Raw genomic sequence first — 230686 nt, forward strand, 5'->3', positions numbered from 1 at the left:
GACTTTCTATAGCTTCATCACGGAGAACGTGGAGAAGTTCGGTGCGCTCAAGGCCATCGGCGCCAAGGGGTCGGATTTGATCGTGATGATCCTGGGCATGGCCTTATTGACCTCGATGACAGGATTCGGACTGGGGATCGGGCTGGTCACCATCACGGTGACCCTGGTGCGCACGGTCCTGCCCAATTACGCCGCCATGATTACCTTCCTGAACCTGGCGCTGGCCCTGTGCATGGTGATCATTATTGCCGCAGTGTCGAGCTGGTTTGCTATCCGTCGTGTACTGAAGATCGAACCCTTCGACATCTTCCGTAGCTGACTCGGGAAGATGTCTGATGGGCCGGCGCTCAACTGGACTCGAGCGCATTGTTCTGAAGACGTTCAAGCTTGCCCCGATAGCTGCCGCGCCGGATCTCCGCGTCGGTGATGGCCACGCGCGCCATTGGGGTCTTGCCACACAGGTCGGCCATCTCGGCGAGGGTATGCTCCCCACCTCTGCCGCCCATCGTGCAGAACAGTGCCACTCGATGAAACCGCAGGCGGTGGCGCGCCAGATAGCTGCGCATCGGCGCGGCCATGTTGCCCGCCCAGACCGGTGTTCCCAGCACCACCAGCGCATACTCGCCCGGATCCTTGCCCGAGGTGCTGATTCTGGGCTCCTTGTGAAACAGGCTCTCGTAGAGGGAGCGCAGGTAGCCCAGCGGGCCGGAGCGGCTGTCGAGATCGTCGATGGCTTCGAAATCGGCGCCGCACAGGTCGGCGAATTCCCGGCCGACCTTGGCCGTGTGACCAGAGCGCGAGTAACAGACGACAAGGCAATTGTGCATCATGCACCTCCTCCAGGATTCATCACGAACCGCGATTGACGACGAAGGAAATCTTGGCGTTGATCCGGTACTTCACGATCTTGTCGCCATCCACACAGGCTGACATCTCGTTGACGTAGATCGACTTGATATGCGTGACCGATTTGGCCACCTTCCTGACTGCATTCTGTGCGGCATCCTCCCAGCTGCTGTCCGATTCCGCCAGCACTTCAATGACCTTCAAGATATCCATGGCTACACTCCCTTGCACTGATGATGTTGAGACCTGCTTGGCGATACGGCTGCCCCGTTCTGGACAGGGCGCCGTCCCTGGCGACAATGCGCCCTATTTCCGTGTAGACGCGCCCGGATCATCCGGCGATGCTGGCTCACGCGAACCTTGCGCAGCCGCCTGATCTCCTGTTTTCGGCACCATAGAGTCAATACGATCGCATCCAGAAAACAGAAAGAAACCGGTTATCACGACCACCCATTTGACGAACTGCATGTCATGCTCCTGACGAGGTTCTGATTCATCGCACCGCAGACGGCAGGCGATGCGGCTTGCTACTGGACGTTGATCTGACGGGATTGCTTGCCGTTCTTCTTGGGCAAGACCAGGGTCAGCACACCATCCTCGTACCTGGCGACCGATTTTTCGCCATCGACTTCGTGGGCCAGGGAAAATACCCGGTGCAGCCGTTCCGACGAGCGCTCGCAACGGATCCAGGTGTCGCCGTTCTTTTCCTCCTGGTTCTCGCTGGCTTCGGCAGCGATGGACACCTTGTTGCCATCGACGTCGACCTTGATGTTCTCCTTCTTCATCCCTGGCAATTCAGCCTTGACGGTATAGCTGGATTCGTTTTCCGAGACGTCCATCTTCATCGTCTGCCGTGCTTCCATCCATCTGCCCAGGGGCGCCTGGCGGATTTCTCTCAACAAGTCCTCGAAGCTGCCGATGGGGTCGAAGCGGGCCACGTCGCTCAGCGGGGCGAGGCTGGGAAGATCGCGATTCATGATTACTCCTTCTGGATTTCGATAGTTCAACAAGATTCGTGGAAGAGGATGCTGATCAGCAGTGCGATCAGCATCCGCTTTCTCTGCGCCGGACATGCGCCGGATATGCGCTAGATGTTGGCCAGATGTCAGCTAGACCGAAATGTTGTTCTTCACGACAGTCACGCCAGGGTCGGACCATGCGGCAAAACCGGCCGGCTCCTTTTCCGCCCAGGATTTCACCTTTCCGCTGAGCGTCGCCACGCCATGATCGATGGCCACATCGATCTTGCTGGCGTCAATCTGCGCATTGCGCACCAGGGCGTCGTGGATCTTGGACTTCACGTCGGTCACGCGCACATTCGATTTGACCTGGATCTTGTTGAGCACACCCTTGACGCCCAGCAGATGCCGCACCGAGTTCTCGGCCGAGTCATGCTGGTAGTGCCATTCCACTTCGCCATCGAGGGTGACCCATCCATCTGCCACGGTGACGGTGACCTTGTCACGCGGCAGATTGGCGTTGGCCCGCAAGGCGGTGAGGGCGACCTCGGCGATCTCGAGATCGCTTCGCTTGCTGGCGCCGTCCAGGTTGACCAGCAGTTCATCGACCACGGCCTTGACATTGGCCACCCGCTTGGCGGCCTGCTCGGCGTTCTTCTTGTCTGCGAAGCGAGGCACATAGCCCGAGAGGGTCACGATGCCATCCTTGACGGCCACGTTGATGTGGCGCGCGTCCACCGAGGGCTCCCATTCCAGTTCATCAATAATCTTCTGCTGCAGTTCACTAGCGATGGACATTTCTTTCTCCATGAATGAAAGACGAAAATGGTTACGACATCTTCAGGCGGCTCAGTTACTCAGTTATCTACCAGGAAGCTGATCTTGGCGTTGATGCGATAGCGCGTTATCTTGTTGTCCGCCACCACGGCCTCCATGTCGCTGACGTACAGCGACCGGAGATTGTGGATCTTCACCGCAGCGCCGTGCACGGCATTCTGTGCCGCCTGGCGCCAGCTGCTGTCCGATTCGGCCAATACTTCGATCACCTCGATTGTGTTCATAGGGCTCTCCTGAAAACGTCATGGAGACCTTACGCCGGGGCGCTCTTCTCTCGCTGATGTAAGTCAAGAATTTGGTCCCGTCTGCGGATCGCATTCGGCCGAGCCAGGCAACACATCCGTGCCGCATCGTTGCCGACGGACGCAGAACATGCCGGCTTTTTTTGATCTGGAGCAGGATCGCCGCGTCGTCACCGGGCACAGTGAGCGCTGAGAGATCGGCAACTCCGCTAGCGCTCGAGACAGCTTCAGTCAAGCGGCCAATAGACCTGACAGCCAAGGATGGGAGATGAAGGCTCCACGACAGTTATTACCCCGTAGCGCGACGCCCGCGCCTGCCATCATTGTTCATGAAGCCAGAGCGGTTCCTTTACTGTGTCAGGGCGCAGTGATGGATGGTTGGCGCGATCAACATACCGTCTGCCCGACATGCGGCGCGTTCTTTGACGGGCTTGCATGGACATGGTCCCTGCCCACTTCTTATGCGCTTCAGCGCACTTGCCCGGCGTGCCGCCGCTTGAGCGAAAAGCGGCCTGCCGGTCGTCTGATCCTGGAAGGACCGATGACATCCGAGCAGCAGCACACCATCGATGCACTGTTGCAGCGCCGGGCCGACCGCGAACTACAGATTCACCCCATGGAACGGATCATGGAAGTCCGGGATCAACCGGGCAGGATCATCGTCACGACCACCAGCGCCATGCTGGCGCGGGGGCTCTACGTGGCCGTAGCGACCACCTATAAGGGGACCCTGCAGATCTACTACGATGCACAGGCGGACTGCCTGAACATGCATTGGACGAAATGGCGTGACTGCTGCGGACTGTTGCGGCGGCGTGCAAGCCTAAGCAATAGCCATATCGGTTGAACGATTGACCGATTGACCGACGCCTACCCGCAAATCGATTCATCCCCCTCCGAGACATTCCCATGCAATTGATCGAACAGAAGTTCGTGGTGCGCCGTCTGGAAGACCTCCTGGCCAGCTCCGACGCCGCTTTCCAATCGGCTTTCCATCATTTCCAGGACGCACTCATCCTGGTTTTTCGCCAAGAGGAAGAGGACATGGTCCAGCTTCGCTATGATCAGCGCGATATCCATATGGCGGAACACCAGAAGCTGCTGCAACTGCTATGGCGCATCTCCGCCCGCCTCCACTATCACGAAATGGAAGCCGCCCGCGAGATGGCGGCCCTGCTGCCTCAATGCCTGCTGGAACATATGGTGAAAATAGATCTTCCCTTGCAGCAGACGATGGCTTACGCCAGTTCGCTTTGATGTCTGGAAGGGCTTTCTGCACAGCGCCAGACTGACGAAGATGACGGCCGTGATTTTCTTGACATGCATCAGGAGAACGGTTCCTTAGCAACTGATACTGACAACTCCCCTTCCCTTTCAAGGAGTTGAAAATGACTGTATTGCTACCGCAAGCCGAAAAATCGCCGCATTGGCAGGATTGGATCACCCTGCTGGCAGGCGTCATCCTGGTGGCCGCCACCTTCGTCCTGGAGATGGAGAGCGCTGCCGTTTCCCTGAACTGCTACCTGGTAGGCGGTGGGCTGGTGGCCGCAGCGCTGGCGGCCCTGTTCATGCCGGCGATCTGGGAAGAAGTCATCGTTCTGTTGCTGGGCCTGTGGTTGCTGGCTTCGCCTTGGGTGCTGGATTTCTCGATGATGCACAACATCACCAGCCTGACCATCGGCGTTGCGGTCATCACCCTGATCTGCGCTTCCTGGGTCATTCAGGAAGAAAACCGCTTTGCATCCTGACGGGAGAATCACGATGAATGTTGCAGATAGCCAGCTAGCGGTGGCCACCTACAGTACGCATGTCCAGGCTGAATCGGCCATCAAGGAGTTGCAAAGGCTGGGCTTCGATATGAAGAAGATCTCCATTGTCGGTCGCGACTACCGTCTGGAGGAACACGTGGTGGGCTTCCTCAACGCCGGCACCCGCGCCAAGATCTACGGCAAGCTCGGTGCATTCTGGGGTGGGCTGCTGGGCGTCCTGTTCGGTTCGGCGCTGTTCTCCTTTCCGGCGCTGGGGCCGGTGGTGGCGCTCGGGCCCATTGCTGCGCTGATCTTCAGCGGCCTGGAAGGCGCTGTGGTGGTGGGCGGCGTGAGCGCCTTGGCGGGCGCGCTGACCGCTATCGGGATTCCCAAGGACTCGGTGTTGCGTTATCAGAACTGCCTTCAGGCGGGAGAGTTCCTGCTGGTGGTCCACGGTGACGAGAAGGAGGTGGTGCGCGCCAAGACGCTGCTTGCGGCATCCGGCCATCTCTCGTTCGAACACCATATCGTGCCTGGGGCCAGCAAGATCGCAGTGACGACACAGTACAGCTAGGCAGTTGGTGTTGAGCTTGCAAAGAAAGAGCCGCGGAGTCCATGCCGCGGCTCTTCTTTTTTCTTGCTTGCTTCTACTCTCACTGTCTCCTTCCGTCATGACTCCTCAGTGTCCTCACTTACCTCACTGTCCTCACTGTCCTCACTGTCCTCACTGTCCTCACTGTCCCTGGCGCCTACCCGACGATGATTTCATCGATGACCTGCTCCACTCCCGGCGTGTGCAGCGCTGCCTTGCAGGCCTCGTGACGCTCGGCGAGCGAACCGACCTTTCCGCTCAGGGTCACGGTCTTGTTATCCACTTGCACGCGCAGTGACTTGGTCTGGAGATGTGCGCGCCGCTGCAACGCCGCCTCGATGCCTGTCTTGATATCCTTCGGCGCCGCCTTGGCCTCCACCTTCAGCTGATTGCTGATGCCGATCAGGCCGAAGAGATTTCTCAGGGATTGTTCGGCCGCCAGGCGCTGGTAAGCGAATTCGACTTCACCGGACAAGGTGATCCAGCCATCCTCCACCTTGATCTGGATGCCCTCCTTGGGCAGGACCGTATTCCATTCCAGCGCATTCCTGGCCGAGGCTGCGATCTCGCTGTCCAGCCTTTCGCTGGAACCAGGCAGGCGCACGTCGAGTTCGACTGCGATGCCGCGCACGCCGCCTATCCGTTCCACCGCCCGCTGGGCGGCATACTTCTCGGCATAGCTGGACAGGTGCCCGGCCAAGGTCACGATGCCCTCCGACACTTCCACGCCGATGCGCTTGTCGTCCACGGCGGGATCCCAGGCCAGCTCGTCCATCACTTCCTGCCGCAGTTGGTGGTCGCTCTTCATGTTGATGCTCCTCAGGGTAAGCCCGAAAAAATACCTGCGCCGAAGCTGCGCGCAGATCGTTAGCGAAATACCAGGACCGGTATCGTGGCGTTGGCCAGCACCTTTTGCGTCTGGCTGCCGAGAATGAATCGCTCAAGGCCCTTCCTTCCGTGCGAGGCCATGAAGATGGCGTCGCAGTGCTGGTGCGAGGCATGGGCCAGGATCTCTTCGTAGGGGTGGACCGCCTTCACGGTGAAGGTCTCGCAGGGCACATCGGCGGACTTGGCCAGCGCCGCCAATCGCGCCACGTTGGACTTGGCGTTTTCCAGGATCTCGTTTTCCACCTGCAGATAGTTGATGGCGGTTCCGTCGATGACGGCCCACTGGACGATATCTTCGGCCACTGACAAGCCGACAAGACTGCTCCCGCTCTCTTTCGCAAACTGGACTGCCGCCTGGACCGCCCGCTCCGATGCATCCGACCCATCCGTCGGGACAAGGATTTTCTTGAAAATGCTCATGGCCTGATCTCCTAAGGGAAACAATGTCTTCATCCTATGCTTCGGTTACCTGGGAGAACTGATGTGGATCAAAACAGGATCGGGGCCCAGCGCCAACACTAGAAAAAAACATCCGGCAAAGGCAATGGCAGATCACCAGTGCAGGGAGTCCCGGACTGCCGCCATCCGGCCATGGATCAACTGACGCAGACCGGGCGCTAACCGGCCAGAAGGACAAGCATGTCGTTTCACCTTGATGTCATCCTCACCATGGCGGCTTCGGTAGTAGCCGCCATGGTGACAGCACCAGCGCGCGCAGAGGTGAGCGAGCTCGAGCTGGCCACCCTCTATGCGGCCGCAGTCCAGCCACGCTGGCAGCCGCCGGCGGACGCGCAGCAGCGCTACATCGACCTGACCCGGCAAATGCTGCAGCAGGCGCAGGTTACGCTGGCCGAGGCCCAATACGTGCTGGTCGTGGATCGTGCGCCTGCGGTCCAGGTATCGCTGCTGTATTGGACCGACGGTGGCGCCGACTTTCGCCTCATTGGTGCGGCGCCCGTCTCGACGGGGCGTATTGGGCAATTCGATCACTTCCTCACCCCCACCGGCGTATTCCGGCATGCCGTGGACAACCCGGACTATCGGGCGCTGGGGACGCGGAACTCCAAAGGCGTCAGGGGCTATGGGGTGCGTGGCATGCGGGTCTTCGATCTTGGCTGGCAGACCGCCCAGCGTGGATGGGGAAAAGGCGGATCGGGTACGATGCGCCTGCAGATGCATGCCACCGATCCAGACCTGCTGGAGCCGCTGCTGGGATCGGCCCAATCCAAGGGCTGTATCCGCATTCCGGCGTCGCTGAACCGGCTCCTGGATATCCATGGCGTGCTGGACGCCGATTACCTGGCGGCCCGGGCCGCTGGGGAGCGGATCATGGGGAGCATTCCAATCGGCGATGTCGACACGCCCGGGCGTTACATCGTCGTGGTGGACTCGGAGGCGACTGATCGTCCCGACTGGGCAGTCCCTATCCGTTGAACCCGCTCGGAGACAAGGGAAGGGACCGGTTCATTCACGACTCAGCCTTTGTTCCTTTAGCCGCCGGTTTGCGACTCGTGCTTTCGCTGGGCAGCGTAGTGGCGGCGAGAATCTGCGGCACGACCTGCTGGATGCCATTGCTCCAGGCGTCGCTGATCTGCTTTCCACTTTCGAACATCTTCCCGAGCATGCCCGGCAGCTCGTGCATGCTTTTGTCTAACAGATGCGTGAGATCGCCGTTGCTGGCGGCGCGGTGCGAGGCTACGCCCTGCAGACAGCTGGTACATTGCTTGTTGACCTCGATGGCGTGCCGTTGCACGGAATGGTTCAGCTTGATCGTGGCATTGCCCAGCAGCTCTCCAAGCTGTTGGGTAAATTTCGCGCCTTCCTGCATGTCTGCCCGCCACCGTTCGGCGACCAGCGAAGCGGCCTCGACGGGTGTCCTTGCATCCACGCATTGCTTGACCAGCAGAATCGCATTCCCCATTTCGCGCCGCACGAAGTTGCTGTCCAGGTCGTAGACCTTGCTCATGCATTCCATTGCCGCCGCGCCAAATTCGACGCCCAGTTCGATTTGCTGACTGGCGCAGAGCACCCAGAGATCGGCGTATTTATCCATGGTAGGTTGAGACATGACTGCTCCTTTCAAAAATGCATCATCAATTGACCAGGTCGAACCGGCTGTTGCCGGGGCCCAGTCATGGTTTTCATTGCCCGTGCTCGCTGTCCTTGGTGATGAAGCGCGCGATCGCATCGGCCAGGAGCATGTCCATGCTGTTCATGTGATGCACCAGCATCATGGGCATGCTCGCACGGATCATCTCTGCAAAGGACATGTCGCCTTCGTCGATGTAGGGTCTGGCCTTGTGGAGGATGCCCAGCAGGCCGGCATGGTCCCGCAGGTGATTCTGCAGGTCCGGATAATCGATCTGCTCCATGATGCTCTCCTCGGCGCGGAAATCGGCTTCGATCCGGCCCAGCAGGCCTGCATAGACCGGCGCAAATTCGGCTGGCGGGACCACGGCCAGGCGAGCGAATTCTTCCAGGATGAGCTGATGCTCTCGCACCATCTCTTCAATCTCGGCAAAGATCCGTTCCTGGGTCGACGTACTCATGGAAGCCCTCCTGGCTACTCAGGTGCTGACCACTTCTGCACCGTATATAAAGGATTCTACGAAGGGCCCCGCTGGCAAAACTGATGCAGGTCAAATTCAGGGCCGTCGATCCAGAGGGTGAGCACTGCGCACTTTGACCTAAATCAGTGGCGCGATACCGTGCATGGCGCAAAGTGTCCATGCCATGACGCGACTCCCCGGCGCGCATGGCCAGACAAGGAGCTTTCATGCGACACCTTTCGACACAACAGCTGGTACGGCTGCGCTCTCTGCTGGATACGGCAGAGTCCGCGCTACGCCAGCGCATCCAGGCCCAGGACCTCGCCGGCGACGATGGCGAGGATACGGTTGGCGTGCGGCACTTCATGTCCGATCAGGATCTGCACGAATTGCTGGATATCACCAATGCCCGTGCGCGCATGCAGGACAACAGCTATGGCGTCTGCGTGGACTGCGGCATCGACATCGATGTCGAGCGCCTGCTGGCCTATCCGACCGCCAAACGTTGCCTGGACTGCCAGCGGCTGCGCGAGCAGCGGCGGGCGCACCTGCTCTCATGAACGGGCCGGAAAACCGGGAACCCCTGGCGGTGGCCGGATTGCAGGAGGCGGCCATCCCGGTCGCGCCGACCGTCCGGCTGGACAGGCAGATCCACGCCGCACTGGCGCGCGCCAGCGGCTCGCTCTCGCTGGTCTCGGGCTTGCTCGCCGTCACTGACTGGGCCGCGCACCTGGCGGTCTCTCCGGGCAAACGTCTGGAATTGCTCTGCCTGGCGCTGCAGCAGGCCAACCACCTGCTGCATTACATCAGCCGGTCGAGCTCGTCTGATCCGGACAGCCCTTCGATGCTGCCGGTCGCCGATCGCCGCTTCAGCAACCCGGACTGGCAGCGATGGCCTTTCAACCTGTGGCACCAGAGCTTCCTGCTGGCCGAGCAATGGTGGGCGGCGGCGACCCGCGATGTATGGGGCGTGGAAAAGCACCATGCCGATCTGGTCGCGTTCGCTGCGCGCCAGTGCCTGGATGTCTTTTCGCCCAGCAACCAGCTGTTGACCAATCCAGAGGTGCTGCGGATCACGATGGAACAACGCGGCGCCAACCTGCTGATGGGCATGCAGAATTGCATGAACGACATGATCGGCCTCTTGCTGGAGAAGCCCGCCAGCACGGCCCGCACCTTCATGCCTGGCAGGGACGTGGCGGTCTCGCCCGGCAAGGTGGTGTTGAGAAACCGCATCATGGAACTGATCCGCTATGCGCCCGCTACCGAGACGGTCTGTCCGGAACCCCTGCTGCTCATCCCCGCCTGGATCATGAAGTACTACATCCTGGACCTCTCCCCCGCCAACTCGCTGATCCGCTATCTGGTCGAGAAAGGCCATACGGTATTCTGCGTGTCGTGGAAAAATCCCGCCCCTGCTGACCGCGACCTCAGCATGGACGACTATCTCGACAGCGGCTTTCATGCCGCGCTGGATGCGGTGAACAGCGCCTGTCCCGACCGCAAGGTGCATGGGGTGGGCTATTGCCTGGGCGGCACCCTGCTCTCCATTGCCGCAGCCGCCATGGCGCGCGATGGGGACCAGCGGCTGGCGTCGTTGACCTTGCTGGCCGCCCAGACCGACTTCACTGAACCGGGAGAGCTGGGTCTGTTCATCGATGAAAGCCAGATCAGCCTGCTGGAAGCCCAGATGCAACAGGCCGGCACCCTGAGCCAGAGCCAGATGGCGGCCGCCTTCCAGATGTTGCGCTCGTACGACCTGCTGTGGTCGCGTGTGATACGGCAGTACCTGATGGGCGTTCCGGCGCACAACAGCGACCTCATGGAGTGGAACGCAGACGCCACGCGCATGCCAGCCCTCATGCATTCGCAATACCTGCGCCGCCTGTTTCTGGACGACGATCTCAGCGAAGGCCGCTATGAGGTCGATGGCAAGCCGGTGCTGCTTGCCGATGTCAACCTGCCGGTCTTCCTCGTCGGCACCGTCCGGGACCATGTTGCGCCCTGGCGTTCGGTCTACAAGCTGCACTCCCTGTGCCCGGCGGAAATCACCTTCGTGCTGGCCAGCGGTGGCCACAATGCGGGCATCGTCAGTCCTCCCGGTCATCCGCGCAGTCAATTCCAGATCAGTACGCGCGCCGCGGGCGCATCGTACAGGTCCGCCGATGAGTGGATGGCGGGCACCTCCGTGACCACGGGATCGTGGTGGCCGGCCTGGGCCGACTGGCTGGCGCAACGTTCGGGAACGCCCGTGCCTGCGGCAGGCATGGGCTATGACAAGGCGCACTCCCTGGCCGATGCGCCCGGCAATTACATCATGGAGCAATGAGATGAGCTGTTCGCTGGAGGGAAAACGTGGCTTGATCGTGGGCATTGCGGACAAGCACAGCATTGCATGGGGCTGTGCGCGCGCTTTGCGGGCGGCCGGCGCCGATCTGGCCGTGACCTGGCTCAACGAGTCGGCGCGGCGGTATGTCGAACCGCTGGCCGATCAGGTGCAGGCCAGCATCATGTGCGGATTGGATGTCACGCATCCGGGCGAGATGGAACAGGTCTTCGATCTCATCCGGACGCACTGGGGCAGCCTCGACTTCGTACTCCATTCGATTGCCTTTGCACCGGCGCCTGACCTGCATGGCCGCGTCACGAACTGCTCCTCGCAAGGTTTTTCCCTTGCCATGGACGTCTCATGCCATTCCTTCATCAGGATGGCCCGCCTCGCCGAGCCCCTGATGAAGAATGGCGGCAGCCTGCTCACCATGAGTTATATCGGCGCCGAAGAAGTCGTCGTCAACTACGGCGTGATGGGACCCGTCAAGGCCGCGCTCGAATCCGCCGTACGCTACCTGGCCATGGAGCTGGGACCGGCGGGCATCCGGGTCAATGCCGTTTCGCCCGGCCCACTGGCGACCCGCGCCGCCTCCGGCCTGAATTGCTTCGAGCAGTTCCTCACCGATGCCGCCAGACGCTCTCCCTTACGTCGCCTGGCCAACATCGACGATGTCGGCGACATGTGCAGCTTTCTGGTCAGCGATGCGGCCAGCGTCATCACCGGCAATACCCTCTACGTGGACGCTGGCTACCATATCGTTGCTTAGGCGGGCGCCGCGCTGGCGACCTTTTTTTGCTGAGACCCACGCAAGGAGCTCAAGATGGCCGATTCTCTTCCCGCCCCTGTTGTCGCTGACAAGGATGCCCACGCTTCCGACGACGTGCTCGGCCTGATCCGCAACCGCATCTTCTCCGAGATTGCCGTGGGTGATTCGGCCACGATCACCCGCACCCTGACCCTGGCTGATATCCAGCTCTTCGCCGTCATCTCGGGCGACGCCAACCCGCAGCACCTCGACCTGGCCTTTGCCAAGGAAACGCGCTTCCATGGCCTGATTGCCCACGGCATGTTCGGTGGCGCGCTGATCTCGGCGGTGCTGGGCACCCGCCTGCCAGGGCCCGGGACGATCTATCTTGGGCAGACCTTGCGCTTTGTCGCACCCGTTCGTATCGGCGACACCTTACGCACCACGGTCACCGTGAAGGAACGCGACGAAGCCAGGAAATTGCTGACGCTGGCATGCGCCTGCATCAACCAGGACGGGGTGACGGTGATCGAGGGAGAAGCCAAGGTCCTTGCGCCCACCGAACCTATCCTCCGCAGGCGCACCAGCCTGCCGGAGGTGAGCATGAAGATGGGCGATGCGGACCTCCAGCTCTTGCTGGAGCACGCCAGGAAGCCGGGGCCGGCCCCGGTGGCGGTCGTGCATCCCTGCGATGAGCTCAGTCTGGCTGCGGTGCTCGACGCCCATGCCGCCGGGCTCATCTCGCCCATCCTGGTAGCGCCGCGAAGCCGGCTGCTGGCGCTGGCCGAGTCTCACAAGCTCGACATTTCCGCTTTTCCTCTGGAAGACGTGCCGCATAGTCACGCTGCGGCAGCGCGGGCCATCGAACTGGTGATGCATGGCAAGGTCGAGATGCTGATGAAGGGAAGCCTGCACACGGAGGAATTCATGGGCGCCGTGGTCGCCTGTCCGGGGCTGCATACCAAGCGGCGGATGAGCCATTGCTATCTGATGCAGACGCCCTCCTATCCCCGCCCCTTCATCATCACTGATGCAGCGGTCAACATCGAGCCGGGCTTGGCGGAGAAGGCGGACATCATCCGCAATGCCATTGAGCTGGCGCATGTCATCGGTGTGAAGACACCGAAAGTCGCCATCCTGGCCGCCGTCGAAACCGTCAATCCACGCATGCCGGCCACGCTGGACGCGGCGGCATTGTGCAAGATGGCCGATCGCGGTCAGATCACCGGCGCGATACTGGACGGCCCGCTGGCCTTCGACAACGCGGTCTCGCCCGTTTCCGCAAGGGTCAAGGGCATCCGCTCGGAAGTGGCCGGCCAGGCAGACATCCTGGTCGTGCCAGACCTGGAAAGCGGCAATCTGCTGGCCAAGCAGCTTGAGTACATGGGAGGCGCCATCAGCGCCGGGCTGGTGCTCGGCGCAAGGATTCCGCTGATCCTGACCAGCCGCGCCGATTCGCGCGAGACCCGGCTGGCCTCCTGCGCCGTGGCGCGCATGCTTGCGCAACATTATCGTAGTGCGCCGCCTTGATCGACTGGTCAGTCGACTGGAAAGCTGCTACGACGATTGCTCCAGTTGCCAGTTGCTGCAGTTGATCCTGAACGGCAATCGTCAGTCCTGGACGACATACTGAACAACGAAGTAGAAGACGACATAGACGATCAGTAGCGCCATGGCAGTCAAGCCCGCAATGAGAGGAATGCGCATTTCCCTGTCCTGAGATAGAGAGATGGAGAACGCAAGGCCGGTGGCGTTTGACGCCAGGTCGGCCTGCGGATGTCTGCTCATCCTGCGCCTGCCCGGAAATGGATTGCTGACCAAGATCAATAAAAATGGCGGGACTATCTGCGCTTGCCTTTTTTCTTCGGACTGAACGCGGGTGCCCATCAACATGACCACGCGAAGAAGAAAAGATACCCAGCCTCATGCGTCAGTCGTCGCCTTCATGCTCCCGGATCATGTCGTAGAGCGCCTGTGCCGCCGGTGACAGATGCGCGGCCTTGCGCGTGATGAGGACAAGACTGCGAGAAACCACCGGGTCCACCAGTTCTATCACCCGCACCGTGGGATAAGCGCCTTCCTGTATGGCCAGCTTGGGCACGACAGCCACGCCCACACCTTGGGCCACCAGTCCCACCGCCGTCGAACTGCGCTGTACTTCGTAGAAGGAGCGCAATGCAAAGCCATTGGCTTTGAGCGTCGGATCAAGCAAGGCCCGATTGCTGCTCACCTCGCCGGCAAAGATCAGTGGGTAGGACTGCAATTGACGCCAGGCGATGCGGCGCCGTCTGGCCAGGGGATGGTCTTTGGGGCAAATGAGCACATACCTGTCTTCGGTGAGCGCAACGCTGATGAGCTCGGGATGATGCTCTCCCGCAATATGGATGCCGAATTCCACCTCTCGGCGCAGCACCGCCTCCGCCACGGCCGATGAGGCGTGATCGAGGATCTTGATGCGGTTGTGCGGATAGCGCGCAGAGTAAGCCTGCAGGATGCGCGGCAGGTATTGCACGCCTACGGTGGGTACGCAGGCAATCGAGACATCACCGCGTCGGGCAATACCCGTCTCCCGGATCTCGACGAGCGCCCCGGCCAGTTCGGCCAGGAGCCGTCGCGCCTGGGGGAGGAAGTCCCGCCCGATCTCCGTGAGCGCGATGGAACGTGTGGTGCGCTCTATCAGCGTTACACCCAGAAAATCCTCGAGCTTGCGCAAACGCAGCGTCACTGCCGTCTGTGTCACATGCAATGCGCCTGCGGCCCCCTGGAAGCTGCCGTGATCGGCAATCGCGACAAATGCCTGCACACCGAGGATGTCGATTTTCATAAGGAAAACTTATTAATCTTCGAAATAATTTCATTTTACCGTTTCTTCTGAAGCGCTCAAGATACCAGGCAGCCAAGAGAAAACGACCCGGCGCATGCAGACGTCGGCCCGAATCAGACAATGACCCAGGAGCAGCCATGCAAGACTCTCAAGACATCATGCAACCCCAGGTCCAGTGGGACGTCAGCCAGTATCTGCGTTTCGGCGGCGAGCGCCTGCGCCCGGCCCTGGACCTGATGTTGCATCTGCCCACGCAGACTCCCGCGCGCATCCTCGACCTGGGATGCGGCGCCGGCAACCTCAGCGCCATCCTGCAGCAGCGCTGGCCAACGGCCGAGGTGCTCGGTGTCGATGGCTCCGAAGACATGCTGGCCAAGGCGCGCATGAACGTGCCGCAGGGCCGCTTCATCGCCGCCGACCTGAATCATTGGACGCCCGCGCACAAGCTGGATCTGATCTATACCAATGCCACCTTGCAGTGGCTGCCCGATCACGCGCAACTGTTCCCACGGCTGCTGTCCTTTTTGAATCCTGGCGGTTGCCTGGCGGTGCAGATGCCGGTCATGCATGACGCGCCCTTGCGACGGGCGCAGGTGGAGCTGGCGCGATCGCCCGCCTATGCCGACGTGCTGGGCGAGGTGTCGGAACGGCGCAATGTCCTGGAGATGGGCGGCTATTACGACCTGCTGCGACCGCGGGTGGCTAGCCTGGACATCTGGCAGACCACCTACCTGCACATCCTCACGGGTGCCGACCCGGTACTGGAATGGGCCAGCGGCAGCAGCCTGCGCCCCTATCTTGAGAAACTGGCGGGAGAGCAGCTGCAGGCCTTCCGCGCCGATTATGCGCGCCGGATGCAATTGGCTTACCCGCCCAGCGCCGATGGCAGCACGCTGCTGCCGTTTCAGCGCATGTTCATCGTGGCGAGCTTGCCGGGGTGATGGGATGTCCTTGGAGATTGAACGAATGCGCCGTCCTATCAATGCCTTCGCCGTCAGGCGCGCTTACGCTCTGCACTTGCGTAAAGTGCGTAGAGACCGGGGGGCTGTCCGACCTGCCTTGTGAAGGCGACGCTGAAGGCGCTGGTCGATCCATAGCCGGTGCGTTCGGCAATCTCTGACACCGACAATTCGCCACGGCGCAGGAGTTCCCTGGCGATTTCCATCCGCCACGCAAGGAGGTACGCCATCGGAGCGACCCCCAGCGTTCGCGTGAATCGCTCAAAGAAACTTGAACGCGATAGTGCAGCGATCCTGGCGAGCTGGGCAACCGACCAACGCTGCTCAATGCGCGCGTGCATGTGCTTCAACGCGACTGCCAAACGCTCATCACCCAGTCCACGGAGCAAGCCTGGCGGGGCGCTTGTCGATGTGCTTGAACGCATGGCCTCTACAAGCAGCATTTCGGCCAGCCGGGAGAGCATGAACTCGCTGCCGGGTTTCCCGCCCGAGGCTTCTTCGCCCACCATCTGCACCAGCTGCGACAGCCGCGTCGAACCCTGGACATGCACGACTTTCGGCAGCAACGACACCAACAAGCTCGGATCGGCGCAGCCGAATTCGAACGACCCACCCAATGAACGCATGTCGGGCTGTCCAGTCTGCTCGCCATAGCGTAATTCCAGGCCCTCCGGCACCTTGTTGGGATCCAGGTGGACTGGGGGCGCGGGAACGAAGCTGGATATCGTGAAGCCGGGTGTCGTGGGCAGCAATACGAAATCGCCAGCGCTGAGCGTTGTCGGCTCCTGTTCATCGACGGCCAGCCGACAACTGCCTTCCAGCATGATGCAGAAGCTAGGCTTGCCGAACTCAGAGTAACGCACCGCCCAATTGCCTTTGCCGCTGATCAGATTGGCGAACACTGCCTGCGGGCGGAGCAAGCGGACAACTTCTGAGAGAGGATCACTCATATCGGACGATCTCTAAAATGATACGGACTATTTTATATCGATAGTCCAGGAAGAATTCCCTATCATCCTTTCCGAATCAACCTATCTCGGAGCAAAACATGAATACTGTATTGATCACTGGCTGTTCATCCGGCTATGGTCTGGAAACTGCACGTCACTTCCTGGCAAACGGCTGGAAGGTCATCGCTACCATGCGGTCGCCTCGCTTTGACCTCCTTTCACCCTCCGACAACCTGTGCATCCTGCCGCTGGACGTGAGCCAGCCCGACAGCATCAAGCAAGCCTTGGAGGCCGCTGGCCCCATCGACGTGCTGGTCAACAATGCCGGCATCGGCCTGTTCGGTGCATTCGAAGCCACTCCCATGTCCACGGTGCGGGAGATCTTCGAGACCAATACGTTCGGGGTCATGGCGATGTGCCAGGCAGTGATTCCACAGTTTCGCGAGCGAGGCGACGGCGTAATCATCAACGTCACATCTAGCGCGACGCTGGCCGCTTTTCCGCTGGTAGCTGCCTACACAGCCAGCAAGACCGCTATTGAAGGCTTCACGGCGTCGCTGGCGCATGAACTGAAGGCTGTGGGGGTGCGGGTGAAGCTGGTCGAGCCCGGCTATGGGCCTTCCACGAGTTTTGCCACCAACGGGCAGCAGCGCATGCAGGGCCTCATCACGGAACCCTACGAGTCCTTTGCCCATGAAGTGTTCGCAGGTTTCGGGCAGCTCACCGTCGTGACCGCCGCGACGGATGTCGCCCAATGCATCTGGGACGCCGCCAAGGACACCTCCGACCGGCTGCATTTCCCGGCGGGCCCCGACGCCGTTGCACTGGCGCAGCTTGCCTGAGGGCGACCGCCTCCGTGACGCGCCTACCGCCCTATCGCGGCGGGCGCGGTGGACGTGGCCCACGGCCCAGCACGGTCTCCAGACTGGCCGCCACCTGCAGCAGGCGGCGGTCGCTACCCTCCGGACCATCCAGCTCCAGCCCGACCGGCAAGCCATATTCCGACAAGCCCACCGGAATGCTGATGCTGGGCAGCCCGGCAATGCTGGCGCCATCGGCATTGCGGGCGAAGGCCGGGAAAGTCGGCACGCGTTCGCCACGCAGCGCCACGGTGTCGTCCTCCCCGAGCGGGCGCGCAGTCAGGGCGGTGGTCGGAAAGATCAGTGCATCTACACCCTGGCTGCGGAAGCAGTCGCGATACAGGGCCTGCATCGTCCGGCGCTGTTCCAGCGCCAGGCGATAAGCGTGCTCCGGTACCGGTTGATCCAGCGTGGCCTGGATGATCCGCGCCACATCGGGGCTGCCGACCTCGGCCAGCACGCGCTTGATGACGTCCCGTGCGTCGCTGGCCTGCAGGTAGGCCGGCAGATCGATCAGGAATTCATGCAGCACGATGGCAAATCCGGCCGCATGGCTCAGCGGCGCCAAGGTCGGCAAGTCCACGTCGACCAGCTCGACACCGGCCTCGCGCAGCTGCATCAGCGCTGCATTGGCATTGGCCTCGACCTCTTCTTCCAGCCCTTGCCAGGACGGATTGCGCAATACGCCCAGCCGCAACTGGCTGGGCGGTAGCGCCAGCAAGGGCGCGCTGTCGCGACTGCCGGCCATGATCTGGTCCAGCAGGGCCACATCAGCCACGCTGCGCGCCATCGGTCCTGGCGTGTCGCGGGTATGGGAAATCGGCACGACACCGTGCTGGGAATAGCGCCGGCTGGTCGGGCGCAATCCCACCACGCCGCACAGCGCCGCCGGAATGCGCACCGAACCGCCCGTATCGGTGCCGACCGCCGCCGGGGCCAGCCGGGCCGCCAGCAGCGCGCCGCAGCCGCCGCTGCTGCCGCCGGCAATGAGTTCGGCATCGTAGGGATTGCGACAGGGACCGAACACGCCATTGTTGTTGGTGATGCCAAAGGCCAGTTCATGCATGTTGGCCTTGCCGGCATGCAGGGCGCCAGCGCCGAAGAGATATTCGACTACGGTGGCGTGGCGTTGCGGCACATTGTTGCGCAGCGCCGCCGTGCCCGCAGTGGAGGCAATGCCGGCGACATCGATGTTGTCCTTGATGGCAATGGGAATACCGCTCAAGGGGCCATGGCCGCCCTGTTCGTCCAGCATCCGGGCCTGGCTGCGCAGTTGCTCGGGATCGCGCTGAAGATAGCAATTCAGGTCCCACTGGGCCTCGGTCTCGGCGATCAGTGCATCGACATACTCAAGACAGGAGAAGCGCCGGTCCGACAGGCCTTGCCGGACCTCGATCAGGGTCATGTCTACCAGATCCATATTCATCCATTGAAAGTTGACGCAGCTGCGCCGCGAGCCTGCGTTTGCGATGGAGAATAAGTCAGTCCGGAAGATGCGAGTATCCACAAGAATGAGGATGGTGCGCGAGCCAGCCCCGTGGCTATCCCGGATTGCGGACAAGACCTGCCCCAACCCACGCATCTGTCGCAAATAAGGCTGACAAAATGCTGACAACAGCGCAGCCATCTGCGCCAGCATTGCGTAGCAGAAACAAAGTGAGTAGCATGCAAAACAAAGGGGGCGTCGCTGTCAGCAGTGTTGGCTAAGGCTGACCGGTCGATGCAGAAGAACCATTAAAACGATATAAATAATTTGCAGGTCGAATAGGCCCGCATTGCAGGAAGCCCTGCACAGCTCCGCGATGACATCGACAGAAAGTTGCACGCGGCACATCCCTCCTCGATGACGCGTAGCTCAAATACGTGGAGTGCATCTTGCTTTTGTGATAACGAACCATTCGCCAGACATCGTTTTGTCTCGGTCAGCATGCCTATACGTCATCTATTGCCGAAGGGCAAGCTGCTGGCGTTGCGTCACAGCGTGTGCGCGGATGTTTCTGGTACGCCCCTGAGCAGTCAAGGCAGGACCTGCGAGTTTTGAGGAGGATGCGACGCGTGTACATTTCAGACGAGAAGTTGAAGCTGCTGGAGCAGATCATGTGGGGGCTCAATACCTGCAACTCCAGCGTCGAGGTGCGGGATTTCGTTTCCACGCGGCTGCTGAAATTGCTGGATGCCGATTATTTCGCCTCCTATACCTGGGATGACGACAACCATCGTTTCGGCAACACCGTCTCGGTCAACATGGACCCGGCCAACCTGGCCAATTACGAACGTTACTATCAGTATTGCGATCCCATCACCTTCGAGCTGCAACGCCTGAGCGTGCCCACGCTGGTCACCCAGGTGATGCCCATGGAGCAACTGCGGCGCACCGAGTTCTTCAATGATTTCCTGGCGCGCGATGGCTTGTGCTTTGGCGTGAACATGTTCGCCTACGATGGCGACCGCAACATCGGTGACATCCGCATCTGGCGCAGCGCCCGCCGGGAAAACTTCGACCGCGACGCGCTAAAGCTGCTGGCCCTGATCCGGCCCGCCTTCACGCTGGCGCTGCAGCGTGCGCGTGCTCATTGCTCGGCTGCGGCGGCAAGCCCGGATGCGGGCGCGTTGCTGACGCCCACGCCCTTGTCCGAACGTGAAAGCCATCTGGCGCAATGCATCTGCCGTGGCTTGTCCGACAAGGAGATCGCGCGCGAGCTGCATATCGAATTCTCTACCGTGCGTACCCACATCACCAGGATCTTCAAGAAGCTCAATGTCGGCAATCGCACCCAGCTGGTGAAGCGGCTGATCGATGGTGGCCACTCCAGCTTCTTTTGAGAGGCGAAGGAAGAGCTCGGCCTGCCCAACTCTTTCAAAACGAATAGCTGACATTGAGCACCCAGCGATTGGCCGCATCCACCGTCAAGGGCTCCGAGGACCGGACCTTGTTGAAGGACAACTGGTAATTCCAGAACCCGACATAGGCGCCCATCCCTAGGCGGGCGTCATAGCGGTTGGAAAAGTGTGTACGCTCCACCGACATGGCTTCCAGCCAGCCAAGGTGCAGCATCAGGTACCACGACGAAGAGAGGGAATACGCGGTATTGAAATCGATATAGGTGGTCTGTTTCTTTTCGCCCAGATAGCGCGGGGAGTAATACAGACGCAAGGAATAGCTTTGCCTGATGACGCCCGCATAGATTTCGGTGAACGCCAGCGAAGGAGCATCGACCAGGCTCGTGACGTGCGCGCCCAGATCAAGGCTGGTGGCCGCATCCAGGCGCTTGCTCACGCCGCCGAAGAGCACCGCCTGGGCGACGCCCGCGCCCTTGGCATTGCGGGCGCTGGAGCCCGATGCGCCGGCATACCAGCCATCGCGAAAATCGTAGTTGAGCGTGCCCTGAAAGACGGGCTGCCCGGCGGAGAGCGAAATCCCGCGATACCAATAGTCCGATGACCAGCCCACGCTCTTGCTCATTTGCGCAGAGGCGTCCAGGCTGCCCATTATCAGGACAAGGGCGAGGCCACCGAGCCTAGGCAACGACATAGGCCCCCGACCGCTGACCGCCGACCGCCCCTATTGGCATTCGCAGATACATTTCTCCACCAGCTTCCGGAATGTGACACAGACGTCGATATTACCGCTTCCCGCTCCCGAGATATAAGCGCTTCTGGTCACCACCGATTTCCTGATCTGTTCCGCATTGTTCCCGGGCCGCAGTTGCACCAGCAAGGCGGCCAGGCCCGACACATGGGCTGCCGAGAAGGAGCTGCCGGAGACCAGGCTCCAGGCGTGATGCGGCGTGGTCGTGGGGATGCCCTGGCCAGGCGCATAGAGGATGGAAGCGGGTCGCGCGGACTGGATCTTGTCGGCCACCGCCAGCACGCCCGGCATGGACGCCGGAAAACCGCCATCGGCATCATCCGCGGTGGTGGCCGCCACGATCAGCATGCCGCGCTGCTGGGCCGCTTCGATGAGGCGCTTGATCAACTGGTCGCGGGGACCGGCAAAGCTCATGTTGACGATCTTGGCGCCATTGAGGATGGCGAAGTTGAGCGCCTGTCCGATGGTAAAGCTGTTGCACAGGCTCTTGCCGCCCTCTTGCCAGCAGGCCCGCAGCGCCATGATCTTGGCGTCTGGCGCAATGCCTGTGATGCCGAGCTTGTTGTCGCGCAGGGCGACGATGATGCCCGCCACCGCAGTGCCGTGCGACTCGGCCGCGTAAGCCTGTTGGGTCACGAAGTTTTCCCGCGCCGTGACCTGGCCCAGCAGATCGGGATGATCCTCCTCGACACCGCTATCGATGACGGCAATGCGTACGCCCTTGCCGGTAGCGACCGTATGGAGACGGTCCAGATGCCAGAACGTGGCGCTTGGCTGTATCGGATAGAGCGGGTCCGCCTCACCCAGCGTGACAAAGGACTGGATTTCCTGCGCCCATTCGACGCGGCTGTCGGCCGACACGAGCTTGACCGTGTCTTCCAGGTCCCGGTCGGGCGGGACGGTCATCACAAAGCAATCCACCCCCAGCGTGGGCATGGGCCATCGCGATACCAGCGTCAGCCGGTACTGGTCGGCGACCTCCTGCGCAATCGTGAGCCGGGAGTGGCCGGCGTTATCGTTGCGGTAGCCGCCGCCATAGCTGGCGTCCGGCCGGAAATGCGCAGCCGGCAGATGCAGCATCACCAGGATCTGCCGGGCCTCGGCGCTGCTGTCTGGCCTGCCTTGCCCTTGCGCCTGGACGGCGACCGTGCAGAGCATGCCGATCCACAGCGCCAGCATCCATCGCCATCGCGGTTGCCCTCCCCATGTCAATTGCAGCGTCAATCTCACTTCTCCTGCCCCAGGCTCTGCACCAGCGACACCTCCGGCGCCAGCCTGAAATGCCGCAGCGCGCCGGCCTCCTCGCTGGCCGGCACTTCGACCACGTAGGCGAAGGTCACCGTTGGTCCGGCCACGATGTTGGCGTTGGTGGCGCGCAGGATCTCTTGCATCCTCTGCACCGTCGTGTCGGGCTTGAACACCAGGGCGATCTTCAGCTTGCCGATGTCGGCATTGCCCAGCGCCACGTATTGCTTGACCTCCGATTGCATGAACACACCCATGCCCAGCGCCACGATCAGCGCCGCCTGGATGGCGAAGGCCACCGGCACCCAGGGCTTGCCGCCATACAAGGCGAGGATTCTGCTGAAGACCGAAGCGCCCTTCTTGGGCCCGTGCTGATTGCCAACCGGGCTGGCCTGGGTGGCCTTGCTGGGGGCGATGCGCTCGCGCATCCTGGCCAGGCTGGCCTCGACGTCGGGCACGGGAAGCTGCTCCAGGTAGATCGCGGCGCGCTCCCGGCTGGCCCACTCGTAGGCTGCGTGGCATGAGGGGCAGGACTGCAGGTGCGCGCGCACGGCCTGCTGCATCGCTTCGTCCAGGGTGCCATTGACGAACCACGGCAACAGCCGCTGGATCTCGTCGTGGGAATGGATTTCAATCTCTGTCATGACATCTCCCTATGCGTACGCCGACAGGAAGACCTTGAGCTTCTGCCGCGCATAGAACATTCTGGTTTTTACGGTATTGATCGAACAGCCCATGGTGTCGGCGATCTCCTCGTAGCTCATGCCGTGAAAATAGGTCAAGGTCATCACGGTCCTGTGTTCAAACGACAAGCGCTCCAGCGCGCCGCCGATATGACGGCGCAGCTGCGTTTCGCTCAACTGGTGCTCCGGCTCCACCAGTTCGTCGGACACCATGGTCTCCATATCCATCTCCACTGGCGTGTCCACCCTGGACAAGGCCTTCAGCCCCTGCTTGTAGGCGATGGCAAAGATCCAGGTCGAGACCTTGGATTGCCCGTTATAGGTCTGGGCCTTGGTCCAGACGACGAACATGGTGTCATTGATGATTTCCTCGCTGAGGGGACCATCCCAGACCAGCCGCCTGAGGAACTGCGCCAACCGCGGAAAATAGCTCCGGTAGAGACGCTCGAACGCCCCCCGGTCCCCTTGGGCGATGCGTTCGATCAGGTCGATGTCTTCTTGCTCGATGGAATTTGCTGAAGGGCCGTGCATTTCAGTATTTCTTATGGATATGCCGTTGATGCCGACTTCGCGGCAAAAGGTTCATCTTATTTTTTTCGGGCGCTTCGAACCATTCCAGCCCCGCCCGGTATTTACGCGCCAAGAACCTTTCTTTTGAGCCCAACATGAAACTCTTCCTGGACGTCACCCGCATCACCATGATCTATCTGCACATCATTGCCATGATCGCAGCCGCAGTCTCCATTGTCATGGTGGATTTCCTGGCCTTCAACCGGCAAGGCAGCCCTGCCCTGGCGAGAATGATTGACAGGCTGGCAACGGTTGTCCTGCTGTCCCTGCTGGCATTATGGGCCACCGGCCTGACGGTCATTGGCATCGATACCGGATTCGATCCTCATCTCATCGCCCAGAACGGCAAGTTGCTGGCCAAGCTGCTGGTGGTGACGATCCTCAGCATCAATGGCGTGGGCGTGCATCTCTATGTATTGCCAAGGCTGGCCGATGGCGGCCAGCGGACTGCGCTGCTGGGCTCCCTGACCTTGTCGATCGGCGTGGTCAGTGCGGTCAGCTGGGGCTATGCGGCGTTTCTGGGCATTGCCAAGGCGCTTTCTCCCCACCTCGGCTTCGGCGGATTCATTGCGCTGTATGCGCTGGCCATCGCCTTGGCCTGGATGGTCGCGGTGCTGATCGTGCGCCCTCGCCTGCTCAGGCCGCGCGGGCTGCAGAAGGCGCAGGCGGCGATATTGTGATGATATGGTGGTGCTGATGCCGATCAATTCGAAATAAATATTCCATTTAAAAACGAAAAGGAATATAGTTTCCAAAAAAACGACCGCCCCCCTCGGCGCTATTTCCCTTGGAGACATCAATGATCGACGTGGCAATTTTCGGCGCCGGACGCATCGGCAAGATTCATGCAGCCAATATCGCGGCGCAAGCCGGTGTGAGGCTCAAGTATGTCTGTGACGTGCATGCCGAGAGCGCCGCCGAGCTGGCGCAGCGCCATGGCGCCCAGGTCGGGCGGGTCGAACAGGTGCTCGATGACAGCAGCGTGGCGGCGGTGGTCATCGCCTCCAGCACCGACACCCATGCCGACCTGATCCTGCGGGCGGCGGCCGCTGGCAAGGCCATCTTCTGCGAAAAACCGGTCGATCTCGACCTGCAGCGTGCACAAGCCTGCGCCGAGGCGGTGCGCGCCGCAGGCGTGACCTGCATGATCGGCTTCCAGCGCCGCTTCGATCCCACCTTCGAATCCCTGAGCCGCCGCCTGGAAGCGGGCGAGATCGGCGATCCCGAGATGCTGCTGGTCACCAGCCGCGATCCCGGCGCGCCGCCCCTGTCCTATATCGCCAGCTCGGGCGGCATCTTCAAGGACATGCTGATCCACGACTTCGACATCTTCCGCTGGATCCTCGCCGATGAAGCCGTGAGCGTCTTCGCCACCGGTAGCTGCCTGACCGATCCGGCCATCGCCACCGCCGGCGATGTCGATTCCACCGCCGTCACGCTGACCACCCGCAGTGGCCGCCTGTGCCAGATCAATACCAGCCGCCGCGCCGCCTATGGCTATGACCAGCGCTTCGAAGTGCTGGGCAGCAAGGGCATGCTGCAGGCCGGCAACCACCGGCCCACCGAAGTGGTGGCGGCCACGGCCAGCCAGGTCGGCAGCGACCTGCCGGAACACTTCTTCCTGGAGCGCTATCGCGCCGCCTATGCGCGCGAGATGGCCCATTTCTTCCAGGCCATGCAGAGCGGCGCACCGGTGCGCACCAGCATCGAGGACGGCGTCAAGGCGCTGCAGCTGGCCGAGGCGGCCGCCACGTCCTGGCGCGAACGACGCATCGTCAGCCTGTCGGCATGAGCGCGCCCGCCTCGCTACAGGTCGGCTTGGTCGGCCTGGGCCGCATGGGCCGGCGCCATGCCGAGAACATCGCCTTCAATACGCCGGGCGCAACGCTATGCGCCGTCTGCAGTCCACTGGCCCAGGAACGCGACTGGGCGCAGCAGCATCTGCCCAGCGCCGAGCGCTACGAGGATTACCAGGCCTTGCTGCGTCACCCTGGCCTGGACGCGGTGTTCCTGGTCACGCCGACGGCCTTGCATGGCGAACAGATCATCGCGGCGCTGCGCGCCGGCAAGCATGTCTTCTGCGAAAAGCCGCTGTCACTGGACCTGGAAGAATGCCAGCGCGTGGCTGCCGAGGCGGCGCGCCATCCGCAGCTGAAAGTGATGATAGGTTTCGTGCGCCGCTTTGACGCCAGCTATCAGGACGCCCATCGCAAGATCAGCGAGGGCTTGATCGGCGCGCCCTTCATGGTCTATTCGCAGACCGCTGATGCACTGGACCCGGACGGTTTCTTTGTCCGCTTTGCGGCCAGCAGCGGCGGGCTGTTCCTGGATTGCTCGGTGCATGACATCGACCTGGCGCGCTGGCTGCTCGGTGCGGACCAGCCGGTGCGGGTGATGGCCAGCGGCGTGCGCGCCGTCCATCATGAGCTGGAAGCCTTCCAGGATATCGACAATGGCGTGGCCATCTGCGAATTCGCACAAGGCCGCCTGGCGACCTTCTATGCCTCGCGCACCATGGCCCATGGGCATGAAACCATGACCGAGATCGTCGGCACGCGCGGCCGGCTCAGCGTGGGCGCCAATCCCTCCCTGAATCGCCTCACCATCGCCGACGCCCATGGGCTGCGCAATGAATGCACGCCCAGTTTCATCGAGCGCTTTGCCGAGGCCTTCGTGGCCGAGGTGCGGCATTTTGTCGATGCCGTGCGCTACGACACCCCGCTGGCGCTGACGCTACAGGACGCCATCGAAGCGACCCGCATTGCGGCAGCCATGCGCCAATCGCTGCTGGAACAGCAACCGGTGCAATTGTAGGCAGGCAGACACGGGGCAGACCGGCCAGCCCAGCGCTGGCCAGGTCCGCTGCGCTCAATCGCTGGCGTCGTCGTAGCCGTCGATGGGGTCGGCCTCTTCCACATCCAGTTCCATCCGATAGGCCAGCGCAATGAACAGCGCCTGCGACAGGCACATGGCATTGGTCAGCGAGCGGAATGAAAAGGCGCTGCTCTCCTTGACCTTCAGCAATACCGAGGCATGCCGCGCCAGCGGACTCAACTGGCTGTCGGTGATGACCAGGGTGCGCGCCTGGCGATGATGGGCCAGGCGCACGCAGGCCTGGGTCTCTTGCCCATAGGGTGTGAAGCTGATGGCGATGAGCACGTCGTGCTTGTCGATGCTGCGTACCTCTTCGCGGAACATGCCGCCGGCGCCCGAGATCAGGTGTACGCGCTTGTTGGTGTGCTGCAAGGCATAGGCCAGGTGGTTGGCGATGGGGAAGGAACGGCGCACCCCGATCACGTAGATGTTCTCGGCCTTGAGCAAGAGCTTGACTGCGGCCTCGAACTGCTCTTCGTCGAAACCGGCCAGCAATTCATCCAGCCCGGCCCGGCTGGACTGGATGAATTCGTGCGCCAGCGCCCCGCTGGTGACGCGCGTGGGCTTGCTCTGGATCAGGTTGCGGATGCGGCGCTGATAGTTGCGCGAGGGAATGGCCTGCGCCGTGTAGGCCTCGCGGAACACCGCCTGCATCTCGCTGAAGCCCGAGAAACCGAAATGCTTGGCAAAGCGCACGATGGCCGAAGGCTGCACCTGGCATTGCTCGGCGATGTCGCTGATGCGTTCCAGCATCAGGCTGGTCTTGTGCTGCTCCACGTAGGTGGCAATCACCTTGAGCTGGCGCGACAGGGAGTGATATTGCGCCGCCACCTGCAGCATCAGTTCATCGACAGTTGGAGTCGTTGGGGTATCCACTGCGCCTCTTTCTTATGGGAATTGATCGTCAGGGTCCAGTCAGGGACTGGACGATGGCCCGATTATAAGAGCATTGGGCGTCACCCGCGCCGTCCATTTGAAATAAAAATTCTATTTGAAAAATAAATCGAAAAAATTATTGCGCATTGATCCGTGCTGTTCTATCGTTAGTTACCGCTTCCCGTGTCGTACTTTCCGGCACCGATAAAAAAGAGAAGACGACGCTCACCAGAAAGCGGCCCACGGCAAGAACAATAACGGAGACAAACATGATGCAAAGACTTGGACGCAAGGGACTGCTGGCGGCTTTCTCGGCCATGGCCCTCCTGGCGGCTGCCACCCCCTCCCCCAGCGTGGCTGCCAACGAACGTTTCGTACTGATCAGCCACGCCCCCGATTCCGATTCCTGGTGGAACACCATCAAGAACGCCATCAAGCAGGCCGGCGAGGATTTCGATGTCAGCGTGGATTACCGCAATCCGTCCAACGGCGACCTGGCCGACATGGCGCGGCTGGTGGAACAGGCGGCGGCGCGCAACTATAACGGCGTGGTGGTCAGCATTGCCGACTTCAGCGTGCTCAAGAAACCCATCGAGATGGTGGTGGCCAAGAACATTCCCGTCATCACCATCAATTCCGGCACCCAGCAGCAGAGCGAACAGCTGGGCGCGCTGATGCACGTGGGCCAGCCCGAGTACGACGCCGGCTATGGCGCAGGCCAGAAGGCCAAGGCCGCTGGCATCAAGTCCTTCCTGTGCGTGAACCACTACGCCACCAATCCCTCTTCCTTCGAACGCTGCCGCGGCTTTGCCGAAGCCATCGGGGCAGACTACAAGAAGTCCACCCTCGATACCGGCATCGATCCCAATGCCGTGGAAAGCAAGGTCAGCGCCTACCTGCGCAACAACCCCGGCACCCAGGCCGTGCTGGCGCTGGGACCGGACTCGGCCGTGCCCAGCCTGCGCGCCCTGCAGAAGATGGGACTGAAGTCCAAGATCTGGTTTGCCACCTTCGATCTCTCCGAAGAAATCGCCAATGGCATCAAGGATGGTTCGGTGCAATTCGCCATCGACCAGCAACCCTATCTGCAAGGCTATATCCCGGTGGCCATCCTGGCCCTGTCGCGCCAGCTCAAGACCAATGACGTGGCCGTGCTGCAGGACAAGCTCAAGGGCAACGCCAAGTTCCAGGCCCGCCTGGCCGAGTATGGCCTGGCGCCGATCTATGGGCCGCGTCACATCAGTTCCGGTCCGGGCTACATCACCCGCGACAACCTGGACAAGGTCCTGAAATACGCCGGCCAGTACCGCTGATCGCCCAGGCGGCCGGCGCTGCCGGCCCCTGGCAAGCCCGCCCTGCCGCTGGGTCCTGCTGCCTGATCCTGTGACCGGCGCGCGCGGGCCGCTTCCACCCTCGAACGGAAACTGCAATGAATACAAGTGACATGGTTGCCCAGAGCAGCCTGCCCGGCCCGCACGCCGACAGCGACGAGCGCATGCGCCGGGAAAACCTCGTCTCGCGCCTGCTGGGGCGCCCCGAGTTCGCCTCCCTGGCCGGGGTCATCCTGGTGTTCCTGGTGTTTGGCCTCACCGCCGGCGACTCCGGCATGTTCAACCTGGATGGCGTGGTCAACTGGATGCAGGTGGCGGCCTACCTCGGCATCATCGCCGTGGCGGCCTGCCTGCTGATGATAGGCGGCGAATTCGACCTTTCCATCGGCTCGATGATCGGCCTGGCCGGCATGATGGTGGCCATCCCCACGGTCTATTTCGGCTGGCCCTTCTGGCTGGCGGTGCTGTTCGCCTTCGCTGCCTCCATGGGGCTGGGCTGGCTCAATGGCTACCTGGTGATGAAGACCCGCCTGCCCTCCTTCATCGTCACGCTGGCCTTCCTGTTCATCCTGCGCGGGCTCACGCTGGCGCTGTCCATCCTCTTTGCCAACCGCACCATCGTCAGCGGCGTGGGCGAGCGCGCCGCCCACGACTGGCTGGGCCAACTGCTCTTCAGCGGCAACGTCGGCGCGGGCCTGTTCAGCTGGCTGGCCCGGCATGGCTGGATCGCCACCGTGGCAGATGGCACGCCACTGGTGACCGGCATTCCCAAGGTGATCCTGTGGTGGGCCGTGGTGGCGCTGGCGGCCAGCTTCGTGCTGGCGCGCACCCGCCTGGGCAACTGGATCTTTGCCGTCGGCGGCGATGCGGTCGCGGCCAAGAACATGGGCGTGCCGGTGCGCAAGGTGAAGATCGGCCTGTTCGTCTTCACGGCCTTCTGCGCCTGCCTGTTTGCGGTGCTGCAAGTGGGCGACTTCGGGTCGGCCGCCGCCGACCGTGGCCTGCAAAAGGAATTCGAAGCCATCATCGCTGCCGTCATCGGTGGCGCGCTGCTCACCGGCGGCTACGGATCGGTCATCGGCGCCTGCTTCGGGGCGCTGATCTTTGGGGTGGTGCAGATCGGCATCACCTACACCAATCTCAGCTCGGACTGGTTCCGCGTGTTCCTGGGCGTGATGCTGCTGGTGGCGGTGCTGTTCAACAACTTTGTGCGTCGTCGCATCACGGAGGCCAAATGAGCGGCATGTTACGGTCAGATGAAATCATCCTCGAACTGGACCAGGTCAGCAAATTCTTTGGCCCGGTGATCGCCTTGCAGAACGTGAGCCTGCGCTTGCGCCGCGGCGAGGTGCATTGCCTGCTGGGCGACAATGGCGCGGGTAAGTCCACGCTCATCAAGCTGCTGGCGGGCGTGCATCAGGCTTCCAGCGGGCAATACCTGGTCGACGGCAAGCCGGTGCGCTTCGAGTCGCCCAAGGAAGCGCTGGACGTCGGCGTGGCCACCGTCTACCAGGACCTGGCGCTGGTGCCGCTGCTGTCGGTGGCGCGCAATTTCTTCCTGGGGCGCGAGCCGGTGCGCAAGCTCTTCGGCGTCACCGTCATGGACATGGAGCTGGCCGCCCGCACCGCCAAGGAAAAGCTGGCCGAGATGGGCATCATGGTGCGCGATGCGCATCATCCCATCGGCACCATGTCCGGCGGCGAGAAGCAGTGTCTGGCCATTGCCCGCGCCATCCACTTCGGCGCACGCGTGCTGATCCTGGACGAGCCCACGGCGGCGCTGGGCGTGAAGCAATCCTTCAATGTGCTCAAGCTGATCCACCGGGCGCGCGAGCGCGGCATCTCGGTCATCTTCATCACCCACAACGTGCATCACGCCTATCCCATCGGCGACACCTTCACCCTGCTCAATCGCGGCAAGTCGCTGGGCAGTTTCGCCAAGGACCGCATTTCCAAGGAAGAAGTGCTGGACATGATGGCAGGCGGCGCCGAGATGCAGACGCTGATGGGGCAACTGGAAGGCATTCAGGTTTAAGGAAAAACGCATGCAAGCTACTCACACACCCTCCACTTCCACCCCACGGCGCTTTGCCGCCGACCGCCGCCTCGACCTGATCTGCATCGGTCGCCTGGCCGTGGATCTGTACGCCCAGCAGGTGGGCGCGCCGCTGTCCGATGTCAGCAGCTTTGCCAAGTACCTGGGCGGCTCCTCGGCCAATATCGCCTTCGGCTGCGCCCGCCTGGGGCTGAAATCGGCCATGCTGGCGCGCATCGGGGACGAGGCCAATGGCCAGTTCCTCAAGGCCGAACTGGCCGCCGAAGGCTGCGACGTCAGCCATGTGACGGTGGACCCGCAACGGCTGACGGCCCTGGTCATGCTGGGCCTGAAGGACAAGGACAGCTTTCCCCTCATCTTCTACCGCGACAACTGCGCCGACATGGCGCTGGCCCCGGAAGACATCGATGAAGCCTTCATCGCCAGCAGCAAGGCCCTGCTGATCACCGGCACCCATTTTTCCACGCCGCAGGTGCATCGCAGCAGCAGCCTGGCGCTGCAATATGCGCGCCGCCACAATGTCCGCACCGTGCTCGACATCGACTACCGGCCCGTGCTGTGGGGACTGACCAGCAAGGGCGACGGTGAAACCCGTTTCATCGCCAGCGACGGCGTCACGCAACACCTGCAAGGCATCCTCCCGCAGTTCGACCTGGTGGTCGGCACCGAGGAAGAATTCATGATCGCCGGCGGCAGCACCGACATCATGGCGGCGCTGCGCGCCGTACGCGCCCTGTGCGCGGCCACGCTGGTGGTCAAGCGCGGGCCGCTGGGGTGCGTGGTGTTGCACGGCGCGATTCCGGAGCGGCTGGACGACGGCTTCCACTACCGTGGCGTGCAGGTCGAGGTGCTCAATGTGCTGGGCGCGGGCGACGCCTTCATCTCGGGCTTCCTCAAGGGCTGGCTCAATGAGGAAGACGATGAGCACTGCTGCCGCTACGCCAACGCCTGTGGCGCGCTGGTGGTCTCGCGCCACGCCTGCGCGCCGGCCATGCCTGGCCCGATCGAACTGGATTACTTCCTGCAGCACGCCCACCGCCTGCAACGGCCCGACCGCGACGCCCACCTGCAGCGCCTGCACCGGGTGGTGAGCCGGCGGCGTCATTGGGATGAGGTCAATGTCTTCGCCTTCGATCACCGCAACCAGTTCTTCGAACTGGCAGTGGAAGCCGGGGTGAGCCAGGATAAGCTGCCGGCCTTGAAGCGCCTGCTGGTCGAGGCGGTGGCGCAGACCGAGGCCAAGCTGGGCCTGCAAGGCAAGACCGGCGTGCTCATCGACGACCGCTACGGACAGGACGCCCTCAATGCCGCCACCGGGCGCGGCTGGTGGGTGGGACGGGCGGTGGAGCTGCCCTTGTCCAATCCGCTGGAATTCGACTTTGGCCGCTCCATCGGCACCCATCTGCAGACCTGGCCGCAAGAACAGGTGGTCAAGTGCCTGGTGCAATTCCACCCGGATGAACAGGTCGAAAAGCGCCTGGAGCAGGAAGCCCAGATCCGCGCGCTCTACCAGGCCGTGCAGCGCAGCGGCCACGAGCTGCTGCTGGAGATCATTCCTTCCAAGACCTTGCCGCAGGAAGAAGACACGGTGCTGCGCGCCCTCAAGCGGCTCTACAACCTGGACATCTATCCCGAATGGTGGAAGCTGGAATCGATGTCGGCCCGCCAATGGGAGGCCATCGACGCCCTCATTGCCGAACGGGACCCCTATTGCCGTGGCGTGGTCCTGCTGGGACTGGCGGCGCCGGTGAGCGAACTGGCGGCCGGCTTTGCCGCTTCGCGCCACAGCAAGACCTGTCGCGGCTTCATGGTGGGCCGCACCATCTTCCACGAATCGAGCCGAGCGTGGCTGCAAGGTCGCATCGATGACGCCACCCTGATTGCCCAGGTGCGGACGACCTTCGAGGAACTGATCGGCCTGTGGCGCGCCAGCCGCGTGACGCCCGCCAGGGAGGCAGCATGAACGCCCAAGTGAATGTCCGTCCGACGTTGCGCCTGACCATGGCCCAGGCCCTGGTGCGTTACCTGGATGCTCTGCGCATCCAGACTCCGCAAGGCGTGCTGCCGCTGTTTGGCGGCGTCTTTTCCATCTTCGGCCATGGCAACGTGGCCGGCATGGGCGAGGCGTTGTACCAGTATCGCGCCACCCTACCCACCTATCGCGCCCACAATGAACAGGCCATGGCCCATAGCGCCATCGCCTATGCCAAGGCGCATCTGCGCCAGCGCATGATGGCCGTCACCACCTCCATCGGACCGGGCGCGACCAATCTGCTCACCGCGGCTGCGCTGGCCCATGTGAACCGCTTGCCGGTGCTGCTGTTGCCGGGCGATGTGTTCGTCTCGCGCCGGCCCGACCCGGTGCTGCAACAGCTGGAAGACTTCAACGATCCGGGCCTGTCGGTCAATGACGCCTTCCGTCCGCTGTCGCGGATGTTCGACCGCATCTGCTATCCGGAGCAATTGCTGACCGCCTTGCCACGCGCCATCCAGGTGCTGACCGATCCGGCCCAGTGCGGGCCGGTGACGCTGGCGCTGCCGCAGGATGTGCAGACCATGGCCTACGACTACCCGCTGGACTTCTTCTCGCCGCGGGTGATCGTCCCCCGGGCGCAAGCGCCCGCCGCGCAGGAGCTGGAAGACGCGGTGGCCCTGCTGCGCCAGGCGCGCCAGCCGCTGCTCATTGCCGGCGGCGGTGTGCTCTACGGCAATGCCTGCGAGCACTTACGGCGCTTCGCCGAACAGCACGGTGTGCCGGTGGCCGAGACCCAGGCTGGCAAGAGCGCCCTGCCCTGGTCGCACGCCTTGCAGATGGGCGCGATCGGCGTGACCGGATCGCCAGCGGCCAATGCGCTGGCGCAAGAGGCCGATGTGGTCATCGCCGTGGGCACCCGGCTGCAGGATTTCACGACGGGTTCGCATACCCTGTTTGCCCAGGCCCGCTTGCTCAACCTCAACGTCAACGCCATGGATGCGCACAAATGGCGCGGGCTCGCCCTGCAGGCCGACGCCGGCCTGGGGCTGGAAGCCTTGTCACACGCCCTGGAGGGTTGGCGCAGCGCGCCCGAATGGCATGCGCGCGCCCACACGCTGGCGCAGGACTGGCGCGAGCGCGTAGCGCAGATCACCGGCCAGACCGATACCGGGGGACGGCTGCCCTATGACGGCGAGGTCATTGGCGCAATCCAGCGCTCGGTAGCGGATTCGCCCAGCCAGGACATCGTCGTCTGCGCCGCCGGCACTTTGCCGGCCGAACTGCACAAGCTCTGGCGGGCGGGCCGTCCAGGCGCTTACCACGTCGAATACGGCTATTCCTGCATGGGCTATGAAGTGGCCGGCGGCCTGGGGGTGAAGCTGGCGCAGCCGCAGCGGGAAGTGATCGTCATCGTCGGCGATGGCAGTTACCTGATGATGAATTCGGAGCTGGCCACCTCGGTCATGCTGGGCGCCAAGCTCATCGTGGTGGTGCTGGACAATCGCGGCTATGGCTGCATCAACCGGCTGCAACAGGCCTGCGGTGGCGCACCCTTCAACAACATGCTGGCCGATTGCCTGCAGGCCGGGCCGGGCGCGCCGGCCATCGATTTCGCGGCGCATGCGCGCTCCCTCGGGGCGCTGGGCGAGAACGTCAAGACCATCACCGAACTGGAAGCGGCCCTGCAACGGGCACGCGCCGCCGATCGCAGCTACCTGGTCTGCATCGACACCGATGCCAGCCGCACCACCGACGATGGCGGCTGCTGGTGGGAAGTGGCGGTGCCGGAGGTGTCGCCGCGCAGCCAGGTGCAACAGGCGCGCAGCCAGTACGAGCAGGCGCGCCAGGCGCAATCGGTCTGAATATCAGCAACAGCATTCGCATTCGTGCGCATCGTGCGCATCGTGCGCAGAGAGGACATCGTGGCTACACCCTTCAACGTCAAGATCGGCATCAATCCCATCTCCTGGATGAATGACGACCTGCCCTCGCTGGGCGGGGAAACGCCCCTGGAACAGGCGCTCTCGGAGGGCGCGGAGATCGGCTATCGCGGCTTCGAGCTGGGCAACAAGTTTCCGCGCCAGCCCGAGGCCTTGCGCGCTGTGCTGGGCAAGTATCAGCTGGAATGCGTCTCGGGCTGGTATTCCGGCCAGCTGGCCACGCGCTCGGTGGAAGAGGAAATCGTCGCTGTGGAAGCGCACCTGAACCTGCTGGCGGCCAATGGCGCGCAGGTCATGGTCTATGGCGAGGTGGCCGATTCCATCCAGGGCGCGCCCACGCCGCTGTACCAGCGCCCGCGCTTTGGCAGCGAAGCGGCCTGGCAGGGCTATGCGCAGCGCCTCGACCAGTTCGCCCGCCATCTGCTCCAGCGCGGGGTGCGGCTGGCCTACCACCATCACATGGGGGCCTATGTCGAGACCCCGGAGGATCTCGACAAGCTGATGGCCCTCACGGGCGAGGAAGTCGGCCTGCTCTTCGATAGCGGGCATATCGCCTTTGCCGGCGGCGATCCGCTGGCGGTGCTGCAGCGCCACCTCGACCGTGTCTGCCATGTGCATTGCAAGGACGTGCGGCCGGCCGTGGTGAAGCTGGCGCGCAACCGCGACTGGAGCTTCCTGCAGGCGGTCATCAATGGCGCGTTCACGGTGCCGGGTGACGGCGCCATCGATTTCGCGCCGCTGCTGCAATTGCTGTATCGACGTGGATACAGTGGCTGGCTGGTCGTGGAAGCGGAGCAAGACCCGGCGGTCGCGCCCAGCTATCGCTACGCGCAGATGGGCTATCGCCACCTGTCGACGCTGGTGGCGGCCATCGAGAACGGCAGCCTGCAGGAGGCCGCATGAGCCTGCTCGTCAAAGCCCAGCGCAGTGGCCGCGATATCGTCCAGGTCACGCCGCAATCGGCCGGCTGGCGCTACGTCGGCTTCAGCGCCCATCGACTGGCGCGCGGCGAGCAGCTCGCGCTCGATACCGGCGACCGCGAATACTGTGTGGTGATCCTGGCCGGGGTGGTGAGCGTTCAGGCCGGTTCCAGCCAGTGGCGTGAAATCGGCCAGCGCCGCAGCGTCTTCGATGACGTCCCGGCCGCTTCGGTCTATGTGCCCCATCATCACAGGCTCACCCTCACCGCCGACAGCGACGCCGAAGTGGCCCTGTGCAGCGCACCGGGTTTCGGGGAGCTGCCGCCGCGCCTGATCGGCCCGGAGGCGGTGACGCAATCGGTGCGGGGTGAAGGCAGCAATACGCGTTACGTCAGCGATATCCTGCCGCAGACCGCCGCCGCCGATCACCTGCTGGTGGTCGAGGTGCGCACGCCGGGCGGGCATTCGTCCAGCTATCCGCCGCACAAGCACGATACCGACAACCTGCCCCAGGAGAGCTTCCTCGAAGAAACCTATTACCACCGGCTCAATCCGGCACAGGGCTTTGCCTTCCAGCGGGTGTACGTGGATGACCGCAGCCTGGACGAATCCATGGCGGTCGAGAATCATGACGTGGTGATGGTGCCGCGCGGCTATCACCCGGTGGTGGTGCCGCATGGCTATGAGAGCTACTACCTCAACGTGATGGCCGGGCCGACCAGGAGCTGGCATTTCCGCAATGACCCGGCGCACGAATGGATGCTCAAGCGCTAGGGCCGGCGGGCTTGCCCGGCCTTGTCGCTAGCGCGGGCGACGGTGAGGTATTCGGCGTGCCAGTGCGCGGCGTCGAGCAGCTTGCGCGCCTGTTCGTGGCCGTCTTCCAGATGGGACAGTTCCTGCTGTAGCAGGTGTTCGAGGATCTCGGCCGCTTCGGCCGCGTCCGTTCCTGTGCTCTGCATGGCCAGCAGGCAGTTGCGGACGGTGGCGCGCACCAGTTCGTCCACGGGTTCACCCCGCTCGGCCATGTCGGCCAGCTGCACGATGATCGCCAGATGACGCCTGGCGATGCGCATGGCGTTGGTACACATGCTGTCTCCTCCGTTTTCTTGTAAAGGAGAAGATAGGAGGAACGCCGTGCTGTCGCCATCAGGCGTTTCCTGATGGCAATCCAGACAATTGCAGGATCGCCACTAAACAAAAGCCCCTCCCATTCGTCTATCAAGAACGGGCCATCCCGCGCACGCCGGGCCTCCGGCGTTTCTTCCCTGGGCCATCCGATCTCGACCATGACGGCAAGAACCTGCAATCCACCCCCTTCCCGCGTCTGCACACCGCGCCATCCGCTGGCCTGGACGCGCTGAGTCTCCCATGACAAGCCCTCTGCGCAGCCTGCGGGACTGGCTGGTCCGCCATGCGCCCAGCCGCCATGTCCTGGTCTTGCTGCACCGCTGGACCGGGCTAGGCATGGCCTTCTTCCTGATCGTGACCAGCCTGACCGGGAGCCTGCTGGTGTTCGACGATGAACTGGATGCCTGGCTGGCCCCGCAGCTGCAACTGGCCCAGCCCGCGCCGGGACAATCGGCGCAGGCCATGATGGACCCCTACCTGCTGCGCGAAAAGGTGGCGCAGGCAATGGGGCCGCAGGTCCATATCAGCCAGTTGGTCCTGCATGCCCGGCCGGGACGCACGGTCAGCTTCCAGGCCGATCCCGCCACCGATCCGGCCACGGGCAAGCCCTACCGGCTGGGCTATGACGAAATCCTGGTCAATCCCTATACCGGTGTGGTCCAGGGTGTACGCGACCGCGACAAGATCAGCCTCAAGCCCGCCGATCTGATGCCTTTCCTCTTCAAGCTGCATCACTCGCTGGCCTTGCCGCGCGCCCCGGGCGCGCTGCTGCTGGGGACGGTGGGACTGCTGTGGACGCTGGATTGCTTCGTCGGCATGATCCTCACCTGGCCGCGTGCGCGTCCCTTCCTGGTCAAGTGGAAGCCGGCGTGGCTGATCAAGTGGCGAGCGGGCTTCTATCGCGTCAACCTGGACCTGCACCGCGCCTTCGGCCTCTGGTGCTGGGTCATGTTGCTGCTCTTTGCCTGGTCCAGCGTGATGCTGAACCTGCGCGACCAGATCTACCTGCCGGTGATGTCCCGAATCCTGAGCTTCGATACCAGCTGGCGACCTGGCCCGCCCCTGCCGCAAGCGCTGTCCGGCCCACCCCAGTCCTGGCCCGAGGCGCATGCGCTGGCGCGCCGGACCATGGACGGCTTTGCCCGGCAGCGCGGACTGGTGATCGATTTCGAAGAGAAGCTTGATTTCGACCGACGGCGTGGCGTCTACATCTACCTGGTCCACAGCAATGCCGATCTGCGCGCCGATGTCGGCAATACGGGCCTGCGCATCGATGCGCGCACCGGCAAGATCCTCGGCCACTGGCTGCCGGTGGGCGATCGCGACGGCAATACCTTCAGCAACTGGCTAGGCGCGCTGCACATGGGGCATGTGTTCGGCCTGCCCTGGCGCATCCTGCTGGTCCTGGTGGGTGGCGCGGTGAGCCTGTTGACGGTGACGGGGGTGGTGGTGTGGTGGAAGAAGCGCGCCGCGCGCAGGCTTCAGCTGCGCTCGCCGGGCGACGGCAGGAAACCCAGCGCCAGCCACAGCGACGTCGCCTCGCGATAGGCGGCGCGATGCGCCGGATCGGCCGCCAGCCACTGTTCCAGCGCCTGCTGGTCGGCCGGCGCCAGCAGGGTCTGCTCGTGCTCGCGCAGCACCCAGGTCACGGCGCTGTCCCAGGGTGAGGGAGAATCGGAAGACGAAGACATGGACAAGGACGGGCGCGCAGCGATAACAGAAGGACAAGGGCGGGATGCGAGAGCGCATCATAGCCCATCCGTCGCGGGCATGGCGAGCGCTTATCGTTTACCGGCTGCGGCCACCCGCACCCAGAAGCGCGTGCGTCGTTCGATGGTCAGCGGCAAGGCCTGGGCCAAGGCCTCCAGCGCCACATCGGTGTCTTGCAGCTGGAACACGCCCGACACCTGCCAGTCAGCCACCGCCGGATCGCATTGCAGCCAGCCGCTGCGATAGCGCGCCAACTGCGCCACCACATCGGCCAGCCGCATCTGCCGCACCACCAGGCTTTGCTCCAGCCAGGCCGTGGGGTCCATGGCGGACGCGCGCGCGGCGCGCCGCACCAGCCTGCCATCGGGATGGATGTCGACGATCTCGCCGGGCTGGGCTACCAGCGGATCAACGCCCGCCACATGGACCGCCACCCGGCCCTCGAGGACGGTCAACTGCGTGCCGTCGCCGTGCTGGCGCACGTCGAAACGGGTGCCCAGCGCCTGCAGGCGGGCGTGGGCGGTTTGCACCCAGAACGGACGGTGATGCGGCCACTGGGCGTCAGCGCCGGTATCGATGAAGATCTCGCCTTGACGCAACAGCAGCAGCCGGCGCGTGTCATCAAAGCGCAGCTGGACCGACGAACTGGTATTGAGCGCCAGGGCGGTGCCATCGCCCAGGCGCAGCTGGCGCTGGTCGCCCGTGCGGGTAGCGTAGGAGGCGCCGTCCAGCGCCTCGAACAGTCCCGCCTGGCGGGCCGCCACCGCTCCCAACGCAATCGCGCCCAGGCCGAGCATGGCATTGCCCATCCAGCGACGCCGCGACTGGCTGTGCTGGCGCCGCTGGTTCAGGCGCTTGAGGGGACCGTGCCATTGGGAGGCCGGCACCGGCAAGGCCACCAGCCGCTGGAATTGTTCTTCGGAGGCCATCAGTTCCGACCAGACCTGTTCATGGCGGGGATCGGCCGCACGCCAGGCGGCGATGCCGGCTTGCAGCTCAGGGGCGACGGCGGCGTCGCCGGGAAAGGCGCGCAGTTTCACCAGCCAGGCAATGGCCTGGTCCAGTACGGGATCCTGGAGGGGAATAGGGTTGGAGGGCATGAGACGGGCGATGGCGACGGCGATCAGGCCGCCTGCAGGGACTGCCGCATCAGGTAGCAATGGCGGATCGCCGCGGCCATGTATTTTTCCACGCTGCTCAGCGATACGCCCAGGTGACGGGCGATTTCCGGATAGCTCATCTCGTCCAGCCGCGAGAGCAGGAAAGCCTGGCGAGCGCGTTCACCCAGTCCTTCGAGCAGGGCGTCGATCATGCACAAGGCCTCCACCAGGATCAGCCGCGCTTCCGGCGAGACCACTTCCGGCTCGGGCAGATGGGCAATGGCTTCCAGGCAGGTGCGCTCGACCTCTTCCCGGCGCAGCTTGTCCACCACCAGGCCATGGGCAATGCGGCTGAGCCAGGCGCGCGGCTCGCGCACTCCATCCAGCGCGCCCGGCTTGCCCAGCACGCGCAGGAAGGTGTCCTGGGCCAGGTCGGCGGCGTCGAAACTGCTGCCCACGCGTCGTCGCAGCCATTGCTGCAGCCAGCCATGGTGCTCGCTGTAGAGCGTATGGAAGCGCTGGGCATGGACGGTGTGCGGCACTGGCATGGCGGCGTGGAAGAGAAGTCTCAAATAATAATAATTCTCATTTTATGACTCCAAGTGACTTTTGACAACCGTCACAATCTTGAGCCTACAGGCCCGCGCATCACCAGCCGCCTCTGGTTTGGCGCCAGTACTGCTGTTGCCAGGCGGCACAACAGTCCAAATGGACTAGTTTCATTTGCATCATCCCCGGATAGAATCAGCGCCGTAGATGAGTCACCCTGGAGGGGGGAAGACTGGCCAGCACAGCGCATGGCCGGCAGCTCGGGGGGGACTCGTCTGCATTTCCGCCCGGCCCGCCTCTGCCCTTCCTGCAGCGCTTTCCTTCTGTCTTGCACCGTTTTGCCTTAGACTCTAGCGCCATCGGCACAAGCTGCCTGGCAAGGCGCGACAATGAGAATACTGTTGGTCGAAGATGACGCCATGATCGGCGAAGAAGTCCGTTGCGCCTTGAAGGACAACGGCTACGCGGCCGACTGGGTCCGTGCTGGCGACGCCGCCCTGCTGGCGCTGGCGCAGCAGCAATACGACGCGCTGTTGCTGGACCTGGGCCTGCCCGGCGCCGATGGCCTGGCGGTGCTACGCCAGTTGCGCACCCATTCCCTGCTGCCGGTCCTGGTCATCACTGCCCGCGACGGTATCCAGGACCGCATCGGCGGGCTCGACGCCGGCGCCGATGACTATCTGCTCAAACCCTTTGCCATCGGTGAATTGCTGGCGCGCCTGCGCGCCGTGCTGCGACGCCGCTCGGGCGCGGCCAGCGACCAGCTCTCCAATGGCCAGATCACGCTCGACCTGGCCGCCAAGACCGCCTGCTGGCGCGAGGGTCCCGCGGTGCTCTTGTCGGCACGTGAGTTCGCCTTGCTGTGTGCGCTCATGGGCCGTCCTGGCGCCATCCTCTCGCGCGCCGAACTGGAAGAAAAACTCTATGGCTGGGGCGAGGAAGTCGAAAGCAATGCGGTCGAATTCCTGATCCATTCGCTGCGCCGGAAACTGGACAAGGAAGCCATCAAGAACGTCAGGGGCATGGGATGGCTGGTCCAGCGGGCGTCATGAAGCGTTCCCTGCAGGCCCAGCTGTCGCTGGCCTTGACCGCTGCCATCCTGGTGGTGGCCCTGGGCGCGGGCGGCTTCGGTTTCGTCACCGCCTATCGCGATTCCATCCGCAGCCAGGACGATCTACTCATGCAGGTGGGCGCGCTGCTCAAGCACAGCGGTGCGGCGCTCTCACTGGAAGGCGCTGGCATGGCCGCAGCCGGCGATGAGCACGACTCGCGCGTGACCGTGCAGTGGCTGCCGGACCCGGGTGACCCGCCGGCAGACGCAGCGCCGCTGCCCTTGCCGGCCGACCTCGCCGAAGGCTTCCATACCCTGCTGCTGCACCATGAGTATTTCCGCGTCTACGTCCAAGCCCTGCCCAACGGCAAGCGCCTGGCGCTGGCCCAGGAAACCGACCTGCGCCAGCACATCGCCCAGCGCAGCGCCTGGCGCGCCCTGTGGCCCTTCGTGGTGCTGGCCCCCTTGCTGTTGCTGGCCGTGCAACGCATCATCAAGCGCCTGTTCGCGCCCTTGCAGGCGCTGCGCCAGGAGATCGACAGCCGCGGCGAAGATGACCTCCAGCCCATCGCCGAGCGCCTGCTGCCGCGCGAGGTGCAGGCCTTCGTGGCCGCCATCAATGGCCTCCTGGCCCGGGTCGAGGCGGGCATGGCCGCCCAGCGCCGCTTTGTGGCCGATGCCGCCCACGAACTGCGCACGCCCCTGACCGCCCTGTCCCTGCAGGCCGAACGCCTGGGCCGGGCGCCCATGTCCGAGACCGCGCGCGAACGGCTGACGCGGCTGGAAACGGGCCTGCAGCGCGCCCGCCAGCTGGTGACGCAACTGCTGGCGCTGGCCCGGGCGCAGACGCCCGCTGGCGCGGCCCTGCAGCCGTGCAGCCTGCACCAGGTGCTGCGCGAAGTGATCGAAGAGCTGCTGCCCTTGGCCCAATGCAAGCAGATCGACCTCGGCCTGGACGGCGAGCGCGACGCCTGCGTGCTGACCCAGCCCCAGGAGCTGGCCCAGCTGTTGCGCAACCTGATCGACAACGCCATTGCCTACACGCCCGCGGGCGGCGCTGTCAGCCTGCGCATGGAGCGCCATGCGCAATGGGTCGCGCTGGAGATCTGCGATACCGGTCCCGGCATCGCCGCCAGCGAGCGTGAACGGGTGTTCCAACCGTTTTACCGGATCGATCCCTCCGGCCAGGGTTCCGGACTGGGACTGGCCATCGTGCAGAGCATTGCCAGGCGGCTGGGCGTCACGCTGCGCCTGGAAGCCGCCGACCCGGCGCAGCAGTCGGGCCTGCGCGTGCGCCTGCTCATTCCAGGGGCCTGAGGCGGCGCCTACGTCCCGCTTTCTTGATCAACGCTAAGCCTGCACTAAGTTTTTGCGCTTACCATGTCGGCACCGATGACCAACTCAGGTAAAGCACAATGAATCCCTCCGCAACCTCCTCTACTTTCCCACCCAGCCGCTACCATCCCTTGTCGGTGATCCTGCACTGGGTGATCTTCCTGCTCTTCGTCGTGGCGCTGGCCACCATCGAATACCGTGACGACATTCCCAAGGGCGATCCGCTGCGCGATCTGCTGCGCACGGTGCATATGCATGCGGGCCAGCTGGTGCTGATCCTGGTGGTGCTGCGCCTGCTGGCGCGCAAGGCCTTCGGCGTGCCGCCGGAACTGGCGCTGCCGCGCGTGCAGCGCTGGGGCGCAGCGGCGGTCCACCTGCTGCTGTATGCCGTCATGATCGGCCTGCCGGTCACCGGCATCCTGTTCACCCAGGCCGGCGGGCGCGACGTGGTCTTCTTCGGCATGACCCTGCCGGTGATCCTGGCCAAGGACATGGCCCTGCGCGGACCGATCAAGGAATTCCACGAGTTCATGGGCAATGCCGTCTACTTCCTGGTCGGCCTGCACGTGCTGGGCGCGCTGTGGCACCAGTTCTTCGACCGCATGCCCATCCTGCAGCGCATGTCGCTGCGCGGGCCACGCCAGAATTAGGACCGACGCCAGCGCTCGAATGCCTCAGGCCGGCATGTCGATGACCATGCAGCCGTCTTCATAGCCGGCTTCCAGCCTGAATTCGGCGGCGGCCTGGGTCAGTTGCTCGGTCTGCTCGTTCAGGGCGCGCGCGGCCGAAGTCGTCTGCTGCAGCAACAGGCCGTTCTGCTGGGTCAGCAACTGCACCTGCCTGAGCACCTGCACGACCTGGTCGATGCCCGAGGTCTGCTCCAGGTTGACCTCGGCGATCTGGCCGATCAACTGGCTGACCCGCTCCACGCTATAGACCGCTTCGCGCATGGCGCCCTCGGCCTGCACGGCCTTGCGGCTGCCGTTCTGGATCTGCTGCAAGGCGGTTTCGGTAAGACTCTTGAACTCGGCGGCGGCGCTTGCCGTGCGCTGGGCCAGGGCGCTGACGTCTTGCGCCACGCTGCTCAGTGTGCGTCCACCCACGCCACTGCCGCAGCCTGCCAGGGAGGCGCTCGCGCCCAGCAGCTTGCTTTGTACAGCGATGCTGTCGATCAGGCCGCCCAGGTCGGTGATACGGGCCGATGAGGCCTTGATGGCCGCCATCGCCGAGGCCACCTGCTCCACCTCTGCCGCACTGCGCCGCACCACCTCGCAGGCCCGCCTGGCCAGCCGGCTGGCTTGATGGGTGTGGGCGGTGTGCTGCTGTACGGTGCCGGCCAATTGCTGCATCGATGCGGCGGCCTGCAGCAGCGCCTGCGCCTGTTCCTCGGTGCGCGCAACGACGTGCTCGGTGCCGGCGGCCATGTCGCCGGCGGCGTTCTGGATCGCCGCCGCGCCCGCATGCACCCCCTTGACCAGGCGCACGATGGCCTTGCGCAGGCGTTGCAGCGCATCCAGCAGGGCCGCGACCTGCCCGCGGGCGCGCACCGGGGCGCTGTCGCTCAGATCGCCCCGCGCCAGTTGCGCCAGCATGCTGGTGGCCTGTGCGAGCGGACCAGCGCTGCCGCGGTAGAGCAGCCGCAGGCTCACCGCCAGGATCACCACCACCGCCACGGCCAGGAGCGTACTGAGCCAGGCCAGGCGCTGCGCCAGCAGCTGCGCCAGCGCGACTTCACGGGCCGTGCGCTGTTCCAGCAGGCCGACCATGTCGTCAAAGGCCTGCAGGATCGAAGTCCTGTGCAACTGGTAGCCGTCGCCATGGAGCATCTGCTGCGCCGGCCCGCGCGCGCCGGCATCCCCCTGCATCTCTTGCATGGCCCGGCGCTCTGTGCTGGCCAGGGCGTCGGACATGAGCCAGGCCTCGTCCAGCCGGGCCAGTTCAGCCGGGCTGTAGCCGGCCTGCTCCATGAGCTTGCGCAGGGAAACCGCAACCGTGCTGTCTGGCCGGGGTGGCTGGCCATCGGCGCCGACCAGGTCCCAGTAGACCCGCCCATACTGCTGGGGCCGGGCGCGCTGGCCGTCGCGGATGTCCAGCACCGCCTGGTGCTGCTCCAGCAGGCGGGGTTCACCGCTGACCACATAGCTGCGCGCCAGCTGGGCGAGATCGTCGACGCCCTGGCGGAACTCCGCAGCCAGCGCCAGGGCGGTAAAGCGCGTCTCCTGCGCCTGGGCCAGCGCCTGCCGGGCGCGCTCGGCATAGACCGTCGCCGTTCCCCACATCACCACCAGAACGGCCACCAGCGCCACCAACCCCCGCAGTGCCTGACGCACGGAAAAACGATGCAATATCGACATGCCACTTCACCTTGACGTATTCCTGGAAGACAGCCCCGATCTCTGGATGGAAGTCGGGACTGCTGCTCATGCTGCGCGCGCTAACGATACGTCGCTGAGGCCGGAATGAAGGTGGGGATAGAGGTATTGCGATTTGAACTCGAATTATTTTGAAAAATACATCGAATATCTTCGAGCAATTGTCCAAAAAGCATAGACTCCAGCGCCCCTGCTCTGGCCGTTTTTGGCGTGTCGCCAGCAGAAAAGCGCGTCTACCGTCAAAATAGGGCCCTTTGCCAACTCGGCACGTCTTCCTTCTCGCAGTCCGCCATGAGCCCCATCGCCCCCATCGCCCCGCCTTCGCCCCAGCATCCGCCCAATCACCCGCGCTTCCTGCTGTTCCTGATCTGCGCCTTTGCCTCGGCCGGGCAACTGGCCATCGACCTGTACGTGCCGGCGCTGCCGGAGATGGCCATCGATTACGCCACCTCGGCCCAGGCCATCCAGTCCAGCGTGACGGGTTACCTGATCGCCTATGCCTTCGGCCAACTGGTCTTCGGCCCGCTGGCCGACGCCTATGGACGCAAGCGCATCCTGGCGCTGGGGCTGGGCCTGTTCTCGCTGGGATGCGTGCTCTCCCTGGCCGCGCCCAACCTGGAGACCTTCGTGGCGGCGCGGGTGCTGCAGGGCTTTGGCATCGCCGCTACCAACCTGCTGGCCAAGGCCATCATCACCGACTCCTTCGCCGGCCAGGCGCTGGTGCATGCCTACACCTACATGGCCATCGCCTGGGGCCTGGCGCCGATCATCGCGCCGGTGATCGGGGCACACCTGCAGGAAGCCTTTGGCTGGCGTTCCTGCCTGGTCTTCCTGCTGGTCTATTCGCTGGGCATGTGGGCGGTGCTGTGGCGCTATCGCGAGACGCTGGCCCAGCCGGTGCGGCTGCATCCGGCCACGCTGGCGCGCAATGCCCGCATGGTGCTGGCCAGTCCGGTGTTCCAGAGCTGCTTCCTGGCGCAGGGTCTGTGCTACAGCATCCTGCTGGTGTTCAACATCGTCGGCCCCTTCATGGTCCAGAACACCTTGCACCAGCCACCGACCTTCTTTGGCTACCTGGCGCTGGCCATCGGCATGATGTATTTCCTGGGCGGCATCTCCAACCGCATCACGCACCGCCGCCTGCCCACGGCCGAGCAACGACTGCGCCTGGGCGCCCGGGTGATGACGGGCGCGGCCTTCGTCATGCTGTTGCTGGCGCTGTCGGTGGGCCTGACGGTCTGGACGCTGTGCGCGCCGGTGCTGGTGATGGCCTTTTGCGCCGGGGCCATGTATCCCACCCTGATGGCCAAGGGCAATTCCATCTTCCCGCACATTGCCGGATTGACCAGCGCCATCCTGGGCTTCGCCTTGCTACTGGTGTCGGCGGCGATGATGGGACTGGCCGGTTTCGTCTCCATCCACAGCCTGACCCCGCTGGCGGGCTTTTTCTGCGTGGTGGGCCTGACCGTGATCGTCATGGTCGGCAAGCTCTTGCATCATCTGCAAGTGCCTGCGCCGCTGGCCCAGCCGGTGGCGCGTCCCTGAGGTGCAAGGCCGCCACAGATTGACATTTATCAATGGCAATCTGTATTGGAAGCATGCACAATTGCTGTTCGGGAATACGGCGCGATGCCGGCTTTGAGGGAAGCCGAATCGTTGTCATATCGTTGTCAGGCCGGTACATCAGAAAAACCCTGATATCTGGCCTTTCACTTGGGGAATAGGATGAGGCCATCGCATCTGGTCTTATCCGTGAGAGGGAAAAATGGACGTCATCCAAAGCTTGCTGCACTACGGTAGCTACGCCGTGGCTTTCTATGCACTTTATCTGGTGGCGGGCGCGCTGGCGTTCGGCCTCTACATCTGGTTGCGCGTCTATCGCCAGCCGGAGCTCAAGCCCGTGCCGGTGCGCGTGCGCCGCAACCTGCGCGACTCGGATACACCGCTGCGCTGATACCGGCTGTTCAGCTATGCACGCAAGGGGCTGGATTCGATGAATCCGGCCCCTTTGCTTTGGGCTTGGGCTGTGGGCCTCAGAACAATTCCTGCTGCGGCGAGGTGAGCGCGGCAAAGCTGTCGCCCACGAACACCAGGATGGCGTCGGCCACCGGCGCCAGCTGGCGCTCCAGGTAATGACCGTAGTCGATGGCGGCGCTGCGCTTTTCCAGCGGTTCGGGGCCGGCGGTGGTCATCACATAGGTGATCCAGCCGCCCTGCTGGTATTGCAGCGGACGGCCGTCATCCTGGTTGACCTGATCGGCCATGCGCGCGGCGCGCACATGGGGCGGCACGTTCTTTTCGTAATGGTCGAGCTGGCGGCGCAGGCGCTTGCGGTAGACCAGCAGTTCATCGAGCCGTCCGGCCAGGAGCTCGGCCACGTACGACCTCACGTAATCCCGATACGTTTCGCCCCGGAAGATGCGCAGGTACAGCTCCTGCTGGAAGCGCTGGGCCAGCGGCGTCCAGTCGGTGCGCACCGTCTCCAGTCCCTTGTAGGTCACCTTATCCTCGCCCTCGGCGGTGCGGACGTAACCGGCGTAGCGCTTCTTGCTGCCAGTGTCCGAACCCCGCACCGTGGGCATGAGGAAGCGCTGGTAATGCACCTCGTACTGCAGCTCCAGCGCGCTCTCCAGCCCATATTGCTGGCGCAGGTGGAGGCGCCACCAGTCGTTGATGCGACTGGTCAGCGCCAGGCCGATGCTGCGCGCCTCTTCGTCGCTGTGGGCGCTGCGCAGCCAGACGAAGGTGGAATCGGTATCGCCATAGATGACTTCATAGCCCTGCTCTTCGATCAGTTCGCGGGTGCGATGCATGATCTCGTGGCCGCGCCGGGTGATCGACGAAGCCAGCCGTGAATCGAAGAAACGGCAGCCGGTCGAGCCCAGCACGCCGTAGAAGGAATTCATGATGATCTTCAGCGCCTGTTGCAAGGCCTTGTTGCCCTGCGCCTTGGCCTGTTCGCGGGCCTGCCAGATCTGTTCGATGATGGCCGGCAGGCTGTGGCTGCGACGCGAGAAGCGCGCCCCATTGAAGCCGGGCACGGTCTGCGCCTCGCTTTCATTGAGGGTGCCGTCAACCAGCCCGGCCGGGTCGATCAGGAAGCTGCGGATGATGCTGGGGTACAGGCTCTTGTAGTCCAGCACGATGACCGAATCGTACAGGCCCGAGCGCGAATCCATCACGAAGCCCCCCGGACTGGCCAGCGCCTCGGCGTCGCCCAGGTTGGGAGCGACGTAGCCCTTGCGGTGCAATTGCGGCAGATACAGATGGGTGAAGGCCGCCACCGAGCCGCCGCTGCGGTCGGCCGGCAGACCGGTCACGCTGGCGCGCTCCAGCAGGAAGGAGAGGATGTCGGTGACGGCGAAGATACGCGTGACCAGTTCGCAATCCTTGAGGTTGTAGGTCGCCAGGGCCGCCCGGTCCTCGGCGAACATGCGGTCGATCTCGTCCATGCGCTGGTAAGGCGTGGCGATGGCCTTGCCCTCGCCCAGCAGCGTCTGCGCCACATTCTCGAGGCTGAAGGAAGGGAAGTTCCAGAAGGCCGAACGCAGGCTCTCGATGCCGTCGATGACCAGCCGTCCCGGTGCGCTGACCAGCAGATGGCCGGCGCGCAGGCCGTGCTTGCGCCATTCCAGCGGCTGCGCGGCGCGGCCCGGCAGCAGGCGGGTCTGGTACTGGTCGGCCTGCTTCTGCAAGACGTTGAGATCGAACTGGATCAGGTTCCAGCCAATGATGACGTCGGGGTCGTGGCGGGCCATCCAGGCATTGAGCGCTTCGATCAGCTCGCGCCGCGAATCGCAGAAGTGCAGCGCGAAATCCACCGCCTGCACCGCCCCGCTGGCCGGCGCCAGGGTATAGACAGTGCGCTGGCCGCAACCCTCGATGGCAATCGAATAGAGCTCGCCCTGCCAGCTGGTCTCGATGTCCAGCGAGGCCAGTCGCAACGGTGGGCGATAGCCCGGCAAGGGCCGCAGGCGCGCCTGGCCCAGCACGCCCTGACCATCGTCCACGCCGCCGAAGGCCACCGGCGCATTGATGAAACGCTCCATCAGGTAGCGCTCGGGCGGGCGGATGTCGGCCTCGTAGACGCTGATCCCGGCGGCCACCAACTGCTTTTCCAGCCGCAGCAACTGGCGATAGTGACGGGCGTACAGTCCCATCACCGGGCGCTGGCTGAAATCCTTGAGCGCTTCCAGGGGCTTGAGCTCGACCCCGGCCACACCCCGCAACAGGTCTTGCACGCGCGCCTGCTCGCTTTGCGGCACGAAGGCCACTGCCTGCTGCGGCGGCAGGCGCAGGCATTGCGCGCCAGTATCGGTGGCCAGCCAGAGCTCGATTTCCACACCGGCCGGCGTGTCGCGCCAGTGCCGCGTGAGAATGAAGCCGGCGCGCTCGCCGGGGCGCAGGTCCAGCTGCTGGGAAGGCTCCTGCATGGGAAGGACAGTAGTCGTTTGCTTGTTCAAGAGCGCGATTCTACTTGGATGCGCCAGGGTCTGCGTGGCCCGGATGTTAAGAACGCCGAACACACTTTTGCAGGTGCAAAGATTTTAAAAAAATTCCGGTTCTTATCCGCGTTTTGTCCGCGCACCCCCAGTGCCATGCTCACGCCCATCGCTTTCTCGCAATACGGATGGTATCGCCATGCAAACTCTTGCCCGCTACTCGGCCCTGTTCACCTTCACCGCCTTGTCTGCGCTGGCCTGGCACTCCACGCGAGCGGCCAGTTTCGATTGCGCCAAGGCCGGCTCGTCCAATGAAAAGATGATCTGCGCCGACGCGCAGTTGTCCGCCCTGGACGACCGCCTCGGCGCGCTGTTTCGCCAGGCGCGCGCAAGCGCCTCCGACAAGCGGGCCCTGCGCGCCGATGCCGACCAGCACTGGCGCTGGCGCGAGCAGCATTGCCACGACCGCAGTTGCCTGCTGGCGTGGTACCAGCGCCGCAGCATTGAACTGCAGGCGCAGGCAAACGCCGCTTCAGCTTCGGACCCGGTGCCGGCCCTGGCCCACCGCGCTCCCAAGGACGCTGCGCTGGCAGTGAACCGTCCCGAGGCAGCGGTGCTCACGCAGTCACCGCTGCAACTGGGGCTCAACCCATCCCAGCTGGCCGCCATTGCGCCACCGGGCGCCTCACCGTGGCCGCATTATGTGCGGGTGGAACGCGGCCAGTACTTCTATGAAGATCCGCAGACGCCCGAGCGCCAGCTGGTGGGCGTGCGCTATTACGGCATGGAGCACGGCCAGTACATCCTCGAAGCCGTGCGCGGCCAGACCGTGCTGCGCTACACCTGCAGCGACGATTGCAGCTACATCGGCCAGTTGAGCCTGCCCGGCGATGTCGAGAAGGACACCGTCATCGTCAGCAATGACCGCCACTCCCTGCCCGCGCTCATCGTCAGCGACGCCATGAACGGCCTGCTGGCGCCCTCGATGACGCGCTGAACCTCAGGCTCAGACCACCACCTCGCGCGGGCTGCGGCGCTGCGCCAGTTCCATCAGACGGCGCAGCGCATTGACCAGCTCGAAGCGGCTGCGCGAACGCCCCAGCGAAATGCGGATGCAAGCCCCCTGCCCACCGCTGTCCGCGCCCGGTTCGCGGCCCTCTGGCGGCACCGCGAAACTGCTCTGCGACACCACGTTGAGCCCGGCCTGGCGCGCCTTGAGCACGAATTCCTGACCCTGCCAGTGGGCCGGCAGCGCCTTCCACAGGTGGATGCCGCCGCCCGCCGAGAGCCCTGCTCCGCCCAGCGTACGCAAGGCCAGTTCATGGCGCGCCCAGGCTTCGCTGCGGATGCCCTCCAACAGGGTCGCTGCGGTACCGTCATGTATCCATTGGGTGGACAAGGCCGTCATCAGTGGCGTGGACATCAGCACGAACGAGCGCAAGGCGCCCAGCACCTCTTCCTGCGCCTGCCGCTCCGGCATGAGCACATAGGCCGTACGCAAGCCCGGCAAGAGACACTTGGACAAGGTCGAGACATAGAACACATGCCCCGGCGCATAGTGCGCCAGCGGCCTGGGCGCATGGGCGGCAAAGCGCCAGTAGGGATCATCCTCGATGATGCGCAGGTCCAGCCGCGTGGCCAGCGCCGCGATCTCGGCCCGGCGCGTGGCCGGCATGGTGCGGGTGGTGGGGTTCTGCAGCGTCGGGTTGAGATAGACCAGGCGCGCCTGGTGCCGCCGCGCCATGGTCATGAGCAGATCGGGGCGCATGCCTTCGTCATCCACATCCACCGCCATCACGCGCCGGCCCAGGTGGGCCGCCACCGTCAAGAGGCCGGGATAGGCCAGCGGTTCGGCCAGGATCACCTCGCCCGGCCGGGTCTGCGACAGCACCAGCGCCGCCAGCGCCGACTGCGCGCCCGGGCAGGCCAGCACCCGCGCCTCATCCACCGGCCCCAGCATGGCTTGCATCCACATCGCCCCGGCAGCGCGGTCGGCGCTGCTGCCGCCGCCCAGGTGATAGGTCATCAGCAGGTCAGCGTCGCTGTGGATCAGCACTTGCGACATCCCCTGGCGCAGCAGGTCATTCAAATCGATGCCGGCCGGCGGCGGCGGGATGTTCATCGACAGGTCGATCAACTGGCTCAGGTCCACCTTGGGCGCGGCCACGAAGGTGCCAGCCGAGCCGCGCGCCTCCAGCAGATGGCGACGGCGCGCTTCGCCATAGGCGCGCGTGACCGTGGTGAGGTCGACCTGCAGGTACTCGGCCAGTTGCCGCTGCGGCGGCAGGCGGTCGCCGGGGCGCAGCCGTTCGTCGGAGATGGCCTGCTCCATGAAGCCGACGATCTGCAGATAGCGCGGCCCGTCATTGGCGGCAAAACGGCCTACCCAGGCCAGGGAAAGTGCGGATGGGTCCACGTGGATACCGGAGAGTGAGTGCGTTGCGCTGACGCTTGTATGGATGTTATCTGGATTGTTGCTCCCATACGTGAATGCTAGTATGGATTTGCAGTAAACACAAATCCATACAAGCTCATTCACCTCCATTCGTCTCCATTCACCTCCATACAACCCTCATGGCCAATTTCCTCTTGATCCACGGCGCCTGGCAAGGCAAATGGGTGTGGCCGGCCGTCTCGGCCGAGCTGACCATGCGCGGCCACGAAGTCCACAGCATCGACCTGCCCGGCAGCGGCGCGGACACTACGCCGCTGGACCAGGTCACCCTGTCCCTGTACGCGGACGCCATCGTGAAGGCCATCAAGGCCATCGGCAAACGCGTCACGCTGGTGGGCCACAGCATGGGCGGGATCGCCGTCACTGCCGCCGCCGAGCGGGCCGCCGACAGCCTGGCGCGCATCATCTACCTGTGCGCCTACGTGCCGGTCAACGGCGACTCGCTGAGCGCGCTGTCCGACCTCGCGCCTGCGCGCCTGCCCTCGCCGGTGGCGCTGGGGCACGACGCCCTCGCCGCCCTCGCCTCAGATACGCAGCCATCCGCTCGGGTGGAGACCTTCATGCAGGACGCCCCTTACGCCGTGGCCCACTGGGCCGCGCCGCAGTTCCGTGCGCAAGCCATGGCGCCGATGACCACACCGGTGCAAGTGTCCGAGCAAGCCTATGGCAAGCTGCCCAAGAGCTACATCGTCTGCACCCGCGACCGCGCCATCGATCCGGTCCTGCAAAGGGTGATGGCGGCCCGCTCCGGCTGCAGCCGCATCAAGGAGCTGGCCAGCGACCATTCGCCTTTCCTGTCACGCCCTACCGAGACGGCGGAGATGCTGCACCGGATGGTCACCGAGCTATAACGAGCTGTAGCGGGCGCTAGCCAGCCCTCGCCCATTCCCGCGCATCTTCACCGGCAGGAATGCGCATGGGGGCCTTGGGGTCGTTGGCAGCCTGCCAGACCGCCTCGGCCACGTCCTCGGCATAGGTCAGTTGGGTGGCCGCCTGGAAATTCTCGAAGACCTGCGCCGCCAGCGCGGCATAGGGCTCGGGCACCGACGCTGCCATGCGCGCCCGGGCATTCTCGGCAAAGCGCGTCTGCGGCGAGCGCCCCGGCAAGACCAGGCGGACCTGCACGCCCAGCGGGGCCAGTTCCAGCGCCAGCGATTCGGTAAAGGCATTGATGGCGGCCTTGCTGGCGGTGTAGACCGCCAGCAGCGGCAGCGCGCGCAAGGTCACCGAGGAGGTCACATTGATCACCAGACCCTGTCCACGGGCGCGCATCTGCGGGATGAAGGCCTGGGTCATGGCGATGCTGCCCAGGGTATTGGTCTCGAAGAGCTCGCGCACCTGCGCCATCGGCTGCGCTTCCAGCGCGCCCAGGTTGCCGATGCCGGCATTGTTGACCAGCACATCGACGGGACCGGCGGCCTCGACGGCGGCCTGGATGCTGTGGGCATCGGCCACATCCAGGGGCAGGATGCGCAGATGCGGCGAGGCCGGCAGCAGGTCGTGACGCGGCGTGCGCATGGTGGCGATGACCTTCCAGTCACGTTGCAGGAAGTAGCGGGCGATTTCCAGGCCGAAGCCGGACGAACAGCCGGTAATGAAAATGGTCTTCATGGGGAGCATCCTTGTGTGGGGGTGAGAACAAGGCCCAGCATAGCGGGGACGATCCGGACTTGCTACAATCGAACGTCCACATTTCATTGGCCATCGTCCAGCCATGTCTGAACCCACCGATCCCCTTGCCGAAGTCGTCACCCTGCTCCAGCCCGCCGCCCGCTACACCAAGTACGTGCAAGGCAGCGGCGCGTGGCGGGTGCAACGTTCCCGACCGGAACTGGCCTTCTACTGCGCCGTGCTGGACGGCAGTTGCCGCCTCGAGCCCGCCGCGGGCCCGGCGATCCTGCTGGAAGCAGGGGATTTCGTGCTGGCGCCGGCTTTGCATGGATTTGCATTGACCAGCTTGCATACAAACGATGCTACCCTGCTTGACGAGAGCAATCCGCCACCGTTGTTGCCAGACGGCCGCTATCACCTGGGTACGCCGGAAGGTCCGGCGGAAGTGCAACTGGTGGCAGGTCATTGCGTCTTCGAGTCGCCCGATTCGGTGCTGCTGGTGTCCTTGTTGCCTGACCTGGTCGTGGTGCGCGCCCATACAAGGCTGGCCACGCTGGTGCAGCTGGTGGGAGATGAATCGCGCGCCCAGCGACCGGCGCGTGAGGTGGTGCTGGCGCGGCTGCTGGAAGTGCTGCTGATCGAAGCCCTGCGCTCCAGCAACGATCCCACGGTCGCTGCCTCGCCCGGCCTGCTGCGCGGACTGGCCGATGTGCGGCTGGCCCAGGCGATCCGCGCCCTGCATGCGCAGCCGGCGCAGGACTGGAACGTGCCGCGCCTGGCGCGGGTGGCGGCCTTGTCGCGCTCGTCCTTCTTCGAGCGGTTCCGCCGCGAAGTCGGACTCACGCCCATGGATTACCTCTTGGCCTGGCGCATGGCGCTGGCCAAGCGCCTGCTGCTGCGCGCCGACGGCAGCATCGCGGAAGTGGCGCTCCAGGTGGGTTACAGCTCGGCCTCCACCTTCAGCGTGGCCTTCAGCCGCCATGTCGGCCTGCCGCCCTCGCAGTTCGTGCAACAACAGCGCCGCCGGCAGCCCGAAGCTGCCCAGACCACCCAAGCCGCCTGAACCGCGCCTCAGCCCGCCACAAAGCCCACCCGCTCCATGGTGCCGATGTGCATGCTCAGCAATTGCACGGCACGGTCGATCTTGCGCTCCTTGAGGGCCTCGATGATGAGGGCGTGGTCGTGGTCGGAACGGGGCTGCCAGCCGCGCTTGAAGCCGGTCGAGAACAGGTAGCGCGAATTGGTCAGCTGCAGTTGCTTCAACACCGCCAAGAGGCGCGGCATGCCGCATTCGCTGGAGAGGATGTCGTGGAACAGGTTGTTGGCGGCGTCCCACTCCACCAGCGAGCCGGCGGCGGCGCAGGCGGCATGGGCCTGTTCCAGGCGCGCGATGTGCTCGGCGCCGAACTTGCGGGCGCTGTGGCGCAGCGCCAGGATTTCCAGTGAACCGCGCATCTCGGCGTTTTCCTTCACGGTGGCCCGGTCCACCATCGTCACACGCACCCCGCGACGGGGCAAAGTCAGCACCAATCCCTCCGCCTCCAGTTGTCGGAATGCTTCCCGCACGGGGACATGGCTGGACTGGAATTCCTGGGCCACATGATCCTGCCGCAGCGCCGCCCCGCCTGCGATTTCGCCCCGGATGATACGCAGGCGCAAGACCTCGGCAATGCGATCTACGGTGCTGGAAGGGGCGTTGTTGAGCTCGCTCATTTATAGATAATCTATAAAAAAAGAAATTGTTAAAAGAATTTGGCCGAAGATAGAATCCGCCGGAACGAAATTCTAAGCCTTTTCCCTCACGTTCTGGATTTTATCGATGAGCCACTGCCCTTCCGCCCCAGCCGGCCAGACCAGCGCGCCGCTGCATTTCCACCGTCCCGCCAACGCCGCCAACGCCGCCCACTCCACCCGCGCGGACGACGCACGCCGTGACGCGGTGGCGGCGCTGTTCGAACTGCCCTTCCTCGATCTGCTGTACCAGGCCCAGACCGTGCATCGCCAGCACCATCCGGCCAACCAGGTGCAGCTCTCCAGCCTCTTGTCGATCAAGACCGGCGGCTGCGCCGAAGATTGCGGCTACTGCGCGCAATCGGCCCATCACAAGGAGGCCGGGGTGCCGGCGGGCAAGCTCATGGCCGTCGACGAGGTGGTGCAGGCTGCCCGCGCCGCCCGCGACCAGGGCGCCACGCGCTTCTGCATGGGCGCGGCCTGGCGCAATCCCAAGGAGCGCGACATGCCTGCGCTCACCGAGATGGTCAGCCAGGTGCGCGCATTGGGCCTGGAAACCTGCATGACCCTGGGCATGCTGGAACAGGCCCAGGCCGAGGCCTTGAAAGAGGCCGGCCTGGACTATTACAACCACAACCTCGATACCGCCCCGGACTTCTACGGCCAGGTCATCTCCACCCGCAGCTACCAGGACCGCCTCGATACGCTGGAGCGCGTGCATCTGGCGGGATTGAGCGTCTGCTGCGGCGGCATCATCGGCATGGGCGAGAGCCGCGCCCAGCGCGCCGGCCTCATCGCCCAGCTGGCGGCGCTGCCAGTGCCGCCGCAATCGGTGCCGATCAACCATCTGGTGCCGATTGCCGGCACGCCCCTGCAAGACGTGCCGGCCCTGGATGAATTCGAATTCGTGCGCACCGTCGCGGTGGCCCGCATCGCCCTGCCCCACGCAGTGATCCGCTTGTCGGCCGGGCGTGAAAGCATGAGCGATGCGACCCAGGCGCTGTGCTTTGCCGCCGGCGCCAACTCCATCTTCCTGGGCAGCAAGCTGCTGACCACACCGAACGCGCCGGTGTCCTCGGACCTGGACCTGCTGGCGCGCCTGGGCCTGCAGGCCACCGCTGCCAGCGCCTGATGGCAGTGCAGTGGAGCACCGCGCATTGCGGCGGGGCCTGGGTCATCAGCGGTCATGAGCAAGTGGCGGCGGCGCTGCGCGATCCGCGTTTTTCGGTGCGGCGGGCGGCGCGCTGGATCAACAGCGGCCTTGGCGGCAAGCAGGCCGACAGCGCCGCTGAGCGGCGTTTCAAGCGGCTGTTCTCGCGCTCGCTGCTGTTCCTGGATGGGCGCGCGCATCGCCGCCTGCGCGGTGTGCTCAATCCCGGCTTCAAGCCAGCCCAGTTGGCCCTGCAAGCCCCGGCCATCGAAGCGCTCGCCCAGCAGTTGATCGACGACATCCTGCGCGACCCGCAGTCCCCTCATGGATTCGACTTCATCAGCCGCTTTGCGCGCCCCCTGCCGGCATTGGTCATCGCCCGGCTGATGGGCCTGCCCGGTGCAGTGCCGCCGGCCTTCATCGATTGGGCCGCCGATCTGGCGGCCTTCATCGGCAGTCCCACGCCCGACGCCGCCCAGACCCTGGCGGCGCAACACGCGATGCAGGCCCTGTGCGACTTCTTCAGCAGCACGCTGGAGCAGGAGCAGGGACAGGCGCTGCCGCCGCACAGCCTGCTGGCGCAATTGCTGCAGGCCCGCCAGCAAGGGCAGATCAACCAGGTCGAACTGCTGGCCCAATGCAGCACCCTGCTCTTCGCCGGCTACGAGACCACGCGCAACCTGCTGGGCAATGGCCTGCTGGCGCTGCTGCGCCATCCTGAGCAATGGCGGCTGCTCAAGTCCGAGCCGCACTGGCTGCGCAGCGCCATCCGCGAGATGCTGCGCCACGACAGCCCGGTGCAATACACTGGCCGCCGCCTGCTGGCGCCGGTGCAGCTGGACGGCCAGACCCTGGCGCGCGGTGACCTGGCCATCCTGCACATCGGGCTGGCCAATCACGATGCCAAGCGTTATCACCAGCCGCAGGACTTCGACATCCGCCGCGATCAGGGCATGCACTTGTCCTTTGGCCAGGGACCGCATGTCTGCCTGGGCGCGGCATTGACGCAAATGGAAGCCGAGATCGCCTTCACCGCGCTCATGCGCCGCCTGCCCACCCTGGCGCTGGACACGGCGGCGCCGGTCTGGCAGGACAATCCCGCCTACCGGGCGCTGGCCCGCCTGCCGGTGGTATTCACAAGGAATCATCATGCATGACTTTCACCAACAACTCGATGAACTGGCGCGCCAGAGCCTGCTGCGCACCCGGCGCACCGTCAGCAGTGCGCAAGGCCCGCTATTGACGGTAGAGGCGCGTCCCTACCTGTCCTTTTGCAGCAATGATTACCTGGGGCTGGCCAATCACCCTGCCATCACCGCAGCCGCCGTGACCGCGCTGGGCCAATACGGCATGGGCGCGGCAGCCTCGGCCCTGATCAGCGGCCACAGCGCTGCGCACGAGACGCTGGAACGCGCGCTGGCCGAATTTACGGGCCTGCCGGCAGCGCTGGGTTTTGGCAGTGGCTACATGGCCAATATGGGCGTCATCGGCGCATTGGTCGGCGCGGGCGACACCGTCGTGGTGGATCGCCTCAGCCACGCTTCGCTGATCGATGGCGCGCGTTTGTCCGGGGCCAGCCTGAAGGTGTTCCCCCACAACGACACCCAGCGCCTGGACCATGTGCTGGCCCGCTGCGGCAGTGGCCGCAAGCTGGTGGTGACCGACGCCGTCTTCAGCATGGATGGCGATCAGGCGCCGCTGTCCGAACTGGCCGAGATCTGCGCGCGCCATGGCGCCTGGCTGCTGGTCGATGACGCCCACGGCTTTGGCGTGCTGGGGCCGCAGGGGCGCGGCAGCCTGGCCCATGCCGGCGTGCGCGCCCCGCATGTACTGTGCATGGGGACGCTGGGCAAGGCGGCCGGTGTGGCCGGTGCTTTCGTGGCCGGTGAGCGGGACCTGCTTGCATGGATCATGCAGCGCGCCCGTACCTACATGTTCAGCACTGCCCATCCGCCAGCGCTGGCGGCGGCGGCTACCGCCAGCCTGGCCGTGATCGCGGCCGATGAATGGCGTCGCACCCACCTGCGCGCCCTGGTGGCCCAGCTGCGCAAGGGACTGGCCGGGCTGTCGTGGCAACTGCTGCCTTCGCAGACGCCCATCCAGCCCCTCATCATCGGCGACAATGCCCGCGCCCGCGCCTTGATGCAGCAACTGCGCGAGCAAGGGATCTGGGTGCCGGCGATCTGTCCGCCCACCGTGCCCAGGATGACGGCGCGACTGCGTATCAGCCTGTCGGCGCTGCATACGCAGGAACAGGTGGCGCAGCTGATCGAGGCGCTGGTGCAGGCCGAGCAGGTGGCGGCATGAGCGGCTCGGCCTCGTCTGCGCTGGTGGCGCGCAGCCTGCGCAGCGTCTGGCATCCCTGCACCCAGATGCGCCGTCATGAAAGCGCGCCGCCGATCGCCATCACGCGCGCCCACGGCCTCTGGCTGCATGACAGCGACGGCCGGCGCTATCTGGACGCCATCAGTTCCTGGTGGGTCAACCTGTTCGGCCACACCAATACGCGCATCAATGCCGCCCTGGTCGAACAGCTGGGCCAGCTGGAACACGCCATGCTGGCCGGCTTCACCCATGAGCCGGTGGTGGCGCTGTCCGAGCAGCTGGCGGCGCTGACCGGGCAGGCGCTGGGACATTGCTTCTACGCCTCCGATGGCGCCTCGGCGGTGGAGATCGCGCTGAAGATGAGCGTGCATGCCTGGCGCAATGGCGGTCAGCCCGACAAGAACGAATTCATCTGCATCGCCGGCGGCTACCACGGCGAGACCGTGGGCGCGCTGGGCGTCACCGATACGCCCCTGTTCCGCTCCGCCTATGAAAGCCTGCTGCGTCCGGCCCATGTGGCGGCCTCCCCCGATGCGCGCCAGGCTGCCCCCGGCGAGAGCGCAGAAGAAGTGGCCGCGCGGGCGCTGGACGATGTGGAACGTATCCTGCAGCAGCGCCAGGGACGCATCGCCGCCCTCATCGTGGAACCGCTGGTGCAGTGCGCCGCCGGTATGGCCATGCATGATCCGGGTTACGTACGCGGCCTGCGCAGCCTGTGCGACCGCTATGGCGCCCACCTGATCGCTGACGAGATCGCCGTCGGCTGCGGGCGCACCGGCAGCTTCTTTGCCTGCGAACAGGCGGGCGTCTGGCCCGACCTGCTGTGCCTGTCCAAGGGCATCAGCGGCGGCTACCTGCCCTTGTCGCTGGTGATGAGCAGCGAGGCTATCTACCAAGCCTTCTATGACGACGATGTGCGGCGCGGCTTCCTGCATTCGCACTCCTACACGGGCAATCCGCTGGCCTGCCGCGCCGCCCTGGCCACGCTGGCCATCTTTGCCGAGGACGCCGTGCTGGAACGCAATCGCGCCTTCGCCCCGGTGCTGGCGGCGGCCTTGCAGCCGCTGGCGCAGGACCCGCGCGTGCGTCACGTGCGCCAGCGCGGCATGATCTGGGCCTACGACGCCGTGCTGGAGGGCTCGGCGGCGGCAACCACGGCCTTCTCGCGCCGGATGGCGGCCGAAGCGGCGCAGCGCGAAGTGCTGGTGCGCCCCATCGGCGCCAGCCTCTACCTGATGCCGCCCTATCTGCTCGATGAAGAACAGGCTCACTGGCTGGGACGCCAGTTGCACGCCGCCTTCGCCGCCACGATGGAGGCCCTGTGAACACGGCGGCGGATCGTCCGGATCGTCCGCATCGCGCCAGGCACAAGGGCATCTTCGTCACCGGCACCGACACCGGCGTGGGCAAGACCCTGGTGGCTTCGGCGCTGGTGCATCTGCATGCAGCGCATGGGCTGCGCTGCGTGGGCATGAAGCCGGTGGCCTCCGGCGCCTTCCATGATGGCCAGCGCTGGTGCAACGAGGATGTGCTGGCGCTGCAGGCGCAGGCCAATGTGCAGGTCCCGCCGCACTGGGTCAATCCCTACCTGCTGCGGCGGGCGACGGCCCCGCATATCGCTGCGGCCGAGGAAGGCGTGACCATCGAGCTGGAACACCTGGCGGCCTGCCATGGCCATCTCGCTGCGGCCAGCGACTGCGTGATCGTCGAGGGTGCGGGCGGCCTCATGGTGCCACTGGATGCGAGGCACAATACCGACGACCTGGTGGCCAGGCTGGGGTTGCCGGTGGTGCTGGTGGTGGGGATGCGGCTGGGGTGCATCAACCATGCCCTCCTGACGCAACAGGCCATCGCAGCGCGGGGTCTGCCACTGCTCGGATGGGTCGCCAACGAGATCGATCCGGCAGAGGCTTGTATGGACGCCATGGTAGAGAGCCTGCAGGCAAGATTGCACGCGCCCTTGCTTGGCAGGTTGCCCTGGCAGCCAGGGATGAGCGCACAAGAGGCCGCTGCCCGCCTGTCCAGCGCGGCGCTGATCGACACGGCCGGCTAGCTGGCGGCGTCCAGCCGGCGTAATGCGCCGGGTGCTTCATGCGTACTGGTGAGGTGCTTGTTGTAGACGGTGCGATAGCTGGCCAGTCCCAGTTCGGCCATGGAGTTGGACAACGCGACCAGTTGGCCGACCGTCTCTTCCGAATAGAGCGCATCGACTTCATTGATGTCGAGCCAATGCCGGATGCGCGGCTCACCGGCAAAGACAAAATCGCTCAGCTGTGCCGAGTGGCCGCGCAGGATGGCCGCTTCAGCCGTGGGGCTGTTGGCCAGGATGCCATCGACCTGGGCCACCAGCTGGTGCAGGCTCTTGCCGCTGCCGTGCGTCATGAAGCGCTGCAGCTCCTCGGCGCTGGCGCAGTACCACAGCCAGAGGGCGTTGAAGACGGTCGCGATCTGCTCGCGCACCAGGGCAAAGGCCGAGGCGTTGACGGGCATCTCGTGACGCAACAGGATGCCGATGGCGCAGTGATGCTGCTGGGCCACCGTGAGGCAGCCGATGACGGCGCAGGCGCGCGGGTCATCGGGCAGTGGCTGGCCGTTGAATTCGGCGCAGATGCGATAGGCCAGGGAGTGCGCCCTGGCCAGCAGGTGTTCCAGTTCCATGGTGCTGCTCCCCTTGGAGGGTCATGAGGGTGGGTCCGGCAGACGGCTTGTTGTTGGAATTTTCAGCTCACGCCAGTGGCGCCGTCGAGGACAATGCGAATCTTGCGGGCCAGCTCGTCATGGCGATAAGGCTTGTCGAGGACGGGAAACTCACCATCCGCGCCGTGCCGCTCCAATGACTCGCTAGCGTAACCGGTAGTCAATAATACCTTGATCGTGGGCAACATGCGCTTGGCTTCGCGCGCCAGCACCACGCCGTTCATGCTGCCCGGCATGATCAGATCGGTAAAGAGCAGGTCCACCGGACGGCCGGAGCGGATCAGTTGCAGCGCTTCGGCCGGCGAGTTGACCATGCTCACGCGATAGCCCAGGCTTTCCAGCATCGTCTGCGCCAGCTCGGCCACTTCCAGGCGGTCGTCCACGACCAGGATATGTTCCTGTCCGCCCTGGCTCTGGCTGCGGTTGTCGTACTCAAAGCCGCCGCCGACCTGGTCCTGCGTGGCCGGGAAATAAATGGTCACCGTGGTGCCGCCCTCGGCCCCGGAGGTGATGCGCACCGAGCCGCCCGACTGCTTCACGAAACCATACACCATCGACAGGCCCAGGCCAGTGCCCTTGCCCTCGTCCTTGGTGGTGAAGAACGGGTCCATCACGCGCGGCAGGATGTCGGGCGCGATGCCGGGGCCATCATCGGTGACGGCGATGGACACATACAGGCCTTCCTTCAGGCCCAGCTGCACCGCCCGGTCCGGATCGGCCAGGTCTTCGTTGGCAGTGCGGATGCGCACCCGGCCACGGCCATTCATGGCGTCGCGGGCATTGATGAGCACATTCAAGAGCGCCACTTCCATCTGGGTCGGATCCAGCCGGCAATTCCACAGGCCACGGGCCAGCTCGGTCTGCACCGTGATGTCGCCGCCCAGGGTGCGGCTGACCAGGTCCGTGAAGCCCTCGGTGAGCGAGTTGAGGTTGATGGTGCGGCCTTCCAGGCGCTGCTTGCGGGCGAAGGCCAGCAACTGCTGGGTCAGCATGGCGGCCTTGCCGGAGGCCTTGCGGATACTGTCGGCGCTGCGCGCCACCCGCGCCAGGTCGGGCTTGTCGCTGCGCAGGGCGAGGTTGATCATGTCCAGATAGCCGGTGATGACTTGCAAGAGATTGTTGAAGTCGTGGGCGATGCCGCCGGTCAACTGGCCCAGCGCCTCCATCTTGCGCGCCTGTCCCAGCGCCTGCTCGGCGTCACGGCGGCGGCTGATGTCGAGCTGGGAGCTGAAGAAATATTTCAGATTGCCCTGCTGGTCATAGACCGGCGAGATGAACAGCGCATTCCAGAAGGTCGAACCGTTCTTGCGATAGTTCAACAGTTCTGTGGCGATCTCGCGCCGCTCCGCCACCGCCCGCCGCACTTCGGCCACGACCGAGCGGTCGGTCTCCGGGCCTTGCAGGAAGCGGCAGTTCTTGCCGACCACTTCGGCGCTGCTGTAGCCGGTCATGTTGATGAAGGCATTGTTGACGAAGACGATGGGGTTGTCCGGACGATTGGGGTCGGACACGATCATGGGCATGCGCGTCATTTCGACGGCAGCAAAGAAGATGTCGTTGATGTCGTTGCCGACGGCGACCTTGGCCAGGTCATTGCGCACGCCGGCGTCGGTGTAGCGATCGCTGGCACCCTGCGCGGGAGCCTGGGACGGGTTGGTAGGACTGCTGGATGAGCTGGGCATGGTGATCTTCTCCGTATGGCTGGGCTCGCATGCCCTAGGGCAAGATAGGCGAGCGTTTATAGCCAGTTGGACACGATCATGCTCTGCGGTTCCCGCGTAAATGCAACCGCTGGGCGCTCGCTTTGTTACATCTTTGCGCAGGCCTTGTCACAGGCCGGATTGCTGCTGATGAGCTTGGAGACTCGCGGGCGTGCCCGCGGCAACGATGCGGCCTTGATCGAGCAGATAGCCGCGGTCGCAGACCAGGCTGGCGAAGTGCAGATTCTGTTCGCACAGCAGGATGGCGATGCCGCTGCGCTTGAGCTCTTGTATCATCGCCGCCATCTGCTCCACGATCACCGGCGCCACGCCCTCGGAAGGTTCATCCAGCAACAGCAGGCGCGGATTGCCCATGAGCGTGCGGGCAATGGTGAGCATCTGCTGCTCGCCTCCGCTCATGCGTCCGCCAAGACGCTGCGGCATCGCGCCGAGGTTGGGAAAGAGCTCGAACAAGGCCTGCGGCGTCCAGTGCGGTGCGCCGGGGCGCGGCGGCTGGCGACCGGTCTCGAGGTTTTCCAGTACGCTCAGTTCGGTGAAGATGCGACGGTCTTCCGGCACATAGCCCAGTCCCAGCCGCGCGCGCTGATGCGGCGCCAGCTTGCCGATGTCGCGCCCCGCCAGGCGGATCTGCCCTTGGCGGCGCTCCAGCAGGCCCATCAAGGCCTTCAGCGTGGTGGACTTGCCTGCGCCATTACGGCCCATGAGCGCCACCACTTCGCCTGCGCGGATCTCCAGGTCCAGGCCGAAGAGGATGTGGGCATCGGCATACCACCCATGCAGGCCCTGTACCTGCAACAGACACTGGCTCATGCCGCTCCTCCGAAACTGGCGCCACTGCCGAAATAGAGTTCGCGCACCCGGGCATCGGCGCGCACTACGGCAGGCGCGCCATCGGCCACCAGTTGGCCGCGCGCCAGCACCAGGATGCGGTCGGCATGGGCGAACACCACATCCATGCTGTGTTCGGTAAACAGCACTGCGATCCCGCGCTCGTTGACCAGCCTGCGCGTGAGCGCCATGAGCGCTTGCCTTTCCTGCGTGGCCATGCCGGCGGTGGGTTCATCCATGAGCAGCAGACGCGGCGCGTTGGACAGCGCCATGGCCAGTTCGACCCGCTTGATGTCGCCATAGGCCAGCACGGCGCAGGCGCGCTGGGCCTGGGCGGCCATGCCGACCTGGTCGAGCAGCTCCATGGCTTGCTGGCGGAACAGGGAATCGGCCGGACGCCAGAGCTGCCACAGCCGGCGATGATGCGAGAGCAAGGCGGCCTGCACGCTTTGCAGCACCGTCATGGAACTGAAAGCAGCCGATACCTGGAAGGTGCGGCCCACGCCGCGACGCCAGATGCGACGCGCATCCAGCCCGGTGATGGACTGCCCGTCCAGCAATACCTCACCGCGATCCGGACGTAGCTGGCCGTTGATCAGGTTGAAGCAGGTCGATTTGCCCGCGCCATTGGGACCGATCAGCGCCAGCATCTGGCCCGCCGGCAGCGCGAAGGAAAGCTCCTCGAGCGCGGCCACGCCGCCGAAGGACTTGGACAGCTGCTGGACCTGCAGGAGGCTCATGCGCCCTCCCCTGGCCGCCCGGCCCTGCGCCAGGCGCCAGCCAGGCCGCCCGGCAGGAGCAGCACCAGCAACAGGATCACACCGCCCAGCAAGGCGCGCCAATAGTCAGTCTCGCGCGCCACCAGATCTTGCAGCCAGGTGAACACGGAGGCGCCCAGCAGCGGCCCCGCCAGGCTTTGCACGCCACCCAGCAGCACCATCACCAGGCCATCCACGGAACGGTTCACGCCGGCGACTTCGGGCGAGATGCTGCCCTTGGAAAAAGCGAACAACACCCCGGCCAGTCCGCAGAAGAGGCCCGCCAATGCAAAGCCGCCCCATTGCAAGGCGCGCACATCCATGCCCAGCGCCTGCGCGCGCCCCGAGGCATCGCGTGCGGCGCGCAAGGCCAGTCCGAACGGCGCATGGATCACCCGCCGCAGCAGGTAGACGCCCAGCGCGCTGCACAGCAGCGCCAGGTAGTAGTAGGCCAGCGGCGAGGCCAGCGCGGCGGCCGTGCGCAATCCGACCAGCCCATTGCTGCCGCCGGTGAGGTCATCCCATTGATAGATGGCGGCCCAGACGATCTGCGCAAAGGCCAGCGTCAGCATGGCCAGGTAGACGCCGGACAGGCGCACGCAGAACCAGCCGAACAGCAGCGCCGCCAGCATGGCCGTACCGGCCCCGGCCAGCATGGCCAGCGGCATCGGCCATTGCAGGCGCAGCGTGACCAGGGCGGCGGCGTAGGCGCCCAGGCCGAAGTAGGCAGCGTGACCGAAGGACACCATGCCGCCCGGCCCCATCAGGAAATGCAGGCTGGCGGCAAACAGCACGGCCACCAGGATTTCCACCATCAGGACCGGCAGATAAGGGAAGCGCCCGGCCAAGAGGGGCAAGGCCAGCAGCGCTGCCAGCAGCACCATGGCGGCCCAGCGCTCACGCTGGCTGGCCGCGCGCAGCGGCGCTTCGTGATGACTGGCGGCGCGCACCAGCGCCAGCGGCTTGCCCAGCAGCCCCCAGGGCCGCACGACCAGGATCACTGCCATCACCAGGAATTCGGCCACCAGCGTCAGCCGCGACAGCGAGAGTTCGATACCGAAGCACGAGACCGTGCCCAAGGCGATGCACAGCGCCTTGACCTCGGCGATCAGCACGGCCGCTGCGAAAGCGCCACCGATGGAGCCCATGCCGCCGACCACCACCACCACGAAGGCCGTGCCGATGGTATCGAGATCGAGCGCCAGGTTGGCCGGCAGGCGCGGTCCCTGCAGCGCACCGCCCAGGCCTGCCAGAAAGCAGCCCAGCGCAAACACGCCGGTAAACAGCCAGGCCTGGTTCACGCCCAGTGCGCCCAGCATTTCGCGGTCCTGGGTGGCGGCGCGGATGAGTGCGCCCCAGCGGGTACGGTTGAGCAGCAGCCACAGCAGCGCGAACACCAGCGGACCGATGGCCATGAGCAGCAGGTCATACTGCGGCAGACGCCGCCCCAGCACTTGCACCGCCCCAGCGAGGCCGGGTGCGCGCGGCCCGAACAGATCTTCCGGCCCCCAATACCAGAGCGCCGCATCCTTGATCACCAGCACCAGCGCAAAGGTGGCCAGCAACTGGAACAGTTCGGGTGCGCGATAGATGCGGCGCAAGATGGTGAGCTCGACCAGCGCCCCCAGCGCGGCCACCGGCAAGGCCGCCAGCAGCAGCGCCGCCCAGTAACCCCAGGGCGTTGCGCCCAGCCGGTCCACCAGGCTGTAGGCCAGGTACAGGCCCAGCATGTAGAAGGAACCATGGGCGAAGTTGACGATGCGCGTGACGCCGAAGATCAGCGACAGGCCGGCCGCGACCATGAACATGGCAGAGGCGTCGGCCAGGCCATTGAGCAGCTGGACGGCGAGGCTGGCAAGCGTCATGGACTCAGTCCGGCAGGCGGCGGGCGTGGCGCATCACGGGCGCAGCTCAGTCCGGCGCACGCAGCTTCTTCACCTCGGCATCGGGCAACTGCAGCGCCGCGCCATCGATATAGGTGAAGCTGGTCATGACGCCACGGCCCTCCTTGAGGCCGGTGCGGCCCACGAATGCGCCCAGGGTGGATTGATGGTCCTGCGGGCGGTAGACGATGGAGGCCACCGGCGTTTCCACCTTCAAGCCGGAGAAGGCGGCGGCCAGACGGTCGGCGTCGGTGCTGCCGGCCTTGCGCAGGCCGGCGGCGATGGACATCAGCGCGCTATAGCCCACCAGGGAACCGTTGCGCGGATAGTCATTGAATTTCTTGCGATAGGCCTCGACGAACTTCTTGTGTTCCGGCGTGTGGATCGCATACCAGGGGTAACCGGTGACGATCCAGTTCTGCGGTGCTTCGCCCTTGAGGGGATCGAGATACTCGGGCTCGCCCGTCAGCAGCGAGACCACGTCCACCTGCTCGAACAGCCCGCGGGTATTGCCTTCGCGCACGAACTTGCCGAGGTCGGCAGCGAAGAGCGCATTGAAGATGGCGTCCGGCTTGGCGTCGGCCAGCGCCTGGGTGACCGCGCCAGCATCGATCTTGCCCAGCGGCGGCGCCTGTTCGGCGACAAATTCCACGTCCGGCTGGGCCTGCTTCATCAGGGTCTTGAAGCTGGCGACGGCGGACTGGCCGTATTCATAGTTGGGATAGACGATGGCCCAGCGCTTCTTCTTCAACTTGACTGCTTCCTTGACCACCGAGGCAACCAGCATGGAGGTCGAGGGGCGCAGGCGGTAGGTGTACTTGTTGCCGTTCTGCCAGACGATCTTGTCGGTCAGCGGTTCGGCGGCGAGGAAGAAGACCCTGTGCTGCTTGGCGTAATCGGTCAGCGCCAGGCCGGTATTGGAGAGAAAACCGCCAAACAGCAAGGCGACGCGCTCGCGCGCCATCAATTCCTCGGCCACGCGCACCGAGTCGCCGGGGTTGCCGTTGTCGTCGCGGGCGATGACTTCGAGCTTCTTGCCCAGCACGCCGCCGCTGGCATTGATTTCGTCCAGGGCCATTTCCCAGCCCCGGCGGTACGGTTCCAGGAAGGCCGGCTGGGCCTTGTAGCTGTTGATCTCGCCGATCCTGATGGTGTCCTGGGCGCGCGCAGCGACGCTGCCCATGGTTAGCAGAGCGGCGGCCAAGGCCCATCGCAGGCCGCGCTGGAAGTTGAACTGGTTCACGTCATTCCCTTCTGGTGAGATGGCCCGGACAGCGCAGCCCGAGGACGGGCGTAATGATAACCGCTGGGACGCTGACCTGTCCGGCCCGTCGTCGGGTCGGCTGCGGCTTATTTCACGCGCTGCTTTTCCAGCTTGCGCGCCAGGGTGCGTCTATGCATGCCCAGCCGCCGTGCGGTCTCGGAGATGTTGAAGTCGGTGTCCACCAGCACTTCGTGGATGCGCTCCCATTCCAGCGTCTTGATGGAGGTGGCGCGCGCCGGCAACTCGACCTCGGAGACCCCGGCCACGTGGCCGAAGGCGGCTTCGATGTCGTCGGTATTGGAGGGTTTGGCCAGGTATTGGCATGCGCCCAGCTTGATGGCCTCGACCGCCGTGGTGATGCTGGCAAAGCCGGTCAGCACGACGATGAGCATGTCCTCGTCATGGGCGTGCAGCATCTGTACGCAGGCCAGGCCGGAGGCGTTGCCGCCCAGCTTGAGGTCGACCACGGCATAACCCGGACGGTGTTGCTGCAGGTGCTGGGCCGCCTCTTCCTGGCTGGCGGCGAGCAGGACGGTGTAGCCCCGGCGTTCGAACGAGCGCCCCAAGGTGCGTGCGAAGGCGGCGTCATCCTCAATGATCAGAAGCAGGCGATCAGCCGGCATGTTGCATTCCCTATTTCTTCTACTTTCCCAAGGCGCTATTGTAAGGCGAGACGGCCCCGGGCATTGCCGCCATCAGAAGAAAAAGGAAATGATTCGCGTCAAAGGCTGGTCAGGCCTGGCTTGCGGCACATCAAGCACCGCTCGGAAAAGCGGGTGTCGCGCTGCCGACGACAGGCTCGGCGTCGGCTTCCAGGCTGATGGCCGACAGCGGCAGCTCCAGCGTCACGCGTGCGCCCGCACCGGGCAGGTTGCTGGCCCAGACCCGTCCGCCCAGCTTGCGCGCGACGTTGACCACGAAGAACAGGCCCAGGCCGCGCCCCGGCTTGCCCTTGGTGGACTGGTAGGGCTTGCCGATCTGGTTGATCATCCATTCCGGGAAGCCCGGTCCCTGGTCGGAGACCTCCATGAGCAGCAAGCCCCCTTCCCGCCGCACTTCCAGCGACAGCCAGTGCGGCGAGACCTCGAAGGCATTGTCCAGCACATTGCCCAGCATCTGCTTGATGGCCGAGTCGAAGGCTACCGGCAGGTCTTGCCCGATCAGGTTCTGGTAATCGAACACTGCCACCGGACGGCTCTTGCGCCAGTCCTCGGCGACGCTGTCGAGGAAGGTGTTGAGGGTGGTCTTGATGGAAGACTCGCCGCGCGCCTGCCCGGCCGAGAGCAGCACGCCGCTGACGATGGATTTGCAGCGCTGCAGCTGTGCTTCCATTTCGGCGATGTCGTCCAGCATGTCCTGGCGCTGGCTGATCTCGGGCATGCGCTTCCAGTCGCCCAGGATCACCGACACCGTGGCCAGGGGCGTGCCCAGCTCGTGGGCGGCGCCCGAGGCGAGCAAGCCCATGCGCACGATGTGATCCTCTTCGGCGGCGCGCTGGCGCAGGTCGGCCAGCAAGGCGTCGCCGGCGCGCAGGTTGCTGCTGATGCGGGTGATGAAGAACACCATCAGCCCGGCATTGAGCAGGAAGCAGATCAGCGTGCCTTCCACATACAGGCTCAGCAGCCCCGCATTGTGGTCCGGCGGCAGCGCCAGCGGCTCGGAGAACAGCGCCAGCCCGGCCAGGCAGAGCATGGTCACGCCGACGATGGCCCAGCTCGACCAGGGCTTGAGCAGCACGGCCGAGAGGATGATCTGCATCAGGTACAGGAAGGCGAAGGGATTGGTGATGCCGCCGCTGAGATAGAGCTGGAAGGTCAGCACCGCCACATCCACCAGCAAGGCCAGGAACAGCTCGGCATTGGTGGCGATGCGCCGCTCGTGCCAGCGCAGGTGGCTGGCGATGTTGAAGGCCACCAGGCAGGACAGCACTTCCAGCATGTGCGGCAGCGGCAGGTGCAGGTCGAACACCAGCACCACGAAGGCGATGGTGGACACCTGCCCCAGCACCGCCAGCCAGCGCAGCTGGATCAGCAGCAGCATGTTCTGGTGGCCGGCCGGGTTCTGTTCGCCCTGGCGCAGGCGCTGCCAGCGTTCCCTCAGCGTCCTGCGCTTGGCGACGGCGTCGGCGGCGGTCATCTCGGTCAGCCCTGCGACGGTGACTGCGACTGGGCTTGGCGGATGCGCTCGCGCCAGCGCCGCTCGTCACGGATCAACCAATAGCCCGCGCCCAGCGACATCAGGGCCAGCGCGTACCAGGTCAGCGCGTAGATCAGATGGCTGTTGTGGAAGGCGATCACGGTCAGTCCGCCGACCGGTTTTTGCGCATCCGGCGCGACGGCGGCGTTGGCCTCGGCCGAGGCCTTGTCGGCATCGACGAAGTACGGCGCCACCGAGGTCAGTCCCTTGGCCTGGGCAATCGCCTGGACATCGCGGGAATACCAGCGGCTCTGGGCCGCATCATTGCTGCGCAGGAAGCCGCCCTTGGGCTCGCTCATGCGCAACAGCCCGGTGACTTCAGCATTCTGGCCTGCCGGCGCGTCGGCCAGGCTGGCCTCGGCCAGCTTGAGCGGCGAGACGCCGACGAATCCACGATTGACCAGCACCACCTCGCCATCGGCCAATTGCAGGGGCGTGAGCAGCCACGCGCCGCTGCCCAGGTCGGTGCTGGCCTGCACGGCCACGGTCTTGCTGTAGAGATAGCGGCCGGTGAGGACCACGCGCTTGTACTCATCGCGCTGCGCCGAGACCTGCGGCCACAGGGCCGGGCCCGGAGGCGCCACGGGAGCGGCGTGCACGCGTGCATCGACCTTGGCGATCAGGTCCAGCTTCCATTGCAGGCGATAGACCTGCCAGCTTCCCAGCGCCGCGAAGACCAGAAAGAAAAATCCCGCCAAGAGGGTCAGCAACAGCAGGCTGGCCTTTGTGCGGGATACCGGGACGGCTTGCGCCGCCCCGCTTTCTTTGCCTTGCTTCACGCCATTGATTGGCGTCTGGCTCATTTCGATTGGGGCGCGCTATGTTGCATACCCTGCATGCCCTGCATCGACTGGGGAACCGTCTCGGTGGGCATGTTTTCCGGCGACATGGTCGGCATCATGTTGTGGTTCAGGTGGTACATGACCCACAGCGAACCGGCCAGCGTGATGACCACGATGACGATGGTAAAGATCATCGCCAGCATGTTCCAGCCGCCTTCGGACTTGCCGTTCATGTGCAGGAAGTACTTGATGTGGACCACGATCTGCACGGCCGCCAAGGCCAGCAGCACGATGCCCATGGTCGCCGAGCTGGAGATGGACTTGTTCATCACCAGCCAGAACGGGATCGCGGTGAGGATCACGGCCAGCACGAAGCCGGTGACGTAATCCTTCATCGTGCCGTGGGCGGCGTGGTCGCCATGACCATGACCGTGGTCATGGTCGTCGTGGTGGCCCATCGGTCGGGCCGGGTGTTCTTGGTGGCCGCGGCTCATGGCAGGACTCCCATCAGATAGACAAAGGTGAAGACGCCGATCCAGACCACGTCCAGGAAGTGCCAGAACATGGACAGGCACATCAGGCGACGGCCGTTGGCTTCGGTCAGACCATGCTTGTTGATCTGGAACAGCAGCACGACCAGCCAGATGATGCCGAAGGTCACGTGCAGACCGTGGGTGCCGACCAGCGCGAAGAACGAGGTCAGGAAGCCGCTACGGGTCGGGCCCGCGCCTTCGTGGATCAGGTGCAGGAACTCATAGAGTTCGAAGTAGATGAAGCCAGCGCCCAGCAGACCAGTGATGATCAGCCAGAAGATGGTGTTCTGCTGCTTCTTGGCCTGCATGGCCAGCATGGCGAAACCGTAGGTGATCGACGACAGCAGCAGCAGCGCGGTGTTCAGCGCCACCAGCGGCAGGTCGAACAGCTCGGCGCCGGTCGGACCGCCTGCATAGTTGCGGCCCAGCACGGCGTAGCACGCAAACAGGCAGGCGAAGATCAGGCAATCGCTCATCAGGTAGATCCAGAAGCCCAGCAGGGTGCCGTTCTCCGGATGGTGATGGCGGACGAAATAGCGCGAGCTAGGCGTCGCGTCGGCCGTGTGGTTGATTGCTTCAGACATGGCTATTCAACAGACGTGTGCGCTCTGCTTCGACACGGACGACTTCGTCGGCCGGGATGTAGTAGTCGCGGTTGTAATTAAAGGTGTGGATGATGGTGGCGGCAACCAGAACAACGAAGGTCGCCACAGCCGGCAGCCACATGTGCCAGATCAGGGTGAAGCCCAGCACTGCCGACAGCGCAGCGATGATGAAGCCGGCACCGGTGTTCTTGGGCATGTGGATTTCCACGAAATCACCCAGCGGACGCTGATACTTGTTCTTCTTCATGTCAGCCCAGGCGTCGTTGTCATGCACGACCGGGGTGAAGGCGAAGTTGTAGGCAGGCGGCGGCGAGGAAGTCGACCATTCCAGTGTACGGCCGTTCCACGGGTCGCCGGTCACATCGGCCAGCTTCTTGCGGTCGCGGATGGAGACAGCGATCTGGATGATGAAGGAACCGATGCCCAGGGCGATCAGGCCAGCGCCGATGGCGGCGACCACGAACCAGATCTGCAGCGACGGATCGTCGAAGTGGCTCATGCGGCGGGTCACGCCCATCAGGCCCAGCACGTACAGAGGCATGAAGGCCAGGTAGAAACCGACCAGCCAGAACCAGAACGAGCACTTGCCCCAGAACTCATTGAGCTTGAAGCCGAAGGCCTTCGGGAACCAGAAGTTGATGCCGGCGAACATGCCGAACACCACGCCGCCGATGATGACGTTGTGGAAGTGGGCGATCAGGAACAGCGAGTTGTGCAGCACGAAGTCAGCCGGGGGAACGGCCAGCAGCACGCCGGTCATGCCGCCGATGACGAAGGTCACCATGAAGCCGATGGTCCACAGCATGGGGACTTCGAAGCGGATGCGGCCACGGTACATCGTGAAGAGCCAGTTGAAGATCTTGGCGCCGGTCGGGATCGAGATGATCATCGTGGTGATGCCGAAGAACGAGTTCACGCTGGCGCCCGAACCCATGGTGAAGAAGTGGTGCAGCCACACCAGGTAGGACAGGATGGTGATCACCACGGTCGCGTAGACCATGGAGGTGTAGCCGAACAGGCGCTTGCCGCTGAAGGTCGAGACGATTTCAGAGAAGATGCCGAAGGCCGGCAGCACCAGGATGTAGACCTCGGGGTGGCCCCAGATCCAGATCAGGTTCACGTACATCATGGCGTTGCCGCCCATGTCGTTGGTGAAGAAGTTGGTGCCGAAGACGCGGTCCAGGGACAGCATGGCCAGCACGGCGGTCAGCACCGGGAAGGCCGCCACGATCAGGACGTTGGTGCACAGCGAGGTCCAGGTGAAGACCGGCATCTTCATCATGTTCATGCCCGGGGCGCGCATCTTGACGATGGTCACCACCAGGTTGATCCCTGATAGCAATGTCCCTACCCCGGCCACCTGCAAGGCCCAGATGTAGTAGTCCACCCCCACGTCAGGGCTGTACAGGATGCCCGACAGCGGCGGGTAGGCCAGCCAGCCGGTGCGGGCGAATTCGCCCACGAACAGCGAGGCCATCACCAGCAGTGCGCCGAAGGTGGTCATCCAGAAGCTGAAGTTGTTCAGGAACGGGAAGGCCACGTCGCGCGCACCGATCTGCAGGGGCACGACGTAGTTCATCAGACCGGTCACCAGGGGCATGGCCACGAAGAAGATCATGATCACGCCGTGGGCGGTGAACACCTGGTCATAGTGGTGCGGCGGCAGGAAGCCGGCGTTGTCGCCGAAGGCGATGGCCTGCTGCGCGCGCATCATCACCGCGTCGGCAAAGCCACGCAGCAGCATGACGATGGCCAGCACGATGTACATGATGCCGATGCGCTTGTGGTCGATACTGGTGAACCAGTCGCGCCAGAGCATGCCCCACAGGCGATATTTGGTGAGCAGGCCCAGTACCACTATGCCGCCCAGCGCCACCATGGCGAAGGTACCGATCAGGATCGGCTCATGGTATGGAATCGCTTCCAGACTGAGGCGACCGAAGATCAGCTTTATCAGGTCAAAATTGTCAGACATCTTTACTTCCCGGGGAAAAAGGAAATGGGGGCGCAGCGGTGTTCTGCTGCGCTGATACGGCTACCAGGCAAGGAAATCATTCGGCCTTTTGCTGGCCCGGTTTCACGTTCAGGTCGGTGGCCATCATCTTGTCCATGCAAACCGTATTGGGTGCTACGCAACGGTTCACGATGGCGTGGAACAGATTGGGCTCGGTGCTGCCGATCAAGCGGGCAGGTTCACGTTCGCTCGGCTGTTCCAGCTTCAGGTACTCGGCACGGTCCAGCTTGCCCGAGCCAGCCTTGGCTTTTTGCACCCAGGCGTCGAAACCAGCCTGGTCCAGGCCGTGGAACTTGAAGCGCATGTGCGAGAAGCCGGCGCCGCTGTAGTTGGCCGAGAAGCCTTCATACTCGCCGGCCTTGTTGATGACGGCGTGCAGCTTGGTTTCCATGCCCGGCATGGCGTAGATCTGGCCAGCCAGTGCGGGAATGTAGAACGAGTTCATCACGCTGGATGCGGTGATCTTGAACTGGATGGGCACATCCACCGGCGCGGCCAGCTCATTGACGGTAGCAATGCCTTGCTCCGGATAGATGAACAGCCACTTCCAGTCCAGCGCCACCACTTCCACCACCAGCGGCTTGACCTGGGGCGACAGCGGGCGCTCGGCGTCGATGCGCGAGAGCGGACGGTACGGGTCCAGGGTGTGGGTGGTGATCCAGGTCAGCAGGCCCAAGGCGATGATGATCAGCAGGGGTGCGCCCCAGATGACCAGCTCCAGACGGGTCGAGTGATCCCAATCCGGCTCATAGGGAGCGGAAGTGTTGCTCTTGCGATAACGCCATGCGAACAGCAGCGTCAGGATGATCACCGGGACGATGATGAGCAGCATCAGCGCGGTCGAGATGATGATCAGGCGCGCTTGCTGGTTAGCGATGTCGCCGGAGGGATTCATCACGACGGTGTTGCACCCAGCCAACAGAAGCGCAGGAAGCAGGAGCAGTCCGCGACGGAGGATTTGAGAAACCATGAAGGAAAATTCCAGTCGTATGTATCAGAGCGTGGTAATGTAACGCCAATAAAGTGTGTTGGCGATTGGACGTTTTGTCCCACCCTGTTAGCTGCCACCTGGCAGGTTGGGATTGGTAGTACGTACTGCGACTAAACCTCTAACAGTGGGAGACACAGCCATGGCAAGCACCAGCATCCACAACGGTCAAGGTTCGGGCGAATTAGGACCGCACTCCACCCACCCTTCCACTTCGCACGACCACGGCAAGATCGAACCCGGTGAGATCGCGGTCGGCGTGGTCATCGGACGAGCGTCCGAATACTTCGATTTCTTCGTCTATGCACTAGCTTCGGTGCTGGTGTTCCCGGCGGTATTCTTCCCCAACGAACCCAAGCTGGAAGGCACGCTCTACGCCTTCGTGATCTTCGCCTTCGCCTTCCTGGCCCGTCCCATCGGGACGACCATCTTCATGGCGATACAAAAGCACTACGGCCGAGAGGTGAAACTGACGCTGGCGTTGTTCATGCTCGGCTTTTCGACTGCGGGCATTGCGTTATTGCCAACTTTTGAACACATTGGTGTCTGGGCCATCATCTTGCTCTCGCTGTTGCGGGTTGGTCAAGGACTGGCGCTGGGCGGGGCCTGGGATGGGCTGCCTTCGTTGCTGGCGATGAACGCTCCCCAGCACAAGCGCGGCTGGTACGCTGCGCTGGGCCAGCTGGGCGCACCGCTGGGCTTCGTGGTGGCGGCCAGCCTGTTTGCCTACATGCTCTCCAGCCTGACCACGGCGGATTTCCTTGAATGGGGCTGGCGCTATCCCTTCTATGTGGCCTTTGCCATCAACGTGGTCGCCCTGTTCTCGCGCCTGCGCCTGGTGTCGGCCCCGGAATACGCCAAGCTGCTCGATGAGCGCGAGCTGGAGCCCGCCGGCGTGGTCGAGCTGGCCACCACCCAGGGCCGCAACATCATCATTGGCGCCCTGGCGGCCCTGGCCAGCTATGCGCTGTTCCACCTGGTGACGGTGTTCCCGCTGTCCTGGATCAAGCTGTATTCGCTGCGCGAGGCCACCGATTTCCTGGTGGTGCAGATCTGGGGCGGCCTCATCATGGCCGTGGGCATCGTGATCTCCGGCCTGATCGCTGACCGCTTCGGCCGCCGCAATACGCTGGGTTCGATGGCCCTGCTCATCGCCATCCTCTCGGCCTTCGTCCCGACCCTGATGAATGGCGGCGAAGCCGGCCAGAATACCTTCATCCTGATCGGCTTCGCCCTGCTGGGCCTGTCCTACGGCCAGGCTGCCGGCGCGGTGACGGCCAACTTCAAGGCCCGCTATCGCTATACCGGCGCCGCCCTGACCTCCGATCTGGCCTGGCTGGTCGGCGCCGGCTTCGCTCCGCTGGTGGCGCTGGGCCTGTCGGCGCACTTCGGCATGGCTTACGTGAGCTTCTACCTGCTCTCCGGCGCAGTCGGCTCGCTGGCCGCGCTGAGCCTGAACCGTGCGCTGGAGGCGCGTGACGACTGACGCTCCGGCGCCATCCCGGAAAACCAAAACCCGGAGGCCTGCCTCCGGGTTTTTCTTTGGCGTCTCCCCAGCGACTGCTTCAGGATCTCAGGCCTCATCCAGGTCAGGCGCTGCTGCGCCACTGACCAGTTCGTGGACGAACCGCAGTTTTCCCAGCACCGGCGTCGACAAGGTGAAGGGATAGGAATCCGGCATGCCGATGCTGCGGTTCAGACTGTTGAGCACGTAGGTCAGCGCAAACCACTCCCGCGCCAGCTCATCGAAGGACCCGGCCGCCGTCGGCGGGGCCGGAATGACCAGCTTCTGCTCGCCGGCATGGCGCGGCCGCAGCTGTACCCCGCAGGCGTAGGCGGTCTCCAGCGTATCGAACATGTGCAGGTAATGCGCCCAGGTCTCGGCCCAGTCCTCCCAGGGATGACTGCTGGCATAGGCGCTGACGAACTGCTCTTCCCAGTCTGCGCGGGGACCGTTTTCATAGTGTTTCTGCAGGGCCGCGCCATAGTCTTCGCGCTCGTCGCCGAAGCGCTGGCGGAACGGCTCCAGCCAGGCGCTGCCGGCCACCAGCCGGTCAAAGTAGTAATGCCCGCTCTCGTGACGGAAATGCCCTAGCAGCGTGCGATAGGGCTCGGCCATCTGCTCGCGCGCCTGCTCCCGGTAGGCCGGATCGGCCTCGGCGATGTTGATGGTGATGACGCCATCGGCATGCCCGGTCAGCACGCGCTCGCCATGCGGCTGGTCCTGCAGGAACTCGAAGGCCAGCCCGGACTGCTCGTCTTCCATCTTCGGCGCCGGCTGCAGGCGCAAGGTCCACAGCGTATGCAGCAGTCGCCGCTTGGCCGTCTCCAGCCGGCTCCAGAGGACGCGGTTGTTGCCCTCATCCAGCGTCGGGATCACCCGGGTGAGACGGCAGGAGGCGCATAGCTCATGCGTTTCCTGCTCGTCGAGCATCCAGTTGCAGATGTTCTCGCGCCAGTAGTTCAGGCATTGCTTGAACACCCTGCCCTCATTTTCCGGCCGGACGCTGCGCCAGCGGCCTGGCCCTGGCTCTGCGCCGCTCTCGGCTGCCGGCGTCTCCAGCGCGGAAAAGCTGGTGATGGACTGTAGCTCGGGCTGATAGCCGAGCATCCAGCCACAACTTCCACAGACGGTGTTCTCGAAGAAGACCTGCGCGCCGCAATTGTCGCAATGAAAGGTGTTCATCGACTTCCCCCTTATCGTGATGGCCGCCCCGTGCCGGGGCGCGCTTCAGGCATTGGAAGAGAAATGTGACATTACGTTCCTGCATCTCCCCGGACAACCGCCGCAACGTCCACTTCCGTGAACACAAAGTTGTCCTTGTCAGGCAAACTTGCTACCATTGCGCCGCAGGAGATGGCATTCCTCCTCAAACCGCCGCCAAGTCCAGCTTGGGGCTGATGATGCCTACAGTGACCTGGCAACCCGGGGCTGTAGGTATTCGCCTGTAGCTTTCCCGCCTCGTGTTCCAGGAAGATCCACCCGATACCTGGTCACATGAAAAATCACCATTATCCAGAACAGCTCTACCTGCTGCCCTACATCGGCAAATGGACGCTGATTGCCTGCCTCATCGCCGCGCTGGCGGGCTCCGCTTCGGCCTTCTTCCTCTTCGCACTGGACTGGGCCACCCACTGGCGCGAGCGCCACGCCTGGATCATCTGGCTGCTGCCTCTGGGCGGCTTTGCGGTGGGCTGGCTGTACCTGCATACCGGCAAGCCGGTCGAGGCCGGCAACAACCTGCTCATCGATGAAATCCACGATCCGCGCAAGGTGATCCCGCTGCGCATGGCCCCGCTGGTATTGCTGGGCACCGTGGCCTCACACCTCTTCGGCGCATCGGTCGGGCGCGAAGGCACGGCCGTGCAGATGGGCGGCGCGCTGGCCGACCAGCTCACCCACCTCCTGCGGCTGCGCCCGGAGGATAGGCGCATCCTGCTCATGGCGGGTATCAGCGCGGGCTTTTCCTCGGTCTTCGGCACGCCCATGGCGGGCGCCATCTTCGGACTGGAGGTGCTGGCCATTGGGCGCATGCGCTATGAGGCCATCTTTCCCTGCTTCGTCGCCGCCATCGCCGCCGACCAGGTCGGTCTGGCCTGGGGCGTGCACCATACCCACTACGCCATGAACGCCAGCGCCCCCATGGCGCTGTGGAGCGTGGCTGCGGTGATCGCCGCTGGTGTGGTGTTCGGCCTGGCGGGGATGATCTTTGCCAACAGCACCCACACCCTGTCGGCCTTCATGAAACGCCATGTCAGCTATGCGCCGCTGCGCCCGTTCATCGGCGGCTTCATCGTCGCCCTGGCGGTGTGGGCGGTCGGCACCCATCGCTATATCGGCCTGGGCATTCCCGTGATCGTCGAGGCCTTCCAGCAACCGCTGGCGCCCTGGGACTTCCTGGGCAAGATGGTCTTTACGGTGACCTCGTTGGGCAGCGGTTTCAAGGGGGGCGAAGTCACGCCCCTGTTCTACATCGGCGCAACCCTGGGCAATGCGCTGGCGCCACTGCTGCATCTGCCCTTCCCGCTGCTGGCCGGGATCGGTTTCGTGGCGGTCTTCGCCGGCGCGGCCAACACGCCGCTGGCCTCTACCATCATGGCCATCGAACTGTTCGGTCCCCAGATCGGCCCCTTTGCCGCGTTGGCCTGCGTGGTCGCCTATCTGTTCTCGGGCCACACCGGCATCTATCATGCCCAGCGCGTCGGCCAGGCCAAGCTGGGCTTGCTGCCCAAGGGGCTCAGGATCGGAGAGGTGGGCGGCTACCGGCGCAAGCTCTCCGCAGCGCCGGCCGAACAGGCCAGCGAACTCGACCAGCACCGGAAATAGGAACGTTCAGGGCAGTTTTTCAGAGGCGGCAACAGGGCTTGCGCCCTCTGCCGGCTTGACCCAGACCACATCGTCATTGATGACGTAGAGGGCGCAGGGCTCAGGCGAATTCTTCTGGCAGTTCTGCAAGGCCCGTTCCGAAGGATTCTCACCATTCACGGCCCAGCCTACGTGGTTGGACGAGGAAATCGCAAACGCCCGTGGCGCGTGCATGGCGAGAAACTTCTCATACAGCGCACGGGTTTTCTCGTTCAGGTAAGGAACCGCCGCGCTGTCTTCCAGGTTGGCGTAACCGCTGCCGGGCAACTCCCCGGTGAGCCTGACGGTCTTTTCGGTGGGCATACCGACCTGCTTGAGCAGCGCCTCCGTGGGCGGCCACCAGATAGGAATGCCGTCGCGGCTGCCGCTCATGCCATGGGCGTCGCTCTTGAAGGGGCCGAAGGCCACCAGCGTGGCCGGGCCGCCCGCCTTGGTGTAGGCCTCATACATGCGGGCCGCCAGCTCGGGATTGAAATAGCTGTCGTTCTCGCCGTAGAACCAGAGACTGGGAATGCGGGTGCGGCTGCCAAAGACGCCAAAGGCATCGACCAAGGCCGATTTCCAGATGCAACCGGTGGCGTCGTAGCGCAAGCCCCCGGCAAAATTGAGCAAGGCCCGCACCCCCGGCGGATTACGCTCGCCAAAGGCCATCGTGGTCAGGCCGCCATGCGACTGGCCCATGATGATGACCCGGTCCTTGTCCACCCAGGCTTGCTGGCGCGCATAGTCCAGCGCCGCCTGGAGATCGTCGGCCTGGGCCTCGCCATTGCCGCGGATGTTGCAGCCGCCATCCACGTACATCCCGCCGGACCTGGAAAAACCCTTGCGCATCGGCAGCAGGACGGCATAGCCGCGCCGCACGAACTCGGTGGCCATCACCACGCTACGGCCACGCGGCTGGAAGGCCGGATTGCCCGGCGATTTGCCGTGGTTGATGATCAGCAGCGGAAATGGCCCCTCCCCCGGCGGCCTGAACAGCGTGGTCTCGAGCTTGACGGAGAAGATTCCCGTCCCTGAAGGAATCATGATGACTTCTTCGCGCAAGGCCTTGTTCAGCGGCGGTTCGGCCGCCCACGATGGATGCTGCAGGAGACACCCCAGCAGCAATACGGCGACGATCTTGATCTTCATCTTGTAGTCGTTGTGATGGTCTTGTCTGCGCGACGCCCGCCCCGGCAAGCGCCCCCTGACGCTGGAGCCGAGCGCCACTCCCCTGGAGATATTTGCACAATGGTCTGACAGAGGGCTGACCGCGCCCCCTCGTTCTGAATAATGTTGCGGTGTGATGCAAAAACATTCACCAGCACGCCCTGCGCCAAAGCGCGATAATTCCCGCTATCCCTAACAAACGACAAGCCGGCGACCTGCCAAGACCGCCGCCGCGAAAGATCGTAGACCGCAGATCACCCTGCCCAGGAGACCCCATGCAAGCAGCCCCCCGCTTCAGCCGCACCGTGCGCCACCCCGGCGCCCCCGATCCGCAGCGCATCGTTTCACTGGCCGGCCCGGCCATGCAGCTCGACTTCACGCTGGAGGCGGGCCGCAACCTGCGCGACGCGATCAGCATTCCCCTGTCCCGCGCTGGCCTGGAGGGCGGCACCGTGCGCTTCGGCCAATTGGCCATCGCCGAGCTGCACTTCCTCATGCCCGCCCTGGCGGTGGATGACCAGCACGCCGCCTTCTACAGCGCGCCGCACGCCATGGAAGAAGGCACGCTCATCGACTATGCCTGCGCCACCTATGGCCGCAAGGATGGCGAGCCCTTCGTGCATTGCCATGCGGTCTGGCGCGACCGCCAGGGGCAGCGCCAGGGCGGACATCTGATGATGGAAAAGACCCTGGTCGGCGCGGACACCCCGGCGCAGGCCTGGGGCCTGCACGACGCCACCATGGCCACCCGCTATGATCCGGAAACCAATTTCACGCTGTTCTACCCTACCCGGCTCGCCGAGCAGACCGTCACCAGCACAGGCAAACGCGTGGTGCTGGCCCGCATTCGTCCTGACCAGGATCTGACCATGGCAGTCGAAGCCGCCTGCGCCGAACATGGGATGGCCAACGCCATCGTGCGCGGGAGCGTGGGCAGCATCATCGGCGCCGAATTCGACGATGGCCGGGTGCTGGAAGATCGCGCCACCGAAATCCTGATCCGCGCAGGCGAAGTCCGCCAAGGCCGCGCGCGCCTGGAGATCGGCTTGATCAATCCGCAGGGCCAGGTCTGCGAGGGCGTGCTGGCGCGGGGCTGCAATCCGGTGTTGATCTGCTTCGAACTGGTGCTTCAGGAGCTTTGAGTCAAGCATCTGCCGTCGGGCCTGTCGTTTTCCCGCAGGGGGCGCAACTGTGCCAACTGGAGCGGACTCAATGGCTGCGCATCGGGATCGGCCAGTGCCGCCGCGGTAATCTCCGCGTCTTCGGCGGAGGTGGGCAGGAAGGTACCCGGTTTAAGTGTAGGCATATCGCTCGATCTCCCGTTTGTTCGCCATTCGCAGGCTGAGGGTCCACCTGCCTGGCAGGCGTGTCGCCTGGGCCACCCCATGGCCCAACAGATGTTGCGTTATTTAATCAGGAAATCTGTGCGCGACATAGGCACAGACGCAAAAACGGCCTGCTTGACAGGCCGTTTTCGCATCATCCTGCCCGAATGTGCAGGGGTGGGTCTCAAGCCCCCACCAGCTTCTTGAAGGTCGGCAGCACCGCCTCCCCCTTGAACGGCTTCACGATCCAGCCCTTGATGCCGGCGGCCTTGCCGCGTTCCTTCATGATGGGCGAGTTCTCGGTGGTCAGCATGATGATGTTCACGCTGGCGTTGCCCAGTTCGCTGCGGATCTTCTCGGCCATGGTCAGGCCATCCATGTTGGGCATGTTCACGTCGGAGACCACCAGCTTGATGGCGGGGTCGCCCTTGAGCTTGCTGAGGCCGTCACGGCCATCCACGGCCAGGGCTACGTCCAGACCGTTCTTTTTGAGGAAGTCGCCTACTTCGGCGCGCACCGTGCTCGAATCGTCCACTACCAGGATTTGTGCCATCTTGATTCTCTTTCAATAGGGGGAGGTACTGCATTGGGGGGAGTAAAAGCTTGCAATCGCGCCCGTCAGCGGACGCTCAGAACAGCTCCAGTTCGCCGGACTCGAACAGTTCTTCCACCGAGGTCTGGTTTTCCGTGAAATCCTCGGGTGACCACGACAGGTTGAAGATGAAGCGCTGCAACAACACCAGCGGCGCGCCATCCTCGCGGCGCAGCACGTACTTGAAGCACAGCTGCGCATCGTCCGATCCGAAGGAGATGTAGCGATGCTGGTGGTTGATGATGATGGGCACCTGGCTCAGCTGATGAATGGGCTGGCTCTGGTTGATGAAGCGGTTCTTGAACCAGCCCCAGATCAGGTTGGTCAGCTCGCCCAGGGCGTTGTTGAGATCGCGGAAGTCGTCCGACGCGTTCCCGGTAAGCGCCTGCAGCGTCTTCTGCTCGGCCTGCAACATCATGTAGCCGCGACACCAGCTGCTCTCCAGCGGAATGAGCGTAAACACCTCGCCGAAGATGATGCGGTCGCGCACCAGATAAGGCTGGTCGATTTCCACGCTCATGCCGGGGAACTGGTTCTCCAGCACCATGCGGCTGATCTCGGCGATGCCGCGCACCAGGGCGTTGGGATATTGCTGGCTGAAGATGGCCGCCGTCAGCGCCGGCGCCAGGGCGTCGATCTCTTCGATCCGGTAGACGGCGCTGAACAGTTCACTCTCGCGCGTATCCAGCGGCTGGTCGGCGCTCTCGCGGCGGCGGCGCAGGAAGATCGGCAGCTCCGGCCGCACCTCGCGGATGCGCCGCGCCAGGCCGCGCGCGCCCTCGCCCAGGCCGGCCAGGCGCTCGGAGAGCATGATCCCGCCCAGGTCGACGTTGCTGCGCAAGACCGCCATGATGTGCTCTTCATGCGCCTTCAGTCCCACCAGATGATGGCGCTCGCAGAACGCCTTGATGGTGTCGTAGCAATCGGCGTCCTTGTCCACCACCAGCACCTTGCTGGTAATGGTGCCATGGGTGCTGTGGGTGCTGTGCTCCTGGTTTGCGCGCACGTCCATATCGGATCTACCTCCGGAAATCGTTGATGTCGACGGCGGCTAGAACAGTTCCAGCTCGCCGGTAGTGTCTACCTGCTCCTCGGCCGCCACGGCGAAATCCAGGGGGGCATAGGCCGACACGCACAGGCTGACGTGAAAGCGCGGCGACTCCGGCAGTTCGGCCAGGTCGATGGCGAAATGCCGGATGTGCGCGCAGTTGAGTTTTTGCAGATAGGCCGCGCACTGGCGGTCGATGACGTTGGGCGTGGACATGCCCAGGTGCGGGAAGTAGCGGCCCAGCTCACGGTTGAAGATCCCGCAGCACAGGTTGCCGCATTCGGCGATGGCGTCCAGCAGCCCCTGCTCGCTCATCTCGGCCGCCGCCACATTGTGCAGGCTCGCAAAGTGCGCCCGGGTCGCGGCGTCGGCAGTGAAATGGAACATCACCACCATCCGGAACAGGTAGGAAGAGATGGTCAGCACCACCATCTTCTTCTCTTGCACATGGCTGATGTCGTCCAGCACCTCGAACGCCGCCTGGCATCCGCTGGGCACCAGGCTGCTGCGCAGCGCCTGCTGCAGCAGCACGTCCAGGCCGTCGCGTGCGGCGGCCGAGACGCGCTCTTCCTGCACTGCCTGGGCAGCGGCGGCGGTCACGGCCTGCACCTCATCCATCTCGTTGGCGCTCATGCCGCTTCGGCCAGGGTATCCCTGGTCTTCTTGTTGATCAGGTCCAGGCCGATGACCGCACCCATGATCATCTTGCCGCCCGCCTGCAGGTCCTGGAAGGTGGTGGTGGTGATGAGGTCGTTCTGGTAGAGGTTGGCGCGATAGCTCTTGGAGAGCTTCTCGGCGCGCTGCGCCAGGTCGCGCACTTCCTGCGCCACCACGGCGAAGCCGCGTCCATGCGCGCCGGCGCGGGCGGCTTCGATGGAGGCGTTGAGCGCCACGATGATGACCTGGTTGACGATGAGGGCGAACTCGTCGTTCATGCGGTGCATGTCGCGGTTGTGGGCGATGAGCACGTTCATGTCGTCGTGCCAGCGCTCGAAGGTGCGCACCAGGCCGAGCAGCTTGGCGATGGTGTCCTGGGAGGCGTCGCAGTTCTCTTTCACGCGGGAGAAGTTGTCCGATTGCTGGCTCTGCAGCTGCCCTATCATCGTCTCGCTCTCCAGGCGCATCTCCTCCAGCAGTTGCTGGGCCGATTGGCGCTCCTGCCGGGCCTGTTGCTCATGCGCCTGCATCTGCTGCTCTTGCCGGGCCAGCGCTTCCTGGGCCTGCTGGCGCACCAGTTCCAGCTGGCCGGCATCGATCAGGCGCTGCGCGCGCCGTTGCTGGCGCAGCCACAGCAGGGCCAGCGGCAGGCCGGCCAGTACGGCGCCCAGCGCCACCAGGAGTATTGCGTTGACCATGTTCAGACTTGTTCGTGACGACGGTTGTTGGGACGATGCGCCAGGCCTCAGGCCACCTGCGAATCGCCGCCCTGCGGCAGCACCACGGGCTGGACGGTTTCCTGGCCGCCCATGGGGTAAGGCACATCGATGCCATCGACTTCCACGGCGACGTTCTCGGGCAGCATCACGATGATCTGGAAGGAACGGAAAGGCGCGCCCTCTTCGGTATCGGTGAAGCGGATCTCGATCTGTCCATGTTCCCGGGTGACGAAGTCCAGTACCGCATCCATGCCCACGCCGCGACCCGAGACCTCAGTCACTTCGCTGCGGGTGGAGAAGCCCGGTTGCAGGATCAGGCGAGCGATCTCGGCGTCCGACAGGGCCTGGTCTACCGTGATCAGGTGTTTCTCGATGCCGATCTGGCGCACCCGTTCCAGCGCCAGGCCCCGGCCATCGTCGGACAGGGCCATCTGGAACATGTCTTCCATCACGCCCATTTCCAGCTTGATCACGCCGGCCTCGGGCTTGCCCTTGGCCAGGCGCTCTTCGCTGCTTTCCAGGCCATGGTCCATGGCGTTGCGGATCAGGTGCATGAACACGTTCTGCAACAGCGGCGCGGCAAAACTGTGGACCACGTAGCCGTTGTCCTCGATCTGCACCACCGGAGCAGCCTTACCCAGATCGGCAGCCAGCGCCGGCAGCGAATCGGTGACCGGGGCCAGCACCTCCTGGATGGTCTCGGTGCCGAGCAGGCGTAGGGTGCGGCGCACGTCGTTGCGTACGGCCACCAGTTCATGCAGGTTGGCGGTGTTGACGTTTTCCAGGCGCTCCAGGCTTTGCTCGATATGCTTGCGGTCGATGGTGATGACGTGGCGCGCATAACCAGGCAAGGTCTGCTCACCAGCTGCGGCCACGCCGCGGCCAAGGGTGACGTCGTTGATACGGGCGTAGCGGTCGATGATCTCGCGCACCTGGGCCAGTTGGCGCAGCAGCTCTTCCTGGCGCCAGACGGCGCCGCTGGCGGGATGGCGCAGGTCGTCGTAGTGCTGTTCGGTGTGGTGGACCACGTTGGCCAGATGCAGCAGACCATAGGTGCGGCCATTGCCCTTGATGGTATGCATGTTGCGGAACAGCTTGGCGATGGCGAAGGCGGTCGCTTCCGGGTTCTGGTGGACGATCTGCTCGTTCTCGTCCAGGAAGCGGCGCGCGCTGCTGATGAACTCGGCAAACTTGGCCGGCGTCACCGCCAGGATCTCGCCGATCATTTCCAGTTCGCGCTTCTGCTCGTTGGCTTCGGCAGCGAGTTGGCGCAGCTCGGTCACGTCGCGCACGCACAGCATCAGGCGGATCACCGTATCGGCCTCATCGGTGATGGGCGACCAGGACAGGTCGAGGATCTTCTTGCTGCCGTCGGCCATGGTCTTTTCGATCTCGCCCACCATCAGGTGCGCGTTGAATTCGAAGTTCATCACGTCTTCGCCGATGCAGGCGCCCCCGATGGCTTCGATCTGCGACAGCGTATCGGCGCCCAGCTGGGTGTCGGCAAACACCAGTTCCATCACGTCGCGGCCGGCGATGTCGGTGGTCTCGAAGACGGTTTCCAGGAAGGCCGAATATTCCGGGTGGATGCGGTTGCCCTCGACGATGGTAAGAATGCCCTGCGGGATGTTCTGCAGCATGGCCTGCATGTCGGCGGTCTTCTGGCGCACCTGGGCGGAGGCTTCCTCGATCTTTTCGACCATGCCGTTGAAGGCAACGATGGAGTGGCCCACTTCATCCATGCGCTGCACCGGCAGGCGGCGGGTGAAGTCCTGGCTGGTGGCGATCTCGCCCATCATGGCGGCCATGCGGCTGATGGGACCGGTGATCTGGCGATACAGCAGGAAGCCGATGCCGCCCAGCAGCAGTACCGCCATGACGGTGACGATGCTGATGGTAGTGGTTGTCTGGGCCAGCTTGCCGTTGAGCGAGGCAATGGCGTTGTCCTTGAAGCGGTTCTTCTCGATGCGCAGGGTGTTGACGATGCCTTCGAGTTCAGTCTGGTACTGCATCACGCCGCCGAAGAACTGCGCCTGGGCGATCTCGTTCTTGCCGGCCAGCTTGAACTTGGCAGTGGTATCGATGGCGCCGAAGTAGTTGTCCAGGCTTTCCTTGGCCTGTTCGATCAGGCCGCGCTGGGCCACGCCTTCAGCCTGCTGGGCCTGCGCGGCCAGGGCCTTTTCCAGCACGGCCTTCTTCTCGGCCAGTTTTTCGTTTTCTTGCGCCACCAGCTGGTTATCGTTCTCGGTGACCATCACCATGGCCGCCAGTTGCACATCCTTCAACTGCCCCATCAGGTCGGCCGACGCCAGCACGCTGGGCATGACCCCCTCGGTGACCGAGCGCACCTCGACAGCGCTGCTGCGGGACTGGTACATCGCGTAGCCGCCAATACCGGCGATGGCGATGAAGGTAAGTATCACCAGTAGCGTGATACGCATGCGGATGGTCATGGAGTTCCCCTTGGATTGGCGGTGTCCGGCGACGGTTCAGGTTCTTCCCGGGAACATGAACAAATGGTCAGCCGGTCTGGATGCGGGGCGAATTGTTGCACTCAAGTATTACTGCTGCGTGACAATCCGTGACTGTTCCTTCACGGCAAATGCAGGCTCGCATTTGCCTGCTGACCGACGCTTTCCATGCAGCGGGAATGCCGTGGCGGCGACAGCATCTTCCTACAGCAGCTTGCGGGGCTGTCCGATGGGCTGCAGGTCCGGCACGCTCTATCGTGAAGGCTTGATCCGTATTGCCAGGAGTTGCCCATGTCCGCTTTGAATCCATCCCGTCTGCAACGCTTTGAAGGCAAGGTCGTCATTGTCACGGGCGCTGCCTCCGGCATCGGCGAGGCCACGGCGCGCCGCTTCTCCGACGAGGGCGCCCGCGTGCTGCTGGCCGACCGCGACGCCGCCGCGCTGGGCAAGGTCTTTGACAGTCTTCCGCCCGAGCGCACCGCCGCCCGTGAAACCGATGTTTCCCATCATGAGCAGGTGCGCCAGCTGGTGGACTTTGCCATCGAGCGCTTCGGCCAGCTGGATGTGCTGGTGAGCGACGCCGGCGTATTCGCCGAGGGCAATGTGACCGAGGTCAGCCCGGAAGACTGGCACCGTGTCCAGGCCACCAACGTCAATGGGGTCTTCTATGGCGCGCGCGAAGCCCTGCCCCATCTGGAAAAGACCCGCGGTTGCATCGTCAACGTGGCCTCCGTATCGGGGCTGGCGGCCGACTGGAACCTGAGCGCCTACAACGCTTCCAAGGGCGCAGTCTGCAACCTCACCCGCGCCATGGCGCTGGACTTCGGCCGCAAGGGCGTGCGCATCAATGCAGTGTGCCCCAGCCTGACCCACACCGCCATGACCGCCGACATGGCCGACGATCCGCCTCTGCTGGACAAGTTCGCCGAACGCATCGCCCTGGGGCGCGGCGCCGATCCGTTGGAGATCGCCGCAGTGATCACCTTCCTGGCCAGTCCGGACGCCAGCTTCGTGAACGGCGTCAATCTGCCGGTCGATGGCGGACTGATGGCGTCCAATGGCCAGCCGCCGCAATGACCGAGCAAGGAGCCCGCATGAGCCAATCCATTCCCCTTCCTGAAGACACCCGCCAGGCCACCGAAACCGCACTGGACAAGAGCAAGCCGCAAGCCCTGCCGCACGAGGGACTCAAGCCCCAGTCCGAGCAACCGGGCGCGCCGCCCGCCAGCGAAGAGCATCCACTGTCGGTAGGCAAGCCCTGAACGGCTCAGCCCTAGAGAGATTAGAGAGAAGAACAACATGGACTCCGCAGGCAGCATGTCATCCACTCCCGCCCCGCCGGATGCACCGGCCACCGGCCTGCTGCAACCTGGCCGCAATTGCTGGCGGCTGGCCCATGCCGACCGCTTCCGGCTGCTCATCGATGCCGCCGACTACTTCAGCGCGCTGCGCCAGGCGCTGGTGAAGGCGCGCCGCAGCGTCTACATCCTGGGTTGGGATATCGACAGCCGCACCGTCCTCACGCCCCAGGGCAGCGACGACGGTCTGCCGGCGCAACTGGGCGACCTGCTGCATGCGCTGGTGGAGCGCCAGCCCGATCTGCATATCCGCGTGCTCAACTGGGACTACGCCATGCTCTACGCACTGGAACGCGAATGGATGATGGTCAGAAAACCGGGACGCCCGCGCAACAAGCGCCTGCATTTCCGCACCGACGCCCGCCACCCGGTGGGCGCCTCGCATCACCAGAAGATCGTGGTCATCGATGACCAGTTGGCCTTTGTCGGCGGCCTGGACCTGACTCGCTGCCGGTGGGACAACCAGGAGCACTTGCCCGATCACCCGCTGCGGCGCGATCCCGATGATCGCCCTTACGCGCCCTTCCATGACGTGCAAGCCATGGCCGACGGCGAGGTCGCGCGCGCCATGGGCGTGCTGGCGCGACGGCGCTGGGCGCTGGCGGGGTATGCCGAAAAGAGCACGGAGAAACATACCGACACGACCGAGGCACGCGCCACCGCCGCCGAATCCACCCTGGCGGCCAGCGATCCTTGGCCGCCTGCCTTTGTCCCCGACCTGCAGGATGTGATGATCGGCATTTCGCGCACCGAGCCGGCCTATGAAGACCGGCCCGGCGTCTACGAAGTGCGCGAACTGTATCTCGACGCCATCGCCGAGGCGCGCCAGCACCTGTTCTTCGAAAACCAGTACTTCACCTCCAACGTCCTGGCCGAAGCCCTGGGTGCGCGCCTGCGCGAGCCGGACGGACCGGAGGTGGCCGTGATCTCTCCCCGCACCCAGAGCGGCTGGCTGGAGCAGGCCACCATGGGGGCCTTGCGCGCACGCATCCACCATCGCCTCAAGGCGGCGCTGGCCGACCAGGGCGAAGGGGCCGAGCGCCGCTACCAGATGTATTGCCCGCACCTGCCCGGACTGGAAGACGATTGCTGCCTCAACGTCCACAGCAAGGTCTTTGCCATGGACGATCGCCTGTTTTCGGTGGGCTCGGCCAACATGAGCAATCGCTCCATGGGCTTCGATACCGAGTGCAATCTCAGCATCGAAGTCCAGGGCGACGCCGCCAAGCAAGCCCAAGTGCGGCAGGTCATCGCGACCCTGCGCAACCGCTTGCTGGGCGAGCACCTGGGGGTGCCAGCGCAGGCGGTGCAGCAAGCCATGGAAGACAGCGGGGGTCTGCATGCCGCCATCGATGCGCTGACCCAGCCGGAAGCGCGCAGCCTGCAGCCGCTGGACCCGCGCCTGATCCCGGAACTGGATGCAGTGACCCAGGACAATGCCGTCTTCGATCCCGAGCGTCCCATCAGCCCCGACGAAATCGTCGATGCCTACGTGCCGCGCAGCGCCCGCAAGCCGGTGCCCCGCCGCATGATCGGCCTGGGGGTGCTGGCGGTGCTGCTGGTGGCCTTCGCGCTGGCCTGGCGCTTTACGCCGCTGCGTGAATGGATCAACCTCAATTCGCTGATCGCGCTGGCCCGTAGCGTCGACAAACTCCCCTTCAGTCCGCTGATCGTGATGACCACCTTCGTGGTGGCGGGCATGCTGATGGTGCCGATCACGGTACTGATTGCCGTTGCCGGGGTGGTCTTCGGACCGCTCAACGGCGGACTGTATGCGGCGGTGGGTGTGGGATTGAGCGCCCTGCTGGGCTTCGGCGTGGGCCACTGGCTGGGACACGACGCCTTGCGCGACCTGCTGGGCCCGCGCATCAACAACCTCAGCCGCCGCTTTGCCCAGCGTGGCATTGCGGCCATGGCCGTGGTGCGGCTGCTGCCCATCGCCCCCTTCACCATCGTCAATGTGGTGGCGGGCGCTTCGCACCTCCGTTTGCGGGATTACCTGCTGGGCACGCTCTTGGGTATGTCGCCGGGGATCGTGCTCACGGTGGTGTTCTCGCACAACCTGGCCGAGGCGATCCGCCATCCCAGCCTGGAGACGGTGCTGGTGCTGGTCGCCGTCACGGTCGCGCTGATGCTCGTGGCCTTCGGGCTGCAGAAGCTGTTCCGTCCGCGCGGCCAGGAGCGTGGCCGCGCATCTTCACAACGCAAGGGCAAGGGTGCAGCGGGTCCGCGCCAGGGTGAGGCTGCCGTCAAGGTGCGCCAGGCCTGATGCGTAGCGCCCGCCTGTCCGAGCGCCAGACCGCGCCCGCCCCCGCCGATACCGAACTGGTGCTCAGCGCCGACGCTCCCGTGCCGGGGCGCGATCCCTGGCCCCTCACGGTAGCCACTTACAACATCCACGGCGCCGTCGGCACCGATGGGCGCTTCGCCCCCGAGCGCGTGGCCGCCGTGCTCGACGAGCTCCAGGCCGATGTGGTGGCACTGCAGGAGGTGCCGCTGGGTGGCGCCGATCAGGTCGACGTGCTGGCGCTGCTGCGCGCCCACACCGGCATGTTCGCAGCGGAGGGCCCGACCATGGAAAGCCCGGCGCGGCGCTATGGCAATGCGGTGCTGAGCCGCTATCCCATCCTGGCCACAGAGAGCATCGACCTCTCTTTCGGCAGCCGCGAGCCGCGCGGTGCGCTCGATGCCGACATCGACTGCCGCGGCCAGTTGCTGCGCGTGGTGGCCACCCATCTGGGGCTGAAGCCCGCCGAACGGCGCGCCCAGATCAAGCGCCTGCTGCAGGCCTTCGATACCAATGACGCGCCGGTGATCCTGCTGGGCGACGTCAATGAATGGTTCATGTGGGGGCGCACCTTGCGCTGGCTGGTCGGGCATTTCGAGGCGGCTCCCGCTCCGCCTACCTTCCCCTCGCGCTGGCCGGTGTTCGCCTTGGACCGCATCTGGATCAGTCCGCGCCGACGCCTGCAGCACCTGGCGGTGCATCGTTCCGCGCTGGCCAGGGTAGCGTCGGACCACCTGCCGCTGCTGGCCCATATTGCGGGATGAGCCTGCGTCACTGCCTGGTAAGCGGTCAGCAGTCGGCGGTCAGCGGCGGCGGCGCTTGTCGCTCCACAGCTTGACCGCCAGCGCCCCCCAGATCAGCAGGAACAGTGTATTGCCAGGCAGCCAGATCATCTGGGTCCAGACATAATCACTGACCCACGAAGCGAGCACGTCGCGACAACCGCAGACCTGGTCGGCATAGAGCCAATCGCCCCCGCTGCGCGCTGCGGCGAACTGCAGCCACAGAAAAGTCAACAGCAACGGGATGCCCACCACGCCCGCCAGGCACCAGCGCTGCATCTGCCGGCGGTGGCGACCAGCTCCCTTGGGCAAGCCGGCCTGCGGCCCCTCGCCTGCGCTGCCTGTGCATCCCTGCACCGCTTTGCCGTGCATATTTCCCCCTTGCACTTGGATTTGTTTGCCCCTGGATTGCCGCACTGCCGTCATGAAGACGCCCAAGTGCAGCACGACAATCGCCGCCCATCCTCCCTGACGGGAAGGCGGGCCTTTCTGGTTGGATCAACGCAAGGTATGGAAAGCAAGACGCCTGCGCGAGCGCAGGCGAGAAGAAGGGCGTGGATGTACGGCTCGCATTTTGCGGCAACCAAGGCAGCGCCGCGCAAGGCGATGAACTGCTTGTTCTTATGACAAAAGCACGCCTTCCCAGACCGATACGATACGTTTCGCCTCGGATTCTAGGTGCAAATTATCCTGCACTCAACAAAATTTACGATTGTTGGATCGAAATTTTACTAAGTGTCCATCAAGCTTGGCAGGGTGATGCTCCCCAGCACCAGCTTCAGTTGGGCCTGGACCTGGCGCTCGTCGATATCACCCTGCCCCGTCAGGAGCCGCTGTAGCAAGGGGGCGTACAGCAGGTCGAAGACCAGGCTCAGGTCGGCATCCTCCCTGAATTCGCCGCGTTGGGCGCCGCGGCGCAAGACACTCACCAGCGCCAGCCGGCGCGGTTCCAGATAATTGTCGTTGAAGATGCGTTTGCTCTCCGGCTCGAACTGCGCCAGCGCGATCATTTCACGCACCACCCGGCCCGACTTGCCACGCAACAGTTGGGACAGTTGCAGCATGTGCAGTTCGATATCGGTGCGCGAAGAGCCGCTGTCGCCGATGGGCGGCATCGGTTCCACGGCCCGCAGCAGGGCTTCCATCGCCAGGGCGCTCTTGTTGGGCCACCAGCGATAGATGGTGGCCTTGCCCACGCCGGCGCGCGCCGCCACGCCCTCCAGGGAGAGCTTGTCGAAGCCGATCTCCTCGAGCATCACGTAAGTGGCATCGAGGATGGCGTCATGGCTGACGGCATTCCTGCGGCGACCGGTGGCCGGATCAGAGATGAAGGTGAGAGAAATGATGTGCTCCAGACGGCAATTGCCTGTTATCTGAAGCTGGTTACGGCATGCTTTACGACAACTTGAGCATATGTCACAAAAAAATTGTGAATATTTATGCAAAACCACCCGGCAGTTCCGTCACTGGCGCGGCGGCGTAGCGTCCAGCAACTGACCAAAGCGCTCCAGACGCGGCCGATAGCCACGCTCGGCGTCGAGTGAAAAGGCGATGCGACGGGTGCGTCCCATCAGTTCGTCGCGGGCAAAAAAGCCGAAGTAGCGCGAATCCATGCTGTTGTCGCGGTTATCACCCAGCATCATGTAGTGGCCCGGCGGCACCACCACCGGGCCGTAGCTGCTGTGCAGGCTGGGATGAGCCGCCGACAGGCGCACCGCATGCTCCATGGCGCCGTAGCGCTCGTCGCGATAGGCCGCCTGATCGCTGCCGTCGCCGGCTTCCGGCGCTTCGGCCGCAGGATGGTAGTGGGCCGGCTGGCCGTTGATGAACAGGACGTTATCGCGCAGCTCCACCACATCGCCCGGCAGCCCCACGATGCGCTTGACCAGCAGCTCGCCAGCCTGGCGCGAATCGATGGTGACGATGTCGCCGCGCTGCGGCTCGCCCAGGCGCAGGAGGCTGATATGGGTCAGCGGCAGGCGCAGGTCGTAGGCCATCTTGTCGACCAGGATGCGGTCGCCGATCTGCACCGTGGGCAGCATGGAGCCGCTGGGCACGACGTTGTAGTCGGCGATGGCGCTACGGAACATCACCATCAGGGCAATGAAGGCCAGCAAGCCCTTGTTGTCCGCCAACAGCTTGTTGAGGGTTGATTTCATTTCGGTGTGTCGCTCAAAGTCTGATCCACGCCCATGCTAAACCAGGTCGCCCCTCAATTCAAAACGGAGCTGCCGACCTTAACTGACAGAATTGTCATCTGGATGTCAGCCTCGCGTCGAGCGGCAACGATTACATTGACGGCGTAGAACAGCAGGGACCGATGCCGTTGCGCCGGGGGGCGTGGCCTGATGGTCCGCCTTTCATCCGCAAGCCATCATCGTGAGCCTTATGGTCGTCCCGTTCCGCCGCGTCGCAGCCAGCGTCAGTAGCCGTCATTTCACGCACTCCACACAATATCTCCCCTTCCGCGCCACGAAGGGAATGACGGCACTGGTGCTGGCCGCGCTGCTGGGCGGTTGCGCCGTCGGCCCTGATTACGCGCGCCCGGCGCTGGACCTGCCGCAAGCCTACAAGGAAACCGGCCCCTGGAAACTGGCCGCGCCGCGCCAGATCGATGACCACCAGCCCTGGTGGGAAGCCTATGGCGACCCGGTCCTCAATGCGCTGATGGACCAGGCCAACGCCGCCAACCAGACCATCCAGCAGGCCGCCGCCCAGTACCGCCAGGCCCAGGCCACCGCCGAAGTAGCTCGCGCCAGCCTCTGGCCGACCATTGGCGCACAGGCTGGCGCGAGCCGCGCGCAGACCAATACCAATGGCGTGCAAAGGCTGGGCAACAGCTACAGCGTCGGCCTGAACGCTTCCTGGGAAGCCGACCTCTGGGGCCGCATCCGGCGCGGCGCCGAAGCGGGCGAGGCCAATGCCCAGGCCAGCGCGGCTAGCCTGGCGGCAGCGCGCCTGTCCATCCAGGCCACGCTGGCGCAGGACTACCTGCAATTGCGCGTGACCGATCTGCAAAAGGATTTGTACCGCCGCACCGTGGCCGCCTATACCCGTTCGCTGCAACTGAGCACGCACCAGTACGAAGCCGGCACCGCCCTGCGCTCGGACGTGGCGCAGGCTGAAACCCAGTTGCGCGCCGCCCAGGCGCAACTGATCGACCTCGACGACACCCGCAACCAGCTCGAACACGCCATCGCCATGCTGATCGGCAAAGCGCCCGCGCAGTTCAGCCTGCCCGCCCTGCCGCCGGCTGCGGCCAGCGATAGCGCCATCGACGCCAATGCCGCGCGCCTGCAAGGCAGCCTGCCGCAGATTCCGGTGGGCCTGCCCTCGGAACTGCTGGAGCGCCGTCCCGACATCGCCAATGCCGAACGTCTGGCCGCCGCGGCCAACGCCAATATCGGCGTGGCCCGCGCCGCCTATTTCCCCACGCTGACGCTGTCGGCCAGCGGTGGCTACAACAGCCTGGCTTTCGCCAACCTGTTCAACACCCCCAGCCGCGTCTGGTCGCTGGGGTCGGCGCTGGCCGAGTCTCTCTTCGACGGCGGCGCCCGCAGCGCCCGCAATGATGCCGCCGTGGCGGCCTACGACGCGGCCGTGGCGCAATACAAGCAGACCGTGCTGGGTGGCCTGCAAGAGGTGGAAGACAAGCTATCCACCCTGCGCGTGCTGGACCAGGAAAGCACCGTGCAGGCCCAGGCCGTACAGTCGGCGCAGCTGGCCGAACGGCTGGCCATGCGCCAGTACGAGGCCGGCACCGTCACCTATCTGTCGGTGGTGACGACCCAGGCCGCGTCGCTGACCAACCAGCGCAACGCCGTGACCTTGCTGGGCCGCCAGCTGGTGGCCAGCGTCGCGCTGATCAAGGCCACCGGCGGCGGCTGGCAGGCTGGGCGGGACGCCCCGTAAAGCCAGCCGCCGGCATTGTCGAATCCCCCTTTCCTCGCGAACATTTCAGGACGAGTTTCAGGCATGAGCACCTCACCCACCCCTCCCCGGCGTTCCCGACTGGCCATCGCACTGGCCGCAGCGCTGCTGATGGCCGGCATCGGCGGCTGGACCCACCTGCAGCGCGCCAGCGCCGCCGACCAGCCGCAGGCCAAGGCGCCGCCGCCCGTCTCCGTGACCCTGGCCAGCGTGCAGGAACGCGACTTGCCGCAATACCTCGCCGGCGTCGGGACGGTGACCGCCAACGCCAGCGTCGTGGTCAAGACACGCATCGATGGCCAGCTGGAAAAGGTCGGCTTCCAGGAAGGCGAAGACGTCAAGAAAGGCCAGTTGCTGGCCCAGATCGACGCCCGCGCACTGCAGGCGCAACTGGCCCAGGCCGAGGCGCAGCGCGCCAAGGACAGCGCCACGCTGATGAACGCCCGGCTGGACCTGCAACGCTACACCACCCTGCGCAGCCAGGACGCCGCCACCCAGCAGCAGCTCGATACGCAAAAGGCCCTGGTGGCGCAGCTGGAAGCGGCCGTCAAGACCGACGAGGCCCAGGTGGCCTATGCCAAGGTGCAATTGAGCTATACCACCATCAATGCGCCGATCTCGGGCCGCGTCGGCGCGCGCCTGGTCGATCCGGGCAACATCGTGCATGCCACGGACGCCAACGGTCTGGTGGTAATCAACCAGATCGATCCGATCACCCTGGTCTTCACCCTGCCCGAAGAAGCCGTGGCCGGCATCAACCGCGCCCAGCGCGCTCACCAGCAGCCGCTCCAGGTCTCCGCCTATGCGCGCGACTCGCAGGAAGTGCTGGCCACCGGCAAGCTGGTCCTGCTGGACAACCAGATCAACACCACCAACGGCACGGTGCAGTTGAAGGCGCGCTTCGACAACCCTGACCACAAGCTCTGGCCAGGCCAGTATGTCAACGCCCGCCTGCAGATGCGCAGCCACGGCAACGCCCTCACCGTGCCGGCGGCCGCCATCCAGCGCAACCAGCAAGGCACCTACGTCTACGCCATCGACCAGGAAGACCAGGCCCGCATGCAGCCGGTCAAGGTCGAACGCATCCAGGACGGCATCGCCGTGCTGGCCGCCGGCAACGCCGTGCAAGCAGGCCAGCGGGTGGTCATCGACGGCCAGTACAAGCTCAAGCCCGGCAGCCGCATCGTCGAGAGCAAGCCGCAGCCGGCCAAGGCCGAGGCGAATGCCGAGGCCAAGGCGAAAGGAAATGCCAAGTGAGCGTCTCTGCCGCCTTCATCAAGCGCCCCATCGGCACCACGCTGCTGGCCATTGCCATCCTGCTGGTAGGCGTGGCGGTATGGCCGCTGCTGCCGGTGGCGCCGCTGCCGCAGGTGGACTTCCCCACCATCCAGGTCACTGCGCAGTTGCCCGGAGGCAGTCCCGAGACCATGGCGTCCAACGTGGCCCAGCCGCTGGAGCGCCAGTTCTCGCTCATCGCCGGGCTCTCGCAGATGACCTCGCAGAGCACCCTGGGCAGCACCCAGATCACGCTGCAGTTCGACCTGAACCGCAACATCGACGCGGCCGCACTGGATGTGCAGGCGGCCATCAATGCCTCCACCGGGCAATTGCCGGCCAACCTGCCCAATCCGCCGACCTTCCGCAAGATCAATCCGGCCGATTCGCCCATCATGATCATGTCGGTGCAGTCCGAAGCGCTGCCGCTGACGGTGGTCAACGACTATGCCGACAACATCCTGGCCCAGCAGATCTCGCAGATCTCCGGCGTGGGCCTGGTCAACGTCAATGGCCAGCAGAAGCCGGCCGTGCGCATCCAGGTCGATCCGGCCAAGCTGGCCACGCTGGGACTGAGCCTGGAAGACATCCGCGGCGTCATCGCGACCACCACCGTGAACCAGCCCAAGGGCACCGTCGACGGTGCGCGCCAGGCCTTCACCGTCTATACCAATGACCAGTTGCTCAAGGCCGAGCAATGGAATGACATGGTCCTGGCCTGGCGCAATGGCGCGCCGATCCGGGTCAAGGACATCGGGATCGCCGTGGACGGGCCGGAAAACAACAAGATCGCCGCCTGGGCCTTCGCCGGCGCGGCCAACACGGCCGACCACAGCATCACCAATGGCCGCTCCATCGTGCTGGCCATCACCAAGCAGCCCGGCGCCAACGTGATCGAGACGGTCGGCCGCATCAAGGCCGCCATGCCGCGCCTGCGTGCAGCCATCCCCGCGGCCATCCACGTCAATACGCTCATCGACCGCACCCAGACCATCCGCGCCTCGGTGGAAGACGTGGAGTTCACCCTGGTGCTGACCATCGCACTGGTGGTGATGGTGATCTTCGTGTTCCTGCGCAACGTGGCCGCCACGCTGATCCCCTCGGTGACCGTGCCGCTGGCCATCATGGGCACGGCCGGGGTGATGTACGTGGTGGGCTATAGCCTGGACAATCTTTCGCTGATGGCGCTGACCATTGCCGTGGGCTTCGTGGTCGATGACGCCATCGTCATGCTGGAAAACATCTACCGCTACGTCGAAGAAGGCATGACGCCCTTGGAGGCCGCATTGAAGGGCGCCGGCGAGATCGGATTTACCATCATCTCGATCTCGGTCTCGCTGGTGGCGGTGTTCATCCCGCTGCTGTTGATGGGGGGCATCGTGGGCCGGCTGTTCCGCGAGTTTGCCGTCACGGTGACGCTGACCATTGCCGTATCGGTCATCATCTCGCTGACGCTCACGCCCATGCTGTGCTCGCGCTTCCTGAAGAACGAGCATGGCCAGCGCCACGGCAAGCTGTATCAATGGTTCGAACGCTGCTTCGACGCCATGCTGGCCGGCTACAAGCGCGGCCTGGATGTGGTGATGAAGCACCAGTTCATCACCCTGATGAGTTTCATCGCGACCTTGGCGCTGACGGCGGTGCTGTTCATCTTCATCCCCAAGGGCTTCTTCCCGCAACAGGACAATGGCGTCATCGTCGGCTTTGCCGAATCCGCGCAGGACACGTCCTCGGCGGCCATGCACGAGCGCCTGCTGAAGGTGGCCGAGGTGGTGCGCCAGGACCCGGACGTGATCGGCTTTGCCATGAGCGCAGGCTCGACCACCTTCAATACCGGCCAGTTCTTCATCGCCCTGAAACCCAAGGACCAGGGACGCACCACCAATGCCGACGAGATCATCGCCCGGCTACGTCCCAAGGTGGCGAGGATCGAGGGGGTGAACCTGTTCATGCAGGCCAGCCAGGACATCAACGTCGGCGGCCGCCTCTCGCGCACCCAGTACCAGTACACCATCACCGATACCGACCTGGATGAACTCAACGTCTGGGCGCCGCGCATGCTGGAACGCTTCCGCCAGCTGCCGCAATTGACCGACGTGGCCTCCGACCAGCAGAACCAGGCCGCCGCGGCGGTGATCACCATCGACCGCGCACGCGCCTCCAGCTTCGGCATTTCGCCGTCGCTGATCGACGCCACCATCTATGACGCCATCGGCCAGCGCCAGGTGGCCCAGTACTTCACCCAGATCAATAGCTACCGCGTGATCCTGGAAGTGACACCGGCCTTGCAGAAAGACCCGGCGCTGTTCGACAAGCTCTACCTGACCTCGCCCCTGACCGGCCAGCAGGTGCCGCTATCGACCTTCGTGAAGATCGACACCAGCAAGACCTCCTACCTGTCCATCAGCCACCAGAGCCAGTTCCCGGCGGTGACGATTTCCTTCAACCTGGCCAAGGGCGTCTCGCTGGGCGAAGCCGTCGATGTGATCCAGAAGACCAAGGACCAGATGGGCGTGCCGCAGACCCTGGTGGGCAACTTCCAGGGCACGGCCAAGGCCTTTGGCGATTCGCTCTCGTCCCAGCCCTACCTGATCGCAGCGGCCCTGATCGCGGTCTACATCGTGCTGGGCCTGCTCTACGAGAGCTACATCCATCCCCTGACCATCCTCTCCACCCTGCCCTCGGCGGGCGTGGGGGCGCTGCTGATCCTGATGGCGGGCGGCTATGATCTCTCGGTCATTGCCCTCATCGGCATCATCCTGCTCATCGGCATCGTCAAGAAGAACGGCATCATGATGATCGACTTCGCCCTCACCGCCGAGCGCAGCCAGGGCATGAAGCCGGAACAAGCCATCTACCAGGCCTGCCTGCTGCGCTTCCGCCCCATCATGATGACCACCATGTGCGCCCTGCTGTCGGGCCTGCCGCTGATGCTGGGCCACGGCGCCGGTTCCGAGCTGCGCCGCCCGCTGGGCTATGCCATGGTGGGCGGCCTGATCCTGTCGCAGGCGCTGACCCTGTTCACCACGCCGGTGGTCTATCTCTATCTGGACCGCGCCCACTACTGGTACATGCGCAAGAAAGAAGCACGCCAGGCGCGCAAGGCGGCGCGGCTGGCCAATCCGCAGGGGTGAACATGCCCATGCAACACAACGCAGCGGGAAGGTAGAATCCCGCATGGGCCACCGCCAGGCAAACCAGCCCTGGCAGGGCCGCTGGAGACCGCATGAAGATTCTGATAGTCGAAGACGAGCAAAAGATGTCCGAGTACCTCTGCAAGGGCCTCACCGAGCAGGGCTGCGCGGTGGACCTGGCCGCCAATGGGGTGGATGGCCAGCACCTGGCCATCGAGCATGATTACGACGTGATCGTGCTGGACGTCATGCTGCCGGGCCTGGACGGCTTCTCGGTGCTGCGCGCGCTGCGCAAGGTCAAGGAGACGCCGGTGATCATGCTGACCGCGCGCGACAGCGTGGAAGACCGCATCAAGGGTCTGCATGACGGCGCCGATGACTACCTGATCAAGCCCTTCTCCTTCCTCGAACTGCTGGCTCGGCTGCAGGCCCTGACCCGCCGCGGCCGCGCCCAGGAACCGGCGCAGCTGCGCATCGGCGACCTGCAGATCGACCTGCTCTCGCGCAAGGCCTTCCGGGGCGGGCTGCGCATCGACCTCACCGCCAAGGAATTTGCCTTGCTGGCCGTGATGGCGCGCCGCCAGGGCGAGATCCTCTCCAAGACCGCCATTGCCGAACTGGTCTGGGACATGAATTTCGACAGCAATACCAATGTGGTCGAGGTCGCCATCAAGCGCCTGCGCGCCAAGATCGATGCGCCCTTCGAACAGAAGCTGCTGCATACCGTGCGCGGCATGGGCTATGTGCTGGAGCCGCGCGCCACGGCCGACAGCAGCGATGACTGAGCCTGGCGAGAACGCAGTGCGCCTGCGCTGGCTGCCGCTGCGGCAATCGATCACGGCGCGGCTGGTGTGGATGTCGGCGGCCTCGGCGCTGCTGATCTTTGCGCTCACCGGGATGGTGCTCTACACCGTGCTCAAGGGTGAGCTGCTGCGCCACGAACGCGACGGCCTGGTCACCACCCTCAACGACATCAGCTACCAGATCGGCCGCGCCGGCAATACCGAACGCTGGGGCCGGGTGCAGGCCAAGCTGGCCACGCTGTCGCAAGCCGACCAGCATGTCTCGTTCTGGATTTCCAGCAGCGACGCCCGCTTTACCTACGGCGACCTGAGCCGCCTGGCGCCGCAGGCCATCCGCGCCGACGAGGGCAACTCGGTAGGCCGCCTGCATTTGCCGGGTCGTCGTTATCCGCTGCACATCATGACGCGCACCCTGCCCGCCTTCGAAGAGCGGCCCGCCGTCGACGTCACCGTCGGGGTGGATGGTGAACCCTATTTCGAGATGCGCCGCACCTTCCTCCTGGCGACCTCGGTGTTTTCCCTGCTGGGCATCGTGCTGGCGGTGATCTCCAGCTACTGGATCGCCCGCGCCGGACTGGCGCCCTTGCGCCAGATGTCGGACCGGGCGCAGAGTTTCTCGCCGCGCAAGCTCTCCGCGCGCATGCCGGTAGAGGCCATGCCGCAAGAACTGTCGGTGCTGGCGCTGGCCTTCAATGGCGCGCTCGATCGCATCGAAGACGCCTACACCCAGCTGGAAGCCTTCAACGCCGACGTCGCCCACGAACTGCGCACGCCGCTGGCCAACCTGATCGGCGAAACCCAGGTGGCGCTGGCGCGCGAGCGCAGCGCCGGGGAATTCAAGGACGTGCTGCAATCGAACCTGGAAGAACTGGACCGCATCCGTTCCATCGTCAACGACATGCTCTTCCTGGCCCGCTCCGATCAGGGCGAAGCGGCCACGGCGCGGGTGCCGGCGCGGGTGGCCGACGAGGTGCAGAAGACCGTGGATTTCTTCGAGTTCGTGCTCGACGACAGCGGCATGCGCATCGAGGTCGCGGGCGATACCGAGGCCACCGCGATGATGGAGACGGCGCTCTTCAAGCGCGCCCTGACCAACCTGATCCAGAACGCCATCCAGCATTCGCCCGAAGGCGCGCTGCTGCGCATCGACATCGCCTGCCAGGAAGAGACCGTGCGGGTGGCCGTGAGCAACCCCGGCAAGCCCATCGACGAACATCACCTGCCGCGCCTGTTCGACCGCTTCTACCGGGTCGACAGCGCCCGCCAGGACATCAACGGCAGCCATGGCCACGGGCTGGGCCTGGCCATCGTCAAGGCGGTGGCGCGCATGCATGGCGGACGCGCCTTTGCCTCCAGCAAAGAGGGCGTCAACAGCATCGGCTTCACCATCGCCCGCCAATAGCCCGCCAAGGGCCGGCCAGGCAGGCTCGGCTCAGTAGCCGCGGCGCAGATCGACGTTGGCGGCAATCTCCCCACTGTGGCGATAGCGCCGGATATTGGCGGCCACGATGGCCGAGGCCGTCTGCCGGTCGGTGGGCGCGGAGCAATGCGGCAGCACCGTCACGGCCGGATGGCTCCACGGCCAGGCTGCGGGCGGCAGAGGCTCCACGGCAAACACGTCCAGCACCGCGTGCCGGAGCTGGCCGGCGTCCAGCGCCGCCTTCAGCGCGGCATCGTCGATGATGGGCCCGCGGGCGAAATTGATCAGTTGGGCCTGCGGCGGCAACATGGCCAGATGGGCGGCATCGATCAGGCCACGGGTCTCGGCCGTGAGCGGCAGCAGGCAGACCAGGATATCGGTCTGCGCCAGCATCTGCGCCAAGCCCGCCGGTCCATGAAAGGTCTGCACGCCTTCCGCCTCGCGCGCGCTGCGGCTCCAGCCGTTGACGGCAAAGCGCGCCTGGCGCAGCGCCGCCGCCGCGGCCTCGCCCAGCGCGCCCAGGCCCAGCAGGCTGACGCGGCGCTGCTCGGGCAGCACGTAGGGCTGCGCCTCCCAGTGATGTTCACGCTGGCGGCGCGCATAGAGGGGCATGTCGCGATGCAGGTAGAGCGTCCAGGCCAGCACTGCTTCGGCCATGGTGGCGGCCAGGCGCGGATCGACCAGGCGCGTGAGCTGCAAGTCGCTCTGGCCAAGATCGGCGACCAGGCGCTCGACCCCGGCCCATACGCTATGCACCCACAGCAAGTTCGGCATGCGCTTGAGCTGGGCCGGATCGGGATTGGCGACGATGGCCACGCGGCACTGCGCGAGCTGATCGGCGTCCAGTTGCTCGCAGGGCAGGATGCGTTCTTCCGGCATGGCGGCCTGGAGCGCGCTGATCCACTGCTGGACTTCGCTGGCGCCGGCCTGGCTGACGAAGGCGATGGGGGAGATCGGGGTGAGCGCGCTCATCGGGCGTAGACCTGCTGGAGATCGGCAAAGCCCTTGACCTCGATGGGATTGCCCGAGGGATCGCAAAAGAACATGGTGGCCTGCTCGCCCGGTTCGCCGGCGAAGCGGATCTGCGGCGCCAGCACGAACTGCACCTGTGCGCTGGCGCTGAGGCGGTCGGCCAGGGCCTGCCATTGCGGCATCGGCAAGATCACGCCCAGGTGCGGCATGGGCACCATGTGATGGCCGACCTTGCCGGTGTTGCTCACCGCAAAGGGTTCGCCCAGATGCAGCGAGAGCTGATGACCGAAGAAGTCGATATCGACCCAGGTATCGGTGCTGCGTCCCTCCTGGCAACCCAGCAGGTCGCAATAGAAGCGGCGGGCAGCGTCGAGGTCGCGCACGTGATAGGCGAGATGGAAGATGGAAGACATGGTGTGCTCGTGGCGTCGGTGCGTGGATGCCTCGTTGCAGCGAGGCCGGGGATCAAAGTCCACAAGCATACCCCAGCCAGCCTGATCGCATCATTGCTGCGCTGGAACAGGCGGCGCGGCGGACAAGCCGGCTGTGCTTGACATGTGTCAATTGCGCCCGGTTTTGCGCTGGACGAGGGCCGCACGCAGGCCTAGTCTGAAGCCATGGCATCCCATCGCGGACGCCTTTCCATCCCAACACCCCGAGGAGCTACCATGAGCTACAAGTCGATCCTGGTCCATGTCGACCAGTCACGTCACGCTGCCCAGCGCATCCGCATCGCCGCCGAACTGGCGCGCGCCCAGCAGGCGCACCTGATCGGCAGCTCCGTCAGCGGCATCTCCAGCTTCATCACCATGGAAGGCGCGGCCTATATCGCCGCGCAGATGGATGGCTTCCGCGACCGCGCCCTGGCGGCGCTGGAAAACTTCGACAAGATCGCCAACAGCGTGGGCGTGCCCTCCTGCGAAAAGCGCTTCGTCGATGACGATGCCGAAGGCGGCCTGGCCCTGCAGGCGCGCTATGCCGACCTGGTGGTGGTCAGCCAGGCCGACCTGGACGATGCCGACGACAGCTTCCTCACCGACCTGCCCGAATACGTGATGCTCAATTCGCCCCGTCCGGTGCTGATCATCCCCAGCGCCGGCGAGTTCAAGCACGTTGGCAAGAACGCCTTGGTCGCCTGGGATGGCAGCATGGAATCGACCCGCGCCGTCACCGCCGCCCTGCCGCTGCTGCGCCAGGCGGACAACGTGACGGTGGTGATCTTCAACTCCGACAAGCGCCTGGGCACCCATGGCGAACAGCCCGGCGCCGATATCGCCCTGTACCTGGCGCGCCATGGCGTGACGGTGGAAGTGGCGCAGGAACAGACCCCGCTGGACATCGGCAACGCCCTGCTCTCGCTGGCCGCCGACAAGGGCTCGGACCTGCTGGTCATGGGCGGCTATGGCCACACCCGCTTCCGTGAAGTGCTGCTGGGCGGCGTGACCCTGACCATCCTCAAGACCATGACCCTGCCTGTGCTCATGGCCCACTGACCACTGGAGCAGGGCCGCCGCGCCCTACTGCAGTTCCGCTACCGGCCCCTCGCGGGCCGGTGTCTTTTGGGCCGCCGTGCGCTCGCGCTGCTGCAGCCGCGCCTTGCGCTTGCGCACCCAGATGATCACGCCCGTCACCGACAGCATGGCCACCAGCGCCCCCATGAAGGAGATCAGGATGCGTCCCGGCAAGCCCAGGATGCGTCCCGAATGCAAGGGGAACTGCGCCTGCAGGAAGATATCCCCGGCACTGCCCCGCCCCGGGATCTTGCCGCCCTCGTAAGCGCCGCTGTTGGCGTCGAAGTAAAGCCAGGCATTGCCCAGGCCGATATCGCCATGGTCGTTGCCGGGCTGGAAGTAACCCACGCCATAGACGCCGAACATGCCCGAATAGAACACCCCACCCACCGGCTCGGTCAGTCCCATCTTGCGTGCCTGGGCCTGGCCCAGCGCCACCGCCTGCTCGCGGGTGATACGCGGCTCGGCCACTTTCTCGGGGGCGGTCGGGGTACGGGTGTCGAAGGGGCTGGGCGTGAGCGTGGAGAGGGTCTGCAGCAGCGGCCGCATCACCTGGCGTTCCAGGTTCATCGACACCGAGGTGACCGCCAGGATCAGCAGCAAGCCCCACACCCACACGCCGCCGGAGCGATGCAGGTCGAAGTTGAGCTTGTGGCCGCCGTCGCGCCAGCGGAACGCCAAGGACTTGCGCCAGCTGCGCCAGTTGGGAAAGGACAGGTAAAGCGCAATCAGGCAATCCAGCGCCCACACGATGCCGATGATGCCCATCAAGAGGATGCCGGTCTCCAGCCCGCCCAGGTCCGGCAGGTGCATGGTGTAGTGCAGCTTGTAGAGGAAGGGCAAGAGGTTCTCCCGCGACAGCGAGATCGCGCCCCACATGCGGCGGCCCTGGATCTCGGCGGTGAAGGGGTCCACGGCGATCTGGTTGTAGTCCAGTGTATAGAGCTTGCCGGTGGCCGGGTCCACGCGCGGCTCGACCATCATGCCGATGGTGTGACCGGGTTCGGCCTGGGTCAGCACATAGGTCACCCGCAAGCGGGGCTCGGCCTGTTCCACCCGGCGCGCCAGCTCCAGCCCGGGCATGGGCGCACCAGCGCCCGGCTGGGTGGCGCTGCGGGCGTCGAAGAGCTGGGGATTGAGCCAGGCGTCGAGCTCGTGGTCCCAGGAAATGACGGCCCCGGTCAGGCCCGCGATGAAGAGAAACACCGCAGCGGCCAGGCCGAACCAGCGATGGAGAAGAACGAGCGTAGCGCGCATGAGATGGACCTGGCCGATGTGCCGAATTGCTGAAGGGCTGAGTGGAAGGTGGCGGGCGGCGCGCGAGGCCGTCAACCGGCCCCCGGCCTGCTTTCGCCCATCACGATCATGTTGACGCCCAATAATAGGAACAATAATAATTCCCATTTATTTTATGGAATATGTCGTAAAAAAGAAACCTCCCGCTTCAGCTTTCCCCTCCCCCGTTTCCGCCCGCCCCATGAAAAAAGCCGCCAGTCCGGCAAGACTGGCGGCCTCTGTTGCAAGCAAAAAGCTTCAGCCTGCTGCGATCTTGTCGAGAATTTCCTGCAACTGGTCGATATCGTAGGGCTTGGGCAGCGCATGGGCGGCGAACCCGACATTGCGCGCCACCATCGTCCCGTAGCCCGAAGCGAAGATCACCGCCAGATCGGGGAAACGGCCCAGCGCCGCCTTGGCCAGCTCCACCCCGGACATGCCGGGCAGGTTCACATCGGTGAAGAGCACGTCGAAGCCCTGCTCCTCCAGCGCCTGCAGGGCTTCTTCGCCACTGATGACGCCGCGCGCCTGATGGCCCAGGGTTTCCAGCAGTTCGCAGACCAGTTGCTGTGAATCGATGTTGTCTTCCACCACCAGCAGGCGCAGTCCGCCGGCGTCCTCCTGGGGTTCAGGACGAGGATAGTCGGGCAGCGGCTGCGCGGCGCTGGCGCCGCCCGCGCCATGGGCTTCACGCACCAGCGGATCGGCCTGCGCGACAGGCTCCCGCTCGGTGCGCGGCAGCACATGGATGGTGGCCGAGGCGGCGGCCTGGTCGCGCTCGCGGGTCACTTGCGCCAGTTCCACCCGATGCGCGCGTTGGGACAGCATCTGGCGGATGCGCTGGGCCAGCTGGTTGATCCGATAAGGCTTGGAGAGCAGCTCCACGCCGGCGTCCAGCCGACCTTCGTGGACGATGGTGTCGCGCGGGTAGCCGGAGGTGAAGAGGATCTCGATATCCGGCACCAGCAGGCGCTGTGCCGCATGCGCCAGTTCAGTGACGGGCACGCTGCCGGGCATGACCACGTCGGTAAACACCAGGTCGATCGCCACCCCGCTCTGCAGGATCTCCAGGGCGCGCTCGCCATTGTCGGCCTTGAGCACGCGATAGCCGAGCGAAGACAGGGTATCGATCACGGTCAGTTGCAGATTGGGATCATCCTCTACCACCAGGATGGTCTCGTCGCCGCCATGCACGGTGAGGTCGCGCACTTCATCGATACGGACTTCTTCATCCAGGCAGCGCGGGAAATAGATCCGGATCGTGGTGCCCTTGCCCTGCTCGCTGTGGATGCTGATATGGCCCTTGCTCTGCTTGACGAAGCCATAGGCCATGGACAGGCCCAGGCCGGTCCCCTCGCCTTCCAGCTTGGTGGTGAAGAAGGGTTCGAAGGCGCGATCGCGCACCTCCGGCGACATGCCCGCGCCATTGTCGGAAATCTGCAGTTCCACGTATTCGCCCGGGGCCAGGTCGGCCTGCGAGAGAAAGACCGGATCTTCCAGGCGCACATTGTCGATCTGCACGGTCAGCCGTCCGCCGCTGGGCATGGCGTCGCGGGCGTTGATGGCGGTATTGATGATGAGGTTCTCGACCTGGTTGGGGTCGAGCATGGTATTCCACAAGTCATGCGCAACGCGGGTGGAGATATCGATGTTCTCGCCCACGGCGCGGCGCAGCAGGTCATCCATGTTCTGCACCACGCGTTCGAGGTTGATGCTGCGCGGCTGCAAGGGCTGCCGGCGCGCAAAGGCCAGCAATTGCGAAGACAGCTTGGCGCCGCGGTCGACCGCACCGATGGCGATGCGCACGCGCTGGCGGCTGCGCTCGTCCAGACGGGGATCGGACTGCAGCAATTGCAGGTTGCCGCCGATGATCTGCAGCACATTGTTGAAGTCATGCGCCACGCCGCCGGTGAGCTGGCCGACCGCTTCCATCTTCTGCATCTGGCGCAGCGCCGCTTCGGCGCGGCTGCGTTCCAGGATTTCCTCGACCACGCGCTGCTCCAGCGTGTCATTGAGTTCGCGCAGCGCCTCCTCGGCGCGGCGGCGTTCGGTGATGTCGGTCGAGACCGCGATCATGGCCTGCGGCCGGCCCTCGCCGTCAACGATGCGGCTGATGTCGCTGGAGACCCAGAAGGTCGAGCCGTCCGGACGCAGGTAGCGCTTTTCCAGGGTGAAGGAGCGGCCATCCTCGATGCAGCGGTTGAACAGCGACATGTTCATCGGCACATCGTCCGGATGCGTCACGTCGGCCAGGGTCATGCCCAGCATCTCTTCCTCGCTGCGTCCGAGCATGCGGCACAGCGCCTGGTTCACGCGCAGGTAGCGGCCCTGCAGGTCCAGCTCGGAAAAGCACACCGAGGCCTGGTTGAAGATCGCGCGCAGCCGGTTTTCGCTCCACGACAAGGCCTGCAGGCCGCGTCGGCGCTCGGTCAGGTCGACGAAGGTGCAGAGCGCGCCTTGCAGCTGGCCGTCCTGCCAGACCGGGTGGGTCTGGTACTGCACCGGGAAGCTGGTGCCATCCACGCGCAGGAAGTTCTCGCTGTCCACGTGGGCGCTCACGCCTTCGCGGGCGGCGCGCAAGACCGCGCAGCCGGTGCGGGACTGCGTCTCCTCGGACGGCTGCAGGATCACGTCGTGGATGGGGCGTCCCAGCACATCCTTCTCGGCGGCATAGCCCAGCAGCTGAAGGAAGGCGGCATTGCACAGCGTGATGATGCCCGCGCTGTCGATGGAGAAGAACCCCTGGTCAGTCGAATCGAGCAACTGGCGCACGAAGGCGTTGTTGGCGCGCACGCTGGCTTCGGAAGCGGCCAGGGCCTGCTCCATGAGCTTGCGCGCAGTGACGTCGAAGGCCACACCGACATAGCGCGAGCCGGTGCGCGGATCGTCCTGCACGACCTCACCCTTGCGGGCCAGCCAGCGCTGCTGTCCATCGGGACGGGTGATGTGGTATTCGGTGTATTCGAGCGGGTTGCGCGATCCGCCTTCCTTGATGCGCGCGGTACCCAGGTTGGGATGGAATTGCTCGTCTATCATTCCCACCAGTTGCGCCGCCGTGACCTCGCCTTCGGGCGGCAGCCCCCACAGGCGGCGGAAGCGATCCGACACCGACAGCCTGCCGGAGTCAGGGAACCACTCGAAGATGCCGATCTCGCCGGCGCGGTCGACGATGCGCAGCCGCTCTTCAGCAAGCATGCGCTCGGTGACGTCATTGCCTTCGATGAAGATGCCATCGACCTTGCCCTCGGCGTTCTTGATGGGCTGGAAGACGAAATCGAGCACTGCGCCGTCAAAGTGGCTGTCCACCCCGCGTCGCAGGAACAGGCGGGCGCCGCGCTCGGTATAGGCCTGGCCGGTCTGGTAGACCCGGTCCAGCAGCATGAACAGGTTCTCGTCCAGCAGCTCGGGCAAGGCCATGCGCGCAGGCTGGCCAATCACCGGGCGGTCGCCGAACAGTTTGAAATAGGCGCTGTTGACGCGTTCGAAGACATGCTCGGGGCCGCGCACCACCGCCTTGAAGCTGGGCGATTGCTCCATCAGGTCGCTCAGCAGATCGGTATGGAGCAAGGCCGTCTGCACGCCCGAGGCGCGCAGGAAAGTACAGAGCACGCCGCTGGCCTGGGCCTGCGCCGGTTCATCGAGCTCCCACAGCGGCACGCAGGACAAGTCCCAACGCGCCGTGGCGGCCTGCGGCGGCGCCAGCAAGGCCAGGCATTCGGCCTGCTGCGGTGCGCCGGCAAGGCTGGCCAGTACCGCCGACTGCAGACGCCCGGCGGACTCGGCGTCGGTCCCTGGCCAGCCGGCGATGGTGGTGAGCGGCGCGCCCAAGGCGGCCGGATGGGCGCTGCCCAGACAGGCGGCGAAGGCGTCGTTGTAGAGCATGGACCGCGCGCCACCCCAGACCAGCAGGCTGGGCGTGGGCGAGAGCAGGATCTGGTTGAGCGTGGCGCGCAGCATGGGCGACCACTGCGCTGGCGCACCCAGCGGACTGGCGGTCCAATCGGATGCGGTGAGGATCTGCGCGGCCGGACCTGCACCGCGCAACCAAGAAAAATCTGCCATGTCGTAAAACTTACCTTTTAGCCTAGCCTTGAACATGGCGCGCAATCACCCTGGCTGGCTGCGCAACTACCAGCGCCGCGGTTCTGCCTGCACCTGTCCCATCGTTGTTCTGCGCGATTGGCCGGTGACCGGCGCTGCCGCCCGGCACCGGCGCATCCCCTGGGTTGCGCCTGCAATTGACCTGTGTGGCCGCTGTCGCCTGTGCGGCCCTGCGGCCCTGCCGCTGCGAACCAGCCGGACAGCGCGCAATGGCGCCCGATTATACGGTAAGCGCCTTGCGCACAAGCGTGCCGCGTGCCTCGTTCTCATCGTACGGGCCTGCGCCGGCCCGCATGTTCAGAGCGTACGTTTCTTCTGCGCACGTTCCTCGCGCAGCAGACGGTTCAGCTCAGCCAGTTCCTGCACCGCTTCCTGGGTCAGGATCACCGGTTCGTTGGGACGGTAGGCCCGCCCGCCCAGACGGCCGTTCATGCCGATATAGGCGCGCGCGCAACGGCGTCGGTAGGCCAGCACGTCTTCTTCATCATGCAAGGGCTGACCGGCCGTGTCCTGGGGCTGTGTCGCCTGCATCTCATCGGCCGCTGGTGCCGCTGGTGGGGGCGCCTGCTCGGCGGCCGCCTGGCTGGCGATGTGGTCGCGATAGGCGGCCCAGTCACCCTGCGGAATGGCAATGTGCAGGCCCGAAGAATGGGTGGAATCAGATTTGTCCATGCGGCTACCCTGCTCAAAAAACCGGCGCGCAATGGGTGCGCCGGACTGCTGGCAACGTCAGCTTGACGGTTGGTCTTCCGTTCGCGGTGCTGGCCGGCCGGGACCGGCAATTCCACTGCTGCGCCAGCGGCCTAGCCTGGCCGGCACTGCGATCGATTCTTTCCCTGTGCATCATCGACGGCATACTGATTGGCTCCCTGTCCATTCGATTTGCTGCGCCATTCGACCAATTCATTGTAGCCATGTCCAGGCAAACTGGAAGAGCGCGCCTGCCGAAGCAAGCCGCCCCTGGACGACTACACGGAATGCACGAATTGACCGATGCACAGCGTGTCCTCTCACCGCACGGCGCCACTGCGCCGCCTCCTCCCGGTACCTGCCGGGCGGATGGTCTCTGCGAGTGTCACGATCTTAGGGCCACACCATGGATGAGTCCTATCGGACGCCATCGGATTGATTTGTAGGACAACAGGGAAGTTCCCTGTCCTGGGCAGTCCCGAGCCGCGCCGGCGAGACGGGGCGGACCGCCGGGAAGACTCGGGACTCTCATTAAATTGTTAACTATCAAGCACAAAAGGAAGACGCCGCCTATAATGAGACTTTCCCCACAACAAGGACAAGCACAAGCAAGCACCTGGCCAGCGCCCCGGCTGAGTGTGTTGACCCATCGGACTTGTCCTTCCTCCCCTTCACTGGTCACCCTCCAACGCTCGCCGGCGCTTCTTGCGCGGCGACAATTCGACGCCCCGTAATGGCTGGCATCGGGAAGAAAGTAATACATGAGCAACCCGTACCATGAAGGCCGCCACCGCACTGTCGACCTGAGCAACTGTGATAGCGAACCGATCCACATTCCCGGTTCCATCCAGAATCATGGCGCCCTGCTGTGCTTTGCGCCGGATGGCGCGCTGGCCAGCCGCAGCGCCAACGCCAGCACGCTGCTGGGTGCGCTGCCCGAAGTGGGCCAGGCGCTTGGCGAGGCCCATCTGGACGCCAGCGCCCGCGCCGTCATCCAGGCTGCACTGGAAGACCGCTACGGCTATGTGGACGCCCGCATGCTGGTGTTGCCGGCGGGCGTGTTCGACCTGGTCACGCACAAGTCCGAGGGCGTGCTCATCGCTGAATTCGAACGCCGCCCGGCCGACGTCGCCGCGCTGGACAGCTTCGCCCTCGCCGCCCACCAGGCCATCCAGCGCATCCAGCGTCAGCAGTCAGTGGCCGACCTGCTCAGCCTGGCCGTGGACGAGATCGCCCGCATCACCGGCTTTGACCGCGTGATGGCCTATCGTTTTCTGCACGACGACAGTGGCGAAGTGGTGGCCGAACATCGCCGCGAGGATCTCGAATCCTTCCTCGGCCAGCGCTACCCGGCCAGCGACATCCCGGCCCAGGCGCGGCGTCTGTACGTGATCAACCCGATCCGCCTGATCGCCGACGTGGGTGCGCCCACGGTGCCGCTGCAGCCCGACCTGAATCCGCTGACCGGGCGGGCGCTGGACCTGAGCCATGGCATCCTGCGCAGCGTCTCGCCAGTGCATATCGAATACCTGAGCAACATGGGCGTGGGTGCGTCGATGAGCCTGTCCATCGTCATCGGTGAACGACTCTGGGGCCTGATCGCCTGCCACCACATGAGCCCGCACCTGGTCCCGCACGCGGTGCGCATGTCCTGCCAGTTGCTGTCGCAATTCGTCAGTGCGCTGGTGGAGCGCAACCTCAATGGGGAACGGGCGCGTGCGCTCGATGACAGCACCGCGCTGCGGCGCGAGATCGTGGCCCAGGTGACTGACCGCGAGGACCTGGTGCTGGCCCTCTCGAGCGCCCCCGAGAGCTTCCTGCGGCTGATGAATGCGCATGGCGGCGCGATCACGCTGGACCGCAAGACCCAGGTCTTCGGCAAGGCGCCTTCGCGCGAGGGCGTCAACGCGCTGATCAACTGGCTCAATGAACACCACAGCGCAGACCTCTTTTCCACCAGCTCGCTAGGCGCTGACGTGCCCGACCTGAAGGCGGCCATGGGCGATATCTGCGGCGTGTTGGCGGTGCGCTTCTACCGTGAACAGAACGGCTATGCCTTCTGGTTCCGCAATGAACAGGTGGAAGACGTGCGCTGGGGCGGCAATCCGGAAAAGAAATACAGCATCGGCCCGCTCGGTCCGCGCCTCACGCCGCGCGGCTCCTTCGCGGTCTGGAAGGAAACCGTGCGCGGCAAGAGCCTGCCCTGGGAAAAGACCCAGACCGAGGCGGCCAGCCAGTTGCGGCTGGACTTGCAGGAAGTGGCGCTGACCAATGAGAACCTGGTCAAGCGCGCCCGCGAAACCCTGTTGGCCACGTTGGGCCACGACCTGCGCGATCCGCTGCAAGCCATCATGATGGCGGCGCGCATGATCGAGGTGCGCGAGCACTCGCCCTCGAGCTCCAACCTCAGCAAGCGCATCTCGTCCTCTTCCAGCCGCATGCATCGCCTGATCTCCCAGGTGCTGGACATCAGCCGCCTGCAAAGCGGCATGGGACTGGACATCCAGCGGCGCCCCGTGGACGTGCGCAAGATGGTCAGCGAAATCGTCAGTGAAGCCCGCATGGCCTATCCGGACAACGAGATCATCCTCGAAGCCGAAGACTGCGGCGAGATCGCGCTCGACGGTGACCGCATCAGCCAGGTGGTCTCCAACCTGATCTCCAACACGCGCCACCACGGTGAAATCGGCAAGCCCTCCACGCTCATCGTGTTCCGCCGCGAGGACGTGCTCACCATCGCCGTTTCCAACCACGGCCCGGCCATTCCCGAGCCGGTGCGCAGCAATCTCTTCAAGCCCTACAAGAAGGAATCGCTGGGCAACCAGCGCAATACGCGCGGACTGGGACTGGGGCTGTACATCGTCAGCGAGATCGTCCACGGCCATGGCGGCAAGATCGCGGTCAGCTGCGACAACAACATCATCACCTTTACCGTCACCCTGCCCATCCTGGCTGACTGAGCCAGGCCAAGGCAGGCCCGCCTTCAGGCCGGCGGCGTTTCGCTGGCGCTGGCGCCGGACCCGGCGGCGGCCAATGGCAGGGTCACGGTAAAGGCCGCTCCCATGCCGGGACCAGCGCTGGCGGCGCGGATCTGTCCGCCGTGCAGCTCCACCAGGTGGCGCGCAATGGCCAGGCCCAGCCCCAGCCCACTGGCGGTGCTGCCGGTGCTGCCAGTGCTGACATCTTCCTGGGTGAAGCGATCGAACACGCTGCCCAGGAATTCACCCTTGATGCCGCGTCCGTTGTCGCTGACCTCCAGCGCCACCGTGTCATCGTGCTGGCGCAGCGACAGGCTCACGCGCCCCTGGCGGGGCGTGAACTTGATGGCGTTCATCAGCAGGTTCCACACTACCTGCTGCAGGCGCGCCGGGTCTCCCAGGATCACCCCGCCCTGTCCCAGCGCAGGATGCAACTCGATCTGCCGCGCCTCGGCCGCCGGACGCACCGCGGCAATGGCCTCCTCAGCCACGCTGGCCAGGTCCATCGGCCGCGTTTCCAGGCGCAGCTTGCCGGCCAGCATGCGGCTCATGTCCAGCAGGTCTTCCACCATCTGCGCCTGCAGGCGGGCATTGCGTTCGATGACCTGCAGCCCCTTGACCAGCCGGTCGGCGTCGGAGTGATCATTGAGCAGGTACTGGGTCCAGCCGACAATGGCGTTGAGCGGCGTGCGTAGTTCGTGGGAGAGCGTGGCGAGGAATTCATCCTTGAGCCGCGTCACGCTGTCGGCTTGCCTGCGTGCAGCGCGCTGCGTTTCCAGCACCCGCGCCACCGCCTCGGGCAAATGGTCCAGGTAGTCGCTGGTCTTGGGCAAGACATCGGCCACCCCGGCGCGCAGGGCTTCGATGATGCGCAATTCGTCCGACACCCCCGAGACCATGATGGCCGGCGTCTGCAATCCCGCCGCACGCAGGCTGCGGAAGAAATCCAGGCCGGTATCGGGACTCTGGAGGTTGTAATCGACGATGAGCACATCCGGCTGCTCCGCATCCACGGCCAGGCGCGCCGCCTGGGCATCGGCGACTGCCGTGACGCGGTAGCTGCGCCGGGTCAGTACGCGTGAGGCCAGCGCCAGCAGGCCATCGTCATCTTCGAGGATCAGGATATGGGCAGCCCTTTCGCTCATGGCTGCTCAGGCCCCTTCTGGGCCGCCGCCAGCCCTGGCAGCTTGACCACCTGAAGGAAGAAGCCGAGCCTGCGGATAGCCTCGATGAAGTCCTCGTATTCCACCGGCTTGGTGATGTAGACATTGCAGCCGTATTCATAGCAACGCCCGATCTCGCGCGGGTCATCGGTGGTGGTGAGCATGATCACCGGAATGGCCGAGAGCACCGGATCAGCCTTCAGACGGCGCAGCACCTCTACGCCGTTCACGCGGGGCATGTTCACGTCCAGCAGCACCACCAGCTGTTGCAGCTCGGTGCGAGAGCGCTGCGGATCGAACAGGTAATCCAGCGCCTCCTGGCCATCGCGCAGGCGCACGAAACCGTTGACCAGGCCGGCGCGGCGCAGGTTCTTCTCCACCAGGACGGCATGGCCGTCGTCGTCTTCCACCAGGATGATATTGACGCTCTGTTCTGTGGCCATGCGATTCTCCTCGTTGGCTATGGATCTTGGGATGCGGGTCAGACCGGCGCCGGCGGACGGGCCGGCAAGGCGACGTAGAAGCTGCTGCCCTGGCCCTCGGTGGACTCCACCCAGATGCGGCCGCCATGCCGCTCCACCACGCGCTTGACCAGCGCCAGACCGATCCCCTCGCCCGGCGCGGCATTGCCGTGCAGGCGCTGGAAGGCGATGAACATCTTGTGCATGTAGGCCGGCGGGATGCCCAGGCCATTGTCGCGCACCACATAGACATTGGTCTCGGGGCCGGTGGCCGCGCCGCCTTCTTCGCGCAGATGGTCGATGGTGATGCGGCCCGGACGCGCCGGGTCCAGGTAGTTCACGGCATTGCCCACCAGGTTGCCCAGCACCTGCTCGATGGCGGTCGGATCGCCAAAGGCTGGCGGCAGTTCGGGGGCCACCTCCACCACCGCGCCTTTGTCGCGGATGCTGCCGCTCATGGCCGCGACGATGCGCTGGGCGATCACGTTCATGTCCAGCATCACCGGCTGGTATTCCACCCGACCCGCGCGCGAGAGCCGCAGCATGGAGTCGATGATGCCTGCCGAGCGGGTGACGGCGTTCTGGATGAAGCGCAGCGCCGGCTGGATATCGTCGGCCACGACGCTGCGCAGCTTGGCCTTGTCGGCGTCCGGCACCGGCAGCGCCTGTACCGCGTTGAGCAAGTCCGTGGTGGCGTGGCCGATCTCCTTGCTGAAACCTTGCAGGTTCACCAGCGGCGAGCGCAGGTCGTGCGAGACGCTGTAGATGAACATCTCGTTATCCTGGGTCTGCTGCAACAGGTCGGCATTGAGTTCGGTGAGCTCGCGGGCGCGCCGCTCCAACTGGCTGCGATACTGCTCCGATTGCTGTGAGGCTTCCTGCAGGCGTTCGCTGCTGCGATGCAAGGCGTCGTCGAGCAGCGAGATCTCGTCATGCCCCTTCACCCGCGCCGCCAGTGGCAGGCCATCGGCCAGGCGACGGGCATTGACGATGAGCACCGAGATGCGACCGCCGATGCTGCGCGTAAAGGCCACCGAGGCCAGCGCCGCCGCCAGGATGGAACCGATCACGGCCGCAATGAGCCAGGCCGTCTGCGTCTGCCGGGCCGATTGCAGCGCCTGGTTGCGCAGGCTGCCCAGATGGCGCTCCTCGTTGAGGAAGCCGTCCAGGCGATTGAGGAAGTCCGAGAGCCGGTGTGGCCCCTGCTCGTCACGCAATTGCCGCACCAGTTCATCGCGCTGGCCGCGCTGCATGCGCTCGCGGGCGCTGTCGGCCCAGACGCGGAATTGACCGACCAGCTCCCGCAAGGCCTGCACGCTGTGACTCTGTTCGGGGTTGTCGGACACCAGCCGGGCCAGATCGCCCAGCTTGATTTCCAGGTCGGTCCATAGCTCCGGCCGGCTGATGGGGCTGGGGTCATCGATGATGATGGCGTTGCGAATGCGCGCCGACTCCAGCAACAGCGGTTCGCGCACGTCGGCCGCCTTGTTGATCACTTCGGCAGAATGCGCCGCCCAGCGCTCGGCGTCGGCGGCATCGGCCTGCGACTTGAAGAGCGCGGCCAGCAACACGATTTCAAACAGGCCAGGAATGGCCACGATCAGCAAGCCCTTGGTCAGCAATCTCATCTGCGTATGCCCGCTTCATGATGCTCGTTACGACACCCAGCCCTGCTCACGCAGCGCCCCCGTTGGAATTGTTCTCTGTGCTGCCTGGTGCGGACCACGCCACTAGCCTGCCGTGGGGCTGTTGCCTTCTTGCCCACGATGAGGCTTGCCCGCGTAATGATCCTGTAAGTGATTATTACGTACGATTATAAACTCACAAACAGTCCACGCAGTCATCCGCCGACATGTTCCGATAAGCAATTGTCAGGGCGTAAACGCAACAAGGCCCGGCAGCACAGGCTCCGGGCCAGTTCATCAGCTCTCCTGCGGTTGGCTCAGCTCACGGGCGGCTGTATCCAGGTCGGCGCGGCCAGGGGATCGAAATCATCCCAATCGCCGGCGCGGATCTCGCCCTGGGCGCGCTCGATGTCTTCCGGATGCAGGCTGCGCAGGCAATCCAGCGCCTTTTGCTCGGCCTGCTGGTCGCCCACCTGCACGGCCACCAGCATCCCGGCCGCGCGGCGCGGCGCGCTTTGCTCATCGGTTGCCCCCAGGCTGCCCACCAGACCGCCGACGTGGCCGCCGACCAGTCCACCCAGGGCCGGACCCAGCGGCCCGGCCACTGGCGCAGCGGCCAGACCGGCTGCGGCTCCGGCGGTCGCGCCAGCGGCGACGCCGGCAGCCGCACCCCGATCGGTATCCTCGGCGCCGGGCGACTTGTCGCGGTCACCACCCAGGGCGAAACGGTCATGCTGGCCGGCTGGATTGACGAAGAAGCTGCTGATGCGCTCACGCGGATAGCCCGCCGCCACCAGCGCCTCTACGGCGCGGCTGGCGTCTTCCTGGAGCTCGAAGCGGGCGGCGATGATGGTGCTCATGGACGACTCCTCAGGGTGGGCCGCAGGCCGCAATGGCCGGCATCCAAGGTGATCAAGCGGCCTGCTGCCGGCGCGCGGCCGACTGCGTTGCCGTGCTGCAAGCCCGGTAGCGCCGGATCAGGGCATTGGTGGAACTGTCGTGATGCAGCGGCTGCTGGTGGTCGATCAATTCGCGCGCGGTGCGCTTGGCCAGTTGCTTGCCCAGCTCCACGCCCCACTGATCGAAGGAATCGATGTTCCAGACCACGCCCTGCGTAAAGACGCTGTGTTCGTACAGCGCCACCAGCGTACCAAGGCTGTAGGGCGTGAGCTGTTGCAGCAGCATGCTGTTGCTCGGGCGATTGCCCTCGAAGACGCGATGCGGCACCAGCGCCTCGGGCGTACCCTCCTGGCGCACCTGGTCGGCATCCTTGCCGAAGGCCAGCGCCTCGGATTGCGCGAACATGTTGGCCATGAGCAGTTCATGCTGCTGGCCCAGCGCCTGCTGCGGCTGGCACAGACCGATGAAGTCGCACGGCACCAGTTGCGTGCCCTGGTGCAGCATCTGGTAGAACGAGTGCTGGCCGTTGATGCCGTTGTCACCCCAGTAGACCGGCGAGGTCTGGTAGTCCACCGGCTCGCCATTGACGGTGATGTGCTTGCCGTTGCTTTCCATGGTGAGCTGCTGCAGATAGGCCGGCAGGCGCTTGAGATGCTGGCTATAAGGCAGCACTGCCTGGCTGGCCGCGCCGAAGAAGTTGGTGTACCAGACCGTGAGCATGCCGAGGATGACCGGCAGGTTGCTCTCCAGGGGCGCGCTGCGGAAATGCTCATCCATGGCATGGAAGCCTTCCAGCATCGCGCGGAAATGTTCCGGCCCGATGGCGACCATGGTAGAGAGGCCGATGGCGCTGGTCATCGAATAGCGCCCACCGACCCAATCCCAGAAACCGAACATGTTGTCCGCATCGATGCCGAAGCGCTGCGCCTCCTCGATATTGGTGGTCACGCCCACGAAGTGGCGCGCCACTGCTTCTTCGGCGCCCAGTTGCTGCACCAGCCAGGCGCGCGCGGCGGTGGCGTTGGTGATGGTTTCCAGGGTGGTGAAGGTCTTGGAGCAGACGATGAAGAGGGTCTGCTCGGCGGGCAGGCCGCGGACCGTATCAAGCATGGCGGCGCCATCCACGTCGGAGACGAAATGCAGCGTCAGGTCGTCGTGGCTGTAGGGCCGCAGTGCCTCATAGGCCATCATCGGCCCCAGATCGGAGCCGCCGATGCCAATGTTGACCACATGACGGATGGGCAGGCCGGTATGCCCCAGCCACTGGCCGCTGCGCACCTGGCGGGCAAAGCCCTCCATGCGGCGCAGCACCTGCTGGACCTCGGCCACCACGTCCTGGCCATCGACCACCAGACGTTCGCTGGCCGGCTTGCGCAAGGCAGTGTGCAGGACCGAGCGATTCTCGGTCAGGTTGATGCGATCACCCCGGAACATGGCCTCGATGCGATCAGGCAGGCCGCACTGGCGGGCCAACTGCATCAGCAAGGCCATGGTCTCGGAGGTGACCAGGTTCTTGGAATAGTCGAGATAGATGCCCACGGCCTCAGCGGTGAGCGACTCGCCGCGCTTGTCATCGGCGGCGAACAGGCGCGCGAGCTGGAAATGACGGGCGCGGTCACGGTAGTGTTCCTGCAGGGACCGCCATGCGCTCTTGCCGGTCAGCGACTCGCGCTGGGCATAGACAAACAGAGGCAATTGCAGATCGGCGGCGGGCAACGTGGTCATGAAGGCAGCTCCTTGTGCTGGTGGCCGGGGACGCAGGCAAGATCAGGAAACAGATACAGCGGCGACCTGTGCCGGGCCACTCCTGATGAATTCCTGATGCACTGCATCAGCGCTTCCTGCGCAGCGCAAGACAGGGGGAAAGTCTGCTTGCACAGGCGGCCATCCGTGGTCGAAAGGCATGCGCGGCGCGGCCAGCGATCTTGCCGGGCGGCACGCAGGACTGCAGGGATGTTAGCGGCGCAAGCGCGCAGGCCGGGATAGGACGGCGGCCCATTTCCCTGTAGGAAAAACGGCAATTGCTGCACCGCAATGTCGGCCTTTCCCGACAGGTATCCTGCGCCCTGCGGCGCATCTGCGTCGTAGGGGGGGCGGGTTGGTGCGAAGCGCTATGCGGTGTGATTGCAGCACCCGCACCCGGCTCTTCTTTGCTGCGCCGCATTCGTGTTTTGCTGGACGGATCAACAGGGCCGATGTCAGCAAATTGACGCCCACCGGCCTCCATGACGGGCTAATCATCGCACCCTCCAGCACTTCAATCGCGTGATACGCAAGCTCCCGCTCAACTGAGCCGCAACTCCAGCAACTCCACCGGCAAGCTACCCAATATCTCGCTCACGGTCATGCTGCCGCCTCGCTCGCCGTCGGGCATGGCGCATTCTTCCAGCGGCCCGGCGCCGCTGGTCAAGACGCTGCGCCATTGCCGCAGCCCCTCTCCCTGCGCATGCGAGAGCTGCGCCGGCAGGACGATGCGGGTGTCGCCCCAGACTTCGGCGGAGACCAGCGGCAGCGCTTCGTCACGCGCGCCGTCAAAGGCCAGCAGATGCGCTGCCAGGCGGGTACAGACCACCACGGTGGCCTGCCAGCCCTGCCCTTGCGCACCGTCCGGCGCCGGCAACAGCCGCGCAAAGGCGATCACGTGTCGCGCCAGCTTGCCGTGCGTGGACAAGGGCAGGTATTGGCCTTGCGCATACAGCTGCGCATGCGCGCGCCGGTGCTGCAAGACCGCATGGATCAGTTGCTGCTTGGCGCCGCCGCTCTGCCACTGGCGCAGCGACACCGGGCGGCTCATGGCGTCGGCCAGGCGGCGCTGGCGCATGTCGAAATCCACCGGACGACGGTTATCGGGATCGACCATGCTCAGGTCCCATAGCTCGCTGCCCTGGTAGAAGTCGGGCACGCCCGGCACGGTCAGCTTGAGCATGGTCTGCGACAGGCTGTTGATGGCGCCCAGCGGGGCCAGGCGGCGCACGAATTCTTCCAGCCCGGTAAGGAAGGGATGATGGCGCGCATCCAGGCCAGGATCGCACAGCAAGGCCCGGGTGAAGCGTTCGCAGGCGGCTTCGTAGGATGCTTGCGGGGCGATCCAGTCGCTGCGACGCTTGGCTTCGCGCAGGGCCTTGCGCTGCCAGGCGATCACGCGCGCCGCCAGTTCTTCCAGTGCGCTGAGGTCATCGTCGCCGGCGCGCATGCCGTCGGGCCACACGCCCACCAGGCTCTGGTAGAGCATGTACTCATCGGCGGCGTCGATGCCGCCTTCTGCACCTGCGGTGGCGGCCACGATGGGCGCGTTCAGCGTGCGCCAGTGGCGCACCACGGTGGCCCATTCCTCGGGGATTTCCGAGAGCGCGGCCAGGCGCATGCGGGCATCTTCGCCACGCTTGTGATCATGGGTGCCGGTGGCCAGCAGACTGGCCGGCGTCTGGGCTGCGCGGCGCGCCGCCAGCTGGTGGAAATGGGCGATCGATAGCGCCAGTTGCGCCGGCTCGGCACCGACCTCGTTGCGCGAGAGCAGGCGTCCATAGCGGTAGAAGGCGGTGTCTTCCATCGACTTGGCCGTCAGCGGCGGCGTCAGTTGCTGGAAGCGCGCGATGGCGCGCAGTTGCAGGGCGCGGCGCGGTTCCTGGCCAACGGGCAGCATGAGATCGCCGCCCAGCCAGCCCTCCACCACATGCAGGGTGGGATGATCCGACGGATGCAGCCTGGCCGCGGCGAGCTGGGCGGTGCGCGCCAGCAGTTCGCGTTCCAGCGCGGGCATGCCCTCTTCGGTGGCATAGGTGCGGTACACCGGAAAATGCACCAGCAGTTCAGCCACGCAGCGCCGCACCGACATCAGCGAGAGGTCGCGGGTGGTGACGGCGCTGCGGGCGAGCTGGTGCAGGCAGTGCGTGAGGACATTGAATTCGGCGGCAAAATTGCGTGTCAGGAAACTGCGCCGCGCCTGCTGCACCATGGACGGGAAATGACACAACTCGGCCGGACCATGCACTTGCATGCAATCCTGGCTGGAGCTGGAGCCGAGCTCGGCCACGATATCGCGCCACAGGTCGTCCAGCACCGGTTCGCCATCGCCGTCGTGCAATACGGCGGCGCACTGTTCCATGAAGTCGTAGCCGGTGCTGCCGTCGAGCTGCCAGGCGGCAGGCAGCGCTTCGTCGCCGGCCAGGATCTTCTCGGCCACGATATAGGGTTCATGACCGGGGCGCAGGCTGCGCAAGCGCTGGCGCAGGCGCAGGCAGTAAGCCGCCGGATCGGTGAGGCCGTCGATATGATCCAGGCGCAGGCCGTCGATGAGGCCCTCGGCATAGAGGCGGAAGAGTTCGGCGTGCATGGCTTCGAAGACGTCTTCCCGTTCCACCCGCATGCCCACCAGTTCACTGACTTCGAAGAAACGCCGCCAGTTGATTTCATCGGCGGCATTGCGCCAGCAGGCCAGCCGGTAGTGCTGGCGCTCCAGCAACTGATGCAAGGCGCTGCGGCCATGCGGCTGGGCGGCGCTGAAGCCGGCCAGCGCCGCATCGATATCGGCCAGGGCCTCGGGGTCGCGGGCCAGGTCGCGCAAGAGCCCGTAGGCGGCGCTGCAGGTCTGCGGCATCGCTTTGCGGAAGGCGGCGATCACCTCCGCCAGCCGCTGGCTGCCGGCGGTCTCCAGCACCAGGGCGTGATCTGGTGCTGCCAGGGGGAAGCGGTGTTCGTAGTGCTCCACATACAGTTCGCCAGACTCGGCGTCCAGGCACAGCACCAGTTCGCCCGCCTCCAGCGCCTCGGCATAGGGCTGGCCCAGGAAAGGCAGCAAGACCTTGCCCTTCAAGGCGGGATCGGCGCTGTCCCAGTCGATGTCGAACCAGAGCGCGTGCGGACTCTCCCGGCCCCAGCGCAGCACGTCCTGCCACCAGGGATTGTGGCGGCCCACCGCCATGTGATTGGGCACGATATCGACCAGCAAGCCCATGCCCGCCGCACGCAGGCGCTGCACCAGCTGGCGCAGGCCGGACTCGCCGCCCAGTTCCGGATTGATGCGGCTGGCGTCGGCCACGTCGTAGCCGTGCGTGGAGCCTGGCCGGGCGGTCAGGATGGGCGAGACATACAGGTGGCTCACCCCCAGGCGCTGGTAGTAGTCCACTACCTCGGCGGCCTGCGCGAAATTGAAATCGCGATGCAACTGCAAGCGCGCCGTGGCGCGGATCAGCGGGGCGGCGTGGGAGACAGGGGGAGCAGCGAGCTCGGAGTCGGGCTGGTGAGGCATCAGGTTTCCTTGGGGGTGTAGCCGCGCACGCGGCGCAGCCGCTCCAGCCGCGCCCGGGCGGCGTAGGAGGCAAACAGTTGCGGGGTGTCGTCGGGCAGGCGACGACGCCAGTTGGGATGGGGGTCCGTCAGGCCTGGCAGGTTGGGCTGCTGCACCAGGCCCAGGATGTCTTCCACCGGCACCACTGCCAGCGGCGCGGGCGTGGCGGCGACGAATTCCAGCGCGGCGTCAACGGCGATGGCGCATTCTTCGGGCACCGGCGGCAAGGCCTGCTGGGCCAGGTCTTCCGCCTCTGCAGCGCTGATCTGCGGGACCGGCCCACTGGCCCAGCCCTGCTCCACCAAGGCCTGCCAAAGCTGGTCACGCTCTTTTGCGCGCTGGGCTTCGGCGGCGGCGCGGCCCTCTTCGAGCTGACCCAGGCGATGCCGCCAGGCGATGTCAGCGCCGGTCCACCAGCCGGCCACGGTGGGCAGGTCATGCGTGGTGGTCACGCCGATGGCCTGGGCGGACCACTCCGCAGGCGGGAGGAAGCCCTCTTTGTCGCGCTGGAACCAGAGCACGCGGATGCCGGCCACGCCCGATTCGGCCAGGTCCCGGTCGAAGCCTGGCGGCACCGTCCCCAGGTCTTCACCGATGACCACGGCGCGGTGGCGCCAGGACTCCAGCGCGATCAGGCGCAACATGTCCTGCTGCGGATAAGCGACGTAAGCACCTGCCTGCGCGCCCAGCCCCTGCGGCACCAGCCATAGGCGGTTCAGGCCCAGCACGTGATCGATGCGCACGCCGCCGCCCTGGGCCATGCAGGCCCGCAGCATGGCCAGATAGGCCTGGTAGCCGGTGCGCCGCAGCGCCAACGGCGAAAACGCGCCCAGACCCCAGTTCTGGCCCAGCGGCGCCAGCCGGTCAGGCGGCGCGCCCACGGTCAGCCCGGCGGCGATCTCGCCCTGGTGGCTCCAGGCCTGGCTGCCGCCATTGTCCGCGCCCACAGCCAGGTCGGCGATGAGGCCGATGGGCATGCCGCTGGCGCGCGCGCATTGCTGGGCATGCGCCAGCTGGCGCGTGGCCTGCCACTGTAGGAACAGGTGGAATTCGATCTCGCCGGCATGGTCGGCGGCGAAGTTGCTCATCGCCGGGGTATCGGGATGCTGGGCCGCCGCGCCCCACTGCCGCCAGTCGCAATAGCCGGGCGCGCCCTGCTGGCACAGCCAGTTGCTGTAGGCCTCGTAGAGCGCATGCGCGCGCAAGGCCGGGCCGCCCTGGGACTGGAAGGCGGCAAAGGCGGCGCTCTGGGCGGGGTCGGCGCCGTGCTCGGTGCGAAACAGCGCATACAGGCGGCGCAACAGCGTCAGGCGGTGCGCACCGGCGCGCGCCCAGTCCACCAGCGGCGCGCCCTGCAGGCGTTCGTGCGCGGCGATCATTTCGGAGCCGCCTTCGGCCAGCACTTGCGCCTGAGCCGCCTCGCCCAGGATGGCGGCGGGGTCGATCAGCAAGGGGTTGAGAAACAGGCGGCTGGATGGCGAATACGGGCTGCTGCGGCCAGGATCGGCGGTGAACATGGCGTGCACGGGCGACATGGCCAGCGCGGCCGCGCCGTATTCGCTGGCCAGCGGCGCCAGCGCTGCGAGCGCACCGAAGTGGCCGATGCCGCCATCGCCATAGACCTTGCGGGCCGGCTTGAGGCTGTCGCTGCGCAGGCCATAGACCTGCGCGGCCAGCGCCCAGCCGCGTGCATCCGCTTGCTCGCCCAGCGCATCGGCAATGGTGTAGCAGCGCGCCGGTGCGATGGCCAGGGTGAGGATGTGACCCGCCACCAGCAGGCGGTGATAGCCCGGCACGGCAATGGGCGGCAAGGTCGGCGGTGCGTTCAGGTCAGAAGAGATCAGCAGCATCAGCCTGGCGCCGTTCTCCAGCTCCAGCCGGCAGGACTGCCCGTGCAGATGCGAATGCGCGGGCAAGCACACCGGCTGGTGCTGTACCCCGGTCAGCAGCGGCGGCAGGTAGCCCACCGCCTGTTCCTGGTCCAGCTGGGCCAGGCTGTCGCGGCAATCGCCGGGCGTCGCGCACGGCAGGCCCAGGGCCTCCAGGATGGCGCGCAAGGCGTCATTGTCGACCACTTGCGGCTGGTCGTAGGCATCGGTCCAGTGCGTGGCGATGCCGGCGCGGCGGGCCAGGCGGGCGAGATCGTCCTCGTCCGCTGCGAGCCTGGCGGCTTTAGGCGCGGGCACCGGCTTCACTTGCAGGGTCGCGCTACTCATGCAGACCTCCCGTCGCCCGTCGCGGGTTCGCGCAAGGCCAGGATGGCATGGCCGGGGAAGCGCCCTTCCGCCACGGCCTCGAGCGCGCCGCCACTGTCGAAGAGGACGTCGGCGCCGGCGCTTTGGGCCAGTTGGTCCAGCGATTCTTGCACGGCCTGTTCGGCCAGGTTGACGGTGATGTTGAGCACGCTGCCGTTGGACAGCCGCCAGCGCGCATGCACGGCCTTGGGGCCGATGGCGCGCGCTTCCAGCGCCCGCGCACCGCGCAGGTAGGGGGCGATGTGCAGCTTGCGGATGTGCAGCAGCTCGGCCACGCGGCGCAGACAGGCCGCCGAGCCCGGCGCGGGGCCGGGTTCGGGGATGGATGAGACGAAGGTGGCGAAGCTGTTGGGATCGGGAATCTGCTCCAGCAAGGCCGGATCGGCGAACTGCGGGAAGCGGGCGAACTCGCGTCGCCGCCCTTCCCGGACCGCCTTGACCAGCGCCTCGTCACGATGGCTGGTGAAGTACAGGAAGGGTTGCACGGCGCAGAATTCCTCGCCCATGAACAGCATCGGGATCTGCGGCGCCAAGAGCACCAGCGCCTGCGCCGCATGCAGGGCCAGCGGATGGGCCAGTACGGTCAGGCGCTCGCCGAAGGCGCGGTTGCCGATCTGGTCGTGGTTCTGCAGGAAGTTGACAAAGGCGGTGGGCGGCAAGTCGGCGCTGGGCTCGCCGCGCGGCTCCCCCGAATACGGCGAGACCTCGCCCTGGTAGACGAAACCCTGCTGCAGGCAGCGCGCCAGCTTGGCCGCAGGCTCCTCGGCGTAGGCGGCGTAGTAGCCGCTGTCTTCACCGGTGAGCAGCACATGCAGGACGTGGTGGGCATCGTCATTCCACTGGGCGTCATAGACATGGCTGCTGCGGCCATCATCAGGAGGATGGCCGTGGCCCAGCAGGTGGGCGGCATTGCCATCATGTTCCAGCACCAGATGGACGTGGCGCTGTCCGCCGATTTCCGTGCGGATGCGCTGGCCCAGCCTTTCCAGCCAGGCCGGCTCGCAGATGGCGTGCACGGCGTCCAGGCGCAGGCCGTCGAAGCGATATTCCTGCAACCAGTACAGCGCATTCTGGGTGAAGAAGTCATCCACTTCCGGGCGGCGGAAATCGATGGTCGCGCCCCAGAGCGTCTGCATGTCCTGGCGGAAGAATTCGGGCGCGTAAGCGTGGAGGTAATTGCCATCCGGGCCGAAGTGGTTGTAGACCACATCGAGGAAGACCATCATGCCCAGCCCATGGGCGGTATCGATCAGGGCCTTCAATTGCTCGGGCGTGCCATAGCTGGCGTCGGGCGCAAAGGGCAGCACGCCGTCATAGCCCCAGTTGTGCGCGCCGGGGAATTCGGCCACCGGCATGAGCTCGATGGCCGTGATGCCCAGTTCGGCCAGCTCGGCCAGGCGTTGCCGGATGCCGGCGAAGCCGCCCATGGCGCCGGGATGGAGTTCGTAGAGCACCGTCTCTTCCCAGGGCCGGCCGCGCCACTGCGGGTATTGCCAGACGTAGGCCTGCGCATCGACCACCAGGCTGGGATCGAAGACATCGCCAGCCTGCCCGCGCGAGGCGGGGTCGGGGGCGACGAGCTCGCCCTGGCTGATGGTGTCGAACACATAGCGATAGGTGGCGCCAGGATCACAGGCGGTCTCCAGCGCGAACCAGCCTTGTGGCTCGGCGTCCATGGGCAGGCGGCCACGTCCGGTGATGTCGACGGCGACGCTGCGCGCGCCAGGCGCCCAGACGCGAAAGCGTACACGGCCAGGTTCGGTCACCTGCGCGCCAAAGGGCAGGTTCCAGGAAAAGCGGGCGCTCATGGGCGTTCTCCCCATTCGTTACGGGCAATCCATTCGTTGGCGGCCAGCGGATAGATGGCCGAGGCCAGGTGCAGGGGCCGGTTGGCAAAGACCTGCAGGCTGTGGGCCGGCACCTGGACGGTGGCGCTGCCGGGCAGGACCAGGCGCACGTCCTCGCCGGTCGGAATGCCGGTGTCCTGGGCGGTATCGAGCAGCAGGTGGTAGTCCCCCTCGGTGCGGGGGAAATGGAAGTCGATGGCTTCATGGCCGGCGTTGACGAAGATCATCAGCACATCGGGCGTGGCCTCGGCCGCTTCGGCCGGACTGTCGCTCTGGCCGGCGTCGTGCAGGCGGGAACTGAGCTGCTTGTGCGATTCCTGGGGCTTGCCGGCCAGTTGCAGGGTGATGGCGCGCGCCACCGGGTTGTTCCAGTCTTCGCTGGAGACCGGGCGCGCCGCTTCGTCGAACCAGGCCACATCCGGCAGCCCATCGGCCACCATCTGGCTGCCGTGCAGGAAGTAGCTGGCGCGCAGCACCTCGAAGTCGCGCCGGATGGCCGTGACCCGGCCCACGAAGGCGCTCAGGGCCGCGCCTTCTGGGGAGCGGGCCTGATCCCAGTTGACCCAGGAAATCTCGTTGTCCTGGCAATAGGCATTGTTGTTGCCGCCCTGGCTGCGGTGGAACTCGTCGCCGGCCAGCAGCATCGGCGTGCCCTGCGCCAGCAATGTCGAGGCCAGCATGGCGCGCTGCACGCAGGCGCGCTTGGCGAGGATGGCGGCATCGTCGGTGTCGCCCTCTGCGCCCCAGTTGTAGCTGGCATTGTCATTGTGGCCGTCGTTGTTGTTCTCGCCGTTGGCTTCGTTGTGCTTGCCGTTGTAGCTGACCAGGTCGCGCAGTGTAAAGCCATCGTGGGAGGCGATGAAGTTGATGCTGGCCCAGGGTTTGCGGCGGTGATGCTCGAACAGTTCGGCCGAGCCCATCATGCGTTGGGCGAAGGCGCCGCGCATGGCTTCGTCACCCTTCCAGAACTTGCGCATGTCGTCGCGGAACTTGTCATTCCATTCGCCAAAGCGGGCCGGATGATTGCCCAGCTGATAGCCGCCGGGGCCGATGTCCCAGGGTTCGGAGATGAGTTTCAGGCGCGACAGCACCGGGTCTTGCAGCAGCGCATCGAAGAAGCCCGAGCCCGGATCGAAACCATGCGGCTCGCGCCCCAGCGTCGAGCCCAGGTCGAAGCGGAAGCCATCGATATGGAAGGATTGCGCCCAGTAGCGCAGCGAATCCAGCACCATCTGCAGCACGCGCGGATGCGACAGGTTCAGGGTGTTGCCGCAGCCGGTGTCGTTGATGTGGTAACGCTCCTGGCCGGGCAGCAGGCGGAAGTAGCTGGCGTTGTCCAGGCCCCGGAAGGATAGCGTGGGGCCCAGCTCGCTGCCGCAGCTGGTGTGGTTGTAGACCACGTCCAGGATGACTTCGATGCCGGCGCTGTGCAGGCGGCGTACGGCCATGCGCAGCTCGTTGGGGTCGCCCATGGAGAGATAGCCCGGTTCCGGGGCGAAATAGGACAGCGTGCTGTAGCCCCAGTAGTTGTGCAGGCCGCGCTCGACCAGGAAGCTGTCCTGCAGGAAGGCATGCACCGGCATGAGTTCCAGCGTGGTCACGCCCAGGCGCAGCAGGTGGTCGATGAAAGCGGGATCGGCCAGGGCGGCAAAAGTGCCGCGTTCGTGCGGCAGCAGGTCTTCGCGCAGGCGCGAGATGCCCTTGACGTGGGCCTCGTAGATCACGGTCTTGTTCCACGGCACCTGCGGCAGGCGGTCATGTTCCCAGACGAAGGCGTCTTCGGTGACCATGGCCTTGGGCATGGCCGCGGCGCTGTCGCGGCGGTCGAAGGACAGGTCTGCACGCGGCGAATGCAGACGGTATCCATACAAGGCGTCGGTCCAGCGTACCTGCCCCACCAGGCGCTTGGCGTAGGGATCGAGCAAGAGCTTGTTGGGGTTGAAGCGATGGCCCTTGTTGGGCTCGTACGGCCCGTGGGCGCGGAAGCCATAGACCAGCCCCGGCGCAGCGCCGGGCAGGTAGCCATGCCACACCTCGTCGGTACATTCCGGCAAGGCGATGCGCTTGAGCTCGCGCTTGCCGGAGGGATCGAACAGGCACAGATCCATGCGGGTGGCATGGGCCGAGAACACGGCGAAATTGACGCCCAGGCCATCGGAGCTGGCGCCCAGTGGATAGGGCAAGCCTGGCATCAGGCGATCGGGAAAGGCAACACTCATCTCAGGACTCTCTGCGCAGGATCAGGGTGGACAGGGGCGGCAAGGTCAGCTCGATGGAGGCGGCATGGCCGTGCCAGGCCAGCTCCTGCACCTGGACTGCGCCCAGGTTGCCGTTGTTGCTGCCGCCATAGAGGCCGGCGTCGGTATTGAGGACTTCGCGCCAGACGCCGTGGTGTCCCGGTGCGATGGAGGGCACGCCGATGCGGTAGTTCACGCGCGGCACCGGGGTGAGATTGACCACCACCAGCACCGGCGGTCCTTCATCGGCATAGCGGAAATAGGCCAGCACGCTGTTGACGCTGTCATCGCCCACCGCCCAGGCGAAGCCATCGGCGCGGCAATCGCGCTGGTGCAGCGCGGGTTCGCTGCAGTACAGGCGGTTCAGGTCGCCGACCAGCTGGCGCAGCTGGCGGTGTTCGGCCGGATGGCCAGCGTGCTCGTCCAGCAGATGCCAGTAAGGCGACTTGTCGTGGTCGAACTCGTCGGGCTGGCCGAATTCACTGCCCATGAACAAGAGCTTCTTGCCGGGATGGGTCCACATGAAACCGAAATAGGCGCGCACATTGGCAAAGCGCCGCCATTGGTCGCCCGGCATCTTGTTGAGCAGCGCCCGCTTGCCGTGGACCACCTCATCGTGCGATATCGGCAAGATGAAGTTTTCGGAGAATCCATACAAGAGACCGAAGGTCATGTCGTGATGGTGGTAACGACGGAACAGCGGGTCATGCTGCATGTAGCGCAGGGTGTCGTTCATCCAGCCCATGTTCCATTTGTAGCTGAAGCCCAGGCCGTGATGATCGCCCTCCTCCTTGACCGGCGCTGTCACGCCGGGCCAGGAAGTGGATTCCTCGGCAATCATGAGCGCGCCGGGGCAACGCTGCGCCACCACGGTGTTGAGTTCGCGCAGGAAGGCCACGGCTTCCAGGTTCTCGCGTCCGCCATGGATATTGGGGACCCACTCGCCTTCCTTGCGGCTGTAGTCGCGGTAGAGCATGGAGGCCACGGCGTCCACGCGCAATCCATCGACGTGGAAATGCTCCAGCCATTCCAGGGCGCTGGCGATGAGGAAGCCGCGCACCTCATTGCGGCCGAGGTTGAAGATGAGCGTGTTCCAGTCCTGGTGGAATCCTTCGCGCGGATCGGCATGCTCGTAGAGGGCGGTGCCGTCGAACTGCGCCAGGCCGTGCTGGTCGCTGGGGAAATGCGCCGGCACCCAGTCCAGCAGCACGCCGATGCCCGCCTGGTGGCAGCGATCGACGAAGGCGGCAAAGCGCTCGGGCTTGCCGAAGCGGGCGCTGGGGGCAAACATGCTGATGGGCTGGTAGCCCCAGGAACCGCCGAAGGGATGCTCCATCACCGGCATCAGTTCGATATGGGTGAAGCCCATGCCGACCACATAGGGGATCAGCTGGTCGGCCAGTTCATCCCAGTTCAGGTTGCGATGGTCCTGCTCGGGCACGCGCCGCCAGGAGGCGGGATGGACTTCATAGATGGACATGGGCGCCGACAGCGACTGGCGCTGGGCGCGCTCGGCCATCCATTGCTGGTCTTGCCAGACGTAGGGACGGGCATCGGCCACGACCGACGCGGTGGCGGGCGGCGGCTCGGTGGCGCGCGCCACCGGATCGGCCTTGAGCGGCAGCAGCACACCGCCACGGCCGCGGATCTCGTACTTGTAGACGTCGCCGGGACCGATGCGCGGAATGAACAATTCCCACACGCCCGGTTCGTGACGCAAGCGCATCACATGGCGGCGGCCATCCCACTGGTTGAAGTCACCCACCACCGAGACCCGCTCGGCATTGGGCGCCCAGACCGCAAAGCGGGTGCCGGGGACGCCGTCGATCTCCATCGGACGCGCGCCCAGGCAATCGGCCAGCTGGCGGTGTCGGCCTTCCTGCAGCAGATGCAGGTCGAGCTCACCCAGCAACAGACCGAAGGCATAGGGATCTTCGGTGGACTGCACACTGCGGCTGCCATCGGGGATGCGCCAGTCCACTTCCAACACATAGGGGACTTCGTGGCGGCGCTGTTCGAGGCCGGGCACGAGACCGCTGAAGAAGCCGCTGGGCTGGCCATCGACCGGGTACTGCTGCAGTTCGGCCAGCAGCACGCCGCTGTGGCGACAGCGCACGCGGACCGCCTCGGCGCCAGGATGGAAGCAGCGCACGGCAGCGCCATCGCCCTTGGCGCTGGCATAGCGCGGGCCCAGCAGATCGAATGGCTGGGTCAGCCGGCCAGCGAGCAAGGCTTCCAGCATGCCCTGCTCTTCGAAGGAGAGGGACAATGCGGTGGTTTCGAGGGGGTGAATGGAGTCCGCCGAGGAGGCAGACGAGGGGGGCGCAAAGCTGGCGTCGGAGGAAGCCTCCGGGGATTCCACGGAAGCCCTATACGCCATGACAGACATGCCGGACATGCACACTCCTGTTGTTGTTATCACTGTTGATCAAAGCATCGAGAATCACGCACCGGCGCAGCACGTGAGCATGCACCGGGCAATAGCTGCCCCGCTGCACCGATGGCGGCGCAGCAGGGCTCATTACGAGAAGCGCCCGTAGTGTCGGGCGCATGGGATCAGGCGGCGGCCACGGCGGCAGGAACCCCCACCACGCTGGCCAGCGCCGCGGCAATGGCCGCTGCCGGTCGCACCATGCGTTCATGCTGCACGGCGGGACGTTCGACGGGCTGCGGACGCGGAGCAAACAAGGGCCGCACGGCCATGTCGGCCACATGGGCATAGGCGTCGATATAGGCGCGTGTCGGACCGGCCCAGTCGCAGTCGATGCTCATGGCATTGCGTTGCATGGATTGCCAGCGCTCGTTGTCTGCATACAAGGCGAAGGCGCGATCGACAGCGGCCTCCATGTCGCTGGCGCGGTCGCCGTCGAAGAGCACGCCGGTGGCGCGTTCGGCATCCAGATCAGCGTCGCAAACCGTATCGACCAGGCCGCCCACGCGCGAGCCAATGGGGATGGCGCCGTAACGCATCGCATACAAGGGCGTGAGACCGAAGGGCTCGAAGCGGGTCGGATGCAGCAGCATGTCGCTGCCGGCGTGCAGCGCATGGGCGCGGCGTTCGTCGTAACCGATGTGCACGGCGATGCGGCCGGCGTAGCGCTGCGCCAGCGCCAGCAAGGACTTTTCGTAGTCGTGGTCGCCGCAGCCCAGCACCACCATCTGCATGCGGGGATGGCGCTCCATGATGCCCGGCAGCGCTTCGATGACCACATCGGCCATCTTCTGGTGCGACAGGCGGCTGCCCATGCCCATGACGGGCGCGAAGGGATCGACCGGCAGGCCGAACAGCTTTTGCAGGTCGCGCTTGCAGGCGGCCTTGCCCTTCATGTTGCCGACGCTGAAGTTGCGCGCGATCAGGGGATCATCGGCGGGATTCCACAGCTCGGCGTCGATGGCGTTGGGAATGGCGCGCAGGTCCAGCTTGCGGAAGGACAGGATGCCGTCCATGCCGCAACCGAAACGTGGGGTCATGATCTCGTGGGCATAGTTGCGGCTCACGGTGGAGACGCAGTCGGAGAAGCGGATGCCGGCCTTCAGGAAGGACAGCTTGCCCCAGTATTCGACGCCGTCGCCGGTCAGCAGGTGCTGGGGAATGCCGATCTGTTCGGCCGACTCCAGCGCGAAGTTGCCCTGGAAGGCCAGGTTGTGGATGGTCAGCATGGTGCCGATATGGTCCAGCCCGCGCAGCTTCAACAGGCAGGGAATGAGGCCGGCATGCCAGTCGTTGGCATGCACCACATGCGGCGCCGACAAGCTGGTCTCGCCCGCGCAGATGGCCACGGCGGCGTGCGAGAGGTCGGCAAAGCAGACGGCGTTGTCGCTGAACTCGACGCCATCGGTATCGAGGTAGGGATTGGCGCCGCGCTGGCGGAAGCGCGCCGTATCCAGCAGCAGGGCCGGCACATCGGTGCCGGGGATGATGCCGCGCAACAGGCGACCGGCGCCGCCGGGCAGGCCGTGCTTCAGGCCGATCTGCTCGGTATGGCCGAGGTTGCGGACTGCCTCCGGATAGGCAGGCAGAAGAATGCTGGCATCGATGCCGGCTTTGCGCAGCGATACCGCCAGCGCCGTGATCACGTCGGCCAGGCCACCGGTCTTGACGAGCGGTACGGCCTCCGAGCTGACTAACAGAACTCGAGCTTGCAAGATGGACCCCTAATGTGTGAAAGCACCTGAGATGGAAAGCACCCTTGGCTCGTCGCATCGACTTGTGTCTTCGCCAGCCGTCACGACTTGACCCGTGTGGCCGGTGCGAAGACGTGTCCTTCTTGTTCTGTTTGACTGGACGGTCTTGTCTTTTGAGCGCCGATGATTGACGTTATACGGATCAGAATGCACAGCCACTATCGGACAGCGGCCTGAGATGGCGTAGGATGAATCCTACTGTTGCACTGCGGCGAAAGGCAGCGCGAATACGTCCCTGCAAAAGCGGGGACACAGGCGGGACAGGTGACGGAGACAACGGAAAAGAAAGCCAGGATGAAGCCAGCAGGATGAGGCCGGCGTGCTGCAGCGCATGACGCGCCACCCGGCCCCTCTCAGCCCTGCGTGTGCAGGCGCTTCGCTTCGATAGACGGTACTGTAGCCACCTTCAGGTACAGACGCCAATTGAACCTTGCTAAGTGCTGAGCAGCGGCCTCATTGACCGCCGCTATCCCTCGGCAGTAGCGTGCGGCCTCGGGTGACGGGCATGAAGGTTCGGGCTTGGGATCAGGCTTCGACCCGGAAGCCGATTTTCAGTCCGACCTGGAAATGGCCGATGCTGCCATTCTCCACATGTCCCCGGCACTGGGTCACTTCGAACCAGTCCACGTGCTTGACGGTCTTGACCACATCGGCCAAGGCGTTGCGGATGGCGTCGTCGCTGCTGTTGGGCGAGCTGCCGACGACTTCGATGATCTTGTAGGTGTTGGAATTGTCGAGCTTGCGTTCATTCATGCTGGACTCCTTGCTGTGGGATGGAAGGTGAACGAGGAAGGGGACGGGGAAGGAAACGAAAACCCGCCTTCACGGTACTGCGCTTCAGCGTATGGAGATCCATCCATGCCGGGTATCGGTGGGCGCCCCCATTGGAGGTAGGAAAAGCAGCGACCGGCTCTACCCTGCAACGCAGCATGCAGACCGGAAAGCTTGCCACAACGCAATGCCGCTGATCGCCGACGTCGCCGGCATTCCTACAGAAACATCAGCCAGGCGCCACCTGTTGCAGTGCAACCTGAACGATTACAATCACTGCACATGGCGGGTCTGTCGCACCGCCCGCGTCGCCAGCTGCAACTGGCTCAGGCCTGCAGCATTCCCGGGCGGCGCGCACGGCATTTTCATCGCTTGGAGATCATCATGTCGCAACTCAACCAGGGCCAACTCGCCCAGAATGACCAGCTCAACCCGGCGCAAGCCGCCGCCAGCGTCACCGAAGACCTGCAACACGTCAACGACGACGCCGCTGCGGCCCGTCACCTCACCGCCATCCGCATCCGCGGCCAGCTGGCCGAGGTGGACGGCGAGCTGCAACAGGGCTGACCGGCATCAGTTCAGTCTTGGCCAGGGTCGCGGCCTGTTCACGCAGGCCCTGATCCTGGCTCCTTTCTTCCTTCCCTCCTTCTTCCTTCTATTTCCCCCCCTGCCCTCGCTCGGCACCGTATCGACCCTCAGCGCAATCCCAGCCGCTTGGCCAGACGGTTCAGGTTGGCCCGGTCTACCCCCAGTTCGCGTGCGGTGGCGGCCAGATTGCCGCCATGGCGCTGCAGGGCTGCACTGACCAGTTGCCGTTCATAGCGCTCCAGCGCGTCGCGCAGGGAGCCGCTCGCCTGCGCTGGCGTTGACTCGGCGGGCAGGCTGGGCTCGGCCGCAGCGACCGTCGCCAGAGACGGCGCAGGCAACTCCAGCGCCGCCGCATCGAGCGTCAGGATGGTGGGGCGGGTGCGGTGTGTCGCCAGGGAACGCAAGGCGCTGCGGCCGATCAGGTGCTCCAGTTCGCGGATGTTGCCGGGCCAGGCATAGTCCAGCAAGGCGCGCTGCGCGTCGGCCGACAAGCGCAGGCTGGACAGGCCCAGCCGCGCCCGGTTCTGTTCCAGGAAATAGCCCGCCAGCAGCAAGACGTCGCGTCCCCGCTCGCGTAGCGGCGGCACGCGGATGGGAAATACCGACAGCCGATGATAGAAGTCGGCCCGGAAATGGCCACGCTTGACCTCGTCGGCCAGATCGCGGTTGGTGGCTGCGATGAGCCGCACATCGACCCTGTGCTCGCGGTCCGAACCGACCCGCTGCAACTGTCCGCTCTGCAGCACCCGCAGCAGCTTGGCCTGCACCGCCAGCGGCAACTCGCCGACTTCATCGAGAAACAGGGTGCCGCCATCGGCCATCTCGAACTTGCCACGGCGGTCGGCGACCGCGCCGGAAAACGCCCCGCGGACATGTCCGAACAGCTCGCTCTCGACCAAGGTATCGGGCAAGGCCGCGCAGTTCAGGCTGATCATGGGCTTGTGGGCGCGCGGCGAGGCCGCATGCAGGGCATGCGCCACCAGCTCCTTGCCGGTACCGGTCTCGCCGGCCACCAGCACGGTCATGTCGCTGGGGGCGGCCATGCCGATTTCCTGCATCAGTTGGCGATGCGCCGGGCTCTGCCCGATCAGTTCGCGCTGGCCCTGGCTCTGTTCCAGCCCCAGCCGGTAGGCCTCGGCGCGCTGCTGGGCCTGCTGCCCCGCCTGCGCCAGATCGCTGATGCGTTCGGCGACATTGACGGTGGCCGCCGCCAAGGCGGCAAAGGCTTGCAGCGAGTCCATGTCCACCCTGTCGAAACGCCCCCGCCCCAGGGCGTCCAGCGTCATCAAGCCCCAGGCGCGCCCATTGACGGTCAGCGCGCATCCCATGCAGTCGTGCACCTCCAGCTCGCCCGAATGCTGGTCGTTGAGGCCATCGACCAGCCCGTCGTAGGGATCGGGCAGCGGCGAATCGGCGGCGAAGCGCGTCGGTGCGGCATTGCCCAGCAAGATGCCGAAGCGCGGGTGCTCGGTGATCCGAAAACGTCGTCCCAGCGTATCGCTGGAGAGTCCATCGATGGCCAGTGGCACCAGCACGTCACCCTCCAGCCGCAACAGCGCCGCCGCATCGCAGGGAAAGAGCGTCCGCAGGGTCTGCAGCAGGCGTCGATAGCGCTCCCGGTCATCGATTTCGCGCGAAAGATCGGCCACCAGCGGCACCAGGGCGTCCAGCAATGTTCTTGAGGTCATATTGACTACATTCCATCTGAATGCGGTCATTATGACATGTGTCATGAATACTCGGCCGATATCCAAGTCGTTGATTCTTAAAGATTCCCTGGCTGGCATGCGTCTTGTAATGAAGACGACAGACCGGACTACCGGATTCTCCACCAGTTGCCAAGAAAGGCCCGCCATGCTCACCGACGCCCAACTCGCCATCGTCAAGTCCACCGTTCCCCTGCTCGAATCAGGCGGCGAGGCGCTGACCACCCATTTCTACAAGATGCTCATGCGCGACTATCCGCAGGTGCGCCCCCTGTTCAACCGCGCCCACCAGGCCAGCGGTGACCAGCCGCGTGCGCTGGCCAATGGCGTGCTGATGTATGCGCGCCATATCGACCGCCTGGAAGAACTGGGCCCGCTGGCCGCGCAGATCATCAACAAGCACGTTGCGGTGCAAGTGCTGCCGGAACACTACCCCATGGTCGGCGATTGCCTCTTGCGCGCCATCCGTGAAGTGCTGGGCGCCGAGATCGCCACCGATGCGGTCATCGACGCCTGGGCCGCCGCCTATGGCCAGCTGGCCGACATCCTCATCGGCGCCGAACGCCAGCAATACGAGGCCAAGGCCCAGGCCCCCGGCGGCTGGAGCGGCGCCCGCAACTTCATCGTCAGCCGCAAGGTGGCCGAGAGTGAAGAGATCACCTCTTTCCATTTCGTGCCGCAGGACGGCGGTGAACTGCTGGACTTCGCGCCGGGCCAGTACATCGGCCTGCGTATGGTGGTCGATGGCGAGGAACAACGTCGCCAGTATTCGCTCTCGGCGCTGCTGCGCCAGGCCGGCCAGCCGCCGCAATACCGCATCAGCGTCAAGCGCGAACCGGGCGGCAAGGTCTCGCGCCAGTTGCATGACCAAATCCATGTCGGCTCGGTGGTCGAACTGTTCCCGCCGGCCGGCGAGTTCACCCTGATGGCCAGCGACAAGCCGCTGGCGCTCATCAGCGGCGGCGTCGGCATCACGCCGATGATGTCCATGCTGGCCGCCGCCCTGCCCTCGGGCCGTCCCATCCACTTCATCCACGCGGCGCGCCATGGCGGCGTACACGCCTTCCGCCGCCAGCTGGAAGAACTGGCGGCGCGCCATCCGCAGCTGCAGCTGCGCTTCTGCTACGAGCAGCCGCGCCAAGGCGACGCTGCGCCGCATGCCACCGGGCTGATCGAGCGCTCGCTGCTGCAGCAATGGCTGCCCGGGAATCCGGATCTGGACGCCTACTTCGTCGGCCCCAAGTCCTTCATGAAGGCCATCAAGCGCCAATTGGCCGAACTGGGCGTACCGGCCGCACAGAGCCGCTACGAATTCTTCGGCCCGGCAGCGTCGCTGGACTGAGGCGCTGCAAGACCTGAAACACCAGACCCACAAGAAAGGACCAGCCATGATGAACCTGGACAAGTATCGCCGCGAACATGCCGACATCATCAGCCACGTACAGCAGCTCAAGCGCCTGAGCGCGCAAGGCATCGCCCTCCAGGCGGTCGCCATCGCGCGCGAAGTGATCGCCATGAGCTCGTTGATCAAGCTGCACCTGTCGGTGGAAGACCGCTATCTCTATCCGGCCCTGCAGAAAGCCGATCCGGCGCTGGCCGCCAAGGCCCTGCAGTACCAGCAAGAGATGGCCGACATCTCGGCGCAGTACGGCCAGTTTTCACGCCAGTGGAACGATGCCCAGCGCATCGCCGAACAACCGGAACATTTCCGCGCCGACGCCAACCGGGTCCTGAAGACCTTGTTCGAGCGCATCGGACGCGAGAACCGGGAGTTCTACCCGATGGTGGAAGCAGCCTGACTCTGAGCCTGCATGGCGGCGCCGAGTGCGGTGCCATGCAGCAAGTTGTTCCGGACAATCTGCGCGTTTTGAACGAAGACCTGCGCCGGATCAGGCAATCATTGATCTTCGACAACTTTCGGCGGCGCAGCAAATGGTAGGCTGTGCACTCCCCCTCCTCCCGCCGAAAGACGACCATGACCGAGAAACTGAGCGCCCAGCGCCACACCCCCGATGAGTTGAGCCAGGAACTGGAAGCACTGGACATGGAAATCGTGCGCCACGCCGTGATCTGCCAGGTGCGGCTGTTTGATCCGGGCATCCTCAACCAGGTCATGGACAACAACGAACAAGTCTGCGGCGAGCCGCATCCGACGGCTTTCCAGAGCCTGCGCGGCCTGCTCTACCTGCACTTCGACATGCACCGGCAACTGGCCGAGACCTATGGCCCGGCCGATGCCGAGGTGATCATCGAGCGGGTGCATGCGCACCTGAAGCCGCGCATCGGCGAACAATTGCATTCGCTCTTCGAGCGCCGCGCCGGCGGCGCCTGATCAGGCCACCAGGCGCTCGCCCAGATCGTCACCGGCGGCGAAGGCGCTCAGGTTCTCGATGGTGGTCTGCATGATCTGGCCGATGGCTTCTTCGGTGAAGAAGGCCTGGTGGCCGGTGACGATGACATTGGGGAAGGACACCAGGCGCTGGATGACGTCATCGGTGATGATGGTCGAAGACAGGTCCTGGAAGAACAGGCTGGCCTCCTGCTCATAGACATCGATGGCCAGGCCGCGCAGGCGTCCACTCTTGAGGGCCGCGATGGCGGCTTCGGTATCTACCAGGCCGCCCCGGCTGGTGTTGACCAGGATGCAGCCCGGCTTGGCCAGCGCCAGCGACTGGGCGTTGACCAGATAGCGCGTGGCCTCGGTGAGCGGGCAATGCAGCGAGATCACGTCGCTGGCCGCAAACAGTTCGGTGCGCTCCACGTAGCGCCCGCCCAGGGCGTCGAAATCGGGATTGCGATGGACGTCGCTGCCCAGGATCTGGCAACCGAAACCGGCCATGATGCGGGCGAACAGGACACCGATCTTGCCGGTCCCGATCACCCCCACGGTCTTGCCATGCAGGTCCACGCCCATCAAGCCATCCAGCTCGAAATTGCCCTCCCGGGTCCGCATACTGGCGCGGGCGATCTTGCGGTTGACCGCCTGCAGCAGGCCGACGGCAAATTCGGCCACCGAATAGGGGGAGTAATCCGCCACCCGCGCCACCGTCAGGCCCAGCGCCCGGGCGGCGGCCACATCGATGTGGTTGAAGCCGGTGGAACGGGTGGTGACAAAGCGCACGCCCAGTTCTGCCAACTTCTCCAGGACGACGCCGCCCAGATCGTCATTGACGAAGGCCGCGACCGCCTGGCAGCCGGCGGCCAGCTGGGCGGTGCCGGCCTCCAGGCGGTCCTGGAGGAACACCAGTTCATGCCCATGGGCGGCATTGGCGCGGGCGAGCAAGGTCTGGTCGTAGCGGCGGGCGCTGAATACGGCGGTCTTCATGCAATCATTCTCCTGGTTCGCGGCATGGGATCGAGATGATCCATGCGGCATTGCAACAGATCGGGCCGGCGATGGCATTGACGCAACGCAGGGATGGGACAAACAGGCCGCTGGATGACTGTCCGGAGTCCGAAGCTTTCATCCAGCTATCGAAAAAACCGATATTTGCATCACTCCCCCGGCCAAGCCGTCCATCTGCCCCGATTCGGGACTAGAATCGGCGGCGCAATAGCTTTCCCATTAAAAAGATCCTGACAAAACCTGCCCCGATGGCAGGACGAGACAGGCGCAAGACCGGAATCAACACGGTCCGCCCAACACATAATGAGGCACTTATCATGACTACATCCACAGCTTCGCAATCGAAGTTTTCCACCGTGCTGCGCGTCACCAGCGGCAACTTCATGGAAATGTTCGATTTCTTCCTGTTCGGTTTCTACGCAACCCATATCTCGAAGGCCTTCTTCCCCAGCGACAATGAATTCGCTTCGCTGATGCTGACCTTCATGACCTTCGGCGCAGGCTTCCTGATGCGTCCGCTGGGCGCCATCATCCTGGGCGCCTACGTGGACCGCGTGGGCCGTCGCCAGGGCCTGATCGTGACCCTGGCGCTGATGGCGCTGGGCACCATGCTCATCGCCTTTGTGCCCTCCTACGCCACCATCGGCGCGCTGGCTCCGTTGCTGGTGCTGATCGGCCGCCTGCTGCAGGGCTTCTCGGCCGGCGTGGAACTGGGCGGTGTGTCGGTCTACCTGGCCGAGATGGCTACGCCTGGCAACAAGGGCTTCTATGTGAGCTGGCAGTCGGCCAGCCAGCAAGTGGCCATCATCGTGGCAGCGGCCATCGGCTATCTGCTGTCGACCTCGCTGACGCCGGCTGAAGTCAGTGGCTGGGGCTGGCGCATTCCCTTCTTCATCGGCTGCCTGATCGTGCCGGTGCTGTTCGTGATCCGCCGTTCGCTGCAGGAAACCGAAGAGTTCATGCGCCGCAAGCATCGTCCCAGCACCGGCCAGATCTTCCGCTCCATGATCGAGAACTGGAAGCTGGTGATTGCCGGCATGATGCTGGTGTCGATGACCACCGTGTCGTTCTACCTGATCACGGTCTACACCCCGACCTTCGGCAAGAACGTCCTGAAGCTCTCCACCGAGGCCAGCCTGATCGTGACCCTGTGCGTGGGCCTGTCCAACTTCATCTGGCTACCCATCATGGGTGCGCTGTCGGACCGCGTGGGCCGTCGTCCGCTGCTGGTGACCTTCACCGTGCTGACCATCCTGACCGCCTACCCGGCCGTGAACTGGCTGGTGCATGACGCCAGCTTCGCCAAGATGCTGATCGTGGAACTGTGGCTGTCCTTCCTCTACGCCAGCTACAACGGCGCCATGGTGGTGGCGCTGACCGAAGTGATGCCGGCCGATGTGCGCACGGCGGGCTTCTCGCTGGCCTACAGCCTGGCCACGGCCGTCTTCGGCGGTTTCACCCCGGCCATTGCGACCGGCCTGATCGAGTACACCCATGACAAGGCGGCGCCAGGCATCTGGATGAGCACGGCCGCCGTGTGCGGCCTGATCGCCACGCTGATCCTGTACCGCAACAAGGCGGTGCGGCAGGCGGCGACGGCCTGATACGGTTGTTGTACTGGCGTTGCACTGGCTATTGAACGGGCCGCAGCTTGAGCTGCGGCCTTTTTTTATCCAATCACGCTGCCATGCGCATCCGGCAAGCTCAGGCGGCGCGGATTTCGTCCAGCAGGTCGGGATGCCGGTCCAGCAACCTGAACAGCTTGACCAGTGAGAGCGGCGGCTTGGTCTTGCCGTTCTCGTAACGGGAAAAGGCATTGACGCCGCCGCCGAAGAGCTCGCCTGCCTCGCGCTGGTCGAGATCGAGCTTGCGCCGGACCCGGGCTATGTAGGCGGGGTCCACGTAGGCCGCATTCACCTTGCGCTGGAATTGCCCGATCAGTTCGCTGTAGCGGTCGCCATGCTCCCGATCGAGCAGGACTTCGCCGCAGGCAGGACAGAAGTCCCCCTTCACCTGGGCAATGAGGGTGCTTTCGCCCTTGTAGGTATAGGGCAGGTCACGTGTTTCGTGGACCAGTTCGGCTGCGCCGCAGCAAGGACATTTCATTTTTCAAAGCTCCTTGAAGGAAACCACCAGCACGTCGTCGACCACGCTGAGCTTGAGATAAACCACCATGCCATTGTGCAGCCTGGCGTGGTAGACATCCTGCCAGACCCGATGGTCGGCGTGGGTCGTCATGCTTTTATGGAAGTCACGGGGCCTGAGCCCCAGGATCACCGCGCAGATGCCATCAAGGTCCCCGATGCCGCACGCCCTCGCGCCCTGGAAGGCGGTAGCGGTCGCCTTCACCTTCCCTGCTTCGATCAGTTTCCTGACCACGGGCAGCTTGCAGTGGGCGGTATGCTTCTCCATGACGATTCTAACCTGATAGGTGATTAAACCAAAAAGGTTAATGGAACCCAGGAAAAGGCCAAAGCGAGGCCCAGGCAATCAAGGGAAATACAAAAATTTCTTCAAGTCTTATATAAGAGTTGAAGCATTTCCTCCCGCTTAGGAGTAAACTACCGCTGTTTTTTGCCGCGGCCCCCTGGCAGCAGTACGCCAGCCATGCCGCCCCGGGAGACGAATTTCCACGCAGCAAGCCGACAAGGAGGTGGCGCGCGTCCTGGCCGACATGAGCCGGGGCCGCCCATCCGGCGCTGCGGGGATCGCACCAAAGCACATCAACACACCAACGCAAGGACATCATCGTGACTACTGGCAACCCGACCATCATCTATACGCTGACCGACGAGGCACCCTATCTGGCGACCCATTCGCTCTTGCCCATCGTCAAGAAGTTCACCGCCGCCGCTGGCATCGACGTCGTCGAAAGCGATATCTCGGTGGCTGCGCGTATCCTGGCTGAATTCCCGGAGTACCTCACCGATGAGCAGAAAGTCCCCGACAACCTGGCCGCACTGGGCGCACTGACCCAGAGCCCCGACGCCAACATCATCAAGCTGCCCAACATCAGCGCCTCGATCCTGCAGCTGCAAGCGGCCATCCGCGAACTGCAGTCGCGCGGCTACAAGCTGCCCGACTATCCGGAAAACCCCACCACCGAAGAAGAAAAGGCCCTGCAGAAGCGCTACGCCAAGGTCACCGGCAGCGCCGTGAACCCGGTCCTGCGTGAAGGCAACTCCGACCGTCGCGCGCCCAACGCCGTCAAGAACTACGCCCGCAAGCACCCGCACTCGATGGCCAAGTGGTCCATGGCCTCGCGCACCCACGTGGCCCACATGCACGGCGGCGACTTCTACGCCGGCGAAAAGAGCCTGACCCTGGACAAGGCCGTGGACGTCAAGATGGACCTGGTCACCAAGTCCGGTGAAACCATCGTCTTGAAGCCGAAGATCTCGCTGCAGGCCGGTGAAATCATCGACAGCATGTTCATGAGCAAGAAGGCCCTGTGCGCCTACTACGAAGAGCAGATGCAAGACGCCTTCGAGACCGACCTGCTGCTGTCGGTGCACGTCAAGGCCACCATGATGAAGGTCTCGCACCCCATCGTCTTCGGCCACGCCGTGCGCACCTACTACAAGGACACCTTCACCAAGCACGCCAAGCTGTTCGCCGAGATCGGCGTGAACCCCAACAACGGCATGTCCGGCGTCTACGAAAAGATCAACACCCTGCCCGACGCCAAGAAGGCCGAAGTGCTGGCCGACCTGAAGGCCGATGAAGCCAAGCGCCCGCGCCTGGCCATGGTGGACTCCGCCAAGGGCATCACCAACCTGCACGCCCCCAACGACGTGATCGTCGACGCCTCCATGCCGGCCATGATCCGCGCAGGCGGCAAGATGTGGAACGCCGCCGGCAAGACCGAAGACACCAAGGCCCTGCTGCCGGAATCGACCTTCGCCCGCATCTACCAGGAGATGATCAACTTCTGCAAGACCAACGGCGCCTTCGACCCGACCACCATGGGCACCGTGCCCAACGTCGGCCTGATGGCCCAGAAGGCCGAGGAATACGGTTCGCACGACAAGACCTTCGAAATCGCCCAAGCCGGTGTGGCGCGCATCGTCACCCTGGACGGCCAAGTGCTGCTGGAGCAGAACGTGGAAGAAGGCGACATCTGGCGCATGTGCCAGGTCAAGGACGCCGCCGTGCGTGACTGGGTCAAGCTGGCCGTGACCCGCGCCCGCCTGTCCGGCATGCCGGCCGTGTTCTGGCTGGACCCGTACCGTCCGCACGAAGCCGAACTGATCAAGAAGGTCAACACCTACCTGAAGGATCACGACCTGACCGGCGCCGACATCCAGATCATGTCGCAAGTGCGCGCCATGCGTTACACCCTGGAACGCGTCATCCGAGGCCTGGACACCATCTCGGTGACCGGCAACATCCTGCGCGACTACCTGACCGACCTGTTCCCCATCATGGAACTGGGCACCTCGGCCAAGATGCTGTCGATCGTCCCGCTGATGGCTGGTGGCGGCATGTTCGAAACCGGTGCTGGCGGTTCGGCGCCCAAGCACGTGCAACAGCTGGTCGGTGAAAACCACCTGCGCTGGGATTCGCTGGGCGAGTTCCTGGCCCTGGCCGTGTCCATCGAAGAGGTCGGCATCAAGACCGGCAACAGCAAGGCCAAGATCCTGGCCAAGACCCTGGACGCCGCCACCGGCAAGCTGCTGGACAACAACAAGTCGCCCTCGCCCAAGACCGGTGAGCTGGACAACCGCGGTAGCCACTTCTACCTGGCCCTGTACTGGGCGCAGGAACTGGCCGCGCAGAAGGACGACGCCGAGCTGGCCAAGCAGTTCGCCCCGCTGGCCAAGGCACTGGCCGAGAACGAGCAGAAGATCGTCGAAGAGCTGAACTCGGTGCAGGGCAAGCAGGTTGATATCGGCGGTTACTACCTGCCGGATCGCGAGAAGACCTTCGCCGTGATGCGTCCGAGCGCCACGCTGAACCAGGCGCTGGAAACGCTGTAAGGCGTTGATCGGTGCGGGAGGGTAAGTGATTCATCGATTGCCCTCCCGGCAGTAAAACGAAAAGGCCGCGAATGCAAGTCGCGGCCTTTTTGCTTTGGCGGGGCTTGCCTGCAGGACCAGCCGCCGCCAATGCCTTGACTCCCGTTCGGACTGAGTAGCCGCACCAGTGCGGCGTATCGAAGACGCACCGACGGAGAATCTTCGATACGCGGCAAAGCCGCTACTCAGTCCGAACGGTTATCGAGGCATGGTCCTGTCGCAATCCGCGGCTGCGGCTGAGGCTGAGACTGAGACTTCAGGCGTCGCCTAGCAAGAAATTGCGCCGCACGTCCAGCGCCTCCCCCTCACTGGCCGTCTCATCCTTCAAGGCCACGCCCGACAAACTGCGCTGGTGCGCCTGCGCCATCAGGTAATGCAGCTTGTAGGCCGCTTCCGGATAGGGCAAGCCTTCCGGGCGCACATTGGAGATGCAATTGCGGCTGGCGTCGGTGAGTCCGCGTGCGGGCATCCAGGTCAGATACAGGCCCATGCTGTCGGGCGAACTCAGTCCGGGCCGCTCGCCGATCAGGATCACCACCAGCTTCACGCCCAGCAACTCGCCGATCTCATCGGCCACCGCCACCCGCCCCTGCTGCACGATCACCGGCGGCGCCATCGACCATCCCTCCGGGGCGATCCGCTTCATCAGCTCGGCCAGGAAGGGAGCGGCATTGCGCACGATGGCCAATGCCGACAGTCCATCGGCAATCACCAAGCCCACATCGTAGCGCCGCTGCGGCTGGGTGCCGAAAAGTTCAAGCAGCTGCTGGCGCGATGGTTCCGACAGCTTGCGGCCAAAGTCAGGTCGCTGCAGATACACCAGCCGATCCGCTGCGGCGCTTTGCACATCCAGCACCTCTTGCGCAGCGCAGACGCCCTGCTCCTGCAACTGCGCCTTCAGCGCAGCCACATCCAGCGGCAGGTGCACCGCGTCGCGCGCCTGCGCGTGCGCCAGCTGGAAGGCCAGTTGCGGCTGCGTCGGCAAGCTCACGCCGCTGCGCCCCAAGGCAATGCGGGCCGCGGTAAAACGACGCAGCGCTTCCCACGGATTGGCCGTGACCGTTTCGGCACCGGGGCTGGCGTTTTCTGCACATTGGGGGGAAATGTTCTTGTCGTCCATGGTCATTGCAGGCGTAGCAAGGTCTCGCGGAAACCGGGCGGCATGTCGGCATGCAGGCGAAACGCCTGATCCTCGCCACCGGGGTTGAAGATCTGCATCCGGTGCAGCCAGTCCTCGAACTCCGGCGCTGGCCGCGAACCCAGCACACGCCGGGCATACAGTGCATCGTGGAAGGACGTGGTCTGGTAGTTGAGCATGATGTCGTCCGAGCCGGGAATGCCCATGACGAAGGTGCAGCCGGCCACGCCCAGCAGGGTCAGCAGCACGTCCATGTCGTTCTGGTCGGCCTCGGCATGGTTGGTGTAGCAGACATCGCAGCCCATGGGCAGGCCCAGCAGCTTGGCGCAGAAATGGTCTTCCAGTCCGGCGCGGATGATCTGCTTGCCATCGTAGAGATATTCCGGCCCGATGAAGCCGACCACGGTATTGACCAGCAGCGGCTTGAAGGCGCGCGCCACCGCATAGGCGCGCGCTTCGCAGGTCTGCTGGTCGATGCCGTGATGGGCGTTGGCCGACAGCGCGCTGCCCTGGCCGGTTTCGAAATACATGACGTTGTCACCCACGGTGCCGCGCTGCAAGGACAGCGCCGCCTCGCGCGCCTCGCCCAGGAGGGCCAGGTCGATGCCGAAGCCGCGATTGGCCGCCTCGGTCCCGGCAATGGACTGGAACACCAGGTCCACTGGCGCGCCGCGCTCGATGGCCGCAATCGTATTGGTGACGTGGGTCAGCACGCAGGATTGGGTGGGGATCTCGTAGCGCGCAATCACGTCGGCCATCATCCCGACCAGCTTGACCACCTGCGGCACATTGTCGGTGGCGGGATTGATGCCGATGACGGCGTCGCCATTGCCGTACAGCAGGCCGTCGAGCATGCTGGCGGCGATGCCGCTGGCGTCGTCGGTGGGGTGATTGGGCTGCAGGCGGGTGGACAGCCGGCCCGGCAGGCCGATGGTATTGCGAAAGGCCGTGACCACGCGGCATTTCTTGGCCACCAGGATCAGGTCCTGGTTACGCATGATCTTGGACACCGCTGCGGCCATCTCTGGCGTGATCCCCGGTGCGACTGCCGCCAGCACCGCGCTGTCGGTGTCATCGGCCAGCAGCCAGTTGCGGAAGTCGCCCACCGTCAGATGGGCGATAGTGGCAAAGGCGGCGCGGTCGTGGCTGTCGAGGATGAGCCGGGTGACCTCGTCCTCTTCGTAAGGGATCAGCGGCTCCTCGAGGAAAGTCTTCAGCGGCAGCGCGGCCAGCGCCATCTGCGCAATGGCGCGCTCCTCGGCGCTGCCTGCGGCCACGCCGGCCAGCAGGTCGCCCGAACGCGCCGGGCTGGCCTTGGCCATCAGTTCCTTGAGATCGCGAAACACGTAGCTGGCGCTACCTACGCTGTGCCGGAAACGGTGTTCGGCCATGATGATGCTCCTCCTGAATCACCGCCGCCCTGGGTGGCGGCGGTGTGTCACGCCCCTAAGCGGCCGACTGGCTGACCAGTGGGTCAGCTGGTCAGCAGTTGCGGCGCGGTCTTGCCGTACTTGATGCTGGCTTCCGCCGGCAGCCAATTGCCGGTCGATTCCTGGCGGCCCTGCAGCAGGAAGCGCGGCCTGCCTGCATTGATCTGCTCGGCCGCGAGTTTGGACAACTCGCCGATCTTGCCGTTCTTCATGCGGTTGACGATGAAGCCATAGCGGGTCTCGGGGAAGTCGCGCAGCATATCGTAGTCGCCATCGCTGTCGCCGGCCACGAACAAGGGACCATAGCCCTTCTGCGCCACCAGCACCTGCCTGATGGCCACCGTCTTGCCCGGTCCCCAGGTCAGCGGCCAGTCCTTCAGGTAGGCATTGCGCAACACTTGCCCGTTGCGCTCCAGGCGCAGGCCGATGATGTTGTCACGACTGACGTGATAGCCATACTTGGGATGGGTGGCGAACACCGCCACCACCTCTTCCAGAGAGGCGGTGCAGACATAGACATCGATGCCATTGCGGCGCAGCGCGTCCATGAGCGTCGCGATCTCGGTGCACAACCGGATGCCGTGGAAATGCGACACGCTCACCACGCCCGCCCTGCCCGGGCGTTGCGCCGGGCTGGTGTACTTGACCTTGGTCAGCGCCGCGCCCAGGGCGGCATCGTTGGAAGCCTCGGCCAGCGCGCTCACCTCGGCCACGCTCATGTTGGCGAAGAAGTAGATCACCCAGGGATAGCCGACCGCCACGCCGTGGGTATCGTTGACGGCTTCATAGAGATAGTAGAGCTTGGCGCGGAAGTCCTGGAACTCCGGCGTGGCGCTGACTTCTTCCAGCGACTTGCTGCCGGCCATGCCCTTGTAGTTGGCGTAGAGGAAGGCATAGTCGGCATCGAGGTCGGCGCAGATGGCTTCCAGGTCCACGACCTCGCCAGCCGCATTCTTGAAGTCCTTGCTGAAGGGACCGGGCGGCACGTTCTGCCGCGTGATGGCGGAAAACTCGGCCGGCGTCAGCTTGAAGGACAGCGTGTTGATCTGGTGCATCAGCAAGGCTTCTTCGCAGTCGTTCATGATGCTGGTGTTGTCCCAGTCGAACACGGCGTAGGGGCGTTTGCTGCTCTGGTAGCCCGCGGCCAGCTTGCCATGCTCGGCAATCATCTGCGCCACCATCTCGTGATTGCGCGCGGCCCACTTGGCGCGGTCCAGCGCCACTTCGGCGCGTGCCGCGGCCTGGCCGGGCGTGGCGATAGTGGCCAGCGCCCCGCCGGCAGCGGCAGCCAGCAGGCCGCCCAGGAAGCCACGGCGCTTGAGGGTGGGTGCGGCGGTATCGGTCGTCGGTTTGTGATTGTTGTTCATGATGGCCCTGTCGAGTTATCGGTATATCGCTATAAAAGATTTATATCGTTCAGAATTCCGCAACGGCCGCCGCCCCTTCGGCGCGCTGGCGCGCCGTGGCCAGGAACCAGGCATAGCCCAGCGCCAGCAAGGCCACGAAGATGCCGAAGATCAGCGGGTTGTAATAGATCATGGTGGCCATGCACACCAGCGCACCGAACAAGGCGAAGGCCGGGAAGTACGGGTACAGCGGTGCGCGGAAGGGCCGCTCCAGGCCGGCCTCGGCGCGGCGCAGGCGGAACAGCGAAAGCATCGAGAGGATGTACATCAGGATGGCGCCGAACACCGACATGGTGACGATATTGGCGGTGAGGGTCTGGCCGCCGATCTTGATCAGCTCATCGCTGTAGATGGCGGCGATCCCCACCACGCCACCGGCCAGGATGGCCCGGTGCGGCGTCTTGAAGCGCGGATGGACGCGGGCGAAATAGGCCGGCAGATAGCCTTCGCGGGCCAGCGCAAAGATCTGGCGCGAATATCCCAGGATGATCCCGTGGAAGGAAGCCACCAAGCCGAACAGGCCCAACCAGACCAGCATGTGCAGCCAGTTGCTGTTGTCGCCGACGATCAGCTTCATGGCCTGCGGCAGCGGGTCATTGATGTTGGCCAGCTTGGTCCAGTCGCCTGCGCCGCCGGCAAAGAGCATCACGCCAATGGCCAGCACGACCAGCGTGAGAATGCCGGTGATGTAGGCAATCGGAATGGAGCGCCGCGGATCCTTGGCTTCTTCGGCGGCCATGGCCACGCCTTCGATGGCCAGGAAGAACCAGATCGCAAAGGGGATCGCCGCGAACATGCCCGGCACCGCAGCCAGGCTGAAGCCGTCGCTGCCCGACCAGCCGCCCTTGGTGAAATTGGCCAGCGAGAAGCCCGGCGCCACCACCCCCATGAAGACCAGTAATTCAAAGATCGCCAGCAAGGTCACGAAGAGCTCAAAGGTGGCCGCGATCTGCACCCCCACGATGTTGAGCGTCATGAACACCAGATAAGCGCCCAGCGCCGCCAGTTTGGGGTCGATGTTGGGGAACTGCACATTGAGATAGGCCCCAATAGCCAGGGCAATGGCCGGTGGCGCAAAGACGAATTCGATCAGCGTGGCCGCCCCGGCCAGATAACCCCCGACCGGCCCGAAGGCGCGCTTGCTATAGGCAAACGGCCCGCCGGCATGCGGAATGGAGGTGGTCAGTTCGGTAAAGCTGAAGATGAAGGTGGCATACATGGCGGCGATGAACAGCGCCGTCACCGTGAAGCCCAGCGTGCCGGCGCTGGCCCAGCCATAGCTCCAGCCGAAGTATTCACCGGAAATCACCAGCCCGACCGCAATGGCCCAGAGCTGCAGAGTGGACAGGACGGGCTTGAGCGTATGGCCTTGCCCGGAAGAGCTTGCATTCATGGGATTCTCCTGTTGGCGCGAACGATAGGCCGCTATGTGTCGGCTGCTGTAGTGTCGGGCATGGCGCTTGCTTGATATCGATCAATACGCTGCCCTAGCGACGCAATATAGCAACGGCAAATTCGGCGGCGTTATCGAAATTCGGCAAAACTGCGCGGCTTGCGGGCCGCTGGTCGATCAAGGAGTCCGTCCATGTCCTCGTGCTTACTGTCCCAGCCTGACACACCTGCCACGCCCATCCAGCGGGCATTGCGCACCACCGTTGCGCGCGACGTGGATGAGCATGCCCACAACCTGACGGACTGGGAACAGCGCTACGACCAGATCACCTGCGGCAGTTTCGAAGGCGTATTGCAAGAGTGGCAAAGCGATGGCCTGCAGATCTTCCGCGAAGCCAGCAGCCGGGCGGTGCGCCAGTCCTGCCAGGTGTGGCCGGACGCCTACTGGTTTGGCATCGAGGCGCGCACCACGGGCATGCGCATCAATGGCCGCCAGGTTGGCGAGGATGTGGTGATGACCCGCCCGGGCGCCTGCGAATTCGAACTGGTCACGCCGGATGCGCATGAGATCTACGGCATCGTGGTCCAGCGCGACGCCTTGCAGGCCAGCGCTGCACGGCTGGGCTGCCAGCCGGACTGGCAGCGACTGGGCCAGGCCGAACTGCTCAAGGTCGACCATGGCGGACTGGAGGATTGCCGCCAGCAGATCGCCGCCCTGCTGGCCATGGCCGGCCAGGCCAGCGGCGCGCATGCGGCGCTGCAGCTGCGCCAGGAGGCGGTCCTGGTGGCGCTGCTGGCCATGCTGGATGAGGGCGAGATCGAGGCCGAGGCTGGCGCCAGCTTCCTGCGCCGCCGCCGCATCGTCAATGACGCCCGCGAGTTCGCCATGGCCCACCAGGACAGCCCGGTCACCGTACCCATGCTGTGCGAGGCGGTCCATGTGAGCCGGCGCACGCTGCAATACTGCTTCGAAGATGTGCTGGGCATGAGCCCCATGAGTTACCTGCGCTCGCTGCGCCTGAACGGCGTGCGCCGCGCCCTGTGCCATGGCGATGGCCGCCAGGCCGTGGGCAGCATCGGTGACATCGCAGCGGCCTGGGGCTTTGCCAATTTCAGCCAGTTCTCCTGCGACTACAAGAAGCTGTTCGGCCAGACGCCCTCGGCCATGCTGCAGGCGCGCACGCGGCATTGAGCACGGCCCGGTTTTCGGGCTATATTGCCGGGCCATGCATGTGCATGCCGACCCGCCACCCGCCATGATCCTCTCTCGCTTGCGTTCGCTGCCTGTCCTGCCCTTGGTCACGCTGTTCATGGCGCTCACGATGCTGACGGCGATCACGGCCCGCTCTGCCGACGCCGCTCCGGTCGCCCAGCCACTCACCCTGCCCGGCCCCACGCCCTACACCCTTACGCTGTACGCCAATGCCGACCTGAGCCACCCGCCTGCCGCGCTGCAACGGGCGGTGGTGATCGTCCACGGAATCAAGCGCAATGCCGACGATTACTTCGCCATCGGCCAGCGCCTGCTGACGGCTGCGCAACTGTCACCGGCCACCACCCTGCTGCTGGCCCCACGCTTCATGACCGCCAGGGACAGCGGGGCCTCGGCGCAGATGGCGCTATGGGCGGGCGATGCCTGGATGCAGGGCGCAGCCTCAAAGGACGGTGTGACCGGCATAACGAGCTTCCAGGCGCTGGACGACCTCCTGCGCTGGCTGGCCGATGCCGGGCGCTTCCCGGCCCTGCGCGAGATCGTGCTCATCGGCCACTCCGCCGGCGCGCAACTGATGCAGCGCTACGCGATGTTGAACAGCCTTGACGAAGCCCTGCAACAGCGCAACATCCACCTGCGCTATGTGGTCTCCAGTCCGTCATCGTATCTGTATGCCAGCCCGGAACGTCCCGACGGCAACGGCTTTGCGCTTCCCAAGACGGCGGCCTGCCCGGACTACGACGATTATCGCTATGGCCTGCAGCAAGCGCCGCCCTACCTGGCCCGGCAAGAACTGGACGGCCCCCGGCTGTTCGCCCGCTATGCCGGGCGCGACGTGCGCTACATGGTAGGCCAGCACGATACCGATCCGCAGCAGCGCTTCCTGGACCGCAGCTGCGCCGCAGCGCTGCAGGGCGCCAGCCGGGTGGCGCGCCAGCTCGCCTACGTGGCTTATGAGCAGTTTCTGGCGCAGCGATGGCAGCGCCCGGTGCGCCACGAACAGCGCCTCATTCCCGGCGCGGCGCATGGCGCCGAGCGGCTCTTCGGACGTCCCGAGGCGGTCGGCTGGATCTTCCCCGGCCATGCCTCCGTTACCGCTGGTACAGAGTAATGCTGGTCGGCCGCCTGCCGACGCGGCACAATGCGCCCTGCCCCTCTGTTGACGACGAGACCATGCCATGACGGCCAGCCCTGCCCCCGCGTTTTCCCTCGATAACTTCGAGTACCTCTGCTACGCCCGCCAGCACGAAGCCGCTGCGCGGGAGCTGGTCAGGCTGCTGGCCCTGATCGACCGGCATTACGGCCAGCTGACCGGGCAATTCCCGCTGTCGGTCTCGCCAGCCGTGCCGGCGGCGGCGCTCGAACAGCACATCCTGAGCCGCATCACGAGCGCCATCTCGGCCCTGTTCTCGGACCCCAGCTTCCACATCAGTCCGGATGGCTTCGGCCAGCTCATCCACTTCCAGCGCTGGCTGGCCGCGCTCTTCGCGGCCAGTCCCTTCATCCATGCCGACCACATCCTGCGCGCACTCAATCCGGGCGGGCCGCAGGCGAAAACGGTGGAGGTCAAGCCGCTGGACCTGGTCAAGTTCTGCCTGCTCTACTCGCCCGAATCGGAACTGCCGCTGGACGTGGAAATGCTATGGGCGCAGAACCCGCCGCTGGCGGCCGCCCTGTTCCTGGCGCTGATGTCGCCCCGCTTCCTGGGCACGCCCGCCGCCCATTCCAAGCGTGAAGCACTGCTGGGCTGGCTGCCGGATCGGCTGCAACAGCTCGATTCGCTGGCCGGCCTGCCGGTGGCCGTGCTGCACGACGTCTACATGCATTGCAGCTACGCCGACCTGCCGCAACGCCACCGCATCAAGGGCGCGATCAACCAGCTGTTGCAGAAGACCCTGCGCAGTGAAGGCCTGGACGACCTGGACCAGGATGGCGCCGCCCGCGTGGATGGCAAGCCCATCATGCTGGTGCTGGTGGAATGGTTTTCCGGCGGACATTCGATCTATCGCACCCACTCCAAGACGATGGAAGCGGCGCGGCGGCATTTCCATCTGGTGGGCCTGGGCTTCGAGGCCAATACCGATGCGCTGGGGCGCGCCGTCTTCGATGAATTCATCGATCTGGGCAAGCCCTCCGACCTGATCGGCAGCATCCGGAGATTGCGCGAGATCGCCGGCCAGCGTCAGCCCCGGGTGTTCTACATGCCCAGCGTGGGGATGTTCCCGATCACCATGTTCGCCGCCAACCTGCGGCTGGCGCCGTTGCAAGTGGCCGGGCTCGGCCATCCGGCCACCACGCATTCCCCGCACATCGACTACATCAGTGTGGAAGAAGACTTCGTCGGCGACCCCGCCTGCTTCAGCGAGCAGTTGCTGCGCCTGCCCGCCGACGGCCAGCCCTACCGGCCCTCGGCGATCCCGTTCGAGATCCCCATACGGGAGCGCAGCGACCGGCCAGAGGTGCAGGTGGCCATCGCCGCCACGACGATGAAGCTCAATCCGCGCTTCCTGATGGCTTGCCAGCAGATCGTGGCGCTGGCGGCCAATCCGCCCGCAGGCCAGCCGGGGCGGCAGCTGCGGCTGCACTTCCTGGTGGGACAGGCGCAGGGCCTGCTGTATCCGCAGCTGCGACGGCTGATCCTGCGCTATGTGCCCAGCGCGCAGGTCTATGCGCACCAGCCCTACCAGCAATACCTGTCGATCTTCAACCAATGCGACATGTTCCTCTCGCCCCTGCCCTTCGGCAATACCAACGGCATCATCGACGCCTTCACGGTGGGCTTGCCGGGTGTCTGCAAGACCGGGCCGGAAGTCTTCGAGCACATCGACGAGGGCCTGTTCCGCCGCGTCGGGCTGCCCGACTGGACCATTGCCGCCACGCTGGACGACTACATCCAGGCCGCCGTGCGCATGGCCACCGACTATCCGGCGCGTAGTGCGCTGTATGCGCACCTGGCCGACCCGCGCGCATTGCAGAGGCTCTTCGAGGGACGGCCGGAATCACTGGGCGATGCGCTGATGGCGTTGTGCCGGCAAGACGCGCCGCAGTAGCGGCTCAGGCCGGCAGTCCGGGCGCGGCCTGTTGCGGCGGCAAGGCAGACAGCGCCGGCAGGCCCAGGGCCTGGCGGCGCTGCTGGCATACGGGATTGGGACGACCATCGGCCTCCCAGGGAGAGAATTCGCGACAGGTACTGGGCCGCCGCGGATAGATGCTGCAGCCCACGCCCGGCTGTCCCAGCTCACCTACCAGCGCAATGCAACGGCCATGGCCGTGTTCGGTGCCTTTCATGCAGGCCAGGCTGTCGTTGACCTTGCTGGTCAGTTCCACCGGCACCATGCCGCCGAGCCCATCGCTGAGCTCGCCGCAATAGAAGGACACGCGGAAATGCGCGCAGCAACCGCCGCAAGCGGTGCAGGGATTGTCGGGGGAGTCGGCCATGTCGGTGAAGAGGCGGTCTTCATCGATGATCCAGTGGAGGGCCTGATTCTCACGCATAAGAACGGTACGTCAGACAAAGATGCCATGATACGACAGCTGCGGCCTGCACCGCAGGCTGTCGCAGATCTGCGTTCAGCTCCCCTTGCGCTCCTTGAACGCCGGCACGAACATCTCGTGCCACACCGCCGGCTTGGTCTTGATGGTGCCGGCTTTGCTCATGAAGACCACGTATTGCATGATGTCCACCGGTGTCGAGGTGAACTCGGTACCAGGGTCAGCCAGCATCTGTTCCACTTCCTCCTGCGGCAGCTTCAGCTTGGACACGCGCAGGAAGATCTCGGCCGCACCCTTGCGGTTCTTGGCGATGTAGGCGTTGGCCTCTTCCTGCGCGGCCATGAAGGCCTGGGTCAGCTTGGGGTTCTTGTCGGTAAAGGACTTCAGCGCAAAGACCACGTCGATGGTGATATGGCCCAGCACGTCGGTGGAATTCAACACGCGGGTAATGCCGGGAGCCTTGGCTTCCTGGTAGGAGAACGGCGGCGAGGTGAAGTGCGCGGTGATCTCGGTCTTGCCCGAGACCAGCGAGGCCATCGCTTCCGGGTGCGACAGGCTCACCGTCAGCGGGTCCAGCTTGGCATAGTTCTCGATGCCGAAGGTCTTGGCGGCCGCCATCTGCAACAGCACCGCCGACAGCGAGGTCTTGATGCCGGGGATGGCGATCTTGTCCTTGGGCGTGAAGTCCTTCAGCGACTTGACGTTGGGGTTGTTGGTGTTGAGCCAGAGCGGCGAGGTCGACAGCGCGCCCAGGCCCACCACTTCCGAGCGCGGGATGCCGTGCGCCTTGGACCACAGCGTCACGAAGCCAGGTGCACCGGTGCCGGCAATGTCGAGGTTGCCGGCCAGCATGGCGTCATTGATGACGTTGCCGCCATCGAGCAGCACCCACTTGGTCTTGACCTCACCCAGACCCATGGCCTTGGCGTGCTTTTCCACCAGATTCTGGTCGCGGATCACCATCAGCGGCAGGTACAGCAGGCCATAGCCGTGTGAGATGCGCACTTCCTGGGCTTCGGCATGGGCCGTGCCGGATACGCCGGACAGCGCCAGGGCGCTGGCGATCATGAGGCTGGTGAAAGTGCGTCGGGTGTATCGTTGCATGCTTGTCTCCTGAAGGTCGTCAGTTTATCGGTCTTGTAGGGATGATGCGGGTCTTGTATGCATACAAGACCCTATGGCTTGATGAATGGCTACATGCTTAGTGCTGCATGCCCCAACGGCGGATGGTGCGCTTCTCGATCTGGGCGAAGATCAGGTTCTCGACCACCAGGCCGATGATGATCACGAAGAACAGGCCCGAGAACACATTGGCTGTTTCCAGCTGGTTGCGGTTTTCGAAGATGTACCAGCCCAGCCCGCCCGCACCGGAGGACACGCCAAAGACCAGCTCGGCCGCGATCAGCGTACGCCAGGCAAAGGCCCAGCCGACCTTCAGACCCGTGAGGATGCTGGGGAAGGCCGCCGGAATGAGGATGGATTTGACCAGCGAGAAGCGACGCAGTCCATAGTTCTGGCCCACCATGCGCAGCGTGTTGGAAACAGCGCGGAAGCCGCCATGGGTATTCAAGGCTACCGCCCACAGCACCGAATGCACCAGCACGAAGATGATGCTGCCGGTGCCCAGGCCGAACCAGATCAGCGCCAGCGGCAACAGCGCAATGGCCGGCAGCGGGTTGAACATGGAGGTCAGGGTTTCCAGCAGGTCATTGCCGATGCGCGAGCTGATGGCTACCGTGGTCAGCAGCCCGGCCAGCAGGATGCCCAGGCCATAGCCGACCAGCAGCGTCTGCATCGATACCGCCGCGCGCTGCAGCAGCACGCCGCTGCCGATGCCGGAGAGGAAGGCTTGCACCGTCTCGCTGAAGCTGGGGAAGAGCAAGGCATTGTCCAGCCAGCGGCCATAGACTTCCCAGATCGCCGCCAGCACCAGCAGGATCACGGTCTTGCGCAGCCAGCCCATGCGGTAGAGCGACTCGAAGGCCGACAGCGGGCGCTGGACTTCAGCGGTGGCGTGGGGGTTGGGGTCCACCAGGATTTCCGGGCGGACGAAGGGCAGATTGGTGTGCATGATGAGGTCTCCGGCGCGGCTCAGTGATGGGCGAACAGCATGTCGTTGATGCGGGTTTCCAGCTCGGCCTGGGCAGCCGTGCCAAGCTGGGACGGATCGATGCTGTTGAGTTCGGCGCGGACCTGGCCGGGATGGGGTGTCAGCAGCAGGATGCGGGTGCCCACGCGGATCGCTTCTTCAATCGAGTGGGTCACGAAGAGGACGGTGAACTGGGTGTCGTCCCACAGGCGCAGCAGCTCGTCTTGCATCTTGCGGCGGGTCAGGGCGTCGAGGGCGGCAAAGGGTTCGTCCATGAGCAGCACATCCGGCTCCATGGCCATGCCGCGGGCGATGGAGACGCGCTGCTTCATGCCGCCGGAGAGCATGTGCGGATAGCTGTCGATGAACTTGGCCAGGCCGACCTTGCTGATGTAGTACTCGGCACGCTCGGCGGCGGCACGGCCTTGCAGGCGGCCGCTGGCGTGCAGCGCGAATTCGACGTTCTGGCGCACGGTCTTCCAGGGCAGCAGTTGGTCGAATTCCTGGAACACCATCATGCGGTCCGGACCGGGCTCGTGCACTTCCCTGCCCTTGAGGCGGATCGCACCGGAGGTCGGCTGCAGATAGCCGCCGATGGCCTTCAGCAAGGTGGATTTGCCGCAGCCCGAGGGGCCCAGCAGGATGTAGCGGTCGCCCGGATGGACGTTGAAGCTCACGCTCTGCGTGGCGGTGACCAGTGAATCGGTGGTCTTGTATTGCAGGGTGACACGGTCGATTTCCAGCAGCGGGCGCGATGGATCGATGCTCGACGCACCTTGGGCATGGTCGCTCATGCAAGTCTCCAAATGATTTATAGGATTTATGTTGGAGAGGATGCTAGGCCGCGAAGCTGTAACGAATCTGACTAAACACTGACGCTTGTTTTTCCCTGACGGTTAGGGCATACAATGGCGCCTGCCCAAGCAGCGCCCACAGCTGCGGCATCGCAACAACAACGGAGATCCCCATGCGCATCCTGCTGGTCGAAGACACTGCCGACGTGGCCGAGGCCATCGTCACCCACCTCAACCGCATCGGCCATACCGTGGAATGGGAAAGCAATGGGGCACACGCCAGCCGCCGCCTCTCTGAATCCTATGACCTGCTGATCCTGGACGTGATGCTGCCGCAGCAGGACGGTTTCAGCCTGCTGCAGCAACTGCGTACGCGCGGACACCATACGCCGGTGCTGATGCTGACCGCCTGCGCCGAAGTCGAGGAGCGGGTCCGCGCCCTGGACCTGGGCGCGGACGATTACCTGGTCAAGCCCTTCGATTTCCGCGAACTCGACGCCCGCATCCGCGTACTGCTGCGCCGCAGCGGCGGCGAATCGACCAACCTGCTGCACTGCGCCAACCTGTCGATCGACCGCAAGAGCCGCAGCGCCACCCTGGACGGCCAGCCCATCGAGCTGACCCGGCGCGAGGTGACGCTGCTGGAAATCATCGCCGCCCGTCCCGGCCGCATCTTCAACAAGGATGAATTGATGGACCGGCTCTTCACGGTCGATGACAACCCCAGCGCCAACAGCGTGGAGCAATACGTGGCGCGCCTGCGCAAGAAGCTGGCGGCGGCCGCCTTTGAAATCCGCACCCTGCGCGGACTGGGCTACCAGCTGGTGCTGCATGCCCCGGCCGAGCCCGGGGCCGGTGCAGGCACTGCCGCCCACACCAGCCCGCTGCACTGATGCAGGGCCGTACGCAACACGTCATCGCCGGGCGTTCGCTCTACACCCGCCTGGTCATCCGGGTGGGCGCGGTGCTGCTGGTGAGCGCGGCGGCGCTGCTGATCGCCATCTGGATTTCCACCCAGTTCGCCGCACGCGAAGCCTATGACCGCATCCTGGCCGGCAGCGCCTTGCAGATCGCGGAAAACACCTGGTACGACCATGGCGAGGTCAATGTCGATGTGCCCCTGGCGGCGCTGTCCATGCTGGGCACCGGCGACCATGCCATCTATGCGGTGTTCGATCCGCGTGGCCGGGTCATCGCCGGCGACGCCGAATTCCGCCCCGAGATTCCCTGGCAGGAGCTGGAACAGGGACCGCTGCTGCGCGACGGCCAATACCTGGGCACGCCGGTGCGCATGGCCATCATCGGCCGCCGCATGCCGGTCGAGGGTCCTCATCCCTGGGCCGTGATCGTGCTGGCGCAGACCAATAACGCCCGCATGTCTTTCGCCCAGAGCCTGGGCAGCCGGGCGCTGGTGGTGATCGTGGCCATGAGCGTGCTCACGCTGGTGGCGGCGATGTTTACGCTCTACCAGGCGCTGGCCCCGTTAAAACGTATCGAAGCGGCCATCCGCGAACGCGATCTCAACGACCTCTCGCCGCTGGTGCTGACCGTGCCGGCGGAAACGCATGCACTGGTCTCGGCCATCAATGCCTTCATGCAGCGGCTGGCGGTGCATCGCTCGACCATGCGCCGTGTCATCGGCGACGCCGCCCATCAATTGCGCACGCCCGTGACCGCGCTGGTGGCCCAGATGGAATTGCTGGCCACGGAAGACAACGAGGAAAAGCGCCAGCGCCACCTCACGCTCTTGCGTGAGCGCACCCGCAACCTGGGCGCGCTGGTGAACCAGTTGATCAACCACGCCATGGTCCAGCATCGCAATGACAGCAGCCTGCAGGCGCGTATCGACCTGGGCGAACTGGTGCGTTCGCAGATGACGGAAGTGCTCTCCAACCGCAGCCGCACGCCCCACGATCTGTCACTGGACGTGCCGCCGCTGCCCTGCCTGATCCGGGGTGACGCCATCAGTCTGGGCGAGGCGATCAAGAACATCCTCGACAACGCCCTGCAATATGGCGCGCCCGGCCTGTTGCAGGTCAGGCTGGAAAGCGACGGCCAGCGCCACTGGTTGCGCTTCATCGACGATGGTCCGGGCATTCCGGCGGCCGACTGGGAACGCCTGCGCAAGCCCTTCTCGCCACGCGGCGAGCAGCGCATGGGGGCGAGCCTGGGGCTGTCCATCGTCGAAGAAGTCATGCGCGCCCACGGCGGCGAACTGCGCTTTGCCTACCTGCCGGTAGGCCACTTCGCGGTAGTGCTGGATTTCCCGGCCTGGCAAGCGCCGGCCGAGGTGGTCTGAAGCAGGACTACTTCCATTCCAGGATGGCGCTGCGGCGATCCAGCCAATGCACCTTGATACCGCCCGGCGCGACCTTGCGCCCGGCGCAGGCGCTGGCGGCCAGGGCAAAGGGGGCGTCGTAGTAGCGTCCGCTGGCCGAAGAGCGCAGCGGCGTCTGCGGCGCATTGCGGGCGATCCAGTCCGCCGCATTGGTGCGCAGGAAGATCATGCAGGCGCCGCCGCTGGTCTCGGCCACCTGGCAGGTGCAGCTGTTGCCGCTGGTGGTGATGGGTTCGCTGGGCGCTGCATCGCGGTTGAAGGTGTCCGGCACCGGAACGGGCACCGGTACCGGCACGGCCTGCTGATGCGTACCGTAATGGCCGCCGAGGTCGCGCGTGGTGACCTGGGCGGCGGCCGGCAGCGCGAGCGCACACAGGAGGATGGCAAACAGGCGGGACGATGTCATGAGCGGCTCCGGGACGGACGGGGATCTCTGGTCAGGCCTGGGCGCGCAAGCGCCACAGGGTGGTGGTTTCCTTGCTGCGGGCGGCATGCAGGGGATCGTCGCGATCGACGGCCTTGCCGTGGCGCGGCTTGATGTCATGCCGTCCCGCCACCACCAGGCCGGCCTTGGCGATGGCCTCGGCCAGCATGCCGGGCGCGCGCAGGCCCAGGTGTTCAGCAAAGTCGGACATGATCAGCCAGCCCTCCCCCTGCGGCGTGAGATGCTGCGCCAGACCGTTGAGGAAACCCAGCAGCATGCGGCTGTCCGGGTCATAGACCGCATGTTCGATGGGCGAGCTGGGACGCGCCGGCAGCCATGGCGGATTGCACACCACCAGCGGCGCCCGTCCCTCGGGGAAGAGATCGGCCTCTTGCAACTGCACCTGCTGATGCAGGCCCAGCTGCTGCAGGTTCTGCCGGGCGCAGGCCAGTGCGCGCGGGTCCATGTCGGTAGCCACGATCTTGCGTACGCCGCGTTGCGCCAGCACCGCCGAGAGCACGCCGCTGCCCACGCCGATATCGAAGGCCAGTTCCGTGGACGGCAAGGCGGCCTGGGCCACCAGATCCACATATTCGCCGCGCACCGGCGAGAACACGCCATACCAGGGATGGATGCGCGCACCCAGCGCACCGATCTCGACGCCCTTCTTGCGCCATTCATGCGCACCGATCAGGCCTTGCAGTTCCCGCAGCGAGACGGCAAAGGCGGTATCGGCGAGCTCCGGCCCATAGGCTTCGCGGCAGGCCGCCTGGACATCCGGTGCACGCCGCAGCGGCACCACGAAGCCGGGCTCGACCGGAATGAGCAGCATGCCCAGGATGCGGGCGCGCTGGGCCTGCATCTGGCGATGCTGATGGAAGGCCTGGGCCGCCGCACCTGCCCCGGCAGCGACGCCCGCAGCGGGCTTGTCCTTGGCCTTGGCCAGGGCGCGTTCACGCGCCTTGTCGATGCGCCGGCCCAGCGCTTGCAGCAACTGGCGGGCGTTCTGGAAGTCGCCCCGCCAGAGCAGGCCGCAACCTTCGCAGGCAAGCTTGTAGGCGGTATCGGCGGCGATCTGGTCATCGGCCTCCTGTACCCGCTTGGGAGGCGGATTGCCGGCCTCGGAATGCCAGCGCAGCTGCTGTTGGGTGGAGCCAGTCTGCCAGGTGAGCCAGGCCAGGGAATCGTCGTGTGGAGTCATGAATCAGGATCAGCAATGGCGGCACAGGGTGCGCCGCGCGCAAAAACAGCCGCCAGTGTAACAAAGCACGGGCGGCTGCCGGCGCTGGAACTTAGTGCGTCCCTCTGCAACCAAACAGGAGAACTTGATGCCGGGCAAACCCCGACCGCTTTTTTTGCCGCACCGGCGCCAATGCGCCTATGATGGACGCCGGTCAATCACCGAAGGAGAATCTATGAGCGAGCCTGCGCAAACCCCGCGTTTCGACCACCAGCGCCTGCTGGACATGGTCGGCCAGTTCGAGACCGAACTGGAAAAGCTGCCCGCCGGCAGTGCCGAAGCCGAACAACTGCGCGAAGACATCGCCCGCCTGCGGCAGCACCTGAGCCATGCCCAACCACACGAGGAATCGGTGCGCGACTCCTGGCACGCCCTGCGCCGCGCTGCCGACAGCATCGAAAACCAGGTCCTGCGGGACAGCCCCTACATCACCGAAATGGGCCGTATCATCGGTCTGCTCTGAGCGCCGCAGCCAGCGACATAGCAGAAACAGCAAAAACGCCTGCCGCATTATTGCGGCAGGCGTTTTTCCTTCTAGCCGACGTAGGGACCGTTCAATGCGTGGGCAGCGGAATCCATTCGCTCTCACCCGGGATATCGGGGAAGACCGACTTGTCGCGTGCATTCCAGGCCTGCTTGGCCGCCTCGATCTTGTCCCGCGAGGTCGAGACGAAGTTCCACCAGACGAAGCGCGGGCCATCCAGTGGCGCGCCGCCCAGGATCATGAAAACGGTCTCGCCCTCGGCCTGCAAGGTCACCGCCGCACCTGGCTCCAGGATGGCCAGGGTGCCCGCTTCCAGCCGCTCGCCATCCAGGCTCACCTCGCCACGCACCACGTAGACGGCGCGCTCCTGCACCTCGGCGGCGATCTCCAGCGTAGCGCCATCCGTGGTGCTGCCGGCCACATACAGCGTGGGGCTGGCGGTCTGCACCGGTGAGCTCACGCCAAAGGCCGAGCCGGCCAGCACATGCAGGCGCGCACCGCCGACCACGGTATCGGGCATCTCGTCGGCCGCATAGTGGTGGAACAGCGGTGCACCGTCCTCCTGGTCGGCCGGCAGGGCCACCCACATCTGCAGGCCATGCACCGGCACCTTCTGCTCGCGGATATCGTCGGGAATGCGCTCGGAATGGACGATGCCGCGTCCTGCCGCCATCCAGTTCACCGCACCGGGGGTGATGCGCTGGACCACCCCCAGGCTGTCACGGTGCATCATCGCGCCGGAAAACAGGTAGGTGACGGTGGCCAGGCCGATGTGAGGATGCGGGCGCACATCGCCTTCGGTGGTGCCGGCGTCGAATTCCACCGGTCCCATGTGATCGAAGAAGACGAAGGGGCCGACGGTGCGGGCAGCGGCTGCCGGCAGCAGGCGACGCACGGGGAAGCCGATGTCACGGGTCAGGCCGTGGATCTTGTGGCGGATGTTGCTCATGGTGTTCTCCTGGTGAGGCGGGACGTCAGGGAGACGCCCGCCTGGATTCAAGTGCGCGGCAGCGCTGAAGGTCTCGGAAATGCGCAGGCATTTTCAGAAGCGGCCTGCGCGGAAATCATCGATGGCCTGCTCGACCTGCTCGCGGGTGTTCATCACGAACGGTCCCCACTGCGTAATGGGCTCATTGAGCGGCTTGCCGGCGATGAGCAGGAAGCGGCTGGCCTGCTCGGCGCGCACCGTCACGCCAGCCGAACCTGGAACATTGGACAGCACGGCCATGCGGCCCGCCTCGGCCGGACGGGTTTCGCCATCGGCCGCTCCCACTGCCAGGGCGCCTTCATACACGTAGAGGAAAGCGTTGTGCGTGGCCGGGATCGGCAGCGCCAGCGTGGTGCCCGCTTCCAGCGCCAGGTCCAGGTAGAGCGGCTCGGTGGTCGCGCGGCGGATCGCACCGTCGGTGCCAAAGGCGCTGCCGGCCAGCACGCGTACCCGCACGCCCGGTTGCGGCGAGGTTTCCGGGATACCGGCTGCCGGGATGTCCTGGTAGCCCGGCTCGGTCATCTTGTCCTTGCCGGCCAGGTTGACCCAGAGCTGGAAGCCGCTCATGAGGCCGTTTTCCTGCTCCGGCAGTTCCGAATGCACCAGCCCGCGTCCTGCGGTCATCCATTGCATGCCGCCCGGTTCCAGCAGGCCTTCGTTGCCGGCGTTGTCGCGATGGCGCATGCGCCCGGCCAGCATGTAGGTCACAGTCTCGAAGCCACGGTGCGGATGGTCGGGGAAACCGGCCAGGTAATCGCTGGGTTCGTCGGAATGGAAAGCGTCCAGCATCAGGAAGGGGTCCAGACGGCGCTGCAGGTCGTGGGTCAGCACGCGGGTGAGGCTCACGCCAGCGCCATCCTGGGTGGGGATGCCGTTGACCAGGCGTTCGATCTGGCGGGTATAGAGGGGGGTGCTCATGCTCATTCTCCTTGCTGGCTCCCGCCTCATGGGCGGGAGCGGTGGATTCGGTGGATAGTAACTGCCGTGGTCAGATCAGCGGGCCTGCTCAGGCTGGGCTTCCGGGTCGATCGAGGAAACCAGCAGCAAGGCGCCGATCAGGGCCACGTTCTTCAGGAAGTGGATCATCTGGCCCTGGGCGGCGGCGCCTTCCAGCGTCCAGAAATGGTGGGCCGAGAGGGTTGCGCCCACCGTAAAGAGGGCGATCACCAGCGAGACCGGACGCACGCCCCGGCCGGTCATCAGCAGCAGGCCGCCGCCGACCTCGACCAGGATGGTGGCCAGCACCGCCAGGGTCGGCAGCGGCAGGCCGAGGCTGCCGAAGTAGCCCACGGTGCCGGCAAAGCCGATGATCTTGAAGATGCCGGAAATGACGAACAGCGAAGCCAGCAGGACGCGGCCGATACGGTAGGTGGAGTAGTGGGTGATCATGGTGAGCCTCTCAATGTTGGGTGTGAATGTCTTGGTAAGTGTTCTTGTTCATCTGCCTTGCCATGTATTGATGTGTTGCATGGCCCCCGGCTTCATGTTTGCGCGCTTGCATTTGCGTTTTGCTGCAGCCAGTGACGACAGAATAGGCAAGTTTCTTCCAACATAAAACTGATTATCTTTTTATAATCATGATCTGATTTTTAGATATAGTTTCATTTTCCCCCTCCACTTCCTCCCCCTGCGGGCCCATCCCATGAATATCGAGCGTCTTTCCCTGGATCAGTTGCGGGTCTTCGTGCAAGTGGCCGACAGCGGCAGTTTCCTGGCGGCGGCCCGCAAGCTGGCGCGGGCGCAATCGGCGGTCAGCTATGCCATTGCCTCGCTGGAAGAGCAGTTGGGGCTGTTGCTGTTCGACCGCAGCGGCTACCGGCCGCAGCTCACCGCGCCCGGCGAGGCGCTGCTGGCCGACGCCCGCCAGGTGCTGGACCATGTGGATTCGCTGCAGGTCAGGGCCAGTTCCTATGCGCGCGGGCAGGAACTGGAGATGGCGCTGGCGGTGGACGTGTTCTTTCCGCTGGATTGCCTGGTGGACTTGCTGCAACGCTTTCGCGCTGCGTTCCCGGCGGTGACGGTGCGGCTGGAGGTGGAAGCCTTGGGTGCGGTGGCCGAGCGGGTCATCGATGGCCGCGCCATGCTGGGTATCCTGGGCACCTTGCCGACCACGCCGCCCAACCTGATGCGCATCACCCTGCCCAGCGTACGGCTGGTGGCGGTGGTGGCTCCGCATCATCCACTGGCCAAGGTCAAGGGCAGGATCGCCGAGAAGATGCTGCTGCAGCAGACCCAGCTGGTGCTCAGCGACCGTAGCGAACTGACGGCGCGGCAGGATTTCTCGGTGCATTCGCGCCTGACCTGGCGCATGAGCGACCTGGGCACCAAGCACGCGCTGCTGCGCGCCGGCATGGGCTGGGGCAACATGCCCCTGCATGTGGTCAAGGAAGACCTCGCCGCGGGCCGCCTGGTGAGCATCAGCACCATCCATCACCCGCCGCAGGGCGCCGAGTTACCGATACAGTGCGTCTACAAGCCGGATCATCGCGCCGGACCGGCGCTGTCGTGGTGGCTGGATGCGCTGGCCAACCTGGGCTCGCTGGAAGCTCAGCCGGCGGCAGGTTCTGCCTGAGCCATGCTCAAGGCCGCCGGGGTCGCCGCAAAGCGCTCCCGGTATTGGCCCGGGCTCACTCCCAGCTGGCGCAGGAATACCCGCCGCAGGTTCTGTTCCTCCCCATAGCCGGCCTGGCTGGCGATGCGCTTCAAGGGCAACCGGGTTTCCTCCAGGGCGCGGCGCGCCGCTTCCAGTCGCATCAGTTCCACGGTGCGCGCCGGGGTGCGGCCGGTCTCGGCCACATACAGGCGGGCAAAGGTGCGCGGGCTCATGCCGGCCCGGTGCGCCAGGTTCTCTACGTGCAGGTCATCGGCCAGGTGAGCGGCGATCCAGGCGTGCAGCTCGGCAAAACGCCCTGCCCCGGTCGACTGGGTCGCCAGCGGCGTACTGAACTGCGACTGCCCACCAGGACGCTTGATGAACATCACCAGCTGGCGCGCCGTGGCGATGGCGCTAGCGTGGCCCAGGTCTTGTTCCACCAGCGCCAGCGCAAGATCGATGCCGGCCGTGACGCCCGCCGAGGTCCAGATGCGCCCCTGGCGGATATAGATCGGGTCGGCATCCACCTGCAGGGCGGGATATCGACGCTGCAACTCCTGCGCCCAGTCCCAGTGGGTCGTCACGCGCAAGCCATCCAGCACCCCGGCCTCGGCCAGGTGGAAGGCGCCGGTGCAGACTGAACAGATCCGCACCGCCGCCTGCGCGTGCTGACGTATCCAGGCCACCAGCGCGGCATCCAGCGGGAACTGGTCGCCGCTGCTGCCGCCCGGGGAGATCAGCGTATGCAAGTCCGGCGTGGCTTGCAGCAGCCTGTCCATCTCCTGCAGCGATTGCGTGCCCACCGGCAGTCCGGCGCTGGTGAGGATGGTCCCGCCCTGGGCCGAGACCACGTGCAGGCGATAGACTTCGCGGCCCTGCAGGCGATTGGTGGTGGCCAGCACCTGCATGGGGCCGGACAGGTCAAGCAGGTTCATGCCTGCATAGGCAAGAAAAACGACGCGCCGTGGCGGGTGGAGCGGATTCATGGGATGGGCGAAAGAAGATCAGGCAAGGATGTTAGCGCAGCCCGGCTGGCGGCAGCGTGGCGGCGCGCCGCTGCCCCCTCATCCAGTGCAGCGTGGCCAGGGCCGACAGCAGCAGCACCGGCAGGATGGCCAGGTTGAGCGTCTGCCAGCCAAAGCGCGCCAGCAAGGGGCCGGCCCCGAGCGTGGCCAGCGCCGTGGCGGCATAGCGCAGCAGTTCCGAGAAGCCCTGGGTCTTGGCCCGCTCCGAGGGCGCATAGGACTGCGCCAGCAGCGTGGTGCCACCGACGAACATGAAATTCCAGCCCACTCCCAGCAGCAGCAAGGCCAGGTAGAAGGCTGGCAGGGTCGTCGAGAGCATCGCCACCACGGCGCAACCCAGGTTCATCGCCAGCCCGGCCAGCAGCACCGGGCCCAGGCCCACGCGCTGCACCAGCCGCCCGGCAAAGAAGGAGGGCGCGTACATGCCCATCAGGTGCCACTGGATGATGGCGGCGCCGTCATCGATGCCATGATGGCAGGCCACTGCCGCCAAGGGCGCTGCGGTCATGATGAACATCATCACCATGGAACCGGCCACGTTGTTGGCCACCGACGCCAGGAAGACCGGGGTGCGCACGATCTGCCCCAGCGCACGCGCCGGGGCGCCATCGCTCTCTGTGCGCACCGCCGCCACCGGCTGGTCGCGATAGAACAGCAGCAAGGCCAGCACCGACAGCAAGCCCATGGCCGCCACCACCAGGTAGGCCCCGGCAAAGAGCGCCGTCGGAATCCAGTCCTTGCTCCACGCCGCCAGCGCCGGGCCCACCAGGGCGGCGATGACACCGCCGGCCAGAACCGTGGCAATGGCGCGGCTCTTGGCCGCCTCCGGCACGGCGTCGGCGGCGGCCAGGCGGTAATACTGGGCAAATGCCTGGAACACCCCCACCAGCGCCGTGCCGGCGCAGAAGCTCCAGAAGTGGCCCTGCCACACCGACCACACCGACACCAGCCCACCCACGCAGCAGCTGGCCGCGCCCAGCACGAAGGACCAGCGCCGCCCGAGGCGCTGGATCAGGAAGGCGGCAAACCAGGTCACCACTGCCCCGGCCACGGTGATCAGGGCAAAGGGCAAGGTCGCCAAGGACTTGTCCGGGGCCAGTTGCCAGCCGGTCAATGCGGTCAGGGTCAGGTCGATCGAGATGGCGCAGGTGAACAAGCCCTGGCAGAGCGCCAGCACGCGAGCATTGCGCGCGCCGGAAGCGTCCGGCGCACTGGCCGGGAGGGCGGTGGAGGTGGCGGTGGTCATGCGATTTGCTCCGGACGGTCTTTGATGGAAAAATTGTCGGAGCACGCCCATTTGGCGTCAATGACACAACACCTTCAATTCCTGCCAATCCGGCAGCCCAGCAGCCCAGCCAAGAGGCCCCATGCTCATCGATGCCCGCCAATCCGTCCTGCTGATCGTCGACCTCCAGCAGAAGCTGCTGCCCGCCATCCATGAAGGGCCGCAAGTCCTGGCCGAGGCCGTGCGCATGGCCAGGATTGCCCGCCTGCTCGGGCTGCCCGTGCTGGCCACCGAGCAGATGCCGGACAAGCTCGGCCCCAATCATCCCGACATCGCCGGCCTGTGCGAGAGCACCCTGGCCAAGCAGCACTTCGACGCCTGCGCCGATGGGCTGGCGGCGACCTTGCCGCCACAGACGCGGCAGATCATCGTCAGCGGCTGCGAGGCGCATATCTGCGTGCTGCAGACCGCGTTGTCGCTCCTGCAAGCCGGCTACCAGGTCTATCCCCTGCTGCAGGCCTGCGGTTCGCGCCGCCCGGCCGACCGCGACGCTGCCTTCGCGCGACTGCGCGGCGCCGGTGCGGTGCCGGTGACACTGGAGATGGTGGCCTATGAATGGCTGGGACAAAGCAGCCATCCGCAATTCAGGGAGGTGTTGAAACTGGTCAAATAGACCATTTTTCCCGGTTGTCAGGAAGACATTCTCACGTAACTGAAAAGTACCTATCTACGTAAACCGATGAAAGTTTCACTCTCCGTCCCGCTCAATACGTCAAATTGGCGGGAATTGTGGTAAAACTAGACAAAAAATATGCAGCGCAGCCGCATGAGATTGTGGTGCAAGCACAAATCATCACGCCAAGCCCTGGCCAGCCGACGCCGCCACAACAAAGAGGAACTCCAACCGTTATGTCCAGCCTACCCGCTTCCACCCACAAGCATTCGCCTCCCCCGGTCAACCTGCATGCGCTGCGCGCCAGCTGTTCGGCCTGCAGCATGCACCAGCTGTGCCTGCCCATGGGCCTGGACCAGGGCGACATGCAGCGGTTGGAACAGGTCATCAACCGCCGCCGCAAGGTCAAGCGCGATGAGACCCTGTATCGCCTCAATGACAAGTTCGACATGCTCTACGCCATCCGCCTGGGCCATTTCAAGACCTTCCAGCACAATCCCAACGGCGGCCAGCAGATCACGGGTTTCCAGATGGCCGGCGAACTGCTGGGCATGGACGCCATCGGCGCCGGTCACCACCTGTGCGAGGCAGTGGCGCTGGAAGACAGCGAAGTGTGCGAGATCCCCTTTGCCAGCCTGGAAGACCTGTTCCGCGACATGCCCACGCTGCTGCGCCAGTTCCATCGCATGATGAGCCTGGAAATCTCGCGCGAGCAACGCGTCATGCTGACCCTGGGCAGCATGACGGCGCAACAGAAGATGGCGGCCTTCCTGCTCAATCTCTCCAGCCGCTACATGAGCCGCGGCTATTCCTCGACCCGCTTCCAGCTGCGCATGACGCGCGAGGAAATCGGCAACTACCTGGGCCTGGCGGTGGAAAGCGTGAGCCGCCTGCTGACCAACTTCAAGAAGTCCGGCGTGATCGAGGTCAACCACCGCGACGTCGAGCTGTGCGACCTGCCAACCCTGCGCGCGGTGGCGCTGGGCAACGATCCCTGCGCCTGAGTCGGGACTGCACCGGCCTTGCCGCCTGGCCCCCCAGAGACGTTAGAATGGGCGGATGACAGAACGACATCTCTCCGCCCCCCGCTCTCCTGGCGCCTTCAAGCGCTTCCTGCACGCCCGCCTGGCGCGTGATCACCATCTGGGCCTGCCGCTGAGCACGGGTCTGTTGGCCGTGCTTGCCACGGCCCTGCTGTTTGCGCTCATCGCCTACGAAGTCCATACCCACGGCGCCCTCACGCGCCTGGATCAGCAACTGGCCGACTGGTTCAACCAGCGCGCCTTCTCGCCCCTGACCGAACTGGTGCTGGGCTATACCCATCTGCACGGCACCATCGGTGTGCTGGTGATGGGCGGGCTGCTGTTGCGCCACATGGTGCGCGCGCGCCAGTGGCCCTGGGTGATCGACCTGCTGCTGGTGTTGCCGGGCGGCATGCTGCTGAACTACCTGCTCAAGCACCTGTTTGCACGGCTGCGCCCCAGTTTCGAGGATCCGCTGCTGGTGCTGCACAGCTACAGTTTCCCCAGCGGCCATACCATCGGCGCGACCTTGCTCTACACCATGCTGGCGGCCTATGTACTGAATCAGCCCGCACTCTCGGAGGCCCTCAGCCGACGCCTGGGCGGCAGCCAGCGCGGCGTGCAACTGGCCGTCATCGGCGCGGCCCTGCTGATGGTGGCGCTGACGGCCTTTAGCCGCGTCTATCTGGGCGCGCATTTCCTCAGCGATGTGCTGGGGGCGATGCTGCTGGGAACGGCCTGGTTCGCGCTCTGGACCACGGTGGTTTTCACGCTGCAGCGGCACTATTACGGCGGCACGCGCTCCAACTGACTTTGCCACTCTCACAAGCTGCGGATGCCAGACCAGAACACGACCAGCCCTTTACCTCCCCACTCCCAGGCCCGTCCCGACGTGGTCGCCGTCATCAATGCCAAGGCCGGTGGCGGCCACGCCGAGGAACTGGCCGCCCGCATCAGCGCAGAATTCGCCCGCCATGGCCGCCATGCCAGGGTGCGCCTGGCCGCCAGCGGCGAGGACATGCTCGCCACGGCGCGCCAGGCAGTCCGTGACCGGGTGCCGGTGGTGGCCGTGGGCGGCGGCGATGGCAGCGTCAATGCCGTCGCCTCGACCCTGCTGGCCGATGCGCAATGCCAGAGCGCCCTGGGCGTCTTGCCCCTGGGAACGCTGAACCACTTTGCCAAGGACCTCAACATCCCGCTGACACTGGAAGGCGCCATCGCCAACATCGCCACGGGACGCCGGCTGCGGGTCGACAGCGCCGAGGTCAATGGCGTCGCCTTCATCAACAATTCCAGCCTGGGGCTGTATCCGGACATCGTGCGCGAGCGCGAAAAGCAGCAGGCCCGCCTGGGCCGGGGCAAATGGCTGGCCTTCACCTGGGCCGCCATGGGTGCGCTGCGGCGCTACCCCTTCCTGCGCGTGCGCCTGTCCATCGATGGGCAAGAACACTGGCGGCGCACTCCCTTTGTCTTCATCGGCAACAATCCCTACCTGATGAGCGGCCTGGACATCGGCAAGCGCTCCAGCCTCACCGAGGGCTGCCTGAGTCTCTACGTCTGCCACCACACCGGCCGCTGGGGCCTGCTGCGCCTGGCCCTGCACGCGCTCTTCGGACGTCTGCGCCAAGCCCATGACTTCGACATGCTCACCGCCACCGACATCCACATCGAGACCCACAAGCGCCGCATGCGCGTGGCCACCGATGGCGAGGTGCAGCTGATGCAGACACCGCTGTCCTACCGCATCCGGCCGGCCTCGCTGGAAGTGATCGTGCCGCAGGCGCCGGCCTCGGCCGCAACGACGGCAAGCCCGCCGACAGGCGGCCTGCTGGACAAGCTCTGGGGGGAATCCTGATGCGCCGCGTGATCCATCTCTCCGACCTGCATTTCGGCCGCACCGACCCGGCCATCATCGAGCCGCTCATTGCCCAGATCCACGAGCTGCAGCCCGACCTGGTCGTGGTCTCGGGCGACCTCACCCAGCGCGCACGCAGCAGCCAGTTCCGCCAGGCGCGCCAGTTCCTGGACGCCCTGCCCACCCCCCAACTGGTGGTACCCGGCAATCATGACGTGCCGCTGTTCAATGTGGCGGCGCGGCTGCTGCAACCGCTGCGCAAGTACAAGCGCCACATCACGCCCGATCTGCAGCCTCTGTACGTGGACGACGAGATCGCCGTGGTCGGCATCAATACCGCGCGTTCGCTGACCATCCAGGATGGCCGCGTCAATGACCGGCAGATCGAGCTGGCGCGGCGCGAACTGGCGGCGGTCGGCGATCACTTGGTCAAGATCATCGTCACCCACCACCCCTTCGACCTGCCGCCCGGACCGCAGCACCATGGCCTGGTCGGCCAGGCGCTGCCAGCCATGCGCGCCTTTGCGCTATGCGGCGCGGACCTGCTGCTGGCCGGCCATGTCCACGCCAGTTCAGCCGTGAGCAGCGCGGCGCGCTACCGCATCGCCGGTTATTCGGCGCTGGTGGTGCAGGCGGGAACGGCCACCTCGACCCGGGGCCGGGGCGAGGCCAATTCCTTCAATGTCTTGCAGATCGAGGCGCACCAGATCGTGGTGCACCGCCTGGGCTGGCGCGCCGAAGAAAGAGCCTTCGGTCTGGATGCCTCGCAGACCTTCGTGCAACGCGGCAGCGAATGGTTCGAACAACTGGCCGATGGCCAGATTGCGACCGACCCCTGATGTCTGTGATCTCCGTGATCTCCCTGATCTCCGTGATCTGCTGGCTCAGCGCCCGGCGCGCCGATAACGGATCACGTCCACCAGCAGGAACACCAACAGGCTTGCGCCCATCAGCGGCAGGTTCCAGCCCAGCAAGAGCGCCAGCAGCAACACGCTGGCGCGCTGGGGCAGCGACATCTGCATGAACGCTGCCGACAGCGGCGCCAGGCTGGCGCCGGCAGCCGGACGACGCCGCCACCACATCAGGTAGCCCAGTGCGATCAGCCCCGTCAAGGCGATGCCGAATGCGGCCATCAGGATCTGGTTGGCCACGCCGAAGAGCACGCCCATATGGGCATCCACGCCCCAGCGGATCAGCTTGGCGATCAGCGGAAAACTGGCAAAGTCGGCGCGGCTAGTGATGCGCATGCGGTCGGCATCGATGGCCACCGTATCGACCTGGGTCGGCCAGGAACGGTCCACCTCGCGCACCACCCAGGCTTGCTGCGCCGCGCGCGGCGGGCGGATCTCGATCTCGGCCGCGTCGATGCCGCCGGCGCGGGCAATCGACTGCACCATGTCAAAGCGCGCCGGATCATCCACGGCAGGCATGGCCATCGCCATGCCATGGGCGGCCATATGGTCGGCATGCTCGCCCATGCTCATGGCGGGCGCGCCCGGCTGCAACTGGGTCGAGACCGAGGGCGTGATCCAGCCCAATTGGGCGCGCATCAGGTTGACACGCTCACCGGCCCAGCGCGACCAGGTCAGGCCGGTCGCCGAGAAGAACACCAGGCCGATCACGATCCATAGGCCCACCAGCGCATGCAGACGCCGCGCCGTCAAGGGGCGCGCGGCCTGTACGCGGCCACGGGTGCGGGCGCGCCACCACAGCCATACCCCGCCCAGCGCACCCAGCCAGAGCCAGGAAGCGGCCAGTTCACTGTAGTTGCGGCCCAGCTCGCCCAGCATCAGGTTGCGATGCAGGTAATCCAGCGTCGTGCGCAACGGCAGCACGCCGCTGGTGCCATAGACGATCAGGTCGCCACGCACCTGCAGGCTGACCGGATCGACGAAGATGGCGCGGCTTTCCGAATCGCCCAGGCCAGGCTGGCTGAACATGACCCGGGTATTCCAGCCCGGCGCCTTGGCCGGCCGCACCGCGAACAGGCGCGCCTGCGGGCCCAGGAAAGCCCGGGCCGCCTGCACCTGGGCGGCCAGTGGCTGGGCCGGGCCTTGCGAGGCATTCCTGAGCTGGGTGGCGTACAGGTGCGACTCGATCTGGGGCGTGAGCACATAGAGCGTGCCCGTCAACGCCGCCACCAGGATGAAGGGACCGACGAACAGGCCGATATAGAAATGCATCCGCAGCAGCAGCGCTTGCAAGGCGGTGGCGCTTTGCCGGCGTGCGGCAGCCTGGGCCTGGCTGGCCGGCTGGAAGGAGTGGGTAGTCATGGAAGGAAGGCGCATCTGGCGCGCGCGGGCTGGCTCACGGGAAGCGCGCATTGTAGGTCTTGCCTGGCCAGCTGCGAATGCGGCAATTTGTCGCAGCAAGGTCGCCGCCCCCATGAAAAAGAGCCGCCGGACGCCCTGCGGCTCTTGCCTTGCTGCCAGCGGTAGAACGATAGAACGGTGGGCGCAGCCATGGGCGCGCGCCCCTGGGCTGGGCTTACAGCGGGTTTTCGTCGATCCAGTCGCCCGAGAAATCGAGGATGTAGGCAATGGCCTCGTCTTCGGTATCGAATTCATTGGTCGGCGCCTTGCGCTGGTAGCGCAGCTTGCCGCTGCCGTCCTTGCCCTCGTGAATCACGAAGCAGGCCATGAATTTACCGTTGTCGAGCTTCCTGAGTTCTGGAATGACGGCGTTTCCCCGGTACGGGAAGATCTGGGACATGTAAGACACCTCCTTGTTGCGAGGCGCAATGCTAGCACATGCACGAAAGGCCGGCCGGAGCAGCACCCCGCGATGCCTCTATTTGCAACTTTGTTGCATTTATGAGATATTCGCAACTCTGTTGCAAAACTGGATTATCCAACCGGTTCCATCCTCCCTTCCTGCCATCCATTGCTCATCGCCCATGACCTCCTCCCAACGCCAGGCCGCTGACCGCCGGCTTCCCGTGACCGTGCTCTCGGGCTTCCTCGGCGCAGGCAAGACCACCCTGCTCAACCACATCCTGCACAACCGCGAGGGCCGCCGCGTGGCGGTCATCGTCAATGACATGTCCGAGGTCAACATCGACGCTGCGCTGGTGCGCGATGGCGGCGCTGACCTCGCCCGCACCGAGGAAAAACTGGTGGAAATGAGCAATGGCTGCATCTGCTGCACCCTGCGCGAAGACTTGCTCATGGAGGTGCGCAAGCTGGCCCGCGAGCGCCGCTTCGACCAGCTGGTCATCGAGTCCACCGGCATCTCCGAACCCTTGCCGGTGGCCGAGACCTTTACCTTCACCGACGAGGATGGCGCCAGCCTCTCGGACGTGGCGCGGCTGGACACCATGGTCACCGTGGTGGACGCCTTCAACTTCCTCAAGGACTACAGCTCCCAGGACAGCCTGGACCAGCGCGGCCAGTCCATGGGCGAGGAAGACAACCGTACCGTGGTGGACCTGCTGATCGAGCAGATCGAATTCTGCGATGTGATCGTGCTCAACAAGCTGGACCTGGTGGCAGCGGACGACCTGGAGCGCCTGCACGCCATCCTGCACAAGCTCAATCCGCGCGCCCGCATCGTGCGCGCCGAATTCGGCAAGGTGGCGCTGGAGCAGGTGCTCGACACTGGCCTGTTCGATTTCGAGCAGGCCAGCCAGGCCCCCGGCTGGCTGCAGGAACTGCGCGGCGAGCATGTGCCGGAGACCGAGCAGTACGGCATCAGCAGCTTTGCCTGGCAGGCGCGCCGTCCCTTGCATCCGCAACGCTTCTTTGACCTGATCAACACCGAATGGCCGGGCGTGGTCCGTTCCAAGGGTTTCTTCTGGCTGGCCTCGCGGCCGACGCAGGCGGGCTCGTGGTCGCAGGCCGGCGCGGTATGCCGGCATGGGCTGGCAGGCAAATGGTGGGCGGCGGTGCCACGCGAACAGTGGCCGCAAGACCAGGAGTCGGTCGATTTCATCCTGGCGCACTGGGACGAGAACGTCGGCGACGCCCGCCAGGAACTGGTCCTCATCGGCATGGCGATGGATCAGGAGGCGCTGCGCGCCCGCCTGGACGCCTGCCTGTTGAGCGACGCCGAGATGGCGCAGGGGCCGCTGGGCTGGGCGCGCATGCGCGATCCTTTCCCGCTGTGGGGGTGAGCATGGCGACCGCCCTGCCCGACGTGGCGCGCGAAGAACGCGCCAGCATCGCCTTGCCCTTGGACTGGGTCGGCATGTGCGGCATCGCCCTGCCCGTGCGCCTGGACAACGGCCAGATCGTCCCGGCCAGCGCCGAGATCGCGGTGGACCTGCCCCACGCCCAGGCCAAGGGCATCCACATGTCGCGCCTGTACCTGCTGCTGGACCGATTCGCTGCCCAGGCCACGCTGAACCCAGCAGCGCTGCACGCCCTGCTGGACCAGATGCGCGCCAGCCACGCCGATTGCGGTTCGCGCGCGGCCTCGCTGCGGCTGGATTTCGCGCTGCTGCACCAGCGTGCGGCACTGGTCACGCCAGCGCTGGCGGGATGGAAGAGCTATCCCTTCACGCTCGCCGCCGAGCTGCAGCAAGACCGTCTGCACCTGACGCTGCAGGTGCGCATCGCCTATTCTTCCACCTGCCCCTGTTCAGCGGCGCTGTCGCGGCAAGCGCTGCAGGACGCCTTTGCCAGCGAGTTCGGGCCGCACACCTCGGTGGCCCAGCCGGCCGTGCTGGACTGGCTGGCGCGCCATGGCAGCCGCGCCACGCCGCACAGCCAGCGCAGCTATGCCGACCTGGGCGTCACGGTAGCGCAGGAGGCCGCCGAGCTGCCCTTGCTGGCGCTCATCGACACTGCCGAACAAGCCTTGGGCACCGCCGTGCAGACCGCCGTGCGGCGCGCCGACGAGCAGGCCTTCGCCTTGGCCAACGGCGCCAACCTGATGTACGTGGAAGATGCCGCCCGGCGGCTGCGGCAGGCCGTGGAGGCGCGTTTTGGCGCCTGTGCGATCAGGGTCAGCCATGTCGAGAGCCTGCACGCACACGACGCCGTGGCGGCGACGGCTTCACCCGGTTGGTCGGGCCAGTTGCGCTGAAATCCGCGCCGCCTCGCTGGGGCGCTGGCCCTCGAGGAAGAACCGGGGTATCGTGATGGTCCGTTTTGCGTAAATGATTTCGATGATGTCCACCTTGCTGCCCTCTTCCCTGCAACGCTTCCAGTATGCTGCCTTCCAACCCGGTCCGCGCCTGCTGGTGCTGGGCGCCGTCCACGGCAACGAAACCTGCGGTACGCAAGCCATTACGCGCCTGCGGCAAGAACTCGACAGCGGCCAGTTGCACCTGGTGCGCGGCCTGCTGACGCTGGTGCCGGTCACCAATCCGCTGGCCTATGCGCGCCATCAGCGTCAGGGCGAGCGCAACCTCAACCGCAACCTGCGCCCGCATCCGGACCCGGCCAACTTCGAGGACCGCCTCTGCAACGTGCTCTGCCCCTGGATCGACGAGCACGAGGTGCTGCTGGACCTGCATTCCTTCCACACCGGCGGCGTTCCCTTCGCCATGCTGGGCCCGCAGGACAATACCGGCGAGGTCGAACCGTTCGCCCTTGCCGCCGCCGAGCAGCGTATGGTGGCGCACCTGGGCTGCCAGCGCGTGGTGGAAGGATGGATGAGCGCCTATGTCCGTGGCGTGCAGCGCCGCCGCCAGCAAGGCCGTGCGGTCTCGCCCGATCTGCTGGATACGCAATACGGCGTGGGCACCACCGAATACGCACGCGGCCGTGGCCTGTATGGCGTGACGCTGGAATGCGGCCAGCACGACGACCCGCAGGCGCCGGAAGTGGCCTATCAGGCCATCCGCCAGACGCTGGCCCTGCACGGCATGATCGAGGCGCCGCTGGCCCCGCCTGCCGACGGCATCGAGATCATCCGGCTGGTCGATGTGATCGACATGGACCATCCTGAGGACCGCTTCCTGCGCGAATGGGCCAGCTTCGACCGCGTGCGCGCCGGCGAGCTCATCGGTCACCGCCACGATGGCGCAGCAGTGACAGCGCCGGGCGATGGCTACATCGTCTTCCCCAACCCGCGCGCGCTGCCGGGCAATGAGTGGTTCTATTTCGGCGTGGACAGCGAGCGTCGTCTCTGACCCTGCCTGCGCTCAGGCGCAGTCCAGGGCGTAGAAGCGGGTATCGACCACCATCACCGGGAAAGCGGCAGGCAGTGTCTCCTGCGCGATCTGCCTGAAGCCATTCTTTTCATAGAAGCGGTGCGCGGCCAGGAACTTGGCTGTGGTGCCGAGAAAGATCTGGCGCACGCCCTGCGCCCGCGCCCAGGCCACCGCCCCTTCCAGCAAGCGCGCCGCCGTGCCATGTTCCCGGCCACGATGGCTGGCCGCCACGAACATCTTGCGCAGCGCCACTTGTTCATTGCCAATGTCGAGCAGCGCAATCGTCCCGACCACCTTGCCCGCATCGAGCGCCACCCAGAAGTTGCCCCGCCCCTTCTGGTAGAAGCCGGGAATATCCTTCAGGTCGGGCTGGCCTTCCAGGGTGATGGGAATCTCGAACTCCTGTTGCTGGATCGGCAGGATGACCTCGACCACGCCGCTGGCGTGCTCGGGAGAAAAAGCGTGTATCTGGATCATGGAAGGCAATGTAATGTGTAATGCAGTGAGGGTGGCAGGTGGTCTCAGTCCACCAGCTCATGGCCGGGCGTCAGCTCCCAGCAGCGCGGGCTATGGGCGAAACCGATATGGGCGTAATAATCGGTGGCTTCGGGCGCCGCCAGCAGGCGCAGGCGGCAGCGCGGCCCCAGGCGGCTGCGCGCATGGCGGATCAATTCCTTGCCGATGCCCTGGCGCTGGTAGCCGGTATCCACGGCCAGCTCCGACATGTAGCAGGCATAGACGAAATCGGTCACGCAGCGCGCTACGCCGATGAGGCGCTCGCCGTCCCAGGCAGTGGCGATGAGATTGCCGTGCTCGACCATGGCCTGCATGCAGGCGCGGTCGTCCAGTGGGCGGCGCTCTCCTAGCGAGGTGCGGGAGAGGATATCGATGAATTGCTCCACCGTGATGCGGTGGTCGGTGCGATAGACGATAGGCATGCGCGGACTCGCTGGTGATCGAAGCCGCCCACGTTAACACAAAACGTCGACGCTCATCCAACAGCGGATCGCCCACGCAGGCATACCGCGCCAGGCCCGGGTTTCAGGCGTCAAACCAGGTCATGGTGCAGAAAACGTCAGCCCCTGCTCAATGGCTTTTACTGATTCTTCCATTGCGGACTGCGCTTTTCGAGGAAGGCCTGGACGCCTTCCCGCTGGTCTTGCGTATCGAAGAGATCGACGAACAGTTCGCGTTCGGTCTGCAGGATCGTGCCCAGGGGATTGTGACGCGCTCCCTGGATCAGTTGCTTGCTGGCCGCCACCGACGAGGGGCTCTGCTTTTCCGCCTGCTGCGCCAAGGCCAGCGCACGCTCGCGGGCCTGGCCGCGCGGCACCACTTCTTCCACCAGGCCGATGCGCAGGGCGGTCTCGGCATTGACGCGCTCACCGCACAGGATCATGCGCTTGGCCCAGCCTTCGCCCACCAGCCAGGGCAGGTTCTGGGTGCCGCCCGCGCAGGGCAGCAAGCCCACGGCGGCTTCGGGCAAGGCCATCTGCGCCTGTTCTTCGGCGATGCGGATATCGCAGGCCAGCGCGCACTCCAGCCCGCCGCCCATGGCATAGCCATTGATGGCGGCAATGGAGACGCCGCGAAACGCCGACAAGGTCTCGAAGGCTTCACCGAAGCGCCGCGCCATCTCGCGCGCCATGGCCTTGTCGCCATCGGCGAAGAGTTTCAGGTCGGCGCCTGCCGAGAAAAATTTCTCGCCTTCGCCCGTCACGACCAGGGTGTAGATGTCGCGGTCGGCGTTGAGCTCCTTGACCAGGCGCGTCAGGTCGGCCAGCGCCGCGCGGGTCCAGGTATTGGCGGGCGGGTTGGACAGGGTCAGCACGGCGGTGTGTCCGGTCTTTTCCAGCTTCAGGTTGGTATAGGTGGTCATGCTCTTCCTTGCAATAGGTCAGCGGATGTCGTCGAGGTTGTCGCGGTCCAGCAGCTTGCGCGAGATGATGACGCGCATGATTTCATTGGTGCCCTCCAATATCTGGTGCACGCGCACGTCGCGGAAATAGCGTTCCAGCGGGTATTCACGGATGTAGCCATAGCCGCCATGCAATTGCAGGGCCTCGTTGCAGACCCGGAAGCCCAGGTCGGTGGCCAGGCGCTTGGCCATGGCGCAATAGGTGGTGGCCTCGGGCGAACCGGCGTCCAGCTTGGTGGCGGCCAGGCGCACCATCTGGCGCGCAGCCACCAGCTCGGTCTGCATGTCGGCCAGCTTGAATTGCAGCGCCTGGAAATCGGCGATGGGGCGGCCGAACTGCTTACGCTCCTTCATGTAGGCATGGGCCGCATCCAGCGCCGCCTGGGCCGCGCCCACCGAACAGGTGGCGATGTTGATGCGCCCGCCATCGAGCCCCTTCATGGCAAAGATGAAGCCCTGCCCTTCTTGCCCCAGCAGATGATCCGCCGGCACCTTGACGTTGTCGAAGCTGATGGTGCGGGTAGGCTGGCTGTTCCAGCCCATCTTGCTTTCCTTCTTGCCATAGCTGACGCCTGGCGCATTGCCCGGCACCACGATGGCCGAGACCCCGCGTGCGCCTTCGCCGCCGGTGCGCGCCATCACCACCAGCACGTCGGTGCTGCCCGCGCCGGAGATGAAGGCCTTGGAACCGTTGAGGACATAATGGCCGTCCTCCAGCCGCGCAGTGGTCTTGAGCGAGGCCGCATCGGAACCGGAACCGGGCTCGGTCAGGCAGTAGGAGCCTATCTTGCGGCCCGCCGCCAACTGTTCGCACCATTGCGCCTTCAGCGAAGGCTGGCCCCAGCTGGCGATCATCCAGCTGACCATGTTGTGGATGGTGAGGTAGGCCGCCGTCGAGGTGCAGGCCCGCGCCAGTTCTTCAAAGACCACCGTGGCGTCCAGGCGCGAGAGGCCCAGGCCGCCATCGGCTTCGGGCGTGTAGAGCCCGCAGAAACCCAGCTCGCCCGCCTTGGCAATCACGTCCAGGGGGAAATGCGCCTCCTCGTCCCACTTGGCGGCGAAGGGCGCCATCTCGCCCGCCGCGAAGTCGCGTGCGCTCTGCTGGAAGGCGAGCTGGTCCTGGTTCAGTTCAAAATCCATGCTTGTCTCCTGTTCGTTGTCTTGTCTTGGCCTTGCGGGCTCAGGGTATCCCGCCAGTGGCCTGTAGCTTAATGGAAATCATGCAGGGCAGTTGTCACTGGCGCGACATTGATAACGACAGCGCGCCAGCCTCGGCTCAGGCCGCCTCTTCCAGCCTTGACTGGCCGGCCTGTGCGAACACCGCCAGCAATTGCTGCTGGCGCGTGCGCATGGCGTGCACAGCCTTCAGCTTGACGTGACCGTAGCCGCGCACCTGTTCCGGCAATTGCGCCAGTTCGATGGCCGTGGCCAGGTTGGCGGCCGTCAGGCGCGGCAGCAGATCCAGCACCAGTTGGCGGTATTGGACGATCAGCTCGCGCTCCATGCGCCGTTCTTCGGTGTGGCCGAACAGGTCCAGCAGCCCGCCGCGCAGGCCCTTCATGCGCGCCAGCAGCTTGAAGGCCTGCATCACCCAGCCGCCGTAGCGCGCCTTGAGCAGGTGGCCCTGGCCATCCTTGCGGGCCAGGAGGGGGGGCGCGAGATGGAAGCTGAGGCTGAAGTCGCCCTCGAACTGCTGCGCCAGCTCCTTCTGGAACTGGCCATTGGTATAGAGCCGCGCGACTTCGTATTCATCCTTGTAGGCCATCAACCTGGAGAGGTTGCGCGCCACCGCCGTGGCCAATTTGTCGCTGCCCAGCGCCGCCTCGGCGGCACGCACGGCCTCGACCACTTCCAGGAACTGGGCGGCATAGGCGGCGTCCTGGTAGTCGGTGAGCAGGCTCACGCGGCGCTTGATGAGCTGGTCCAGGCTTTGCGGCAGATGCAGCAGCACCGGTTGCGCCGGCACGGCGATCTGTTCCACCCTGGCCAGATCGACGGCGGCGCGGCGGCCCCAGGCAAAGGCGGTCTTGTTGGCCTGCACGGCCACGCCGTTGAGCTCGATGGCGCGCAGCAGCGACGCCTCCGTCAACGGCAGTTCGCCGCGCTGCCAGGCATAGCCCAGCATGAAGAGGTTGGTGGCGATGGAGTCGCCCATGAGGGCGGTGGCCAGGCGGGTGGCGTCGATGAAGTCGGCCTGCTGGCCCACCGATTCGACGATGAGCGCCTTGACCTCCTCGACCGGGAATTCCCAGTCCGGATTCCTGGCGAACTGACCCGGCGGTTGCTGGTGCAGGTTGACCACCGCCCGGGTGCGACCGGGCCGCATCTTGGAAATGGCGTCGAAGGCGCCCGCAGTGAGCATGTCGCAACCCAGCACCAGATCGGCTTCGCCGGTGGCGATGCGCTGGGCGCGGATGGCGTCGCGACGTGCAGCGATGCGCACGTGGGAAGTCACCGAACCATTCTTTTGCGACATGCCCGTCATGTCCAGCACCGACGCGCCCTTGCCTTCCAGGTGCGCGGCCATGCCCATGAGCGCGCCGATGGTGATGACGCCGGTGCCGCCGATGCCATTGATGAGGATGTTGAAGGGCGTGTCGCAGGCCGGCAAGACCGGTTGCGGCAAGAGGCCGAAGTCATCGCGCTCTTCCTGCCGGGAGACGCCGGTGCGCGACTTCCTGAGCTTACCGCCAGTGACCGTCACGAAGCTGGGGCAGAAGCCCTTCACGCAAGAATAATCCTTGTTGCAGGAAGACTGGTCGATGACGCGCTTGCGTCCCAGATCGGTTTCCAGCGGCAGGATGGAGGTGCAGTTCGATTGCACGCCGCAATCGCCGCAGCCCTCGCAGACGGCGGCGTTGATGAAGAGCCGCTGGTTGGGATCGGGATAGTCCCCTTTCTTGCGGCGGCGGCGCTTCTCGGCGGCGCAGGTCTGGTCATAGATGATGACGGTGACGCCAGGCAGCTCGCGCAGTTCGCGCTGGACCGCATCCATGTCCTTGCGGTCATGCACCGTGACGGCGGCGGGCAGGCTGCTGCGATCAGCGTAGCGGCCTGGGTCTTCAGAGACCAACGCAATGCGCTGCACGCCTTCAGCGGCCATCTGCTGGGCGATCATCGGCACCGACACCGTGCCATCGACGGGCTGGCCGCCGGTCATGGCCACGGCATCGTTGTAGAGGATCTTGTAGGTCATGTTGACCTTGGCTGCGACGGCGGCGCGGATGGCCAGGTAGCCCGAATGGAAATAGGTGCCATCGCCCAGGTTGGCGAACACATGCGGCACCTTGGAGAAAGGCGCCTGCCCGATCCAGGGCGCGCCCTCGCCGCCCATGTGGGTGGTCAGCTTGTTGAATTCGGGATAGATGGCCGTGGCCATCACATGGCAACCGATGCCGGCCAGGGCGAAGCTGCCCTCGGGCACCCGGGTCGAACTGTTGTGCGGGCAGCCCGAACAGTAATAGGCCGGCCGCGGCGGTGTGTTGACGGCCTTGGACAGCACCGCGTCCTTGGCGTCGAGGAAGGCCAGGCGCGCCTTGATCAGGTCGCTGGTATGGAAACGCGCGATGCGCGCGGCGATCACGCGGGCAATCTGCGCCACCGAAAAATCGGCCTTGGAAGTCAGCAGCCACTCGCCGCGCGGGGCCACCCACTCGCCCTTCTCGTCGAACTTGCCGATCACGCGCGGGCGCACATCGTCGCGCCAGTTGTAGAGCTGTTCCTTGAGCTGATACTCGACCATCTGGCGTTTTTCTTCCACCACCAGGATTTCGTCCAGGCCCTGGGCGAACTCGCGCACGCCATCCGGTTCCAGCGGCCAAGGCATCGATACCTTGAACAGGCGCAGGCCGATCTCGGCCGCAAAGGCTTCGTCGATGCCCAGTTCGGACAAGGCCTCCAGCACATCGAGATAGGATTTGCCGGAGGCGATGATGCCCAGCCGCGCCTTGGGGCTATCGATCATCACGCGGTTGAGGCGATTGGCGCGGGCGTAGGCGAGCGCGGCATAGATCTTGTAGTCCTGCATCAGCGCTTCCTGCTTGCGCGCCTGTACGCCCAGCGTGTCGGTGGAGAGCCGTGCGTTGAGCCCGCCTTCGGGCATGACGAAGTCGCTGGGCAGCCTGATCTGGACGCGGAAGGGATCGGCATCCACCGAGGCGCTCGACTCGACCGTATCGGCCAGCGCCTTGAAGCCCACCACGCAGCCGGAATAGCGCGACATGGCCCAGCCATGCAGGCCCAGGTCCAGGTATTCCTGCACATTGCAGGGATAGAGCATCGGGATCATCGATGCCGAGAAGATGTGGTCGGACTGGTGCGGCAGCGTCGACGAGTAGGCGCCGTGGTCATCCCCCGCCACCAGCAGCACGCCGCCATGGGCCGAGGTGCCGGCATGGTTCATGTGCTTCAACACATCGCCGCAGCGATCCACGCCGGGCCCCTTGCCGTACCACATGGCGTAGACGCCGTCATAGTCGGAAGGGCCGATCAGCTTGACCTGCTGCGTCCCCCATACGGCGGTGGCGGCCATGTCTTCGTTCACGCCCGGCTGGAACTTCACGCGATGCGCCGCCAGATGCGGCTGGGCGTGCCAGAGCGCCTCATCCAGTCCGCCCAGGGGCGAACCGCGATAGCCGGAAATGAAACCGGCCGTATTGAGTCCCGCCGCCCGGTCGCGGATCTGCTGCAGCAGCGGCAGGCGCACCAGGGCCTGGATGCCGGAGAGATAGATGGCGCCGGTCGTGGCGGTGTATTTGTCGTCCAGGCTGACCGGGGCCAGCGGGACATCATCGGTAGAGGATGCGAGGACGGTAGGCAAGCCGTCTTTCGCAAGGGGGTCCGCTGCCGGAGTATCGGAAGACTCCGGAGAAGGGACCGGCCAGTGAGCGCTCACTTGGGTCGCAGCCTGGTCGCAGCCGCCAACGCCTTCTACGGTAGGCGTGGTCGCTGCGGCAGGCTCAGCTGCCGAACGGATCTGCATTGCTTGTCTCCAAAATTTTTGTTTCAGATAGCGTCTGCCATTACTGCGCCGGGTACGGTGCATCACTGCCAGACACTTCGACCGTGGTAGCGGTCAACACAACAATCTCCGTCTCGAAAACTGCTGTGACTGAAGTCTATCTGCAGGGCGGGCCAGGCAGGAAATACCGAATGAGGATGGGGATATAAGTAAAAACTATACCCGCCGAGGAATGCCGCCAAGCGTGCCGCAACTGTATCGTTGACGGTGATGGAACTGTACCTGTCGGGTGGCCAAGGTGACCGATACAATCGACCTCACTGTACAGTCCAATTCAATACAGCTCATCCCGATCAAGAGGAAGACCATGCCTGCCACCTACGCCTATCGCCTGCTCAACGTCTTCGCCGAATCGACCTTCGGCGGCAATCCCCTGTGCGTGTTCGAAGACGCCCGTGGCCTGGATGACGCCACCATGCTGGCGCTGGCGCTGCAATTCAATCTCTCCGAGACCACCTTCATCCTGCCCTCGACCGTGGCCGATGCGCGGGTGCGCATCTTCACCACCGGCTACGAGATGCCCTTCGCCGGCCATCCCACCCTGGGCAGCGCTCACGTCGTGCGCGACTTGCTGGGCTGTGGCGATGCACTGACGCTGGAGTTCAAGGCCGGGGTCGTGCCGGTGCAGGCGCGCGGCGATATCTGGACCTTCACCGCGCCCTGCCCCGGCGGCCCCAGGATCACCCCGGCCGCACTCTCGCGCGCCCAGACGGCAGCACTGCTGGGCTTGCAGGAGAGCGATCTGGCCGGCGATCCGGTGTGGGTCGATACCGGCGCCGACCAGTTCCTGGTGCCGCTGAAGACGCCCGAGGCGGTGCGCCGCGCCCAGCCCGACAGCAGCCGTCTGGACCAGTGGCCGGTCAGCAGCCTCGGGCGCAAGACCGCCTACCTGTTCGCCTTCGATCCTGCCGAACCTGGCCAGGTGCTGTCGCGCTATTTCTTTACCAAGCAAGGCGGCGGCGTGGCCGAAGACCCGGGCACCGGTTCGGCCTGCGCCAACCTGGGTGCTTGGCTCCTTGCCAATGGCCACCCCTTGCCGGCGCGCCATGCCATCGACCAGGGAGCGGCGGTGGAGCGCCCTTCCCGTCTGTACCTGGACGTATCCGAGGAAGGCGCGATCCGCGTCGGCGGGCGCGTCATCGAGATCGGGCGCGGCACGGTCAGCATCGAACCGGTGGGACGCACCCTGCTGGCCTGATGTCCTCTCGTGCTGACCGCATCAACGGGTCAGGCCGCCTTCCTGGGTCAGCGGGAAGATCAGGGCATGCAGCCAGTCCATGAACCCAGCCAGCCGCGCCGGCACATGGCGACGGCTGGCATAGAGCAGGCTCACCGGCATGGGGGCGGGACGGTATTGCGGCAACACCTCGACCACGTGGCCGCCATCGAGCATCTGGCGCTTCTGTGCGCCCACCAACGGCAACTGGATCAGGCCCAGCCCAGCCAGGCAGGCGGCGTAATAGGTCTCGGTGCTGTTGACGGTGATGCTGCCGGCCATGGGCAGGCTGCGCGTCTGCTGGCCGTCGAACCATTCCCAGCCGGGTGAACGCCCACCCAGCACCTGGCGGTAATGCACCAGCCGGTGCTGGGCCAGGTCCTCCAACGTCTGCGGGGTGCCGTAACGCCGCAGATATTCCGGGCTGGCGCAATTGATCTGCACCAGATGGCCGATGGGACGGGCCACCAGCGAGGAGTCGTCCAGCGTGCCGGTGCGCAGCACGCAATCAAAGCCCTCGGCCACCAAGTCCACGCGGCGGTCGCTGGCCGACAGCTCGATCTCCAGTTGCGGATGCTTGTCAAGGAAGCTCGGCAAGGCCGGCAGCACCACCTCGCGCGCCATGGCGCTGGACATGTCCACCCGCAACCGGCCGCTCAAGGCCTGGGCGCCGTCGTGGAACATGCCCCGCAGCGACTCGAACTCATCCAGCAATTCCCTGCTGCGCCGGTAGAAGGCTTCGCCGTCGGCGGTCAGTTGCACCCGCCGGGTGGTGCGCTGGAGCAGGCGCGTGCCCAGCATCTGTTCCAGTTGCTGGATGGCCAGCGATACGCTGGCATTGGGCAGGCCCAGCTGGCGCGCCGCGCCACTGAAGCTGGCCAGTTCGGCCACGCGCTGGAAGATCCTGAGGGTGTCTAGCTGATGCATGATCCTGCCCGGTCGTTGAGGGTTGATTATTATTGGATATTGAAAAGTCTAATAGCAATTGCGAAATTTATTAAGAAAAATCTTCTCAATATACTGGGCTCCGTTGTCCATCCCATCACCCGCAACCAAGGAGCCCGACATGAACACCCCCACCCAATCCCCCCGCATTGCCCTGATCACCGGCGGCAGCCGCGGCCTGGGCAAGAACACTGCCCTGCATCTGGCGCGCGATGGCGCCGGCGTCATCCTCACCTACGTCGGCAACCAACAGGCCGCCGAGGCGACCGTGGCCGAACTCCAGGCGCTGGGCGCCGTGGCCGCGGCGCTGCGGCTGGACCTGGCCGACAGCGCCAGCTTCCCCGCCTTTGCCCAGGCCGTGCGCGAGGCGCTCAAGACGCACTGGCAGGCTGAGCACTTCCACTACCTGGTCAACAATGGCGGCATGGGCATGCATGCCAGCATCGAAGAAACCAGCGAGGCGGTCTTCGATGCGCTCTTCAAGGTCCATCTCAAGGGCCCCTTCTTCCTGACCCAGGCGCTGCTGCCGCTGTTGGCGCAGGGTGGTCGCATCATCAACATTTCCAGCGGGCTGGCGCGCTTCTCGCTGCCCGGCTACGCGGCCTACGCCAGCATGAAGGGCGGCGTCGAAGTCATGACGCGCTACATGGCCAAGGAGTTCGGCGCACGTGGCATCGTCGTCAACACGGTGGCGCCGGGTGCGATCGAAACCGACTTCGGCGGTGGCCGGGTGCGCGACAATGCCGAGCTCAACAGCTTCGTGGCCCATCAGACCGCGCTGGGCCGGGCCGGCCTGCCTGACGACATCGGCGCGGCCATCGCCTCGCTGCTGCGGCCGGACAATGGCTGGATCAATGCCCAGCGCGTGGAAGTCTCGGGCGGCATGTTCATCTGAGGCTGGTCCTCCTCGCCTGCGCCGCGCTGGGCGTAGCGCAGGCACTGACGAGCTGGCGCAGCGCTACGGCGCTGCGCAGCTGCCCCTGCGCCCCCCTCCCCTAAATGCCGTGGAAAGCGCCCCGCATTGTGTTGCGCATTGGAACATGCTCGGGTAACATCCCCCGACGTTGATCAGGCGCTAAGCCAGTGCTGTTGCGCCTTCCGGCACAATTGTTGGTTAGAGTTGTCATACCACATGACCAGTTTTCCTTCAGGCCGGGAAATCAGCAAATGAATATAAACGGTTGCCACGCGACCGTTCAGGGAGGAATGTCGGCGGGGTTCGAACGCATCGTTGCGCCATGGCCCGGCCGCATCCGAATGTTGAGCATCCATTGGGGGGCGGTATTTTCAGTCATTTCTTTCGCCAGCGCGTCCTGCGCGTCTGCGCGAGCGCGGCCATAGTGAGTCTGGCGCTGTCTGCCTCCCCCGCCAGCCTGGCCGCCAGCCCCCCTGCCGCATCCGGCCCCGACTGCTCGCGTCCCTACACGCTAGCGCTGCACGATCACGGCCTGCTCTATTCATCGGCCACCGACACCGGTATCGACAAGGACTTTGCCGATGAACTGATCCGGCGCAGCGGCTGCAAGGTCAATGTCAGCCTGATGTCGCGTGCGCGCATCTGGCAACTGATCGAATCCGGCGCGCTCGACTTCAGCCTCTCGGGCATCACCAATGCGCAGCGCGACCAGTTCGCCTCTTTCGCCTGGTACTTCAGCAACAAGTACTACCTGCTGGTGCGCAAGGACGCCGGTGTCATGCAACTGGCCGACGTGACCCGCAACGAGCGTTTCCATCTGGGCGTCATCCGCGGCTTTCGCTACAGCGCCAATGCCAACCGCATGGTGGACCAGCTCACCGCCAGCAATCGCGTGAGCCAGGCCGGGGGGCTGGAGCCGCTCTACGACGCCCTGCTGCTTGACCGCATCCAGGGCATGATCATGGAGCCCTTCGACTATCCCGTGGTCCAGGAAAAGCGCATCCGCGACGCCACCACCATCATCAGCTTCGATGATCCTTCGGTGCCGCATGGCCTGATCATGTCGCGCAAGGCCTTGTCGCCCGCCGAGCAGGACAAGTGGCGCGCCCTGGTCGATGGCATGCGGGCCGATGGCACGGTGCTGCGCATCTTCCAGAAATACTTCAACGCTGAACTGGCGGCCTCCATGGTTCAGTTCCAGAGCAAGCCGTGAACTGGATCCGCCTGATCCTGCTGCCGCTGGTGATCCTGGTCACCGGCCTGGGTGTGACCTGGACCGCCTGGAACCACGAGCGCGAAGCCGCCAACAAGGAGTTGCACACGCAATTCGCCTCGGTGCTGCGTGAGACGGTCAGCCGTATCGAACAGCGCATGGCGTCCTACGAACAGATGCTGCATGGCGTACAGGGACTGGTGGCCGCCACGGGCGCGATCGATCGCAGCCAGTTCCGCGACTACGTCCAGGCGCTCAACCTGGACGCCAACTTCTCCGGCATCCAGGCCATCGCGGTGGAAGAATGGGTGCCGGCTGCGGCCTTGCCCGCGCATCTGGCGCGCATGGAGCGGCAAGGCCTGGAGGGCGGCTACCAGATCCGGCCCGCCGGCGAACGCAGCGCCTATGCCCCCACCGTGCTGCGTGAACCCTATGTGGGACGCAACCGTACGCCCTTCGGCTTTGACCAGTGGTCCGATCCGGTGCGCCGCAGCGCCATGGAAAAGGCCAGGGATTCCGGCATGGCCACCATCTCCGGCAAGGTCGAAGTACTGGCCGCCGATGGCCAGCGCTATCCCACCTTCATGATGTACCTGCCGCTCTATGAGCGCGGCAAGCCACCGACCACCATCGCACAACGGCGCGCCAGCCTGGTCGGCTGGGTCCACGCCACCTTCCGCATGAGCGACGTCATCGCCAGTCTCTATGGCGAGAATTCGCACACCATCGTCTTTTCCCTCTACGACGGCGTGCAGGCCACCCCGCAGGCCCTGCTCTACCAGTCGCGCCAGCATGAGGAAGCCCCCCAGGCAACCCGCCTGTCGGCCGATGAATACGTGGTCGTGGGCAACCACAACTGGACCCTGACGCTGCGTACCAACGCCGCCTTCCATGCGCAATTCGGACGCAATGCCGAACCCCTCATCGCCACCACCGGCATTGCCATGAGCCTGAGCCTGGCCCTGCTGGCCTGGCTGATGGTATCGAGCCGGGTGCGGGCGGTGCGGCTGGCGCAGAAGATGACGGCCGAGCTGCGCGCCAGCGAAGAACAGTTCCGCGCCATCGCCGATTGCACCGTCAACTGGGAAGTGTGGTGGGGCCTGGATGGACGGCCGCGCTGGATCAACCACGCAGTGCTGGACTACACCGGCTATACGGTGGAGGAATGCCTGGCCATGGACGACTTCATCGGCACCATCGCCCACCCGGAAGACGAACCGCGCATCCGCGCCGAGCTGGCCCGCTGCATGGACGGCCAGAAGCGCGAAGACGTCGAACTGCGCTGCGTGCGCAAGGATGGCTCGGTGTTCTGGCTGGCCCTGTCGTGCGCACCGATCCATGACGCCCAGGGGCGCTTCACGGGTTTCCGCACCAGCAGCCGCGACATCACCGATCGCAAGCAGATCGAGGCCGAGCTGCGCATCTCGGCAGTGGCCTTCGATTCCCGCGAGGGCATGCTCATCACCGACGCCAACAGCAAGATCCTGCGCGTGAACAAGGCCTTCACCGAGATCACCGGCTATAGCGCCGAAGAGATCGTCGGCAAGCACCCCAACCTGCTGCGCTCGGACCGCCACGGCCCGGCCTTCTTCCAGGAGATGCGCGAGAGCATCCGCCGCTTCGGCAAGTGGCAGGGCGAGATCTGGGACCGCCGCAAGAACGGCGAGGTCTATCCCGAATGGCTGACCATCTCGGCCGTGAAGAACAAGGACCAGCAGGTCACCCACTACGTGAGCACCCATCACGACATCAGCGACCGCAAGCTGGCCGAGGAGCGCATCCGCGAGCTGGCCTTCTTCGACGCCCTGACCCGCCTGCCCAACCGCACCTTGCTGCTGGACCGGCTCAAGCAGGCCATCGCCCTTTCGTTGCGCACCAAGACCTGCGCGGCCCTGCTGTTCATCGACCTGGATCACTTCAAGACCTTGAACGACACCATCGGCCACGAAAAGGGCGACACCCTCCTGAAACAGGTGGCCCAGCGCCTGCTGGCCAATGTGCGTGAAAACGATACCGTGGCGCGCGTGGGCGGCGACGAATTCGTGGTGGTGCTCGAAGGCCTCAACGAACTGCAACAGGAAGCGGCCACCCAGACCCGCGCCATCGGCGAGAAGATCCTCACGGCGCTGGGCTCGACCTACCAGCTCGACGATGTCGAATACCGCACCACCGCCAGCATCGGCGCCACGGTCTTCCTGGGTCGCGCGGCCTCGGTGGATGAGCTCATGAAACAGGCCGACCTGGCCATGTACAAGGCCAAGGAAACCGGCCGCAACGCCCTGCGCTTCTTCGACCCGGCCATGCAGACCGCCGTGCTGGAACGCGCCACCCTGGAAGCGGGCCTGCGCAAGGCCATCGACGGCAACCAGCTGCTGCTGCACTACCAGCCGCAGGTGGTCGAAGGCGGTCGCGTCACCGGCGCCGAAGTGCTGGTGCGCTGGCAGCATCCGCAGCGCGGCATGGTGCCGCCGGGCGATTTCATCCCGCTGGCCGAAGAGACCGGCCTGATCCTCTCGCTGGGCAACTGGGTGCTGGAAACCGCCTGCCGCCAGTTGGCCACCTGGGCAGCGCAGCCGCAGATGGCGGACCTGAGCATTGCCGTCAACGTCAGCGCGCCGCAATTGCGCGAGCCCGACTTCGTGCAGACGGTGCTGGACACCATCGAGCGCACCGGCGCCAATCCGCGCCGCCTCAAGCTGGAGCTGACCGAAAGCCTGCTGGTGGACAACGTCGAAGACATCATCCAGAAGATGTTTGCCCTGAAGGCCTATGGCGTGGAGTTCTCGCTGGACGATTTCGGCACCGGCTACTCCTCGCTGTCCTACCTCAAGCGGCTGCCGCTGAATCAGCTTAAAATCGACCAGTCCTTCGTGCGCGATGTCCTCATCGACCCCAACGACGCCTCGATTGCCAAGACCATCGTCAACCTGGCCCAGAGCCTGGGCCTGGGTGTCATTGCCGAAGGCGTGGAGACCGACGCCCAGCGCAGCTTCCTGGCCGATGCGGGGTGCCATGCCTACCAGGGGTATTTCTTCTGCCGTCCGGTGACGGTGGAGGCCTTCGAGAAATTCGCGCAGGAATTCGATCCCCAATTTTCTGCTGCCTAGGAAACCCTCATGCCCCACGCCCTGTCCTCTTTCGCCATCGACCAGAAATGGCCGGCCCAGCACCCTGACCGCATCCAGCTCTATTCGCTGCCCACGCCCAATGGCGTGAAGGTCTCGATCATGCTGGAAGAAACCGGCCTGCCCTACGAAGCCCACCTGGTGAGCTTCGAGACCAATGACCAGATGTCGCCGGAGTTCCTGTCGCTGAACCCGAACAACAAGATCCCCGCCATCATCGATCCCAACGGCCCTGGCGGCCAGCCGCTGCCCCTGTTCGAGTCGGGGGCGATCCTGCTGTACCTGGCCGAGAAGACCGGCCAGTTCCTCCCTGCCGACGCCGCTGCGCGCTACCAGGTGATCCAGTGGGTGATGTTCCAGATGGGCGGGGTGGGTCCGATGTTCGGCCAACTGGGCTTCTTCCATCGCTTTGCCGGCAAGGAATACGAGGACAAGCGTCCGCGCGACCGCTATGTCAACGAGTCCAAGCGCCTGCTGGGCGTAATGGACAAGCGCCTGGCGCAGAGCCAATGGCTGGGCGGCGACGCCTACTCCATCGCCGACATCGCCACCTTCCCGTGGATCCGCAACCTGATCGGCTTCTATGAAGCCGCCGACCTGGTGGGCTTCCAGGACTTCCCGCATGTGGCGCGGGCGCTGGAGGCCTTCGTCGCGCGGCCAGCGGTGGTGCGCGGCCTGAACATCCCGGCGCGCGGCTAAGGGCGGCCTGGCCAAGCCTGCGGTGCAGGGTGTAAATCGCTTTGCGCCGGGGCGGCCCACGCGTTAACATGGCGACAATGTTCTGCCAACGCCCCAGCGCCTGCCTATGACGATCCGCCTGCTGTCCCGCCTGCGTCCTTTCCCTCCCCTCCGCTCCCTGCCGCGCCTGTCGCGGCGCGGCCTGATGGCCTGCCTGCTGGGCCTGGGCCTGGGGGTGGCGGCGCCGCCCTCGGCCCAGGCGGTTGACCTGTCGCTCAAGACCATTCGCGTCGGCAATCTCTCGCGCGCCTATTTCTCAGAGCGCACCAGCGTGGGCGAAGCCCGTCCGCTGATCATCGCCCTGCACGCCAGCGGTTCCAGCGGTTCGCTCATGGCGCGCGCCACCGGCCTGACCGAGATCGCCGAGGCGGCCGGCTACATGATCGCCTACCCCAACGGCACTGGCCTGGCCATCGACGCCCGCACCTGGAATTCCGGCGGCTGCTGCGGCTATGCCCAGATGCACAAGGTCGATGACGTGGCCTTCCTGCGTGCACTGGTCGAGAAGCTGGCCAAGGATGGGCTGGCGGACCCGCAACGGGTCTATCTGGTGGGGGTGTCCAATGGCGGCATGATGGCCTATCGCATGGCCGCCGAGGCGCCCGGACTGTTCAAGGCGGTAGCGGTCGTCAGCGCGGTGCTGGACGTGCCGCCGGAGACGGTCAAGGCGCCCATGCCGGTGCTGCACATCCATGGCAGCGAGGACCCCTTCATTCCCTTCCTGGGCGGGATCGGCAAGCAGGAAGTGTCGCAGTTGCCGCGCCTCTCGGTGGCCCGCACCATCGAGACCTGGGTCAAGGCCAATGGCGCCGAGCCGCGTCCTGCCGTGACCGACATTGCCGACACCGCCAACGATGGCACCACCATCCGGCAATATACCTATCGCAGCAAGACCGATCCGCAGTCCGTGGTGCTGTACGAAGTCAAGGGCGGCGGCCACGCCTGGCCGGGCGCGGTCATCCCCATCATCAATGGCGGCAAGTCTTCGCAGAACATGGATGCGTCGCGTACCGTCGTGGAGTTCTTCAATGCCCACGGCGGCGGCCGCAGCGATGAAGCGGTCGACGAGAACCTGCCGCCGGGCGCCAAGCCGCTGCCGGCTGCCACGCCGGCCCCGGCCGCTGCACCCACACCCACGCCCACGCCCATACCCGCGCCGACACGACCGGCACGCTGAATGCGGCATGCCGGCGCAAATCGCACTATCATTACGCCAGCATAAAAACCTTGATCGCCAAGACAATGAAAAGACTCATCACCAGCATCCTGATCGCCGTCGTCCTGTACTTCCTCATGCCGCTCGTGCTCAAGTTCATCCCGCATTACCGGCTGGCGGTATTCTGCGTCACGGCAGGCATCGTTTCCTTCGCCATCTCCGCCCTGATGGACAAGACCTGACGCTCCCCATGCCGCCATGAAGAAACGGCCGCCACGTCATCGACGTCGCGGCCGTTCTTGCTGCAGCGGATAAATCAGATCAGCGCAGGGACATCAGCACTCACCCTTGCGCGCATGGCCTGGCGGGCAATCGCGGCCACGGCCCGGGCCCGGCCCTGGTCCATGATCATCCCAATCCTCGTGACGCGGCCCGCGCCCCGGTGGCGGACCACCGCGCCAACCGCCGCGATCCAGCTCCCAGCCACGCGGCCCCTGGCGCCAGACCGGCTGGGCATAGACATAACCGGGACGCTCACGCAGCCACTGGCCTTCGCGCCAGAAATGACGATGACCGTCCCAGTCCCAGAAGCCCGGCACCCAGATGAAACCGTGGCGCGGCGGTGGCAGCGGTTCCGCGCGGGGCGGCGGCGGCGCGCCGATGTTGATATTGACCGAGACTTGCGCCTGAGCAACAGGCGCCACGGCTGCTGCAGCACTGAGTGCTACGAGACTGGCGAGTATTATTTTTTTCATCATCTAAGAAAATCATCGGGTGAAGGTATGCGTCAGACCGCGCCCGCGCCTGCACAGTTCCAGGCTGCGCAGGCTGGACAGAGCGCGCTCAGCTTCCCTTGGCGTTCTTGAACATGGCCTTGATGCCGCGGATGGCCTGGCGGATGCGCGACTCGTTCTCGATGAGGGCAAAGCGCACGTACTCGTCGCCGTATTCGCCAAAACCGATGCCTGGCGAGACGCAGACCTTGGCCTGTTCCAGCAGGATGCGGGCGAACTCCAGCGAGCCGAACTGGCGATAGGGTTCGGGAATGCGCGCCCAGATGTACATGGACGCTTTGGGCACATCGACCATCCAGCCCGCCTCGTGCAAGCCCTTGACCAGGACATTGCGGCGCCTTTCGTAATTGGCGCGGATCTCTTCCACGCAAGACTGGTCGCCCTCCAGCGCCGCAATGGCCGCCACCTGCACCGGCGTGAAGCTGCCATAGTCGTGATAGCTCTTGATGCGCGCCAGCGCCGCCACCAGCCGCGCATTGCCGACCATGAAGCCGATCCGCCAGCCGGCCATGTTGTAGCTCTTGGAGAGCGTGAAGAATTCCACCGCGACCTCGCGCGCACCCGGCACCTGCATGATGGACGGCGCTTTCCAGCCATCGAAGGTGATGTCGGCATAGGCCAGGTCATGCACCACCAGGATCTGGTGTTCCCGCGCCAGCTTGACGACCCGCTCGAAGAACTCCAGCTCCACGCATTGCGCGGTCGGGTTGGAGGGGAAGCCCAGGATCATCATCTTGGGCTTGGGGTAGCTCTCGCGCACGGCGCGTTCCAGCTCGTCGAAGAAGTCCACGCCCGGGCTCATGCGCACCGAGCGGATATTGGCGCCGGCGATGACCGCGCCATAGATGTGAATGGGATAGCTGGGATTGGGCACCAGCACGGTGTCGCCCTTGTCGAGCGTGGCCAGCATCAGGTGCGCCAGGCCTTCCTTGGAACCGATGGTGACGATGGCTTCGCTGTCGGGATCGAAGTCGACCTCATAGCGGCTGCGATACCAGTGGGCAATGGCGCGGCGCAGGCGTGGAATGCCCTTGGAGGAGGAATAACCGTGGGTATCAGGGCGCTGCGCCACTTCCACCAGCTTCTCGACGATGTGCGGCGGCGTGGCGCCATCGGGGTTGCCCATGGACATGTCGATGATGTCTTCGCCACGACGGCGGGCCGCCATCTTCAGTTCGGCGGTGATATTGAAGACGTAGGGCGGCAGGCGTTCGATGCGCGGGAAGCTGACCGGGAAGGCGTCGGGAGGAACGACAGGGGAAGCGGCGGAAGCGGCAGAAGCGGAGGAAGCAGCGGAAGCGTCAGGCGAGCGCGAGGGATCGCGCGAATCGGCGGATTGCGTCATGGAGGTCTTTCACGTAAGCGCCCGGAACCGTCCGAGCGACGTTGGAACCAATGTTCCGTTTCCGATTTTATGCGCGAAGCTTCACATGCACAAGCGCAAATCGCCTTGAAAGCCTGATGCCCAACCTCGATATTCATTTACCTGCCATTTTCCGCTCAACCACCTACCGTTCGGACTGAGTAGGCCCGCCAGGGCCGTATCGAAGGCGCACATGAGGCGCAACCGCCGCAGCGCCTTCGATACGCGGCAGCGCCGCTACTCAGTCCGAACGGGTGTGGGTGGTACAAGCGATGTCGACGGCATGGCTATTCGTACTTCCGCGCATCTTCGATGACCTTCCCGTCATTGGGCAAGCTACCCGGGGCCACCAGCAACACTTCGCCCCGCAGCTTGGTCACCTCGCGCAGGCTGCCAGCCAGCGCGCCCACGTCGATGGCGGGATTTTCCGGATCACCTACTTCGCAATGCAGGGTCATGACGTCATTGGCCATCTCGCCAGAGACCACCAGCCGCGCCCGCAAGACATCGGCATGCCGTCGCAGCACGTCGGCCACCTGCGAAGGATGCACGAACATGCCGCGCACCTTGGTGGTCTGGTCGGCGCGTCCCATCCAGCCCTTGATGCGGGTATTGGTGCGCCCGCAGGGAGAGACGCCCGGCACCACCGCCGACAGGTCGCCGGTGCCGAAACGGATCAGCGGATAGTCGGGATTGAAGGACGTCACCACCACCTCGCCCACTTCGCCTGCGGCCACGGGGTCGCCGGTACCGGGCCGCACGATTTCCAGAATCAGCGCTTCATCCAGCACCATCCCCGGATGCACCGCGCCTTCGCTCATGGTCTCGTAGGCGATGTTGCCGATATCGGCGGAGGCGTAGAGTTGCAGCACCTGCGGCACGCCATGCTCATGGAACCAGTTGCGCAGCGACGGCGGCAACGCCTCGGCGCTGACCAGCGCGCGCTGCACGCTGGAGATATCCGCCCCCATTTCCTGCGCCTTCTCGATGATGATCTTCAGGAACGAGGGCGTGCCGACATAGGCATCGGGCTTGAGGGCTGCCATCGCATTGACCTGCAATTCGGTCTGGCCAATGCCGGCCGGAATCACTGCGCAGCCCAACCGGGCCGCCGCGCCCTCGACCATGAAGGCCGCCGGCGTGAAGTGATAGGCAAAGCAGTTCTGCAGGATGTGTCCGGCCTGCAGTCCCAGCGCCTTCATCGGACTGGCAAAGCGCCACCAGTCAGCGCCGTGGCCTTCCGGATCGAAGATCGGGCCGGGCGAGACAAAGAGCCGCCGCAACTGCCGCGTGGGCGTGGCATTCAAGCCGCCGAAGGGACTCTCGCGGGTCTGCAGCTCCTTCAGGTCGGACTTGCGCGTGACCGGCAACTGCGCCAGCGCCGCACGCGAGCTGATAGCCGCCGCATCGACACCCCCAAGGATGCGCGCCCATCCAGCTGCGCTTTGCGCGCGCGCCAGCAGTTGCGGCAGCGCGCGCATCAACTGTTCTTCACGCTGTTGTGGATCGCGCCGCTCCAGCGCATCCAGTTCAGCCACTACCTGTCTGGGATCGGACATGTCGCCCTCCCCTTAGGCCAGCCAGCGCTTGCGGCGGCGGTAGAACTTCATGTCGCGGAAGTTCTTGCGGCCAGCCCCGGAGACGCCGAGGTAGAACTCCTTGACGTCTTCGTTATCGGCCAGTTCGCTGGCTGCACCTTCCATCACCACACGCCCGTTTTCGAGGATGTAGCCAAAGTCGGCGTAGCGCAGCGCCACCATGGTGTTCTGCTCGGCCAGCAGGAAGGAGACCTTTTCCTTGCTGTTCAAGTCCTTGACGATCTCGAAGATCTCTTCGACGATCTGCGGGGCCAGTCCCATCGAGGGTTCGTCCAGCAAGATCATGGACGGCTTGGCCATCATGGCGCGGCCGATGGCCGTCATCTGCTGCTCGCCGCCCGAGGTATAGCCGGACTGTGACTTGCGCCGCACCTTCAGGCGCGGGAAATAATCGTAGATCTTTTCCAGCTCGTGCTTCACTTCAGCGTTGCTGATGCCACGCGTGTAGGCGCCGGTGAGCAGGTTTTCTTCCACGGTCAGGTGGCCAAAGCAATGCCGCCCTTCCATCACCTGGATCACGCCGCGCTTGACCAGGTCGTTGGGCGTCATGCGGTCCACGCGCTCACCGCGGAATTCGATGCTGCCCTTGGTCACGTCACCGCGCTCGGCGTGCAGCAGGTTGGAGATGGCCTTCAAGGTCGTGCTCTTGCCCGCGCCATTGGCGCCCAGGAGCGCCACGATCTTGCCCTCGGGCACGTCCAGCGAGACGCCCTTCAAGACCAGGATCACGTGGTCATAGATCACTTCGATGTTGTTGATGGCCAGCGCCTTGGCTACCGTTGCCGGGGCAGCGGAAGGGACAGCAGCACTGGTCTGGATCGGTGTGGCATTCATGGTCATTCGCATTCCCAAAAAAGCACCGGCGGCCGTGGGAGACGAGCAGAACCGCCGGCGCAAGCGCCTACTTCATGCAGGCAGGAGTGATGCCTTTTTCTTTTGCGTATTTCGCCGCAGACGCCTTGAAGAGCGGGTGGATCAGGTTCTTGTTGCCCTCGATCCAGTCCGATACCAGCACCCACTTGCTGCCATCCCATTGCTGGATCTTGACCTTGCCGGACCCTTCATGGTTGTCGCAGGAGGTCTTGATCTCCGGCAGCAGGCCGGTCGCACCCAGCGCCTTGAGACGGGCATCGGTGATGTTGAGGTTTTCAAAGCCCCAGCGCACCTGCTCGCCGCTCATGACCTTGCCTTTGCCGTATTTGCCCTGGGCGGTCCGCACCGCTTCCACGGTGGCGATGGCCGCCGAGACGCCGCGGTTGTAGAGGATGGAGCCGAGCTTGTTCTTGTCCTGCATGTTGCCCTTGCCCGCGCCATAGACTACCTTGTCGATGTCCGCGATCACGGGCACATCCTTGCCGGCGACGTTCCAGGTCGCCGACAGATAGCCCTTGGCGGCGTCACCGGCGGGAATGGTGTCTTCTTCCGAACCGGCCCACCAGGAACCGACGATCTTGTCACGCGCATAGCCGACCTTCTGCGCCGCCTTCAGCGCGGTCTGGTTCATCACGCCCCAGCCCCAGAAGATCACGTAGTCGGGGTTCTCCTGGCGGATGCGCAGCCACTGCGCGCCCTGCTCGTTGCCGGGGTGCGCCACCGGGATTTCCACCAGCTTGAACTTGCCGATGGAAGCTTCCGCCTGCAGCGCCACGATGGGTTCCTTGCCATAGGCCGAGTCGTGGTACAGGAAGACGATCTTCTTGCCTGCCAGCGAACCATTGTTCTTGCCGGCCAGGTACTTGACGATGGCCGAAACCTGCATCTGGTAGGTCGTCACCAGCGGGAAGGCATACGGGAACACCGAGCCATCGACCGCATCGGTACGGCCATAGCCGATCATCACCAGCGGCACCTTGTCTTCGGCGGTCTTGTCGATCAAGGCATAGGAGATGCCGGTGGCCATGGGGTTGATGGCGGTGCCGTGGGTGACCGGGTTCTTGTTCTTCATGCGCTCGTAGCACTCCACGCCCTTGGCGTTGTTGTACTCGGTCTCGCATTCTTCCCAGGACAGCTTGACGCCATTGACGCCGCCTTCCTTGATGTTGATGTAGTTGAGGTAATCGACATAGCCGCCGTAATACGACTGGCCGTTGGTGCCATAAGGGCCGACCCGGTAGCTGGGGATGGCGATGAACTGGTCGCTGGCCTGCGCCAGCGCCGGGGCGGCCGCCGACAGCAGGCTGGCGGCGCAGGCGGTGGCCAATAGCAGCTGCCGCAGATGCTTGATGCTCTTCATGGTCTCGTCTCCTTTATGTTGTCGTTGCCGACTTTTATCGGACGCCGATGCTCCGGCCTCCTCCTAGCTCCTTGCTTGCTGCGGCGCTCAGTGCGGGAACGGCCACAGGCGCAGTTTTTCCTTGGCGATCTGCCACAGTCGCGCCAGTCCGTGCGGCTCGGCGATCAGGAAGAAGATGATCAGCGCGCCAAACACCATCATCTGGATGTGCGACACGGTGGCATTGGTGAAAGGCAGGTGCAAGAGCGCTGCCAGCGGCGGCAGCGCGTTGTCGAGGAAGATCGGCAGCAGCAGGATGAAGGCCGAGCCCAGGAAGGAACCGAGGATGCTGCCCACGCCGCCGATGATGATCATGAAGAGGATGCGGAAGGACAGGTCCAGCGAGAAGCCGTCCGGCTCCACCGACCCCAGGTAGCAGAAGGCATACAGTGCGCCGGCCACGCCGCAGTAGAAGGAGCTCACCGCGAAGGCGGTCAGCTTGGTGCGCATCAAGGGGATGCCGATCACTTCAGCGGCCACGTCCATGTCGCGCACCGCCATCCAGGCGCGTCCCGTGCTGGAGCGCACCAGGTTCTTGGCCACCAGCGCCAGCACGCTCACCACGGCCAGCACGAAGAGATACTTGCGCACCGGCGTATCGATGGCGATGCCGAAGAAATCGATCTTGGGTGTGCTGATCACGCCCGAGGAAGAATTGTTGGAGAACCAGGGAAACTTGGTCAGCGCCCACACCACGAAGAACTGCGCCGCCAGCGTGGCCACGGCCAGGTAGAAGCCCTTGATGCGCAGCGACGGCAGCCCGAACAGCACACCCACCAGCGCCGCGCAGCCACCCGAGAGCAGCAGCGTGGCGACGATGGGAATGCCGTCCACGCGCAACTGGAAGTTGTAGGCCGCGTAGGCGCCCACCGCCATGAAGGCCGCCGAGCCCAGCGAGAGCTGACCAGCGTAACCGGTCAGTACGTTCAGGCCGAGGGCGGCCAGGGCAAACACCAGGAAGGGCACCAGGATGGCCGAGAACCAGTATTCGCTGCCCAGCAAGGGCACGCCCACGAAGGCGAACACCATGAAGAGCGTGAAGATGATGCGATCCTGGCGGATCGGGAAGATCTGGCTGTCGGCGATGTAGCTTGTCTTGAATTGTCCTGCTTCACGGTACAGCATCTCGGTCTCCTTGTTCCTGTTCCTATCCCTGCACTTGCTTGATCCATCACATACCGTTCGGACTGAGTAGGCCCGGCAGGGCCGTATCGAAGACTCTCCTGCGTTCGTCGCCCACACAACCGTCTGCGGGCCTTCGATACGCGGCTATGCCGCTACTCAGGACGAACGGTTGTCTGGGTGCCACCCGTTTCAACCAACCCATCCATATTTCCAACGTTGAAAACAGCGCTCCTTCATACACGGTCAATATGCCGCTCACCAAATAAGCCTTCCGGCCGCACCAGCAGGAACAGCAACGCAAACACATACGGGAACCAGCCCTCGATGCCGCCGAAGTTGCCGCCGAAGGCGTCCTGCATCACCGGCGGAATGTAGATCTCGGCCAGTTTCTCGGAGGCGCCGATGATGAGTCCCCCCACGATCGCCCCGGGAATCGAGGTAAATCCGCCCAGGATCAGCACCGGCAAGGCCTTCAGCGCCGTCATGGTCAGCGCGAACTGCACGCCATTGCGCGAACCCCACAAGAGACCCGCGATCAGCGCCACGAAACCGGCCACGCCCCACACCACGGCCCAGATGTGCTGCAGCGGGATGCCCAGCGACAGCGCCGCCTGGTGGTCGTCGGCCACCGCCCGCAAGGCGCGGCCCACCTTGGTCTTCTGGAAGAACAGCGCCAGCGCCGCCACCAGCGCCACCACCATGCCGGAGGCAAAGAGGTCGAACTTGGAGATGCCGATCCCAATACTGTCCATCACCGACTGGATCGGTTCATCGACGATGCCAAGATCAATCGGCCGCACCTCGCTGCCGAACAGCAAAGGCCCCAGGCCTTCCAGGAAAAAGGTCAGGCCGATGGTGGCCATGAAGAGCGTGATCGGTGGCTGGTTCACCAGCTTGCGCAGCACGAAGCGCTCCGTGGCCAGGCCCACCAGGATCATCACCACGAAGGCGCCGATGATGGCGGCCCACATCGGCATGCCCTTTTCCATCAGCCCCACCACCGCCAGGGCGGCGAAATACACCATCGCACCCTGCGCGAAATTGAACACACCGGAGGCCTTGTAGATCAGCACGAAGCCCAGCGCCACCAGGGAATACATCAGCCCCGAGAGCAAGCCGCTCAGGGTGACTTCGAGGAAGAATTGCATGTCGTCTCCTTGCCTGCCATGTCCATATCGTTTTTATTTTTTATATTGTTTTTGCTTTTCCGAAGCGGGCCACCTTCAGTGGGAAGTCCCAAGGTAAGCCTTGATCACATCCTCATTGCCCATCACCTCCTCGGGCGTGCCATCGCCGATCTTCTTGCCGTAGTCCAGCACCACCACCCTGTCGGAGATATCCATGACCACGCCCATGTCATGTTCGATCAGCACGATGGTGGTGCCGAACTGGTCATTGACGTCGAGGATGAAGCGGCACATGTCCTGCTTCTCTTCCACGTTCATGCCGGCCATGGGCTCATCCAGCAGCAGCATGTGCGGTTCGGCCGCCAGCGCCCGCGCCAGCTCCACGCGCTTCTGCAAGCCATAGGGCAAGCGTCCCACGGGGGTCTTGCGGATGTGCTGGATCTCCAGGAAGTCGATCACCTGCTCCACCTTGCGGCGGTGCTCGATCTCTTCATTGCGGGCCGCGCCCCACCACATGGCGTTGGAAAGCAGGCCGGAGCGCATCTTGGTATTGCGCCCGGTCATGATGTTGTCCAGCACCGTCATGCCCTTGAAGAGCGCGATATTCTGGAAGGTGCGTGCAATACCTTGGCGCGCAATGGCGCTGGGGTGCATGCCCGCGCGCGGCTGGCCGCGATAGAGGATGCGCCCCTTCTGCGGATGGTAGACGCCGTTGATGACGTTGATCATCGAACTCTTGCCGGCGCCGTTGGGGCCGATGATGGCGCGGATCTCGTGTTCGCGCACGTCGAAGGAGATATCGGTCAAGGCCTTCACGCCACCGAAGGACAGCGAGATGTTCTGCAGGTCCAGGATGACTTCGCCGATGCGGCGGCCATTGGCGGCGACCGCAGGCGCCTCGTCATCGGGGCTGGCCACCGGCGGCAGGCCCGAGGGCAGGATTTCGGAAGACAGGTGTCGTTTCATGGTCGTGTTCATTCAGCGATGGTCTGGTCGGGCTACGCTGCTGGCCGCACGCGCACTCTTGCCGCGCGTGCGGGACGGGACTGCGTGCTGCTCAGGCGGCGCTTTGCAGCGTCTTGAAGGTCTTGGCCTCGGCGATCTTGAGGTCGGCCGAGATCATGCCCTGGCGGCCATCCTCGAACTTGACCTGGGTCTCGATGTACTGCGATGCACGCCCGGCGTAGAGCGCTTCGATCAGCACCGCGTACTTGTCGGCGATGAAGCCGCGCCGGACCTTGCGGGTGCGGGTCAATTCTTCATCGTCGGGATCGAGCTCCTTGTGCAGGATCAGGAAGCGATGGATCTGCGAATCAGCCAGCAGCGGATCGGCGGCCAGGTCGGCGTTGACCTTCTCCACGCATTCGCGCAGCAGCGCATAGACGGCGGGATTGGCGGCCAGGTCGGTATAGCCGCTATAGGCCAGGTTGCGCCGTTCGGCCCAGTTGCCCACCGCATCCATGTCGATGTTGATGAAGGCCATGCATTGCTCGCGGCCATTGCCGAAGGTCACGGCTTCCTTGATGAAGGGGAAGAACTTGAGCTTGTTCTCGATGTACTTGGGTGCGAACATGCTGCCGCTGGCCATCTTGCCGACATCCTTGGCGCGGTCGATGATCTTCAGGTGACCGTCGCTGTCGAAGAAGCCGGCGTCGCCGGTGTGGAAGTAGCCATTGGCATCGATGGCCTCGGCGGTGGCGTCGGGCCGCTTGAAATATTCCTTCATCAGTCCAGGCGAGCGCACCAGCACTTCGCCGTTTTCGTCGATGCGCACTTCCACGCCCTTCATCGGCCGCCCCACGCTATCGAGCTTGACGTCGCCCGAGGGCTGCATGCAGACCGTCACGCAGGTCTCGGTCATGCCATAGAGCTGCTTGAGATTGATGCCCAGCGAACGATAGAAGTCGAACAGGTCCGGCCCGATGGCCTCACCGCCCGTATAGGCCACGCGCAGGCGCGACATGCCCAGCACGTTCTTCAGTGGTCCATACACCAGCAAGCTGCCCAGTCCATATTGCAGGCGATCGAGCAGGGACACGCCCGGCTTGCCATCGAGGATGCGCATGCCAACCCGGCGCGCCACCTTCATGAAGCCATGGAACATCTTGCGCTTGAGCCAGCCGGCGTCCTCGATACGGATCATCACTTGCGTGAGGATGTTTTCGTAGACCCGCGGCGGCGCGAAATAATAGGTCGGGCCGATCTCGCGCAGGTCCGTCATCACGGTGTTGGGCGACTCCGGGCAGTTCAGGCAGAAGCCGGCCACATGCTGCTGCGCGAACGAATACAGGAAGTCGCCCACCCAGGCCAGCGGCAGGTAGCAGAGGATGTCGTCGTTCTCATCGAGATGATCGAACTCCACCAGCGTGGTGGCGGTGGTGATCATGGCCCGGTGCGAATGGCACACGCCCTTGGGCTTGCCAGTGGTGCCGGAGGTATAGAGGATGATGGCCACGTCGTCGGGCGAGCCGGCGGCGATTTCCTGGTCGAAGAAATCCGGATGTGCGCGCTCGTAGGCCCGGCCCAGTTCCTGCACGCGGGCAAAGGAGAGCAGCTCGGGCTGGTGGTAGTTGCGCATGCCGCGCTCGTCGTCGTAGATGACGTGGGCGATGCGCGGCAGGCTTTCCTTGATCTCGAAGACCTTGTCGACCTGCTCCTGGTCTTCGGCCATGACGAAGTCGACGTTGGCGTCGGCCAGCACATAGGCCATGTCAGCCGCCGGCGCATCCTGGTACAACGGCACGGGCATGCCGCCCAGGGCCTGCGCGGCGCTCATGGCCCAGTACAGGCGTGGACAGTTGTTGCCGATGATGGCCAGGCTCATGCCGCGCCTGAAACCCAGCGCCGCCAGGCCGCAGGCGAAGCTGCGCACTTCCTCGGCCACCTGGCGCCAGCTCGTGGTCTGCCAGATGCCCAGGTCCTTCTCGCGGAAGGCTGCCCGCTCAGGACGTTGGCGGGCATGCGCCAGCAACAGCCGCGGAAAGGTCGCGGCCTCCCTGTCTTGTCTCGTCTCCACCATCTTCCCACCTTCTTGTGCAGGTTCGAAAGATCCGTCTCATTCACTCTTTTGCGTGAGGAAACGAACCCGGTGTCGGATCAGTCTGTGCTGCCAGGCTTACGCTGCTCTTACTGCGGCAGTCATTGTGTCGGGCATGCCAGCTGTCCTGTCTCTGTAGTGGGTCTGGATGCTAGCCAGCCCTTTTTTGCGATGATAGTAGAGACTGTTATTGCCAGTAGATGTCATCTCACCGACAATTGACAAAACTTTCGATATTGCGACGCATCATCATGGAGACATCAATACGACGCATGCTCGCCAAGAGCATCTGGGCGCAGGCACTGACCGAGGAGCAACTGGCGCGGGTCGAGACAGAAGTGGTCAGCCGCAAGATTCCCGCCGGCGGCTATGTCTGCCGCAAGGGCGATGCGGTCACGCACTGGATAGGCGTGCACGAGGGCTTGCTGAAGATGAGCAGCGTCTCTCCCGAAGGCAAGACGGTTTCCTTCGCCGGCATGGCCAACGGCGGCTGGCTGGGCGAAGGCTCGCTACTCAAGGACGAACCGCGCAAGTATGACGTGGTGGCGCTGCGAGAGAGCGAACTGCTCTACATGCCCAAGGCGACCTACATCTGGCTGCTGGACAACAGCATTCCCTTCAACCGCTTCCTGGTCACGCAATTGAACGAGCGCCTGGCGCTGTTCATCTCGCTGGTGGAATACGACCGCATGCTGGAGCCGGATGCGCGGGTGGCGCGTTGCCTGGCGGCGCTCTTCAATCCCTACCTGAACCCGGGCATCGGGCTGAACCTGCAGATCTCGCGGGAAGAAGTCGGCAATCTTTCCGGTACGTCGCGCCAGCGTGCCAACCAGGCCTTGCAGGTGCTGGAAAAGGCCGGTCTGCTCAAGGTCGACTACGGCAGCATCACCATCAACGACCTGGAAGGATTGCGGCAGTTTCCGGGCTGACATCACAGCGACCCAGCGGCCCGCCGGCAGATGGACGAAAAAAAGCGCGGCTCGGGCCGCGCTTCTGTTTTTGTGCTGCTTGCGGATAGTTGCGGATAGCTGCGGGTATTGGCAGATATCGCAGCACAGCGCAAGGCTGTGCTGGTGCTGCACTCACCTCCCCGCGCCCTCTTCGTTGCGCGCCGGACGGTTGCGGTTGCGCCAGTAGATGCCGGTATCGACCACGGTCCCCATGAATTCCTTGGGATCGGTGGACTTGACCACGTAACCATTGGCGCCCAGCTCATAGCTCTGGTTGATGTCGCGCTGGTCATCCGAGGACGAGAACATCACCACCGGGATATGCGAGGTGGCGGCGTTGGACTTGATGATCTTGAGGAAATCATGGCCGCTCATCAGCGGCAGGTTCAGGTCCAGCAGGATCAGGTAGGGATGCAGGTCGCGGCGCTGGGCGTATTCGCCCTGGAAAAAGAATTCCTCGGCCAGCTCGGCATCGGCGAACCAGGTCAGCTTGTCGGCCAGCTTGCGACTGCCCAGCGCCAGGCGCGTCAGCTCGGCCACTTCGGGGCTGTCGTCAACGAGGATGATGTCGTATTGCTCGATATCCATGGATGGATCGCTTTCTTCGATAAATTTCAAGCCGGAACTTATTGATATTGGTCTGACCACTACGGCCGCCCTATTGCGTTCCGTGCTCCTGTCCACCCCGGTTTTGCAGCGGCGACACGACTGGCCCGCTTTCGCTGCCCTGCAACATTTTTGTGACAACGGGACTTGGCTTGAACACCAGTGCCGATGCCGCTTTCCGCCCTGTCCGAGGATTATTGCACAGTCGATTTCAAAAAAAATCAGATTTTTCCCTAAAGCCACATTCCGGTCACTTGTCCGGAGTGGCAATGCCGGTGCGAATGGCATAGCGCACCAGCCCGGGCACGTCGCGGATATCCAGCCGTTCCATCAGTTGCGCGCGATGGGTCTCGATGGTCTTGGCGCTGACGTTCAACTGGTAAGCGATCTCCTTGGTATTGTTGCCTTCGGCAATCAATTGCAGGATTTCGCGCTGGCGCGGCGTGAGCACTTCCACCGGCGTGCCGTTCTGGGCCACGCGCTTCATGTAGTTGTCCAGCGCCTCGCGGGAGATATGCGAATCGAGGTATTGCCGGCCATGCTTGACCTCATAGAGCGCCTTCTCCAGCTCTGTTGCGGCCGAATCCTTGAACAGATAGCCGTTGGCGCCGGCGTTCAAGGCCTGCATCACGTATTCCTCGCTGCCATACATGGACAGCATCAGGAAACGGATGGTCGGGTATTCGCCGCGCAGGCGGCGCAAGGCTTCCAGACCGTTCATCCCCTTCATGGCGATATCGAGCAGCACCAGGTCGGGCTTGAGCTGGGGAATCATCTCGATGACCTCGGCCCCGTCGGAGGCCTCGCCCACCACCTCCACGCCGGGCATGGCCGTGAGCAACGCCTTGATACCGCTGCGCACCAGGGCGTGGTCGTCGGCCAGCATGATTCGAGTAAGCATTTACATCCTCCTGACAATGGGGGCGACCGGCAGGTGCATGACGATTTCCGTCCCTGCGCCGGGCGCTGAAGTGATCTCCATGGAACCGCCCACCAGCACGGCCCGCTCTTCCATGTTGAGCAGACCGAAGCTGGTGCCGGAAATGGCGTTGCTGCGCGCGCGCTCGATGTCGAAACCGCGGCCGTCATCGCGAATGCTCAGGTAGACCTGGTCGTGCTGGCGGTCGATCTTGACCCAGATGTTCTGGCAGCGGGCGTGGCGCAGGATATTGGTAACAGCTTCCTGCACGATGCGAAAAGCCGTGTTTTCGATGTCGTGGTGCAACTGCTCGTCGTGACCGCTGCTCTCGAACCAGCCATTGACGTTGGCCAGCTTGGACTTCTGTTCCACATAGGAACGCAGGGCGGCGATCAGTCCCAGGTTGTCCAGCTGCGGCGGGCGCAGGTCCAGCGAGAGGCTGCGCACCTGGGCCAGCACGGCGGTGACGATGTCGATGCCGTTCTGCAGCGACGGCCCTTCCAGGGAGCCCATCTTCTTGATGGTTTCCAGATTGATCTTCAGCGCCGTGAGCGACTGTCCGACGTCGTCATGCAGGCCGCGCGCCAGGTGCTGGCGCTCGCGCTCCTGCACCTCGATCACGCGCGAAGAAAGCAACTGCTGGCGCTGGATGGCCAGTTCCAGATCGCGCCGCGACTGTTCGCGCTCGGTGACGTCGATGGCCAGTCCGGCCACCATGTCGCCCTTGCCTTCCCCGCTAATGGGAAAACGCACCACATCGAGGATGCGCGCATTGTGGTTGTGATCGAACACGGTTTCCTGGGTGTGCAGCTCACACTTCTGTTCCAGCACCTTGCGGTCATTTTCCTGCGAGGCGGCGGCCGCGCCGCTGCTCATGAGTTCAAGGTCGGTCAGGCCGTCCATGTCGCCCGGGGTCATGCCGTAGAAGGCCGATTGCGCCGGATTGACGTAGCTGTAGCGCAGCTGCGCATCCTTGATCCAGGTCGGCATCGGCGCGGCATTCATGAAGGCGTTGAAGCGCGCCTGCATTTCGCGCAGGGCCTGGGCGCTGGCGCGCTGCTTGCGCCGCGCCTGGGCGTCGCGCAGCTCGCGGTCCACCGCGTGCGGCAGGCGGCCGATGGCGCTCTTGAGGAAGTAATCCTGGGCGCCTGCCTTCATGACCTCCACCGCCGTCTGCTCGCCGATCACGCCGGAGACGATGATGAAGGGGGTCTGGTCATTGTGCGCCTTGACCAGTTTCAAGGCTTCCACGCCGCTGAACATGGGCATGGAATAGTCGGAGATGACGATGTCCCAGGGCTGGGCCTGCAAGGCGGCCAACAGCGCCTGCTCGTCGTCGACGCGCTCCCAGGCGGGCTCGAAGCCGCCGCGCTTGAGTTCGCGCACCATCAGGAAGGCGTCTTCTTCCATGTCTTCGACAAACAGCACTCGCAGCGGAATACTCATGGACGTGCGGCCTCATTGGTGAAGGTGGATGATCCGCTGCCGGCCTCGCGACGCTCGACCAGGCTGGGCGAGAGGCCCTTGCGCGGCAGCGAAAAGTAGAAACTGGCGCCTTCGCCGGGCTTGCTCTGCGCCCACACCCGGCCGGTGTGGCGGATCACGATGCGCTGCACCAGCGCCAAGCCGATGCCGGTGCCGGCATACTCTTCCTGGCGGTGCAAGCGCTGGAAGGTGCCGAAGAGCTTGTGGGCATAGCGCATGTCAAAGCCCACGCCGTTGTCATGGACGCCGTAGATGTATTCCTCCGGCTCCACCTGCATGCTCACGCGCACTGCTGGCTGCTCGCTCTTGCTGCTGAACTTGACGGCGTTGCTGAGCAGGTTTTCCCACACCTGGGTAATGAGCCCGCGATTGGCCACCGCGCCCTCCAGAGGTGGCACATCGAACAGGACATTGGGATTTTCGCGGCGCAAGCCGGCAATCACCTGCCTCACCAGATCATCCATGGAGAAACGTTCCAGCGTCAGTTCTCCGGTGGTCGACTTGGCCAGCTTCAACAGGTCGTTGATCAGTTCATCCATCTTGCGCACATTGCGACGGATCACCTGCAATTGCTCGCGGCCCTTCTCGTCGATGGCGTCGGCGTAATCTTCTTCCAGGATCATGGCGTAACCGGAAATGGCGCGCAGCGGTGCGCGCAGGTCATGCGAGACCGAATAGGAAAAGCTTTCCAGCTCCTTGTTGACGCTGTGCAGGTGCAGGGCCTGGCGCTTGAGGTCGGCATTGAGGGCCTCGATCTCTTCTTCGGCGCGCTTGCGGTCGGAGATGTCGTAGATGACGGTGCGACTGATGAGCTTGCTGCGGTCGCGACTGGGGATGGCGGTGGCGTTGACCAGCGCGGTGAATTCGCTGCCATCGGCGCGCCGGTAGTTGAGATCGATGCCACTGATCTCGCGCTTCAACATGAACTGCGGTTGCAGTTCGCGCAGATAGCGTTCGGCACTGGCCGGGGCCAGCAGGTCGGTATGGGTCATGCGGCCCACCACCTGTTCGCGGGTATAGCCGAGCCACTTCAATTCGGTGTCGTTGATCTTGATGATCTTCTTGTCGCTCTCATCCACCGAGTGGTAGCCGCAGGGGGCGTTGTTGTAGAGGTCTTCGATTTCGTCGGAATAGGCCTGGGCGCGCTGCTGGGCGTCGATACGGCGGTCCATCTCGCGGCGCAGCTTGCTGTAGACCAGCACCAGCAAGGCCATGCTGAGCAGGCTGCCGCTGACGACCATGAAGATGGTGAGGTCGGCGCTGGCGCTGGTGTCTTGCGAACGCTTGGCCAGCAAGGCATTCTCATTGCCTTTCATTTCAGCAAAACGTCGGCGGATCTCGTCGCTGAGGGCCTTGCCTTCGAGCACCCGTTCGCGCGCCTGTTCCGGGCGCAGCGCCAGGATCTCGCGCGACAGCGCCAGGCGCTGGTTGACCAGGTCCTCGGTGCTGTCCAGCCGTTCGATCTGGCGCTCGTTATCGCTCATGAGCCGGCGCAGGTCCTGCATCAACGCCTGCACGTGCCGTACTCCCGCTTCAAAGCTGGTGCGGTACTCTTCATTGCCGGACAGCACGTAACCACGCGAGTTGCCCACGGTCTCGCGCAAGGCGGAATTGGTTTCTTCCAGGACATTGATCACGGTATGGGTGTGCTGCAGCCACACGGCGCGCTGCTCGAAGTCGCGCACGCTGTGATAGGAGAACCCCGCCACTCCGATGGACAGCAGCAAGGCCAGCAGGAAGAAGATGCCGGTGCTGGCGCGCGCCAGCTGGCTTTGTTTGGTGATCGGCATGTTCGAATTGGCAGCAAGTTTCCGACAGCGTGAGGTTCCGCGCCCCTCCTGCACCGCTGTTGCGGGCAAGTTCCTCGATGTCCCGGAATGCTGGCGAGAGCGGTTCCGGCATTGCCGCGCTTGGTCCCTTTCCTTTGATCCAGTTACATCGTTTTATTGAAATCTGGTTACCTAGAACGCAAACACATGACCTCTGCCTGTGCTGAGCCGGGACTGCGATGAAATCCCCCGATGACTGCGCCGCACGACCGTGGTCGCGCATTTATCTCTGTTCTTGCCGGGTGCGACTGGTCGGTACCGCTGCACGCGAAATTAGGCAATATGTTTGCAATTAGTCAGCAAATTGCCTTAACTTCATTTAAATTTTCAAATGAAAGTGTGGCTTGCCGGCACTTTCACGAAGTTATTATTAGAATTAATTCTATAATAGTATCAAGTTTTTCCTGATGCCAACCGCCTGCCTCTAAGCATTACAACCGAGCAGTACAACCAAGCGGTATAACCAAGCAGCATGACCATGAAGACGTCCCCGCTCCTGTTACTTCTTGCTGCCCTGCCGCTGGCTGGGATCGGCAACGCGCTGGCGGCCGCTCCGACCGGTAATCTGGAAATTTCCGCCATCGTCACCCAGCAATGCAGCGTCCAGAGTGCGGCGCTGCCGTTTGGCGTGTATGGCTCCAGCGCCCTGCAGCAAAACGCCCAGATCGGCGTCACCTGCTCCAACGGCACCAGCTACACCGTGGGCCTGGACCAGGGTGCGGCCGGCTCGGCCAATCGCAGGATGGCTAGCGCTGATGGCGCCAGCTGGATCGATTACGGCCTCTACCAGGATGCCGCCCGCACCACGGCCTGGAACACCGGCAGCGCCGCCGTCGCCGGGGTCGGCACCGGCAATGCGCAGAACTTCCCGGTCTACGGCTACGTCCCGGCCGGTCAGTCGCCCCGTGCCGGCGCCTATAGCGACGTCGTCTCCATCACCCTCTCCTACTGAACTGCGCGCTGCCGCAGTGCTGTGCCTTGCTGCCTCGGCAAGGCTAACTCAAGTCACGCCCGCTCAAGTCAATAGTTAATTTTTGCGCAAATATTGTGGTTCAAGCGCAACTTTGACTATTACTTAACTTCCGTTTGCCTTTACTCTACCAAGAACTGACGAAGAGCTGACAACCCGATTGGAGATTTCGCAGCGTGACGAGATCCGCTTCCCTGTGGCGTTCCTGCGCCAAGTCTTGTATCCGGTATTGCGTCCTGGCCTGCCTGCTGACGATAACGGCCGTCCCGCCGGCGCTGGCCTCGAACTTCGAGATTGCGCCGGTGGTGCTCGAGCTGTCCTCGGCCCGCACGGCGGGGGTGGTCAAGATCGTCAATAACGACAACCACAACGTCTCGCTGCAGGTCCGCGCCTATGAATGGAACCAGGTCGACAGCAAGGATGAGCTGCAACCCACCCAGAACCTGATCATCAGTCCGCCGGTATTCAACCTCGCGCCCGGCGCTTCGCAGGTCATCCGGGTGGTGTCGCGGCAGGCCGCGGGCGCCAGCGAGATTGCCTTTCGGCTGCTGATCGATGAGATCCCCTCCAGCAGCGAGGGAGCGCTCATCAGCTTCAAGTTCCGCATTTCGATGCCAGTGTTCATTGCGGCCAATACCGCGCCTAAACTTCAGCTTGACTACCAGTTACATGCGGGCAAGCCAGCCCGGCTGATGGTGCAAAACAGCGGCAATCGCCGCGCCCGCCTGCTGGACCTGGCCCTGACGCTCCCCAACGGCAAGAAGATCAACGCCCCGGCGGGCGGCAATCCCTACACCCTGGCCGGGCTCACCCGCCAGTACCTGATCGAGACCGAGACCCCGCTGGCCGCTGGCAGCAAAGTCAAGTTGACTGCCAACAGCGATGCCGGGCCGATTGATACCGAACTGACCGTTGCGCCTTGAGACGCCCGCCGCTCTGGCTGCTGCCCTTGATCCTGCTGCTGTCCTGCCTGCCGGGGTGGGCCGCTGAACCGGGCGACGAACTGTTGTTGCTGGAGGTCGCCATCAACGGGCGCGACACCAATCTGGTGGCGCAATTCACCCGCCGCCAGCGCGAGCTGTATGCCAGCGCCGCCGAGCTGCGCAGCCTGAACCTGCGGGTGGATGGCGGAGATGACGAGCTCATTGCCATCCGCGCCCTGGCCTCGCGCATCCAGCTCGACGAAGCTGCCGCCAAGGTCAACCTGGAGATTGCACCGCGTTTCATGAACATCACCGACATCGAAGCCAACAGCGCCGCGGCCAGAGTGCCGCTCTCGCCCGCAGCACAGGGCGCTGTACTGAACTACGACCTGCTGGCCAGCTCCGGCCAGGGTCAGCACGCGCTGGGCGGACTGTTCGATGCGCGCTGGTTCTCCGGCAGCGCTGTCGTGAGCTCCAGCGCCTTGGGCTACACCGGCAACAGCGGCGGCGTCTCGGCGCGGCTGGAAAGCACCTTGACCTATTCCCAGCCGGCCAGCCTCACGCGTTACCGTCTGGGCGACGTCATCAACAGCAGCCTGGCGTGGAGCCGTTCGGTGCGGCTCGGCGGCTTCCAGTACGCTTCGGACTTCAACCTGCGTCCCGACCTGGTGCGCTTCCCTACGCCATCCTTGGGCGGAGAAACGGTGGTGCCGTCGACGGTCGACCTGTTCGTCAATGGCGTGCGCCAGTTGTCGCAGCCGGTGCCGCCCGGCCCCTTTGAAATCCGCCAGCCGCCTATCGCCAGCGGCGCGGGGCAGATCGCCGTGGCGGTGACCGATGAGCTGGGACGGCAGACCTTGCGTACGGTGAATTTCTACGCAACGGACCGGCTTCTCAAGCCCGGCTTGTCCTCCTACTCGGCCGAAGGCGGCTGGGTGCGCCGCCATTATGGGCTGCGCAGCAATGACTATGGACAGTTCGCGCTGTCGGGAACAGCGCGTCATGGCGTGAGCGACTGGCTGACCCTGGAGGGTCACGCCGAAGCCATGCACGGCCTGAAGTTGGGGGGCGGCGGCGCCGTCTTCAACCTCGGCAACCGCGCCGTGCTGGCCTCGGCGCTATCGGCCAGCAACGCGGCCAGCGGCTCGGGCCAGCAGTTCTCGCTGGCCATCGAACGCAACGCCGATCCCCTGAGCCTGTCGCTCAGCCGCACCCAGGCCACCCGCGACTACCAGGACATTGGCGCGCTCCAGGGAGCGCCCGTCTCCCGCAGCGCCACCGTGGCCACCTTGGGCATGAACCTGGGCAGCGCCGGCTCCTTGAGCATGGCGTATGCGCGCAGCAAGAGCCCGCTGCTGTTCACCGACCTCGGCACCACGGGCCTGGCCGACAGCGAGACCTTGACGCTCACCTACTTCAAATCACTGGGCAGCACGGCCAGCATGTACCTGACCGGCTACCGCGACTTCCGCAACAGCGGCTATGGCGCCTCGGTGGGCATCATCATTCCCTTGGGCGGGCGCGATGTGGTCGGCGCCAGCATGAACAACAACAATGGCCAGCGCACCGCCACGCTGCAAGCCAGCCGTTCCACGGTCGCCATCGGCGACCTCGGCTGGCAGTTGCAGGACACCGAAGGCAGTTACCAGCAACGCCTGGCCCAGCTCAACTACAAGAGCCGCGTCGGCAGCTTCAGCGCCGGCGTCTCGCAGGGCGGCACCATTTCCAGCCAGCGCCTGGGTGCGCGCGGCGCGCTGGCCTTCATGGATGGCGGCGTCTTCGCCTCGGACTGGATCGACGACAGCTTCGCCGTGGTCAATGCCAGCGGCGTGAAGAATGTCGGCATCTACAACGAGAACCGCTATGCCGGACGCACCGACGACAATGGTCAGTTGCTGCTGACCGACCTGCGCGCCTACGACGTCAACAAGATCTCGGTGGACGTGCTGGACCTGCCGTTGACCTTGCAACTGGATCAGTCCGACCAGTACGTCAAGCCGCGCGATCGTTCCGGCGTCATCGTCCATTTCAATGCACGGCGCGCCTCGGATGTGACGCTCACGCTCAAGGATGCGGCGGGCAACTATCTCCCGATCGGCGCAAGCATCCGGGTCAGGGAAACGGGCCTGGAGGCGCCGGTGGGCTACGATGGCGTGAGCTATCTGCAGGAGCTGGCGCCGCTCAATACGCTGGATGTACTGCTGCCCTCGGGCGACCAGTGCCATGCCACGCTGGTGCCGCCGGTGCGCAGCGAGGGAGGGATGGCCAATGAAGTGGTGGTGTGCCGATGAATATCGTCTTTGCCAGGGAGCCCGCATGAGAATGGCCCGCGCCGCGATACTGGCCCTGCTGCTAGTCGCCGGGACGCCTGCGGGTGCGCAGCAGGTGTGCTCGGCCTCGTCCAGTCCGGTTTCCTTCGGCCTCTACGATCCGCAATCCAGCGCCACCATCGACAACGCCGGCAGCATCAGCGTGACCTGCCAGGCCACGGTGTCGCTGTTGATGGCCTACACTGTCAAGCTCAGCAGCGGCAACAGCGGCGCGCTGTCGCAACGCAAGATGCTCAGCGGCGCCAACAGCCTGAACTACCAGGTCTATACCGATGCGGCCCGCAGCAGCATCTGGGGCGACGGTTCCTCCGGCACCAGCTTCATCACCGACGGCTACCTGTTGCAGGTGCTCACGCCGGTGGTGAAGCACTACACCGTCTATGGACGGGTACCCGGCAGCCAGAATGTGAAGGCGGGTAGTTACCTGGATACGCTTACCATCCTCATCACCTACTGAAGCGTGGCACAGAGGACAGGTCTGCAGCATGTTTGCCACGCATCAGGTTTTTCCCGAGGACTATTGGCAGCTTCTTAAGGAATACCCGGATGTTGTCTCCTCGACCCTGCCGCTAAAGTGTCTCCATACCAGCTGCACAGGGAAGTTCACGCAAGGGGCGCGAACGGGGCAGCCAGACATCAGGAGAACCAACATGTTCGTGACCAAGAAAAACCGCTTCATCGCCGCTTGCGTGGCCGCCGCTACCCTGACCTGCGCCGCTCCGGCTTCTTTCGCAGCAACGGCCAGCGCCTCCCTGACCATCAGCGCTTCGGTGGTGGCTTCCTGCACTGTGGTGGGTTCTTCGATCGCCTTCGGCGCCTACACCCAGGCCGTGGTGAACCAGACCGGCAGCATCACCGTCCAGTGCACCAACGGCACTGCCTACAACGTGGGTCTGGATGCCGGCACCGGCACCGGTGCTACCGTCAGCAACCGCAAGATGAGCGCCTCCGGCGGCGGCACCCTGAACTATGCCCTGTACCGCGACTCGGCCCGCAGCAGCAACTGGGGCTCGACCATCGGCACCGACACCCTGACCGGCACTGGCAGCGGCCTGGCCCAGACCCTGACCGTGTATGGCCAGATCCCGGCCGCCCAGACGCCGCTGGCTGGCTCCTATTCGGATACCGTGACCGTGACGCTGACCTACTGAATCAATGCATCAATGAATTTATGAATTTATGAATGGCTGATACCAGGCTTGGCGCGCTTTTGACACAAGGATCGCGGCGCCGCTGTCGCACTGCGGCTTGACGCCCAGGCGAGCCGGGGATTACAACATCAGCCATGCGCGATACCGGGGAAACCGGAGGGGGTGGACGGTGTACTTCTTGATGAAGTACACCGTTTTTTTTAGTCTTGATCCGGGGAGGTGGTTGTCACACGCTAGATGGCCGCCGCCCCGAAAGGTTTTTACTGCGCAAAAACAAAAACGCCTCATTCTTGCGAATGAGGCGTTTTATCTGGCGGAGCGGACGGGGCTCTCCTACACAGGCGCAGGCCGCGGAATCGCTTGCAAGCGATTCCCTTCTCGCCCCGCCGGGAGCCGCGCAGGCGGCTCCCTCCCCTCCGCAGTTTTTGCTGCGCAAAAACAAAAACGCCTCATTCTTGCGAATGAGGCGTTTTATCTGGCGGAGCGGACGGGGCTCGAACCCGCGACCCCCGGCGTGACAGGCCGGTATTCTAACCAACTGAACTACCGCTCCTAAACTGGTGCTGACTGCAAGATGCTGGTGGGCGCTGAGAGGCTCGAACTCCCGACCTAAGCCTTGTAAGGGCTCCGCTCTACCAACTGAGCTAAGCGCCCGGCAACCTTGAACAGTCTCGTTGCTTGTTACCTCAGCAACGAAAGAACATTATTTTATAGCATCTTTTAAAGCTTTGCCAGCTTTAAATTTCGGAACCTTTGCTGCCTTGATCTTGATCGCTGCACCAGTCTGCGGATTGCGACCGGTACGGGCTGCGCGCTTGCCCACGGCGAAGGTGCCGAAACCTACCAGCGTCACCGTGCCATTCTTCTTCAGCGTGGTCTTTACTGCACCGATGAATGCGTCTACTGCACGTCCCGCGGCTGCCTTGGAAATGTCTGCTTCGCCGGCAATGTGTTCAATCAGTTCGCCTTTATTCACTTACGCCCCTCGAACAAGTAATTGTTTGATTTCATTTCAAGTGACAGCGTGTGACCCAACGACAGAGTCCCCTCACCGTCGCTTGCCTCGCGGAAAAATTCCGCAGCGCGTATTAAACAAGCCGCTAACCCAGGTGTCAAGCGAGTCTGCGGCCTATGCCGCGATTTTCAGTGAGCTTTTTTATCGCTTGGTCAGCAAAACCCTGGCGAACCCCAGCACGTAAGAAAAAAGCGCCTCCGAGGAGGCGCTCTTCACTACTACTGAGACAAAGATGAAGGTTTTAGGCTCAGTGCTTCACGACCGGGTCTGTCGCCCCTTCCTTGGGAGCCACCGCCGCTTCGACGATCGCCTCGTCTTCACTGAGCGGCACCGGTTGCCGTTCCAGCGCCACTTCCAGTACCTTGTCGATCCAACGCACCGGGATGATCTCCAGCTTGTTCTTCACGTTGTCCGGAATCTCGGCCAGATCCTTCACGTTCTGCTCAGGAATGAGCACGGTCTTGATGCCGCCGCGATGCGCTGCCAACAGCTTTTCCTTCAGACCGCCGATGGGCAGCACTTCGCCGCGCAGGGTGATTTCACCCGTCATGGCCACATCAGCGCGCACCGGAATGCCGCTGAAGATGGACACCAGCGCCGTCGTCATGGCGATACCGGCAGACGGACCGTCCTTGGGCGTCGCACCTTCCGGCACGTGGATGTGGATGTCGCTCTTCTCGAACACTTCGTTCTTGATGCCGAGCTTGCGGGCACGGCTGCGAACGACGGTGCGTGCAGCTTCGATCGACTCCTTCATCACATCGCCCAGCGTACCGGTGCGGATGATCTGGCCCTTGCCGGGCATGTTCACCGCTTCGATGGTCAACAGGTCGCCACCCACCTCGGTCCAGGCCAGGCCAACCACTTGGCCGATCTGGTTTTCCTTCTCGGCGATGCCGAAGTCGAAGCGACGCACGCCCAGGAACTTGTCCAGATTGCGCGACGTGACGGTGACCTTCTTTTCCTGCTTCTTCAGCAGCAAGAGCTTCACCACCTTGCGGCAGATCTTCGAGACTTCGCGTTCCAGCGAGCGCACACCGGCTTCACGGGTGTAGTAGCGGATGATGTCGCGGATGGCCGATTCGGCCACACTGATCTCGCCTTCCTTCAGGCCGTTGTTCTTGATCTGCTTGGGCAGCAGGTAGCGCTGCGCAATGCTGGTCTTCTCGTCCTCGGTGTAACCCGACAGGCGGATCACTTCCATCCGGTCCAGCAGCGCCGGCGGGATATTGAAGGAGTTCGAGGTCGCCACGAACATCACGTCCGACAGGTCGAAGTCGACTTCGATGTAGTGGTCGGAGAAGGTGTGGTTCTGCTCCGGATCCAGCACTTCCAGCAGGGCCGACGACGGATCGCCACGGAAGTCCATGCCCAGCTTGTCGATTTCATCGAGCAGGAACAGCGGATTGCGCACGCCGACCTTGGACAGGCTTTGCAGGATCTTGCCCGGCATGGAGCCGATGTAGGTACGACGGTGACCGCGGATCTCGGCCTCGTCACGCACGCCACCCAGCGCCATGCGCACGAACTTGCGGTTCGTCGCGCGGGCGATGGACTGGCCCAGCGAGGTCTTGCCCACGCCAGGGGGGCCGACGAAGCACAGGATCGGCGCCTTCAGCTTGTCCACGCGCTGTTGCACGGCGAGATATTCCAGGATGCGTTCCTTGACCTTCTCCAGGCCATAGTGATCGCCTTCCAGCACCTTCTCGGCGTTGGTCAGATCATTGTTGACCTTGGACTTCTTCTTCCACGGCAGCGCCACCAGGGTGTCGATGTAGTTGCGCACCACGGTAGCCTCAGCCGACATGGGCGACATCAGCTTCAACTTCTTCAGCTCGGACTGGGCCTTTTCCAGGGCTTCCTTGGGCATCTTGGCCGCAGCGATCTTCTTTTCCAGCTCTTCCAGATCGGCGCCGTCTTCGCCTTCGCCCAGTTCCTTCTGGATGGCCTTGACCTGTTCGTTCAGGTAATACTCGCGCTGCGACTTTTCCATCTGGCGCTTGACGCGGCCACGGATGCGCTTTTCGACCTGCAGGATGTCGAGCTCGCCTTCCAGCTGACCGAGCAGGTGCTCGTAGCGCTTGGCGACGTTGAAGATCTCCAGGATCACCTGCTTCTGTTCCAGCTTCAGCGGCAGATGCGCGGCGATGGTGTCGGCCAGGCGACCAGCGTCGTCGATGCCGGCCAGCGAGGTCAGGATCTCGGGCGGGATCTTCTTGTTCAGCTTCACGTACTGGTCGAACTGCTGCACGATGGTGCGACGCATGGCTTCCACTTCGGCGTCATCGCCCTGCTCGGATTCCACCGGGGTCAGGTCGGCGACGAAGTGGGTGTCCAGTTCGCTGATGTGATGGATGCGTGCGCGCTGCGCGCCTTCGACCAGCACCTTCACGGTGCCGTCGGGCAGCTTCAGCATCTGCAGGATGTTGGCCACGCAGCCGATTTCGTAAATGTCTTCAGCCGAGGGCTCATCCTTGGCGGCCGCTTTCTGGGCCGCCAGCATGATGCTCTTGCCCTGCTCCATGGCCGCTTCCAGCGCCTTGATCGACTTCGGGCGGCCGACGAAGAGCGGAATCACCATATGCGGGAAGACAACCACATCCCGTAAGGGCAACAGCGGCAATTGCGATTGTTCTGTAAGTATCGGAGTCGTCATGGCGGGCCTTATCAATAAGTACTGTGAATGATGTTGGCACGAGTGACCAAAACACAAGTCCGGCAGACTAAAAATTCGCCGGTTGCGCGTTGTCATGATCGCAACAAAATAAAAAAGCCACACGCGAAGCTAGCTCCGGGTGGCTTTTCGATGGAAGCCAGATAATGTGCGCCGGTTTATTTTACCGTGTTTGCGGTGACCGGACTTCGTGGTGGCTTCTTGCTACCGGAAGGCGTCCAGCTGCGGACGCATTCCTTTCCTGCTCTTGCTTCATCTGCCGGGCAATCAGCCGCCCGACACCTTTGGCTGGTCGTGATAGATCAGGAGCGGCTTGGCGCCGTTGGTGATGGTGTTTTCATCGACCACCACCTTGGCCACGTTCTGCTCGCTCGGCAGTTCATACATCACATCCAGCAGAGCGTGTTCCAGGATGGAGCGCAGGCCGCGCGCGCCGGTCTTGCGGGCCAGCGCCTTCTTGGCGATGGCGTGCATGGCGGCGGGACGGATCTCCAGCTCGGCGCCTTCCATCTGCAACAGCTTGGCGTACTGCTTGATGAGCGCGTTCTTGGGCTCGATCAGGATCTGGATCAACGCGTCCTCATCCAACTCGTTGAGCGTCGCAATCACCGGCAGGCGACCGACCAGTTCGGGGATCAGGCCGAACTTGACCAGGTCTTCCGGCTCGGCATTGAGCAACACTTCCGAATTGCTCTTCTGGGTCTGGCTCTTTACGCTGGCAGAGAAACCGATGCCGCTCTTTTCGGAACGGTCGGAAATGATCCTGGCCAGACCGTCGAATGCGCCGCCGCAGATGAACATGATGTTGGTCGTGTCGATCTGCACGAAGTCCTGGTTCGGATGCTTGCGGCCGCCTTGCGGGGGTACCGACGCCATGGTGCCTTCGATGAGCTTCAGCAGGGCCTGCTGCACGCCTTCGCCGGACACGTCGCGAGTGATCGAGGGGTTGTCGGACTTGCGGGAAATCTTGTCGATCTCGTCGATGTAGACGATGCCCTTCTGGGCTTTCTCGACTTCGTAATTGCAGTTCTGCAGCAGCTTCTGGATGATGTTTTCCACGTCCTCGCCGACATAGCCGGCTTCGGTCAGCGTGGTCGCATCGGCGATCACGAAGGGAACGTTGAGCATGCGCGCCAGGGTCTGCGCCAGCAGGGTCTTGCCCGAGCCGGTGGGGCCGACCAGCAGGATGTTGCTCTTGGCCAGCTCGACATCATCCTTCTTGCCGAGATGCTTCAGGCGCTTGTAGTGGTTATACACCGCCACCGACAGGATGCGCTTGGCCGTAGCCTGTCCGATCACATACTGGTCCAGCAGTTCGGTGATTTCCTGGGGCGTGGGCAGGTCCGACTTGGCGCCGGCCACGTTTTCCACGCTGGCGGCCTCATCGCGGATGATGTCATTGCACAGGTCGATGCATTCGTCGCAGATGAAGACCGAAGGACCGGCGATGAGCTTCTTGACTTCATGCTGGCTCTTGCCGCAGAAGGAGCAGTAAAGCAGTTTTTCGCCGCTGGAGGATTTTTTCTCAGACATAGAGCTACTAGGATAGAAGTTACGACCCGATCATACCCGCGAAATCCGGATTCGTCACGGCCTGGTCATGATTGCCGCCCCACAATGCTTCACAGGACCGCCATATGACCGTTATATGTCACTGCCAGTGCCATTTATCAAGCAAACAGAAGCCAAAAAGCCGCTCTGTGCCAATTTAGTCAAAAATTTGCGCAGAAAGGCAAAAAAAATGCCCGAACGATATTCCGTCCGGGCATTTTTTCGCGTTTTTACGACGCCGTGCTTGCCAACAACAGCTCAACCACGCTCGGTCAGCACCTTGTCGATCAGGCCGTACTCCGCGGCGGCGTCAGCCGACATGAAGTTGTCGCGGTCGGTATCCTTGCTGATCTGCTCGACAGTACGGCCGGTCTTTTCAGCGAGGATGGTGTTCAGACGTTCACGCAGGTAGAGGATCTCGCGCGCCTGGATCTCGATATCCGATGCCTGGCCCTGGGCGCCGCCCAGAGGCTGGTGAATCATGATGCGCGAGTTCGGCAGCGAGAAACGCTTGCCCTTGGCGCCAGCGGCCAGCAGGAAAGCGCCCATGGAGGCGGCCAGACCCGTGCACAGCGTCGACACTTGCGGCTTGATGAACTGCATGGTGTCGAAGATCGCCATGCCGGCCGAGACCGAACCGCCAGGCGAATTGATGTACAGGGAAATGTCCTTGTCCGGGTTTTCGCTTTCCAGGAACAGCAGCTGGGCCACGATCAGGTTGGCCATCGCATCATTGACCGGCCCGACCAGGAAAATGATGCGTTCCTTCAGCAGGCGCGAATAGATGTCGTAGGCGCGTTCGCCCCGACCACTCTGTTCGATCACCATCGGCACCATGCCGAGCATTTGCGTATCCAGTGCAGATTGCTTCATCAGACCTGTCATGTATGCATCCTTAAGCGTAAGAGTTTTCTGATACTACTAGAGAAAACCGGATTACGCTTGCGCCTGATTACCCATCAGTTCATCGAACGAAACCGGCTTTTCCGAGACCTTGGCCTTGCCGAGAACGTAGTTGACGACGTTTTCTTCCAAAACAAGAGCTTCGACTTCGGCCAGACGGCGGCGGTCGGAGAAGTAGTACTTCAGCACTTGTTGCGGGTCTTCGTAGCTCTGGGCGAAATCTTCGATCTGGGCCTTGACCTGTTCTTCGGTGGCTTCCAGCTTGTTCTGCTTGACCACTTCAGCCAGGATCAGACCCAGGCGCACGCGGCGCTCGGCCTGGGCGGTGAACAGTTCCTTGGGCAGTTGCATGCCCTTGGGGTCCATGCCGCGCTGGGCCATGTCCTGACGGGCCATTTCGGCCAGACGCTCGACGTCCTGGTCGATCAGGGCCTTGGGCACTTCCAGCTCGGACGCCTTGATCAGGGCGTTCATCACGCTGTCCTTGGTCTTGGCCTTGGTGCGGGCGGTGACTTCGCGCTCCAGGTTCTTCTTGATGTCTTCGCGCATCTTGGTCAGATCGCCGTCTTCGATGCCCAGCGACTGAGCGAAGACTGCATCGACTTCAGGCATGTGCGCCCATTCGATCTTCTTGACGGTGATGGTGAATTCAGCGGTCTTGCCGGCCACGTCCTTGCCATGGTAGTCCTCGGGGAAGGCCAGCGGGAAGGTCTTGGATTCGCCGACCTTCAGGCCGATGGTCGCGGCTTCGAATTCCGGCAGCATGCGGCCTTCGCCCAGCACGAACGGGAAGGCTTCGGCCTTGCCGCCCTGGAATTCCACGCCGTCGATCTTGCCGACGAAGTCCACGGTCACGCGGTCGCCGTTCTGGGCCGACTGGTCAGCGCCGCCGTCGCCGTGCGCGCCTTGCTCGCCCTTGACGTGGTAGTGCACGCGCTGCTTGCGCAGGATGTCGATGGTCTTGTCGATTTCAGCGTCGGAGACCGAAGCGGTGGTCTTCTCGACTTCGGCGCCGGACAGGTCGCCCAGGGTCACTTCGGGATAGACTTCGAAGGTCGCGTCGAAGGCCAGCTTGCCTTCACCGGCTTCTTCGCTGGTCTTGGGTTCGATGCGGGGGAAGCCTGCCACGCGCAGGTTGTTTTCGACAGCGGCGTCGTTGAAGGCACGACCGACCTTGTCGTTCAGGACTTCGGTTTCGACCTGGTAGCCGAACTGGGCGGCAACCATCTTCATCGGCACTTTACCCGGACGGAAACCCGGCGCCTTGGCGGTGCGGGCACGCACCTTCAGGCGCTTTTCCACTTCAGCCTGAACATCGGCCAGCGGGAAAGACAGGGTCATACGACGTTCGAGTTTGCTCAGGGTTTCGACAGCAGTTGCCATTTAAATCGTCCAAATGTTAAGAATTCCGTAAGCCGGAGCGTTTTCGCCACGTCCCAATCAACTCAGATAAGTGACTGCAGACGACAAGCGCCCTGCCCGGCCGCGCTAAAGCTCGCTATTTTATACGGAAAAAGCGCCGATAGTCCAAAATTGGCCTTGCCAGGCTGCAAACACCGGCAAAATCCCGCTGCTGGCCGCTGCGCCAGGTCTGGCGCGGATCGTCAAGGCGCGGGGAAGCGACGGAGCTGCCACCCTGCCGAGTGGCCACGTAAAGAATTTAGAGAATTTCTTCCTACTTCACCGGAATGGGCGTGGCCGGCGACACCGGCACGGCCGTCACCGCGTTCATGGGGCTGCCGTCGATGAGCTTGTCCGAATAGGTCAGATAGACCAGGGTATTGCGCCTGGCATCGACCACCCGCACCACATGCAGGCGCTTGAAGAGGATGGACATGCGCTCGCTGAACACATCTTCCTGCACCGGCAGCTTGTCCTTGAACTGCAGGCTGGGCGCGACCTGGCGACAGGCGATGGAGGCCTCGGACTTGTCCTCGGCCAGTCCCACCGTGCCCTTCACGCCGCCGGTGCGGGCGCGCGAAACGTAGCAGGTCACCCCGACCACCTTGGGGTCGTCATAGGCTTCGATGACCACGCGGTCGTTTTTGCCCAGCCAGCGGAAGGCCGTGCTGACGTCGGCCAGTTCCTCGGCCGAAGCGGACTGCGGAAGGAGCGCCGCCAGGCTGACGGCAGACAGGATGGCCCCGACCAGGGCGCGTGCTTGAGGTTTCATGGAAATGCCAGGCAATGGTGAACAGATGAGATAGACCGGCCAGAGCGCATATTGTTCAGCTTGCGCACCCGGCCATGAAGACAGAGACAGCCTGCTCAGTCTTCGATTTTCTGGAAGCGCGGCACCTGCTTGCCATCGACCTCCACCATTTCAAAGAAGGCCTCACGCGGACGCAGCCACAGCCGTCCATCGGCGGCGCGATAGACGATCATGGGGGTGAGGTCAGCCTCCAGGATGGCCTCATCGACATATTCATAGATACCCCCCTTGTAGTGACGATACAGTGTCATGCGCTTCCCGCTTCCTGCTGAGTGTGTTGGACAGTGAGGCGGCATGGTACTACCGATGACCGGCTGTGCGAATCTCCCCAGACTCTGCTGACATAGGCCGCACAGAAAAACGCCCACAGGGTCAACGGCTTGCAGTACAATGGCGCGCTTTGACAAAATGCTACCTGCATCGGTAGCGGCAACTCTGCGGCAAGCCCGCTGCCAGACTGCTTTCGCACCGATGCCCGACACCTTCAGCGAGGATGGCGAAATTGGTAGACGCACCAGGTTTAGGTCCTGACGCCAGCAATGGTGTGGGGGTTCGAGTCCCCCTCCTCGCACCAGACAATCCGTTTCAAATCAAGGATTTGGAAATACGCTCGCTCCGATATTGAGCTCGGGCGGCGCAGCCTCGTGCGGCGCCGACAGTCGATCTGCAGAAAAGGGGGGAATGCCCCCTTCCCCCTCTCCGCCCTCACCAAAGGGCAGCCGAAGATATTGCTGGTTTGAACGACCTTCAGTTGCTTCACGTTGGGGTTCTCCAGCCATTCGTTGCTTGTCAACGGATCAACGGCACTTTCGGGAGATTTACCGAAGTAATTCAATCCGCTTGAATGGTTTCGGGACAAAAAATTTACATAAAACTTGCAGGTCACAGGGAGCAACAGAAGCTTGCACGTCAGCCCGACGCCAAGCCACCAGCACCCTGGAGTTGCAAGTGATACGTCCCCGAGGGGAGACGCATGGATGATGCGATGACTTTCCTCGAACACAACCGCCGCCCAAGGCGTACTTGAAAGGGAATATCGTGTCCACCACCCCCACCAAGCAAGGTCAATCCACTTCCACTGCCGAATCGCACGACCCCATCATCAGACGCATCAATGATCGCTTCGTCAGCATTCAAACCGGCAGTGAATTCAAGGTCGTGTTCTCGCCATTGCATCCTGGCATCAAGTTGTTCGACGGCCCACCGCCTACGCCGGCGGGCAAGCCTGCCAGCGTTGCGCCCGTCAATAGCGACAAGCCCGCCAGTACGTCTCCCGTCAGCACCAGCAAGCCTGCCAGCATCACTCCAGTCACCATCGACAAACCCGCCACCGTTGCTCCCGTCAACAGCGACAAGCCTGCCAGTGTGCCTCCCGTCAGCACCAGCAAGCCTGCCAGCGTCACTCCAGTCACCATCGACAAACCCGCCACCGTTGCACCCGTCAACAGTGACAAACCCGCCAGTACGCCTCCCGTCAGCACCAGCAAGCCTGCCAGCGTCACCCCCGCCGGCGCAGCTCCGGTCAGCACCGACAAGCCTGCCGGCGCCCCCACTCCAGCCGTGGCAGCCATCCTGCCCGCTGAACACGACAAGATCGACGGAAAGGATGTCCTGGTCTATGGCTATCCGAAATCCTACGACATGCTGAATTACTCCCAAGGCTTTGCCGTCAGCGGGTACTACGGCACTTGCACCGAGGCCAGCATAGCAAACTTGCTCAGTATCGCTGGGCAGGACGTGAGCGAAGCAGATGTGATCAAGAGGGCCATCGTCAATGGCTGGTGCGACACCACCTCAGATAACCCTTGCTTACGCGGTGGGGCCATGACCGGCCAGCAGCGAGACCTCCTCAAAAGCTATGGCGTGGAAACCGGGGTTCTCAACGACTTCGACCCGGAAAAGCTGGCCATGCTCGTCAAACAAGGCAGAGGCGTGATCCTCGGCGTCGAGAGCAAGGAGCTGTGGGGCGCAGAGTTGCCCCCCATTCTGCATACCCTGCTCAATGACAACCATGTGATCAACCTCACCGGAGTTGCCTACGCAGCCGATACCGGCGCACTGCTAGGCTTTTACATCTCGGACACCGGGCGCGGTCGGCCTGAGGACAAGGCGCGCTTCATGACGGTGAGCGAACTGTACAAAGTGGCGCATTTCGACTACGGCTGCAACGCCATCTATACGCTGGATCCGATCAAGAAGGCCAAGGTCCCTGATACGGGCCCGGCCGATCCGTCCAAGCCCCAGATGGGCAAGGAATACGGCGTCAAGCTGATCATCTATGGCGATCCCAAGGCCTACCACAACCTGAATTACGACCAGCCTGTCGTGATGGCCATGTACACTGAGACGTCCGGCGAAATTGCGGTCGCCAACATCGCAGCACTGGCTGGCCAGTCGCTCTCTCCCAAGACGGTGCTGCAGACCGCCATCGATGAAAAGCTCTGCGACACCACCAAAAAGGACAGGGATCTGGGCGGCGGCACGACCAGCGAAAATCAAGTGGCCCTGCTGAAGAAATTCGGTATCGCCGCCACGCTCGAACAGGGCTTCGATGCGAACGCCGTGGCCCAGCACATCATCGAGGGCAAGGGTGTGATCCTGAGAGTCAACGGCGGCGTGCTCTGGTGCAAGACCGAGCCCGATCATCCCGGACGATCCGATTATTCGGTCACCGTCACGGGCGTGGCCTTCTCGGCCGACACCGGCGAGGTCGCCGGATTCTATCTGGCAGATCCCGGCTTTGAGTTGAGTGGGGCGCGCCCCCGCTACATCGAGATCAATCACTTGCGTCAGGCCACCAGCGTAACCGGCGTGACCACCATCACCACCAATGATGCAATCAAGCCGCACAGCCCTCCTCCCGGCAGCATCAGCCTTGATCCGGCCAACGCCAGCGCAATCACGGCGGCCGCCAAGCCCGCAGGCGCTGCGTCAGACAGCCCCATCGCCCTACCCAATGCGCAGCGCTACCTGGAGGCCTTCAATGCGCCCGCCCCCTTCGGCGACGATGATGGTCCGCTGAAAAAGCTGCCCGGCGTCACCGCCCGCAAGACCCTGATCCTCGATGACACGACCAACGATCTGGACGTGGGCGCTGACCACCTCAATGGCATCGGCAATGCCCTGGCCAACCGCATCACGGGTAATGACCGCGACAACATCCTCGATGGCATGGCGGGCGCCGATACCCTTACCGGAGGCAAGGGTAACGACAGCTATTACGTGGACGACGCGGGCGACAAGGTGATCGAGAAGGCCGGCGAAGGTCTGGATACGGTCTATGCCACGGTCAGCACCACCCTGGCGGCCAATGTCGAGAATCTGGTCTTGCTCGACGCCTCCAAGCCGCAGACCGCCGTGGTCAATGGTATCCATGTGCTGGTCTATGGCAGGCCGAAATCGTATCAGTTGGACTACAAGCAGGGCGATGCGGTCAAGGGCTACCGTGGCACCTGTGGCGAAACGGCCGTGGCCAACATCACCATGCTCGGAGATCGGCCTGCCAGCGAGAAAGAGGTGGTGGAAAGAGCGATCAAGGAAAAACTGTGCGATACCCTCACGCCCTACGACCAGTTCCGGGGCGGGAGCGATGAGAAACAGCAGCAAGCCTTGCTCAAGGATTTCGGATTGCGCTCCAGTGTCACCGAAGGCTTCGATGAAAAGTCGGTCGCCCAGAGCATCAAGGAAGGCAAGGGAGTAGCCGTAGGCGTGAGCGCCGGCAACCTCTGGGGAATGAGCCTGAGAGACCAGGACCAGAGCGACCACGTCATCACGGTGACCGGAGTAGCCTGTTCAGCCATGACCGGCGACATCGTCGGCTTCTACATCGCCGATTCGGGACTGGGACGAGAAAGCGACCGCTGCCGCTTCGTGAGCTCCGAACAATTGCGCTATGCCGCCAAGGTGAACGGATCCTACACCCTCACCACCGATGACCCCATCAAGTTGCGCAACCAGAACCTGGACGCCACCGGCAACGAGCTCGACAACGTCCTGGTGGGTAACCGCGGCAACAACGTGCTCTCCGGCGGCAAAGGCAATGACCTGCTCATCGGCGGGCCCGGCAATGACACCTACAGCTTCGCCAAGGGTGATGGTCAGGATGAGCTCTACGACCACGACGCCACCAAGGACAACCTCGACACGCTCACCTTCGCCGACGCCAAGCAGACCAACCTCTGGTTCAGCAAGGCCGGCAACGACCTGAAGATCAGTGTGCTGGGCTCCAAGGACCAGGTCACGGTCAAGGACTGGTATGTCGGCGGCGACAGCGGGACTGACAACCACATCGAACGCATCAAGACCGCCGATGGCAAAACGCTCTACGACACCGACGTCGAGCAACTGGTGCAGGCCATGGCCAGCTTCGCCCCGCCCACGGCCACCCAGAGCAGCTGGAAGGATGGCCAAAGCAGCAATGGCAAGGTCTTGCTGACCGTCACGCATTGATCTGACGCAGCCCGGTGGCGAGGAACACTTCGCCACCGGTCGCCTTGGCAGTTCATCGAGCTCATTCCCAGCCAACCATCTGCAGGCCGGATTGCATTGCTTACCAGGCCTGCGCTACGCATGGGCGCGGCGGCCCTGCCCGCCTCTATCGCCCTGCACGGCGTAACTGAAAGGTAGATCGTGACCACACCCAACACCCAAAAAGCGCAAACCGCCGCCTCCACTGCGGCCCCGGAACTTGTCATCACCCGCATCAATGATCGCTTCGTCAGCATCAAGAGGGGGTCCATCTCCGAGGTCGTCTTCTCACCCATCCGTCCGGGCATCAAATTGTTCGCGGATGCGCCCCCCACGCCGGCCAGCCAACCGGTGGCCGCCAACCCGGTCATTCCCGCCAAGGCCGTGGTCGCGGTCGCACCGGTCACGAGCACGCCTGCCAAGGCATCCCCTCCCGCTGCCCCCGCGGCTCCCTCTGTTTCCGCAAGCAGCCCGCCTGCGGCCGCGCCCGCCCCGATCATCAGCAAAGCGCCCGGCCTCGCCCCCTCCACTACCAGCGCCCCTGCCGCTGCGGCCTCACCCGTAGCCAGCGCACCGCCGGTCACGCCTGCCGTTGCCGCCGCGCCCGCAAGCAGCCCGCCACCGGTCACACCCGTCGCTGCTGCCACGCCCATAAGCAGCTCGCCACCCGTCACACCCACCGTTGCTGCCGCGCCCGTCGCCAGTCCACCACCGGTCGCGCCTAACCCGGTGGTCATCATTGCGCCCAGCATTACGCCTGCCAGCACCAGCACAACTGCCGCTGCCGCCGCTTCCGTGGCCAGCGCGCCGCCGCTCACGCCTGCCCCGCTGATCAGCAAAACCCCCAGCGCTCCCTCCAGCAACGCCAGTGCAGCCGCCACTGCTACCGCCCCCGTCGCCAGTGCACCTGTCACCGCCCTGCCCAGCCAGCCCCAGGCCAGCGCCCAGCCAGCCGTCACCGCGCCCGCCGTTGACCTGGTGGCCCAGGCCAATGCAGCGCGGTACCTGGAGAGCTTCAACGCCCCCGCTCCCTTCGGCGACGAAGACGCCAGGCCCAAGAAGAGCAAGGAAGTCGCGGCACCGAAGAACCTCAGCCTGGATGAAGACACGGACGATCTGTCCCTGGGCAGCAGCCTCAACGGCATCGGCAATGCCCTGGACAATCGCCTCACCGGCAATGACCAGAACAACATCCTCGATGGCATGGGCGGGACCGATACCATGATCGGCGGCAAGGGTGATGACAGCTATTACCTGGACAATGCCGGCGACAAGATCGTCGAACAGGCCGGCGAAGGCGTCGATACGGTCTATGCCACGGCCAGCACCACCCTCGCAGCCAACGTCGAGAACCTGGTGCTGCTCGATGC

Annotated in this window: 202 protein-coding genes, 3 tRNA genes and 1 riboswitch (2 of these 206 running past the window's edge); of the genes, 88 read left to right on the forward strand and 117 right to left on the reverse strand. The window is 64.5% G+C overall.

Features of this window, described 5'->3' with window-relative positions; translation table 11 throughout:
* A protein-coding gene (locus ACP92_RS11910) for an ABC transporter permease (RefSeq protein ID WP_041310737.1) crosses the window boundary here: on the forward strand, positions 1-319 show its 3' portion. Its footprint begins 824 nt before the window's first position; the window shows 319 of its 1143 coding nt (coding positions 825-1143); its start codon lies beyond the left edge, outside the window; the stop codon is at positions 317-319.
* 28 nt (positions 320-347) lie between these two features.
* Here ACP92_RS11910 and ACP92_RS11915 read toward each other — a convergent pair whose 3' ends face one another.
* The 6 genes from ACP92_RS11915 to ACP92_RS11935 all read right to left on the reverse strand — a co-directional run bounded on the left by ACP92_RS11915 (position 348) and on the right by ACP92_RS11935 (position 2866).
* The gene (locus tag ACP92_RS11915) at positions 348-830 is read right to left on the reverse strand and encodes a flavodoxin family protein (RefSeq protein ID WP_013234368.1); all 483 of its coding nucleotides are present in this window, start codon (positions 828-830) and stop codon (positions 348-350) included.
* 19 nt (positions 831-849) lie between these two features.
* A complete protein-coding gene (locus tag ACP92_RS11920; RefSeq protein WP_013234369.1) occupies positions 850-1059 on the reverse strand; it encodes a dodecin family protein in 210 nt (69 codons plus the stop codon).
* Between the two features lie 93 nt (positions 1060-1152).
* Positions 1153-1314, reverse strand: coding sequence for a hypothetical protein (locus ACP92_RS24600; RefSeq protein WP_156181784.1), 162 nt, complete (start codon positions 1312-1314; stop codon positions 1153-1155).
* A 59-nt stretch (positions 1315-1373) separates the two neighbouring features.
* Entirely contained in the window at positions 1374-1823 is a 450-nt protein-coding gene (locus ACP92_RS11925) for an Hsp20/alpha crystallin family protein (protein ID WP_013234370.1), read from the reverse strand.
* A gap of 132 nt (positions 1824-1955) precedes the next feature.
* Positions 1956-2603 carry a BON domain-containing protein gene (locus ACP92_RS11930; protein WP_013234371.1) on the reverse strand — a complete coding sequence of 216 codons (648 nt, stop codon included), beginning with the start codon at positions 2601-2603 and terminating at the stop codon, positions 1956-1958.
* A 59-nt stretch (positions 2604-2662) separates the two neighbouring features.
* The gene (locus ACP92_RS11935; protein ID WP_013234372.1) at positions 2663-2866 is read right to left on the reverse strand and encodes a dodecin family protein; all 204 of its coding nucleotides are present in this window, start codon (positions 2864-2866) and stop codon (positions 2663-2665) included.
* Between the two features lie 286 nt (positions 2867-3152).
* Between ACP92_RS11935 and ACP92_RS24605 the strand changes: the two genes are divergently transcribed.
* The 4 genes from ACP92_RS24605 (at position 3153) to ACP92_RS11955 (ending at position 5206) form a co-directional block, all read left to right on the forward strand.
* Complete coding sequence (locus ACP92_RS24605; RefSeq protein WP_013234373.1) at positions 3153-3731, forward strand: BCAM0308 family protein; 579 nt, start codon at positions 3153-3155, stop codon at positions 3729-3731.
* A gap of 62 nt (positions 3732-3793) precedes the next feature.
* Complete coding sequence (locus tag ACP92_RS11945) at positions 3794-4141, forward strand: hemerythrin domain-containing protein (protein WP_013234374.1); 348 nt, start codon at positions 3794-3796, stop codon at positions 4139-4141.
* A 131-nt stretch (positions 4142-4272) separates the two neighbouring features.
* Complete coding sequence (locus tag ACP92_RS11950; RefSeq protein WP_013234375.1) at positions 4273-4632, forward strand: SPW repeat domain-containing protein; 360 nt, start codon at positions 4273-4275, stop codon at positions 4630-4632.
* Between the two features lie 13 nt (positions 4633-4645).
* Entirely contained in the window at positions 4646-5206 is a 561-nt protein-coding gene (locus ACP92_RS11955; protein WP_013234376.1) for a general stress protein, read from the forward strand.
* 175 nt (positions 5207-5381) lie between these two features.
* On the opposite strand, the gene ACP92_RS11960 is transcribed toward ACP92_RS11955, so the two are convergent.
* Together ACP92_RS11960 and ACP92_RS11965 are read right to left on the reverse strand one after the other, a co-directional pair.
* Positions 5382-6032: a BON domain-containing protein gene (locus tag ACP92_RS11960; protein WP_013234377.1), complete on the reverse strand. Its 651-nt coding sequence runs from the start codon at positions 6030-6032 to the stop codon at positions 5382-5384.
* Positions 6033-6091: 59 nt separating this feature from the next.
* Positions 6092-6532, reverse strand: a complete 441-nt coding sequence (locus ACP92_RS11965; RefSeq protein ID WP_156181785.1) for a universal stress protein — start codon at positions 6530-6532, stop codon at positions 6092-6094.
* 219 nt (positions 6533-6751) lie between these two features.
* On the opposite strand from ACP92_RS11965, the gene ACP92_RS11970 reads away from it, so the two are divergent.
* Positions 6752-7546 carry a L,D-transpeptidase gene (locus ACP92_RS11970; protein ID WP_013234379.1) on the forward strand — a complete coding sequence of 265 codons (795 nt, stop codon included), beginning with the start codon at positions 6752-6754 and terminating at the stop codon, positions 7544-7546.
* A gap of 34 nt (positions 7547-7580) precedes the next feature.
* On the opposite strand, the gene ACP92_RS11975 is transcribed toward ACP92_RS11970, so the two are convergent.
* Positions 7581-8180, reverse strand: a complete 600-nt coding sequence (locus ACP92_RS11975) for a hypothetical protein (RefSeq protein ID WP_013234380.1) — start codon at positions 8178-8180, stop codon at positions 7581-7583.
* Positions 8181-8253: 73 nt separating this feature from the next.
* Complete coding sequence (locus tag ACP92_RS11980; protein WP_013234381.1) at positions 8254-8661, reverse strand: bacteriohemerythrin; 408 nt, start codon at positions 8659-8661, stop codon at positions 8254-8256.
* Positions 8662-8888: 227 nt separating this feature from the next.
* Here ACP92_RS11980 and ACP92_RS11985 point away from each other — a divergent pair, with 227 nt between their 5' ends.
* The 4 genes from ACP92_RS11985 to ACP92_RS12000 are packed head-to-tail and all read left to right on the forward strand — an operon-like array spanning position 8889 to position 13268.
* Positions 8889-9221 (forward strand): TraR/DksA family transcriptional regulator, encoded by a 333-nt coding sequence (locus ACP92_RS11985; RefSeq protein WP_013234382.1) that lies wholly within the window; start codon positions 8889-8891, stop codon positions 9219-9221.
* Positions 9218-10990: a PHA/PHB synthase family protein gene (locus tag ACP92_RS11990; protein ID WP_013234383.1), complete on the forward strand. Its 1773-nt coding sequence runs from the start codon at positions 9218-9220 to the stop codon at positions 10988-10990. The genes ACP92_RS11985 and ACP92_RS11990 overlap by 4 nt, the downstream gene beginning before the upstream one ends.
* Position 10991: 1 nt before the next feature.
* A complete protein-coding gene (gene fabI, locus ACP92_RS11995; RefSeq protein WP_013234384.1) occupies positions 10992-11759 on the forward strand; it encodes an enoyl-ACP reductase FabI in 768 nt (255 codons plus the stop codon).
* 54 nt (positions 11760-11813) lie between these two features.
* Entirely contained in the window at positions 11814-13268 is a 1455-nt protein-coding gene (locus ACP92_RS12000) for a bifunctional enoyl-CoA hydratase/phosphate acetyltransferase (RefSeq protein WP_013234385.1), read from the forward strand.
* An 81-nt stretch (positions 13269-13349) separates the two neighbouring features.
* On the opposite strand, the gene ACP92_RS12005 is transcribed toward ACP92_RS12000, so the two are convergent.
* Together ACP92_RS12005 and ACP92_RS12010 are read right to left on the reverse strand one after the other, a co-directional pair.
* Positions 13350-13631 carry a hypothetical protein gene (locus ACP92_RS12005; protein WP_013234386.1) on the reverse strand — a complete coding sequence of 94 codons (282 nt, stop codon included), beginning with the start codon at positions 13629-13631 and terminating at the stop codon, positions 13350-13352.
* 37 nt (positions 13632-13668) lie between these two features.
* Positions 13669-14562 carry a LysR family transcriptional regulator gene (locus ACP92_RS12010; RefSeq protein WP_013234387.1) on the reverse strand — a complete coding sequence of 298 codons (894 nt, stop codon included), beginning with the start codon at positions 14560-14562 and terminating at the stop codon, positions 13669-13671.
* 137 nt (positions 14563-14699) lie between these two features.
* On the opposite strand from ACP92_RS12010, the gene ACP92_RS12015 reads away from it, so the two are divergent.
* On the forward strand, positions 14700-15503 hold the full coding sequence (locus ACP92_RS12015) for a methyltransferase domain-containing protein (RefSeq protein WP_013234388.1): 804 nt from the start codon (positions 14700-14702) through the stop codon (positions 15501-15503).
* A gap of 53 nt (positions 15504-15556) precedes the next feature.
* Here ACP92_RS12015 and ACP92_RS12020 read toward each other — a convergent pair whose 3' ends face one another.
* Positions 15557-16471, reverse strand: coding sequence for an AraC family transcriptional regulator (locus ACP92_RS12020; protein WP_013234389.1), 915 nt, complete (start codon positions 16469-16471; stop codon positions 15557-15559).
* A 98-nt stretch (positions 16472-16569) separates the two neighbouring features.
* On the opposite strand from ACP92_RS12020, the gene ACP92_RS12025 reads away from it, so the two are divergent.
* Positions 16570-17313 carry an SDR family oxidoreductase gene (locus ACP92_RS12025; RefSeq protein ID WP_013234390.1) on the forward strand — a complete coding sequence of 248 codons (744 nt, stop codon included), beginning with the start codon at positions 16570-16572 and terminating at the stop codon, positions 17311-17313.
* A gap of 31 nt (positions 17314-17344) precedes the next feature.
* Here the strand turns inward: ACP92_RS12025 and iaaH are convergent, their stop codons facing one another.
* Positions 17345-18751, reverse strand: a complete 1407-nt coding sequence (gene iaaH / locus ACP92_RS12030) for an indoleacetamide hydrolase (protein ID WP_013234391.1) — start codon at positions 18749-18751, stop codon at positions 17345-17347.
* A 635-nt stretch (positions 18752-19386) separates the two neighbouring features.
* On the opposite strand from iaaH, the gene ACP92_RS12035 reads away from it, so the two are divergent.
* Positions 19387-20154, forward strand: coding sequence for a response regulator transcription factor (locus ACP92_RS12035; RefSeq protein WP_049788061.1), 768 nt, complete (start codon positions 19387-19389; stop codon positions 20152-20154).
* 34 nt (positions 20155-20188) lie between these two features.
* On the opposite strand, the gene ACP92_RS12040 is transcribed toward ACP92_RS12035, so the two are convergent.
* The 4 genes from ACP92_RS12040 to ACP92_RS12055 form a co-directional block, all read right to left on the reverse strand.
* Positions 20189-20794, reverse strand: coding sequence for a TorF family putative porin (locus ACP92_RS12040; protein WP_232284932.1), 606 nt, complete (start codon positions 20792-20794; stop codon positions 20189-20191).
* A 99-nt stretch (positions 20795-20893) separates the two neighbouring features.
* A complete protein-coding gene (locus tag ACP92_RS12045) occupies positions 20894-22099 on the reverse strand; it encodes a S8 family peptidase (RefSeq protein WP_013234395.1) in 1206 nt (401 codons plus the stop codon).
* 47 nt (positions 22100-22146) lie between these two features.
* Positions 22147-22809, reverse strand: coding sequence for a zf-HC2 domain-containing protein (locus ACP92_RS12050; RefSeq protein WP_013234396.1), 663 nt, complete (start codon positions 22807-22809; stop codon positions 22147-22149).
* A gap of 9 nt (positions 22810-22818) precedes the next feature.
* Entirely contained in the window at positions 22819-23379 is a 561-nt protein-coding gene (locus tag ACP92_RS12055; protein ID WP_013234397.1) for an RNA polymerase sigma factor, read from the reverse strand.
* Positions 23380-23513: 134 nt separating this feature from the next.
* On the opposite strand from ACP92_RS12055, the gene ACP92_RS12060 reads away from it, so the two are divergent.
* The 3 genes from ACP92_RS12060 to ACP92_RS12070 all read left to right on the forward strand — a co-directional run bounded on the left by ACP92_RS12060 (position 23514) and on the right by ACP92_RS12070 (position 26232).
* Positions 23514-24098: a hypothetical protein gene (locus ACP92_RS12060; RefSeq protein WP_013234398.1), complete on the forward strand. Its 585-nt coding sequence runs from the start codon at positions 23514-23516 to the stop codon at positions 24096-24098.
* Positions 24099-24217: 119 nt separating this feature from the next.
* Positions 24218-25210 carry an inositol 2-dehydrogenase gene (iolG, locus tag ACP92_RS12065; protein WP_013234399.1) on the forward strand — a complete coding sequence of 331 codons (993 nt, stop codon included), beginning with the start codon at positions 24218-24220 and terminating at the stop codon, positions 25208-25210.
* Positions 25207-26232: a Gfo/Idh/MocA family oxidoreductase gene (locus ACP92_RS12070; RefSeq protein ID WP_013234400.1), complete on the forward strand. Its 1026-nt coding sequence runs from the start codon at positions 25207-25209 to the stop codon at positions 26230-26232. Before iolG ends, ACP92_RS12070 begins: the two co-directional genes overlap by 4 nt.
* A gap of 54 nt (positions 26233-26286) precedes the next feature.
* Here the strand turns inward: ACP92_RS12070 and ACP92_RS12075 are convergent, their stop codons facing one another.
* Positions 26287-27132 (reverse strand): MurR/RpiR family transcriptional regulator, encoded by an 846-nt coding sequence (locus tag ACP92_RS12075; RefSeq protein ID WP_013234401.1) that lies wholly within the window; start codon positions 27130-27132, stop codon positions 26287-26289.
* A 305-nt stretch (positions 27133-27437) separates the two neighbouring features.
* Between ACP92_RS12075 and ACP92_RS12080 the strand changes: the two genes are divergently transcribed.
* The 7 genes from ACP92_RS12080 to iolB all read left to right on the forward strand — a co-directional run bounded on the left by ACP92_RS12080 (position 27438) and on the right by iolB (position 36164).
* On the forward strand, positions 27438-28481 hold the full coding sequence (locus tag ACP92_RS12080; protein WP_013234402.1) for a sugar ABC transporter substrate-binding protein: 1044 nt from the start codon (positions 27438-27440) through the stop codon (positions 28479-28481).
* Between the two features lie 116 nt (positions 28482-28597).
* Positions 28598-29737, forward strand: coding sequence for an ABC transporter permease (locus ACP92_RS12085; protein ID WP_013234403.1), 1140 nt, complete (start codon positions 28598-28600; stop codon positions 29735-29737).
* Between the two features lie 5 nt (positions 29738-29742).
* Entirely contained in the window at positions 29743-30534 is a 792-nt protein-coding gene (locus ACP92_RS12090; protein WP_013234404.1) for an ATP-binding cassette domain-containing protein, read from the forward strand.
* A gap of 10 nt (positions 30535-30544) precedes the next feature.
* Positions 30545-32518 carry a bifunctional 5-dehydro-2-deoxygluconokinase/5-dehydro-2-deoxyphosphogluconate aldolase gene (locus ACP92_RS12095; protein ID WP_013234405.1) on the forward strand — a complete coding sequence of 658 codons (1974 nt, stop codon included), beginning with the start codon at positions 30545-30547 and terminating at the stop codon, positions 32516-32518.
* Positions 32515-34392, forward strand: a complete 1878-nt coding sequence (gene iolD / locus ACP92_RS12100) for a 3D-(3,5/4)-trihydroxycyclohexane-1,2-dione acylhydrolase (decyclizing) (RefSeq protein WP_013234406.1) — start codon at positions 32515-32517, stop codon at positions 34390-34392. The genes ACP92_RS12095 and iolD overlap by 4 nt, the downstream gene beginning before the upstream one ends.
* A 60-nt stretch (positions 34393-34452) precedes the next feature.
* Positions 34453-35373 carry a myo-inosose-2 dehydratase gene (gene iolE, locus ACP92_RS12105; protein ID WP_013234407.1) on the forward strand — a complete coding sequence of 307 codons (921 nt, stop codon included), beginning with the start codon at positions 34453-34455 and terminating at the stop codon, positions 35371-35373.
* Complete coding sequence (iolB, locus tag ACP92_RS12110) at positions 35370-36164, forward strand: 5-deoxy-glucuronate isomerase (protein ID WP_013234408.1); 795 nt, start codon at positions 35370-35372, stop codon at positions 36162-36164. Before iolE ends, iolB begins: the two co-directional genes overlap by 4 nt.
* Here the strand turns inward: iolB and ACP92_RS12115 are convergent.
* A complete protein-coding gene (locus ACP92_RS12115; RefSeq protein ID WP_041310745.1) occupies positions 36161-36478 on the reverse strand; it encodes a hypothetical protein in 318 nt (105 codons plus the stop codon). The genes iolB and ACP92_RS12115 overlap by 4 nt on opposite strands.
* A 280-nt stretch (positions 36479-36758) precedes the next feature.
* Here ACP92_RS12115 and ACP92_RS12120 point away from each other — a divergent pair, with 280 nt between their 5' ends.
* Positions 36759-38066, forward strand: a complete 1308-nt coding sequence (locus ACP92_RS12120; RefSeq protein WP_013234409.1) for a PepSY-associated TM helix domain-containing protein — start codon at positions 36759-36761, stop codon at positions 38064-38066.
* On the opposite strand, the gene ACP92_RS12125 is transcribed toward ACP92_RS12120, so the two are convergent.
* From ACP92_RS12125 to ACP92_RS12135, 3 genes are all read right to left on the reverse strand, one after another.
* On the reverse strand, positions 38000-38209 hold the full coding sequence (locus ACP92_RS12125) for a FecR/PupR family sigma factor regulator (protein ID WP_041310747.1): 210 nt from the start codon (positions 38207-38209) through the stop codon (positions 38000-38002). The two genes, ACP92_RS12120 and ACP92_RS12125, sit on opposite strands and share 67 nt — an antisense overlap.
* Positions 38210-38299: 90 nt before the next feature.
* Positions 38300-39328, reverse strand: coding sequence for a FecR family protein (locus ACP92_RS12130; RefSeq protein ID WP_013234410.1), 1029 nt, complete (start codon positions 39326-39328; stop codon positions 38300-38302).
* 23 nt (positions 39329-39351) lie between these two features.
* Complete coding sequence (locus tag ACP92_RS12135; protein ID WP_013234411.1) at positions 39352-39876, reverse strand: sigma-70 family RNA polymerase sigma factor; 525 nt, start codon at positions 39874-39876, stop codon at positions 39352-39354.
* Positions 39877-40266: 390 nt separating this feature from the next.
* Here ACP92_RS12135 and ACP92_RS12140 point away from each other — a divergent pair, with 390 nt between their 5' ends.
* The 3 genes from ACP92_RS12140 (at position 40267) to ACP92_RS12150 (ending at position 42913) form a co-directional block, all read left to right on the forward strand.
* Positions 40267-40929 carry a response regulator gene (locus ACP92_RS12140; RefSeq protein WP_013234413.1) on the forward strand — a complete coding sequence of 221 codons (663 nt, stop codon included), beginning with the start codon at positions 40267-40269 and terminating at the stop codon, positions 40927-40929.
* Entirely contained in the window at positions 40926-42245 is a 1320-nt protein-coding gene (locus ACP92_RS12145) for a sensor histidine kinase (protein WP_041311863.1), read from the forward strand. The genes ACP92_RS12140 and ACP92_RS12145 overlap by 4 nt, the downstream gene beginning before the upstream one ends.
* A 98-nt stretch (positions 42246-42343) precedes the next feature.
* Positions 42344-42913, forward strand: coding sequence for a cytochrome b (locus tag ACP92_RS12150; RefSeq protein ID WP_013234415.1), 570 nt, complete (start codon positions 42344-42346; stop codon positions 42911-42913).
* A 24-nt stretch (positions 42914-42937) separates the two neighbouring features.
* On the opposite strand, the gene ACP92_RS25200 is transcribed toward ACP92_RS12150, so the two are convergent.
* Positions 42938-44617, reverse strand: a complete 1680-nt coding sequence (locus tag ACP92_RS25200; protein WP_013234416.1) for a methyl-accepting chemotaxis protein — start codon at positions 44615-44617, stop codon at positions 42938-42940.
* 309 nt (positions 44618-44926) lie between these two features.
* Between ACP92_RS25200 and ACP92_RS12160 the strand changes: the two genes are divergently transcribed.
* Complete coding sequence (locus tag ACP92_RS12160) at positions 44927-46180, forward strand: multidrug effflux MFS transporter (RefSeq protein WP_013234417.1); 1254 nt, start codon at positions 44927-44929, stop codon at positions 46178-46180.
* Positions 46181-46400: 220 nt separating this feature from the next.
* A complete protein-coding gene (locus ACP92_RS12165; RefSeq protein WP_041310749.1) occupies positions 46401-46589 on the forward strand; it encodes a hypothetical protein in 189 nt (62 codons plus the stop codon).
* A gap of 79 nt (positions 46590-46668) precedes the next feature.
* Here the strand turns inward: ACP92_RS12165 and ACP92_RS12170 are convergent, their stop codons facing one another.
* Positions 46669-49068, reverse strand: a complete 2400-nt coding sequence (locus tag ACP92_RS12170) for a DNA polymerase II (protein WP_041310751.1) — start codon at positions 49066-49068, stop codon at positions 46669-46671.
* A 208-nt stretch (positions 49069-49276) separates the two neighbouring features.
* On the opposite strand from ACP92_RS12170, the gene ACP92_RS12175 reads away from it, so the two are divergent.
* Complete coding sequence (locus ACP92_RS12175) at positions 49277-50074, forward strand: lysozyme inhibitor LprI family protein (protein WP_013234419.1); 798 nt, start codon at positions 49277-49279, stop codon at positions 50072-50074.
* Between the two features lie 9 nt (positions 50075-50083).
* Here ACP92_RS12175 and ACP92_RS12180 read toward each other — a convergent pair whose 3' ends face one another.
* Positions 50084-51493: an aminotransferase-like domain-containing protein gene (locus ACP92_RS12180; protein ID WP_269147529.1), complete on the reverse strand. Its 1410-nt coding sequence runs from the start codon at positions 51491-51493 to the stop codon at positions 50084-50086.
* A 158-nt stretch (positions 51494-51651) separates the two neighbouring features.
* Here ACP92_RS12180 and ACP92_RS12185 point away from each other — a divergent pair, with 158 nt between their 5' ends.
* On the forward strand, positions 51652-52383 hold the full coding sequence (locus tag ACP92_RS12185) for an alpha/beta fold hydrolase (RefSeq protein WP_013234421.1): 732 nt from the start codon (positions 51652-51654) through the stop codon (positions 52381-52383).
* Between the two features lie 16 nt (positions 52384-52399).
* Here ACP92_RS12185 and ACP92_RS12190 read toward each other — a convergent pair whose 3' ends face one another.
* Entirely contained in the window at positions 52400-53143 is a 744-nt protein-coding gene (locus tag ACP92_RS12190) for an SDR family oxidoreductase (protein ID WP_013234422.1), read from the reverse strand.
* Between the two features lie 103 nt (positions 53144-53246).
* Here ACP92_RS12190 and ACP92_RS12195 point away from each other — a divergent pair, with 103 nt between their 5' ends.
* Positions 53247-54206 carry an AraC family transcriptional regulator gene (locus tag ACP92_RS12195; protein ID WP_013234423.1) on the forward strand — a complete coding sequence of 320 codons (960 nt, stop codon included), beginning with the start codon at positions 53247-53249 and terminating at the stop codon, positions 54204-54206.
* Between the two features lie 8 nt (positions 54207-54214).
* Here the strand turns inward: ACP92_RS12195 and ACP92_RS12200 are convergent, their stop codons facing one another.
* On the reverse strand, positions 54215-54856 hold the full coding sequence (locus ACP92_RS12200) for a GntR family transcriptional regulator (RefSeq protein WP_013234424.1): 642 nt from the start codon (positions 54854-54856) through the stop codon (positions 54215-54217).
* 106 nt (positions 54857-54962) lie between these two features.
* Here ACP92_RS12200 and bioB point away from each other — a divergent pair, with 106 nt between their 5' ends.
* From bioB to bioD, 5 genes are read left to right on the forward strand one after another with little or no spacing between them, the layout of a single operon-like run.
* A complete protein-coding gene (bioB, locus tag ACP92_RS12205; protein ID WP_013234425.1) occupies positions 54963-56006 on the forward strand; it encodes a biotin synthase BioB in 1044 nt (347 codons plus the stop codon).
* Positions 56006-57181 carry a cytochrome P450 gene (locus ACP92_RS12210; RefSeq protein ID WP_013234426.1) on the forward strand — a complete coding sequence of 392 codons (1176 nt, stop codon included), beginning with the start codon at positions 56006-56008 and terminating at the stop codon, positions 57179-57181. Before bioB ends, ACP92_RS12210 begins: the two co-directional genes overlap by 1 nt.
* A complete protein-coding gene (bioF, locus tag ACP92_RS12215) occupies positions 57174-58331 on the forward strand; it encodes an 8-amino-7-oxononanoate synthase (protein ID WP_013234427.1) in 1158 nt (385 codons plus the stop codon). The genes ACP92_RS12210 and bioF overlap by 8 nt, the downstream gene beginning before the upstream one ends.
* Positions 58328-59674, forward strand: a complete 1347-nt coding sequence (bioA, locus tag ACP92_RS12220; protein WP_013234428.1) for an adenosylmethionine--8-amino-7-oxononanoate transaminase — start codon at positions 58328-58330, stop codon at positions 59672-59674. The genes bioF and bioA overlap by 4 nt, the downstream gene beginning before the upstream one ends.
* Positions 59671-60402 (forward strand): dethiobiotin synthase, encoded by a 732-nt coding sequence (gene bioD, locus ACP92_RS12225; RefSeq protein WP_013234429.1) that lies wholly within the window; start codon positions 59671-59673, stop codon positions 60400-60402. The genes bioA and bioD overlap by 4 nt, the downstream gene beginning before the upstream one ends.
* On the opposite strand, the gene ACP92_RS12230 is transcribed toward bioD, so the two are convergent.
* The 13 genes from ACP92_RS12230 to cyoA form a co-directional block, all read right to left on the reverse strand.
* On the reverse strand, positions 60399-61007 hold the full coding sequence (locus ACP92_RS12230; protein WP_048348559.1) for a DUF6988 family protein: 609 nt from the start codon (positions 61005-61007) through the stop codon (positions 60399-60401). The two genes, bioD and ACP92_RS12230, sit on opposite strands and share 4 nt — an antisense overlap.
* A gap of 62 nt (positions 61008-61069) precedes the next feature.
* Positions 61070-62728, reverse strand: coding sequence for a hybrid sensor histidine kinase/response regulator (locus ACP92_RS12235; protein ID WP_013234431.1), 1659 nt, complete (start codon positions 62726-62728; stop codon positions 61070-61072).
* 147 nt (positions 62729-62875) lie between these two features.
* On the reverse strand, positions 62876-63577 hold the full coding sequence (locus tag ACP92_RS12240; protein WP_013234432.1) for an ABC transporter ATP-binding protein: 702 nt from the start codon (positions 63575-63577) through the stop codon (positions 62876-62878).
* Positions 63574-64335: an ABC transporter ATP-binding protein gene (locus ACP92_RS12245; RefSeq protein WP_013234433.1), complete on the reverse strand. Its 762-nt coding sequence runs from the start codon at positions 64333-64335 to the stop codon at positions 63574-63576. Before ACP92_RS12245 ends, ACP92_RS12240 begins: the two co-directional genes overlap by 4 nt.
* Positions 64332-66218: an ABC transporter permease gene (locus tag ACP92_RS12250; protein ID WP_013234434.1), complete on the reverse strand. Its 1887-nt coding sequence runs from the start codon at positions 66216-66218 to the stop codon at positions 64332-64334. Before ACP92_RS12250 ends, ACP92_RS12245 begins: the two co-directional genes overlap by 4 nt.
* Before the next feature lie 46 nt (positions 66219-66264).
* Positions 66265-67419, reverse strand: a complete 1155-nt coding sequence (locus ACP92_RS12255; RefSeq protein WP_216665964.1) for an ABC transporter substrate-binding protein — start codon at positions 67417-67419, stop codon at positions 66265-66267.
* A gap of 167 nt (positions 67420-67586) precedes the next feature.
* Positions 67587-68123 (reverse strand): response regulator transcription factor, encoded by a 537-nt coding sequence (locus ACP92_RS12260; RefSeq protein WP_013234436.1) that lies wholly within the window; start codon positions 68121-68123, stop codon positions 67587-67589.
* Between the two features lie 130 nt (positions 68124-68253).
* Entirely contained in the window at positions 68254-69636 is a 1383-nt protein-coding gene (locus ACP92_RS12265; RefSeq protein WP_013234437.1) for an ATP-binding protein, read from the reverse strand.
* Positions 69637-69641: 5 nt separating this feature from the next.
* Positions 69642-70499, reverse strand: coding sequence for an SURF1 family protein (locus ACP92_RS12270; protein WP_013234438.1), 858 nt, complete (start codon positions 70497-70499; stop codon positions 69642-69644).
* Positions 70496-70972, reverse strand: a complete 477-nt coding sequence (cyoD, locus tag ACP92_RS12275; RefSeq protein ID WP_013234439.1) for a cytochrome o ubiquinol oxidase subunit IV — start codon at positions 70970-70972, stop codon at positions 70496-70498. The genes ACP92_RS12270 and cyoD overlap by 4 nt, the downstream gene beginning before the upstream one ends.
* On the reverse strand, positions 70969-71595 hold the full coding sequence (cyoC, locus tag ACP92_RS12280) for a cytochrome o ubiquinol oxidase subunit III (RefSeq protein WP_013234440.1): 627 nt from the start codon (positions 71593-71595) through the stop codon (positions 70969-70971). Before cyoC ends, cyoD begins: the two co-directional genes overlap by 4 nt.
* Complete coding sequence (cyoB, locus tag ACP92_RS12285; RefSeq protein ID WP_013234441.1) at positions 71588-73591, reverse strand: cytochrome o ubiquinol oxidase subunit I; 2004 nt, start codon at positions 73589-73591, stop codon at positions 71588-71590. Before cyoB ends, cyoC begins: the two co-directional genes overlap by 8 nt.
* A gap of 76 nt (positions 73592-73667) precedes the next feature.
* On the reverse strand, positions 73668-74600 hold the full coding sequence (cyoA, locus tag ACP92_RS12290; protein ID WP_013234442.1) for a ubiquinol oxidase subunit II: 933 nt from the start codon (positions 74598-74600) through the stop codon (positions 73668-73670).
* Positions 74601-74760: 160 nt separating this feature from the next.
* On the opposite strand from cyoA, the gene ACP92_RS12295 reads away from it, so the two are divergent.
* Positions 74761-76104, forward strand: coding sequence for an MFS transporter (locus tag ACP92_RS12295; protein ID WP_013234443.1), 1344 nt, complete (start codon positions 74761-74763; stop codon positions 76102-76104).
* Positions 76105-76191: 87 nt separating this feature from the next.
* Here ACP92_RS12295 and ACP92_RS12300 read toward each other — a convergent pair whose 3' ends face one another.
* Complete coding sequence (locus ACP92_RS12300; RefSeq protein ID WP_013234444.1) at positions 76192-77304, reverse strand: zinc-binding metallopeptidase family protein; 1113 nt, start codon at positions 77302-77304, stop codon at positions 76192-76194.
* A 158-nt stretch (positions 77305-77462) separates the two neighbouring features.
* Positions 77463-77536: riboswitch (Fluoride riboswitch) on the forward strand.
* Positions 77537-77616: 80 nt separating this feature from the next.
* Here ACP92_RS12300 and ACP92_RS12305 point away from each other — a divergent pair.
* Positions 77617-78945, forward strand: coding sequence for a voltage-gated chloride channel family protein (locus ACP92_RS12305; RefSeq protein WP_013234445.1), 1329 nt, complete (start codon positions 77617-77619; stop codon positions 78943-78945).
* A 6-nt stretch (positions 78946-78951) separates the two neighbouring features.
* Here the strand turns inward: ACP92_RS12305 and ACP92_RS12310 are convergent, their stop codons facing one another.
* The gene (locus ACP92_RS12310; RefSeq protein WP_048348560.1) at positions 78952-80115 is read right to left on the reverse strand and encodes a dienelactone hydrolase family protein; all 1164 of its coding nucleotides are present in this window, start codon (positions 80113-80115) and stop codon (positions 78952-78954) included.
* A 293-nt stretch (positions 80116-80408) separates the two neighbouring features.
* Between ACP92_RS12310 and ACP92_RS12315 the strand changes: the two genes are divergently transcribed.
* Positions 80409-81275, forward strand: a complete 867-nt coding sequence (locus tag ACP92_RS12315) for a PCC domain-containing protein (RefSeq protein ID WP_013234447.1) — start codon at positions 80409-80411, stop codon at positions 81273-81275.
* 367 nt (positions 81276-81642) lie between these two features.
* Here ACP92_RS12315 and ACP92_RS12320 read toward each other — a convergent pair whose 3' ends face one another.
* From ACP92_RS12320 to ACP92_RS12340, 5 genes are all read right to left on the reverse strand, one after another.
* Positions 81643-82011, reverse strand: coding sequence for a response regulator (locus ACP92_RS12320; RefSeq protein ID WP_013234448.1), 369 nt, complete (start codon positions 82009-82011; stop codon positions 81643-81645).
* Positions 82012-82087: 76 nt separating this feature from the next.
* Positions 82088-83062 carry a chemotaxis protein CheX gene (locus tag ACP92_RS12325; RefSeq protein ID WP_013234449.1) on the reverse strand — a complete coding sequence of 325 codons (975 nt, stop codon included), beginning with the start codon at positions 83060-83062 and terminating at the stop codon, positions 82088-82090.
* Positions 83063-83101: 39 nt separating this feature from the next.
* Positions 83102-83731 (reverse strand): hypothetical protein, encoded by a 630-nt coding sequence (locus ACP92_RS12330; RefSeq protein ID WP_013234450.1) that lies wholly within the window; start codon positions 83729-83731, stop codon positions 83102-83104.
* On the reverse strand, positions 83728-84453 hold the full coding sequence (locus tag ACP92_RS12335) for a methyl-accepting chemotaxis protein (RefSeq protein WP_013234451.1): 726 nt from the start codon (positions 84451-84453) through the stop codon (positions 83728-83730). The genes ACP92_RS12330 and ACP92_RS12335 overlap by 4 nt, the downstream gene beginning before the upstream one ends.
* A 47-nt stretch (positions 84454-84500) precedes the next feature.
* Positions 84501-86927 (reverse strand): HAMP domain-containing protein, encoded by a 2427-nt coding sequence (locus ACP92_RS12340; protein ID WP_013234452.1) that lies wholly within the window; start codon positions 86925-86927, stop codon positions 84501-84503.
* A gap of 309 nt (positions 86928-87236) precedes the next feature.
* On the opposite strand from ACP92_RS12340, the gene budC reads away from it, so the two are divergent.
* From budC to ACP92_RS12355, 4 genes are read left to right on the forward strand one after another with little or no spacing between them, the layout of a single operon-like run.
* Positions 87237-88022 carry a meso-2,3-butanediol dehydrogenase gene (budC, locus tag ACP92_RS12345; RefSeq protein ID WP_013234453.1) on the forward strand — a complete coding sequence of 262 codons (786 nt, stop codon included), beginning with the start codon at positions 87237-87239 and terminating at the stop codon, positions 88020-88022.
* A gap of 17 nt (positions 88023-88039) precedes the next feature.
* Positions 88040-88207, forward strand: coding sequence for a hypothetical protein (locus ACP92_RS24855; RefSeq protein ID WP_167578388.1), 168 nt, complete (start codon positions 88040-88042; stop codon positions 88205-88207).
* A 55-nt stretch (positions 88208-88262) separates the two neighbouring features.
* Complete coding sequence (locus ACP92_RS12350) at positions 88263-90572, forward strand: VTT domain-containing protein (protein ID WP_048348705.1); 2310 nt, start codon at positions 88263-88265, stop codon at positions 90570-90572.
* Positions 90572-91354 (forward strand): endonuclease/exonuclease/phosphatase family protein, encoded by a 783-nt coding sequence (locus ACP92_RS12355; protein ID WP_013234455.1) that lies wholly within the window; start codon positions 90572-90574, stop codon positions 91352-91354. The genes ACP92_RS12350 and ACP92_RS12355 overlap by 1 nt, the downstream gene beginning before the upstream one ends.
* A gap of 39 nt (positions 91355-91393) precedes the next feature.
* Here ACP92_RS12355 and ACP92_RS12360 read toward each other — a convergent pair whose 3' ends face one another.
* The 3 genes from ACP92_RS12360 to lepB all read right to left on the reverse strand — a co-directional run bounded on the left by ACP92_RS12360 (position 91394) and on the right by lepB (position 93531).
* Positions 91394-91744, reverse strand: a complete 351-nt coding sequence (locus tag ACP92_RS12360) for a hypothetical protein (protein ID WP_013234456.1) — start codon at positions 91742-91744, stop codon at positions 91394-91396.
* Positions 91745-92103: 359 nt separating this feature from the next.
* Positions 92104-92628 carry a TetR/AcrR family transcriptional regulator gene (locus tag ACP92_RS12365; RefSeq protein ID WP_048348561.1) on the reverse strand — a complete coding sequence of 175 codons (525 nt, stop codon included), beginning with the start codon at positions 92626-92628 and terminating at the stop codon, positions 92104-92106.
* A gap of 207 nt (positions 92629-92835) precedes the next feature.
* The gene (gene lepB, locus ACP92_RS12370) at positions 92836-93531 is read right to left on the reverse strand and encodes a signal peptidase I (RefSeq protein WP_013234458.1); all 696 of its coding nucleotides are present in this window, start codon (positions 93529-93531) and stop codon (positions 92836-92838) included.
* A 322-nt stretch (positions 93532-93853) separates the two neighbouring features.
* Here lepB and ACP92_RS12375 point away from each other — a divergent pair, with 322 nt between their 5' ends.
* The 5 genes from ACP92_RS12375 to ACP92_RS12395 all read left to right on the forward strand — a co-directional run bounded on the left by ACP92_RS12375 (position 93854) and on the right by ACP92_RS12395 (position 101916).
* A complete protein-coding gene (locus ACP92_RS12375; protein ID WP_041310758.1) occupies positions 93854-95284 on the forward strand; it encodes an efflux transporter outer membrane subunit in 1431 nt (476 codons plus the stop codon).
* 63 nt (positions 95285-95347) lie between these two features.
* Positions 95348-96559, forward strand: a complete 1212-nt coding sequence (locus tag ACP92_RS12380) for an efflux RND transporter periplasmic adaptor subunit (RefSeq protein WP_013234460.1) — start codon at positions 95348-95350, stop codon at positions 96557-96559.
* Positions 96556-99711 (forward strand): efflux RND transporter permease subunit, encoded by a 3156-nt coding sequence (locus ACP92_RS12385; RefSeq protein ID WP_013234461.1) that lies wholly within the window; start codon positions 96556-96558, stop codon positions 99709-99711. Before ACP92_RS12380 ends, ACP92_RS12385 begins: the two co-directional genes overlap by 4 nt.
* A 92-nt stretch (positions 99712-99803) precedes the next feature.
* A complete protein-coding gene (locus ACP92_RS12390) occupies positions 99804-100496 on the forward strand; it encodes a heavy metal response regulator transcription factor (RefSeq protein WP_013234462.1) in 693 nt (230 codons plus the stop codon).
* Positions 100489-101916, forward strand: coding sequence for a heavy metal sensor histidine kinase (locus ACP92_RS12395; protein ID WP_041310760.1), 1428 nt, complete (start codon positions 100489-100491; stop codon positions 101914-101916). The genes ACP92_RS12390 and ACP92_RS12395 overlap by 8 nt, the downstream gene beginning before the upstream one ends.
* A gap of 30 nt (positions 101917-101946) precedes the next feature.
* Here the strand turns inward: ACP92_RS12395 and ACP92_RS12400 are convergent, their stop codons facing one another.
* Both ACP92_RS12400 and ACP92_RS12405 read right to left on the reverse strand, forming a co-directional pair.
* Complete coding sequence (locus tag ACP92_RS12400) at positions 101947-102906, reverse strand: 2-hydroxyacid dehydrogenase (RefSeq protein WP_013234464.1); 960 nt, start codon at positions 102904-102906, stop codon at positions 101947-101949.
* A complete protein-coding gene (locus ACP92_RS12405; RefSeq protein WP_013234465.1) occupies positions 102903-103319 on the reverse strand; it encodes a VOC family protein in 417 nt (138 codons plus the stop codon). Before ACP92_RS12405 ends, ACP92_RS12400 begins: the two co-directional genes overlap by 4 nt.
* Before the next feature lie 255 nt (positions 103320-103574).
* Here ACP92_RS12405 and ACP92_RS12410 point away from each other — a divergent pair, with 255 nt between their 5' ends.
* On the forward strand, positions 103575-104399 hold the full coding sequence (locus ACP92_RS12410) for a universal stress protein (protein ID WP_013234466.1): 825 nt from the start codon (positions 103575-103577) through the stop codon (positions 104397-104399).
* 24 nt (positions 104400-104423) lie between these two features.
* On the opposite strand, the gene ACP92_RS12415 is transcribed toward ACP92_RS12410, so the two are convergent.
* From ACP92_RS12415 to ACP92_RS12425, 3 genes are all read right to left on the reverse strand, one after another.
* Complete coding sequence (locus tag ACP92_RS12415) at positions 104424-105674, reverse strand: PepSY-associated TM helix domain-containing protein (protein ID WP_013234467.1); 1251 nt, start codon at positions 105672-105674, stop codon at positions 104424-104426.
* Positions 105675-105950: 276 nt separating this feature from the next.
* Entirely contained in the window at positions 105951-109754 is a 3804-nt protein-coding gene (locus ACP92_RS12420; RefSeq protein ID WP_048348562.1) for a hybrid sensor histidine kinase/response regulator, read from the reverse strand.
* A 336-nt stretch (positions 109755-110090) separates the two neighbouring features.
* Entirely contained in the window at positions 110091-110465 is a 375-nt protein-coding gene (locus ACP92_RS12425; RefSeq protein WP_041310764.1) for a hypothetical protein, read from the reverse strand.
* Between the two features lie 779 nt (positions 110466-111244).
* On the opposite strand from ACP92_RS12425, the gene ACP92_RS12430 reads away from it, so the two are divergent.
* The gene (locus tag ACP92_RS12430; protein ID WP_013234470.1) at positions 111245-113443 is read left to right on the forward strand and encodes an ATP-binding protein; all 2199 of its coding nucleotides are present in this window, start codon (positions 111245-111247) and stop codon (positions 113441-113443) included.
* A 23-nt stretch (positions 113444-113466) separates the two neighbouring features.
* On the opposite strand, the gene ACP92_RS12435 is transcribed toward ACP92_RS12430, so the two are convergent.
* From ACP92_RS12435 to ACP92_RS12490, 12 genes are all read right to left on the reverse strand, one after another.
* A complete protein-coding gene (locus tag ACP92_RS12435) occupies positions 113467-114606 on the reverse strand; it encodes a hybrid sensor histidine kinase/response regulator (RefSeq protein ID WP_048348563.1) in 1140 nt (379 codons plus the stop codon).
* Entirely contained in the window at positions 114603-115067 is a 465-nt protein-coding gene (locus ACP92_RS12440) for a response regulator (protein WP_013234472.1), read from the reverse strand. Before ACP92_RS12440 ends, ACP92_RS12435 begins: the two co-directional genes overlap by 4 nt.
* Before the next feature lie 38 nt (positions 115068-115105).
* A complete protein-coding gene (locus tag ACP92_RS12445; RefSeq protein ID WP_013234473.1) occupies positions 115106-116713 on the reverse strand; it encodes a sensor histidine kinase in 1608 nt (535 codons plus the stop codon).
* 314 nt (positions 116714-117027) lie between these two features.
* The gene (locus ACP92_RS12450; RefSeq protein ID WP_013234474.1) at positions 117028-117570 is read right to left on the reverse strand and encodes a hypothetical protein; all 543 of its coding nucleotides are present in this window, start codon (positions 117568-117570) and stop codon (positions 117028-117030) included.
* Positions 117571-117622: 52 nt separating this feature from the next.
* Positions 117623-119335 (reverse strand): glucose-6-phosphate isomerase, encoded by a 1713-nt coding sequence (gene pgi / locus ACP92_RS12455; protein WP_013234475.1) that lies wholly within the window; start codon positions 119333-119335, stop codon positions 117623-117625.
* A gap of 559 nt (positions 119336-119894) precedes the next feature.
* Entirely contained in the window at positions 119895-122858 is a 2964-nt protein-coding gene (gene treY / locus ACP92_RS12460; protein ID WP_013234477.1) for a malto-oligosyltrehalose synthase, read from the reverse strand.
* On the reverse strand, positions 122858-125113 hold the full coding sequence (malQ, locus tag ACP92_RS12465; RefSeq protein ID WP_013234478.1) for a 4-alpha-glucanotransferase: 2256 nt from the start codon (positions 125111-125113) through the stop codon (positions 122858-122860). The genes treY and malQ overlap by 1 nt, the downstream gene beginning before the upstream one ends.
* A complete protein-coding gene (gene treZ, locus ACP92_RS12470) occupies positions 125110-126960 on the reverse strand; it encodes a malto-oligosyltrehalose trehalohydrolase (RefSeq protein ID WP_013234479.1) in 1851 nt (616 codons plus the stop codon). The genes malQ and treZ overlap by 4 nt, the downstream gene beginning before the upstream one ends.
* Complete coding sequence (gene glgX, locus ACP92_RS12475) at positions 126957-129218, reverse strand: glycogen debranching protein GlgX (RefSeq protein WP_013234480.1); 2262 nt, start codon at positions 129216-129218, stop codon at positions 126957-126959. Before glgX ends, treZ begins: the two co-directional genes overlap by 4 nt.
* Position 129219: 1 nt before the next feature.
* Positions 129220-131634: a 1,4-alpha-glucan branching protein GlgB gene (glgB, locus tag ACP92_RS12480; protein WP_013234481.1), complete on the reverse strand. Its 2415-nt coding sequence runs from the start codon at positions 131632-131634 to the stop codon at positions 129220-129222.
* Between the two features lie 158 nt (positions 131635-131792).
* A complete protein-coding gene (glgA, locus tag ACP92_RS12485; RefSeq protein ID WP_013234482.1) occupies positions 131793-133382 on the reverse strand; it encodes a glycogen synthase GlgA in 1590 nt (529 codons plus the stop codon).
* 564 nt (positions 133383-133946) lie between these two features.
* Entirely contained in the window at positions 133947-134174 is a 228-nt protein-coding gene (locus ACP92_RS12490) for a dodecin (RefSeq protein ID WP_013234483.1), read from the reverse strand.
* Positions 134175-134576: 402 nt separating this feature from the next.
* Here ACP92_RS12490 and ACP92_RS12495 point away from each other — a divergent pair, with 402 nt between their 5' ends.
* Complete coding sequence (locus ACP92_RS12495) at positions 134577-134759, forward strand: hypothetical protein (RefSeq protein WP_041311894.1); 183 nt, start codon at positions 134577-134579, stop codon at positions 134757-134759.
* Positions 134760-134887: 128 nt separating this feature from the next.
* Here the strand turns inward: ACP92_RS12495 and norR are convergent, their stop codons facing one another.
* Positions 134888-136468 (reverse strand): nitric oxide reductase transcriptional regulator NorR, encoded by a 1581-nt coding sequence (norR, locus tag ACP92_RS12500; protein WP_013234485.1) that lies wholly within the window; start codon positions 136466-136468, stop codon positions 134888-134890.
* A 166-nt stretch (positions 136469-136634) separates the two neighbouring features.
* Between norR and hmpA the strand changes: the two genes are divergently transcribed.
* From hmpA to ACP92_RS12515, 3 genes are all read left to right on the forward strand, one after another.
* Complete coding sequence (hmpA, locus tag ACP92_RS12505; protein ID WP_013234486.1) at positions 136635-137828, forward strand: NO-inducible flavohemoprotein; 1194 nt, start codon at positions 136635-136637, stop codon at positions 137826-137828.
* Between the two features lie 46 nt (positions 137829-137874).
* A complete protein-coding gene (locus tag ACP92_RS12510; protein ID WP_013234487.1) occupies positions 137875-138285 on the forward strand; it encodes a hemerythrin domain-containing protein in 411 nt (136 codons plus the stop codon).
* Positions 138286-138461: 176 nt separating this feature from the next.
* Complete coding sequence (locus ACP92_RS12515) at positions 138462-138818, forward strand: hypothetical protein (protein WP_013234488.1); 357 nt, start codon at positions 138462-138464, stop codon at positions 138816-138818.
* Here ACP92_RS12515 and ACP92_RS12520 read toward each other — a convergent pair whose 3' ends face one another.
* Positions 138819-139811, reverse strand: coding sequence for a 2-hydroxyacid dehydrogenase (locus tag ACP92_RS12520; protein WP_013234489.1), 993 nt, complete (start codon positions 139809-139811; stop codon positions 138819-138821). It lies immediately after the preceding gene.
* 338 nt (positions 139812-140149) lie between these two features.
* Between ACP92_RS12520 and tcuC the strand changes: the two genes are divergently transcribed.
* A complete protein-coding gene (tcuC, locus tag ACP92_RS12525; RefSeq protein WP_013234490.1) occupies positions 140150-141436 on the forward strand; it encodes an MFS transporter in 1287 nt (428 codons plus the stop codon).
* Between the two features lie 100 nt (positions 141437-141536).
* Here tcuC and ACP92_RS12530 read toward each other — a convergent pair whose 3' ends face one another.
* Together ACP92_RS12530 and ACP92_RS12535 are read right to left on the reverse strand one after the other, a co-directional pair.
* A complete protein-coding gene (locus ACP92_RS12530; protein WP_013234491.1) occupies positions 141537-141938 on the reverse strand; it encodes a type II toxin-antitoxin system MqsA family antitoxin in 402 nt (133 codons plus the stop codon).
* A 3-nt stretch (positions 141939-141941) separates the two neighbouring features.
* A complete protein-coding gene (locus tag ACP92_RS12535; protein WP_013234492.1) occupies positions 141942-142244 on the reverse strand; it encodes a type II toxin-antitoxin system MqsR family toxin in 303 nt (100 codons plus the stop codon).
* 338 nt (positions 142245-142582) lie between these two features.
* Between ACP92_RS12535 and ACP92_RS12540 the strand changes: the two genes are divergently transcribed.
* Positions 142583-144811, forward strand: coding sequence for an NADP-dependent isocitrate dehydrogenase (locus tag ACP92_RS12540; protein ID WP_013234493.1), 2229 nt, complete (start codon positions 142583-142585; stop codon positions 144809-144811).
* A gap of 295 nt (positions 144812-145106) precedes the next feature.
* Here the strand turns inward: ACP92_RS12540 and eutC are convergent, their stop codons facing one another.
* The 4 genes from eutC to eat all read right to left on the reverse strand — a co-directional run bounded on the left by eutC (position 145107) and on the right by eat (position 150217).
* Positions 145107-145976 (reverse strand): ethanolamine ammonia-lyase subunit EutC, encoded by an 870-nt coding sequence (gene eutC, locus ACP92_RS12545; RefSeq protein WP_013234494.1) that lies wholly within the window; start codon positions 145974-145976, stop codon positions 145107-145109.
* Positions 145973-147379 (reverse strand): ethanolamine ammonia-lyase subunit EutB, encoded by a 1407-nt coding sequence (locus ACP92_RS12550; protein ID WP_013234495.1) that lies wholly within the window; start codon positions 147377-147379, stop codon positions 145973-145975. Before ACP92_RS12550 ends, eutC begins: the two co-directional genes overlap by 4 nt.
* 83 nt (positions 147380-147462) lie before the next feature.
* Positions 147463-148785 carry an HAD family hydrolase gene (locus tag ACP92_RS12555; RefSeq protein WP_013234496.1) on the reverse strand — a complete coding sequence of 441 codons (1323 nt, stop codon included), beginning with the start codon at positions 148783-148785 and terminating at the stop codon, positions 147463-147465.
* A gap of 49 nt (positions 148786-148834) precedes the next feature.
* Positions 148835-150217 carry an ethanolamine permease gene (eat, locus tag ACP92_RS12560; protein WP_013234497.1) on the reverse strand — a complete coding sequence of 461 codons (1383 nt, stop codon included), beginning with the start codon at positions 150215-150217 and terminating at the stop codon, positions 148835-148837.
* Positions 150218-150409: 192 nt separating this feature from the next.
* Here eat and ACP92_RS12565 point away from each other — a divergent pair, with 192 nt between their 5' ends.
* From ACP92_RS12565 to ACP92_RS12575, 3 genes are all read left to right on the forward strand, one after another.
* The gene (locus tag ACP92_RS12565) at positions 150410-151408 is read left to right on the forward strand and encodes a helix-turn-helix domain-containing protein (protein WP_013234498.1); all 999 of its coding nucleotides are present in this window, start codon (positions 150410-150412) and stop codon (positions 151406-151408) included.
* 64 nt (positions 151409-151472) lie between these two features.
* Entirely contained in the window at positions 151473-152540 is a 1068-nt protein-coding gene (locus tag ACP92_RS12570; RefSeq protein WP_041311898.1) for an alpha/beta fold hydrolase, read from the forward strand.
* Positions 152541-152607: 67 nt separating this feature from the next.
* Complete coding sequence (locus tag ACP92_RS12575) at positions 152608-154479, forward strand: peptide transporter (RefSeq protein ID WP_013234500.1); 1872 nt, start codon at positions 152608-152610, stop codon at positions 154477-154479.
* Positions 154480-154483: 4 nt separating this feature from the next.
* Here the strand turns inward: ACP92_RS12575 and ACP92_RS12580 are convergent, their stop codons facing one another.
* The 4 genes from ACP92_RS12580 to ACP92_RS12595 all read right to left on the reverse strand — a co-directional run bounded on the left by ACP92_RS12580 (position 154484) and on the right by ACP92_RS12595 (position 157804).
* The gene (locus ACP92_RS12580; RefSeq protein ID WP_041310768.1) at positions 154484-154924 is read right to left on the reverse strand and encodes a YkgJ family cysteine cluster protein; all 441 of its coding nucleotides are present in this window, start codon (positions 154922-154924) and stop codon (positions 154484-154486) included.
* A gap of 75 nt (positions 154925-154999) precedes the next feature.
* Positions 155000-156025 carry an ABC transporter substrate-binding protein gene (locus ACP92_RS12585; RefSeq protein ID WP_013234502.1) on the reverse strand — a complete coding sequence of 342 codons (1026 nt, stop codon included), beginning with the start codon at positions 156023-156025 and terminating at the stop codon, positions 155000-155002.
* A 97-nt stretch (positions 156026-156122) separates the two neighbouring features.
* Positions 156123-156992: an ABC transporter permease gene (locus tag ACP92_RS12590; RefSeq protein ID WP_013234503.1), complete on the reverse strand. Its 870-nt coding sequence runs from the start codon at positions 156990-156992 to the stop codon at positions 156123-156125.
* A 20-nt stretch (positions 156993-157012) separates the two neighbouring features.
* The gene (locus tag ACP92_RS12595; RefSeq protein ID WP_013234504.1) at positions 157013-157804 is read right to left on the reverse strand and encodes an ABC transporter ATP-binding protein; all 792 of its coding nucleotides are present in this window, start codon (positions 157802-157804) and stop codon (positions 157013-157015) included.
* Between the two features lie 173 nt (positions 157805-157977).
* Here ACP92_RS12595 and ACP92_RS12600 point away from each other — a divergent pair, with 173 nt between their 5' ends.
* Together ACP92_RS12600 and ACP92_RS12605 are read left to right on the forward strand one after the other, a co-directional pair.
* Positions 157978-158697, forward strand: a complete 720-nt coding sequence (locus ACP92_RS12600; RefSeq protein ID WP_013234505.1) for a response regulator transcription factor — start codon at positions 157978-157980, stop codon at positions 158695-158697.
* Positions 158697-160103: a sensor histidine kinase gene (locus tag ACP92_RS12605; protein ID WP_013234506.1), complete on the forward strand. Its 1407-nt coding sequence runs from the start codon at positions 158697-158699 to the stop codon at positions 160101-160103. The genes ACP92_RS12600 and ACP92_RS12605 overlap by 1 nt, the downstream gene beginning before the upstream one ends.
* A gap of 7 nt (positions 160104-160110) precedes the next feature.
* Here ACP92_RS12605 and ACP92_RS12610 read toward each other — a convergent pair whose 3' ends face one another.
* On the reverse strand, positions 160111-160548 hold the full coding sequence (locus ACP92_RS12610) for a hypothetical protein (RefSeq protein ID WP_041310770.1): 438 nt from the start codon (positions 160546-160548) through the stop codon (positions 160111-160113).
* A gap of 31 nt (positions 160549-160579) precedes the next feature.
* On the reverse strand, positions 160580-161767 hold the full coding sequence (locus ACP92_RS12615; RefSeq protein ID WP_013234507.1) for a methyltransferase: 1188 nt from the start codon (positions 161765-161767) through the stop codon (positions 160580-160582).
* A gap of 214 nt (positions 161768-161981) precedes the next feature.
* Here ACP92_RS12615 and ACP92_RS12620 point away from each other — a divergent pair, with 214 nt between their 5' ends.
* Positions 161982-162269 (forward strand): hypothetical protein, encoded by a 288-nt coding sequence (locus ACP92_RS12620; RefSeq protein ID WP_041310772.1) that lies wholly within the window; start codon positions 161982-161984, stop codon positions 162267-162269.
* Positions 162270-162360: 91 nt separating this feature from the next.
* On the opposite strand, the gene ACP92_RS12625 is transcribed toward ACP92_RS12620, so the two are convergent.
* The 3 genes from ACP92_RS12625 to ACP92_RS12635 all read right to left on the reverse strand — a co-directional run bounded on the left by ACP92_RS12625 (position 162361) and on the right by ACP92_RS12635 (position 164667).
* Positions 162361-163239: a pirin family protein gene (locus ACP92_RS12625; RefSeq protein WP_013234509.1), complete on the reverse strand. Its 879-nt coding sequence runs from the start codon at positions 163237-163239 to the stop codon at positions 162361-162363.
* Between the two features lie 93 nt (positions 163240-163332).
* The gene (locus ACP92_RS12630; RefSeq protein ID WP_085943900.1) at positions 163333-164196 is read right to left on the reverse strand and encodes a pirin family protein; all 864 of its coding nucleotides are present in this window, start codon (positions 164194-164196) and stop codon (positions 163333-163335) included.
* 75 nt (positions 164197-164271) lie between these two features.
* Complete coding sequence (locus ACP92_RS12635; RefSeq protein ID WP_013234511.1) at positions 164272-164667, reverse strand: DoxX family protein; 396 nt, start codon at positions 164665-164667, stop codon at positions 164272-164274.
* Between the two features lie 253 nt (positions 164668-164920).
* Between ACP92_RS12635 and ACP92_RS12640 the strand changes: the two genes are divergently transcribed.
* Positions 164921-165850: a LysR family transcriptional regulator gene (locus ACP92_RS12640; RefSeq protein WP_013234512.1), complete on the forward strand. Its 930-nt coding sequence runs from the start codon at positions 164921-164923 to the stop codon at positions 165848-165850.
* Here the strand turns inward: ACP92_RS12640 and ACP92_RS12645 are convergent.
* A complete protein-coding gene (locus ACP92_RS12645) occupies positions 165826-166857 on the reverse strand; it encodes a GlxA family transcriptional regulator (protein ID WP_013234513.1) in 1032 nt (343 codons plus the stop codon). The genes ACP92_RS12640 and ACP92_RS12645 overlap by 25 nt on opposite strands.
* A gap of 31 nt (positions 166858-166888) precedes the next feature.
* The gene (locus tag ACP92_RS12650; protein ID WP_013234514.1) at positions 166889-168142 is read right to left on the reverse strand and encodes an MFS transporter; all 1254 of its coding nucleotides are present in this window, start codon (positions 168140-168142) and stop codon (positions 166889-166891) included.
* Positions 168143-168263: 121 nt separating this feature from the next.
* Here ACP92_RS12650 and ACP92_RS12655 point away from each other — a divergent pair, with 121 nt between their 5' ends.
* From ACP92_RS12655 to ACP92_RS12675, 5 genes are all read left to right on the forward strand, one after another.
* A complete protein-coding gene (locus ACP92_RS12655; protein ID WP_013234515.1) occupies positions 168264-168794 on the forward strand; it encodes an isochorismatase family protein in 531 nt (176 codons plus the stop codon).
* A gap of 236 nt (positions 168795-169030) precedes the next feature.
* On the forward strand, positions 169031-169798 hold the full coding sequence (gene fnr / locus ACP92_RS12660) for a fumarate/nitrate reduction transcriptional regulator Fnr (protein ID WP_013234516.1): 768 nt from the start codon (positions 169031-169033) through the stop codon (positions 169796-169798).
* 55 nt (positions 169799-169853) lie between these two features.
* Positions 169854-170627, forward strand: a complete 774-nt coding sequence (locus ACP92_RS12665; protein WP_013234517.1) for a phosphatase PAP2 family protein — start codon at positions 169854-169856, stop codon at positions 170625-170627.
* A gap of 24 nt (positions 170628-170651) precedes the next feature.
* Positions 170652-171671 (forward strand): diacylglycerol/lipid kinase family protein, encoded by a 1020-nt coding sequence (locus ACP92_RS12670; protein ID WP_013234518.1) that lies wholly within the window; start codon positions 170652-170654, stop codon positions 171669-171671.
* Positions 171671-172510 (forward strand): metallophosphoesterase family protein, encoded by an 840-nt coding sequence (locus ACP92_RS12675; protein WP_013234519.1) that lies wholly within the window; start codon positions 171671-171673, stop codon positions 172508-172510. The genes ACP92_RS12670 and ACP92_RS12675 overlap by 1 nt, the downstream gene beginning before the upstream one ends.
* Before the next feature lie 45 nt (positions 172511-172555).
* On the opposite strand, the gene ACP92_RS12680 is transcribed toward ACP92_RS12675, so the two are convergent.
* Together ACP92_RS12680 and ACP92_RS12685 are read right to left on the reverse strand one after the other, a co-directional pair.
* Positions 172556-173944 (reverse strand): PepSY-associated TM helix domain-containing protein, encoded by a 1389-nt coding sequence (locus ACP92_RS12680; protein ID WP_041311900.1) that lies wholly within the window; start codon positions 173942-173944, stop codon positions 172556-172558.
* Positions 173945-174158: 214 nt separating this feature from the next.
* Positions 174159-174383 (reverse strand): hypothetical protein, encoded by a 225-nt coding sequence (locus tag ACP92_RS12685; protein ID WP_041310778.1) that lies wholly within the window; start codon positions 174381-174383, stop codon positions 174159-174161.
* A 184-nt stretch (positions 174384-174567) separates the two neighbouring features.
* On the opposite strand from ACP92_RS12685, the gene zigA reads away from it, so the two are divergent.
* The 3 genes from zigA (at position 174568) to ACP92_RS12700 (ending at position 177747) form a co-directional block, all read left to right on the forward strand.
* A complete protein-coding gene (zigA, locus tag ACP92_RS12690; protein ID WP_048348564.1) occupies positions 174568-175782 on the forward strand; it encodes a zinc metallochaperone GTPase ZigA in 1215 nt (404 codons plus the stop codon).
* Between the two features lie 2 nt (positions 175783-175784).
* Positions 175785-176696 (forward strand): GTP cyclohydrolase FolE2, encoded by a 912-nt coding sequence (gene folE2 / locus ACP92_RS12695; protein WP_013234523.1) that lies wholly within the window; start codon positions 175785-175787, stop codon positions 176694-176696.
* An 85-nt stretch (positions 176697-176781) separates the two neighbouring features.
* A complete protein-coding gene (locus ACP92_RS12700; protein ID WP_013234524.1) occupies positions 176782-177747 on the forward strand; it encodes a M14 family metallopeptidase in 966 nt (321 codons plus the stop codon).
* A 12-nt stretch (positions 177748-177759) separates the two neighbouring features.
* On the opposite strand, the gene ACP92_RS12705 is transcribed toward ACP92_RS12700, so the two are convergent.
* From ACP92_RS12705 to ACP92_RS12725, 5 genes are all read right to left on the reverse strand, one after another.
* The gene (locus tag ACP92_RS12705) at positions 177760-178245 is read right to left on the reverse strand and encodes a GNAT family N-acetyltransferase (protein WP_041311904.1); all 486 of its coding nucleotides are present in this window, start codon (positions 178243-178245) and stop codon (positions 177760-177762) included.
* Between the two features lie 44 nt (positions 178246-178289).
* On the reverse strand, positions 178290-178706 hold the full coding sequence (locus ACP92_RS12710; RefSeq protein WP_013234526.1) for a GNAT family N-acetyltransferase: 417 nt from the start codon (positions 178704-178706) through the stop codon (positions 178290-178292).
* Between the two features lie 158 nt (positions 178707-178864).
* On the reverse strand, positions 178865-179647 hold the full coding sequence (locus ACP92_RS12715) for an enoyl-CoA hydratase (protein WP_013234527.1): 783 nt from the start codon (positions 179645-179647) through the stop codon (positions 178865-178867).
* Positions 179648-179665: 18 nt separating this feature from the next.
* Positions 179666-180826, reverse strand: a complete 1161-nt coding sequence (locus ACP92_RS12720) for an acyl-CoA dehydrogenase family protein (RefSeq protein WP_013234528.1) — start codon at positions 180824-180826, stop codon at positions 179666-179668.
* Between the two features lie 136 nt (positions 180827-180962).
* Positions 180963-184505, reverse strand: coding sequence for an indolepyruvate ferredoxin oxidoreductase family protein (locus ACP92_RS12725; protein WP_013234529.1), 3543 nt, complete (start codon positions 184503-184505; stop codon positions 180963-180965).
* 508 nt (positions 184506-185013) lie between these two features.
* Between ACP92_RS12725 and ACP92_RS12730 the strand changes: the two genes are divergently transcribed.
* A complete protein-coding gene (locus ACP92_RS12730) occupies positions 185014-185904 on the forward strand; it encodes a PhzF family phenazine biosynthesis protein (protein WP_013234530.1) in 891 nt (296 codons plus the stop codon).
* A 21-nt stretch (positions 185905-185925) separates the two neighbouring features.
* Here the strand turns inward: ACP92_RS12730 and ACP92_RS12735 are convergent, their stop codons facing one another.
* Entirely contained in the window at positions 185926-186849 is a 924-nt protein-coding gene (locus ACP92_RS12735; protein ID WP_013234531.1) for a LysR family transcriptional regulator, read from the reverse strand.
* Between the two features lie 139 nt (positions 186850-186988).
* Between ACP92_RS12735 and ACP92_RS12740 the strand changes: the two genes are divergently transcribed.
* The 6 genes from ACP92_RS12740 to ACP92_RS24860 all read left to right on the forward strand — a co-directional run bounded on the left by ACP92_RS12740 (position 186989) and on the right by ACP92_RS24860 (position 194257).
* Positions 186989-187762, forward strand: coding sequence for an SDR family NAD(P)-dependent oxidoreductase (locus ACP92_RS12740; protein ID WP_013234532.1), 774 nt, complete (start codon positions 186989-186991; stop codon positions 187760-187762).
* Between the two features lie 376 nt (positions 187763-188138).
* On the forward strand, positions 188139-188996 hold the full coding sequence (locus ACP92_RS12745) for a substrate-binding periplasmic protein (RefSeq protein ID WP_013234533.1): 858 nt from the start codon (positions 188139-188141) through the stop codon (positions 188994-188996).
* Positions 188993-192103 carry a bifunctional diguanylate cyclase/phosphodiesterase gene (locus ACP92_RS12750; RefSeq protein WP_013234534.1) on the forward strand — a complete coding sequence of 1037 codons (3111 nt, stop codon included), beginning with the start codon at positions 188993-188995 and terminating at the stop codon, positions 192101-192103. The genes ACP92_RS12745 and ACP92_RS12750 overlap by 4 nt, the downstream gene beginning before the upstream one ends.
* 9 nt (positions 192104-192112) lie before the next feature.
* On the forward strand, positions 192113-192820 hold the full coding sequence (locus tag ACP92_RS12755; RefSeq protein WP_013234535.1) for a glutathione S-transferase N-terminal domain-containing protein: 708 nt from the start codon (positions 192113-192115) through the stop codon (positions 192818-192820).
* Positions 192821-192926: 106 nt separating this feature from the next.
* The gene (locus tag ACP92_RS12760; RefSeq protein ID WP_013234536.1) at positions 192927-194036 is read left to right on the forward strand and encodes a CE1 family esterase; all 1110 of its coding nucleotides are present in this window, start codon (positions 192927-192929) and stop codon (positions 194034-194036) included.
* Between the two features lie 65 nt (positions 194037-194101).
* A complete protein-coding gene (locus ACP92_RS24860; protein WP_208857373.1) occupies positions 194102-194257 on the forward strand; it encodes a hypothetical protein in 156 nt (51 codons plus the stop codon).
* Positions 194258-194350: 93 nt separating this feature from the next.
* Here ACP92_RS24860 and ACP92_RS24285 read toward each other — a convergent pair whose 3' ends face one another.
* From ACP92_RS24285 to ACP92_RS12805, 9 genes are all read right to left on the reverse strand, one after another.
* A complete protein-coding gene (locus ACP92_RS24285; protein ID WP_171941742.1) occupies positions 194351-194770 on the reverse strand; it encodes a YXWGXW repeat-containing protein in 420 nt (139 codons plus the stop codon).
* A gap of 88 nt (positions 194771-194858) precedes the next feature.
* Positions 194859-196154: an alanine transaminase gene (alaC, locus tag ACP92_RS12770; RefSeq protein ID WP_013234538.1), complete on the reverse strand. Its 1296-nt coding sequence runs from the start codon at positions 196152-196154 to the stop codon at positions 194859-194861.
* Between the two features lie 305 nt (positions 196155-196459).
* A complete protein-coding gene (locus tag ACP92_RS12775) occupies positions 196460-197731 on the reverse strand; it encodes a phenylacetate--CoA ligase family protein (protein WP_013234539.1) in 1272 nt (423 codons plus the stop codon).
* Positions 197732-197743: 12 nt separating this feature from the next.
* Entirely contained in the window at positions 197744-198610 is an 867-nt protein-coding gene (locus ACP92_RS12780; RefSeq protein ID WP_013234540.1) for an ABC transporter ATP-binding protein, read from the reverse strand.
* A gap of 61 nt (positions 198611-198671) precedes the next feature.
* The gene (locus tag ACP92_RS12785; protein ID WP_013234541.1) at positions 198672-200003 is read right to left on the reverse strand and encodes an ABC transporter substrate-binding protein; all 1332 of its coding nucleotides are present in this window, start codon (positions 200001-200003) and stop codon (positions 198672-198674) included.
* 87 nt (positions 200004-200090) lie between these two features.
* A complete protein-coding gene (locus tag ACP92_RS12790) occupies positions 200091-201167 on the reverse strand; it encodes a branched-chain amino acid ABC transporter permease (RefSeq protein ID WP_013234542.1) in 1077 nt (358 codons plus the stop codon).
* A gap of 233 nt (positions 201168-201400) precedes the next feature.
* Positions 201401-202315 carry a branched-chain amino acid ABC transporter permease gene (locus ACP92_RS12795; RefSeq protein ID WP_013234543.1) on the reverse strand — a complete coding sequence of 305 codons (915 nt, stop codon included), beginning with the start codon at positions 202313-202315 and terminating at the stop codon, positions 201401-201403.
* Positions 202316-202390: 75 nt separating this feature from the next.
* Positions 202391-203272 carry an ABC transporter ATP-binding protein gene (locus tag ACP92_RS12800; protein ID WP_013234544.1) on the reverse strand — a complete coding sequence of 294 codons (882 nt, stop codon included), beginning with the start codon at positions 203270-203272 and terminating at the stop codon, positions 202391-202393.
* A 79-nt stretch (positions 203273-203351) separates the two neighbouring features.
* Positions 203352-205313 carry an AMP-dependent synthetase/ligase gene (locus ACP92_RS12805; protein WP_013234545.1) on the reverse strand — a complete coding sequence of 654 codons (1962 nt, stop codon included), beginning with the start codon at positions 205311-205313 and terminating at the stop codon, positions 203352-203354.
* Between the two features lie 290 nt (positions 205314-205603).
* On the opposite strand from ACP92_RS12805, the gene ACP92_RS12810 reads away from it, so the two are divergent.
* Positions 205604-206260, forward strand: coding sequence for a Crp/Fnr family transcriptional regulator (locus ACP92_RS12810; RefSeq protein ID WP_240727238.1), 657 nt, complete (start codon positions 205604-205606; stop codon positions 206258-206260).
* Between the two features lie 153 nt (positions 206261-206413).
* On the opposite strand, the gene ACP92_RS12815 is transcribed toward ACP92_RS12810, so the two are convergent.
* The 4 genes from ACP92_RS12815 to ACP92_RS12830 all read right to left on the reverse strand — a co-directional run bounded on the left by ACP92_RS12815 (position 206414) and on the right by ACP92_RS12830 (position 211081).
* Positions 206414-206869, reverse strand: a complete 456-nt coding sequence (locus ACP92_RS12815) for a response regulator (RefSeq protein ID WP_013234547.1) — start codon at positions 206867-206869, stop codon at positions 206414-206416.
* 268 nt (positions 206870-207137) lie between these two features.
* Positions 207138-207788, reverse strand: a complete 651-nt coding sequence (locus tag ACP92_RS12820; RefSeq protein WP_008329401.1) for a response regulator — start codon at positions 207786-207788, stop codon at positions 207138-207140.
* Positions 207789-209252, reverse strand: coding sequence for a hybrid sensor histidine kinase/response regulator (locus ACP92_RS12825; protein WP_041310787.1), 1464 nt, complete (start codon positions 209250-209252; stop codon positions 207789-207791).
* Entirely contained in the window at positions 209249-211081 is a 1833-nt protein-coding gene (locus ACP92_RS12830) for a sensor histidine kinase (RefSeq protein WP_048348567.1), read from the reverse strand. The genes ACP92_RS12825 and ACP92_RS12830 overlap by 4 nt, the downstream gene beginning before the upstream one ends.
* Before the next feature lie 511 nt (positions 211082-211592).
* Here ACP92_RS12830 and ACP92_RS12835 point away from each other — a divergent pair.
* From ACP92_RS12835 to ACP92_RS12855, 5 genes are all read left to right on the forward strand, one after another.
* Positions 211593-212072, forward strand: coding sequence for a Csu type fimbrial protein (locus tag ACP92_RS12835; protein WP_013234550.1), 480 nt, complete (start codon positions 211593-211595; stop codon positions 212070-212072).
* Positions 212073-212266: 194 nt separating this feature from the next.
* Positions 212267-213013, forward strand: coding sequence for a fimbrial biogenesis chaperone (locus ACP92_RS12840; protein WP_013234551.1), 747 nt, complete (start codon positions 212267-212269; stop codon positions 213011-213013).
* On the forward strand, positions 213010-215304 hold the full coding sequence (locus ACP92_RS12845) for a fimbria/pilus outer membrane usher protein (protein ID WP_013234552.1): 2295 nt from the start codon (positions 213010-213012) through the stop codon (positions 215302-215304). The genes ACP92_RS12840 and ACP92_RS12845 overlap by 4 nt, the downstream gene beginning before the upstream one ends.
* Positions 215305-215329: 25 nt before the next feature.
* A complete protein-coding gene (locus ACP92_RS12850; RefSeq protein ID WP_041310789.1) occupies positions 215330-215800 on the forward strand; it encodes a Csu type fimbrial protein in 471 nt (156 codons plus the stop codon).
* 193 nt (positions 215801-215993) lie between these two features.
* A complete protein-coding gene (locus tag ACP92_RS12855) occupies positions 215994-216494 on the forward strand; it encodes a Csu type fimbrial protein (protein WP_013234554.1) in 501 nt (166 codons plus the stop codon).
* A gap of 476 nt (positions 216495-216970) precedes the next feature.
* On the opposite strand, the gene ACP92_RS12860 is transcribed toward ACP92_RS12855, so the two are convergent.
* The 9 genes from ACP92_RS12860 to ACP92_RS12900 form a co-directional block, all read right to left on the reverse strand.
* Positions 216971-217047, reverse strand: a tRNA-Asp gene (locus tag ACP92_RS12860).
* A 25-nt stretch (positions 217048-217072) separates the two neighbouring features.
* A tRNA-Val gene (locus ACP92_RS12865) sits at positions 217073-217148 on the reverse strand.
* A 49-nt stretch (positions 217149-217197) separates the two neighbouring features.
* A complete protein-coding gene (locus ACP92_RS12870; RefSeq protein WP_041310791.1) occupies positions 217198-217470 on the reverse strand; it encodes an HU family DNA-binding protein in 273 nt (90 codons plus the stop codon).
* A 286-nt stretch (positions 217471-217756) separates the two neighbouring features.
* Entirely contained in the window at positions 217757-220165 is a 2409-nt protein-coding gene (lon, locus tag ACP92_RS12875; RefSeq protein WP_013234555.1) for an endopeptidase La, read from the reverse strand.
* 285 nt (positions 220166-220450) lie between these two features.
* On the reverse strand, positions 220451-221716 hold the full coding sequence (gene clpX / locus ACP92_RS12880; protein WP_013234556.1) for an ATP-dependent Clp protease ATP-binding subunit ClpX: 1266 nt from the start codon (positions 221714-221716) through the stop codon (positions 220451-220453).
* A gap of 276 nt (positions 221717-221992) precedes the next feature.
* The gene (clpP, locus tag ACP92_RS12885; RefSeq protein ID WP_013234557.1) at positions 221993-222619 is read right to left on the reverse strand and encodes an ATP-dependent Clp endopeptidase proteolytic subunit ClpP; all 627 of its coding nucleotides are present in this window, start codon (positions 222617-222619) and stop codon (positions 221993-221995) included.
* A gap of 51 nt (positions 222620-222670) precedes the next feature.
* Positions 222671-224020 (reverse strand): trigger factor, encoded by a 1350-nt coding sequence (gene tig, locus ACP92_RS12890; protein ID WP_013234558.1) that lies wholly within the window; start codon positions 224018-224020, stop codon positions 222671-222673.
* Positions 224021-224312: 292 nt separating this feature from the next.
* Positions 224313-224810 carry a CreA family protein gene (locus tag ACP92_RS12895; RefSeq protein ID WP_013234559.1) on the reverse strand — a complete coding sequence of 166 codons (498 nt, stop codon included), beginning with the start codon at positions 224808-224810 and terminating at the stop codon, positions 224313-224315.
* A 95-nt stretch (positions 224811-224905) separates the two neighbouring features.
* Positions 224906-225100: a DUF1653 domain-containing protein gene (locus tag ACP92_RS12900; protein WP_013234560.1), complete on the reverse strand. Its 195-nt coding sequence runs from the start codon at positions 225098-225100 to the stop codon at positions 224906-224908.
* Between the two features lie 236 nt (positions 225101-225336).
* Here ACP92_RS12900 and ACP92_RS12905 point away from each other — a divergent pair.
* The 3 genes from ACP92_RS12905 to ACP92_RS25205 form a co-directional block, all read left to right on the forward strand.
* Positions 225337-225423: transfer RNA gene (locus ACP92_RS12905), tRNA-Leu, on the forward strand.
* A 464-nt stretch (positions 225424-225887) separates the two neighbouring features.
* A complete protein-coding gene (locus ACP92_RS25070; RefSeq protein ID WP_240727241.1) occupies positions 225888-229298 on the forward strand; it encodes a calcium-binding protein in 3411 nt (1136 codons plus the stop codon).
* A gap of 180 nt (positions 229299-229478) precedes the next feature.
* A protein-coding gene (locus ACP92_RS25205) for a calcium-binding protein (RefSeq protein ID WP_276325955.1) crosses the window boundary here: on the forward strand, positions 229479-230686 show its 5' portion. Its footprint extends 1111 nt past the window's final position; 1208 of the gene's 2319 nt are visible here — the first part of the coding sequence; it begins with the start codon at positions 229479-229481; the stop codon falls past the right edge of the window.

It is taken from the genome of Herbaspirillum seropedicae (genome assembly GCF_001040945.1).
Taxonomy (GTDB): Bacteria; Pseudomonadota; Gammaproteobacteria; order Burkholderiales; family Burkholderiaceae_D; genus Herbaspirillum; species Herbaspirillum seropedicae.

Bases quoted from the DNA above. Each gene is read 5' to 3' on its own strand.
- ACP92_RS12380 (WP_013234460.1), top strand. From the start codon at position 95,348: ATGAGCACCTCACCCACCCCTCCCCGGCGTTCCCGACTGGCCATCGCA.
- ACP92_RS12400 (WP_013234464.1), bottom strand. From the start codon at position 102,906: ATGAGCGCGCTCACCCCGATCTCCCCCATCGCCTTCGTCAGCCAGGCC.
- alaC (WP_013234538.1), bottom strand. From the start codon at position 196,154: ATGACGCAATCCGCCGATTCGCGCGATCCCTCGCGCTCGCCTGACGCT.
- ACP92_RS12900 (WP_013234560.1), bottom strand. From the start codon at position 225,100: ATGACACTGTATCGTCACTACAAGGGGGGTATCTATGAATATGTCGAT.
- ACP92_RS12020 (WP_013234389.1), bottom strand. From the start codon at position 16,471: ATGAGTGATCCTCTCTCAGAAGTTGTCCGCTTGCTCCGCCCGCAGGCA.
- ACP92_RS12810 (WP_240727238.1), top strand. From the start codon at position 205,604: ATGCTCGCCAAGAGCATCTGGGCGCAGGCACTGACCGAGGAGCAACTG.
- iolB (WP_013234408.1), top strand. From the start codon at position 35,370: ATGAGCCTGCTCGTCAAAGCCCAGCGCAGTGGCCGCGATATCGTCCAG.
- ACP92_RS12300 (WP_013234444.1), bottom strand. From the start codon at position 77,304: ATGAACACCTTTCATTGCGACAATTGCGGCGCGCAGGTCTTCTTCGAG.
- ACP92_RS12555 (WP_013234496.1), bottom strand. From the start codon at position 148,785: ATGAACAACAATCACAAACCGACGACCGATACCGCCGCACCCACCCTC.
- ACP92_RS12405 (WP_013234465.1), bottom strand. From the start codon at position 103,319: ATGTCTTCCATCTTCCATCTCGCCTATCACGTGCGCGACCTCGACGCT.
- ACP92_RS11935 (WP_013234372.1), bottom strand. From the start codon at position 2,866: ATGAACACAATCGAGGTGATCGAAGTATTGGCCGAATCGGACAGCAGC.
- ACP92_RS12365 (WP_048348561.1), bottom strand. From the start codon at position 92,628: ATGCTCGAGGAGATCGGCTTCGACAAGCTCTCCCTGGAGGGCGTGGCG.
- iolG (WP_013234399.1), top strand. From the start codon at position 24,218: ATGATCGACGTGGCAATTTTCGGCGCCGGACGCATCGGCAAGATTCAT.
- ACP92_RS12790 (WP_013234542.1), bottom strand. From the start codon at position 201,167: ATGCTGTACCGTGAAGCAGGACAATTCAAGACAAGCTACATCGCCGAC.
- ACP92_RS12195 (WP_013234423.1), top strand. From the start codon at position 53,247: ATGTCTGAACCCACCGATCCCCTTGCCGAAGTCGTCACCCTGCTCCAG.
- cyoD (WP_013234439.1), bottom strand. From the start codon at position 70,972: ATGAGCCGCGGCCACCAAGAACACCCGGCCCGACCGATGGGCCACCAC.
- ACP92_RS12005 (WP_013234386.1), bottom strand. From the start codon at position 13,631: ATGTTGATGGGCACCCGCGTTCAGTCCGAAGAAAAAAGGCAAGCGCAG.
- ACP92_RS12315 (WP_013234447.1), top strand. From the start codon at position 80,409: ATGCAAGCAGCCCCCCGCTTCAGCCGCACCGTGCGCCACCCCGGCGCC.
- ACP92_RS12490 (WP_013234483.1), bottom strand. From the start codon at position 134,174: ATGAATGAACGCAAGCTCGACAATTCCAACACCTACAAGATCATCGAA.
- ACP92_RS12605 (WP_013234506.1), top strand. From the start codon at position 158,697: ATGCAGGGCCGTACGCAACACGTCATCGCCGGGCGTTCGCTCTACACC.
- ACP92_RS12795 (WP_013234543.1), bottom strand. From the start codon at position 202,315: ATGCAATTCTTCCTCGAAGTCACCCTGAGCGGCTTGCTCTCGGGGCTG.
- ACP92_RS12270 (WP_013234438.1), bottom strand. From the start codon at position 70,499: ATGAGCCAGACGCCAATCAATGGCGTGAAGCAAGGCAAAGAAAGCGGG.
- ACP92_RS12375 (WP_041310758.1), top strand. From the start codon at position 93,854: ATGACGGCACTGGTGCTGGCCGCGCTGCTGGGCGGTTGCGCCGTCGGC.
- ACP92_RS11985 (WP_013234382.1), top strand. From the start codon at position 8,889: ATGCGACACCTTTCGACACAACAGCTGGTACGGCTGCGCTCTCTGCTG.
- ACP92_RS12755 (WP_013234535.1), top strand. From the start codon at position 192,113: ATGCCCCACGCCCTGTCCTCTTTCGCCATCGACCAGAAATGGCCGGCC.
- ACP92_RS12530 (WP_013234491.1), bottom strand. From the start codon at position 141,938: ATGAAATGTCCTTGCTGCGGCGCAGCCGAACTGGTCCACGAAACACGT.
- ACP92_RS12565 (WP_013234498.1), top strand. From the start codon at position 150,410: ATGTCCTCGTGCTTACTGTCCCAGCCTGACACACCTGCCACGCCCATC.
- treY (WP_013234477.1), bottom strand. From the start codon at position 122,858: ATGCCTCACCAGCCCGACTCCGAGCTCGCTGCTCCCCCTGTCTCCCAC.
- ACP92_RS11930 (WP_013234371.1), bottom strand. From the start codon at position 2,603: ATGTCCATCGCTAGTGAACTGCAGCAGAAGATTATTGATGAACTGGAA.
- ACP92_RS12585 (WP_013234502.1), bottom strand. From the start codon at position 156,025: ATGCAACGATACACCCGACGCACTTTCACCAGCCTCATGATCGCCAGC.
- ACP92_RS12655 (WP_013234515.1), top strand. From the start codon at position 168,264: ATGCTCATCGATGCCCGCCAATCCGTCCTGCTGATCGTCGACCTCCAG.
- pgi (WP_013234475.1), bottom strand. From the start codon at position 119,335: ATGACCACGTTGCCCGCCGCCGATCTGCAATTGCCTCTGTTTGTCTAT.
- ACP92_RS12730 (WP_013234530.1), top strand. From the start codon at position 185,014: ATGCCTGCCACCTACGCCTATCGCCTGCTCAACGTCTTCGCCGAATCG.
- ACP92_RS12210 (WP_013234426.1), top strand. From the start codon at position 56,006: ATGGCAGTGCAGTGGAGCACCGCGCATTGCGGCGGGGCCTGGGTCATC.
- ACP92_RS12670 (WP_013234518.1), top strand. From the start codon at position 170,652: ATGCCAGACCAGAACACGACCAGCCCTTTACCTCCCCACTCCCAGGCC.
- ACP92_RS12355 (WP_013234455.1), top strand. From the start codon at position 90,572: ATGCGTAGCGCCCGCCTGTCCGAGCGCCAGACCGCGCCCGCCCCCGCC.
- ACP92_RS12255 (WP_216665964.1), bottom strand. From the start codon at position 67,419: ATGGGCAGCGTCGCTGCGCGCGCCCAGGACACCATCAGGATCGGCGAG.
- ACP92_RS12335 (WP_013234451.1), bottom strand. From the start codon at position 84,453: ATGGTCAACGCAATACTCCTGGTGGCGCTGGGCGCCGTACTGGCCGGC.
- ACP92_RS12240 (WP_013234432.1), bottom strand. From the start codon at position 63,577: ATGAGCCAGTGTCTGTTGCAGGTACAGGGCCTGCATGGGTGGTATGCC.
- ACP92_RS12230 (WP_048348559.1), bottom strand. From the start codon at position 61,007: ATGGAACTGGAACACCTGCTGGCCAGGGCGCACTCCCTGGCCTATCGC.
- ACP92_RS12665 (WP_013234517.1), top strand. From the start codon at position 169,854: ATGACAGAACGACATCTCTCCGCCCCCCGCTCTCCTGGCGCCTTCAAG.
- ACP92_RS12350 (WP_048348705.1), top strand. From the start codon at position 88,263: ATGTCATCCACTCCCGCCCCGCCGGATGCACCGGCCACCGGCCTGCTG.
- iaaH (WP_013234391.1), bottom strand. From the start codon at position 18,751: ATGGATCTGGTAGACATGACCCTGATCGAGGTCCGGCAAGGCCTGTCG.
- ACP92_RS12855 (WP_013234554.1), top strand. From the start codon at position 215,994: ATGTTCGTGACCAAGAAAAACCGCTTCATCGCCGCTTGCGTGGCCGCC.
- ACP92_RS12740 (WP_013234532.1), top strand. From the start codon at position 186,989: ATGAACACCCCCACCCAATCCCCCCGCATTGCCCTGATCACCGGCGGC.
- ACP92_RS12570 (WP_041311898.1), top strand. From the start codon at position 151,473: ATGATCCTCTCTCGCTTGCGTTCGCTGCCTGTCCTGCCCTTGGTCACG.
- ACP92_RS12775 (WP_013234539.1), bottom strand. From the start codon at position 197,731: ATGTCCGATCCCAGACAGGTAGTGGCTGAACTGGATGCGCTGGAGCGG.
- ACP92_RS12115 (WP_041310745.1), bottom strand. From the start codon at position 36,478: ATGTGTACCAACGCCATGCGCATCGCCAGGCGTCATCTGGCGATCATC.
- ACP92_RS12580 (WP_041310768.1), bottom strand. From the start codon at position 154,924: ATGCGTGAGAATCAGGCCCTCCACTGGATCATCGATGAAGACCGCCTC.
- ACP92_RS12325 (WP_013234449.1), bottom strand. From the start codon at position 83,062: ATGGACGTGCGCGCAAACCAGGAGCACAGCACCCACAGCACCCATGGC.
- ACP92_RS12085 (WP_013234403.1), top strand. From the start codon at position 28,598: ATGAATACAAGTGACATGGTTGCCCAGAGCAGCCTGCCCGGCCCGCAC.
- ACP92_RS12140 (WP_013234413.1), top strand. From the start codon at position 40,267: ATGAGAATACTGTTGGTCGAAGATGACGCCATGATCGGCGAAGAAGTC.
- treZ (WP_013234479.1), bottom strand. From the start codon at position 126,960: ATGAGCGCCCGCTTTTCCTGGAACCTGCCCTTTGGCGCGCAGGTGACC.
- ACP92_RS12080 (WP_013234402.1), top strand. From the start codon at position 27,438: ATGATGCAAAGACTTGGACGCAAGGGACTGCTGGCGGCTTTCTCGGCC.
- glgB (WP_013234481.1), bottom strand. From the start codon at position 131,634: ATGTCCGGCATGTCTGTCATGGCGTATAGGGCTTCCGTGGAATCCCCG.
- ACP92_RS12630 (WP_085943900.1), bottom strand. From the start codon at position 164,196: ATGAGCACCCCCCTCTATACCCGCCAGATCGAACGCCTGGTCAACGGC.
- ACP92_RS12125 (WP_041310747.1), bottom strand. From the start codon at position 38,209: ATGTCTTCGTCTTCCGATTCTCCCTCACCCTGGGACAGCGCCGTGACC.
- ACP92_RS12715 (WP_013234527.1), bottom strand. From the start codon at position 179,647: ATGACCACCTATACCAACCTGAAGCTGGAAAAGACCGGACACACCGCC.
- ACP92_RS12615 (WP_013234507.1), bottom strand. From the start codon at position 161,767: ATGACTCCACACGACGATTCCCTGGCCTGGCTCACCTGGCAGACTGGC.
- bioA (WP_013234428.1), top strand. From the start codon at position 58,328: ATGAGCGGCTCGGCCTCGTCTGCGCTGGTGGCGCGCAGCCTGCGCAGC.
- ACP92_RS12200 (WP_013234424.1), bottom strand. From the start codon at position 54,856: ATGAGCGAGCTCAACAACGCCCCTTCCAGCACCGTAGATCGCATTGCC.
- ACP92_RS12145 (WP_041311863.1), top strand. From the start codon at position 40,926: ATGAAGCGTTCCCTGCAGGCCCAGCTGTCGCTGGCCTTGACCGCTGCC.
- ACP92_RS12165 (WP_041310749.1), top strand. From the start codon at position 46,401: ATGGACGTCATCCAAAGCTTGCTGCACTACGGTAGCTACGCCGTGGCT.
- ACP92_RS11960 (WP_013234377.1), bottom strand. From the start codon at position 6,032: ATGAAGAGCGACCACCAACTGCGGCAGGAAGTGATGGACGAGCTGGCC.
- ACP92_RS12435 (WP_048348563.1), bottom strand. From the start codon at position 114,606: ATGAGCGAAAGGGCTGCCCATATCCTGATCCTCGAAGATGACGATGGC.
- ACP92_RS12825 (WP_041310787.1), bottom strand. From the start codon at position 209,252: ATGAGTATTCCGCTGCGAGTGCTGTTTGTCGAAGACATGGAAGAAGAC.
- hmpA (WP_013234486.1), top strand. From the start codon at position 136,635: ATGCTCACCGACGCCCAACTCGCCATCGTCAAGTCCACCGTTCCCCTG.
- ACP92_RS12495 (WP_041311894.1), top strand. From the start codon at position 134,577: ATGTCGCAACTCAACCAGGGCCAACTCGCCCAGAATGACCAGCTCAAC.
- cyoC (WP_013234440.1), bottom strand. From the start codon at position 71,595: ATGTCTGAAGCAATCAACCACACGGCCGACGCGACGCCTAGCTCGCGC.
- ACP92_RS12425 (WP_041310764.1), bottom strand. From the start codon at position 110,465: ATGGACAAATCTGATTCCACCCATTCTTCGGGCCTGCACATTGCCATT.
- ACP92_RS12520 (WP_013234489.1), bottom strand. From the start codon at position 139,811: ATGAAGACCGCCGTATTCAGCGCCCGCCGCTACGACCAGACCTTGCTC.
- bioF (WP_013234427.1), top strand. From the start codon at position 57,174: ATGCATGACTTTCACCAACAACTCGATGAACTGGCGCGCCAGAGCCTG.
- ACP92_RS12050 (WP_013234396.1), bottom strand. From the start codon at position 22,809: ATGACAGAGATTGAAATCCATTCCCACGACGAGATCCAGCGGCTGTTG.
- zigA (WP_048348564.1), top strand. From the start codon at position 174,568: ATGACCTCCTCCCAACGCCAGGCCGCTGACCGCCGGCTTCCCGTGACC.
- ACP92_RS12515 (WP_013234488.1), top strand. From the start codon at position 138,462: ATGACCGAGAAACTGAGCGCCCAGCGCCACACCCCCGATGAGTTGAGC.
- ACP92_RS12850 (WP_041310789.1), top strand. From the start codon at position 215,330: ATGAGAATGGCCCGCGCCGCGATACTGGCCCTGCTGCTAGTCGCCGGG.
- ACP92_RS12700 (WP_013234524.1), top strand. From the start codon at position 176,782: ATGTCCACCTTGCTGCCCTCTTCCCTGCAACGCTTCCAGTATGCTGCC.
- ACP92_RS12070 (WP_013234400.1), top strand. From the start codon at position 25,207: ATGAGCGCGCCCGCCTCGCTACAGGTCGGCTTGGTCGGCCTGGGCCGC.
- ACP92_RS24855 (WP_167578388.1), top strand. From the start codon at position 88,040: ATGAGCCAATCCATTCCCCTTCCTGAAGACACCCGCCAGGCCACCGAA.
- ACP92_RS12420 (WP_048348562.1), bottom strand. From the start codon at position 109,754: ATGGCAGATTTTTCTTGGTTGCGCGGTGCAGGTCCGGCCGCGCAGATC.
- ACP92_RS12260 (WP_013234436.1), bottom strand. From the start codon at position 68,123: ATGCCGGCTGATCGCCTGCTTCTGATCATTGAGGATGACGCCGCCTTC.
- ACP92_RS11915 (WP_013234368.1), bottom strand. From the start codon at position 830: ATGATGCACAATTGCCTTGTCGTCTGTTACTCGCGCTCTGGTCACACG.
- ACP92_RS12760 (WP_013234536.1), top strand. From the start codon at position 192,927: ATGACGATCCGCCTGCTGTCCCGCCTGCGTCCTTTCCCTCCCCTCCGC.
- ACP92_RS12395 (WP_041310760.1), top strand. From the start codon at position 100,489: ATGACTGAGCCTGGCGAGAACGCAGTGCGCCTGCGCTGGCTGCCGCTG.
- ACP92_RS11920 (WP_013234369.1), bottom strand. From the start codon at position 1,059: ATGGATATCTTGAAGGTCATTGAAGTGCTGGCGGAATCGGACAGCAGC.
- ACP92_RS11990 (WP_013234383.1), top strand. From the start codon at position 9,218: ATGAACGGGCCGGAAAACCGGGAACCCCTGGCGGTGGCCGGATTGCAG.
- ACP92_RS12620 (WP_041310772.1), top strand. From the start codon at position 161,982: ATGAGCGAGCCTGCGCAAACCCCGCGTTTCGACCACCAGCGCCTGCTG.
- ACP92_RS12025 (WP_013234390.1), top strand. From the start codon at position 16,570: ATGAATACTGTATTGATCACTGGCTGTTCATCCGGCTATGGTCTGGAA.
- ACP92_RS12430 (WP_013234470.1), top strand. From the start codon at position 111,245: ATGAGCAACCCGTACCATGAAGGCCGCCACCGCACTGTCGACCTGAGC.
- ACP92_RS12650 (WP_013234514.1), bottom strand. From the start codon at position 168,142: ATGACCACCGCCACCTCCACCGCCCTCCCGGCCAGTGCGCCGGACGCT.
- ACP92_RS11925 (WP_013234370.1), bottom strand. From the start codon at position 1,823: ATGAATCGCGATCTTCCCAGCCTCGCCCCGCTGAGCGACGTGGCCCGC.
- ACP92_RS11950 (WP_013234375.1), top strand. From the start codon at position 4,273: ATGACTGTATTGCTACCGCAAGCCGAAAAATCGCCGCATTGGCAGGAT.
- ACP92_RS12040 (WP_232284932.1), bottom strand. From the start codon at position 20,794: ATGAGCAAGAGCGTGGGCTGGTCATCGGACTATTGGTATCGCGGGATT.
- ACP92_RS12090 (WP_013234404.1), top strand. From the start codon at position 29,743: ATGTTACGGTCAGATGAAATCATCCTCGAACTGGACCAGGTCAGCAAA.
- ACP92_RS12305 (WP_013234445.1), top strand. From the start codon at position 77,617: ATGAAAAATCACCATTATCCAGAACAGCTCTACCTGCTGCCCTACATC.
- ACP92_RS12710 (WP_013234526.1), bottom strand. From the start codon at position 178,706: ATGCCTATCGTCTATCGCACCGACCACCGCATCACGGTGGAGCAATTC.
- ACP92_RS12830 (WP_048348567.1), bottom strand. From the start codon at position 211,081: ATGCCGATCACCAAACAAAGCCAGCTGGCGCGCGCCAGCACCGGCATC.
- ACP92_RS12640 (WP_013234512.1), top strand. From the start codon at position 164,921: ATGAATATCGAGCGTCTTTCCCTGGATCAGTTGCGGGTCTTCGTGCAA.
- ACP92_RS12680 (WP_041311900.1), bottom strand. From the start codon at position 173,944: ATGACTACCCACTCCTTCCAGCCGGCCAGCCAGGCCCAGGCTGCCGCA.
- ACP92_RS24285 (WP_171941742.1), bottom strand. From the start codon at position 194,770: ATGAAAAAAATAATACTCGCCAGTCTCGTAGCACTCAGTGCTGCAGCA.
- ACP92_RS12060 (WP_013234398.1), top strand. From the start codon at position 23,514: ATGAAACTCTTCCTGGACGTCACCCGCATCACCATGATCTATCTGCAC.
- ACP92_RS12685 (WP_041310778.1), bottom strand. From the start codon at position 174,383: ATGTCCCAGATCTTCCCGTACCGGGGAAACGCCGTCATTCCAGAACTC.
- ACP92_RS12575 (WP_013234500.1), top strand. From the start codon at position 152,608: ATGACGGCCAGCCCTGCCCCCGCGTTTTCCCTCGATAACTTCGAGTAC.
- ACP92_RS12440 (WP_013234472.1), bottom strand. From the start codon at position 115,067: ATGGCCACAGAACAGAGCGTCAATATCATCCTGGTGGAAGACGACGAC.
- ACP92_RS12160 (WP_013234417.1), top strand. From the start codon at position 44,927: ATGAGCCCCATCGCCCCCATCGCCCCGCCTTCGCCCCAGCATCCGCCC.
- ACP92_RS12415 (WP_013234467.1), bottom strand. From the start codon at position 105,674: ATGCGCGCTACGCTCGTTCTTCTCCATCGCTGGTTCGGCCTGGCCGCT.
- ACP92_RS12010 (WP_013234387.1), bottom strand. From the start codon at position 14,562: ATGAAAATCGACATCCTCGGTGTGCAGGCATTTGTCGCGATTGCCGAT.
- ACP92_RS12785 (WP_013234541.1), bottom strand. From the start codon at position 200,003: ATGAAGAGCATCAAGCATCTGCGGCAGCTGCTATTGGCCACCGCCTGC.
- ACP92_RS12130 (WP_013234410.1), bottom strand. From the start codon at position 39,328: ATGCCCTCCAACCCTATTCCCCTCCAGGATCCCGTACTGGACCAGGCC.
- malQ (WP_013234478.1), bottom strand. From the start codon at position 125,113: ATGAGTAGCGCGACCCTGCAAGTGAAGCCGGTGCCCGCGCCTAAAGCC.
- ACP92_RS12815 (WP_013234547.1), bottom strand. From the start codon at position 206,869: ATGGATATCGAGCAATACGACATCATCCTCGTTGACGACAGCCCCGAA.
- eat (WP_013234497.1), bottom strand. From the start codon at position 150,217: ATGAATGCAAGCTCTTCCGGGCAAGGCCATACGCTCAAGCCCGTCCTG.
- ACP92_RS24860 (WP_208857373.1), top strand. From the start codon at position 194,102: ATGAAAAGACTCATCACCAGCATCCTGATCGCCGTCGTCCTGTACTTC.
- ACP92_RS12445 (WP_013234473.1), bottom strand. From the start codon at position 116,713: ATGAGATTGCTGACCAAGGGCTTGCTGATCGTGGCCATTCCTGGCCTG.
- ACP92_RS11970 (WP_013234379.1), top strand. From the start codon at position 6,752: ATGTCGTTTCACCTTGATGTCATCCTCACCATGGCGGCTTCGGTAGTA.
- ACP92_RS12000 (WP_013234385.1), top strand. From the start codon at position 11,814: ATGGCCGATTCTCTTCCCGCCCCTGTTGTCGCTGACAAGGATGCCCAC.
- ACP92_RS12265 (WP_013234437.1), bottom strand. From the start codon at position 69,636: ATGACCGCCGCCGACGCCGTCGCCAAGCGCAGGACGCTGAGGGAACGC.
- ACP92_RS12250 (WP_013234434.1), bottom strand. From the start codon at position 66,218: ATGACGCTTGCCAGCCTCGCCGTCCAGCTGCTCAATGGCCTGGCCGAC.
- budC (WP_013234453.1), top strand. From the start codon at position 87,237: ATGTCCGCTTTGAATCCATCCCGTCTGCAACGCTTTGAAGGCAAGGTC.
- ACP92_RS12590 (WP_013234503.1), bottom strand. From the start codon at position 156,992: ATGCACACCAATCTGCCCTTCGTCCGCCCGGAAATCCTGGTGGACCCC.
- ACP92_RS12625 (WP_013234509.1), bottom strand. From the start codon at position 163,239: ATGAGCAACATCCGCCACAAGATCCACGGCCTGACCCGTGACATCGGC.
- ACP92_RS12360 (WP_013234456.1), bottom strand. From the start codon at position 91,744: ATGCACGGCAAAGCGGTGCAGGGATGCACAGGCAGCGCAGGCGAGGGG.
- ACP92_RS12390 (WP_013234462.1), top strand. From the start codon at position 99,804: ATGAAGATTCTGATAGTCGAAGACGAGCAAAAGATGTCCGAGTACCTC.
- ACP92_RS11975 (WP_013234380.1), bottom strand. From the start codon at position 8,180: ATGTCTCAACCTACCATGGATAAATACGCCGATCTCTGGGTGCTCTGC.
- ACP92_RS12600 (WP_013234505.1), top strand. From the start codon at position 157,978: ATGCGCATCCTGCTGGTCGAAGACACTGCCGACGTGGCCGAGGCCATC.
- ACP92_RS12150 (WP_013234415.1), top strand. From the start codon at position 42,344: ATGAATCCCTCCGCAACCTCCTCTACTTTCCCACCCAGCCGCTACCAT.
- fnr (WP_013234516.1), top strand. From the start codon at position 169,031: ATGTCCAGCCTACCCGCTTCCACCCACAAGCATTCGCCTCCCCCGGTC.
- cyoB (WP_013234441.1), bottom strand. From the start codon at position 73,591: ATGTCTGACAATTTTGACCTGATAAAGCTGATCTTCGGTCGCCTCAGT.
- ACP92_RS12610 (WP_041310770.1), bottom strand. From the start codon at position 160,548: ATGACATCGTCCCGCCTGTTTGCCATCCTCCTGTGTGCGCTCGCGCTG.
- ACP92_RS12175 (WP_013234419.1), top strand. From the start codon at position 49,277: ATGCAAACTCTTGCCCGCTACTCGGCCCTGTTCACCTTCACCGCCTTG.
- ACP92_RS12120 (WP_013234409.1), top strand. From the start codon at position 36,759: ATGACAAGCCCTCTGCGCAGCCTGCGGGACTGGCTGGTCCGCCATGCG.
- ACP92_RS11965 (WP_156181785.1), bottom strand. From the start codon at position 6,532: ATGAGCATTTTCAAGAAAATCCTTGTCCCGACGGATGGGTCGGATGCA.
- lon (WP_013234555.1), bottom strand. From the start codon at position 220,165: ATGACGACTCCGATACTTACAGAACAATCGCAATTGCCGCTGTTGCCC.
- clpX (WP_013234556.1), bottom strand. From the start codon at position 221,716: ATGTCTGAGAAAAAATCCTCCAGCGGCGAAAAACTGCTTTACTGCTCC.
- folE2 (WP_013234523.1), top strand. From the start codon at position 175,785: ATGGCGACCGCCCTGCCCGACGTGGCGCGCGAAGAACGCGCCAGCATC.
- ACP92_RS12075 (WP_013234401.1), bottom strand. From the start codon at position 27,132: ATGCTGCAGGTGGCGGCGCAATATCACTCCCTGTCGCGCCAGCTCAAG.
- ACP92_RS12595 (WP_013234504.1), bottom strand. From the start codon at position 157,804: ATGAGCGACCATGCCCAAGGTGCGTCGAGCATCGATCCATCGCGCCCG.
- ACP92_RS12310 (WP_048348560.1), bottom strand. From the start codon at position 80,115: ATGAAGATCAAGATCGTCGCCGTATTGCTGCTGGGGTGTCTCCTGCAG.
- ACP92_RS11945 (WP_013234374.1), top strand. From the start codon at position 3,794: ATGCAATTGATCGAACAGAAGTTCGTGGTGCGCCGTCTGGAAGACCTC.
- ACP92_RS12190 (WP_013234422.1), bottom strand. From the start codon at position 53,143: ATGAAGACCATTTTCATTACCGGCTGTTCGTCCGGCTTCGGCCTGGAA.
- ACP92_RS24600 (WP_156181784.1), bottom strand. From the start codon at position 1,314: ATGCAGTTCGTCAAATGGGTGGTCGTGATAACCGGTTTCTTTCTGTTT.
- ACP92_RS24605 (WP_013234373.1), top strand. From the start codon at position 3,153: ATGAAGGCTCCACGACAGTTATTACCCCGTAGCGCGACGCCCGCGCCT.
- ACP92_RS11980 (WP_013234381.1), bottom strand. From the start codon at position 8,661: ATGAGTACGTCGACCCAGGAACGGATCTTTGCCGAGATTGAAGAGATG.
- lepB (WP_013234458.1), bottom strand. From the start codon at position 93,531: ATGAAATCAACCCTCAACAAGCTGTTGGCGGACAACAAGGGCTTGCTG.
- cyoA (WP_013234442.1), bottom strand. From the start codon at position 74,600: ATGGTTTCTCAAATCCTCCGTCGCGGACTGCTCCTGCTTCCTGCGCTT.
- ACP92_RS12635 (WP_013234511.1), bottom strand. From the start codon at position 164,667: ATGATCACCCACTACTCCACCTACCGTATCGGCCGCGTCCTGCTGGCT.
- ACP92_RS12245 (WP_013234433.1), bottom strand. From the start codon at position 64,335: ATGAGCCTCCTGCAGGTCCAGCAGCTGTCCAAGTCCTTCGGCGGCGTG.
- ACP92_RS12510 (WP_013234487.1), top strand. From the start codon at position 137,875: ATGATGAACCTGGACAAGTATCGCCGCGAACATGCCGACATCATCAGC.
- ACP92_RS12535 (WP_013234492.1), bottom strand. From the start codon at position 142,244: ATGGAGAAGCATACCGCCCACTGCAAGCTGCCCGTGGTCAGGAAACTG.
- ACP92_RS11955 (WP_013234376.1), top strand. From the start codon at position 4,646: ATGAATGTTGCAGATAGCCAGCTAGCGGTGGCCACCTACAGTACGCAT.
- iolD (WP_013234406.1), top strand. From the start codon at position 32,515: ATGAACGCCCAAGTGAATGTCCGTCCGACGTTGCGCCTGACCATGGCC.
- ACP92_RS12735 (WP_013234531.1), bottom strand. From the start codon at position 186,849: ATGCATCAGCTAGACACCCTCAGGATCTTCCAGCGCGTGGCCGAACTG.
- eutC (WP_013234494.1), bottom strand. From the start codon at position 145,976: ATGACCATGGACGACAAGAACATTTCCCCCCAATGTGCAGAAAACGCC.
- ACP92_RS12895 (WP_013234559.1), bottom strand. From the start codon at position 224,810: ATGAAACCTCAAGCACGCGCCCTGGTCGGGGCCATCCTGTCTGCCGTC.
- fabI (WP_013234384.1), top strand. From the start codon at position 10,992: ATGAGCTGTTCGCTGGAGGGAAAACGTGGCTTGATCGTGGGCATTGCG.
- ACP92_RS12820 (WP_008329401.1), bottom strand. From the start codon at position 207,788: ATGCTTACTCGAATCATGCTGGCCGACGACCACGCCCTGGTGCGCAGC.
- bioB (WP_013234425.1), top strand. From the start codon at position 54,963: ATGAGCCACTGCCCTTCCGCCCCAGCCGGCCAGACCAGCGCGCCGCTG.
- norR (WP_013234485.1), bottom strand. From the start codon at position 136,468: ATGACCTCAAGAACATTGCTGGACGCCCTGGTGCCGCTGGTGGCCGAT.
- ACP92_RS12320 (WP_013234448.1), bottom strand. From the start codon at position 82,011: ATGGCACAAATCCTGGTAGTGGACGATTCGAGCACGGTGCGCGCCGAA.
- tcuC (WP_013234490.1), top strand. From the start codon at position 140,150: ATGACTACATCCACAGCTTCGCAATCGAAGTTTTCCACCGTGCTGCGC.
- ACP92_RS12675 (WP_013234519.1), top strand. From the start codon at position 171,671: ATGCGCCGCGTGATCCATCTCTCCGACCTGCATTTCGGCCGCACCGAC.
- ACP92_RS12295 (WP_013234443.1), top strand. From the start codon at position 74,761: ATGGCAAGCACCAGCATCCACAACGGTCAAGGTTCGGGCGAATTAGGA.
- ACP92_RS12450 (WP_013234474.1), bottom strand. From the start codon at position 117,570: ATGAGCACCATCATCGCCGCCCGCTTCGAGCTCCAGGAAGACGCCAGC.
- ACP92_RS12705 (WP_041311904.1), bottom strand. From the start codon at position 178,245: ATGATCCAGATACACGCTTTTTCTCCCGAGCACGCCAGCGGCGTGGTC.
- ACP92_RS12185 (WP_013234421.1), top strand. From the start codon at position 51,652: ATGGCCAATTTCCTCTTGATCCACGGCGCCTGGCAAGGCAAATGGGTG.
- ACP92_RS12410 (WP_013234466.1), top strand. From the start codon at position 103,575: ATGAGCTACAAGTCGATCCTGGTCCATGTCGACCAGTCACGTCACGCT.
- ACP92_RS12780 (WP_013234540.1), bottom strand. From the start codon at position 198,610: ATGACCATGAATGCCACACCGATCCAGACCAGTGCTGCTGTCCCTTCC.
- ACP92_RS12805 (WP_013234545.1), bottom strand. From the start codon at position 205,313: ATGGTGGAGACGAGACAAGACAGGGAGGCCGCGACCTTTCCGCGGCTG.
- ACP92_RS12015 (WP_013234388.1), top strand. From the start codon at position 14,700: ATGCAAGACTCTCAAGACATCATGCAACCCCAGGTCCAGTGGGACGTC.
- ACP92_RS12645 (WP_013234513.1), bottom strand. From the start codon at position 166,857: ATGAATCCGCTCCACCCGCCACGGCGCGTCGTTTTTCTTGCCTATGCA.
- ACP92_RS12055 (WP_013234397.1), bottom strand. From the start codon at position 23,379: ATGCACGGCCCTTCAGCAAATTCCATCGAGCAAGAAGACATCGACCTG.
- ACP92_RS12330 (WP_013234450.1), bottom strand. From the start codon at position 83,731: ATGAGCGCCAACGAGATGGATGAGGTGCAGGCCGTGACCGCCGCCGCT.
- ACP92_RS12800 (WP_013234544.1), bottom strand. From the start codon at position 203,272: ATGAACACGACCATGAAACGACACCTGTCTTCCGAAATCCTGCCCTCG.
- ACP92_RS12340 (WP_013234452.1), bottom strand. From the start codon at position 86,927: ATGACCATCCGCATGCGTATCACGCTACTGGTGATACTTACCTTCATC.
- ACP92_RS12135 (WP_013234411.1), bottom strand. From the start codon at position 39,876: ATGCCAGTGCCGCACACCGTCCATGCCCAGCGCTTCCATACGCTCTAC.
- ACP92_RS12720 (WP_013234528.1), bottom strand. From the start codon at position 180,826: ATGGATTTTGAACTGAACCAGGACCAGCTCGCCTTCCAGCAGAGCGCA.
- ACP92_RS12170 (WP_041310751.1), bottom strand. From the start codon at position 49,068: ATGCAGGAGCCTTCCCAGCAGCTGGACCTGCGCCCCGGCGAGCGCGCC.
- ACP92_RS12550 (WP_013234495.1), bottom strand. From the start codon at position 147,379: ATGGCCGAACACCGTTTCCGGCACAGCGTAGGTAGCGCCAGCTACGTG.
- clpP (WP_013234557.1), bottom strand. From the start codon at position 222,619: ATGACAGGTCTGATGAAGCAATCTGCACTGGATACGCAAATGCTCGGC.
- ACP92_RS12045 (WP_013234395.1), bottom strand. From the start codon at position 22,099: ATGCTGGCGCTGTGGATCGGCATGCTCTGCACGGTCGCCGTCCAGGCG.
- ACP92_RS12095 (WP_013234405.1), top strand. From the start codon at position 30,545: ATGCAAGCTACTCACACACCCTCCACTTCCACCCCACGGCGCTTTGCC.
- ACP92_RS25200 (WP_013234416.1), bottom strand. From the start codon at position 44,617: ATGTCGATATTGCATCGTTTTTCCGTGCGTCAGGCACTGCGGGGGTTG.
- glgX (WP_013234480.1), bottom strand. From the start codon at position 129,218: ATGAGTGTTGCCTTTCCCGATCGCCTGATGCCAGGCTTGCCCTATCCA.
- ACP92_RS12235 (WP_013234431.1), bottom strand. From the start codon at position 62,728: ATGCCCAGCTCATCCAGCAGTCCTACCAACCCGTCCCAGGCTCCCGCG.
- tig (WP_013234558.1), bottom strand. From the start codon at position 224,020: ATGGCAACTGCTGTCGAAACCCTGAGCAAACTCGAACGTCGTATGACC.
- ACP92_RS12835 (WP_013234550.1), top strand. From the start codon at position 211,593: ATGACCATGAAGACGTCCCCGCTCCTGTTACTTCTTGCTGCCCTGCCG.